This window comes from Sinorhizobium sp. NG07B, from assembly GCF_002532005.1.
In the GTDB taxonomy this organism is placed as follows: domain Bacteria; phylum Pseudomonadota; class Alphaproteobacteria; order Rhizobiales; family Rhizobiaceae; genus Sinorhizobium; species Sinorhizobium fredii_C.
The window spans coordinates 1-226501 of record NZ_NWTD01000003.1 but is presented as its reverse complement, the minus strand read 5'-3'; the positions used below and the strand labels follow the sequence as shown (position 1 = coordinate 226501).

Genomic DNA, 226501 nt, shown 5'->3' with positions numbered 1-226501 from the left:
CGTGCTGATCACCGGGGCCGGCGGATCGATCGGCAGCGAGCTGACCGCACAGGTCGCTGCCTGCGAGCCGGCGGAGATCGTGCTGGTCGACAATTCGGAATACAATCTCTACTCGATCGACATGACGCTCGCCGAGACCCTCCCGAACGTATCTTCGTGGAGTTACCTTTGCAGCGTCCGGCGCAGCCAGCGTGTCGAGGAAATTTTCGAGCGGCATCGCCCGGAGCTGGTCTTCCATGCTGCGGCCCTCAAGCATGTGCCCATGGTGCAGATGAATCCGCGCGAGGGCATCCTCACGAACGTCATCGGCACGATGAACGTCGCCAATGCGGCAAAGAAATACGGCACGCTTGCCATGGTCCAGGTATCGACCGACAAGGTTGTGAACTCTACAAGCATGATGGGTGCGACGAAGCGGCTTGCGGAGCTTTATTGCCAAGCACTCGACCTGCAGGGGCTCGAAACCGGCAAGGGCCCGCGGTTCATGACCGTCCGCTTCGGCAACGTGCTGGGATCGAGCGGATCGCTAATCCCGCTCTTCAAGCGCCAGCTCGCTAGAGGCGGCCCGCTGACCGTGACCGATCCATGCATGACGCGCTTCTTCATGACGATCCGGGAGGCCGTGGAGCTGACCTTGCAGGCATCGGCCTATGGCTTTGAGAAACAGCTCGGACAGGGTGAGATTTTCGTCCTCGACATGGGCGAGCCGGTGAAGGTCATCGACATCGCGCGCCGCATGATCCGGCTGGCCGGCTTCAGCCCAGACCAGGATATCGAGATCAAGATCATCGGCTGCCGCCCAGGCGAAAAGCTCTACGAGGAGCTTTTCGACGAGACCGACAAGCGCATAACCTCTCCGGTGCCGGGCGTTCTCGGTGCGGTTCCGGAGCCCATTCCCTTACCGACGCTGCGGGACGCGTTCGCTCGCCTGCAGCGACATGCGGAGCGGGGCAACGATCCGGCCGTCGTGGCAGTCATGCGCGAACTGCTTCCGCGCTACGAGCATGAGGCCGCCATGACGAAGCCCCCCGCCGTGAACAAGAAGCCCGGCCGGCTCCAGCCGACAAGGCGCAGCAAGCCTGAGAGTCCACGCCGGCAGATCTATCAAAAGAGCGCCCGCGGGGGACTGCGATTGCCGGATTAGGTGAAAGCGCGCGGGGAGGTCAGCCTTGAGTTCCGCTGAACATGTTGCCCGCATGCAGACCGAGGAGATCGCCCGCGCAACGGGCCCCTCCGGTGTCGCACAGCCTTCGACGCGCAGACGCGTGATCGCCGTCGTCGCAAGCCTGACGGCGTCTCTCACGATTTTTCGGCTGGAGTTGCTGAAGCGCTTGGTCGGCGCCGGCCACGAAGTCATAGCCTTCGCTCCCGAGCAGGACCCGCGGGTCGCGCAGGCGCTCGCTGAAATCGGCGTTCGCTTCGTCCGCATTCCGATGGTGCGGACCGGTCTCAATCCGCTGCAGGACATCCGCACCTTTTGGTCGCTGCGGCGACACTTCAAGCGGCTGAAGCCCGACATGGTCCTTCCCTATACAATGAAGCCGATCATCTATGCCGGGATCGCCGCCCGGACGCTCGGGATCAGGGAACGGTGCTTCCTCGTCACGGGCCTTGGCCACATCTTTTCCGAAACCGGCGGTCGCTCCTTCAAGGCACTCGCCATCCGCCACCTGTGCGTCCGGCTGTATCGCCTGGCGTTCAGGCGCGCGAGGGTGGTTTTCGTCTATAACGACGCGGATGCAGAGGACATTCGCCGCTACCATATGCTGCCGGATGCCTTGACCCCCACGATGGTTCCCGGATCCGGGGTGGACCTGGAGCATTTTGCCTTTGCGCGAAGGGCTCGCGGCGGGCCTGTCTTCCTGATGATCGCACGGCTCCTGCGCGACAAGGGAGTGGTGGAATATGTCGAGGCCGCGAGGATCGTGCGACGCACTTTCCCCGATGCCCGGTTTCAACTGCTCGGTCACTTCGACAGCAACCCGACGGCAATCTCGCGCCAGGAGATCAAGGCTTGGGTCGGTGAAGGAATATTGGAGTATCTTGGCACGACCGACGACGTGCGCCCCTACTTGGCGGCATGCAGTGTCTTCGTCCTTCCCTCCTACTATCGCGAAGGCATTCCGCGGAGCATCCTCGAGGCGCTGGCGGTCGGCAGGCCGGTGATCACGACGGATCTGCCGGGCTGCCGCGATACGGTGCAGCCGGGCGTGAACGGCATGACGGTGAAACCGCTCGACGTCGCCGCGCTTGCAGATGCGATGGCGGCGTTTGCGCGCGATCCAGATCTCGCCGAAAGAATGGGCAGGCGCTCGCGGGAACTCGCGGAAAGCAGATTTGACGTGCACATGGTCAACCGAATTCTCTTTGCCGGCATGGGTCTGACCGATTGACGGACGTTCATGGCAGAGCGGTTCGTTCCTCCTATCGATGCATGGGCAGTGCCGAACTTGCAGCTCCGCGTCTTCAGACGCGCAAAGGTCGCTGTAGCACCTTGAATTACTGCATGTCTTTGTCCTTAAATCGACCTCGATTTAAGGACAAAGACATGCAGTAGGGCGGCCTCGATGATAATGCATGTCATCACCAACTTCACCGCCAGCGCAGGTGCCGAGACCATGCTCGCACGCCTGCTTCAGGGTTCCGCCGATGAGCGCATCGTCGTCGTTTCGCTGATCGGTGTCTCGGATCGGAACCGCAATCTCGCCGACAATCCGAGAGTTGCCTACGTATCGCTGGCCGCCTCCTCCCTCACCGCGCTTCCAGGTGCGATCGTCCGGCTCGCCCGGCTTATTCGCAAGGAGCGTCCCGATGTAATCCTGTGCTGGATGTACCATGCGATGGTCGTCGGCACGATCGCTGCCCAGATGTGTCGGTCCGGAGCGGCGGTTTACTGGAACATTCGCCAGTCCTTGGACGACCCCGCCTCCCTTACGCGCAGCTCGCGCCTGGCAATTGCCGGTGCGAAGCTTCTGTCGAGCCGGCCGGCCGGCATCATCTACAACAGCGCGCGCGCCCTCGAGTTGCATCGGGCCTACGGCTACGCAAACCGGAACGCCGTCGTCATTCCGAACGGCTTCGACTTGCCGCGCATCGATTCCCCCGAGGCGAAGACCGCACGCCGGATCGGCATCGTCGGTCGGTTCCACCCGCAGAAGGATCACGGCACTTTCTTCAAAGCCGTGGCTGCCGTCCGCAAGACGCACCCACAGGCGCTCTTTTCCGCCGCCGGCAACGGGCTTTCCCGCGACAACCGCGCTGTGGTCGACTTGATGGCGGAGGCGGGTCTGCCCGAGCACGCGGTCGACCTCATGGGCGAGATCTCCGACATGCCTTCCTACTACCGCAGCATCGACGCCTTGGTGCTGTCGTCGAGGACCGAGGGTTTCCCGAACGTAATTGCAGAGGCAATGAGCTACGCGAAGCCGATCGTCACGACGGACGTCGGCGATGCCGCCACAGTTGCCGGAAATGCGGGCATCGCCGTACCGGCGCGCGACCCGGAGGCTCTTGCCGAGGCGATCCGCGAAATCCTCGATTTTTCCCCTACCGAATATGCCCGCTATGCCTCCAACGCCCGAGAGCGTGTGGAAAAAGCGTATGCAATCGCCGCGATCAGGACAAAATACGCAAGTTTTCTAACGCCTTACATTCCGCATCTATGAAGTTATTCCTGATATCCGTTTCATTCCGTCAGAAGAAGTGAGCATTTTCAAGGCCAGCGCTTTCAGATTCAGTTGTGAAAGCCATTGAATATTTCTAGAATAGGTAGTATAAGCCTCCGTCTCCATTCAATTGTATGTATTGAATTAGGCCCAAATCCACTTTTGCGCCCTATTCTGAAATTATCCGCCCTCCTGCAACTGCTAGGAGATCATGATGATTTTTAAGGGAACCAACCTTACCGACACGATTCTCGGCACCCTCAATGGCGACGAGCTTTGGGGCTATGCCGGCGACGATTACCTCGATGGCCGCGAAGGCAATGACAGGTTTTTCGGTGGACTCGGTAACGACCACATCAAGGCGGGCGTCGGTGACGACTATGCCGAAGGCGGCGACGGCAACGACAGCATCGAGGGTGGGCTTGGGGCCGATACGCTGATCGGTGGTTTGGGAAACGATATCTTCGAAGGCGGTGACGGCAACGACATCATCGACGGTGGCGACGGCCATGATCACATCCTGGGCGACAGCGGAAACGACAAAATCTACGGTGGAGCAGGCGAAGAATATATCGACGCAGGCTCCGGCGATGACATCATCTATGCCGGATCGGGAAATGACGGCTTCAACAATCGCATAGACCCGGCAACCGGCAAGCTGACGCAACAGGCCGTGTCGGGTGGCGCGGGCAACGATACGATCTATGGCGAAGAGGGCAACGACGCCCTGAAGGGGCAGTCGGGGCACGACCGTGTCTATGGCGGCATCGGCGACGACATCGTCGACGGCGGCGACGGCAACAATTATCTCGACGGCGGCGACGGCAATGACGTGCTCGACTCCGAAACCGGCATCGATGAAGCCCACGGCGGCATCGGCAACGACAGGATCTCGGTCGGCGACGGCAACGACATCGCCTTCGGGGATGACGGCGACGACATCCTGACCGGCGAAGGAGGCGCGGACTCGCTCAGGGGCGGCAACGGCATCGACCTCATCTATGCCGGTGACGGCAATGATACCCTGCGCGGTGATGCCGGGAAGGACACCCTCATTGGGGAAGCGGGCAGCGATATCCTCTGGGGCGGTGCCGACTCCGACCGTTTCGTCTTCAAGGCGACCGCTGCCCTCAGCGCTCAGGACACGATCATGGATTTCCAGGATGGCGTGGACTTCCTGGTCATCGAGAAGCTCGGGGTCACGCAGTATTCGAGCTCCGGCGCCAACGGCACCGTCTATGCCTACAACACCACGGATGGCGACGTGTTGCTCAAGGGTCTCAACTCCGCGGGCCACGCCTTCTCGATCGTCGTGGACGATCCAACCAGCAGTCTCTCCGCCTCCAACTTTTCGAGGAGCGACTTCATCTTTGCCTGACCCCGCGCACGCGTAGCAGCGTGGGTTGGGAAGGGGCCGGACATCGGCGCCTTCCCCTGCAAAGCATTGGCGGCCGTAACATTGTCAGCGCTGGCCTCGGGCGTCGTCGAACTCCGCAAATCCGGTCTCCGCCTTCCAGGCTTCAATGCCCTCGCGAAAGGAACGAGGCTGGTAGTCGAGATGCTTCGCAGCCTTGGCGACTTCGAGCGCCCTGAACCCGCGAGCGGCTGTATTGGTGCCCGCGGCCTCGACCCCAATGAGAATCCGGTCTGCCCCGACGACGTCGGCAACCGCCTGCGCGGCTTCCAGAGACGCGCAGGAGCAACCGCTGCCGGCATTGAAAACCCCGTCCGCGCTCTTCTCCACCGCCCGCAGCGCCAGCGTCACGACGTCGTCGACATAAACGAGGTCGACGCTGTATTGCCCGCCGTCCGCTATGATCAAGGGACGCCCGCGCGCGAGCGTCCGCAGAAAGGCAGGCACCATCCCCGTGGCGTGCATGCCCGGGCCATAGACCGACGCGAGACGGAGGACCGTCACCGGAATCGCATTTGCCTTGCCGAAAGCCATCAGGCAAATCTCGGCAGAGAGCTTGCTCGCGAGATAATAGCTGGCCCGATGGACGGGAAATGTGGCGCTCGTTTCCGATGCGGGACCGGGATCCGGCGCATAGACCTGCGCGGATCCGAAGAAAACCAGCCGCCTCAAACCCTGGGAAGCGGCTTCCATCGCGACCTGCAGGGCGCCGATGGTATTGATCTTGAAACAGCTCGCGGCCTGGCCGGCGTCGCTGAGATCGGCTGGAATGTAGGCGGCAAGATGAAGCAGGGCATCGGCTTGCCCTATCGAAGGCAGGGGGTTGCCGATCGACCATTTCTCGAGCCGCAAGCGAAAACCACTGCGCGCGGCGACCCGCTCGGGATCGCGCACAAGCGCCGTCACGGCGTAGCCTTGTGCAAGTGCACGCTCAATGACTCTTGCCCCGATGAACCCGGTAGCGCCAGTTACCGCCAGGTGCTTTGTGCTCACGGCCGATCTCTTTCCTCAGACTTGTTCTTCCAGACGAGTGGAAGCCGTGACCAGGTCGCTGGGTCTGACCACAGTCTCCGACCAGTGGCGCAGTATGGTTACCGGCGTGATCTCCGGCTGAACGATCGGCTCTCCAAAGAGCAGATGCCGGATGCACAGCTCGACTTCATTGAAGCCCGCATGGATCCTCACCGCGGTGGTGCCCGAAAACCGCGCATTGATCTCGAAAATCCTGGGAACGCCGTCGTCGAGACGGAACTGGAAATTTGCAGGCCCGTCGGCGCCGAGGGCGTCTGCCGCCTGGGCCATTGCCGCGTTGAGGGCCGGAAACGGCTCCGCAAAGGCGCGGTAGGTATTGCCGTCGCGCAGATCCCGGCGCATGACGATCGTCGCGCGGCATTTGCCGTCGAAGGTGAGTGTGCCGGAGGTGTATTCGGTCGCATCAGAGCCGACATATTTCTGTATCACGATGTCGGGCTGCTCGGCGATTGCGCGCGTTAGCTGGTCCCGATCGCGGACGATGCCGAAGCCGATCGACCTGGCGCCGATCCTCGGTTTGACGACAAGCGGAAAGCCGCACTCTTCGATCAACGTCTCCTCGTCGCCTGGCAGGCAGGAGGGAACGAAGCCCAGTCCGCGTTGCCGGAGGAACTCGGAGGTAAGCCACTTGTCATTGGCGATGGAGACGACATTTGGCGAACTGATGATCACCTGGGTTGCGTAGGTGCTCTCGATAGCTTCCCGGTTCGCTGCAAGGATCGGCAATTCCACATCAGTTCCGGGAATAAGGATGTCGGGCCGCTCCGCTCGCAGCAGGTCGCCCAGCTTGTCCAGATATTCCGGGTCCTTCGCCATCGGAACGAGATAGGCGGCATCGCCCCAGTAGAGGCCGGCCGAGAGCGGGCTCGGATCCCCGACGATTACGGTCGCTCGAAGCGTGGAGCGCCGCAAAGCGCGAATGATCCCCTGCCCGAGGAGGGCGCCCGCCCCCGTGATGAAGACCTTCATGCCAGCCCTACCCCCAGTTCACGAAGCCTGTCCCGGCAACGGCCCAGCTCGCTCAGCTTGTGCGCATCGGAACCGATTGAAACAAACGGATTGATCTCGTCGCACAGCGCCAAGAACGCGGGGATATCGACCAGGTACGAGGAGTTGATCTCGATGGCGATCCCCCGCTCGAGCGTCGCTGTCATCAGCATGCGAAAGTAATTCTCCGGAAACCGGCCGTAGCGCCTCAGGCTCATCCCACCCGGGTGTCCGAGCACGTCGATCGGCGCGCTCGCAATCATGCCCATCGACAGACGGAATTCGATTTCGGCCGTCTCCTCGAACGACATTTGCTTGAAATCGAGGTAGCCGCCCTGCCCGTCCGGCAAGCGGTGGACGACGCCAAGAACAATATCGCAGGCGTCTAGCACGGATCGCGACACATCCAGCCGTCCATCGTCGTCGATGGCTTTCGTCTCGCAGCCGACATAGACGCGCAAATCGCCGAAGCCGTCCGCAGCGGAAAGAATCTCGGCCCTGAAGTCGGGAAACCAGGACGTGTCTTCCCGGACATGTTCCGTGAAAGCGAGTTCGGCGAGGCCGCGTTCCTTGGCCGTTTGCAGCACCTCAAGCACCGTCGCCTGCCCGTCTGTCCAATTGGTATGGACCTGGAACTCCACATTCAATTGCGCGCGACCAAGATCCCGAAAACGGGAGAACACAGGCTTGCCGCTATCCGTCCTTCGTTGCGGTTCCATGTTTGCGTTACGCCCTTGCTCTGCCTTCTGTCTCGGTCAATCGGAACGGACCCAACGGTCGTGCCACAGGTTGAACATCAGCACCGCCCACAATTGCGGCCCCCAGTCGCGGCGGCCGGCGAGATGTTCCTTCCAGCGACTGACGATCGGCTCGGCCCGGAAGATTCCATCGCGCTGCAGGCGAGACGGCGACAGCATCTCTTCCGCCCAGGCGCGCAGCGGTCCGCGCAACCAAGCATTGATGGGGACGCCGAATCCGCGTTTTGGAAGACTTATGAACTGTTCCGGCAGCCTCCGGGACAGGAGCTTGCGCAGCGCGGGCTTGCCCGGCGCTTCGGCGAAGCACAACGTTCTTGGTGCACGCCAGGCCAGTTCGACGAAGCGGTAATCGAGCAACGGGGCCCGCATCTCCAGGCCCACCGCCATCGAAGCCCGGTCCATCTTCACGAGGATGTCGTCGGGCAGATAGTCGACCATGTCGCTGTACATCATTCTGTCGACGGCGCCGAGGCAGGCCGGTATCCGCTTCGAGGTCATCGTGGTCGGAGGCTCCGCTCCGCCGAATACGACCTCGTCCGGATGTGACCAGATCGAGCGAAAGTCCAGGTAGCGGGCGTCCGGGTCCTCGATCTCCAGGAGCTCGGCAAGTCTTCTCAGCCGATTGCCGGTCACTTCGTCCTGAAGCGAGGACGGGTGCGCATGGCGAGCGGCCGCGGCGGCAACCTCCAGCGCCCAATGGGGTGCATGCCTTGCCGCCTGCAGGGCAACGGCAGGCGTTTTCCTCGCCAGCCGGTCGAAGGCGAGCATTTGCCGATAGCGTTTGTAGCCACCGAAGAACTCGTCGCCGCCGTCGCCCGAAAGTGCCACCGTTACGGTTCGTCGCGCCAGTTTCGATACAAGCAGCGTCGGAATCTGTGAAGGATCGGCGAAGGGCTCGTCATACACCTCCGGCAACTCGGTGACGACGCCCAATGCCGTGTCGGGTTCTGCCGTGATCTCCGTATGATCGGTGCCGAGCTGTCTGGCGATGCCTGACGCCAGGTCCGCCTCGTTATACTGCTCCTCCAGAAAGCGCACGGTGTAGGTTTTTACACGCGAGGTCGAAACTTCCTGCATGACGGCCGACACCAAGGAAGAATCGACCCCGCTGGAAAGGAGAGCCCCCACCGGCACGTCGGAGACCAGCCGCTCACTCACCGCCCGTTTCAGCTCCGCGTCGAGCGCGTCCAAGGCTTCGTCCGGGCATTCGATCCGCTGCGCATGGCCCCGTTCCGCCGCCTCGAAAGCATCCCAATAGCTCCTGGCTCCGCTAAGGGCGGCGGCCGCCGACGCCGGCGGCGTGTCGACCGAGAGGCTCAGCCAGGAGCCATGCGGAAGCTTGACGATGCCGCGGTAGATCGAATAGGGCGTTGGCACGTAGCCGTATCGCAAGAACAGCGTGGCCGCCTGCGGATCTAGATCGGCGGCGCGGAAGGACGGATGCGCCCTGATGCTTTTCAGCTCGGAGCCGAAGGCAAGGCCACCCTTGGATATGCCGATATAGAGAGGCTTCTTTCCTATCCGGTCGCGAGCGAAGATGATCTGTCGCGTGGCGCTGTCGTACAGTGCAAAGGCGAACATGCCATTGCAGCGCTGCAATGCACCTTCCAGGCCGTAGGTCTCGATCGCCTCCAGGAGCACCTCGGTATCGGAGTGGCCGCGGAAGCGAGCGCCCTGCTCCTCCAATGCGGCTCTCAGGTCAAGGAAGCCGTATATCTCGCCGTTGAAGACGATCGAGTAGCGGCCGCTGCTCGAATGCATCGGCTGGGCACCCGTCGGGGAGAGGTCAATGATGGACAAGCGGCGGTGTCCGAGCCCTACACGGCCCTCGCGATCGAGCCATGTACCCGAAGCATCCGGCCCGCGGTGGGCGAGGGCGTTCGTCATGCGCGTCAATATCTGCGCCGCTTCCTCCCGACTGTGCTGCGCATAGTCTATCAGGCCGGCAATTCCACACATGAGAAATTCCTCCTGCCCGTGCCTGCGTACAGCTGGCGGTACTAAGGAGCCGTCAACACCGAAGACGTATCCGCCCAGGCGACGAAATGCGGATTTGCGAAGTCGCTGTCGTCCGTCTGCTTCCTCTTGCCGTAAGAGAGGCGCGAGCCGTCGAGCCGGACCACCGATCCGCCGGCGGCGTTGAGCACCGCGTTGCCTGCCGCCGTGTCCCATTCCATCGTTCGGCCGAAACGCGGATAGACATCCGCCCTGCCTTCGGCGAGCAGGCAGAATTTCAGCGACGAGCCGACCGAGGTCAGATCCGTGACGCCGTGGCCGGCGAGAAAGGCCTCGGTCTCCGAACTGTAGTGCGAACGGCTGGCAACGGCGGTCAGGGCCGGACCTCTCGCCCGCACCCGTATCGCCTGCCGTTCTCCCACCCGGCCGGAGCCGAAGACGAGCTTCTCCGCCCGCCCCTCGTCGGCGACATAGGCGCAACGCAGCGCCGGCGCATAGACGATGCCGGCAACCGGGACGCAGCCTTCGATCAGGGCGATATTGACGGTGAAATCGTCGCGCCGGTTGATGAATTCCTTCGTCCCGTCGAGCGGGTCGACCAGGAAGAACGTGCCGCAACTGATGTCGGGGACGCAGCCCGAAGCGACGGCCTCCTCGGCGACGATCGGGATATGCGGGAAGGCGGCCGCCAGCCGGGCGAGAATGATCGCTTCGGCCCGCTCGTCCGCCTCCGTCACCGGCGAGCGATCATCCTTGTAGCAGACCGTCGGTCCCGCTTCGTAGATAGGGAGGATCGACGCGCCGGCCTCGAGCGCGATGCGCTCGAGGAGTTCGCAAAGGAGCGTCATTGGTCCTCCCTATGTCTGTCGAGGAATGCCTCGATCTTCAGCGCAAGGGCGACCGGGTCCTCTTCGACTGTCTTCAGATGCAGTTCCGGGTTCTCCGGCGCCTCGTAGGGCGAGGAGACGCCGGTGAAATTGGCTATCTTGCCGGCGAGCGCCTTCTGATAAAGCCCCTTCGGGTCGCGCCGCGCGCATTCCTCGAGCGGCGTGTCGACGAAGATTTCGATGAACTCGCCCTCCTCCATCAGCTCGCGGGCCATCCGGCGCTCGCCGCGAAACGGCGAGATGAAGGACACGAGCACGATCAGCCCGGCATCGGCCATCAGCTTGGCGACCTCGGCGACGCGGCGGATGTTCTCGACGCGGTCGGCTTCGGTGAAGCCGAGGTCGCGATTGAGGCCGTGGCGCACATTGTCGCCGTCGAGCATGTAGGTGTGCTTGCCGCGGGCATGCAGCAGCCGGTCGAGCGCATTAGCGATCGTCGACTTGCCGGAGCCGGAAAGTCCTGTGAACCACAGGACGGCGGGGCGCTGGCTCTTCATGGCCGCACGCGCCCCTTTGTTGACGTCGGTCGCCTGCCAATGCACGTTGTCGGCGCGCCGGAGCGGGAAATCGATCATGCCGGCGCCGACCGTTGCATTGCTGGCCCGGTCGACGAAGATGAAATTGCCGGTCGCCCTGTTATCCTTGTAGGCGTCGAAGGCAATCGGCGCCTGCGTCGAGATGTTGCAGACCCCCACCTCGTTCATCTGCAGGGATTTCGCAGCCTCGCGGCCAAAGCTGTTGATATTGACCTGGTGCTTCAGCGCCGTGACCGTGGCGCCGACGCTGTCCGTCTCCGTTCTCAGGATATAGCTGCGCCCGGGAAGCAAGGGATTGGCGTCGAACCAGATCACATGCGCCTGGAACTGGTCGGCGACGAAGGGCCTCGAGGCGGGGGCGACCAGCATGTCGCCGCGCGAGGCGTCGACGTCGTCGGCAAGGACGAGCGTCACCGGCTCGCCCTCAACCGCGGTCGCCAGATTGCCGTCGAAGGTGACGATCGCCTTGACCGTCGAGCGCTGTCCGGATTTTGCGACGACCAGCGGATCGCCGGCCGAGATTCGGCCGGAAGCGATCTGCCCGGCATAGCCGCGGAAATCGGCGTTGGGACGCGTGACCAGCTGCACCGGGAGACGGAAGGGCCGCTCCGCCTCGGGCGGATCGAGCGGCACTGTCTCCAGATAGTCGAGAAGCGGCGGCCCCTCGTACCACGGCATGTTCTGCGATGGCGAGATAACGTTGTCGCCGAACCGCGCCGAGATCGGGATCGGCTGGATGCTGACAAAGCCGAGCGTCTTCGCGAAAGCTTCGTAGTCGCGGGCGATTTCGTCGAACACCGACTGGCGGAATTCGACGAGATCGATCTTGTTGACCGCCAGCACGACATGGCGAATGCCGAGCAGCGAGGCGATATAGGAATGGCGGCGAGTCTGCTGGAGAATACCCTGTCGGCTGTCGATGAGGATGACGGCGAGGTCCGCCGTCGAAGCACCGGTTACCATGTTGCGCGTGTATTCCTCGTGGCCGGGCGTGTCGGCGACGATGAATTTGCGCTTCGCCGTGGCGAAATAGCGGTAGGCGACGTCGATGGTAATGCCCTGTTCGCGCTCCGCCTCGAGCCCGTCGAGCAGCAAAGCCAGATCGACTTCTTGGCCATTGGCTCCGCCCGAAGAACCGACCCGGCCGAGATTCGCCAATTGGTCCTCGAAGACCAGCTTCGCGTCGACGAGCAGCCGGCCGATCAGCGTCGACTTGCCGTCGTCGACAGAGCCGCAGGTGATGAAGCGCAGCACCGCCTTGCCGTCGTGGTCGGCGAGATGCACCGCCAGGTCGTGCGGCGGCACGGATTGAAGATACGACATCAGAAATACCCCTCGCGCTTCTTCTTTTCCATGGCGCCGGCCTCGTCTGTGTCGATCAGCCGACTCAGCCGTTCGGAGGTGCGCACCGTCAGCATTTCGCGCAATATGTCGGGAACCGTGGCAGCCTCGGAGTCGATCGCCCCGGTCAGTGGATAACAGCCAAGCGTACGGAAGCGGACCATCCGATCCACGACCTCTTCGCCAGGTTCGAGCGGCATGCGGCCGTCGTCGACCATGATCAGCGTGCCGCCGCGGCTCACCACCGGCCGGCGCGCCGCGAAATAGAGCGGCACGATCGGGATAGTTTCCTGAAGGATGTATTGCCAGATATCGAACTCGGTCCAGTTGGAGAGCGGAAACACACGCATCGTCTCGCCGGCGCCGACGCGGGTGTTGTAGGTCTTCCACATCTCGGGCCGCTGGCGCTTCGGGTCCCAGCCGTGCTGGGCGTTGCGGATCGAGAACATGCGCTCCTTGGCCCGCGACTTCTCCTCGTCCCGCCGCGCTCCCGCCAAAGCCACGTCGAAGCCGTATTTCTCGAGGGCCTGCCGGAGCGCCATCGTCTTCATGACGTGGGTGTGCAGGTTGGACCCATGCGTAAACGGATTGATACCCTGCTCGACGCCGTCCTGGTTAACATGGACGAGAAGCTTGAAGCCGCGTTCCTGCGCCATCCGGTCGCGAAACTCGATCATCTCCCGGAACTTCCACGTCGTGTCCACATGCAGGAAGGGAAAGGGCGGCTTTGCCGGAAAGAACGCCTTCATCGCCAGATGCAGGAGAACGGACGAGTCCTTACCGATCGAGTAAAGGACGACGGGGTTCGAAAACGTCGCGACCACTTCTCGAAGGACATGAATGGCTTCGGCTTCAAGTCTCCGAAGGTTGGCAAGAGACATGCCGCAACCCCTCTGACTTTTGAAAAAGAGACTTTTCTCTAAGCATTTATCGAATGCGTCACCCAGAAAACATTCGGGTGTTTATCGGCAATCGTATGGCGGCAGAAATCGCTGCACCGAAAGGCGGCATTTAACCGCCATATTGCTAATATTTCAAGTAACAAAGGTTACTTTGCGTGGAGATGCACGCAAATGGTCACGGAGACCGGGGCGCGCGAGTCTTCAAGATGGCGGAGAAACTCGGGTCGAAGGTCCGGCTGATCGGCTCGGCCGCTGCGCCGATTGCGACCGCCCAGGGGTCGGTAAGCCCAAGCTGCAGGCGCGGCGCGCTGCGCGCACGCCGCTCGGCGATCGACGGCAGCAGAGGGTGGATGGAATCGATGAGCCGGCGCGCGAGGCCGGGCGGCATGCCGCCGCAGAGCACGATCGTCTGGGGATCGAATGTCGTCTCGAGGATCTGGACGGCGCCTCTCAACTCATAAGCCGCGTCGGCGATCCAATCGGCAACTCTGCCCTCCGAGACAGCGGCCATATCGTCGAGATGCCGGTAAAGGGCGGGGTCGGCCGGGTCGAGAGCGAGGATCTTGCAGAGCGAGGCGATCGACGCGCGGTGCTCAAGCGGCGCCCGCTGATCTTCCGTCCCTCCCCGCGGTCGGCTGAGGATCATGCCGATCTCGCCGGCATTGCCATTGGCGCCGCGATAAAGCTCTCCGTCCAGAATCAGGCCGGCGCCGAGACCGTAGCCGAGATAGATGCAGATCGCCTGTTCGAAGCCATGGGCGGCGCCGACCATCTTCTCCGCCGTCGCCGCCGCGGCCGCATCGTTCTGCAGCCGGACGTCGAGTCCGGTCCCGTTCGCCAGGGTTTCAGAAAGTGGAAAGCGTTGCCAGCGGGCCATCATCCAGGGATCGTCCGGATCGGCATCGATGCCGAAAGGACCCGGCATGGCGACGCCGAGCCCGACAAGGCGATCCCGCGACTGCGGCGCCACCCTGGCCAGTTCCCGTTGTGTGCTGTCGATAAGCGAGAGGATGGTCTCCGTCCCCCGCTCCGGCCCGCCAGCGGGCAAGTTCGCCTCGCCCCGGGCAAGCACCGTGCCGACGAGGTCGACCGCAATGGTGCGCGTCACATGCCGGTCGATTTGCAGGCCGATGGCGAAAGCACCCTCCGGCACCAGCCGATAGGGGGTCGAAGGCTGCCCGCGGCCTCTACGCACTGCGGCAAGCGAGGCGACCAGCCCGTCGCGCTCTAGTTCCTCGACGATGTTCGACACGGCCTGCTTCGTGAGCGCCGTCGCCCGCGCCAGATCGGCGCGCGACAATTGTCCATTGAGGCGCAGCGCGTCGATCATCACACGGCGATTATGGGCACTCGCGCCCTCCTGATTGGTGCCGCTCTTGGCCCGGATCGGGCGCATCTCGTTCATCCCGTAAATCCCGCTTGACTCATCTAGAATATTGAACAAGAAATAAGTCAAGACAATTGACTTAATAGAGGTCACAAGAACCTCGGGGAACGACGACAGGGCCGCGAACGCTTCGATCGATTTGTCGACGGCCGTCGCGGCGAGCGACGGATTCTCGCATGCAGACTGGAACGATCAGCTATTGGAGGCAGCAATGTTGAAATCCATACGCAATGCCTTACTGGGAGCGACACTCATTGGAACCGCCTTCGCAAGCCAGGCCTATGCGGAAACGACGCTGAATGCCCTATTCATGGCGCAGGCCGCCTATAGCGAGGCCGATGTGCGCGCCATGACCGAGGCCTTCACCAAGGCCAACCCGGAGGTGAAGGTCAATCTCGAATTCGTCCCCTATGAGGGACTGCACGACAAGACGGTATTGGCTCAGGGCTCCGGCGGCGGCTATGACGTCGTCCTCTTCGACGTGATCTGGCCGGCCGAATATGCGAGCAACAAGGTGCTCGTCGATGTCACCGACCGCATCACCGACGAGATGAACAAGGGCATCCTGCCGGGCGCCTGGACGACGGTCGAATATGACGGCAAGCGCTACGGCATGCCGTGGATCCTTGACACCAAGTACCTGTTCTACAACAAGGAAATCCTCGAAAAGGCGGGCATCAAGGAGCCGCCGAAGACCTGGGACGAGCTTGCCGAGCAGGCAAAGACGATCAAGGACAAGGGGCTCCTCCAGACGCCGATCGCCTGGAGCTGGTCGCAGGCGGAAGCCGCGATCTGCGACTACACGACGCTGGTCAGCGCCTATGGCGGCAAGTTCCTCGACGGCGGCAAGCCCGCCTTCACGACGGGCGGCGGCCTCGAGGCGCTGAACTACATGGTGACGAGCTACACCTCCGGCCTCACCAATCCGAACTCCAAGGAATTCCTCGAGGAGGATGTGCGCAAGGTGTTCCAGAACGGCGAGGCCGCTTTCGCGCTCAACTGGACCTACATGTACAATCTCGCCAACGATCCCAAGGAGAGCAGGGTGGCCGGCAAGGTCGGCGTCGTGCCGGCTCCAGGCGTTGCCGGCAAGAGCGAGGTTTCCGCCGTCAACGGCTCCATGGGGCTCGGCATCACCGCAACCAGCAAGCATCCGGAAGAGGCGTGGAAATATATCGTCCACATGACCTCGCAGGAAACGCAGAACGCCTATGCGAAGCTCAGCCTGCCAATCTGGGCGTCGTCCTATGAAGACCCGAATGTGACGAAGGGCCAGGAAGAGCTGATCGCCGCGGCGAAACGCGGGCTTGCCGCCATGTATCCGCGGCCGACCACGCCGAAATACCAGGAACTCTCGACCGCATTGCAGCAGGCGATCCAAGAGGCGCTGCTCGGCCAGGCTTCGCCGGAGGATGCGCTGAAGACCGCCGCTGAAAACAGCGGGCTCTAACGGCAATACGACAATGGGGTCCCGGGCTTGCCGCCCGGGACCCATTTTGTCAGCGCAACAACCTCAATATCGAACGATCGGCAAGGGTTTCATTCATGTCCGGCACCTGGATTTCGACACGCGCATGGCTGCTGATGCTGCCGCTGCTCGCGGTCATGGTCTCGGTGATCGGCTGGCCGCTCGTCGATACGGTGCGGCTTTCCTTCACCAATGCCAAGCTCGTCGGCACCGAGGGAAGCTTTGTCGGCATCGACAACTATGCCAGAATGCTGGGGGGCTCGAACTTCCAAAGAGCGCTCGTCACGACGACCTGGTTCGCCGTCGTCTCGGTCGCCGCAGAAATGGTGCTCGGTGTCCTCGCCGCCCTTCTCCTCAACCAGCAATTCCGTGGCCGAACGGCGCTCAGAGCCCTGATGATCCTGCCCTGGGCGTTGCCGACGGTGGTCAATGCGACGCTGTGGCGGCTGATCTACAATCCGGAATATGGCGCGCTCAACGCCGCACTTACCCAACTCGGCCTGATCGACAACTACCGCTCCTGGCTCGGCGAGCCGGGCTCGGCGCTGACCGCGCTGATCATCGCCGACTGCTGGAAGAACTTTCCGCTGGTCACGCTCATCGCACTGGCCGCGCTGCAGGCCGTTCCCCGCGACATCACCGCCGCCGCTCTTGTCGACGGCGCCGGACCCTTCAACCGCTTCCGTTTCGTCATCATGCCCTATCTGGCCGGGCCGCTGCTGGTGGCGCTGGTGCTCCGCACCATCGAGGCCTTCAAGGTGTTCGACATCATCTGGGTGATGACGCGCGGCGGACCGGCGAACAGCACGCGCACGCTGTCGATCCTCGTCTATCAGGAGGCCTTCTCCTTCCAACGGGCTGGTTCCGGGGCGTCGCTGGCGCTGATCGTCACCCTGCTCGTCACCATTCTCGCCGCCGCCTATGCGGCGCTGCTCCGCAGGGCCGCAGGAGCCTCGTGATGGAGCGCCGGAACCCGCTCTTCAACGCCTTCGTCTATGCGAGCGCGCTGCTCCTTGCCGCGGTCGTCCTTGCCCCGGTCGTGTGGCTTTTCGTCATGAGCATTTCGCCGGCCGCCGACCTCTCTGCCAAGCCGCTCGCCTGGTGGCCGAGCGACATCGACCTCTCCCGCTACCGCACTCTGCTCTCTGCCGTCGAAAACAGCGCCGGTGCCGCCTTCGTCGCCTCGCTCGTCAACAGCCTGCAGGTCGCCGGCATGGCAACGCTTGCCGCGATCGTCGTCGCCGTCCCGGCTGCCTGGGCGGTGTCGCGGACGCCCGCCGTCTCTTGGTCGCTCTATGCCGTGATCGCCACCTATATGCTGCCGCCGGTAGCACTTGCCGTGCCGCTCTATATGGGCCTTGCCTATTTCGGGCTGCTCAATTCGGTCTTCGGGCTCGCGCTCGTCTACCTCACCATTCTGGCGCCCTTTACCACCTGGCTTCTCAAATCCGGCTTCGATGCGATACCGCGGGAGATCGAGAGCGCAGCGATGATCGACGGCGCGCGGCTCGACCAGATCCTCAGATTGCTGACGCTACCGCTCGCCGCCCCCGTCATGGCAACCTCGGCGCTCTTCGCCTTCCTGCTCGCCTGGGACGAGTTCTTCTACGCGCTGCTCTTCACCTCCGACCTGCGCGCCAAGACCCTGACGGTCGCCATCGCCGACCTCGCCGGCGGCCGTGTTTCCGACTACGGGCTGATCGCGACCGCCGGGGTGCTTGCCGCCCTGCCCCCGGTGCTAATTGGCCTCGTCATGCAACGGGCCCTGATATCCGGGCTCACCAGCGGCGGCGTAAAGGGATGATCATGCGAAGCTCGAAACAACGCCCGATCGGGCTCGTCGCGATCGATCGCGAGATGGGCCGCCAGCACGCCGATGCCCTTGCCTCCTACGGTGAGGCGGCCGCCCTTGCTGAAGGGGTGGCGGCATCGCTGAAGTCGACCGGCCGGCTTCTGCTTCTCGGCATGGGCGGTTCGCATGCGGTCGGCCGCGCCGTCGAGCCACTCTACCGCGCCCTCGGCGTCGATGCCGTCGCCCTGCCGCTCTCCGAGCAGCTCGGCCAGCCGCTGCCGATCGTAGGCAAGACGATCCTCATCACCTCGCAATCCGGCGAAAGCGCCGAGGTGCTGCGCTGGTTCAAGGAGACGAATGGCGGTACGCCCGAAGCATTTGGCCTGACGCTCGAGGCAAATTCCTTCCTCGCAAAAGCAGTGCCGTCACTGATCGGCGCCGGCGGCAGCGAAAAGGCGTTTGCGGCAACCCGCAGCCTGACGATCAGCTTCGCGCTGCATCTCGCAATCCTCTCTGCCCTTGGTGGCGACCCGGCAGCAGCGCGGGCCGCCCTCGAAGCACCCGAAACGCCCGAGACCGAAGGCGCACTGCAAGCGCTCGCCGACGTTAGCGCCTTGGTAACCTCCGGCCGTCTCCTTCAGGGCCTCGCCGAGGCGATTGCCCTCGGTCTCACCGAACTGTCGCGGCTTCCCTGTTTCTCGCTCGAAGGCGGACAGTTGCGGCATGGACCGATGGAAATGCTCGGACCTTCGATCGGCCTCGTTCTCTTCCGCGCCGCCGACCCTACCGCCGGTCTCGTCGCCGCCATGGCAGCCTCGGCGGCCGAAGCCGGCTCGCCCGTCGTCGTCTTCGATGCCTCGGGCGAGCCGCCGCTCGCAGGCGTGACGACAATTCCCTTCAAGCCGGCGGCGGGCATGGCGGCGATCTTCGCCATACTGCCGGTCGCGCAAGCCTTCATGATCGCCTTTGCCGACGCCCGCGTCGAACATGCCGGTACGCCGGTGCGATCCACCAAGATCACCCGGAGCGAGTAGAAAATGCGTCCACTCGCCGTCATCGGCAATGTCAATGTCGATCTTATCCTCGGGCCTGCCGCGCCCTGGCCCAAGGCAGGCACGGAGATCATCGTCGATCACGACGAGCTGCGCGTCGGCGGCTGTGCCGGCAACAGCGCGCTTGCCTGGGAGTCACTCGGCGTCGACTACGCGATCGCCGCCAATGTCGGCAACGACCAGTTCGGCGCCTGGCTGAAGGAGGCCTTCGGCGCGCGCTCGCGCCACTGGCCGGTGGAAACCGTTGGCTCGACGCTTTCGGTCGGCATCACCCATCCGGACGGCGAGCGCACCTTCTTTACTACGCGCGGCCACCTGCCGCTCTTCAGCTTCGACGAGATGCGTGCAATGCTCGACGGAAACGCGCTTCGGGGCGGGATCGCCCTGCTCGCCGGGTCCTTTCTGACAGACGCCCTGAGGCTTGCCTATGACGCGTTCTTCGATTGGGCGGATGCGCATGAGATCGCTGTGGCGCTCGACACCGGCTGGCCGCTGGAGGGCTGGACGGAGGCCAATCGATCGAAAACCCTCAATTGGCTGAAGCGCTGCCATTGCGCGCTCTTCAATGAAGTCGAAACGACGACGCTGACCGGTTGCACCGACCCGGCGGAGGCGGCGCGCAGCCTGAAATCCCGAATGCCTGCCGATGCGATCGTCGTCGTCAAGCGCGGCCCGCACGGCGCGCTCGCCATTGACCACGACGGCAAGGAATTTTCCGTCGGCGCGCCGCGCGTTGCCGTCGTCGACACGATCGGCGCCGGCGACGTCTTCAACGCCGGCTTCCTGGCGGCGCTCGCCGCCGAAATGCCGCTGGAGGCCTGCTTGAGGACCGGCGTCACCGTCGCCTCGGAGGCGATCTCCACCCTGCCGCGCAGCTACGGCAAGCCTCTTTCGGCCCTCCTCGAGGATGTCCGCCAATGAGCGCACTCGAAATCCGCAACATCCAAAAGCGCTACGGCGATGTCGAAACGCTGAAGGGCATCGACATCGCGCTCGAAAGCGGCGAGTTCCTGGTGCTGCTCGGCTCCTCCGGCTGCGGCAAGTCGACGCTGCTCAACATCATTGCCGGGCTCGCCGATCCGAGCGGCGGCGACATCCTGATCGGCGAGCGTTCGATCCTCGGCGCCCATCCCAAGGATCGCGACATCGCCATGGTGTTCCAGTCCTACGCGCTCTATCCGAACATGAGCGTCGCCCGCAACATCGGCTTCGGCCTCGAAATGCGCAAGGTGCCCTCGGCCGAGCGGGAAAAGGCGGTGCGCGAAGCCGCCAAGCTGCTACAGATCGAGAACCTGCTGGACCGCAGGCCGAGCCAGCTTTCCGGCGGCCAGCGCCAGCGGGTCGCGATCGGCCGGGCGCTGGTGCGCAACCCGCAGGTCTTCCTCTTCGACGAGCCGCTGTCGAACCTCGATGCCAAGCTGCGCATGGAGATGCGCACCGAGCTCAAGCGCCTGCACCAGATGCTGAAGACGACTGTCGTCTACGTCACGCACGACCAGATCGAAGCGATGACGCTCGCCACCCGCATCGCCGTCATGCGCGACGGCCGCATCGAACAGCTCGGCACGCCGGCGGAGATCTACGACCGGCCGGCGACCCTTTACGTCGCCGGCTTCGTCGGCTCGCCGCCGATGAACATCCTCGATGCGGAAATCGTCGGAGACCAGCTGAGAATCGCTGGCTCCGACCAGGTGCTGCCGCTGCCGCAAGATTTCAGGAGAACCGCGGTATCGGGCGGGCGCGTCGAGGTCGGCATTCGGCCCGAAGCGCTCCGGCTCGCGGATCCCAGCGCAAGCGGCGTCCGCTTGGTTGCCGATATCGAGGTGATGGAATTGACCGGACCGGAGCTGGTGACCACGGCAAGGGTCGGCGGACAACGGATCACCGCCTGCCTGCCACCACGAACGCCGCTCGCCGCGGGATCGACGCGGGCCTTCTCGTTCGAGGAAGCGGCACTGCATCTCTTCGATCCGGCAAGCGGCCGCTCCGTTCGGACGGCATGAAGCCTTCTTGTCTGTCGCTCACGCCTCTCCGGGTTTTAGCGGCCGGCGACGCTCCGCGCCGTTGCCGCACCGGCCTGCCGATAGCCGAGCTTTTCCGATAGTTCGCCCGCCGCATCGACCAGCACCCGCAGATAGGCGTCGCGATTGCGCAGCCCATCTTCCTTCGGCGATACGAGGCAGAGAGTGGCGATGCAGACTTCCTCCGCGTCGTAGATCGGCACGGCGAAGCAATGGGTGAAGCTATCGACGATGCTGTTGAAGGTGAAATAGCCGTCTTTCTTGGCCTGCCGGACCTGCGAGATGAACTCGGCCGGATCCAGGTGCTTGCCGTTCGGCAGTACGAAGTCGCTTTCCGGGATGAAGGCCATTATCTCCTCGTCGCTCATATGGTCGACGAGGAGGCGGCCGGAAGCGGTCCACGGAATGGCGACCGGCTCGCCGATATTCGTGGAGATGCGGAACGGCCGGCTGCCCTCGTTCATCAGCACCACGGCATATTTATTGCCCTCGAGCTGGCACATCTGCGCGGTCTCGCGCGTCTCCTCGGCGACCCTCGAAAGCAGATGCTCGCATTCGCGCATCAGGTCGAACTGCTCGGCGTAAGCCGCTCCGAGGAAATAGAGCTTGCGGCCCAAAAAGACGCGGCCATCATCGCCCCGGTACTCGATGACGCCCTGGCGCAGCAGCAGATTGACGAGCTCATAGACCGACGAGCGCGGTGCGCCAATTCCCTGGGCGATCTCGTTGGGGCGCAGCGGCTGGCGCTGCAGGCGCAGATAATCGAGGATCTCGAAGGCCCGATCGAGACCCCGTGCCCTACGATTGATCGTGTCTTCCACCTCCGCCATCGCGTCCTCGATCGTGTTGGAAGGGCGCGCGAAGCACGCCCGGTTCACTTCATTTAGCCTTGTAGGCGACGCAGTCAACTTCCACCTTGCAGTCGACCATCATACGCGACTGCACGCAGGCGCGGGCCGGCGGGTTGCTGCCGAAATACTCCGCATAGACGCCGTTGAACGTCCAGAAGTCGCGCGGATCGTCGAGCCAGACGCCGATCCTGACCACGTCTTCGACGCCATAGCCCGCCTCATCGAGGATGGCGATCATGTTCTCGATCGCCTTGCGGCTTTCGGCGACGATGCCGCCGCCGATGATCTCGCCCTTCTCCATGGCGACCTGCCCCGAAACATAGAGCCAGCCATTCGCCTCGACCGCGCGAGCAAAGGGCAAGGGCTGCTTGCCGGCACCGGTTTCCCCCGTTCCAAAACGCTTGATCGTCACACTACACTCCACTTCTTCCTTGAAATTCACTGTTAGTTGAACTTTGAGGTCTTCAAAAATTCCGCCAGCCGCTCGGTCTGCGGCTTCAGGAACATTTCGCGAGGATTGCCTTCCTCGCCGATGCGTCCCTGGTTCATGAAGATCACCCGCGACGACACCTCATAGGCGAACCGCATCTCGTGGGTGACGATCAGCATGCTCATGCCGTCCTCCGCGAGCGCCTTGATCACCTGCAGCACCTCGTTGACGAGCTCGGGGTCGAGCGCCGAGGTCACCTCGTCGAAGAGCATCAGCTTCGGGTTCATGGCGATGGCGCGGGCGATCGCCACGCGCTGCTGCTGGCCACCGGAAAGCTGGCCCGGATAATGGTCTTTGCGCGAGAGCAGGCCGACGCGGTCGAGCCATTTCTCCGCCAGCGCCCGCGCCTCGTCGCGGCCCATCTTCTTCACCTTGACGAGGCCGAGCATGACGTTGGCGGCGGCGGTCATGTGCGGAAACAGGTTGAACTGCTGGAAGGCCATGCCGGTCAGGGCCCGCTGGCGGGCGATCTCGCGCTCCGGCTTGCGGCGGCGCACGCCGCCCGCCGTCTCGTAGCCGATCTCCTGGCCGTCGATCGCGATCGTGCCGCCCTGGAATTCCTCGAGCATGTTGATGCAGCGGAGCATGGTCGTCTTGCCGGAGCCGCTGGAGCCGATGATGCTGATCACCTCGCCCTGGGGCATGGAGCAATCGACGCCCTTCAGCACCTCGACCGTGCCGTAGCGCTTATGGAGATCGCGGATTTCAAGAAGGTTGGTCATCGGAGCCTCACGATGGGACGGCGGTCTTGCGCTCGACGTAGCGTCCGAAGCGCTCGATGCCGTAATTCATGACGAAATAGAGGAAGCCCGCGAAGAAATAGAATTCGAGGCTCATGAAGGTGCGGGAAATCACTTCCTGAGTGCGCAACAGCAGTTCGCCGACACCGATGATCGACAGTAGCGTCGAAGCCTTGACCATTTCCGCCGCCGTATTGACCCAGGCCGGCAGCGCCTGGCGAAGCGCCTGCGGTCCGAGCACATAGGCGAAGGTTTGCGGGAAGGTCAGCCCGATCGCCTTGGCGGCCTCGGTCTGACCCTTGGGGATGGACTGCAGCGCGCCGCGCACCAGTTCGCCGACATGCGAGCTGCAGAAGACCGCAAGCGCCAGCACGCCCGCCTGGAACGGCCCGAGATCGATGCCGACGGTGCTGAGCACATAATAGCTCGCCAGAACCAGCACGAGCACCGGCGTGCCGCGGATGAAGTCGGTATAGCCGCGCACCAGCCATTTGATCGGCCTGTAGCCATAGGTGAGCGCCAGGCCGACGAAAATGCCGAGGACGGTGCCGACGACGATCGCCAGCAGCGAGATCGAAATCGACACGCCGAGACCTTTGAGGAGGGGAACGCGGGCGACCCAGAGCTGATCGATGAAACCCAAATCCATGGGCGTCACCTCGGGACGGCGAGACGGCGCTCGACGGCGCGCATCAGCGCGGCCAAGAGCGAGCAGGTTGCGACGTAGAGGCAGCTCGCGACGATCCAGGTCTCGATGACGCGGAAGGTCTCGACATTGATCTTGCGCGCCTCGAAGGTCAGCTCCGGCACGGCGATGGCGGCTGCGAGCGACGTATCCTTGAACAGCGAGATCAACGTGCTGCCGAGTGACGGCAGGACGTTGCGCAGCATCAGCGGGATGATGATCGAGATGCGTATCTGCATCTCCGTAAGGCCGATCGCAAGCCCCGCCTCGCGCTGTCCCGGCGGCACGGCGATGAGGCCGCCGCGGAACACTTCGGCAAGGTAGGCGCCCGAATAGATGGCGAGCGTCAGCACGAAGCTCTGGATCTTGCCGAGCCGCACGCCGAGCTCCGGAAGGGCGAAATAGCTGAACAGCACGAGCACCAGGATCGGCGTGTTGCGGATGATCGTCACGTACAGACCGGCAGGTTTGCGCAGGAGCATGCTTTTGGAAACGAGCCCGAAGGCGGTGATCAGTCCGATCACGCAGCCGGCGAGGATAGCCACGACGGCAAGGCCAAGGCTAAGCGCCAGCCCCTGCAGCAGCAGGTCGAAGGAGCGCCAGACAGCCGCGAAATTCAATGTATAGGTCATGGGCGCACTCGCCTCTCAGCACGCTTCGGGGCGGCACCGCCGAATGGCGGCGCCGCCGTGACGAGGGCTTACTTGTACTCGACCGGGAAACCGATCTGCGGCGGGGTGAGGTCCTTGCCGAACCAGGTCTTGAACGACTTGGCGTAGAAGTCGAATTCGACACCGGTCATCGCTTCGTGCAGCGCCGTGTTGACGAAGTTCAGCCAGTCCTGGTCGCCGCGCTTGACGCCGCAGGCATAGGTCTGCGGGTTCCAGCCATAGCCGGCATCCTTATAGCGGCCCGGGTTCTGGGTCATGTACCAGGCTAGCGACGACTGGTCGGTGGCCGCCGCATCGGCGCGGCCGGATTCCAGCGCCTGATAGATCAGGTCCACCGATTCATACTGGTCGACCGTCGCGTCCGGCAGGGCGGCATGGACCATGTCCTCCGCGTAGACGTTCTGCAGCACCGAGACGGTGACAGATGATCCCGCATCCTTCAGTGCCTTGTAGTCGGCATACTTGCCGTCGCCCTTCAGCATCAGGCCGACGCCCTCGCGATAATAGGGAATGGTGAAGGCGATCTGCTGGGCGCGTTCGCCGGTGACCGTCATGAACTGGCAGGTGAGATCGACCTTGCCGGTGGTAATGTTGGGAATGCGCGCATCCGACGACTGGTTGACATATTCGATCTTGTCGGGATCCCCGAACAGGGCCTTGGCGATGATGCGCCCCATGTCAACGTCGAAGCCCTGCAGCTTGTCCTCGGCGCTCTTGAAGTGCCACGGCGCGTTCGTGCTGCCGGTGCCGAGTATCAGATGGCCGCGCGCCAGAACCTCATCAAGCTTGCTGGACGGCTGCTGCGCTTGCGCCGGCATGGCAGCGAGCGCGGCGACTGCGAGGCTCGCAGCGATGGCGAATGTCTTGAGCATCGGAGATCTCCCCTTTTCGTTCCCGGTGAATTCGTTGTCCGTTATTTTGGACATACGTCCTCAATACCGGATTGACCTATCAAATGCCTCGGGTCATAACTTGTCAAGCGGCTTCGGCGAGATTCGCCGTCCGTGCCATCTCGTGGAGGAACCGAGCCAATGCAGCTGCCGATCGAAACGCCCGCCGTGCTCGTCGATCTCGACATTGCCCGCCGTAACATTTACGCCTTCCAGGCCTATGCCGATCGGCACGGCATTCGCGTGCGTCCGCACATCAAGACGCACAAGCTGCCGCAGATGGCGGAGCTGCAGCTCGAGGCAGGGGCGATCGGCATAACCTGCCAGAAGGTCTCCGAAGCCGAGGCGATGGTCGATGGCAGCCCCCGGATCAAGGATGTGCTGATCACCTACAACATCCTCGGCGAGGCAAAGCTCGCAAGGCTGGTCCGGTTGAACGAGCGGGTAGCCCTCAGCGTGGTTGCCGACAATCCGGCGGTGGTCGACGGCATGTCCGCCGTTTTCGCCGACGCTACGAAGCCGCTCACGGTGCTCGTCGAATGCAACACCGGCGCCGACCGCTGCGGCGTCGCCTCGCCCGAGGCGGCGGCAGAGCTTGCGCGACGCGTTGCCGAGGCGCCCGGATTGCGGTTCGGCGGTTTGATGACCTATCCGCCGGCCGGCGGTGAGGCGCGGGTGCAAGCCTTCATGAGCGAAGCAAAGCGGCTGATCGAAGCGGAGGGGCTGGAGGTCCCCACCATCACGTCCGGCGGCACGCCGAGCATGATGCAGGCGGCCGAGGCACCGATCGCGACCGAGTATCGCCCGGGCACCTATATTTACAACGACCGCTCCCTCGTCGCCCGCGGAGTCGCCACATGGCAGGATTGTGCCCTCACGGTGCTTGCGACGGTCGTCTCCGTTCCGGCCGAAAACCGGGCGATCATCGACGCCGGCAGCAAGGTGCTGACCTCCGACCTGCTCGGCCTCGCCGGCTATGGCCATGTGCTCGGGCACGACGACATCCGCATCGACCAGCTATCCGAGGAGCACGGCAGGCTGGTCTGCGACGGTCCGATCCGCCTTAAGGTCGGCGAGCAGGTTCGCGTCGTTCCGAACCACGCCTGCGTGGTGACCAACATGGTCGATGCGGTCCACATTCTCGAGGCCGGTCAGCCGAAAGCCGAGTGGAGCGTTGTGGCGCGCGGTCGCGTTCTCTGACGGGGGGCCTGCGCTTCTGCCTCCTTGAAACGCTCCACGGCCCCTCGTCTGCCGTACCCCGGGACCATCGCCGTGCCAGCGGTCGACCGGCGGCGATCGCCGCGTGCCACACGTAAAGTTACTTTGGCCCAGCGCAAAAATGGGCCATGCTCCTGCGCGCCGAGCGAAGCGGTTCGGCACGGAATTCCCGGAAACGCCTAAATTAGGATACGACATTTCCCAAATCCGCCTGCCGGCGTCACATGTTTGCGTTGATGTAGTCTATTAAATTGATAGTTTTATCTGGCAAAGGATGGAGGTCGACATGCGTTCGAATAGACTTGCCGGAATGATGAAACTAGCACTTGTGGTCGGAAGCTTGCAGCTCGGCTCGATCGGTGTTGCCGCCGCCGATACGACAATCCTGAACGTCTCCTATGACCCGACGCGGGAACTCTACAAGGACTTCAACGCCGCCTTCGCGGAAAAATGGAAGGCCGATACGGGCGAGACCGTCACGATCCAGACTTCGCATGGCGGCTCGGGCAAGCAGGCTCGATCGGTGATCGATGGCCTGGAAGCGGATGTGGTGACGCTGGCGCTCGAAGCCGACATCGACGCGATTGCACAGGCGACCGGCAAGATCCCGGCCGATTGGAAAAAACGCCTCGAAAACAACAGCGCTCCCTATACGTCGACGATCGTCTTCCTGGTCCGCAAGGGCAATCCGAAGGGCGTCAAGGATTGGGGCGACCTGACCAAGGAGGGCATCCAGGTCATCACGCCGAACCCGAAGACCTCGGGCGGCGCCCGCTGGAACTTCCTCGCCGCCTGGGCTTGGGCGCGCGCCGCCAACAACGGCGACGATGGCAAGGCGCAGGAATATGTGACGCAGCTCTTCAAGCACGTTCCGGTGCTGGATACCGGCGCGCGCGGCGCAACCACCACCTTCGTCCAGCGCGGCCTCGGCGACGTGCTGCTCGCCTGGGAAAACGAAGCCTATCTTTCGCTCGAGGAACTCGGCCCCGACAATTTCGAGATCGTCACGCCGTCAACCTCGATCAAGGCCGAGCCGCCGGTGGCGCTCGTCGACGGCAATGTCGACGCGAAGGGCACCCGCAAGGTGGCGGAAGCCTACCTCAACTATCTCTACAGCGATGCCGGCCAGAAGCTCGCCGCCAAGCACTATTACCGGCCGTTCAAGCCGGAGCTTGCCGACCCGAAGGACACCGCCCGCTTCGCCGACGTGAAACTCGTCACTATTGACGAATTCGGCGGTTGGAAGGAAGCTCAGCCGAAATTCTTCGCCGATGGCGGGATCTTCGATCAGATCTACAAGCCGGGACAATAACAGCATATGGCCTTTCGCAGCAGCACGCGATGGCGGTTTCGGCAGCCGAGCGTCATTCCGGGTTTCGGATTGGCGCTCGGCGTCACACTGGCCTGGCTCACCCTTATCGTCCTCATTCCCCTCTCCGGCCTGATCTGGCGCTCGACGGGCCTCGGCTGGTCCAATTTCATAGCGCTCGTCCTCGACGAGCGCACCGTCAACGCCTTGACGATCAGCTTCGGCACCGCCTTCATCGCCGCGGTCGTCAACCTGTTCTTCGGCGTCATTCTCGCCTGGGTGCTGGTGCGCTATCGCTTCCCGGGAAAGCGGGTGATCGACGCCATGGTCGACCTGCCTTTCGCGCTCCCGACCGCCGTTGCCGGCATCGCCCTGACGGCGCTCTATGCGCCGAACGGCTGGATCGGCTCGCTGCTCGAACCGCTCGGCATCAAGATCGCCTTCACGCCAGCCGGCATAGTCGTGGCGCTCGTCTTCGTCGGCCTGCCTTTCGTGGTGCGCACGGTTCAGCCGGTCATGGAGGAAATCGACAAGGAGGTCGAAGAGGCGGCCGCGACGCTCGGCGCCAGCCGGTTTCAGACGATCAGCCGGGTCCTGCTGCCGGGACTGCTACCGGCCGGGCTGACCGGCTTTGCGCTTGCCTTTGCACGCGGCGTCGGCGAATACGGCTCGGTGATCTTCATCGCCGGCAACCTACCCTATGTTTCGGAGATCGCACCGCTGCTGATCATCATCCGTCTGGAGGAGTTCAACTATCCGGCTGCGACCGCAATCGCCACGGTGATGCTGTTCCTCTCGTTCATCATGCTGCTCGTCATCAACTCTATCCAGGCCTGGAGCAGACGGAGATACAGCAATGGCGCTTGATACCAGCACGGCCCCGACGGCGTCATCCAAACTCGTGAAAGCGGCAACATCGGAAACGCGGGTCGCGCGCCTGACGCTGATCGCAGTCGCGCTCGGTTTCGTTGCCCTTTTCCTCCTCCTGCCGCTCGCGACCGTCTTCATCGAGGCGTTTCGCAAGGGGCCGGCCGAGTTCGCGACGGCGCTTCGCGATCCCGAGACCTTTTCGGCGATCCGCCTGACGCTGATCGTCGCAGCAATCTCCGTTCCCCTGAACCTGGTCTTCGGGGTAGCGGCCGCATGGGCCATCGCCAAATTCGAGTTCAAGGGCAAGGCGTTTCTGACGACCCTGATAGACCTGCCCTTCTCCGTGTCGCCGGTGATCTCGGGCCTCGTCTTCGTCCTGCTCTTCGGCGCCAACAGCGCCCTCGGCCCCTTCCTGCAGAAGCACGGTATTCAGATTCTCTTCGCCGTGCCCGGCCTTGTGCTTGCCACCGTTTTCGTGACCTTTCCCTTCGTCGCCCGCGAACTCATCCCGCTGATGCAGGAGCAGGGAACGAGCGACGAAGAGGCGGCGCTGTCGCTTGGGGCGACCGGCTGGCAGACCTTCTGGCATGTGACCCTGCCGAACATCAAATGGGGCTTGCTCTATGGCGTGCTGCTCTGCAATGCCCGGGCGATGGGCGAGTTCGGCGCCGTGTCCGTGGTTTCTGGTCACATTCGCGGCCAAACGAACACCATGCCCTTGCAGGTCGAGATCCTCTATAATGAGTACAATTTCGTGGCTGCATTCGCGGTGGCGGCAGTCCTTGCGCTCCTGGCGCTGGTGACGCTCGTCCTGAAGACGGCGCTTGAAATCCGCTACAGCGACGAAATCGCTGCCAGCCGCAGGCATTGAAAGGTCCATACATCCATGGAAGTCCGCGTCCAGAACATACGCAAGGAATTCGGCCGCTTTCCGGCGCTCGACGACGTGTCGCTCGACATCCGCTCCGGTGAACTGATCGCGTTACTCGGCCCCTCCGGCTCGGGCAAGACGACGCTGCTGAGGCTCATCGCCGGGCTTGAGAGTCCGACCGACGGGACGATCTTCTTCGGCGCCGAGGATGCCTCGAAGAAGACGGTGCAGCAGCGAAACATCGGCTTCGTCTTCCAGCATTATGCGCTTTTCCGGCACATGACCGTGCTTGATAACGTCTCCTTCGGGCTGAAGGTCCGGCCGGCGAGCCGCCGGCCGCCGGCCGCCGATATCCGCCGCCGGGCTCTCGACCTGCTCGAACTGGTGCAGCTGTCCGGCCTGGAAAAGCGCTATCCTGCCCAGCTCTCCGGCGGCCAGCGCCAGCGGGTGGCGCTGGCACGCGCCATGGCGGTGGAACCGAACGTCTTACTGCTCGACGAGCCCTTCGGCGCGCTCGACGCGCAGGTGCGTAAGGAACTGCGCAAGTGGCTGCGGGAAATCCACGACCGCACCGGCCACACGACGGTTTTCGTGACACATGACCAGGAGGAGGCCCTCGAACTCGCCGACCGAGTCGTGGTGATGAGCAAGGGTGCGATCGAGCAGGTCGGCACACCCGACGAGATCTACGACCACCCGATCTCGCCCTTCGTCTATGGCTTCATCGGCCAGTCGAACTGCATCGACGTGACGCTTTCGAGCGGCGAGATCTGGTTCGAGGACCGCCCGATCGGCCTGCGCGCCACAAGCGAGCCGGACGGGGCGGCAACGCTCTACTTCCGTCCGCACGACATCGAACTCATCGATGGCTGCGGCGGCTGTCTCGCGGGCCTAGTGACGACGAGCCGCCGCGTCGCCGGCACACGGCACCTCGAGATCGATCTCGGCAAGACCCACCCTCCGGTCGAGATCGAATTGCCGCCGGAGCGCGCCTCATCGACCGACCACACCCGTGTCGCCTTCCGGCCGACCAAGTGGACGCTCTTCCGCAAGGAAGGGGATGTCGCAGCCGTCTCGAGAGAGGTGGAAGCACCGGTGAGCGAGCTGGCACGCACCGGCACCTGAAGCGGCATCACAGTGCCGCGTCGTGACGCGGCACTGGCTGGCGCCGACTTCCGGTTTACTCTATCGGAGGGATAGCATCGGGCGAGATCGATCGATCCGATTCCGTTCCTCGGATTGCTGCCCGCCGCGCGTGGAGCCACCGCATGACCGTCATCGAAGAGCTTGTTCAATCCCTCGGCGAGGCCGTATTGACCGGCGACCGCATCGGCGACCGTTATCGCAGCGATGCCAGCCTGACGGGACGCAGCCTGCCGAAGGCGGTCGTTCGCCCGGCAGGTGCAGCCGAGGTCGCCATCGCCCTGAAAATCTGCAACGAACACCACCAGAACGTCGTGCCGCAGGGCGGCATGACCGGTCTGGCTGGCGGCGCCAACCCAAAGACCGAAGACATCGTCATCTCCCTTGAGCGGATGTCCGGCATCGGGGAGATCGACAGCGCCGCTGCCACGATGACGGTGCTTGCAGGAACGCCGCTCGACGTGGCGCAGCGCGCCGCCGAGCAGGCCGGGTTCCTGCTGCCGATCGACCTCGGGGCCCGCGGCTCCTGCCAGATCGGCGGCAATCTCGCCACCAATGCCGGCGGCATCCGGGTCATCCGCTACGGCGTGACCCGCGACAATGTGCTGGGTCTGGAAGCCGTGCTCGCAGACGGTACCGTGCTCTCCTCGCTGAACAAGATGGTGAAGAACAATACCGGCTATGATCTCCGGCAGCTCTTCATCGGCTCGGAGGGCACGCTCGGCATCATCACCCGCGCCGTTCTCCGGCTCCGCCCCTTGCCGACGGGTCGCCTGACGGCGCTCTGCGCCCTCGCCAGCTATGCCGATGTCGCCGCCTTGCTCAAGCGGGCGCAGCAGCAACTCCCCGGCCTGTCGGCTTTCGAGACGATGTGGGAAAGCTATTTTCGCTTCACTTGCGAGGCCGAAGGCTTGCGGCTTTTCGAGACATCGCCCGCCTTCGCCGTGATCATCGAACAGGATACGCAGGGCCGCGACGGCAAGCGCGACGCATTCGAGGTCTTTCTTGGACAGGTGCTCGAAGACGGGTTGATCGGCGATGCGCTGATCGCGCAGTCGGAAAAAGAAGCGCAGACCTTCTGGCGCGTTCGCGAAGGGCATGCGCTCGACCGGCTGCCGTCGCTCGCCAATTTCGACGTCAGCCTGCCGATCGGGGCGATCGGCCGTTTCGCCGAGGCGTGCGGCGCCGCACTCCACGAGGCGTTTCCCTCAGCCCATGTGTCCTTCTTCGGCCATGTCGCCGACAGCAACCTGCACATCGCCTTCTCGGCCCCGGATGCGCCCGAGACGCTGCATGCGGTCGACGAGATCGTCTACACCCTCGTCGGCCGCTACCACGGCTCGATCTCCGCGGAACACGGCATCGGTACCCTGAAACGCGATTTTCTCGACCGATCCCGCAGTCCGGCAGAGATCGAGGTCATGCGGCGCATCAAGACCGCGCTCGATCCGAACGGCATCCTCAATCCGGGTAAGGTGCTCATCTAAAGCCAGGAGGCTGGCGATTTCGGGAGCCGGCCCTCTGGATCGATGACGTCGAGCTGCGGTCCGCTCCGGCCGTTCCAGCGCCAGAGGGCGACACATGTGCCGCCGGGCGACATGTAGGACGGATAGATCACGCCGTCATAGCCGCGCTTCAGAAGGTCGGCCCGGGTCTTGTGCGTATGCGGCATTGAGCCCCTGTCGAGTGCGTCGCGCCATTCGCAGCGGTGGATCGCCTCTTCCAGCCGGAGTTCGGCAAGCACATCGCCACTCGTCAGGTCCGCCAGCTTCGCGTCGCGAAGCTCGAGTTGGACGATCAGCGCCGGATGCTGCACGAAACCCTGGTTATATTCGGCCCAAGCGGTGGAAAGCTCCCGCGCCGCGTAGATCGTCGGCGTGCCGACGGGATTCCATCGGCCACCGAACCGGGCGGCACCCTCTCCGGAAAGCGGCATATGCGCCCAGCGGGGCACGAAGGCACGCCAGAGCGTCATCGGCTCCGCCGGCGACATTTGTTCCTGATCGGAGCGGGACGCGGGCGGAGATCCGCTCACACTTCTCCTCATCCTCAGGCGTAGACGCCGGCGCGGATGGCCTCGAGATAGGCGAGGACCTTGTCGGCCTTGCCTTCGCCGACCAGGTCATAAGCGGTCTTGCCGGCCCAGCCGGGGATCGGCTGATGTTTGAACCAAATGACGGCGCGGGCTTCGTCGCCGGCCATTTCAGACGCCATTGCGAGGATGCGGACGACCTTGCTCAAAGCGCTGTCGACCTTTCGCGCGCCAGACTTTGCCGTCAGCGTGTTGCGTGCCACGCCGATCAGCTTGGCGAGTTCGGCAAGTGTGACGCCGAGCCGGTCGGCGACGAGGCGTGCCGACAGGTACGGCGAATGATCATCCCCGAAGCGTGCCGCCGGAATCTGGAAGTCGACAGCCATCATGACAAACTCGATCCTATTTTGAGCAGTCCACTATTAAATTAGGATTAGATACGGCGCAATTCAAGCCCAATTTCCGCCACTGCATGTCTCCGTTAATCGACCTCGATTAAAGACATGCAGCAATTCAAACGGCGACCCTTGCGCCTTTGAAAAGACGCGCAGCGCTTTAGGAAGCTCAGCTCCGCCAGGACGGTTCGCGGCGCTCGAAGAAGGCCGCGACCCCCTCTTGCGCTTCTTTGGTTTCCCAGGTGTCGGCGAGTTGCTCTATCGTCGAAGCGATGACGGCATCGGTAATCGGGCTGCCGAGCGACCGCGCAAGCCGCTTGGCACGGCCGGCGGCTCCCGGAGCCGCCACCAGGTAGGACGCGACTTCGGCCTCTACGGCGGCATCCAACGTGGCAACGTTCGAGACCATCGAGACCAGGCCAGCGGTTTTCGCCTCTTCGGCCCCGAAAATCCGCGCCGACATGAACATAGGCCGCGCCCTCGCCTCCCCGATCCGGGCGACGACATAGGGGCTGATGGTAGCCGGGATAAGCCCGAGGCGGGTTTCCGTCAGCCCGAATTTCGCCCCGCGCTCGGCGACGACGGCATCGCATACGCTGATCAGCCCCACCCCACCGCCGAAGGCGCTGCCGTGGACCCGCGCGATCAACGGTTTCGGCATCTCGTTCAACGCCTTGAACATCATCGCCAGCCGCGTCGCCTCGGCGATCCGCGTCGGCCTGTCTGCCGCGAACTGCCGCCGCATCCACTCCAGGTCGCCGCCCGCGCAAAAACTCTTGCCTTCCGCTTCGAGAACGACCGCCCGCACGGTCTGATCGGCTCCAAGCCGGCCGGCAATCTCCCTGAGTTCGCCGATCATCAAGGCCGAGAGCGCGTTGTGCTTTTCAGGGCGCGCGAGCGTCAGCCGGACAATGCCGCGTTCGTCGCGGTCGTAGCGGATCGTTTGGTAGATCATGCCGTACTCCTCAAGGAGCGCGCGAAGGCGGCGGCCTGTTCGAGCTTCTCGGCGTCGAGTCCGGTGGAAAAGCCCCTCTTCCCTAGAAGCGCGTTGACCGCGACCGTATCCACATTGCCTGCGGCGCCGGGTGCATAGGGGCATCCGCCAAGGCCGCCGGCAGATGCGTCGAACACTCTGAGACCGTGCTCCAGCGAAACCGCGATATTCTCGAGCGCACGGCCTGACGTGTCGTGGAAGTGACCGGCGAGCTTCGTTGCGGCAATCTCGCCGAGCACCGCTTCCAGCATGGCGTCGACGGCTTCCGGGGTCCCTCGTCCAATCGTATCGCCGAGGCTGATCTCGTAGCAGCCGAGGCCGGAAAGCAGCCGCACCAGGCGGGCAGCAGCCTGCGGCGCGATAGGCCCCTCGTAGGGGCATTCGACGACGCAGCTCACATAACCGCGCAGCGGAATGCGGTTATGACGGCTCGCCTCCGCCACCGGACGGAACCGCTCGATGCTTTCGGCGATCGAACAGTTGATGTTCTTCTGGGAAAAACTCTCGGAGGCCGAGGCGAAAATCGCCACCTCGTCGGCGCCGGAGGCAAGGGCCGCCTCGAAGCCGCGCATGTTCGGTGCCAGCGCCGTGTAGCGCGTGCCCTGGCGCCGCGCAATGCCCGCCATCACGGCCGGAGCATCGGCCATCTGCGGCACCCAGCGCGGGCTGACGAAGCTCGTCACCTCGATCCGCTCGTAGCCGCAGTCGGAGAGCAGGTCGACAAGCCTGATCTTGTCGCCGGTATCGACGAGTCTGGCCTCGTTCTGCAGACCGTCGCGCGGAGCCATCTCGACGATCGTGACGTGCTCGCTTTTCTGCGAGGTCATTCGGCCGCCTCCTCGTGAAGCTTGACGAGCACGGTGCCTTCACTGACCTGCGCGCCCTCGGCCACGTGCACGCTCGCTACCTTGCCTTCCCGCGTCGCCGAGAGCGTAAGCTCCATTTTCATCGCCTCCATGACGACGAGCGGCTGGCCCTTGGCGACCGCCTCGCCGGCGCCGACGCGCACCAGCTTGATGAGTCCCGGCATCGGCGCGATGAGTTCGTCGTCGGCGATCTCGCTCGTGTGCCCGCCCGAAAGCGAATCCGGCAGGTGGAAGACGAGGTTGCGGCCACCGAAGAACAAGGTCAATGTCTCGCCGTCCTTGAGGAAGCGAAGCATCCGCTTCTGCCCGGCCACTTCGAGCCGGGCGCCGTCCTCGAACCGCTCGAGCACCAGGATCGGCAGCGTGCTCGACCCCGCATGCACTGCGAACTGGTCGCGGCCGCGGGCCTTGAGGGTCGCCGCCACGCGGACTTCGCCATGCTCAACCGTCACCGTCCGTTGCGCGTCGCCCCATATCTGCCAATAGCCGAGCGACGACCAGGGATCGCTTTTTATGGCCAGCTCGAGGACGCCGGTCGCGACGACTGCCGCCAGCGCCAACGCCTCGTCGTCGGCCGCGGCCGGCGCCGTCAGCCGCTCGATTTCGCGGTCGATCAGACCCGTATCGGGCCTGCCAGAGCGGAAATCGTGTACTTCGGTCAGGCGGATGAGGAAGTCGAGATTGGTGACCGTGCCGCCGATCTGGCATTCCTTGAGCGCGGCCTGCAACTGGCCAAGGGCCGCCGACCGGTTGGGGCCATGGACGATCAGCTTGGCGATCAACGGATCGTAATAGGGCGTCACCATGTCGCCCTGCCGCACTCCGGAATCGATCCGCGCCTTGCCTTCCGGAAAGTGCAGGTGCTGCAACCGGCCGATCGCCGGCAAGAATCCCTTGGCGGGGTCCTCCGCATAGATCCGTGCCTCGAACGACCAGCCGTCGATCGTGATGTCGGTCTGCTTTTTCGGCAGAGGCTCCCCGGCGGCAACCCGCAATTGCCACTCGACGAGGTCGAAGCCGGTAATCGCCTCCGTCACCGGGTGCTCCACCTGCAGCCGGGTGTTCATCTCCATGAAAAAAAATTGATCCGGCCAGAGCCCGTTCGAAACGTCGGCAATGAATTCGACCGTCCCGGCGCCGACATAGCCGATCGCCCGCGCCGCAGTGACCGCCGCATCGCCCATGGCGCGGCGCACCTCGGCGGTCATCCCCGGGGCCGGCGCCTCCTCGATCACTTTCTGGTGCCGACGCTGCAGCGAGCAGTCGCGTTCGAACAGATGAACGAAATTGCCGTGCCGGTCGCCGAAGACCTGGACCTCGATGTGGCGCGGTCTGGTCAGATATTTTTCGATCAGCACCGAGCCGTCGCCGAAGGCGGCTTCGGCCTCCCGCCGGGCGGCGTCCAGCGCCGAGGCGAAGTCCTCCCGCCGGTCGACCCGCCGCATGCCCTTTCCGCCGCCGCCGGCGCGCGCCTTGATCAGCACCGGATAGCCGATTTCGGCCGCCTCCCCGGCAAGGAAGCCAGCATCCTGCTCTTCGCCGTGATAGCCGGGCACGACCGGAACGCCGGCGCGCTCCATCAGCGCCTTGGCGGCGTCCTTCAGCCCCATGGCGCGGATCGCATCCGCAGAGGGCCCCACGAATACCATGCCCGCCGCTTCGACGGCGGCGGCAAAGTCGGCATTCTCCGAAAGAAAGCCGTAGCCGGGATGAATGGCATCCGCCCCGACGCTTCTCGCCGCCCAGATGATCCGCTCGATCGACAGATAGCTCTCGGAGGCCGCCGCCGCGCCGATCCTCACTGCCTCGTCGGCCAGCGCCACGTGGAGCGCGTCGTCGTCGGCATCGGAATAGACGGCGACGGTGCGGATGCCGAGCCGGCGGGCGGTGCCTATGACGCGGCAGGCAATTTCACCGCGATTGGCTATCAGGAGCTTCGAAAACATACGCCTCTCTTCCGCTTATTGCGCCGCCACCACTTCGACTTCGAGGAGCCAGGCGGAATCGAAGATTCCGGCAACCACCACTGTCATCGCCGGCGCCAGCGCACCCAGATAGTCGTTGCGGATCTCGCGGTTCGCCGCGAGATGATGCCTGTCGGCGAGATAGGTCGTCACCTTGACGATGTCGGCCTTCGACATGCCCGCCGCCTTCAGCTGCGCATCGACATTCAGCCACACCTGGCGCGCCTGCGCCTCGAAACCGTCCGGCACGATGTCGCTTGAATTCATCGGCACCTGACCGCTGACGAAGAGCAGTCGCCGGAAATTCTCGATGCTCACGGCCTGCGAGTAGCCGCCGCGCGGCTGCGGTGCGCTCAGGGCGTTGATATTGTCGCGCTTCATTCCCCAAGCTCCTACATCCTGAACAGCCCGAAACGCGTGTCCTCGACCGGCGCGTTCAGCGCTGCCGAGAGCGACAGCGCCAGCACCTCCCGGCTCTTGCGCGGATCGACGACGCCGTCGTCCCACAGACGCGCCGAGGCATAGAGCGGATGGCTCTGCCGCTCGAAAAGATCGAGAACCGGCTGGCGAAATCGTGCTTCCTCCTCTTCGTTCCAGGGCGTTCCGGCGCGCCTCAGCGCCTCGCCGCGCACAGTCGAAAGCACGCCCGCCGCCTGCTCACCGCCCATCACCGAGATGCGGCTGTTCGGCCAGGTCCAGAGAAAGCGCGGAGAGAAGGCCCGGCCGCACATGCCGTAATTGCCGGCCCCGAACGAGCCGCCGACCAGCATGGTGATTTTCGGAACCTTGACGGTCGCGACCGCCGTCACCAGCTTGGCGCCGTGCTTGGCAATGCCCTCGGTCTCGTATTTGCGGCCGACCATGAAGCCGGTGATGTTCTGCAAAAAGACGAGCGGGATTTTGCGCTGGGCGCAGAGCTCGACGAAATGAGCACCCTTCAGCGCCGATTCGGAGAACAGCACGCCGTTGTTGGCGACGATGCCGACCGGGATGCCGTGGACATGGGCAAAACCGCAGACGAGCGTCGTGCCGAAACGCGCCTTGAACTCGTCGAAGCGCGAGCCGTCGACGATCCGGGCGATCACCTCACGGATTTCATAGGGCGTCTTCAGATCGCCCGGCACGATGCCGGCGATCTCGTCGGGATCGTAGAGCGGCGGTTCCGGTTCGCGAAGTTCGACGGAATGCGGCTTCTCGCGGTTGAGCCCCGCGACGCCGCGGCGGGCGAGCGCCAGCGCGTGCGCGTCGTCGCGCGCCAGGTGGTCGGCAACGCCGGAGAGCCGGGTGTGCACGTCGGCGCCGCCGAGATCCTCGGCCGACACCACCTCTCCGGTCGCGGCCCGGACCAGCGGCGGGCCGGCGAGAAAGATCGTCCCCTGGCCCTCGACGATGATCGTCTCGTCGGACATCGCCGGCACATAGGCGCCGCCGGCCGTGCAGGAGCCCATGACCACGGCGATCTGCGGAATCCCGGCCGCCGACATATTGGCCTGATTGTAGAAGATGCGGCCGAAGTGATCGCGATCCGGGAAGACCTCGTCCTGGTTCGGCAGGTTCGCGCCGCCGGAATCGACCAGATAGACGCAGGGAAGCCGGTTTTCGGCGGCGATCTCCTGGGCCCTCAGATGCTTCTTCACCGTGATCGGATAATAGGTGCCGCCTTTGACGGTCGGGTCGTTGCAGACGACCATGCATTCGCGGCCGGAGATCCGCCCGATGCCGGCAATCAGCCCGGCGCCGGGCGCGTCGCCGTTATACATCCCGTGTGCAGCCGTGGCCGCGATTTCCAGAAAGGGCGTGCCCGGATCGACGAGGGCAGCGACCCGGTCGCGCGGCAGGAGCTTGCCGCGGCTGACATGGCGCTCGCGCGCCGTTTCTCCGCCGCCGCCGGCCGCCAGCCGCACCGCTTCCTCTATCGTCGAGATCGCCTCCGCCATGGCGGCCCGGTTTGCCTTGAACACATCCGAGGATGGCGAGATGTGCGATCGCAAGATTGTCATTGTCCCCCAGCCCTGCCCTTCCTCAGTCAAGCGGCGCCCCTCGGTCTATAGCGTCCTCTGTACGCCTGAAGGACGCACGGCGCCGTAGTGGCTATTTCGTCTCGGCAAACAGTTCGCGGCCGATCAGCATGCGGCGGATCTCGCTCGTGCCGGCGCCGATCTCGTAGAGCTTGGCGTCGCGCAGCAGCCGGCCGGCCGGATAGTCGTTGGTGTAGCCGTTGCCCCCGAGCGCCTGGATCGCCTCGAGCGCCATGGCGGTTGCCTTCTCGGCCGCATAGAGAATGCAGCCGGCAGCGTCCTTGCGGGCCGTCTCGCCGCGGTCGCAGGCCGCCGCCACTGCATAGACATAGGCGCGCGCCGCATTCATCGTCACATACATGTCGGCAAGCTTCCCCTGCATCAGTTGGAATTCGCCGATCGGCTGGCCGAACTGCTTGCGCTCATGGAGATAGGGGACGACGACATCGAGGCAAGCCGCCATGATGCCGAGCGGCCCGGCGGAAAGCACCACCCTCTCGTAGTCGAGGCCCGACATCAGCACCTTGACGCCCTCGCCGACCTTGCCGAGCACATTTTCTTCCGGCACCTCGCAATCCTTGAAGACAAGTTCGCAGGTGTTCGAGCCGCGCATGCCGAGCTTGTCGAGCTTCTGACCGGTCGAGAAGCCGGAGAAGGCCTTCTCGACGAGAAAGGCGGTGATGCCGCGCGGCCCGGCGGCAGGATCGGTCTTGGCATAGACGACCAGCACATCGGCATCGGGGCCGTTGGTGATCCACATCTTGCTGCCGTTCAAGACGTAGCGGTCGCCGCGCTTGTCGGCCTTGAGCTTCATCGAGACCACGTCCGAACCGGAGCCCGGCTCCGACATGGCGAGCGCCCCGACATGCTCGCCAGAGATCAGCTTCGGCAGGTATTTCGCCTTTTGCTCGGCGTTGCCGTTGCGATTGATCTGATTGACGCAGAGGTTGGAATGGGCGCCGTAGCTCAGGCCGACCGAGGCCGAGGCGCGGCTGATCTCCTCCATGGCGACGCAATGGGCGAGATAGCCGAGCCCGGCGCCGCCATAGGCCTCGTCGGCGGTGATGCCGAGCAGGCCGAGTTCGCCCATCTCCCGCCAGAGCGGCGCCGGAAAGGCGTTGCTGCGATCCGTTTCATCCGCCAGCGGCGCAATCCGCTCGGAGGCGAACCGCCGCACGCTGTCGCGCAACGCGTCGATCTCTTCGCCCAGGGCGAAGTTCAATCCAGCGTCAAACATTCCGTTCTCCTCCCGACGCCCGCCGACGATCTCCTCACCGACGAACAGGCCGGCACATGTTACCGCTATGCGGGCCTCTCGCGAACGATAACATCGCTGCCGGCTAATTTCCTTCCAAAGAGCCGGGCGGCCAAGCACGAATTGCAAAGGAAGAAGGTGGGCAAGCGGCGCAACCGTGCTTTGATGGCGAAAGGCGTAGATGCCCGTCTACTGTCCAGCGCTGGAGGTAAGGCGGAGGCGATTCCTTGGTTCAGCGCAAAGGTGCAGAGCCGGCCCGATCTCTGAGCATTTGCCTCGAATTTCTCACATTCGCCATTCCATATAGGACATGCCGAAGCGCACCGACAAAGCAGGCATGGCCTTCCTCGTGCTTATCTGCATCCTCATCGCTCTTGTGGTCAGTATTCTCGCACTCGATCCGGGCGTTCAGGAGCCCCCACCCGTCAGACCGGCAATCGTTCCGGATAACTAAAGCACGCGTTGCTTACTGCACGCGATGCGCTTTATGCATGTCATTACCCAAACCGCTGCGCAATTTTGGACATGAGTCCGTTCGCGCAGCCGATATCCGAGAGATCGCTGGTGGCCCTTGCCTACCGTGTCGGAATATGGCCCCATCATCAGCCTGCCTGCGCAACAGTTGGGGCTTCGGATGTCTGAGAAACCGGAAATTTTAAATCAAGTCCTGGCCGATTTGATCAGTGATCAAATCGAGCTGCGTCATGCAAACGAACTTCGAGCAGTTCTCTCAACCGGCAATGAAATCACCATGCACGGAAAGTTCACCGTCGGTCGAGACTTCATCATCTACAGAACGACGAAGGATGACAGCGGCAAATGGGCGATGACGCCCTTCACACACATTGTGCAATTGATAATTTGATACTTGGCAGAGGCGGGTCCCCCGAAGGAGTCGAGTGAACTGGCTGCCGCCTTGTCGGGTGTCTCTACGATTGATCGAAAGAATTCACGCCTCGCCGCGCGGGCGGGCGATGTCGTTCACCCCGTCCGCATCCGGCGCCTGGCCGTAGCTCATGCGCTGCATCTGGGCGATGACGCGCTCCATCTCGTCGTCAGGCAGGATCGGCGGTTCGCCAAGGGTGAGAGCCTGGACATAGATCCGCGACAGCGTCTCGACCTCGATCGCAAGCCAGAGCGCCAATTCGAGCGTCTTGCCGAGCGAAATCTGGCCATGCTGGCCAAGCAGGCAGGCGGTCCGGTCCTTGAGTGCGGCAAGCGCGTTGTCGGAAAGCGCCTGCGTGCCGAAGGTCGCGTATTCGGCGCAGCGGATCGTCGTGCCGCCGGCAATGCCCGTCATGTAATGAAAACTCGGAATGGTCTTGTGGTGGCAGGCGAGCGTCGTTGCATAGATCGAGTGACAATGGAGCACGACGTTGATATCGGTGCGGGCGCGCAGAATATCACGATGGAACCGCCATTCGGACGACGGCCTATGGCCGACATAGGTTCCATCGAAATCCATCTCGACCAGATCTTCCGGCTGCATCGTCTCGTAAGGCATGGAAGATGGGGTGATCAGGAACCCCTCGCCGGCACGAACGGAAAGATTGCCGGCCGTTCCCTGGTTGATGCCGCTCGAATTCATCCGCCGGCAGATGTCCACCATCTCGCGCCTCAGTGCCAGCTTGTCGGTCGTCGGGTCTTCAGCCATGGAAGCTTCCTTTCGCGTGTTCGACTTCATTTCGCTTGCCCGGCGCTGCGCAGGCAAGGGCCCGCCAATCGGCGGCGTAACATATGAGCTCGGGTGTGAGTTGCTTGAGATTTGTCGGCTCCCCGAGGGCAAGTGGCGCCGGATGCAGGCGCCACTCCTGGCCGGCAAGCAGCGCCGCACCGGCGGCGACGCCATAGGCATCGAGGTTGATGCGCACCTTGCGGTCGGGAAGCAAGGATGCCACGAGCCCCGCATAGAGCGGATCGCGCAGAAAACTTCCATCGAGGACGACGAGGCGATCATCTGAAAGCATGTCGATGCACTCCGCAGTCAACAGCGCGCAACAAAGGAGCGCCAGGGCCTTCCGTTCCATCGGCTCCGCGACCGGCGGACCCAGGATTTGGCCGCGTCCGGCGCTGCCGGGAAAAATGCCATCCCCCTCTCCGAAGGAGGGAACGGCGAAGGTGCGCTGCGCTATCAGACGTGCAACGGTTTCGGGCGGCACAGGCTCGGCCGGCGGATCGCTGCCGGCGATCTGCGAGAATTCCCGCCCTCCCATGGTCAGAATGCCGCCGAGCGGATTGCCGAAAACATCGCTGTTCAAGGTCATGCCGCGATGTTCGTCGAGCCGCTCGACCGCCGTCGAACCGGAAAAACCGACGATCCAGGTCCCCGTGGAGATGACCGTGAAATCCCGCAGCCCGGCGGCGTGATAGCGATAATGATTGAGGCTGCTGTCATGGCCGCCCGTCAGCACGGGCAGCCCTTCCGGCAGATCGAAGCGGCGGGCAAGTTCGGGTTGGACGGGCCCCAGCGCCTGCCATGCCTTGGCGAAGGGCGGCATCAGGTGCTGCCAGCCGCGGGCGCTGACGATCGGCGCCCAGCGCGCTTCCGCGACATTCCAGAGATGCGACTGGGCGCCGAGAAAGCTCGATTCCGAGGCGGCTACACCGGAAAGCCGCCAGGCCCAGTATTGTGGTAGGCCAAGATACCAACGGGCATTCCCGAACGCGCGCGGCTCGCGCTGCTCCATCCAATAGAGCTGACGGGCCTGATGGGTCGCGCCATGCATGGTCGCACTGCCGCGGTCGAGAAAGCTGCCGGCGAGCGGCGCATAGCCGTCGCGGATATCGGCCGGCAATGGCTGCTCATAGTCGATCATCGGAAGAGCGGCGCCGTCGCCGGCATCCGGATCCGCGCCGGTCAGCACACCGCCGGAGCCATGTCCGGAGGTGACGAAGGCGTCGAAGGCATGGCGGCGCGAGAGGATCGCCAGCGTCTCGAAGATCCAATCGCTTAAGGCATTCAGATCGTGATGGCGCCAGGGCGGTCCGGGCAGAACGGGGTTTGGGACGCTGAGGGTCTCGACGATCGTGCCGTCCGCCTGGGCGGCGCTGAGCTTAACATTGGTCTTGCCGACGTCGAGGACGGCGATCATCGCCGTTACACTTCCTCGATCGCTCACCGGTGCCTCCACTTCAGATCAGCCCATATTGCCTGGCCTTGTTGCGCAGGAAGGGCAGGCCATTGCCCATCACTTCCTCCTCATCCTTGGCGACCGGCCGCCAGACCGCAAGGCCGTAGGCCACTTCCGGCGGCATGTTGATGAAGCTCTCCATGGCGAGACCGCCCGTGAAGCCGATGGCGGCAAGCGTCGAGAAGATTTCATCCCAGCCGCAGGTGCCGTAGCCGGGCGTGCCGCGGTCGCTCTCCGACAGGTGAATATATTTCAGATGCTCGCGTGCATCGAGAATGCCCTTGCCGACGCCCTTCTCCTCGATGTTCATGTGGTAGGTGTCGAGATGGACGAAAATGTTGTCGGCACCGACGCGCTCGATCATCTTCACTGCCTGCCAGCCGGTATTGATCAGGTGGTTCTCATAGCGGTTGACGGCCTCGACGCCGATTTCGATGCCGCGCGACTTGGCGTGCTTGGCGGCGGCCTCGAGCACCCGGGCGATATTGTCGTATTCCGCGAGCGTCGGCGGCACGCCGGTGCGCTCGCCGATACCGCCATAGATGACTCCGGAAAGCGCCTCGCCGCCGAGCTCCGCGGTCTTGTCGATCGCGACCTTCAGATGCTCGATCGCCGCATCCGGCCGCACCGAGGCCCAGGCGCGCTCGGGCAGGCCGAGCGAGCAGAGCGCCCGCAGCCGGTTTTTCTCGAGCAGCGCACGGGTATGTTCCGTATCGACGGCCGGCGGGTTCAGCATCGGGATCTCGATGAAATCGACCTCGTATTTGACGGCGGCTGCCACCGCCCGCTCCGCACCCGGACGGTCCCAGTTCATGGTCCACATGCTCGTATGGACGCCAAATCCCTGCATGGTCATGATCCTCTTCTGATGATGGAAACCCTGATTTTCGAAGCGACCCAGCGAAGGATCATCACGCCGACGAGCAGGATTCCCCAGACGGCGGTCGCAAGATGCTGGTTGGCCCCTATGAGATTGAGGCCGGACGATAGAAGCTGCAGCACCACCAGCGCCACGAAGACGGGAATGACCCGGCCGAAGCCGCCGAACGGATTGACGCCGCCGAGGAAGCAGGCAAGCACGGTGATCAGCAGGTAGGACTCGCCGTGACCGATGCGCACCGAATTGAACCGTGCCAGCATGATGATGCCGGCAATGGCGCACATCATCCCGGATAGCGTGTAGACGAGGACGATCGCCTTGCGCGTATTGATGCCGGAATAGCGGGTCGCTTCGAGATTGGAGCCGATCATGTAGGTATTGAAGCCGAGCTTGGTGCGGCCGAGCAGCACGTGCCAGCCGAGCACGCAGACAATGAAGACGATGAGCGGCACGGGGATGCCGGCGATCGAACCATGGCCAATCGGTCCCATGAAGGCGGGGAACCCGGAAATGTCGCCGCCACGCGTCAGGAACTCGCCGAGCCCGCGCAGGAAAATCATCATCGACAGCGACACGAGGATCGGATGGGCGCTGGTGAAGGCGATCACCAGCCCCATGACGACGCCGCTTGCCGCGCCGACCAGAAGCGCCAGCAGACAGCCGACGATGAAGATGCCGACGCCAGCATCGACGCCGCCATTCTCCCTGAGGACCCAGGCGACCGTAAGCCCGGCGATATTCGCCGTGAAGGTGATCGCCAGATTGAGGCCGCCGGTGAGGATCGGCAGCAGCATGGCAAGCGTCAGCAGGCCGAGTTCGGGCAGTTGGAAAGCGACGGAGCCGAAGGTTGCGGCACTCAGGAACTGCGGCGAGGCAAGTCCGAAGACAAGGACGACGGCGACGAAGGCGAGGCCGGGTCCGGCCATCTCCGGCCCGAGGGCCGTTTTGACACGCTCGAGGATTGTGGTCATCGTCCTCCTCCCTTCTGGCCGACGAAGGGCACCAGACGTTCGATGCGCGTATTGGAAAGCGTGATGGCGAGCAGGATGATGGCGCCGACGATCATCTTGAAGGCAAAGGGTGAGACGCCCATCAGGTTGAGGCCGTTCTGGGTGATGGAGATCAGGAGAACGCCGAGCACGCAGCCGAGCACCGAACCCTTGCCGCCGCCGAGGCGAGCGCCGCCGAGGACGACCGCCGCAAGCACGTCGAGTTCGCGGCCGTAAAGCGCGTTCGGCACCACCTCCTGGGCATAATGCGCCTGGATCAGCCCGCCGATGCCGGCCATCAGGCCAAGCCAGCCGAAGGCGATGAACTGCATCGCGCCTATGTTGATGCCGAAGCGGCGCGCGCCCTCCGGGTTGTCGCCGAAGGCGTAGAGCTGCCGGCCGATCGTGGTGCGGGTGATCAGCATCCAGGTGGCTATGACACAGATCACCATCACGAGAACCGGCAGCGTGATCTCGATCCAGGTCCCGTCCGGCATTTCATGCTCGAAGAGGATGACACGGTCGGTCAGCCAGTCGGGCAGGTCGTAGATCGATACGCCCCGGCTGAAGAACATCAGCAAGCCAAAATAAATGTTGAACGTGGAGATCGTCGCGACGATTGAGATGATCCGGAAGCGGTGGATCAGGAAGGCGTTGACGCAGCCGAGCAGCACGCCGAACGAGGCGGCGATCAGAAGCCCGGAGACCCAGCCGCCGCCGCCGATCCAGCCGAGCACGATCGCCGTGCAATATTGCACGACCGAAGCGGCGACGGCGAAAGAGATGTCAATGCCGCCGGCAATCAGCACGACCAGCAGGCCGACGGCGAAGATGATGTTGACCGCGCTGATATTGAGGAGGTCGAAGGCGTTGCCGAGCGAGAAGAAGTTCGCCGTGGCGAAGGAAAGCACGGTGCTGATGACGATGATCACCGCCAGCAGCGAGAATTCGGTCGCGTGAGTGCGGATCAGGCTACGCATAGACGGCCGCCTCGATGTCTTCCAGCCGCGCCTGGCGCGGATCATAGCTGCCGACGATGCGCGCCTGCGCCATATGGAGGACGCGGTCGGCGTTGAAATAGACTTCCGGCACCTCGTCGGAGATCAGGATGATTGCTAGGCCGCTCTCGGCGAGCTTGGCCACGATGTCGAAGATGCCGGCGCGGGCGCCGACATCGACGCCAACCGTGGGGCAGTCGAGAATGAGTATCTTCGGGTCCGTGGCGAGCCATTTGGCGATCGCCACACGCTGCTGGTTGCCGCCCGAAAGCGTCGATATCGCATCGGCCTGGCGGCCGATCCTGACCCCGAGGTCGGCGATCCAGCGCGAGACGAGGCCGCGCTTGCGATCCTCGGAGAGCAGCCCCCCGGAAAGGATCTTTCGCAACGAGGCGATCACCAGATTGTCGGCAATCGACTGCGCCTGGACGAGTCCCAGCGACAGACGGTCCTCCGAAAGATAGGCGACGCCCGACTTGATCGCGTCGCGGTTGGAACGGAAGCGGACCTCCTTACCCTCGATGCTGATCCTGCCCGAAGCGGGCTTCAGCATACCGAAAAGAGCGAGCGCCAGCTCGGTGCGACCTGCTCCCAAGAGGCCGGTGATACCAACCGTTTCGCCGCGCCGGACGGTGAGCGAAATGTCCTCGAACTGGCCGGGCCGGGTCAGCCCCCGAACGTCAAGCACCACCGGCTGATCGTCCTTCTGGCGTGCGCGGACGTGCTGGTCGAAGGTCTTGCCGGTCATCAGTTCGGTGATGCGCGACTGCGTCATGCCGGCGGCGGGATAGACCCCGACCAGCGCCCCGTCGCGCAGCACCGTGATGCGGCTTGAAATCTCCAGCACCTCGGCGAGCCGGTGGCTGACGAAGACGACGGCGACACCGGAAGCAGAGAGGTTGCGAACGATATCGAGGAGGTGATCGGTCTCCGACTGCGTCAGCGATGCGGTCGGCTCGTCCATGAAGACGAGCTTCGCCTCGCCGATCAGCGCCCGGGCGATCGCCACGATCTGGCGCTGGGCGATTGCATATTCCTTCAGCGGCATGTCGACGTCGAGACTGACGCCGAGCCGAGCGAGCGCGTCGGTGGCGATCTGCCGCATGCGGCCGTAGTCGACCAGGCGCGGCCGGCGGCCGACCACTTCGTCGAAGGCGATATTCTCGGCGACGCTCATTTCCGGAAACAGCGCCAGGTCCTGCCAGATGACCTTGATGCCGCGGTCCTGGGCGGTAACCGGCGACATGTGCGAATAGGTCTCGCCGTCATATTCGATGACAGCGCCGTCCGCCGGGCGGTAGACGCCGGTGATCACCTTGATGAGCGTGCTCTTGCCGCAGCCGTTCTCGCCTGCGAGACAATGCACTTCGCCGGGGCGGACCTCGAAGCTTACATTCTTCAGCGCCTTGACGCCGCCGAAGGTCATGTTGATGTTGCGAAGGGACAGAAGCGGCTTTTCACCGACCGTCGCGCTCGTTGCCTGATGCATGGACCCTGCGCCTGTCGAACTTCGTTTCACGAGACTTGCCAGGCCGGCCGGAGCCGGCCCAGCAGCCGGGAGAACCCGATTGCATGTCTCCTTGGATCGATCCCGATTTAAGGACAAAGACATGCAGCAATTCAAAGTGCTACAGCGACCTTTACGCGTCTCGTAGGATGCACGGTGCTGTAGGGCGGGATGCACGGCGCGCATCCCGCCTGGAAACACCGTCAGAGACCCATCGCGGCGAGGTCGGCGACGGTGTCCTTGTTGATCGGTACCAGCTGGTCGACGATGATGTTGCGGTTCTGGAAGTCCGGATGGACGACGCCCAGGCCTTCGATCTCGTCGCCGTCCTTGATCTCCTCGCCCTTGAGCAACTTATCGGCCATCGTCACGAAGACTTCGCCCGCCTGCTTCGGATTCCACATGAAGCCGCCGGAGATCGCGTCGGACTTCACCAGCTTCTGGCCCTGTCCGGGCGAGAAGGGCCCGAGAACGAAGATCTCGCCCACTTTGCGGCGTTCCTCGATCGCACGGCCGGCGCCGATCGGGCCCTGGCTGCCGAAGGCGAGGAAGCCTTTGAGGTTCGGATGAGCGGAGATCAGGTCAAGCGCCGTCGAGCGGCTCTTGTCGACATCCTCGGCAACGCCGTAGCGCTCGCCGACCAGGGTCATCTCCGGGTAGTTCTTCTTGATATAGGCGATCGCCGCATCAGCCCAGGCATTGTGCAGCGGCACGGTCAGCGAGCCGACAAAGACCGCATACTCGCCCTTGCCGCCCATCTTCTCAGCCAGCAGCTTGCCGTGCGCCTCGCCGAAGCCCTGGGACGAGGCAAGCTCGAAGTCCCAGTCGGCCCCCTTTTGGTTCGGCGATTCGTGGGTGATGACGATGATGCCCTTCTCCTTCGCCTTGGTGAGGACCGGCTCCAGCACCTTGGCATCGTTAGGCACGACGCCGATGACTTTGACGCCCTGGGCGATCAGATCCTCGATGGCGCGAACCTGCAGGGCCGGGTCGGCGCTCGTCGGACCGACCATGAAGGCGTCGAGGCCGAGCTTCTGGCCGCGCTCCTTGATGCCCATTTCCATGGCGTTGAACCACGGAATGCCGCCGATCTTGACGACTACGCCGACCTTCGGCGCATCCTGCGCCGCGACGGAAAAGGCACCGGCGAGCGAAAGCGAAGCCGCCAGAGCGGCAGCAAGAAATGTCTTGATCATGTCTCTCCTCCACAGGTTCCCGCAACGGGAACTCTCCCGGGCGCTTGCGCGCCGGCCTCCAGTTTCAATCCTCCTTGACGAGAAGCGAGTTTCCCGCCGCTGACCGTCGCCTCCTCAGGCGACCCACGCTGTGCGCAATCGATATTTCTTGTTTGCACAATCGATGGTGCAGAGACTATCCTGCAGACTTAATCTTTCGTCAAGCGGAAATCGGCTCTAAGAGATTCGAGGGGGCTCAGATGGCGAACAGCGGCAAGAAGAAGGCGACGATCTACGATCTCTCGGTGCTCTCGGGCAGCTCGCCTTCGACGGTGAGCGCCGTGCTGAACGGCACCTGGCGCAAGCGGCGCATCAAGGAAAGCACCGCCGAGCTCATTCGCAGCCTCGCCGAGACCCACCAGTATACCGCCAACCGCCAGGCGCGCGGTTTGCGCAGCTCGCGCTCGGGCCTCGTCGGGTTGCTCCTGCCGGTGCACGACAACCGTTACTTCTCCTCGCTCGCCCAGACCTTCGAGGCGCATGTGCGCAGCAAGGGCCAGTGCCCGATCGTCGTCAGCGCCAGCCGCGACCCGGAGGAGGAGCGCAAGACCGCCGAGACGCTGATCTCCTATTCGATCGACGAATTGTTCATCTGCGGCGCGACGGATCCGGACGGGGTTCACGAGGTCTGCGAAGCGGCCGGCCTGAAGCACATCAATATCGACCTGCCGGGCACGAAGGTCCCGTCCGTCATCAGCGACAATTTCGAAGGCGGCCGGCTGCTGACCGAGGCGATCATCCGCCACTTTCCCGCCGACCGGCCGCTCCAGCCGCGCGATCTCTACCTTTTCGGCGGCCGCAACGACCATGCGAGCCATGAGCGGATCCGCGGCTTCCGCGCCGTGAAAAAGGAACTCCTCGGCGACGATCCGGACGAATGCATCCAGCCGACCGGCTATGCCGCGAACAATGCGCGAAAGGCCTTCGACGCCTTCTACGCCCGGCACGGCAAGCTGCCGCGCGGCCTCTTCGTCAATTCGTCGATCAACTTCGAAGGCCTGTTGCGCTTCATGGCCGAGCATCCGCATAACAATTTCATCGACCTCGTCGTCGGCTGTTACGACTACGACCCTTTCGCCTCGTTTCTCCCTTTTCCCGTCATCATGATCCGGCAGGATGTTGAAGGAATGATCGCCAAGGCCTTCGAGGTGATCGAACAACCCCGGGCGGCGGCGCGCATCCATCTGGTGGAGCCGGTGCTCGTGCCGCCGAGGACGGCACTGACCGGGCCGCTCGATGCTCTGAAGGACATCGATCTGCCGCGGGGAGCACCTTAAATATTCTCTGTACATTAGCTGCCTTGCAATGTATTTTTCTGTAATGGACATTACAGACAAAAAAATCATTGGAATCCTAGCCAACGACGCTCGTGCCTCGCTGACGGACATCGGCGCCGCGGTGGACCTTTCGCCCTCGGCGGTCAACGAACGCATCCGCCGCCTGGTGACGAGCGGCGTCATCCGCCGCTTCACGCTCGAGGTCGATCACCGGATCCTCGGCTTCGACGTGCTTGCCTTCGTCTGGATCGCGCTGGCGACCGATGCCGACGAGAGCGAGTTTCGCAGCTTCATCGCCTCCCACCCGGCGGTTGCCGAGTGCCATCACGTGACCGGCGCCTGGTCCTACTGCGCCAAGGTGCGCATGCCGACGCTCGGCGACATCGAACCGTTTCTAGCGGAACTGAAGGCGCGCCGCTATCTCGCCCGCAGCGAGACTGTCCTGGCGCTCTCCACCGCCACGGAACGTCCGGTCACCTTGCCCGCGGGCGACGAGGCGAAGCGAGTGAGATCATGACCCTGTTCCTCTTCGCGAAGGGGCTGCTCCTCGGCCTTGCCATTGCCGCACCGCTCGGCCCGATCGGCGCGCTGTGCATCAGCCGTACGCTCGAGCGCGGCTTCTGGGCCGGCGTCGCCGGCGGTCTCGGCACGGCGCTGGCCGATGCAACCTATGCGATGATGGCGGCTGCCGGCTTTGCGGCCTTTGCGACGTTTCTCGCGACGCTTTCGGTGCCGCTCGGCGTCTTCGGCGGTGTCTTCATGCTCTGGCTCGGCTGGCGAGGATTGACGCCGCGGCCGATGGCGGCGGCGGCCGAGATCGGTGCACGCGATCTGCTGCACACCACCACCGCGACCTTCCTGCTGACGATGGCGAACCCGACCACGATCCTGACCTTCGCGGCGATCTTTGCGGGCCTCGGGCTTGCCGCCGTCGGCGATGGAAGGAGCGCCGCGATCCTGGTCGCCGGTGTCTTCCTCGGATCGCTCGGCTGGTGGTTCCTCCTGAGCGGCGGCGTCGCCCTTGCCAAGACCCGGCTGCCCGACGGTTTTTCCGCCTGGACCTCGCGTCTTTCCGGATTTCTCCTCATCGCTTTCGGCTTCGCCGCCCTTGCCTCGGCAGCGTCCGGCCTTGCAGGGTAGCGATTCATTTCGCAGCGACACGCGGCCAATACTCCTCCTTGCCGCAAAAGCGCCGTTTCAACCATAGAATTTAGCGCGCAGTGATTGCATCCGCTCGCTTATGCGAGCAGACTTACATATAACTGTAGTGAGAGATCGCGAGGAGAATCGTTTAATGAAGAAGAATCCAAATCCGATCGATACCTTCGTTGGTTCGCGGGTCAGAATGCGCAGATTGATGGTCGGAATGAGCCAGGAAAAACTCGCCGACGGCCTCGGGATCACATTCCAGCAGGTGCAGAAATACGAGAAGGGCACGAACCGCATCGGCGCGAGCCGGTTGCAGGCGATCGCCGATATTCTCGGCGTGCATCCGAGCTTCTTCTTCCAGCAGGACGAGAAGCCAGAGGCGCGAGAAACTGCGGCCGACGTGCATGAGTCGCACGAAATCTCTTCCTTTGTCGCCTCCAAGGAGGGGATCGCGCTCAACAGGGCATTCCTGAAGATCGCCGATCCGGTCTTGCGGAAGAAGATCATCGCCCTCGTCGCCGCCATGGCAAATTCCGGCGAGGCGGAACAGTCGGCCGTGCCGTCGGCGGCCCGCCATGCCGAACCCTTGCACAGCTAAGACCTGCAGCGCCGCGCGTCCTATCAGGCGCGCAACGGCTGCTGCAGCGCTTTGGACTGCTGCATGAAAATCCTATTCGTCGGCCCGACCGTCCCCGATGCGGCCAGAATTGCCGGCGACGCACTGGCCGTCCGGCCGCCCGCCACGCAGGGCGATCTCGTCCGCGCCGTCAACGAAGGGGCCACGGCCATCGGCCTGATCGACGGGAATTTCGAATATGTCGCTCCCGTCTGGCACAAGGAAATACTATTCGCCCTCTCTCAGGGTGTCGCAGTCCTCGGCGCCGCCAGCATGGGCGCCCTGCGGGCGGCCGAATGCGCCCCCTTCGGCATGGTCGGGATCGGTGCCGTTTTTCGCCAGTATATCGACGGCGAGACGGTGGACGACTCGGACGTGGCACTGCTGCATGCACCACGGGAACTCGGCTATGCGCCGCTTACGGTGCCGCTCGTCAATCTGCGTGCGACGCTGCGCCACCTCACGGAGCAGAATCTGTTATCGCACTCGGATGCGGCGCGCACCGCCGATGCGGCGGCAAGCCTGTTCTACAAGGAACGGAGCTGGGCCGCGATCTTTGCCCGCGCGGGCTTTGCGTCCGGAACCGATGCGGTGATGCTGCGCGCCAACTATGTCGACCAGAAGCGCATCGATGCACTCGAGCTTCTTGAAGCGCTGCAACGGATGCCGGCGGAAAGACGTGCGGCTCCGCGAGACTGGAATTTCAACGCAACCAGTCTCTGGACGACGATGCTGAGCCGGCTGCCTCCGTTCACCGAAATGGCGGATGTCTGAACGGCAGTGCGCTTTGGCTGATCGAATAGCTCGCCTCCATGGCTTCTCCATTGTGTTCTGCCACAGCCCATGGAATGTGATCGGGCTGGGAGAGAAGGCGCGAGTCGAATAATGGCAGAAGGCGAGGCAGACGGTCGCATAGCGGAACTTGTCGAGAACATTCTCGCCGAGACGCCCCTGAAGGCCGCCGGCTTCATCGTGACGATCTATGGAGACGTCGTGGAGCCCCGCGGCGGCGTCGTTTGGATCGGCAACCTGATCGACACCTGCGCCGCGGTCGGCATCAGCGAAACGCTGGTGCGAACCGCCGTCTCGCGGCTGGTCGCGGCCGGGCAGTTGCTCGGCGAGAGAGAAGGACGGCGCAGCTACTATCGCCTTTCGAAAGCAGCCGGCAGCGACTTCGCTGCCGCGGCACGGATCATTTTCGGCAGCGCGCAGGCGGAAAGCTGGCAACTGGTGCATCTGAGCGGCGCCCGGGCCGAGGAAAGGATGCAGGCCCTCGAGCGCGCCGGCTACGCACGGCTAGACCCGCGCCTCGCCATCGGGCCTGCGAGAGAGAGGCCGGGATCGGCCGACGCCCTGGTGCTGCGCGCCGACTCGCCCGATTCGAAGGCGCTCGCCGCCTTTGTCCAGACCTATTGGGACCTCGCACCGCACGCTGCCGCCTATCGCCGATTCATCGACCAGTTCGCACCGGTGGTCCTTCTTGCGCAGAGCCTAGCGCCGGCCGCGGCGCTAACGATGCGGCTGCTTCTGATCCACCGGTTCCGCACCGTCCTGTTGCATGACCCCCGCCTGCCTGCTGCCGCATTGCCCGAGGATTGGCCCGGCATGGAGGCACGCCGCCTATTCGCCGCGCTTTACCGGCTCCTGTCGCCCTTAGCCGACGCCCATATCAGGCGGACCTTCGTCAGCGGGTTCGGTCCGCTCCCCGACGTCACCGAGGAGACTAAAAGGCGCCTTGCCCTGCTCGAAGCACAGGCTGCTTAGCTGCAGGCCACTACACCGGAACGGCGGTCGAGTATTTCACGCTCTTCAGGGCGAAATGCGAGGACGAGTTCGCCACCGCGTCATGCGTCAGGATGCCGTGCATCAGCAATCGCTCGTAATCGGCAACGTCCGCCACGACGACGCGCAAGAGATAGTCCCACTCGCCCGACATCGAATAGCATTCCAGCACTTCTTCGTGGCTCTCGACGAAGCGTTCGAAGCTTCGGCGGGCGACCAGGTCGTGCGACTTCATCCGCACATGACAGAAGACGTTCAGACCACGCCCGACCAGGTCCGGATTGACGAGCCGAACGGCCTTTCCGAGCACGCCGGCCGTATCGAGCGCCTTGATCCGCCGCCAGCAGGAGGCCGGCGAGGCACCCACCGCCTCGGCCAGCGCAGCGTGGCTGATATCGGCCTGTTCCTGGAGGATTCTCAGGATCTTTCGGTCGACCGTATCGAGATTGAACGTGCTCATCATAATTCTTTCGAAAATGAAACAGGTTCATCAATGGATATCGAAAATGCTGCAAGATTGAAACCGATTTGCGCCCGAGGCGAGCTACTCTTCCAGTGAGGAACCTGGAGGAGATAAGGCAATGGGACAGGCTGCACTCAAACCGGACCGCCGGAACGCACCGGACGAGAGCATCGCCTGGAAGCGGGTGGTGCATCTCACGCTTCTGTCCCGCGAACTCGACGAGATGGAGGAGAAACGCCTCGTCCCTGAGAAGAAGGTCCTCTATCAGTTTTCGGCCCGCGGCCATGACATGGCGCAGATCCTGCTGGGGCTGAAGCTCACGGGTAAGCATGACGCAGCCTGCGGCTATTACCGTTCCCGCCCACTGCTGCTGTCGCTCGGCGTCGATCCGGCCGACGCGCTCGGCTCGGCCATGGCGCGCGCCGGCGGCTATTCCGACGGCCGCGACATCGGCGTCGTCTTCAACTATCCCAATCCGAACGGCGCCTCGGCGCTGCCGATGTGCGGCGGCGTCGGATCGCAATACACGCCGACGGCCGGATGGGCGCAGGCGATCGCCTATTTCAGAAAGCACCTCAAAAACCGGGATTACGACCGCGACATCGCCGTCGTCCTCGGCGGCGACGCTTCGGTCGCCTCCAACGGCTTCTGGTCGGCGCTGACGGTCGCCACGACGCAGAGCCTGCCGATGCTCTTTTATATCGAAGACAACGGCTTCGGCATTTCGGTCCCCTCGACCTTGCAGACACCCGAGGGCAACATCGCCGCCAATCTCGCGGCCTGGAAAAACCTCACCATTCTCGATGGCGACGGCTCTGATCCGGAGGAGGCCGCACGGCTCACCGGAGGCGCCGTGGACCTCGTTCGCGACGAACGCCGGCCCGTCCTGCTGCGCCTGCGGGTGCCCCGCCTCGAGGGACACAGCTTCCAGGACACGCAGGCCTACAAGAGCGAAGAGCTCGTCAGAAGCGAATGGGCGCGCGACCCGTTGCCGCGGCTGAAGGACTATCTGGTTCCTGCCGTCTTGAGCGAAAGGGAATGGGAAGAGGTCGCCGGCGCTGCCAGGGCGGCGGCCGAACAGGCACGCCTGGAGGCCGAGTCGCGGCCGGTCGCCGATCCCGCAACGCTGACCCGCAATGTCTTCTTCGAGGGCGAGATGCAGGCGATGGGCGGCCAGCACTGTAGCGGTTACCAACCACCCGCAGCGACCGACACGCCGACGGGCGACGGCCAGCGGATCAACATGGTGACCGCAATCCGGCGGACGCTCGACCTCGAAATGTCGATCAATGACAAGGTCATCCTGTTCGGCGAGGATATCGGCCCCAAGGGCGGCGTCCATGCCGTGACCCTCGGATTGCAGGAGAAATACGGCGCGGCCCGCGTGTTCGACACCTCGCTTTCGGAGGAAGGCATCGTCGGCCGCGCCGTCGGAATGGCGCTCGCCGGCCTCGTGCCCGTTCCCGAAATCCAGTTCCGCAAATATGCGGAACCGGCGATGGAACAGATCAATGATTGCGGCACGGTCCGCTGGCGCACGAACAACCGCTTCGCCGCCCCGATCGTCCTGCGCATGCCGGGCGGCTTCTTCAAATGCGGCGACCCGTGGCACAGCCAGACGAACGAGGTCGCCTTCGTCCACCAGCCGGGCTGGAAGGTCGCCGTTCCCTCCAACGCCGAGGATGCCGTCGGGCTCCTCAGAACGTCGTTGCGCGGCAACGACCCGGTGATCTTCTTCGAGCACCGCGCCATGCTGGACCATGCCTGGGCGCGCCGCCCCTATCCAGGCGACGCCTTCGCCCTGCCCTTCGGCAAGGCGAAGTTCACGCGCCAAGGCAAAGACGTCACGATCGTCACCTGGGGCGCGATGGTGCACCGCTGCGAGGAGGCGGCAGAGGGGATTTCCGCCGACGTCATCGACCTCAGGACATTGATGCCCTGGGACCGCGACGCGGTGCTTTCCTCGGTCCGCCGCACCCGCCGCTGCCTGATCGTTCACGAGGATCTCGGCACTGCCGGTTTCGGTGCCGAAATCGCCGCGGCCGTCGCCGACGAAGCCTTCATCGATCTCGACGCTCCGGTCTCGCGGCTCACCATGCCGGATATTCCAAGTCCCCATAATCCGGTCCTGCTCGACTGGGCGGTCCCCTCGACGGAACGGATCCGCCGGAAAATCACCGACCTGCTGGAGTATTGAGCATGGGCGACCTCATCGACATCAACGCCCCCATCGAGCAGGAGGGGACGAAGGCCGTAGTCCGCAACTGGCTCAAGAAAATCGGCGAAAGCGTGAAGTCGGGCGACCCGCTGGTCGAGCTCGAAACCGACAAGGTGACCCAGGAAGTCCCCGCCCCGGCCGACGGCATTCTCACGCAAATCCTCATGGAGAACGGCGACGATGCCGTGCCCGGCGCCGTTCTCGGCCGGATCGGCAGCGAAACACTCGGTCGTGAGCAGGTCGCCGTGCCGGCGCAGGGGTCGGCCCTGAGGACGCCCGGCGATGCGGGGGCACCGCATTTCTCTCCCGCCGTACGCCACGCGGCCGAGGAATACGGGATCGATCCGACGACCATTGCCGGCACCGGCCGGGACGGCCGCGTCACCCGCGCGGACATGGACAGGGCCTTCGCGCAAAGGCCGGAAGGCCGCGCTCCGGTGCCCGAGGCGAGGCCCACCCAACCGCCACCGCGGATGGAACCGGCGGAAAAGGCCACCTTGCTGCGTTCGCGAAAGATAGCGCACAGCGGCATGCGCAATTCGATCGCCGCGCATATGCTCTCGTCGGTGACCACCGCGCCGCACGTGACCGCCGTCTTCGAAGCCGATTTCTCGGCGGTCATGCGCCACCGGGATGTGCACAAAGCGAAGCTGGGGGCGGAGGGCATCACTCTCTCCTATACCGCCTATATCGTTTCCGCCTGCGTGGCGGCGATGCGCGCCGTCCCAGAAGTCAACAGCCGCTGGCACGAGGATGCGCTCGAAGTTTTCGACGACATCAACATCGGCGTCGGAACCGCGCTCGGCGACAAGGGACTGATCGTGCCGGTGATCCACCAGGCCCAGGATCTCCCCTTCGCCGGGATTGCGGCGAAGCTGCAGGACCTAACTGCCCGGGCACGGGCAAACGCCCTCGGCCCCGACGACGTTAGGGGTGGCACCTTCACCATTTCGAACCATGGCGTATCGGGCTCCTTGCTTGCGACACCGATCATCATCAACCAGCCGCAATCGGCGATCCTCGGGATTGGAAAACTCGAGAAGCGGGTCGTTGTGCGCGAGATCGACGGCGTCGACACGATCCAGGTGCGGCCGATGGCCTATGTGTCGCTGACCATCGACCACCGGGCGCTCGACGGCCATCAGACGAATATGTGGCTCACCCATTTTGTCCAGGCCTTAGAGACCTGGCCCCATGAACGAATGTAATAAATGCTGACGTGCGGGTCATAGGCGGACCCGATGATGAGCCATCAACGGCGGCAGCCCGCCAGCGGCAGCACCAGCTAGCGCGAAGCGTTCGTCTTCTCGAGCTTCGGCACCGTCCAATAGCGGCCGTCACCGGAATGGCGCTCCGCGGCCCAGAGCGGTCCCAGCCAGATGAGCAACAGACCGGCCGCCAGCGGTAAAGCCAAAACCGTAACGAACAGGACAGCTTGCATAGCAACATTTCCCATGCTCTGCAGCCGTCATCCTTGCTGACGGCTGCAACTTACAACCGGTCGGGTCTGCGAAAAGTTCCCATTGAGGTCGGCGCGGCTGTGCCCGCCAATCTTAGATGTAGGTCGGGAGTCGGGACCCAGCGAAACCACGCGGTTGCCCGCCGCCCCCGCCCACCATCAAAGATGGAAGTTACGGCCCATTTTTTGCGCAGCCATGTGTGCATGATGGGGCATTTAGCCCTAAATTTGAGCAATTCGATAATCCGCAAATTATTTAGGCACAGACATATTGCGAAAGTTGCTGCACTGCATCATGATGCAGCATGTCGCATCGAGATCTGACCATCCTAGTCATTGACGAGAACGCCATTCGCGCCTCGATCATCGAGGAAGGTCTGCGCGAAGCGGGCCACCGCAATGTTACAGTCATCCATGAAGTCCATGGGGTGGCGCGGATCATCGAGACGCTGCAGCCCGATGTGATCGTCATCGATATCGAGAATCCCAACCGGGACATGATGGAACACCTCTTCCAGCTGACGCGCACCGTTGGCCGGCCGATCGCCATGTTCGTCGACCGCTCCGACACGGCCTCGATCGAGGCAGCGGTCGAGGCGGGCGTCTCGGCCTACGTGATCGACGGGCTGAGAAAGGAGCGGGTCAAACCGATCCTCGACATGGCCGTCAGCCGCTTCAACGCCTTCAGCCGGCTGCAGCGCGAGCTTGCCGAGGCGAAATCGGCGCTCGAGGAGCGCAAGCTCGTCGAACGCGCCAAGGGCATTCTCATGAAAATGCGAGGGCTTTCCGAGGAGGAGGCCTTCACGCTGCTTCGCCAGACCGCGATGAACGAGAAAAAGAAGATTTCGGAAATCGCGCAAAGCGTGGTGACCGCCGCCGGATTGCTGATTCGATGAGGGACGGACGCCACGCGCATCGAGCAGCGCGTCGGGAGAGACCGGAGTGAATGCATTGACGAATATCGACGAGTCCAAGGCGAGCAAGCTCGCCGCCGGCGAGGCCCTGCCCGTTCCGTCCATCGTGGCAGCAGAAGGGTCGCGCACCGTGCGCGCCGGCTTCATTCCGCTCGTCGATGCGGCCGTGCTGATCGCCGCAGCCGAGTTCGGCTTCGCGCAAAAGCAAGGCATCACCCTCGATCTGGTGAAGGATGTCTCCTGGGCGAATGTGCGCGACCGGCTGGCCTTTCGTCAGTTCGACGTCGCGCACATGCTCGCGCCCATGCCGATCGCGGCGATGCTCGGCCTCGGCTCCAACCCGTCGCCGACGATCACGCCCATTTCGCTCGGGCGCGGCGGCAATGCGATCACCCTGTCGACGCGGCTCTATGCCGAGATGAGGAGGGAGGGCGAACTCTACGCGAGCGACAACGCTCTGGCCAATGCGCAAGCCCTGGCGGCGGTGATCCGTCGCGACCGGGCCGCCGGTCGTCCGCCGCTGACGCTTGGCGTCACTTATCCGTTTTCCTCGCATAATTACGAGTTCCGCTATTGGCTTGCCGCAGGCGGCGTCGATCCGGACCGCGACGTCAAGCTCGTCGTCGTACCGCCGCCGATGACATCCGACGCGCTGGCGGCCGGGGCGATCGACGGCTTTTGCGTCGGCGCTCCCTGGAACATGGTGGCCTCGGAACGCGGCGTCGGCCGCATCGTTGCGACCAAGCAGGACATCTGGCCGTCGGCGCCGGAAAAGGTGATCGGCATGCGGCCCGACTGGGCCGAGGCCAATCCAGAGACCGTTTCGCGACTGCTCGTCGCGCTCGATGCCGCCGCCCGCTGGTGCGACGCGGCGGAGAACCGCGCGGCTCTTGCAGAGGTCCTTTCCGCGCAGCGCTACGTCGCCGCCCCCGTCGATATCCTGCGACGGGTGCTGGCCGGTCAATTCACCATCGATCCCGAAGGCAACCAGCGGGTGGTCGACGACTATTTCGTCTTCCACGCCGGCTCGGCCAATTTCCCCCGCCCGAGCCAGGCGCTCTGGACCTACAGCCAAATGGTCCGCTGGGGACAGGCGGCTTTGTCCCCCGAGGGGCTGGAGGCGAGCGTTTCCGCCTACCGGCCCGACCTCTACCGCCGCGCGCTCGGACAAGCGGCCCCGCCGGCGGAGACCGATATTGTCCTCGAAGGCGCAATGCCCGGCGACGGCTTCATGGATGGACACGTCTTCGACCCCAAGCGGATCGGGGAATATATCGAGAGCTTCCCAGTGAAGGCGGCGGGGCTTCCCCCCGCCTCGCTCGACGACGTCTGAGCGATAAGCTGCTCGTTTCAACGGCAGAGGCTTCCCTTGAATGCCGCATCGCACAAAAATTAATCACAACACACCGTGTTTATTTATTGGGCAGACCTGCCGCGTGAGAAATTCCATTGCGAATTCAATTAGATAAGCGAATAATCCGAAACTGGCACGACGTTTGCTTTTGTAAAATTGCTTTAGTCAACGGCGATTGAAAGCGAGCTCGGGCGCCGCCAGCGCCCGTCAAAGACACCGACGTCGCAAGGCTTTGCCTCCAAGGGGATTTCTTCCAGGTCCCGGAGCGCAAATGTCCAAGCGGCGTTTTTTTGTGCCGGTCCCGGACCGGCCGGCAAATTTTGAGGAAACGTGCACATGACCAGGACCTCGATGGGCGGGCCACTCCGCCGCAGTCCCCCGAAGACAGCCGCAACGGGCGCGTCAAACCGCGCCTATCTGCGGGACCGGGTTTTGGCCATCCATCCGATCCTCAATCGAACCCACCTGAACTGTCGCGAAGTCGTGCTCTCTCTCGCCGAGCGACGCCACTTCGTCGAAGCTGCGGAGTAATTACCCAATGGCTGAAAGCACCCTTGAAAAACTCGTCATCATCGGCAACGGCATGGCGCCGGGCCGGATGCTGGAAGAGCTCTTCGAAAAGGCGCCCGGGCGCTATCAAGTGACGATCTTCAACGCCGAGCCGCGTGTCAATTACGACCGCATCATGCTCTCGCCGGTACTGTCCGGCGAGAAGGACTACGAAGAGATCATCATCCATGGCGACGGATGGTACATCAAGCACGGCATCACACTTTACAAGGGTCACAAGATCGTCGCGATCGACCGTTCCGCCAAGACCGTGACGTCGGATCACGGCGTCACCGAAAGCTACGACAAGTTGGTGATCGCCACCGGTTCGGTGCCCTTCATCATTCCAGTACCGGGAAAAGACCTGCAAGGCGTCATCACCTATCGCGACCTCGATGACGTGCAGGCGATGCTGCTCGCCGCCCAGTCGCGCGAGAAGGCGGTGGTCATCGGCGGCGGTCTGCTCGGCCTCGAAGCGGCCGCCGGCCTCAAGGCCCGCGGTATGGAGGTCACCGTCCTCCACGTCATGCCGACGCTGATGGAACGCCAGCTCGATCCGGCCGCCGGCTATCTCTTGCAGAAGGCGGTCGAGGAGCGCGGCATCAAGGTCCTGACCAAGGCGAACACCAAGCGGATCATCGGCGAAACCAGGGTCGAGGGCATCGAGCTCGAGGACGGCCGGATCATTCCGGCAACGCTGGTCGTGATGGCCGTCGGCATCCGGCCGAATGCTGGCCTCGCCAAGGATGCGGGGCTTGCGGTCAACCGCGGCATCGTCGTCGACGCCGGTATGCAGACTTCCGACGGCGACATCATGGCGCTCGGCGAGTGCGCCGAAGTCGGTGGAATGGTTTACGGCCTCGTGGCGCCGCTCTATGAGATGGCGCGGGTTGCCGCCTCCCACCTCGCCGGCGACCGCAAGGCCGCCTTCGTCCACTCGGACACGCCGACCAAGCTCAAGGTGACCGGCATCAATCTCTATTCCGTCGGCGATTTCGCCGATGGCGATGGGCGCGAGGAGATCGTGCTTCGCGATGCCACCGCCGGCATCTACAAGCGGCTGGTGCTCAAGGAGAACCGCATCATCGGTTCGGTTCTCTATGGCGACACCGCGGACGGCGCCTGGTTCAACGACCTGTTGAAGCGCGGCACCGATATCACCGAAATGCGCGACACATTGATCTTCGGCCAGGCCTACCAGGGAGGAGCCCCTCTGGACCCTACGGCGGCCGTTGCAGCCTTGCCGGATGATGCGGAAATCTGCGGCTGCAACGGCGTGTGCAAGGGCAAGATCGTTTCGACGATCACCGGCAAGGGCCTGACCTCGCTCGACGAGGTTCGCGCCCACACCAAGGCATCCGCCTCCTGCGGCTCCTGCACCGGACTTGTCGAGCAGTTGATGTCGCTCACGCTTGGCGAGAGCTACAACCCGGCCGCCGTGCAGCCGATGTGCAACTGCACCGAGCTCGGCCATGACGACGTGCGCCGGCTGATCAAGGCGAAGGGGTTGAAGACCATTCCGGCCGTCATGCAGGAGCTCGAGTGGAAGACATCCTGCGGCTGCGCCAAATGTCGGCCGGCCCTCAACTACTACCTCGTCTGCGATTGGCCGGACGAATATGCCGACGACTACCAGTCGCGTTTCATCAATGAGCGCGTCCACGCTAATATCCAGAAGGACGGCACCTATTCGGTCGTGCCGCGCATGTGGGGCGGCGTCACCAGCTCCAACGAACTGCGCGCCATCGCCGATGTAGTCGACAAGTTCAATGTCCCGCTGGTCAAGGTCACCGGCGGCCAGCGCATCGACCTGCTGGGCATCGAGAAGGAGGACCTGCCGGCCGTCTGGGCCGATCTCGGCAAGGCGGGCTTCGTCTCCGGCCAGGCCTATGCCAAGGGCTTGCGCACGGTGAAGACCTGCGTCGGCTCGCAATGGTGTCGCTTCGGCACCCAGGATTCGACCGGCCTCGGGATCCGCATCGAAAAGTTCATGTGGGGCTCGTGGACACCGGCCAAGCTGAAGATGGCTGTCTCCGGCTGCCCGCGCAACTGCGCCGAGGCGACCTGCAAGGACATCGGAGTCATCTGCGTCGACTCCGGCTTCGAAATCCACTTTGCCGGTGCCGCCGGTCTCGACATCAAGGGCACCGAGGTTCTGGGGCTCGTCAAGACCGAAGACGAGGCGCTCGAGCATATCGTCGCGCTGACGCAGATGTACCGCGAACAGGCCCGTTACCTGGAGCGCATCTACAAGTGGGCAAAGCGCATCGGCCTCGACGAAATCCGCCGGCAGATCATGGACGATGCGGAGAAGCGCAAGGGCTACTACGACCGCTTTGTCTTCAGCCAGAAATTTGCACAGGTCGATCCCTGGTCGGAACGGGTCTCCGGCAAGGACAAGCACGAGTTCCGGCCGATGGCGACGGTCGGATTCAATCAGGCAGCGGAATGAGGTGATGACAATGAACTGGATTGCTATTGGCGACATCGGCGACATTCCGCTTCGCGGCGCCCGGTGCGTCAAGACGCCGATCGGCAAGATCGCCGTCTTCCGGACCGCCGAGAACGAGGTCTTTGCGATCGAGGATCACTGCCCGCACAAGGGCGGTCCGCTGAGCCAGGGCATCGTTCACGGCAACGCGGTCACCTGCCCGCTGCACAATTGGGTGATCTCTCTCGAGACCGGCAAGGCGCTCGGCGCCGACGAAGGCGCGGTGCGCACCATCCCGGTCAGGAACGACAATGGCGCGCTCTCCATCGCGCTCGAGAACCTGGCACTGGCGGCGGCGGAGTAGGCATGGCGTGCGAGGTCAAGACCACCTGTCCCTATTGCGGCGTCGGCTGCGGCGTCATCGCCCGCGTGGGCGAGGACGGTGCGGTCAGCGTCAAGGGCGATCCCGAGCACCCCGCCAATTTCGGCCGGCTCTGCTCGAAGGGATCGGCGCTGGCCGAAACTCTCGATCTCGACGGTCGCCTGCTCCATCCGGAAATCGGCGGCCGCCGGGCTGGCTGGGACGAAGCGCTTGACCTCGTCGCCAAACGGTTTTCCCAAAGCATCGCCGAACACGGGCCGGATTCGGTGGCCTTTTATGTCTCGGGGCAATTGCTGACCGAGGACTACTACCTCGCCAACAAGCTGATGAAAGGCTTCATCGGCTCGGGCAACATCGACACCAATTCGCGCCTCTGTATGTCCTCTTCGGTCGCTGGCCACCGGCGCGCCTTCGGCGCCGATACGGTACCGGGCACCTATGAAGACATCGAGCTTGCCGACCTCGTCATCCTGACCGGCTCCAACATGGCATGGTGCCATCCAGTCCTTTACCAGCGCCTTTCGGCAGCGAAGGCCAACCGCCCGGAAATGAAGGTCGTCGTCATCGATCCGCGTCGGACGATGACGGCCGACATCGCCGACATGCATCTGGCACTCGCGCCGGACGGCGACACGGCGCTCTTCAACGGGCTGCTTGCCCATCTGGCAGAGAGCGGTGCCATCAACCGGGACTATGTGTCCGCCCACACGCAAGGCTTCACCGAGGCCCTTCAGGCCGCGTCGGCACTCGATCTCCCTGCGCTGTCGGCGGCGACGGGCCTCACGCCCAAGCAGTTGCGCGACTTTTTCCGGCTGTTCGAAACGACGGAGAGGGTCGTCACCTGCTACAGCCAGGGCGTCAACCAGTCCTCCGCCGGGACCGACAAGGTGAACGCCATCCTCAACTGCCATCTGGCGACCGGCCGCATCGGCCGCCCTGGCATGGGCCCCTTCTCGCTGACCGGCCAGCCGAATGCGATGGGCGGCCGCGAAGTCGGCGGACTGGCGAACATGCTTGCTGCCCATTTGGATATCGACAAGGCGGTTGACCGCGATCTGGTGCGCCGCTTCTGGGGAGCGCCGAGCATCGCCGCGAAGCAGGGCCTCAAGGCGGTGGACATGTTCCGCGCCGTCGCCGATGGCAGGATCAAGGCGCTGTGGATCATGGCTACGAACCCGGTCGTTTCCATGCCCGACGCCGACGCCGTCGAGGCGGCGATCAAGGCCTGTCCCTTCGTCGTCGTCTCGGAAATGCAGCGGCAGACCGATACGGCCCGCCACGCCCAGGTCCTGCTCCCCTCGCTCGGCTGGGGCGAGAAGGACGGCACGGTGACCAATTCCGAGCGGCGCATCTCGCGCCAGCGCGCCTTTCTTCCGGTACCGGGCGAAGCGCGGGCCGACTGGTGGCAACTCGCCGAGGTCGCGCGGCGGATGGGTTTTGACGAGGCCTTCAGCCATTCGTCGCAATCCGAGATCTTCGCCGAGCACGCCGCACTTTCCGGCTTCGAAAACGATGGGCGCCGCGATTTCGACATCAGCGCCCACGCGGCGATCGACCGGGCGACCTATGACGAGCTCAGGCCCTTCCAATGGCCGCAGCCGAAAGGAAGCGCGCCTCAGGTCAAGCGCTTCTTCGCCAAGGGCGGCTTCTATCATCCGGATGGCCGCGCCCGCTTCATCGCCGTTCAGGCGCCGCAGGCGCGCCGCGCCAACGAGGCCTTCCCTTCGACCCTCAACACCGGCCGGGTGCGCGACCACTGGCACACGATGACCCGTACCGGCAAGAGCGCCCGGCTATCGAGCCATCTCGCCGAGCCCTTCGTGGAAATCCATCCGCGCGACGCGCAGACGGCCGGCGTCTCCGTCGCCGACCTCGTCATGCTCGAAAGCCGGCGTGGCACGGCGATCGTGCGGGCGCTCGTCACCGAACGGCAGGCCGAAGGCAATCTCTTCGTACCGATGCACTGGAACGATCAGTTCGCCTCGAAGGCGCGGATCGACGCTCTGGTCCCGCCGGTCACCGACCCGGTCTCGGGCCAACCTGCCTCGAAGAACGTCGCTGTTCGGGCGAAGCGTTTCGCCGCAAAAGCCTACGGCTTCGCCGTTTCGGCCGAAAAGCCTGAGCAGTTCGACGCGGCCTACTGGGCGATCGCCAAGGCCGAGGGCGGATGGCGCATGGAACTCGCCTTCACCGGCGCGGACGGCGATTGGATAGGCTGGTGCCGGCAGGCCTTCTCCATTCCCGCCGATATCGACCCGATCGGCTATACGGACCGGACCTCGGGAGAACTCCGCCTTGCCTTCTTCGACGGCGACAGGCTGCTTGCCGCGCTCTTCCTCTCGCCCCGGCCGGTTGCGGTGGCGCGAAACTGGGCGGTTTCGCAGCTTGGCGTTTCGCACGCCAATCTCAGCAAGCGCTTCGCCATGGCCGCCGGCCGCCCCGGTGCCGACAAGCCCGACCCGGGCGCAACCGTCTGTTCCTGCTTCAGCGTCGGCGTCAACCAGATCACCGCGGCTATCCGCGGAGGCTGTCACAGCGTCGAAGCCATTGGCGAGAAGACCAGCGCCGGAACCAATTGCGGTTCCTGCCGCTCCGAAATCAGGGGGATCATCAATGCATGCCTTGCCGCCGCTGCCGAGTGATCGCGCCTCGAAGCCGCAGCGTGTCGCGGCACTGGCGACGCTGCCGCTCTTCTGGACGCTGAAAGGCAAGCGCGTCGTCGTCGCCGGCGGCAGCGACGGTGCCGCCTGGAAGGCCGAACTGCTTGCCGCCTGCGGCGCCGAGGTGCACGTCTACGCATCGCATGCGGACCTCGGCGACGGCTTTCACGACCTGCTCGGCCGCGGCGCCGCCGATCGGGACGGCTCCTTCGTGCGCCATGATCAGACCTGGCATGACGGCATCTTCGGCGATGCCGCGCTGGCGATCGGCGACTGTGAAGACGACGAGGAGGCCGAAGCCTTCTTCAATGCGGCCGGTGCCGCCGGCGTGCCCGTCAACGTCATCGACAAGCCGCAGTTCTGCCAGTTCCAGTTCGGGTCGATCGTCAATCGCTCGCCCGTTGTCGTGGCAATCTCGACCGACGGAGCAGCGCCGATCCTGGCGCAGGCGATCCGCCGCCGTATCGAGACGCTCCTGCCGCCGGCGATGAAGCGTTGGGCCGGCGTCGCCCAGGCAATCCGCGAACGGGTGAATGTCCGCCTGCAGCCGGGCGCTCAGCGCCGCACGTTCTGGGAGCGCTTCATCGATCGGGCTTTCATCGAAACACCGGAGGAGGGTGTGGAGACGCGGCTGATGGCGGAGGTGGATCGTCTGGCGACGCCCCGACCCTCCGTCGGCCGCGTCACCATCGTCGGCGCCGGCCCGGGCGACGCGGAGCTCTTGACGCTGAAGGCGGTCCGCGCCCTGCAGGCCGCCGACGTCATCCTCTACGACGAACGGATCTCCAACGACGTGCTGGAACTCGCCCGGCGCGAGGCCAGGCGCATCCTTGTCAACCAGCGAAGCCGGGATGCAGACGCCGGAGATGGAAGCAACGCGATTGTCGCTCTCGCGAGGGCCGGAAAACGCGTCGTGCAGCTCCAGGCGGGCGATCCGACAACCGATGCCGAAACGCGGGAGGCGGCCACATGGCTCGGCCAACGCGGCATCCCGGTAGAGATCGTCCCCGGCGTCGCCGATCGCCGTCGCGGCGCCTGGGAGAACGGCGATGCGCAGGCGCTCGTCGTCGCAGGCATGGCCGAGCAGGCTCACGAGCGGCTCCGGGTCGCCGGCCATTAGATGGCATGCTATCGGCGGTTATATCGGTCTTCCAAACGATCGATGAATGCCGTTTGAGCGGCGTTTATCTTTGCCCGCGCCTCCTCGAGCGTGAACCATTCCGCCCGATCAACTTCGGGGAAGGATTGCATGCGCCCGCTTCCAGGCGGCCACTCCATCTCGAACAGGTTGCTGCGAATGCTGGCGATGTCGAACTCGCTTTCGCCCGCGAAGGCGGTGATCAGCTTGCCGCTTTCAGGCGCGCCTCGCCGAGCGGCTCCAACGGCCCCGTGACGGCGATGCCGGTCTCCTCGAGGAACTCGCGGCGCGCCGCCGCTTCCGGCTCTTCGCCCCCCTCGTATTCGCCTTTCGGGATCGACCAGGCCCCGAGATCCCGGTTGCTCCAGAAGGGGCCGCCGGGATGAACGAGCAGGACGAGAAGCGCACCGGCTTCGTATCTGTAGAGCAGGATACCCGCGCTTTTCTTCGGCATGTGCGATCCTCCGATCGATAGTCCGGCGCCCGTTCGGCCTCAGCGGCCGGGGCAGGATACATCGTAGCGGCGGCTTCGGACGAATGTCCGTCGCGCGCACAGAGTTTCAGCCCCGGTCATCTGCCGCGGCGGCACGTCCGGTCATCTCGTCGATGCCGATGCAATAGAAGAGATGCGGCGAAGCGCCGAGCATCTTCTGCGGCGTCGGCTTCAATCCTCCAGGTTCCCACCAGTTGACGTGCTTCTCCAGAAGAGACCAGGCGTGCATGCGTTCGCGTGCCATTGTGGCGTTTCCGGAAGCTCCCGATACTGGCCATAGAGGAGCACGCTCTTCCAGCCCTGCGCGCCTATAAACACGTCGATCTGCAGACATGCGGATTGACGCGCATCCACTCGATCTTCCGGCCCGCATGGAGAAGCTGTAGAGGCGCCGGCCGGTATAGGGATAATGGATCGGAACGACATAGGGCCGGTCGTCCTTTGAACAGGCGACCTGGCGAGCCGCCCCGACGTCACGACAGCGATGCACTCCGCTTCGCTCATTTCCCTGATGAACATAATGTGAGTCCCTTCATCAAGCGATCTAAATGCTTTAGTCTAAGGCCGAAGCGCAGACCCGCCTTGACCGGGGTCAAGACGGATGGGTGCCGCGGCGGCGGCCCTGCGCTTCCAAATTGATGCGGATTAACGAACATGGGGACTGGCCGCCCTAGCTTGGTAGCCAAAGGAGACCGCCAATCCGGGTCGTAGAGGGTGCCGTCACTTCTTCCGAACGACGCCGATGGTCCCGCTGAATGATTTTTTTGTGCCGCTGATACAGCGAGATGCTGCAGAAGAGGAGGTTCTGCGATGTCGAAGACAATATCCGACCCTCTTGCACCCGCGACATGGCCCCGTTGGCCGGTGGGCCCTGAAGGTCGATCGCTGATGCTTTCGATGACTCGTTTCCAGGCCGACATCTTGCAGACCGCCTTGCGGGGTCAGATTGAGGCGCTCACCTTCATGCAGAGCCGCAGCGAGCAGCATCTGCAGCTCTGGGAGGAGCTGCTCGCGTCGGACTACGCGCGCGACGGCTTCGATCTTTACTGCGCCTTCTGGCGCAACGCCTTTCAGGACTATTCCGACGAGGCGGAGCGTTTCACCCGGATGGGAGCGGAGCTCGCCACCCAGACGGCAAAGCGCGTCAGCGACGAGCAGGAAGAACTGACCGAGAAAGTGGCGCGGCAGATGGTGATGTGACGCGCCGGGGGCCTTGCCGGCGCTGCTATTCCGAGGAGCCTCCGGTCTTGGCCGAGAGCATTTCGGCGATTTCCATCGGGAAGGGGAAGATGATCGTCGAGTTCTTCTCGCCGGCAATGACATTGAGCGTGCTGAGATAGCGAAGCTGCATGGCCTGCGGCTGGCGGGCGAGGATTTGCGCCGCCTCGAGCAGTTTCGCCGCCGCCTGCTGCTCGCCCTCGGCGTTGATGACTTTGGCGCGCCGCTCGCGTTCGGCTTCCGCCTGGCGGGCGATTGCGCGGATCATCGATTCATTGATGTCGACATGTTTGATCTCAACGGTCGCGACCTTGATGCCCCAGGCATCGGTCTGCACGTCGAGGATCTTCTGGATGTCGTCGTTCAGCCGGTCGCGCTCCGCCAGCATCTCGTCGAGGTCGTGCTTGCCGAGCACCGAACGCAAGGTCGTCTGGGCGAGCTGGCTCGTCGCCGCCATGAAATCCTCGACTTGGATCGTCGATTTCTCCGCATCGATCACACGGAAATAAATGACCGCGCTGACGCGGACTGAGACGTTGTCGTGCGAGATGACGTCCTGGCTCGGCACGTCGAGCACCCGCGTGCGGAGGTCGACGCGCACCATCTGCTGCACGTAAGGAAGGAGCAGGATGAGCCCCGGTCCCTTGACGCCGGTGAAGCGGCCGAGGGTGAAGACGACGCCGCGCTCATATTCCCGCAGGATCCGGATCGCGTAGGCAATCACGATCAGCAGGACAAACAGCGCCGCGGCGAGCGGGACGAGACTTCCTATGAAGGGCATCAAACTCCTCCTCTTCTGGCTTCCTTTGCCCGACGCTCGACTTCGAGCGTCAAGCCGTCCCGGCCGACGACCATCACGTCCTCGCCGGGGCCTAGCGGATCGCTGCTCACCGCTCGCCAACGCTCGCCATGGGCGATGACGTAACCGTTGGCGCCTGCCCAGCTATCGACCTTGCCAAAAATACCGATCATCTGCTCGGCTCCGGTGGCGACCTTGTGCCGGCGGGACACGAAGGCGAGGCGGGCGACAATGAGGCTGAAGGCGAGGCTCGCGATCGCCACGCCGCCGAGAACCGGCCAAGACACCTGCAGCCCCGGCACGTCGGTATCGAAGAGGAAGGCGGCACCGAGCACGATGGCAACGCCGCCGCCGAGCCCGAGCACGCCGAAGGACGGCGCGTGCGCTTCGGCCACCAGCAATGCCACGCCGAGGATGATCAGTCCGATACCGGCATAGCTGACCGGCAGCACGGCGAGGGCATAGAGACCGAGCAGAAGGCAGATGCCGCCGACCGTGCCGGGCAGCACGGTGCCGGGCGACAGAAACTCGAAAATCAAGCCGTAGATGCCGACGAGCATCAGCAGCAGCGCGACATTCGGATCGGTGATCACCGAAAGGAGCCGCGTGCGCCAGTCGGGAAGCACGTCTTCAATTGAGAGCCCAATCGTATCGAGCCGGCTATCGGCCTGGCCGATGCGAACCGTTCGGCCATGGGCCTGCTTCAGCAGGTCCTCGACGGTGGCGGCGGTGAAATCGACGACCTTCTCCCGGACCGCCGCCGCCGAAGAGAGGCTTGCGGCCTCGCGCACGGCCTTTTCCGCCCAATCGACATTGCGATTGCGTAGCTCGGCAAGCCCGCGAATATAGGCCACCGCATCGTTGATCAGCTTTGCCTCGCCGGCGCTTGCCGGGCGTTTCGGAGCGTCGGTCTTGCCTTCCTCGGCAGGCTTGTCCTTGTCGCTTTCCTCGTCGCCGCCGAACAGCCCTCCGCCGATGGCGATCGGTGTCGCGGCGCCGAGATTGGTTCCCGGCGCCATCGCCGCCACGTGGCTCGCGTAAAGGATATAGGTCCCGGCGCTCGCCGCCCTGGCGCCACTCGGCGCAACGAAGCTGGCGACGGCTACGGGCGAATCGAGGATCGCCCGGATGATGGCGCGCATCGAGGTGTCGAGGCCGCCGGGCGTATCCATCTGCAAAACCACCAGTGACACGCCCCGATCCTTCCCACGCTGGAGTCCTCGGATCACATATTCCGCGGTCGCCGGACTGATCGCGCCGTTGACGTGCAGCACCAATGCGACGCGCTCGGCCGCGGACACCGGTGGGACGGGAGAAGCGAAGGCCGACAAGATAAACAGAACAAGGGTGAGGATTCGGGACATCCGCCGTCAAGCCTCTGGTCGCGCTACGGGCCGAGCGGGAGTATGGATCGGACGCTATCCTACCCGCTCTCTACCTTTCGTCGAAATTCATGGTTTCTAATATAGGTTAGAACGGCAAAAAGCGTAAGGGATCTAGTCTCGATGCTCTGCCGCGAAAGTTGTATCGAGATGATGCCGCATAGATTTTTGCACTTGCCGGGGACGCATGAGAAGAGGCGGCGACGAGGCAGTCAAGGTCTGTGATTGACTCCGTCCGTTTGATGATGGTATTACTTGAGTAATCGTTAACCCAAGGAAACACAGTGACGATTTCGTTGAGCGACATAGCCGAGCGTGCAGGCGTTTCCGTCAAGACCGTATCGGGTGCTCTTCATGGTGGCTCGGCCCGGATGTCGGAAGAGACGCGGCAGCGGATCAAGGAGATCGCCGAGGAACTCGGCTATGTCACCAATCTCGCCGCACGCAGCATGCGGCAGGGCTGGATGCCGCTGATCGGCGTCGTCGCCGACGAGTTGATCACCTCGCCTTTCGCGACCGAAATCATCCGCGGGCTCGACGGTGCGGCGCGGGCCTCAGAGATGGCCGTCTTCGCGATGACGCTCAGCGGTAGTCGCGACGTTGCTTCGGTGGTGGAGGAAGTCCGCCGCTTCCGCCCGCGGGCGATCGCCTATGCCGCGATGTACCACAAGACCGTCACGCTGCCGGAGGAGTTTGCCGGCACCGTCGGGGTGATGATCAACTGTCGTGAGGCGAGCGACCGCGTCACGTCTCTCGTGCCGGACGAGGTCGGCGCGGCGCATGAGATCACCAGCTACCTGATCGACGCAGGGCGGCGCAACATCGCCTTCATCAACCTGCCGGGCCTGCTCGCCGGCGACCTGCGCGAGACCGGCTTTCGCCAGGCGATGACGGAGGCCGGTCTCGATGGCGCCGGCGCAAGGGTGTTGCCGGCGGTGCGGCGCGCCACCTACAGCGACCGGGCGCCGAGCCTCGTCCACTCCCACGTCACCGAACTGATGCGCGGGCCTGACCGCCCGGATGCAATCCTCTGCGGCAACGACCGGGTTGCGATGGAGGTCTATGCCGCCCTGCGCCGGGTCGGCGCCGAGATCCCGGACGACGTCGCCGTCGCCAGCTTCGACAACCAGGTCGATATCGCCTCGCGCCTCGATCCGCCTTTGACGACCATGGCCCTGCCCCATCGCACGATGGGCCGCATGGCAGCCAACATTCTGCTGACCAATGATGCGGTGCCGGGAGAAGTGCGAAAGTTGCCGTTCCAATTGGTGGAGCGGCTATCCGTATGAATTTAGTTGCAGCGTAAAAACCCGTTGAGGAGGAGTGACTATGATGGGTAATCGTTTACTTTCACTACTGGAGGCATCGGCGGCCCTGGGTCTGCTGATGGGCCAGGCCGAAGCCAATACCGTCATCCAGGTGATGCACCAGGGCGATCCCGGCTGGGTCTCGACCTATGGCGACGTCGCCAAGCGTTTCGAGGCGGCCAATCCGGACGTCGACATCGAGCTGATCTATGCGCCGCACGACGCCTATAACGAGAAGTTCAGCGCCGCCGTCATGTCCAAGCAGTTGCCGGACGTCATGGAACTCGACGCTCCCTTCCTCGCCAACTACGTCTGGTCCGGCTACCTGCAGCCGATAAAACCTTTGATCGAGCAGGATATCCTCGACGACATGACCGAGTCCAACGTCGCGCAGGGCACCTATCCGATCGACAAGGAGCTTTACGCCGTAGGCCTCACCGACTCCTCCGTCGTCCTCTATGGCAACAGAAAATACCTTGAGGCGATCGGCGCCCGCATTCCGAAGGGCGTGGATGACGCCTGGACGCGGGAGGAATTCGAAGGCTATCTCGACAGGCTCTCGAAAGTCGAGGGCGTCAAATGGCCGATCGACACGTTCCGAGGCTATGGCATCAAGACCGAATGGATCACCTATGCCTATGGTCCGATCCTGCAATCCGCCGGCTGCGACCTGATCGACCGCAAGAGCTGGAAAGCGGTCGGAACGCTCGACAGCGATCCGTGCGTCGATGCGCTGACGATGATGCAGAAATGGGTGAATAACGGCTGGGTCGTGCCGCAATCCTCCGGCACCAACCAGTTCTTCGCCGAGGGGCATCCGGCCGCGCTGGCGTTCGGCGGCCACTGGATCTATGCGGAAGCCGCCGCCTCGATGAAGGACGACATCGTCGTCATGCCGCTGCCGAAGTTCGGGCCGAAAGGCGCGAGCCCGAACGGCACCTGGATCTGGGGCATCACCACCGCCTCCGAGCATCCCGATATTGCCGGCAAGTTCGTGAGCTTCATGCTGAAGGACAAGCAATATCGCGACTATGCCAGGGAGGATTCCGCCTATCCGGGGCTGAAGAGCTTTGCCGCCGATTCTCCCCTGTATAGCACCGGCGGCCCGATGGCCGTCGCCTTCGAGCAGGCATCGAAGACCGCGATCGCACGGCCGCCGCATCCGGCCTATCCGGCGATCACCTCGGCCTTCATGGGAGCCGTCGACGAGATCTTCAACGGCGGCGACGTCAAGGCGGCGCTCAGCGCAGCGGCAGAGAAGATCGACGAGGACATCGAAGAGAACGACGGCTACCCGCCCTTCGACGAACAGCAGTAACGCTGACGGGCGACCGCGCGCGCGGTCGCCCAATCGGTCGCAGAGGCGATCGACTTACGCGATTGAACGAGGAGGAGATCATGACCTTGCAGCAACCGGCGCTGACCGCGACGGCAGCCCTGGCGCGCCCTGCCCAACGCAAAGACAAGGGACGCAGGGATCGGGGCCGCCTGTTCCAGGAAATCGGCATGCTTGCGCCGGCGGTGGTGCTCTTGGCGATCTTCCTGATCGTGCCGTTCCTCCTGTCGTTCTGGACGGCGATGACCAACCAGCCGCTGGTGCCGCGTCCGACACCTGTCCGCTTCATCGGCCTCACCAACTTCCTGAGGATCTTGAAGGACGACCTGTTCTGGACCTCGCTCTGGAACGTCTCGCGCTTCACCTTCTGGATTCTGCCGGTGCAATGCGGGCTCGCCTTCGCGACCGCCCTGCTGCTGCATCAGAAGCTGCCCTTCCGCAACTTCTTCCGCGGGCTGTTCTTCCTGCCCGCCATCACCTCGATGGTCGTTGTCTGCGTCATCTGGGGAACACTGTTCCAATACCCGACCGGGCCGCTCAACCAGGTGATCGGGTTCCTCTCCGGTGGCCGTATCCAGCCGATCGACTGGCTCGGCGACCCCAACTGGGCGATGTTCTCGATCGTGCTGCTCTCGGCCTGGCAGGCCTATGGCTTCCAGATGATCGTCTATCTCGCCGGCCTGCAGGGTATTCCCGACGAGCTCTATGATGCCGCCCGCATCGACGGCGCCAATGCCTTCCAGCGCTTCTGGCACGTGACCATGCCGGGTCTGAGACCGACGCATGTCTTCGTGCTGGTGATCACCACCATCCAGGCCTTCAAGCTCTATACCCAGGTCGCGGTCCTGACCCAGGGCGGACCGAAAAGCAGCACCGAAACCGTGGTGCATTACATGGTGCGAACCGGCTTCGAGGAGCAGAAGCTCGGGCTTGCCTCGGCCGTGTCGGTCATTCTGTTCCTCATCGTTCTCGTTATCGCGCTGCTGCAGCGCCAGCTTCTGAGGCGTTTCGATGTCTGATCTCGTCCTTTCCACAACACCGTTGGAGGTAGAGCGTGAGCGCTCCGCTGTCGGTACGCTGCGCCTCGTGCAGACCGCCTGCATCCTCGTCATCGCGCTCGTCATCATCTCGCCGCTGTTCATGCTGCTGGTGGCGAGCCTCAAGGATGATCGCTTCCAGATCCTCGCCGATATGGGCAGTTTCCGTGCCTTCTGGGTGTCGAACCCGACGCTGTCGAACTTCGCGGAGGTCGGCAACCTCTCGGGCGAGCTCGCCTACGGCCGCTACCTCCTGAATTCGCTGATCATTCTCGCATGCACCGTAGGCGCGGGCCTGATCGTCAATTCCATGGCTGGCTTCGTGCTTGCCTGGGGATCGCTGCGCGGGCGGGCCTTGATGCTGTCGGTCGTCATCGCCCTCTATGTCATCCCGCAGGAAAGCATCATCATGCCGCTCGTCATCATGGTGTCGCGCGCCGGCATGACCGACACCTTCACGGTGCAGATCGTGCCCTGGGTCGCCAGTCCGCTCTACATTTTCCTGTTCTACCAGTTCTTCGCCCAGCTTCCGAAGGAGCTCTTCGAGGCGGCCGAGATGGACGGCGCCTCGGTGTTCCGCATCTACCGCTCGATTTTCCTGCCCTTGAGCCTGCCGGCACTCGCCACAGTCTCGATCCTCATGGGGATCGAGGCCTGGAACCAGTATCTCTGGCCGATCCTGGTGACGCAGACCGACTACGCGCGGCCGATCGCAGTCGCCATAGCCACCTTCTTCGGCCAGGACAGCATCTACTGGGATCGCGCCATGGCGGCCTCGGTCCTGATGATGATCCCGATCCTCGCCCTCTATCTCGTCTTCCAGCGCTGGTTCGTAAGTTCCTTCGTTGGCTCCGCCGTGAAAGGTTGATCAATGACAAGCCATGCAAATCCCTCCTCGCTTCTCGACGGCAGCCTCAAGACGCTGAGTGCCGCCCTTCCCGCCGGCACGACAATCCATGCGTGGCTGAAGGCGATCGACGCGGGAACGCCGGCTGAGCTTAGAGCCGACCAGGAAGGACGCGACGCCGGTCGTCTGATGGCTCGCAACAGCGAGGAATTCGAGTTCCAATCGCTGGTGATCGAGAGCGGCGGCGAAACGACATTGACCTATGACGCGACGACGACCACCCTGTCCGTCGTCTATGCCTTTTCGGAAAAGGAGGTGCTCGAAACCGGCATCCGCATCCTCTTCACCGGCGAGGCCAATGCGGCACCCGCCGTTCCCGGCAGCTACCATTTCCGCCCGCCCTTCGGCTGGATGAATGATCCGAACGGCTTCGGCCGCTTCGGCGACAAGGTCCATCTCTTCTACCAGCACTATCCGCACAGCCTGCGCTGGAACACGATGCACTGGGGCCATGCGATCTCCGACGACTATCTCCGCTGGAGGCATCTCCCGGTATTCCTGCTGCCCGCGGCGGAGCTTTCCGCAAGCGCCGACGGCCGCGGCGGCGCTTTCTCCGGCTCGGCAATCCCGCTCGCCGGAGAGGAGGAGGGCATCCGAGTATTCTTCACCGAACAGGTCAAGGACCGCGCGCCGGAAGAGCAGATCCAGTTGACAGCTGTCACCCGCGACCAGATTGCCGCCGGACCCGCCGAGGTCCTTCTTCCCGAGCGTCCGGCAGGCCTCGATCTGACACTCGATTTCCGCGATCCCTATGTGATCAAGGGTCCGGACGGCCGCTGGAAGATGCTCATCGGCAGCCGTGACCACGCCGGCGGCGTCATCCTGCTCTACGAGACCGTCGATCCAGCGGCGGCTGGCGGCTGGACCTTCGTCGGCATCCTGCACCGCGAGGACCGTTTTGGCATGACGGCGGCCGAATGCCCGTGCATCGTTCCGGTCGACGGGCCGGCGGACGATCCGCAGACCCGCTGGGCGCTGATTTTTGGCCTCTTGACAAGCCGCGACCCGGCGACCGGCCGCCGCAACATCACGATCGCGACCGTCGGTCGCTTCGACGGCCGGAGCTTCACCAGGGAATTCGAGCAGGAACTCGACTTCGGCACCGACGCCTATGCCTTTCAGGCATTTGTCGGCCAGTCTGGGCCAGTCGGCATCGCGTGGCTGGCGAATTGGACGGAGATTTCGAAGAAGGCCGATTTCCCGACCGCCATGACGCTGCCACGCCGCGTGCTGATCACAGACGGCGCTCTGTCGACACCGCCTGTCGACGCCGTCGACAGCCTGCGAAAACACCTGATCGACGAGGCCCGGCTATGGTCCGGCGAAACGGTCGCGCTCGGCAACGGCGCCGTCGAGATCGTCATCGACCTTGCGGCCCCAGGCGCGGCCTTCGATCTCGAATTCGACCATCCTGAAGTCGAACTCGGCCTAAGGCTCGACCAAAAGGGCCTGAGCATCCTCTATGACGTTCCGGACGGCAAATGGCTGCCGCGCTACATTGCGACCGGCGCGCGTCCCTCGACACTTCGGATCTTCCTGGACAAGGGATCGATCGAGGTCTTTGCCGACAACGGCCGCTGGACCGGGACGAAGCGCCTGTCTGGCTTCGCGGGCGTCCGCTCGGCACGCCTCGCCGCACCGGACGGCAATGTCACTGCCGCACTGATCTGGCAGCTTGAGCTCTGAAAGAACAGGAAGGGAGGAATCAACGATGGCATCCGTCACGATCGAACAGGTTCGCAAGCAGTACGGCGCCGTGCCGGTAATCCACGGCGTCTCCATGGACATCGAGGATGGCGAGTTCGTCACCCTCGTCGGCCCCTCCGGCTGCGGCAAGTCGACCCTTCTGCGCATGCTCGCCGGGCTGGAGGACATCAGCGGGGGCGAAATTCGCATCGGCGGGCGGGTCGTCAATGACGTCGCGCCGAAGGAGCGGGATATCGCCATGGTGTTCCAAAGCTACGCGCTCTATCCGCACATGACGGTCGCGGAGAACATGGGCTTCGCGTTGAAGCTCAAGGGTGAAGGCAAGGCGGCGATCGAAAAGCGCGTGCGCGAAGCGGCCGACATCCTGGCGCTCGGGCCGTTGCTCGACCGTCTGCCGAAACAGCTTTCCGGCGGCCAGCGCCAGCGCGTCGCCATGGGACGGGCGATCGTCCGCCACCCGCGGGTCTTCCTGTTCGACGAACCGCTGTCGAATCTCGACGCCAAGCTGCGCGTCACCATGCGCGCCGAAATCAAGGACCTGCACCAGCGCCTGAAGACGACGACCGTCTACGTCACCCACGACCAGATCGAAGCGATGACCATGGCGGACCGGATCGTCGTCATGCGCGGCGGCAATGTCGAGCAGATCGGCAAACCGCTCGAGCTTTACGACCGTCCGGCCAACACCTTCGTCGCGGCCTTCATCGGCTCGCCGGCAATGAACCTCTTTGAGGGCTCGGTCGCGAATGGAGAGTTCGTCACGCGCAACGGCGCTTCGCTGCCGATGCCGGCTCGCTATCAAGGCGCAGCGGCGGCCATCTACGGCATCCGGCCGGAACATCTCGCCCTCGCCGAGAACGGCGTGCCGGCAACGGTGGTCGTCGTGGAGCCTACCGGCTCCGAAACGCATGTGCTCGTCAAGCTCGGCTCTGCGGAAGCCAACCTGGTCCTCAGGGACCGGATCGATCTTGAGCCCGGCCAACAAGTGCATGTCGCCCCGGACCTCGCCAAGCTGCATCTGTTTTCCGCGCAGGGAACGCGCGTCAACTGAGGCATCCGCCTCGACATCCATGAGTCGCGCCGTGTCGGCGCGACCGCACCATTCAACGGAGGGGAATGGAATCGTCGACGATGATCACGGGGCGTCCGTGCGAACAGGATTCGACCCGGGCTTCGACTCGGTAGACGGATTTCAGCATCTCGGCGGTGATCACCTGGTGCGTCGGCCCGCTCGCCGCCACCGAGCCGCCGCTGATCACAATCGTGTCGTCGCAATAGCGAAGCGCGTGGTTCAGATCGTGCAGCGCAATCAACACCGCCATGCCCGACTGCTCGGCGAGCCGCTTCATGAAGCCGAGCACTTCGATCTGGCGGAAGAGGTCGAGCGCCGAAGTCGGCTCGTCCATGAGCAGAACCTCCGGCTTGCGCACCAGCGCCTGGGCGATCGAGACGAGCTGCCGCTGGCCACCGGAGAGTTCGCCGAGACCGCGAAACGCGAGGTCATCGATCCTGAGTGCCGCAAGCACCCGATCGATTTCAGCGAGCTCGCCGTCCTTCACCTTCCACCCCGAGCCCTGCTTGGCCGAAAGCAGGACGGATTCGTACACCGTCAGCACCGCATTGGCCCCGGTGTCCTGCGGCATGTAACAGATTGTCTCCGGCCCTTTTTCCGTGTCGGTGAGGTGGACGAGACCGGGACCGGCGGCGAGCCCTGCAATGCGCTTGAAGAGCGTCGACTTGCCGGCGGCGTTCGGACCGATGACCGCGGTCAGGCCCCCGCCTCTGAGCGTGCCGGTGTCGATGCCGGACAGCACGGTGCGCCGACCATAGGTGGCGCCGACCGCGTCTAACCTCAAGGCTACCATGCTCGTCTCCTGTTGGTGAAAATCAGCACGAAGAAGAACGGCACGCCGACCAGCGCCGTGATGATGCCGATCGGCAGCACCGCGCCCGGAATGATCATCTTGCTGACGACGGACGTGACGGACAGCAACAGTGCACCGCAAAGCACGGACGCCGGCAGGAAGAAGCGCTGGTCCTCGCCGACCAGCATGCGGGCGATGTGCGGCCCGACGAGGCCGACGAAACCGATCGTGCCGACGAAGGAAACGGGGATCGCCGCGAGCAGGCTGACGATCAGCATCGTCTCGAGCCTGAGGCGCCGGACGTTGATGCCGAAGCTCGCGGCTTTGTCGTCGCCGAGCCGAAGCGCCGTCAACGCCCAGGCATGGCGGGCAAAGAGCGGCACGGCGAAAACCAGCACCGCGGCCGTGATCCAGACCTTCGGCCAGGTCGCCTTGGTGAGGCTGCCCATGGTCCAGAAGACGACGGCTGCGAGCGCCTGTTCGGAGGCGAGGTATTCGAGCAGCGACAGCGCCGCGTTGAAGGTGAAGACGAGGGCAATGCCGAGGAGCACGATGGTCTCGACGGTGACCCCACGCATGGTCGAGGCGAAATGGATGAACAGCGCCGCCAGCATCGCCATCAGGAAGGCGTTGAGCGGCACCATGTACTGGACCGCGACCGGAAACACCGCGACGCCGGCGACGAGCCCGAGGGCGGCGCCGAAGCCGGCCGCCGCCGAGATGCCGAGCGTGAAGGGGCTTGCCAGCGGATTGGCGAGGATCGTCTGCATCTGGGCGCCGGCGACCGACAGCGAAGCGCCGACCGTCACCGCCATCAGCGCGATCGGCATGCGGATGTCCCAGATCACCACGCGCAGCTGGTCGGTTACCGTATCGGAGCTGAACAGTGCCGTCAGCACGTCCGCAAGCGGATAGTTCGCCGGTCCGAGCGCCATGTCGACGGCGATCGAAAGGAACAAGGCGGCGATCAGGGCGGAAAGAATCAGGAGCCGGCGCGCGACAAGGGCGCGGTAGCGACCGCGCCCCTCGAGGCCGGAGATTTCGTCGGCGATCGCGACCATCATTCACCCCCGTCCGAAAGCGAGACAAAATAGCCGGGCCGGTAGGCGATCGGCAGGAACTTTTTATGAAATTCGCGGAAGGTCTGGTCCGGATCGATATCGGCGAAAAGTTCGGGATGAAACCATTTGGCGAATTGCTGGATCGGCACGAACTCATAGGGCGCGCCGTAGAACTGGTGCCAGACGGCATGCACCCTGCCCGTCTTGACGGCGTCGAGCGTGGCAAAGGCCGGCCTTTCCACCAGCCCTTTCAGCCGCTTTTGCGCCGCTTGCAGATCGGCGCCGCGGCCGACGCTGACGAACTGGTTGACGTCGGATTCGGCCGTCCAGTTGCTGCCGGTGACGATCACATGGTCCGGATTGGCAACGACGAGTTGCTCGGGATTGAGGTCGCCGAAGGTCGCCGTGATCACGTCGGAGCCGATATTGTGGCCGCCGGCCTTTTCCACCATCTCGCCGAAATTTGCCGGCCCGAAGGTCCGGCAGCAAGCTGTGTCTCCGGTGATCCCGGGTGAGCGCTCGATGAAGACTTTCGGGCGCGCAATCGCACCGGCGTGGGCGAGACGGTCGGTGACGACGGCGATCTGGGCGCTCCGATAGTCGATGAACTCCCTCGCCCGCACCTCGGCGCCGAATATCTGGCCGAGGATTTCAACCGATTTCTCGCTGTTCTTCGCCGGATCGACGCGGAAATCGAGGTAGACGACGGCGATGCCGGCAGCGGCAGCCTTGTCGATGAAGCCCGACTCCTCGACTGCCTCCTGCGCTTCAAGGTTCAGCGTCAGCACGTCCGGCTTCAGCGCGATTGCCGCCTCCAGGCTGAAGTCGCCGCTCGGGATATAGCCGAAGCGCGGCAGCTTCTCGATCGCCGGAAAGCGTTCACGGTAACCCTCATAGGAATCCGGATCCTTCATGATCAGATCGTCGCGCCAGCCGACGATCGTGTCGAAGACATGCTCGCCCCTGAGCGCCGCCGCGATGTGGATCTGTCGCGCCTCGCCGAGCAGGATCCGCTTGGCCGGAAGCTCGATCTCGACCTTGCGGCCGGTGACATCGGTGACTTCCGCCGCAACGGCTGGTGCCGCGGCAAAAACCGCGGCGACAAGTGCCAGGACGACTTTCTTCAGGTTCCGCATTTCAAAACCTCGCAAAAGCGATCGGAGGGCTTTGCCCTCCGATCCGGATTTTACTGGCCGACATTCAGCGACACGAAGTAGCCGCTCTTGTAGGGAAGTGGCAGGAAGCGCTCGTGCAGTTCCTTGAACGTCGCGTCCGGGTCGAGGTCCTTGAAGAGGTCCGGATGCAGCCACTTGGCGATCTGCTGGATGGCGACGAACTGGTACGGGTTGTTGTAGAACTGGTGCCAGATGGCGTGGACATTGCCTTCCTTCACTGCCTTCACGCCGGTGAAGGCCGGGCGCTTCGTCAAGTTTTCGAGCTTGCGGAAGGCTTCCTTCTCATCGGCGCCATAGCCGACGCCGACCCAGTTTCCGCCCGGCACGTAACCTTCCCAGTTGCCGCCGGTGATGATGATCTGGTCCGGGTTCGAGGCGATGATCTGCTCCGGATTGACCGTCCCGAACGTCCCCGGGATGATCTCCTTCGCCATGTTGATGCCGCCGGCGAACTCGACCATCTTGCCGAAATTCTCGTCGCCGAAGGACATGCAGCAATCGTCTGAATAGCCGCCGGCGCGCTCCATGAAGACGAGGGGCTTCTTCGGATCGGCCTTAGCCAGCACGTCCGTCACCTTGGCGATGCTGTCGGCGCGGAACTTGATGAATTCCTCGGCCTTTTCTTCCTTGCCGAACAGCTTGCCGATCAGGCGCATGCTCGGCTCTGTGTTTTCCATCGGCTTTTCGCGGAAGTCGACATAGACGAGCGGAATGCCGACCTTCTCGAGCTTCTCGATATAGCCCGCCTCTTCCGTCGCCGTCTTCGCGTCGACATTCATCAGCATGACGTCGGGCTTCAGCGCCACCGCCTGCTCGATGTCGAAGGTGCCGTCCTTCATGCCGCCGAAGGCCGGCAGCTTGGCGATGTCAGGATATTTGGCGAGGTAGGCGCCATAGGTCTCGGGGTCGGCCTTGGTCAGGTCGTCGCGCCAGCCGACAACGCGCTTGAAGGGCTCGTCCTTGTCCAGGGCGCCGACGAAATAGATCTGCCGACCTTCGCCGAGGATTACGTGCTGGACTGGCACATTGACTTCAACCTCGCGGCCCGTGATGTCCTTCACCTTGACCGTGTCAGCGAGTGCGGCGCTCGAAAAAAGCACGCAAAGACCCGCGGCGGCGGAAGCCACCCTGTTGAAAACCTTCATTGATCCCTGCTCCTTTGGAAAACGCTGCCTTCTAATGTTTCATGACTTTACCAGTCAACATTTATCTTTTAGAACGCTTCCAAACAGGAGAGGCGGACTGGTAATGAGCGACGTGGCGGCGGGCCGGAACTACAATCTTCGCGACGAAATCAAGGCCTATTGGTCGGAACGTGCCGCCACTTTCGATCTCTCGCCGGGACACGAAATCTTCTCCGAGGAAGAGCGCGCCGCCTGGCACCGGCTTTTCCTGCGCCATCTCGGTCACGGCGAAGGGCGCGCCGCACTCGACCTTGCGAGCGGCACCGGCGTCATCTCACACCTGCTCGACGATCTCGGCTTCCAGGTGACCGGTCTCGACTGGGCCGAGCCCATGCTCGAGCGGGCACGGCAGAAGGCAAGAAGCCGCAAGCGTGCCATTTCCTTCCGCATGGGCGACGCGGAAAGCACGATGGAGCCGGACGACCACTATGACGTCATCGTCAACAGGCATCTGGTCTGGACGCTCGTCGATCCGGCCGCGGCCTTCGCCGAATGGCTGCGCGTGCTGAAGCCCCGCGGCACGCTTCTGATCGTCGACGGCGATTTCGTCAATACGGGTGCGCTGGAGCGCCTGTTCTCGAAATTGAGCGCCTGGGGACAGCGCACCGGCGTTTTCAAGCCGGACGCACCCATGCACTCGCGCGAGATGATGAAGACCCACCAGAGCATCCTCTCCCGTGTCCATTTCGCCAACGGCGCACGCGCCGAGGCCGTGGTCGAACTCCTTACGGCCACCGGCTTTACGGACATCATCGTCGATACCGATCTCGGCGAAATCCACCGGACGCAGGCGAAGAACTGGAACCTCTTCAAGGGGCTGGCGAGACGCAGCCAGCATCGTTACGCGATCCGCGCAAGCAAGCGCGCCGCCTGACCGGGCGGCACTTCGCCGCCACCACTGGCTGTACTCGCTTTCTGGTTCGAGAGAAGCGCGGGGCCACAAAGCTGCCGCGCAATGGTCAGCAAATTGCCCCGAGATCGCCCAACCGAGCACTTGTGAGGGCTACATGGTCTATCGCCGCTGCGTCACACACGACACGGAGCGGTTGAGCAAGGCGGTATTGCTGCCGATCACGTCATGCACGTCCAAGAGGGCACGTCCAAGAGGAATGAATATGATCACTCGTTACACCCCCGTTGCATCGCTGACCGCTGCAGTCTTCGGCCTGATGGTCGTGAGCCCGGCCTCGGCGCTGGAACTTGCCCAGGCCCAGGAAACACAGCCGGCGCAGCAGACGGCCCCGGCTCAACCCGGCGCCAAGGGTGCCCCGATCAGCGAACAGAAGATCGAGGCCTTCGCGGTCGCCTACCTTCAGGTCGACAAGGTCCGGCAAGAGTATTCCGCCAAGATCGGCGCGACACAGGACGCGGCTGCAAAGGAGAAGCTGCAGAGCGAAGCCAGCCAGCAGATGGTCAAGGCCGTCGAGGCCTCGCCGAACATCTCTGTCGAGGAATATACGACCATTCTGACGGCCGCGCAGAACGATCCGGCGCTTGCCAAGAAGGTCCAGGAAAAGCTTCAGGGCACGGCGCCTGCCGAGCAGGCTCCGGCACAGCAACAATAAGCTTCCCGCCCGCCGATGCTTCCGGCGTTCCGACGTCAGGTCGGGACGCCGGAAGCGTTTCTGGCTTCTACTTTCCGGTTGCGCTTATCGGGGCCGCGACCGGCTTCGACTCCGGCGATCCGCGGAAACGCAGGAAAATCGAGAGCAGAACCAGCAGCAGGGTGGAGAGGAACTCCGATTGCCAGTTCTGAAAACACTCGAACCAGAACTCGGCCTCGGCTAGTCGCGTCCAGAGGCCGACAGGCGGTTCGCCATGGCGCATCGCCTCGACATTTGCGGCCGCGGCGCTGGCGCGCAGATGGAAAATGAAGCTCAGGACGAACAGTGCAGCAAGCACGATGCCTAGCGAATAGGAATAGAGCGTCCTTATCAGCGGCCCTTGCCGAACGGCCCAGGGTGCCTTCGGATCGTTCTTCTTCTCGCGAGGATCTTCGTCCACCTCGTCCTGAAGGACGTCCGGGTCCTTGGACTCGGCCGAGCCACGCTGGTAGAGGAACGCCGTCAGGCAGACATAGGCCGCCATCTGCAGAAATTCGCTCTCCCAATTTTCGAAGAGAGCGGACAGGAAATGGCCGGTGGAGAGATATTCGGCGACGGTCACGGTCGCTTCGCCGTGCATGATCGCCTCTTGATTGGAGGCATGAGTGCCGGCGAAAACCATGCCCGAGATGGTTGCGGCAGTGAGAATAGTCAGCGTAATGCTCAGTCCGTGGTCACGCAGAAGCGACATTCACTTTCTCCGCCATTGCGGTTCTACGCTCAATCCAACGTGCATCAGGTGACGAGCCAGAAGAAGGTTCCCGCCACCAGAATGAAAAGGGCGATTGCAGCAAGCAGGCGAAGCATCCCGGCATTCGTCGTATCGCCAAGCATCCTGTTCCAGGTCTCTCCGCCCGTTCCTTCGTGACTGCTTTCCTGATGTTCCTGAGTTGCGGCTTCCTGTACCGTTCGGCCTTGGTCGTGTTTCGGCCTGATCGGTTGAGCGCCGCCGCTGAAATCGCGCGGCGAAGGTTGCGGCGGGTCCACCGACATTCCGGCACGCAAGTCCTGGGCGCCGCCGCCCGCGTCCGAAGCGTCCGCTATGTGGTCTTCGCCGGAAGCATTCTCTGGCTGCGACTGCAGGTGCGCTGTCCTTTGCGGCTGCGGCCCCAGGCGACGAGCCGGCCACGATACATCGGGCGACTGCGACGCCCGGCGCGGGCGCTGCTCCGCGGGGCGACCCTTCCCAGGCTCTCCATTGTCCTGCTTTTGCGGCATGCTGCCTCCATGGCTTGGCGCCCTTCGCGGGCGCCAATTCGTTTTCAAAGGGAGCGTGTCAGTGCCGGCCGGCCTGATTGTGCTCGCCGCCGGGCATGGTCACGCCCTTCAGGCCCGCGCCCGCCGCGGCGGGCTGCTCCCGCGCGGCGTCAGCCAAAGACACGATGCCGACGAGGCGCTTGTCGCGATTGACGACGGGGAGACGTCGCACCTGGATATCGCCCATGTTCCGCGCCACGTCGTCCACCTCTTCGTCCTCGAAGCAATATTTGACGTCTGTCGTCATCACGTCGCGCACTTTCGCCTGCGGATCGAGTCCGTCCGCCACGCCGCGCACGACGATGTCCCGGTCCGTCACCATGCCGACAAGGCGGTCATGGTCTTCGACCGGCATGAAGCCGATGTCGTTGTCCGCCATCTGCCGCGCCACATCCCTGATCGTGTCGTTGGGGGTGGCGAGATGAACGTCCCTGCTCATGATATCCGATACATGCATTGTCCTGCTCCTTTCTCGGAAGGTGCTGTCCGATCAGCCGAGCCGTCCGGGACCAGGCCGAATCAGACAGGTGGGAAGCGGCATTTCAGTGCGCTCGCGCTCCGTTCCTGGCAGTTTTTGCGCGCGGTGCAGGCGGCTTCGGGGTCGACACGGCATTGGTCGTGCCCTCCGTCTCAAGGCTCTCGCCTCCGTTGGGGCTGGACGTGCCTTGCCCTTCCATTTCCCGCGCTGCCTGCTCCCAATGGCGCAGGTGTTCGCCGTCCGGACGGCCTTCCTGCTCCCAGATCGCGTAAGCCCTGCGCTTGATGAGCTCTTCCCTGTCGTGTTCCATGTCCCTTACCTCGCTGATGAAGCCTCGTCGGCAAAATGCAAACGGGACGACCGCCCATTTGTTCCATGCTTAAAACCTGTTCCAGTAACGCTCGCCGGAGCCGCCGCCATAGCGCGGCGGCTCCGGATTCTCATTGGGATTCGGTACCGGCGCCTCGTCCGGAAGGCGGTCGGGTTCAGGTTCGCCGATAGGCGGTTCTGGATCCCTCGGCGACGGTGGCGGAGTCTGACCCGGCTGACGCGGATTTTGCACTGCTGCCTCCTTTCTACGCGCCCGCAAGCGCAGTTGTTGGCGCCTCCTGCTCGCCAGAGTCTTGTGGAACGAAAGCGGCGACGCTCTGCGCGCGGACCGTTTCCCGCTCCCTGGCAACGGTCTCGGTAAAGGCGTCGTCTTCGGCCGTATTGAGCGCCCACCGCCAGCCTTGCGCCCCGTGCAGAGGCGGAAGCGCGACATCGCAGTCGCCGCCGGCGTTGAAGACGAGAAAGATCTCTGCCGCCGGTGCCTCGTTAGGGGAGAGGTGGCAGAGATAGACGCCGAGGATGCGCAATTCGCCGTCGCCCCATGCCGGCTCGTCCATCATGCTACCGTCGGGCTTGTACCAGGCAATCTCGATACGTCCGTGCTCGTCGGTGGCCCCTTCCAGGAAATTCTCCTGGCGCAGCACCGGGTTCTCCCGCCGGAAGGCCGTCATCTTGCGGCAGAAGGTAAGGAACGCCTCGTCAGAGCTGCTCCAGTCGATCCAGCCGATCTCGTTGTCCTGGCAATAGGCGTTGTTGTTGCCGCCCTGGCTGTTGCCGAGTTCGTCGCCGCCGAGGATCATCGGAACGCCCTGGCTCATCATCAAGGTGGCGACCATTGCACGGCGGCGGCGCCGGCGCGCCTCGCCGATCCCGGGATCATCGGTCGGCCCCTCGGCGCCCATATTGTCCGAATGGTTGTCCGAGTGGCCGTCGCGATTGTCTTCGCCATTGCCCTCGTTGTGCTTCTCCGTATAGGAGACGGTGTCCATCAGCGTGAAGCCGTCATGTGCGCTTAGGAGATTGACGGAGGTGGTCGCCGCCCGGCCGGAATGATTGAACTGGACCGGCGAGCCCGTGAGCCGTTCGGCGAGCACCGGCACGACGCAGCCGTCTCCCTTCCAGAAGCGACGGACATCATCGCGGAAGCGATCGTTCCACTCGCGGAAGGGCGGCGGGAAACCGCCGAGCTGATAGCCGCCGTCGCCGATGTCCCACGGTTCGGCGATGAGCTTGACGCCGGCCAGCATCGGGTCTTGCCGGATCGCATCCAAAAAGCCGCCCTCGCGATCGAATTCCATGTATTCGCGCCCGAGGGCGCTCGCCAGATCGAAGCGGAAACCGTCGATGTGCATGACGCCCACCCAGTAGCGGAGGCTGTCAAGCACCATGCGCAGCACCATCGGATGCGCGACGTTCAGCGTGTTGCCGGTGCCGGTCATGTCATAGGTATGCCGGGGCTGCTCCGGCGACTGGCGGTAATAGCTGAGATTGTCGAGACCTCGGAAGCTGAGCGTCGGCCCCTGTTCCGAACCCTCGGCTGTATGGTTGTAGACGACGTCCATCAGAACCTCGATGCCGGCGGCGTGGAAGCGCTTCACCATCGCCTTGAACTCGGTAATCCTGGTGCCCTTCATGTAGCGCGCATGCGGCGCGAAATAGCCGAGCGGCTGGTAACCCCAGTAGTTCCTGAGGTTTCGCTCGATGAGGTAGCGGTCGTCGAGGAAATATTGCACCGGCAGAAGCTCAACCGCGGAGACGCCGAGTTTCATGAGATGATCGATGATCGGGTCGCTGGCCATGCCGAGAAAGGTGCCGCGCAATTCGTCCGGCACGCCGGGATGCGTCATGGTCATGCCGCGCAGGTGAGTCTCGTAGATGATCGTCTCGGTCCAGGGCCGGCGGATCGCCTCTTCGCCGTCCCAGTCGAAGTTCGGATCCTGGACGACGCCCTTGACCATGAACGGAGCGCTGTCCCGCTCGTCGAAGGAAAGATCGCCCTCCGGGTTGCCGATCATATAGCCGAACAGCGCGTCGTCCCAGACGAACTCCCCCGCCACCTGCTTGGCATAGGGATCGAGGAGCAGCTTGTTCGGATTGAAGCGATGTCCGTTTTGCGGGTCGTAAGGTCCGTAGGCGCGGTAGCCGTAGAGCGTGCCCGGCCCCAGCCCCTCGATATATCCGGACCAGATGTCGCCCTCCCGCTTCGGCAGGGGCAGCCGCGCCGTTTCCTTGCTGCCATCCTCGGAAAAGAGACACAGCTCGATTTTTTCGGCATGGGCGGAAAACACCGCGAAATGGGTGCCCTGGCCGGTGTATTCGGCGCCAAGCTCCGGCTTCAGAAAATCGAGTTCGGAGAAAGCCACATTCATTCGGTGTCGTCGCGCCCCCTGCAGCGTCGTGGAAGTGAGGGGGCAACGCCGATGGGGGCAACTTTGTTCCTGCCGAAGCTCGGCGACGATTGGTTGCCGCGGAACTTTCGACCCGTCGACGCAGTTCTCGTCTCTTGCCGATCTCGCAGCATCAAGGAAAATGAATGACCGATTCTGTCCGGAAAACCTGGGGCGCCGAGCTCACCTCAGACGACGTCGCACATTTTCGCCTGTGGGCCCCCGACGAGCAGGCGGTCCGCCTCGTTCTTGCCGATGTGCCGCACTCGATGCGCGCGCTCGACAGCGGCTGGTTCGAAATCTCTGCCCGGGCGCAGGCAGGCGATCGCTACTGGTTCGAACTTTCCGACGGAACCCGCGTCGCCGATCCTGCCTCTCGCGCCCAGCCAGAAGGAGTTTCCGGCCCGTCGATGCTCGTCTATCATTCGGCCTACCAGTGGAAGGCTTCCTCCTGGCGCGGGCGGCCCTGGGAAGAGGCAATCATCTCCGAGCTGCATGTCGGCTGTTTTACGCCGGAGGGCACCTTTAGAGCGGCGGCCAAGCGGTTGCCGCATCTCGCCGAGGCCGGGATCACCGCCATCGAAATCATGCCCGTCGCGGAGTTTCAAGGCGAGCGCGGCTGGGGCTACGACGGCGTTCTGCCCTATGCGCCACACCATGCCTATGGCACTCCCGACGATCTCAAGGCGCTGGTCGATGCGGCGCACGGGCTCGGCATGATGGTCCTGCTCGACGTCGTCTACAATCACTTCGGACCGGAGGGCAACAGCCTCCCCCGTTACGCCAGCCGCTTCTTCAACCGCGACCGGCCGACCCCATGGGGTGCGTCGATCGCCTTCGAGGAACCCGCCGTGCGCCGCTTCTTCATCGACAACGCGCTCTATTGGCTCGGTGACTTCCACTTCGACGGGCTCCGCCTCGATGCGACGGACCAGATCCGAGACACCAGCCAGCCGCATTTTCTTGCCGCCCTGGCCCGCGAGGTGCGCGAAACTTTTGCCGACCGCAGCATCCATCTGGTGGTCGAGGATGCCGACCGTCGGCCCAATCTGGTGCGGCGCAACGCCGACGGGACAATCGCTCTCTTCACTGCCGGGTGGAACGACGATTTTCACCACGGCCTCCATGTCATCGCAACTGGTGAAGACAGGGGCTTCTATCGGCCCTTTGCAGCGCGCCCTTGGCAGGCGACGCGCGAGGCCATGACCGACGGCTTCGCCTCGACCGAAACGATCGAGTCCCTCCCTCAGCCGGAGGGCCATGTGCCGCCGCAGGCGCGCGTGAGTTTCCTGCAGAACCACGACCAGATCGGCAACCGCGCCTTCGGCGAGCGCCTCGTCTCCCTCGCGAGGACTGACCAGCTGAACGTGATGACAGCGATGCTGATGCTTTCGCCGCAGATTCCGCTGCTCTTCATGGGCGAGGAATACGGGGAAAGCCAGCCGTTCCTGTTCTTCGCCGACTATGCGGGCGAACTCGGCGCGGCCGTTCGGCGCGGGCGGCAGGAGGAAGCCGAGAAATTCGGCGGCATGCCGCCCGGCAAGACGGCAGAAGATCTTCCCGATCCGATCGATCCCGAGACCTTTGCCGCTTCGAAGCTTCGCTGGGAACGCGCCGAGAGCGCGGCCGGCAGGACTCACCTCGCCTTCATGCGCGACCTCGCCGATATCCGGCAGCGGCACATCGCGCCGCTGATGAGACAATGCAACGTTCCGAGTTTCGAGGTCCATTCCGCTCGCGACGGCATTGTCGCCGTCGACTGGTCGTTCGGCGGCCCGGTGCTCGAGTTGCGCGCCAATCTCTCCGCAGGCAAAGCCGCCGTTCCGCCGATCCGCGGCGAGCCGATATTCGGCGCACATAATTTGGACGAACGTGAGTTGCCGGGCCCAAGCATCGTTGCTGCCGTACGGTCCAATTAACGTAGCGAACGGAACCTGGTCCGAGCCTGTCTGTTTATCCGATTGCACGATTGAAATGGACCGAGGCTCGTGTCTTGAAAGCCATGCCGACTGAACCTGTAAAAATGGGTCCGGCCCTTTCCGGCGAGCACGCTGATGCGTCCTCCATTGCAGCGTTGCGCAAGCAGGCCGAGGGCTGCGAGCGCTGCGACCTCTACAAGCATGCGACGCAGCTCGTGTTTGGCGAGGGACCCGGCAAGGCCCGCGTCGTCCTTGTCGGCGAACAGCCCGGCGATCGCGAGGATCTGGCCGGGCGGCCCTTCGTCGGCCCGGCGGGACGTATTCTCGACGAGTGCCTGCATGAGGCAGGCATCGATCGCTCGAGCTGCTATCTCACCAATGCCGTCAAGCATTTCAAGTTCGAGCAACGCGGCAAGCGCCGCCTGCATTCGCGTCCCAATGCGGGCGAGATCCAGCGCTGTTCCTGGTGGCTCGGCGCGGAGCTCGACCAGCTGCGGCCCGAGGTCGTCGTCGCGCTGGGTGCAACGGCGCTTTCGTCGTTGCTCGGACGCCGCGCCGGCGTGATGAAAAACCGCGGCGACCTGATCGCCACGCCCGCCGGATACCCGGTGCTCGTCACCATCCATCCCTCCTATCTTCTCAGAATTCAGAACAGGGACGACGCCGCGGCGGAACGTGCCCGCTTCGTGAAAGACCTCGCCCAAATCGCCGGCCACGTGGATTAGCAACTCAGGACGGTCGGTCGAGTTCGGGATAGCGGCGGAAAATGCAGGACTCGTTGAAGGGCAAGCGCCTGTCGGAAGCCAGATAGCTCATGATCCGCGGTCGCGCCGCGACCGAATCATGCAGCGCAATCAGCGCCGGCACATGCTCTTCATTGGCACGCATCGCGTTCGGAAACGCGTAGCGGAGCCCCTCGACCAGGTGGAACAGCGAAAGATCGACATAGCTCGGTCGCCCGCCGACGCTATGCTCCGGGCCTTCCGGATTTTGGGCGAGAACGCGTTCGAAATAGCCAAGATATTTCGGGAGCCGCTCGGATAGGAAGTTCTCCGCCCGCTTCGACGCTTCCGGTTTCTGCTCCTCGTAATAGAGCGACACGCCTATCGGATGGTGCGTGTCGTGGATTTCGGTAACGAGATCCGTCACCGTCAATTGCAGGCCGTTGGCAACGTGGCGCAGGCCCTCATCCTCGGGCGCCAGCCCCAGCCTCGGGCCGAGATAGAACAGGATATTGGCGACGTGGGAGATGAGCAGTTCGCCATCGACCAGAAAGGGGGGCGCGAAAGGGCTGGTGGCACCGCCGGCATCCGTCATCAGCTTCAGCATTGCATCTGTGCCGCCCGGCTGGCGCGCCGCATCGACATAGTCGGCGCCTGCCTCCTCCAATGCGAGCCGCACAAATTCGCCGCGTCCGGGAATTCCATCCCAGTAATAGAGCGTGAATGCCATGAAATCGCTCGTCTCCCGGTTCAGCCTGTGGGCACTCGCCCGAAAATCCCTCCTGAGTTCGTCCTTTGCCCTTTCGAGGACGCGCCGCTGTTCGTCGGCCAATCCAGAACCTGCCCTCAAGGAACGGGCGATCTTCCGCGGATCGTCCGAGGCAAAGATACCGGGCTCGATGTCCAGCGCATTGCTATGCGCCGTCACCTCTTGCGACCATTTCGTCGTCTTTTTACTGCCGTTGCCCTTCGGGCCCCATCAGCGGCTCAGCGCAGCCACACGGGCAATTCGGAAGCCTGCCGAAATTCGCGCGCCCGGTCCTTCCAGCCGAGCTTTTCCCAGGCGAATTGCTGGGCCGCCATCCTTGCCGTCTCCTTCGTGGGATAAAAATCAGGCAACACATAATCCTTGTCGCCACAGCAGAGCAACGCTCTCCCGCTCATCAGGTCGAAATGAAGCTCTAGGCATTCCTGTGCATGCATCGAATCCCTCCCGGACATGATTCACAAAAACGGCCCTCGCGAGAGGAAGTTCCAACGACATGAAAAGAAGCTCCGCAAATCCGCATCGTACCACCGGAACAACGGAGGCTTCCCGGAGTTTAGAGCGCTTACGGGAGACCAGCCATGAGCAAGCACGGAAAAGCGCGATCCCCGACCGTCGCGCGCCCTCTTGATCCGCACGGTGTCGACGAACCGATCGATGCGTCAGAACGTCATGCGGCAGAGACCAGTGGTACGGTCCGGCAACAGATCACTGACCTGCAGGAGCGCATCGCCGAGCTCGAGGCAGAGATCGATGCGATTGCGACCGAGGCGCATACCGCAATCGGTACGCTCCCCGGCGCCGACCGGATCGAGACGGCAAAGGATGTGGTTACCGAGAAGCGCGACGAGATTCAGAGGCTGAGGGCACGGCTGGAGGAAATTCAAAGGCTCGTCGCGACGCGTTAGCTTCTCAAACTCACCCGCGGCGAGGCCGGTTCAAAACACGTCATACCTCAAAATAGGCGCGCAATACGGACTGAACAGGGTTTCCTTGCAAGTGTCCGCTCTCACTCGCGGTCGACGAACTTGAAGAAACGGCTGACTTTCCCCTCCGCGGTCCGGTCCTGATAAAGGAAGGCCAGCTTGTTCTCGTCGAATATGCTGAAGAAATCCCCCCAGGAAATCTCCTCCAGCCTCTCTTCCGGCTTTCCAAAGTCGATGCGCAGCAAACCGCCGTCGGATGCCCCCTTGACGCGGGCCGGATGGCCGTCGCGGCTCTCTGCCCATTTGCGGATCGTGTCGTGATCGGTCGTTGTTTTCGAAGCGCTCACCGGAACCTCCTTCGGTTGGGGATGTCTCGCATCTCGCCCCTCTAATCGATCGGTCCGGTGATTGTTCCCGTGAGCTCAGCTGCGGCTGCGGCCCTTGACGGCGGCAGCGTCCCTGTGGTCTTCCTTGTCCTCCGGCTCCCAGCCGAACACGCTCCGCCCGCCAAAGCGGGCAGAATTTCTGAACTCGCCGGCAACGATCTCCTTAAGATCCGGGCCGGTGACGTAGCGCTCCAACCGGCGCGACTGCTCATCGAGCCGCCGCAAGGCGGCGAGTTCCTCCTCTCGCCCGAGCCGCCCTTTCTGCACCGCCGATTTCATCACGTTGATCGTCTCGTCATAGACCTTGAGCGGCACCGGGAAGGGATGACGGTCCTTGCCGCCATGGGCGAGCGAAAAACGAGCCGGGTCGGAAAAGCGGCACGGCGTGCCGTGCACCACCTCGGCGACCATCGCGAGCGCCTTGACGGTTCGCGCGCCGACGCCCGGCACGAGAAGCAGTTCCTCGAAATCCTTCGGCCCGCGATCGGCTGCGGCGGCGAAATTGCCGTGCAGGCGCCGCATGTTCACGTCGCTTTCGCGCACGTCGTGATGGGCCGGCATGAAGAGGTGCGGCAGCATCGGCTGGGCCGGAGCCGGCAGTCCCGGCCCGCGCGCCTCGATCGTCGCCAGCTCGCGCATTAGGCCATCGGGTCCGAGCGCGCTTAAAAGGTCGAGCTGGCTTGCCCGCGAGGCGCCGGCGCGCCGGTCCGCAAGGTTGATGATCTTGCCCTGCTCCCGCCCCTCGATCGCCGCATGCGGCGAGTCGACGAAGCTATCCAGGCCTTCGGAAAGCCAGTGATAGCGCCGTGCCTGCCGTCGGTCGCCATTCATGCCCTGCTGGACAACCACCCAGCTCGCATCGTCCGTGACAATGAAGCCGTGAAGGTAGAGATCGAAGCCGTCCTGTACGGCGGCACTGTCGACCTTGGCGACGAGGCGGCTCGCCTCGGCAAGCCTCGCGCCGTCGAAACCGATGCGTTCGCCGATCACGACAAGTTCGCCCGGGGTCATTCGGGAATGCCGGCCACGGCCGCCGCAGACGTGAATGCCGAGTTCGCCCGAAAGCGGCGTCAGGCCACGCTTCAAGGCGCCGATGACGCTGGTGGTGATCCCCGACGAATGCCAGTCCATGCCCATCACCGCGCCGAAGGACTGGAACCAGAACGGGTGCGCAAGCCGCCTCAGGAATTCGTCCCGTCCATAATGATGGACGATCGCCTCGGTGATCAGAGTGCCGAGGCGTGTCATCCGGTCGCCGAGCCACTTCGGGACCCGGCCGCCATGCAGCGGCAGATCCGCATTGCCCGCTCGTTGCGCCATGTCTCGGCTCCTCGTTGTATCGTCTTTGATTTAACCCTACATGCTTCGGATGTTCGCGGAAAGTTCTCAGTGGCTGCGCGCAAGTTTCGGGCGCAACGTTGGCGAGCGTGAAAATATGAGACTACATACGACCGGCATAGATCGGGGAGCGCTATCCATTGCAGTGGGATGACAGCTTCTTTGCGCGCGACGCCGTTAAGGTCGCCGCCGATTTAATCGGTGCGGAATTCGCTGTCTCCGGCATCGGCGGCATCATAGTCGAGACGGAAGCTTATCTGCCCGACGATGCCGCCTCCCACAGCTTCGCCGGTACCACGAACCGCAACCGCTCGATGTTCGGCCCGCCGGCGCATGCCTATGTCTATCTTTCCTACGGTCTTCACTGGTGCCTGAATTTCGTCTGCCTGCCCGGCAGCGCCGTGCTCGTCCGCGCCATCGAGCCGAGATGGGGGCTGGAGACGATGCGGGAGCGGCGCGGCGTTTCGCAAGACAGGTTGCTCTGTTCCGGCCCCGGACGAGTCGGCCAGGCGCTCGCGATCGGCAAGGAACAGGATGGCTTGCCGCTTAACGGAAAGCCCTTCCAGCTAAGCCTGCAGACGAAGCGGCCGCCCATTGCAACCGGCCTTCGCGTCGGAATATCCAAGGCCGTCGAGCACCCCTGGCGCTTCGGATTGGAGGGCTCACCCTTCCTCAGTCGCAAATTCTAATGCATGTCGCCCAAACGTGTGCAGCGGTTTTGGGATGACGACATGCACAAAACAAGGACCTAAAGCGCGCAGCGTGAATACATTTTCTCGCGACGCGCTTTGGCCTGTCAGCGTGGCTCGATCTGCTCATAGGTGCATTGGCGCGGATCCTTGTCGGGACGCCAGCGCATCAGCTTCGTGCCATGGCGAAAGCGACGGCTGCTGACGTGATCGAATCTCACCTCGACCACCAGCTCCGGACGGACCGGTTCCCATTCGCCGCTGCGCTCGGTGCTCCAGCGGCTCGGGCCGCCGGGTGCCTTGCCGGTAAAGCCGGGCGGCTCGCGCAATGCCTCCAGCCGACGTGTCAATGCCGGGCGCTCCTTGTCGGAAATCGTCGCGGTGAAACCGACGTGGTTCAGCGTTCCGTCGCTATCGTAAAGCCCGAGCAGGAGGGAGCCGACCGCGTCGCTGTTGCTCTCGTAGCGGAAGCCGCCGACGACGCAATCGGCGGTTTTCAGGCGTTTGACCTTGACCATCGCCCGCTCGCCGCATTCGTAAGTCCCGTCGCGCCGCTTGGCGACGACGCCGTCGGTCGCGCCCGCCTCCCACGAGGCGAGCCATCGCTCGGCCTCCTGTCGGTCTCGCGTGAAGGGGGAAAGGGCGAGCTTGTCCGGAACTGCGTTTTTGGCGGCAAAGGCTTCCAGTGCCGCTCTCCGGGCGGGAAGAGGCTTGTGGGTCAGGATTGCCCCCTTTGCGTCGACCAGCATGTCGAACAGGATGAGGCGGGCCGGCGTTTGCTGCGCGAGCTTCTCGACGCGGCTTGCCGCCGGATGCAGGCGCATCTGCAGGGCGTCGAAGGAAAGACGCCCCTCGACTTCGATGACGAGTTCACCGTCAAGGACGAATTGGCGGGCGTCCAGCCGGTGCAAGAGGGCGATGACTTCCGGGAAAAACCGCCCGAGCGGCTTGCCGGATTTGGCCCTAAGATCAACCTCCTCGCCGGATTTGAAGGCAAGGCAGCGGAAGCCGTCCCATTTCGGCTCATACTGCCATGCCCCATCTCTCGGAAGCTCGGTCGCAGAGCGGGCCTCCATCGGCGCGGTGCTGACCGGCAGCGCGAAGCCGCCGGCGGATACAGCCTCCGCCGCCGCCCTTGCCTTTCTCGCCGAGCGCGGCCGTCCGGTCGCCTTGGTCGGTTTTCGATGCGCCGGTGACGGCATCGTCCACTCCTTGCCCGATCGCCCTATTTCAGCTTCACGGCCGGTTCCCTCGCCCAGACGCGCAGCTTGCCGAGTTCCTTGAAGAAGGCGGCGATGCTCCCGGCATCGGTGAGCTCGATCGTTCCCTCGTCGAGGGCGTCGGCAATGCCGGCCCTCTCCAGGAGGGGACGTGCCGCACCGACAAAGCCGATATATTTGCAATGGGCGAAAGCATCGGCCACGAAATCGCGGGCGGTGGCGACATCGATCAGATCGGCGACGGCCTCTGCCGAAGGAAGAAGCACCACCGCGTCGTAGAGCACGGATGGGCCGCCATCGACCATCTGATGGGCTGCGACCCACCTGCCGTCCGAGGAGGTGAATCCGCCGACCTTGGGGGCGATCAGCTCGAAGGCTGCCTTTTGCTCCATGACCGCAGCGATCAGGCCATCGAGCAGCGCCGCATCCGCGCCGTCGGTCGCCAGAATTCCGAGCTTACGGCCCTCGAAGCGCTTCGGACCGCGCTCGATGATGCTGAGCGCCGGCGATGGATCGAGGTCCTGCCGCGTGGGTACGGCAGCTTCGGCCGGCTTCGGCATTGTTTGCAATCCGAGCGCGTGGCCGACCTTCTTGCCGAGCGTCTCGTCGATATTGAGGAGATGGGCGACCATGCGCTCGCGAATCACAGGTGTCTCCACCTTGCTCAATTCGAAGGTCAGGGCGTCAGCAATATGACGCTGCTCGGGCGGCGTCTGGCTGATGAAGAACTGGCGCGCCTGACTATAGTGGTCCGCGAAGCTCTCGGCCCGAATGCGCAGTTTCGGCCCCTGCTCCTCCGAAGCGAAATGCCGGAACCCCTTCGTCGGAGACTCGCGCGGCCCCTCGCCCCAGGAATTCGGCTGGTAGTTCACCCGCCCGACGGGATTGCGCATGGCCATGTGGCCGTCCTGCTGGAAGTGCTGGAAAGGACATTTGGGCGCGTTGATCGGCAGATGCGTGAAATTCGGGCTGCCGAGCCGTTTCAGCTGCGTGTCAAGATAGGAGAAATTGCGTCCCTGCAGCAGGGGATCATCGCTGAAGTCGATGCCCGGCGGCACGTTCTGGGTCATGAAGGCGACCTGCTCGGTCTCGGCGAAGAAATTCTCCGGCATGCGATCGAGTACCAGCCGCCCGACCGGCTTCGTCGGCAGAACCTCCTCCGGAATGATCTTGGTCGGATCGAGAATGTCGAAATCGAACTTGTCGGCAAACGCCTGGTCGAAGAGCTGCACATGCAGCTCCCACTCCGGGAAATTGCCTGACTGGATGGCCTGCCACAGGTCGCGCCGGTGGAAGTCGGGATCCGCGCCGTTGATCTTCACCGCCTCGTTCCAGGCGACGGACTGCAGTCCGAGCTTCGGCTTCCAGTGGAACTTGACGAAGGTCGACTCGTCCTTGGCATTGACGAAGCGGAAGGTGTGAACGCCGAAGCCTTCCATGAAGCGGAAGGACCGCGGGATGGCCCGGTCTGACATGACCCACATGATCATGTGCATGCTCTCCGGGGTCAGGCTGATGAAGTCCCAGAAATTGTCATGCGCAGACTGCGCCTGCGGGAACTCCCGGTCCGGCTCCGGCTTCACAGAGTGGATGACGTCCGGAAACTTGATCGCGTCCTGGATGAAGAAGACCGGGATGTTGTTGCCAACGAGGTCCCAATTGCCCTCCTTGGTATAGATCTTGACGGCGAAGCCGCGCACGTCGCGTGCCAGATCGAAGGAGCCCTTGCTGCCGGCCACGGTCGAGAAGCGCACGAAGGCCGGCGTCTGTTCGCCCGCCCGCTGAAACAGGTCCGCCCGGGTATAGGCGGCAAGCGATTCATACGTCTCGAAGAAGCCATGGGCGCCGTAGCCGCGGGCGTGCACGACGCGCTCCGGGATCCGCTCGTGATCGAAGTGAAAGATCTTTTCGCGGAAATGAAAATCCTCGATCAATGTCGGGCCACGCTCGCCGGCGCGCAGGCTGTTCTGATCGTCTGCCACCGGTCCTCCTTGCGCGGTCGTCAAGACAGGAGTGGCGCCTTCGGCAATCTGATGGAGCTCGCCGCCGTTGCCGCGGGTTGCTTTCTGGTCATGAATGGTGGCCGGCTTGGAATTGTTCGGCGCAGAGGGTTTCTTGGCCATCGCAGCACTCCTTGATCGGGGACGGAATGGGCACGAAACCGCGACCGCTGAGGTTGGTTCCCGGCGAACTCGTTTTTCGAAGGCTGAGGTGATCGACGCCGTAACCGAAGCGTCAGCCTTGACAGGTGCCGATCAGAACGGCCTCCGCGATGCGGTGCTTGCGGGCCTCGTTCCAGGCCTGCACCGCCCCGACATCGTCCGAGATCGACATGTTGCGGGTGTCCAGCGCGGCGAGCTTGAAGTGATAGTGATGCAGGCCAGTCCCCGCCGGAGGCTGCGGCCCATCATAGCGCGCATTGCCGAAGTCGTTCCGGATGAACTTGATGGCGTGTTCCGGGCCGGTATCGACAGCCTGCGAAAGCTCGGTCCAGTTGCCGGGAATGTTGATGATGGCGCAATGCCGGAACACCCCCCTGACGGCGTCCGGATCCTCGACGATCAATGCAAAGCTCTGTGTACCGTCGGGCGTACCCGTCCATTTCAGCGACGGAAAGATGTTCTCGCCGAAGCGCGTATGTTTTTTCGGGATCGGCTGGCCTTCCGCGAAGGCGGGGCTCATCAAGCTGAAAGTCATCACCTCTCTCCTTCATGTTCGGCACATGGAACGGGCGCACGACCGCCGGATTGTACTCCCAAAGCAGGCCGGTGTTGAGGTCGGTGGCAGCAAATCGCCACCCGACCGAACGGGTCGCGGCGCGCACAGAGGCTCCTGCAAAAATTTCGATTTCGCGGCGGAACTTTGCGCACGGGCTTCGTGTTGAAGGAACTGCAAATGGGGCGGCGATTGGCCGGCAACGGCCAACACAATTTTCCGGAAATACGATCTATGAACGTTCTCTCCGTGACGGCCGAGATTTTCCCTTTGGTGAAGACCGGCGGGCTGGCCGATGTTGCCGGCTCGCTGCCCAAAGCTTTGAAATTGCACGGGATTCGCACACGCACGCTGATCCCGGGCTACGCCTCCGTCATCGAGGCCCTCGAGGCGGCCGCACCAGTTGCCCGTTACGATTGTCTTTTCGGAGAGAAGGCGACCCTGCTTTCCGGACGCGCCGCGGGGCTGGAGCTTTTCGTGCTCGATGCGCCGGGATTCTTCTTCAGATCGGGCGGCCCCTACACCGACGAGCACGGGGTGGACTATCCGGACAATTGGAAGCGCTTCGCCGCCTTCTCCCTGGTCGCATCGCAGATCGCCGGCGGACTCGTGCAGCACTGGCGGCCGGACATCATTCACGCGCACGACTGGCACGCCGCCTTGAGTCTGGTCTACGCCAAATATGCAAAGAACGTGCCGATTCCACGTGTCCTGACCGTCCACAACATTGCCTTCCAGGGACAGTTTTCCGCCCATCTCTTCTCAGAACTCGGCCTGCCGAACGAGGCCTATTCCATAGACGGCCTCGAGTATTACGGCGATGTCGGGTATTTGAAGGGCGGCCTGCAGGCGGCGGATGCCATCACCGTGGTCAGCCCCACCTATGCGCGCGAGATCATGATCCCGACCTTTGGCATGGGTCTCGAGGGGGTGATGAATGCGCGCCATGAAGACGTCGTCGGCATCGTCAACGGGATCGACGTCGACGTCTGGGATCCCTCCATCGATCCCTATATCGAGCATTCCTATTCGGCAAGAACGCCTCTCCGCCGGCTGCCGAACCGCGACGCGCTGCTCGAGCTCTTCGGCCTGCCGCATACGCGCGCTCCGGTCTTCGCCAGCATCAACAGGCTGACTTGGCAGAAGGGCATGGATCTTCTGGCAGCCGTCGTCGACGAAATCGTCGCCATGGACGGCCGGCTGATCGTGCATGGCAATGGCGACGCGGATATCGAAGACGCCTTTCTCGACGCCGCCCGGCGGTTTCCGCAGCATGTCGCCGTGAGGCTCGGTTACGAGGAGCAGATCGCCCACAAGATCCATGCCGGCGCCGACGCCATGCTCGTTCCGTCGCGCTTCGAACCCTGCGGGCTGACGCAGCTCTATGCGCTTCGATACGGCTGCGTGCCGATCGTCGCGCGGACCGGGGGCCTGTCGGAAACGATCATCGACGCCAACGTCGCTGCGCTCCAGGCGCAGGCCGCCACCGGAGTGCAATTTTCCCCGGTCGATACGGAGGGATTGCGGCACGCGCTGCGCCGCGCCCTCAAACTTTTCCGGCACCGGCGCGTCTGGGAGAGCCTGCAGCGGCAGGGGATGAAGACGGACTCCTCCTGGCACCGCAGTGCAGCCAGATATGCGGAGCTCTACGGCGACCTCACCGCGACCGCCACCGACATGCGCTTGGCCGGCTAGCATCAGCCGGTCCGTTTGACGTCTCATTCGCAACGCTGATGAGTCGATCAAGAACGATGCATGGATTGCGGCGCCGGAATATGCCAATGGCTCAGCGCTCCACGAGGACTTCGCCATGGCCGTCGAGACCGCGCCCGCCGCCCTAGCCACCGCGTCCAACGCCACCCGCACGGGCGTGCTGGTCATGCTCTTGGGCATGCTGATGTTTTCGCTCAACGACGTCATGGGCAAGTGGCTCGTCGCCACCTATTCGGTCGGTCAGGTCGTGCTGATCCGCAGTCTCGCCGCGGCGGTCCTGCTTGTCCCTTTCCTCTGGCTCGGCGGTGCCCGCAAACTTCTCGCCATCGAGCAGCCGGGCCTCCAGGTCGCCCGGGTCGTCGCCTCGACGGCGGAGGTCTTCGCCTTCTATTTCGCCGTCATCTACCTGCCGCTTGCCGATGTCATGACCTACTGGCTGGCGGCGCCGATCTATGTGGCGGCCGCCTCACCGCTCCTGTTGAAGGAACATGTCGGCTGGCGGCGCTGGACGGCGATCGCCTTCGGCTTCGTCGGCGTCCTGATCGCCCTCGAACCTTCTTCTGAGGCGCTGACTCTGCCGGCGTTGATTTCGATCCTCGGCAGCATGTGCTTCGCCTTCATGATGGTGTCCGGCCGCTCGCTGCGCGGCACGCCGGATACGACGCTCGCCTTCTGGCAGCTGGTCGGGGCGGCGCTTGCCGGCCTCCTCTGGGCGCCGTTCGACTGGACGCCGCTGAAGCCGCTCGACACGGCGCTGCTCTGCCTGCTCGGCGTCGTCGCGATGATCGCCCATGTACTCGTCAACCGGGCGCTGAAGCTCGCCGACGCCGCGACGGTGGCGCCGCTGCAATACACGCTGCTCTTCTGGGCGATCGTCTTCGGCTGGCTGATCTTCGGCGACACGCCGCGCCTGCCGATGGTGCTCGGCGCCGGCCTCATCGTCGCCTCCGGCCTCTTCATCTTCTTCCGCGAGCAGCAGCTCAAGCGGCAGGGGCGGCTGAAGGCTTAGAGCCGGCGGCGCCCTCAAGGGGCGCCACCGGCGAAATCAGTCGTCCGCAACCACCATCTGCTTCTGTGTGCCGAGGCCTTCGATGCCGAGTTCGATGACGTCGCCGCCCTTCAGATATTGCGGCGGCTTGAAACCCATGCCGACACCGGGCGGCGTACCGGTCGAGATGATGTCGCCCGGATGGAGCGTCATGAACTGCGAAAGGTAGCTGACCAGATACGCGACGCCGTAGACCATCGTCTCGGTCGAGCCGTTCTGCTTCGTCTCGCCATTGATCTTCAGCCACATCGCGAGGTTTTGCGGATCGGCGATCTCGTCGCGGGTGACGAGCCAGGGACCGGTCGGACCGAAGGTGTCGCAGGACTTGCCCTTGGTCCACTGGCCGGAGCGCTTGATCTGGAAATCCCGTTCCGAGACGTCGTTGATGACGCAATAGCCGGCGACATGGTCCATCGCTTCGTCTCGGCCCACATATTTGGCCTTCTTGCCGATCACCACGCCAAGTTCGACTTCCCAATCGGTCGCCACCGAACCGCGCGGGATGATGACGTTGTCGTTCGGACCGACGATCGCCGAGGTGGCCTTCATGAAGACCACGGGCTCCGGTGGAACCTCGAGGCCTGATTCTGCCGCATGGTCCGCGTAATTGAGGCCGATGCAGATGAACTTGCCGCTACCGGCGACGCAGGGGCCGAGCCGGGGCGTGCCCTCTACGAGCGGAAGGCCCTCGAGGTCGAGACCGCGAGCCCAGCCGAGATCGGCGATTGCCGGACCGGCGACGTCGGCGATCACCGCCGAGAGGTCGCGAATTCGGCCAGCACTGTCCAGAACGCCCGGCTTTTCCGCCCCTTCGGGGCCGTAACGCAACAACTTCATTCTGCTCCTCCAAACGGTCGAGACGAAAGACTCCGCCTCACAAACCAAAGGAAGCGGTAGATGTAAAGTTGTTTTGGAAGGTGCCGGAAGAAAAGCGGATCCTCGCAGGTCCGGTTCGCGGCGGAAGCGAATCGAAAGAGCGTGGAACCTTCCCGTCACCGGCCGGTTCGGTGCGCTGCGCGTTGTGCGCGCTAATAAGAAGGACAACGCAGATGAAATACAATTATTTTTTTGCCGCGGCTATCTCGCTTGCAATGGCATCCGCCGCTGTCGCTCAAAGCAGTTCAGGGTCAACATCGGGTGGTGGCACGGCGGGCTCCGCATCAGGGACGACCTCCGCCTCTCCTTCCGGGAGCAGCTCGGGAGCCCCGGGGGTGATGCAGATGAACGAAGCGGAAAGGAGCACCACGTCGAAATGGCCGGATCCGGTACGCAACGCCCTCTTCTCCGATGCGTCAGGGACGAGCTTGCGCAGCCAGGATGAAATCAAGGCCAACTGGTCGAAGCTGACGGCCGAGCAGCAGAACCAGATCAAGCAGGATTGCAATACGATGCAAACCGCATCGGCGGCGGGAGCCGGAAGCGCATCAGGCAGCGCAAGTGGGTCGGCGGCCGGAACTACACCCCAGGTTTCGGGCGAAACCACTGCAAGCACCTCTACCGGATCGACCTCGTCCGGGTCGGCGGCGGGCACTCAGGCCACAGGCGGCGCGATGACCATCGCGCAACTCTGCACTATGGTCAACGCGATGTAGAGCTGGCCGTCCGTATCGCGGGAGACGTGGCGCTCCCGCGATACGGCTATTCCGCTTTCCTTCTCCGCAACATCTCGGCTTATCGGCACTGACGGCGCGGCCCGCCGTCATAGGGCTGGTAGGTGTTGTCTTCCGGACGGTACGATCGGTATCGACTGAAGCAATAGTCGACATGTTCGAACGACAGGTTCGTCGCATCGGCCGAGAGGTCCATCTCGGCTGAAGGAGCGTCGACGCTTTCCTCAGGAGTGGGTGGCGGCAAGGCGACTTCCGACGGCGTTCCGGCCGCATTCATATAGGGAGAGATGCAAGTCCGCCGGCCGCCACTAAAGGATGTATAGCTGTTGTCGCGGGCACGGTAGGACCGATAGCGGTTCGCACACCATTCGACGTGCGCCGTCGGCCCGGCTGCCGACACCGGCTGCTCCTCGCTGGGTATCGTTTGAACTGAGCCGGTGGCCATTGAATCCAGAGAAGGAAGTTCCTTTTCGTCCCCATTGACCCTTGCGATCACCTCGGGTTCCGAAGGAAGGTCTTCTGCAGCCTCATTGCCCTGCGTGGTTACCACGTGTTCCGGGAAGTCCTCCACTGCCTCTTTGCCTTTTGTGGTCGCGATGCGTTCTGAAGGCAGGGTCACTACCGGCTCTTTGCCTTTTTCGGTCTCCAAGGGCTCCTTGGGAGAGACATCAATTGCCGCGGCGCGGGCGGGGAGCCGCTCGAATTGCTGAGCCGCCGGGTCCACTGCACGCGGCTGCTCGGTCCATATTTCCGACTGATTCATGTCGAGCTGCGGCTCACGTGCCGGGTTCCCGTTAAGGATGAAAGTTGCGACCGCCGCCCCGCTAAGGAAGAGTGCGAGTGACAGGGCGAACCCGCAAAGTCCCGCCAATAAGCCTTTCACCTGACCCTCCATCGCTTGTCTGTACGAAGAATGCGAGGGCTCCGTCTCAGGTTCCGCCGTGCGTGAGAATCCCCTGAATTTTGGCGGCCAGCTTCTCGCGCACGGTCGCGGAGATGCCTGACAAAGGTCTGGCTCCGCGATAAGAAAGAAACCCGCCCCTACTGCAGGGTGGCCGGATCGATCTTCCGGCTGTTCAACAGGTGCACGAATGTGATCCCCTGCTCCAGGAGCAGTTCGGCGGCCTTCAGGTCGCACGCCTCAAGGCCGGAGGAACAGCCGCGAAGGCTGCATGCGAGCGACATCGAGTTCGCAACCGCGCGCGCGTCGCCGTCCTCCTCGGCCTCGTCGGCGGCTGCTTCGAGCGCGTCGGCTACCGCCGACATCAGGTCCGCCAGTTCTCTGACATTCATCTCTTCGACAGTTTTCAGAACTTGCATGACGTCTCCTTGGCGCGCGACAATTCGCGGTGGCAAACAGCGCGCGCATCTTTCATATGGAAGTCGTGGAAGTGGTCTGATGAGATATGGTCGCGGAACCCCTGGCCTGCAAGGCATGGCTACCATGCCCGTGGCGCATGCCCTATGCCGCGGAGAACCGGCTCGCTCAGGCTTTTGGAGATGAAAAGCAACTTGCGCGCTACCCAAAGGCATCAGTTTTTGAAAAGATGCGCGATGCTGCGTGTCAGCGCCTGCCGCTCAAGTCGCCATCCGATGTGACTTGAAGCGGAGGAGACGAGGATGACCGGGAGCAAGCCATGTGCCGAAACATCAAACCTCTCTTCAATTTCAATCCGCCGGCGACGGACGAGGAGATACGCGATGCCGCACTGCAGTTCGTGCGAAAATTGAGCGGAACGACCAAGCCGTCTAAGCGCAATGAAGCGGCGTTCGAGCGCGCCGTAAGCTCGATCGCGGCCTGCGCCAGCGAACTGCTCGAAACGCTGGAGACTTCCCAACCCCCGCGCAACCGTGAGGACGAAGCAGCAAAGGCGCGTGCGAGAATGGCGATCCGCTTCCCGTAACATGTGCGGGCGTAAAACTCTGTCAAGAGTTGCACAGGCAAAGGGACTCGACCTCTAGGTTTTTCTCTGGTTTTATCTTCAGCTAATATTCTTGGGTGGAGAGGACAGAGCATGGTCTACGACTGGGACGGAAAGCGGACGCGGCGCCTTCAGATGCTGAAATTCTTCAGCGCGCTGGCGATACCTGCCCTTCTTTTCGGTTCAGCGGTTGCGGCAGTGGAGTGGACCGACAGAGGCACCCAGGGCGTCAAGGCCACTCGAATTCGGTAAGCGGCCGATGAACGCTTCGGCGTTCACCCGGCGAGCTCGGAAGCTCACCGGGTGAATTCAAGTTTATTGTATGACCTGTACCACCGTGCGGCTTTTCGGGTCGGCGATGACCCGTTGCTCATTCACGACCGCATAGGCATAGCGCGTATCTTCGGGTATCGGAGTAAGGACAACCGTCTCGGGCAAGGGCTTGCCGACGACGATCTGTTCCTGGATGACGACTGGCTGCGTCGGAAGCGGCTGCGCTTCGACATAGGCAATCACTTTCGGCGGAGGCGGGTCGATGACCGCTCCCGCGATCGCGCCCGCGACGCCGCCAACCGCGGCTCCGACCGGACCGCCAACGACTGCGCCCGCGGCGGCTCCGCCAGCGGCGCCGGTCACTGCGCTATTTCTAGACGTGTCTTCTGCTGCAGCAGGAAGAGTTACGGCTCCAATTCCAAGACTCAACGCAACAGCACTCTTGAGGAGCATGGCTTTCATCAGAAAATTCTCCCTTGTGCATCCCTTCGGGTCGACAAACTACAGGGTTCGGGCTTTTGTTCCGGCGGTCCGCAAACGAGATCAAGGAGGATGAGACATGCGCGAGGCACTGATCGTCTGGGGCGGCTGGAGCGGGCACGAGCCAAAGGAATGCGCCCATGTCATTCGCGACATGCTGCAGGAGGACGGCTTCCGGGTCTATCTGGAACACACGACCGAGACCTTTGCCGATCCCTCCATTCACGACCTGTCGCTGATCGTGCCGATCATGACCATGTCGAAGATCGAGAAGGAGGAGGCGAAAAACCTCGCCGCTGCCGTGCAAGGTGGCGTCGGCATTGCCGGCTATCACGGCGGCGCCGGCGATGCGTTCCGCGAATGCGTTGAGTACCAGTTCATCATCGGTGGCCAATGGGTGGCCCATCCCGGAAACATCATCGACTACCGCGTGAACATCAGCCGCCCCGACGACCCCCTGATGGAAGGGATCTCCGATTTCCCTTACACCTCAGAGCAATATTACATGCATGTCGATCCCTCGAACGAGGTGCTGGCGACGACCACCTTTTCCGGCGAGCATGCGTGGTGGATCGAGGGCGTGGTGATGCCGGTAGTCTGGAAGCGCAACCACGGTAAGGGCCGGGTCTTCTATTCCTCGCTCGGCCACGTATCGAAGGAATTCGAGGTTCCGCAGATGCGGACGATCTTCCGCCGCGGTGCCAACTGGGCGGCGCGGTAAATCGATCTGGCGCTTACTGGATGGGTTGCCGCTCGGCGTTCTCTCGCTGCGCCAAGCCGACCGCTCTTCGGCCTCGCAACTGATCCAGCCTATCGTCAAACGGGCTATGACTATGTTTCGTCTGGCGCTGCACAACGAGGCCGCTCCGCCTACAATCCTTCCCAACCCTTTGGAATTCCCTGTAAAGCTGCTCCGGCAGAAAACTTTCATGCACATGTTGCAATGCAATAATATTCTGGTAGGGTGTATTGCAGAGATTATCTCCTCTTGAGGTTGTGCAATGAAGGCATATGCTTGGTCGGGCAGCCGGAGTTTTCAACGGGCTAAGGTCGTTCCCCGCAGGCCGTCCGCCCGCTTTGGTGAAGCGCAGTTTCGAGGTAAGTGCCCACAGCGCGAATATTCAAAGTGCGGGTCGTTTCTTCGGCATCTGCGTATCATTGCAAAAACTGTAGCTGCGGTCTGCAGCCGGTAATCGCCTGTGCCGCATTTCACAGGCAATAGCGGCCGTCGGGGAACTCCGACTGCTGCCATCCGAAATTCGCATCGAAGCATCTGCCTACTACCGCAGCACTGGTGAGAACGTGACCGGAGTGAATTTGCTGACCCTGCAATTCGGGCCCCGCAGGCCAATGCGGTTGCTCCTCCCCGCCTTACGAGGTTAACCGATGGTGCTGGGTGTTCGCGCCGAAGAGATCGCCGGAGAGCATTTCGACGTGGTCGTGATCGGTTCCGGCTTCGGATCCGCCTTCTTCCTCCATGGTTTCACGCATCGCCGCAGCGCGCGCATTCTTCTCCTTGAATGGGGTCGCCACAACTCGCATGCGTGGCAGTTGGAACATGGTGCGAATACCGATCTCAAGGATGAGCAGACCTACAGGAGCAATTCAACAAAGCCGTGGAACTACACGATCGGGCTGGGCGGCGGCACCAACTGCTGGTTCGCCCAGACGCCACGGCTGCATCCGAATGATTTCAGGCTGAGAAGCCTCTATGGGGTCGGACAGGATTGGCCGATCAGCTACGATGATCTCGAGCCTTTCTACTGTCAGGCCGAGTCGATCATGTCCATATCGGGCGATCCGGATATGGCGTCGCTCATGCCGCGATCGAGGCCCTTCCCTCAACCGCCGCATCGGATGTCGACGCCGGATCGGATGATGAAAGCGGCGCAACCGGATCGGCACTTCGTCATGCCGACAGCACGGGCGCGGGTAGCGACAGAACAGCGTGCGTCCTGCTGCGCATCGCTGCACTGCTGGCTCTGCCCGGCCGATGCGAAATTCACTGCCAATAACGGTCTCATGCATGTCTTCGAACATCCGCAGGTATCCGTCTGCCTGGAATCGGAAGTGCGGCGATTGGAGCACGCGGCCGGAAGTATTCGCGCCGCGACGTTCCGGCACGATGGCAGGGAGCATACGGTCACGGGCGACCTTTTCGTGCTCGGCGCCAACGGTATTCAGAGCCCGGCTATCATGCTGCGATCGGGTCTCGGCGGCGATTTGGTCGGGCGGGGTCTGCATGAATCCTACGGCTGGAACCTTGAAGCCTATCTCGACGGCGTCGACAATTTCGATGGAAGCACCATCACCACTGGTCTGAATTTCGGCCTGTATGACGGAGCCCACAGATCGGAGCACGGCGCGGCTCTGGTCTATTTCGAGAACCGCTGGCAGCACGGTCTTCGTCCCGAGAAGGGGCGATTGCGGCAAACACTTCCCCTCGTAATCGTCACCGAGGACCTGCTGGAGGCGGACAATTTCGTCAGCCTCGATGAAAACGGCGACGCTTTCATAAGCTACAAGGGAGCGGCCGAATACGCGGTCAAAGGCATGACGAGAGCCAAGGAGCAACTGCCGGAGCTTCTTCGGCCGCTGCCGGTCGAAAAAGTCCTGGATCGCGGCATCCGGCGGACGGAATCGCATGTTCAAGGCACGCTTCGCATGGGGAAAGACCCCAAGGACTCGGTGGTCGACGGTGATTTGATCCACCACCAAATTCGCAATCTGCTGATCGTCGGCACGAGCACCTACCCAAGCTGTTCCTGCGCCAATCCCAGCTTGACGGCCGCGGCCCTCTCGTTGCGGGCGGCTAGTCGCCTAACATGATGGAGAAAAAGCATGATCACGCTTTCACGGCGCGCGGTTCTCGGTCTGGCCGGCGGGTGTGTCGCCTCAACCGCCCTTGCCTACACGGCGGCCCGGTCCTTTTCCGGCGAGGATTTGGTCCGGGCATCTCTGAAACGGTATCTTGGAGAGCTGAACATGTCGGATGAGCATCTGCGCGCCTTCACCCTGGAATTCCACAAGCGAAATCCATGGGATTTCCCGACGGAAAAGCTGGCGGATGCTTCGACGCTATTCGAAGGACTGGGTCTGGGAGACGCGGTTCGACCACTGCTGCCCGATGATTACGCAAAGCGTTTGGAGCGGTTCGAGCGCTGGCTGCTCGCCGACTTTCATCTCCTCACCGACTACGCCTGGCGCAGCGGACCGGAAGATGCCGTTACCTTTTCAGGCAGCCAGCATTGCGTGAATCCGTTTGCAAATTTCGACGCTGCGTAGTGTCCATCAATACTACTTGGGGGTGAAGTTATGTACTACAGATCAATTGCAGATATGAATTCCACCATTGCCAGAAACCTCCACCGACTGCCACGTGATATCGATCTCGTCGTCGGAATCCCCAGAAGCGGCCTCCTGGCTGCCAACCTCGTCAGTCTGACCGCGAACATCCAGATGACCGATCTCGACAGCTTTGTCGCCGGCAAGACCTTCTCCTGCGGGATCACCAAGCGCTCCGCCGCTCTGCAGCGCACCATACCTGAGATGCGCCGGATACTGGTTATCGATGACAGCATCAATGGCGGTGGCGCCATGCGGGAGGCGCGGGTAACGGCAGCCGCCGCGGGCGTTGCCCGCGACCAGCTTGTCTTCGCTGCCGTATACGGCACCTATGAGCGCTACGACGAGGCCGATCTCGTGCTCGAGGTCGTACCACAGCCTCGGCTTTTCCAGTGGAACGTGATGCACCACAAGTTTCTCGGCCAGAGCTGCGTCGATATTGACGGGGTCCTGTGTTTCGATCCCACCAACGAAGAAAACGATGACGGCCCCGCCTACCTCCAATTCCTGGCGCAAGCACGTCCACTGTATGTCCCGACGCGAAAGATCGCCTATCTGGTGACCAGTCGGCTTGAAAAATACCGGGCCCAGACGGAGGCTTGGCTGGCGGCGCAGGGAATCGAGTATGGAGAACTCATCATGCTCGACCTTCCCAGCAAGGAAGAGCGCCAACGGCTCGCCGCGCACGGCCGCTTCAAGGCCGAGTTCTACCGGCGTTCGGATGCCGTGCTTTTCATCGAAAGCGAGCACGATCAGGCGGTGAATATAGCCAAGCTCTCGGGAAAGCCGGTGCTTTGTATAGAGTCGCAACAGATGATCTCTTCGAATTCCGCTTGGCTGCTGGCAGGGCTAAAACAGGCGAAATCGTTGGAGGGTCGGCAGGCAATGCTGAAGGCAGCGGCCCGTGCGATGCTTGGAGAACGGGGTTACCAGGCGCTGAAGGGCAGGGTGCGAAAGCCGGCCTGATGATTGATGATTGCAGAAGGCCTCCGATGCGCAAAAGGCGCTCTTAGGCCTCCCCGCCCCGCGATCCGATCACGCGTCCCGGCACGAGCTTGATGGCCTCCCGCAAGGTTTGTCTGCCGAACGGGAAAAGCATCGCGATCACGATTGTAACGGCGTATGACAGGGCGGCAACGGCCGCAATGGCGAGAATAGGCTGGTTCGGCAAGACCGGTCGGGAAAACCAAAGGACCAGCAATGCGCAATGCGAACCGAGCACAAAGGGGCCGGCAGCACAAAGCACATCCTTCAAACCCAACGGCCCCTTTCTCCCGACATAGATCCACAGAAGCGGTGTTCGAACATACTCGCTGAGCGAATAGACAACGGCGACCCCTAAGGCTCCGTAGGGCAGACCGATGACGAAGGCCAAAGCCGACGTTACCGCTGTCACGATTCCCCACCGCATGAAATCACCCGACCGGCCCTGGCTGATGAACAGCCAACCCGCAGGATTGTTGACCGGCTGCAGCAAGCCGGCAAAGCCGAGCGCCATGAAAATGACTGCGCTCTCCCGCCACTGCTCTCCCAAGACAAAAGGAATAAGCACATCGGCCGTGGCAATGGCGGCGCCGACGCCGGGGAGCGCCACAATGAGCATCAAGGGCAGCACCCGAAGATAGGCGCTGCGATACCGATCGGGCTCGTTCGTCAGGCGGGAGAGCGCCGGCACCATGACTTTCGACAGCGGATTGGCCAGTTGGCTGAGCGGAAAGAGCAGCAGCTTATAGGCTCGGTCGTAAAGCCCCAATTGCGTCTCGCCCCAGTATCGGCCGATGAGAATGTTGTCCAGATTGCGGGCAAAGAAGTTCGCGAAGTTGAATCCAGTTATGCCGGCACCGAAGGTCAGCAACGCGCCTACGCCTTCGGTTTTGAGTGTGAAACCTGGCCGCCACCCCGAATTCGCCCAGTAACAGAGCGTCGGCAAGACGGCACTCGTCAGCGTGCCGGCGTAAAGCGCCCAATAGGATCGATCGACGAAAGTCCAGCCGACGGCGGCGAAAAAGCCACCCATGGCGCTAGCGATCTCCACCACCGCCAGGCGATCGAAGGCCATGCGCCGGTTGAGCAGTGCAAGGTGTTGGGCCCCGAAGCCATAGGCGAGTATCTGCAACGACATCGCGGCGACAAGAGACCCCACTCGGGGCTCATCGTAAAAAGCTCCGATGAGCGGTGCCATGCCCACCATCAAACAGGCAAGCGCCACGCTGACCGCAACGTTGATCCAGAAGAGAGAATTCACCTCTTCGTGTGTTATGGAGCGTTTCTGCACGGTCGCCTGCGTGAGCCCAAGGTCCTGAAACAGTGCGATGAACGCCAATACCGGCGCGCACATCGCAACCACGCCAAAATCCTGAGGTGACAGGAGGCGCGAAAGGACGATTACGGAAAGGATCTGCGTCGCGACCTTGACCGCTTGGGCAAGGGCCGTCGCGACGGCACCCCGACCTACTTTCTCGCGGAGCGAACCGTCAGGGGGATCGAATGCGCTGGCTTCCAAATCCTCACCCTCATGCAGGTTGCAGTCGACGACAGGTTTGAAACTAACCCAGATGCTTGCCGCAGCGCAACAGAAACGGTCTGTTGTTGCTGCCATGCACAATGAAATATTGCTGCGCAACATGGGCCGTAGTAGAGTTGCTTCGTAACCGTGGGTCATGCAGCGTGCCGCTTCCGTGGGAACCAACTCTCCAAGGAACCGTCTTGGAAGGGTCGTCCGCAAACGCTCACCGCCGGTTGCTGACAGAATTGTTGTTTACAATTGAGAGTTGCTTAAGCTAATCATCGCGTGCGAATGGACCCCGCCAATGGTCGGGGCGCGTTGGACAGGACACCGGCAAGATGTCGTGATGCGGCAAATTGCTCCCGGTGCATTCGAGGTCGTGTGAAATTGTCGGTGCACAAAAGGCTGCCCGGAGGAGCATGCCTTCTTCTCCGGCGCGAGAAACAATCACTTCAAGTGGGTTCTAACGATGACGGCGAGCGCAATACCTTTCTGGAACTTTCGTCCAAGCAAAATCTCAACTGTCGGAAATCCCGCCTATACCTATGACGGTCTTACTGCATTTACGCCGTTTTGGGCGATGGCAGCGCTCTTCAGCATCGCGGGCGATGTCTATTCACTGATCGGTTACAAAGGGCTGGCCTACACGGTTTTGAGCTGGTCCATCGTCCTGCTCAGCCTCTTGCTTCTGCTCTATCCGCGCCGCACCGGCATCCTGCTGGGGCTGGTCGCGGTCTCGCTGCTGTTATACGGCCTCCGCTTGCCGGTTGCCTCAAACAACAAGACGATCACGGCCGTGATGAACTTGGGAATCCTGCTCAGCGCAGCGGCTCTCTACGTCAAAGCCGGCAGCATCGCCGCCATCGACCGCATGACGCTCTATGGTCAGATCCGTGTCGTCGCCCGCGCCCTGCTCGCGATCATGTACTTCTACGGAATCTTTCATAAGATCAACACGGACTTCCTCGATCCTTCCGTCAGTTGTGCCGTGGGGCTCTACGTTCCGCTTGCTCGCCCGTTCGGTCTCGAAGACAATCTGTTTGGCAGGTACCTGGCGATCTATGCGACCTTTGTTATCGAGGCGATTGCCATCGTCGCACTCTACTGGAAGCGCTATTTCGCGATCGGCTTCATCCTGGCGCTTGTCTTCCACTACGTGATCCCGATCTCCGCCTATTCGTGGTACATGGATTTTTCGAGCCTTGTATTCGCGCTTTACGTGCTGAGCATTCCAGTTCCCGCCAGCCGATCGCTCTACGGCATCTCGCTTGCCGCCGCCAATGGCCTTCGCGCGCAGTTCGGACGGATTGGCACGCTCTTCCCGGCGGCGGTGCTCATGTTTTTTGCGATTGCAGTCGTCCTGCTTCTCGCCCGGACCTATCCGGAGCGCAGCTTCGACATGGTGGTCCACTCCGTATGGATCCTCGTGTGGTCCGTGGTCGGCGGCGTCGCGATGATCGTCCTGGCCTGTGTGGCGCTGCAGAATCTGCCTTGCGACAACGTTTCCGCCCCGCGCCCGCCGGCATGGGTCTACGTCATCCCGGGCTTGTTTTTCCTTTCGTGCCTTTCGCCCTATGTGGGGCTAAAGACCGAAAGCTCGATCAACATGTTCAGCAATCTGCATACCGAAGCCGGTCAAACCAACCACCTGCTGTTCCCGACGCCGCCGTATTTTTTCAACTACCAGAACGAGGTGATGAAGATCGTCGATTCTTCCGAGCCGCACTTGGTCAGGCAAGCGCAGGCCGGAAAGTATCACGTCCTGCACGAGATTAAGAAGCAGCTCCGCTGGAATCCCGAGGCGTGGGTGACCTACGTCAAGGATGGAGAAACCGTTAGTCGCGCGACGGCAGCGACGTTGGCAGATGAAATGCCCAACATCCTCGAACGCAAGCTGCTGATCTTCAAGCTGGTGGACTTCTCCCGGCCTAAGGTCTGCACCCACTAGGCTCGGGACCTGCAGTTTTCTGCCAGGCGGACGCGCGGCTCAGGCGTCCGCGCGGCCACCGGGACGGAGCAGGGCGACAATGCGAGCCAGACCATTAGCCTGCCGGGTTTAGCGCCTGAGGAAGTTCCCCTTCACCAGCCGCTATTTCCATCCGGTGGAGGGTCAAGGTCGGCCGGAATGAGCGGGCGCCCGCGCAGTCGCAGCGTAGCACGGCGCCCCGCCTTGAGGAGCGGGTAGATCAACCTCGCGGCCGTTCTATTGGAAAGAAGCGCCCGGTTAAGGCGGCCGAAGAGGGACGAAGACGAACTAAGGATTGCCAGGAGATTGACCGCTTCGTCGCCGTGGTAAATGCGATCCTCGAAGACGAACAGCATTCCTTCATTGAGGTCGAAACCCTGCTTCTGGAAGCGAGCCACCCGCGGATCAGCGGAGCGGGCGTCGAGCAGTTCGACGGCACCAATGGTTTCGCGCAATCGCATGAAGCGAACATAGCTTTGGCAGAAGATGCAATCGCCATCATAGACGATCAGTGCTGGTGTCGGGGGCTCTTTCATTGGACTGGCGGATCGACGCCCAGGTCGGTGGGCGGCTCGGCCATGTCGCCGAGGCGGCATTCACCATAAAACGTGCAGCCCGAAACGACGGGCAAATTGATGAGCGCATCGAATACACCGACAAACGCCAGAGCGACAATCCCGAGGGCAACGAGCTTCTTATAAAGAGGCATGTCTCGAAAACCCACCGGCTCCACTCCTCTCAGGCTCGCGTCGTATGATATGAGCGCTCGCAGTGCGACTAAGCTGCGCCTCGCCCGCCGCCGATCTTGTGCAATGCACAATGCTTCGAAATCAGCTTGAGATCAAGAGGTTTCCTATCATTGGTTGTATTCAACTCATCCTCGCGGCACCTCTCGCCCGTCATGGGCAAATGTGGCTTGATCTTTGAATATTGAAATATATCGCGGCTCGCATGGGCGTCTCGATGATCCGCGCCTGTTTCCATCGAAACGGCCCCGTCATAAGCTCCGGACTGTCTTCTCGATCCTCGCGGAGTTCCATTCCCATGCGTGACCTGCAATTTCCCGGCCGTTCAGTCGTCATGGGCAGGCATGGCGCCGCGGCCACGTCGCATGCTCTTTCGACGCTCGCCGCCATCGAAATCCTGCGCCGCGGCGGTAATGCGGCCGACGCCGCGATCGCCGCCTGTGCCGTCCAATGCGTCGTCGAGCCGGGCTCGACAGGCATCGGCGGCGACAACTTCGTGCTCTTCGCTCCCGCGTCTACCGATCCGCCGGGCACCGACACCAAGACGCGCGGCAAGGTCTACGGTCTGAACGGCTCGGGGTGCGCGCCGGGGGGCCTCACCGCCGAGCATCTCTTGAGGCAGGGAGTGAAGGAGATCGCTCTGACGTCGGTGCACGCGGTGACCGTCCCGGGCGCCATTGATTCCTGGGCCAAGCTGAACCAGCGCCTCGGCTCCATGCCGCTCGGCGCGTTGCTGCAGCCCGCCATCCGCCATGCCGAGGAAGGTTTTGCGGTGACCGAGCGCGTCGCCACCGATTGGGCCCGTAACGAAGACAAGCTGAAGGCGGATGCCAATAGTGCGCGCATGTGGTTGAAGGGTGGCCGCGCTCCCACGGCCGGTGAGGTGTTCAGGCAGCCAGAGCATGCGAAAGTCCTCCGGGAGATCGCCGCCAAGGGCCGCGACGGCTTTTACACCGGCTGGGTCGCCGAGGACATGGTGGCCTATCTCCGCAGCCTCGGCGGCACGCATTCGCTGGAGGATTTCGCCTCGCAGGAGGCTTTTTGGGTCGAGCCTATTTCGACCAGCTATCGCGGCATTGAGATCCTGGAAATCCCGCCGAACGGCGTCGGCATCACGACTTTGCTAATGCTCAACATCCTGAGCGGCTTCGACCTGGGCAAATACGATCCGGTCGGCGTCGAGCGCTTCCATATCGAGGCCGAGGCCACAAGACTGGCCTTTGAGGCGCGCGACATGTATGTCGCCGACCCGGCTTTTGCCGATGTCCCCGTGCAGAAGCTGCTTTCGGCCAACTTCGCCGACGGCCTGCGCGGCCGCATCGACCTGAGGAGAGCCATGCCGGCTGGGGGCCCGCTCGGCACCACGACATATCGGGATACCGTCTATATCAGCGTGGTCGACGGAAAGGGCAACGCCTGCTCCTTTATCAACTCGCTGTTCTGGCCCTATGGCACCGGCCTTTCCAGCCCGAAAACCGGCGTTCTGCTGCACAACCGCGGCACGGGCTTCCTTGTCGATCCCGCGCACCCCAATTGCGTGGCACCGCGGAAGCGCCCGCTGCACACGATTATCCCGGCGATGGCCATGAAGGACGGCAAACCGTGGCTCTGCTTCGGCGTCATGGGCGGCGGCTTCCAACCGGTCGGCCAAACCCACCTGCTCACCAATATCATCGACTTCGGCATGAATGTGCAGGAAGCCATCGACTGCGCCCGCGGCTTCCCCCAGATGGGGCGCTTCGAGGCCGAGCGCGGCATCCGCGAGGATGTGCTGAAAGGCCTCGTGGCATTGGGCCATGATATCAAAATGGCCGAGATGCCGCTTGGCGGCGGCCAGGCGATCATGATCGATGCGGCTAGCGGCGTGCTGCAGGCCGGCTCGGATCCGCGCAAGGACGGCTGCGCGCTGGCTTACTGAGCCTGCTCGCAGCGAGAACATTCGCCAACGTTCGGAACCTTGCGCGGGCGCGGGACGTTTGAGCCCGTCGCTTTACCAAGCGACGTTGACGCAATGGGGGTCGACTCTTTCCCTCCCACTGCCCCCGAGTCGACCTTGTTGGCAGCGCCCCTCCTCCCTCCTCCGAGGGGCGCTGCCTCACCATGGCAATGTTCGGCAGTGATGCTGTAGATGCCTCGATCAGAGCCGCCTTCTCTCTGCCATCAGAAGCACTGCCAGAACGCAGCACAGGAGGCCGAGGGACGTTGGCAGCCCGTGATGTCCGATCAGTTGCATCGTCAATCCCGTCGCGGGCGAGCCGACGATGCCGCCGATACCCCATACGAAGGCGAAGGCCGCGTTACCGGCGATCAGCGCCTGACCGGTGAACCGCTCGCCGAGCCGGATGAGCGATACCGTATAAATCCCGAAGGAGACTCCGCCCCAGACGAAAACGAGCGGCCAGACGAGCCATGCGTCGAAGATCGACGGCAGCAGCAGGCAGCCGGCCAGCGCAGCCAGGGCACAGAGCAACAGGGTCCGCCTCGAGCCGAGCCGTTCGGTCATGCGCCCGAACAAAATCTGCAGCACGGCATTGCCAGCGATGAAACAGGCGATGAGCGAAGCGATACGGGCCTCGGCGCTACCGAGCGCGGCGCCATAGACCGCCAACAAAGAGAGCAGGGTCTGCTCGAAGGCGGCGGCCGTGAAGACCGCGAACAATAGGAGCGGCGCCCGTGCGAAGAAGCCGCCGACCGATATTGCCTCGCCTTCGTGCGGCATCTTCGGCAGACGTGGCACGACCCCAAGCACGATCAGGCCGCAGAGTAGGAGGGCCACGATGCCGATCAGGAAAGGCGGCCAACCCTCGGTATCGGTGAGGCCGAGCGAGAGCGGGCCGATGGCGAAGCCCCCCGAAACAATCGATGAATAGAGGCCCAGGATGCGGCCCCGGCGTGGCGCCGGCGTGATCGACATCAGCCAGGTCTCGCTGATGACGTAGAGCGGATTGGCGAAGAAGCCGAGCAGGAAGCGCAGCGGCATCCAGGCCCAGACGCCCTGCATCCAGGCGATCGCGGCCAGCGTGAGCGCCGCCAGCAGCGAACACAGGATCGCAAGCCGCGCCCCGCCCACGCGCCGCGCCAGCGCCGGAACGAGGGGTGCGGATACAATGAAACCCAGCGGCGTCATCGCCGCCGACAAGCCGATCAGGTCCGGCGCCATCCCCTGCCGCTCGAGGATGAAGCTGAGCAGCGGATAGGTCAGCCCCTGCGCCACGGCAAACACCGAGACGGTCGCGATGATGCCCGCCATCGCCGCCCAGGGGAGCCGATCCTCTCGCGGCGATGCCGTGCTTTGCAGGTGCCGGCAAACAACTGCGGCACGCGGAAACTGGCGATCCTCTGTCATTGCAGCAGTCGCCTCATAGAGGCGGCATCGGCCCTTGCCAGAAGGGCTTGGCGATCTCTGCCTCGAACTGCCGTTGGGTCAGGCCGATATCGGCGATCAAATGCGGATCGTCCTTCAACTTCTGCTCGAGTTCCCGGCGAAAGCGTATCCGCTCGCCCCAGGTCGCGATGATGCTCCGCAGAGTCGCGAGGCTGTAATGCCGATGGGGCGGGGCCGAAGCAGGGGTCGGAGTCTCGTTCATACCAATCCTCCTTATGGTTTGCGGGTCGGGGATCCGACCTGAAAGAGGATGAATTCTGCGGGAGACGAGGAGCGCCGTAATTAAGCGCTCCCAAAAAGTTCTCAAAAACTTCCAAACGGACTATAGACTTGCCCTATGCAGGGATCGCGCTTTGCCTTTGGTCCGTTCGTGCTTGATCCGGCTGCGGGAACGCTGCTTCGGAACGATGACCCCGTTGCGGTCGGCTACCGCGGGCTGAAGCTGCTTGCGGCTCTCGTCGGACGGTCCGGCGAAATCCTGAGCAAAGCCGAGTTGATGGACGCGGCGTGGCCCGACACGGCCGTCGAGGAAGGCAACCTCACCGTCCAGATTGCGCAGCTCCGGAAGCTGCTCGGTCCAGCCCCCGACGGCGGTGAATGGATCTCCACGGTTCCGCGCGTCGGCTACCGCTTCACGGGGGCGACCGAACAGCTCGGTGGCGCCATGCGAAAGCCTTTGCCACTGCCCGACAGGCCGTCGATTGCCGTGCTCCCCTTCGTGAATTTCAGCGACGATCCCGAGCAGGAAGCCTTCGCGGACGGGTTGACCGAAGATCTGATCACCGATTTATCCAGGATCTCCGGCCTGTTCGTCATCGCCCGCAACTCGGTCTTTGCCTACAAAGGACAGGCGACAGACGTGCGCGAGATCGCCGAGGACCTCGGCGTCCGATACCTGCTCGAGGGCAGCGCAAGACGCGCCAAGGGGCGCGTGCGCATCAACGCCCAGCTGGTCGATGCGCTGAGTGGCGCTCATCTCTGGGCGGAACGCTTCGATCGCAGCCTCGAGGATATCTTTGCCGTTCAGGACGAGGTCACCGGCAAGATCGTCGAGGCGCTGCTCGGCCGGCTGCGGGCACCGCCGCAGCGCAATCGGCCCAAGAATCTCGAGGCATACGATCTCTGCGTGCGGGCGCGCAAGCTGATCGACGATTCGCCGCAGACGGCGCGGGAGGCGCATCTGATGCTGACCCGCGCGGTCTCGCTCGATCCGCGATATGCCGAGGCCTATCGCTGGCTTGCCATGAATCATTGGATGGGGTGGGTGCATTGGGGCGAACCGATCGAACCAAGCCGCAGCGTTTCCTTGGAACTGGCGCGCAAGGCCGTAGCGATCGATCCCAACGATGCCGGCTGCCGCTGGGTGTTGGCCAACTTGCTTGCCTATGAGCGCAGCTTCAGGGAGGCGGATGCGGAATTCGCCAAGGCGATCGAGCTCGATCCGAACGAGGCCGACATCTGGGCGACCTTATCCGACATTGCGGTCCTGGCCGGCCGGGTCGCGGAGGGCCTGGAGCACATCAGAAAGGCCTTCCGGCTGAACCCGTTTCCGGCAAGCTGGTACTATCTGACGCTCGGCCAGGCGCAATATGCGGGCGGCGAATACGAAGCGGCTGTCGTGACACTCAGCCGGGACGAGACCTATCGCACGGGCTCGCGCCGTTTCCTGGCGGCAAGCCTTGCCCAACTCGGCCGGCTGGACGAGGCGCGCGCCGAGGTCGAGCTTTTCCTCGTCGGCAACCCACATTTCACGATCCGCCATTGGGCCACGACCGAGCCGTTCCGCGACGACGCGACGCTCGAGCATTTCGTTGACGGTTTCCGCAAGGCCGGGCTTCCGGAGTGACGCGCTTCGCGCGGTTCGCTCGACCTACTCCTCGAACCGACCCGAGCCCTCTCGATCGCGCTCGTATTGTCTCGTGAGCGGAAACGGCGGCAGCCAGGCCTCACGGCGAACGATCCAGCTTTCATAGGTCGGCATCAGTTGGTCGGGGGCGTCCAGGGACCCCAGGTTCACTTCGATTTCGTCCGCGCTGCGGCCGAAAAGCGACGAGCCGCAGCGGGGGCAGAAAAACCGCCCGGCATAGGCGCGCGTTTCGCCATCGACCGTCACCGCGCTTTCGGGGAATATCGCGGAAGCGTGAAAAAGCGCCCCGTGATGCTTGCGGCAGTCGAGACAGTGGCAAAGGCCGACCCGGTATGGGAGTCCCGACGCCACAAGACGAACGTTGCCGCACAGGCAACCTCCGGTGAACCGGTCCATGCTGTGCCTCCTCCAGATCAAGCGGAGCGGATTGTTTACAACGAACGGCCCTGTCATTGCAATTTTCCGCCACCGGCGGGGAGTGATCGACTGACGCGCCCGCCTCCGAGGGGAACAAACCGCCACGCCTCCACGTTCCCGACCGTCGAGCATGTTGCGCGCAACCACCCCAGTGCTCCGTTCCCAGAGTGAGGCCGCATCGTGGCGCCGAGAGCAAATTGGAAGGGCTATCTGAAGGTCGCCGAGGTCAGCTGCCCGGTCGCGCTCTACACAGCGGCCTCGACCTCGGAACGAATTGCCTTTCACACCATCAACCGTGCCACCGGGCATCGCGTTCACCGGCAATTCGTCGACAGCGAGACCGGAAAGCCGGTCGAAAAGGACGATCAGGTCAAGGGCTATGAAGTCGGATCCGGCGACTACGTCGTGCTGGAGCCCGAGGAGATCGCGGCGGCCGTTCCGGAGAGCGACAAGACCCTGTCGATCTCGGCCTTCATCGCCTGCGGCGATATCGACAACGTCTATTTCGACAAGCCCTATTACCTTGCTCCGACCAAGAGCCATGCCGAAGACGCGTTCGCTCTGATCCGCGAGGGCATGCGCAAGAAGAACGTCGCGGCCATCGCCAGTGCAGTGCTGTTCCGGCGGGTGCGCACGCTTCTGATCCGCGCCTATGAGGACGGACTGATCGCAACGACCTTGAACTTCGACTACGAGGTCCGCTCGGCCGAAGAAGCCTTCGACGACGTGCCGGATCTGAAGATCGAGGGCGAGATGCTGAAGCTTGCCGAGCACATCATCAAGACCAAACGCGGAAAGTTCGACCCGGCCAAATTCGATGATCGCTATGAGGCGGCCCTTGCCGAGCTGGTCAAGGCGAAACTCGAGGGCAAGAAGATCGAGCCGCGCAAGGAGCCGAAGCGCGAAAAGGTCGTGGACCTGATGGAGGCATTGCGGCAGAGCGCCGGCGTTCCGGCCAAGAAGGCAAAGGCGGCCACTCAAACCAAAAAGAAGGCGACCCGTGGCGCGAAGACGAAGGAAGCTTCGCCGCGTCGCAAGGCGGGCTGACCCATGGGCCTCGAAACCTATCGGGAAAAGCGCGACTTCGCCTCCACACCCGAACCGAAGGGGGGCAGAGCGCGTCGATCCGGCAACAGTTTCGTTGTCCAGAAGCACGACGCCACGCGGCTGCATTACGACTTCCGGCTGGAGATGGACGGGGTTTTGAAGAGCTGGGCCGTCACTAAGGGTCCGAGCCTCGTTCCCGGCGAGAAGCGCCTTGCCGTTCACGTCGAGGACCACCCTCTCGAATACGGAGATTTCGAAGGCACGATCCCGAAAGGCGAATATGGCGGCGGTACCGTCATCCTGTGGGATCGCGGCACGTGGACGCCGATCGGCGATGCCCGGCGGGGCTACGCGAAAGGCCATCTCGACTTCGAGCTCAGCGGCGAAAAGCTCGGCGGCCGCTGGCATCTGGTTCGGATGGCCGGCAAGCCGCGCGAGAAACGGGAAAACTGGCTGCTGATCAAAGGCGACGACGAGGCGGCGCGATCGGAGCAAGACCCCGATATTCTCGAGGAGCGGCCGGAGTCGGTTCTGACCGGCCGCGAGATCAAGGATGTTGCCGGCGAAGAGCCGGGCTGGTCGTCGAAGACCGGCCGGATACGCAAGCGGGCTCGCGGCAGGAAAACGGCCGCTTCACCAGGGCAGGAGCCGGAAGCGGCTTCGAACGTCCCAGATCCCGCGAAGTTCAAGGGCGCCAAGCGGGCTCCTTTGCCGGACTTCGTCGAGCCCTCATTGGCGACCCTCGTCGCCTCCGCGCCGGCCGGCGAACGCTGGCTCCACGAAATCAAGTTCGATGGCTACCGGTTGCAGGCGCGGATCGAAGCCGGGCGCACCAAGCTTCTCACCCGTGGCGGGCTGGACTGGACGAAAAGGTTCGGCAAGGCGCTGGTGTCGGCATTGCAGGCGCTACCGGTCGGAACGGCCTTGATCGACGGCGAGGTCGTTGTCGAAACGGGCTCCGGGGCCTCCGACTTTTCCGGATTGCAGGCCGACTTGAGCGAGGGGCGCAGCGATCGTTTCCGCTTCTATGTCTTCGACCTGCTCTATCTCGACGGCTACGACTTGCGCGCTCTGCCCCTGGTCAAACGCAAGGAGCTGCTCGGCCAGCTGATCAGCGAAGGCGATGGCCTCATCCGCTTCAGCAGCCATTTCGAGGAGGAAGGCAGCCTGGTGCTGCGTCACGCCTGCAGGCTGAGCCTCGAGGGCATCGTCTCGAAGCAGCGCGATGCGCCCTATCGTGCGGGACGGAACAAAAGCTGGGTGAAATCCAAGTGCTCGGCGCGTCAGGAGTTCGTCGTCGCCGGCTACGTGCCGTCGACCACGTCGCGGAAGGCGATCGGCTCACTCGTGCTCGGCGTCTATCAAGGCGGCAAGCTCCATCATGTGGGCCGCGTTGGAACAGGGTTCACCGTCGCCGTTGCGGAGGAGCTCTTCAAGAGGTTGGACCGTTTGCGGACGCCCGAGAGCCCGTTCGCGGCGCGGCTTGCGGCGGAAGATGCGCGCCAGGTCCGATATGTCAGGCCGGAGCTCGTTGCCGAGGTCGAGTTCAGGGCCTGGACCGCCGACGGCCTTCTCCGCCACGCTTCGTTCAGGGGATTGCGAGAGGATAAACCCGCCCGCGACATCGTGCGCGAAACGCCCAAGTCCGCGGCAGTTGCGCCCAAGGCTCCGCGTCGGACCGTGAAACTCACCCACCCCGACCGGTTCTACTGGCCGGACGAGGGTGTCACCAAAGAGGGGCTCGCCGATTATTACTCCGAAGTCTGGCGCTTTGTCGGCCCCCATATCGTCGGGCGCCCGCTCGCTTTGGTCAGATGCCCCAATGGGATCACCGGGGAGACGTTCTTCCAGAAGCATGCCTGGAAGGGGCTGAACCCCAATATCGTGCTCGTCAACGACCCGAAGGACCCGCCCGACGAACAGCTGTTGAGCATCAGGGATCTCGATGGCCTGATGGGGCTAGTCCAGTCCGCGGTTCTCGAAATCCATCCTTGGGGCTCGACGGTCGCCGATTGGGAAAGACCGGACACGATCATAATGGATCTCGATCCCGGCGAGGACGTGCCGTTCGAAGCGGTGATCGAAGCTGCGCTCGAGACCGCAGGCCGCCTGAAGGCGGCCGGCCTTGTTCCCTTCGTCAAGACATCTGGCGGCAAGGGGCTTCACGTGGTGGCGCCGTTGAAGCCCAAGGCGGAGTGGCCGGCCGTCAAGGCCTTCACCAAGTTGGTTGCCGATGCGATGGCCTCCGACAGTCCCGACCGGTTCGTTTCGACCATCAGCAAATCCAAGCGCCGCGGCAAGATCCTGGTCGACTATCTGAGAAACCAGCGCGGCGCGACCGCGGTGGCCCCCTATTCGACGCGAGCGCGGCCGGGCGCCGCCGTCTCGATGCCCCTCTCCTGGGACGAATTGGCTCCCAGCATCGGACCGGCCTATTTCACGGTGGAGAACACGCCGACGCGGCTGGCGTCGCTGCACACCGACCCATGGGCGGATTTTCGCGCGGCCGCCGTTCCGCTCAAGGAGGCGAAGGCCGGGCGAAGGAGGGCCGCGTAAGGCTGCACTCAGAACGGACCCTTTCAGGAAGGGGTGAGGCAATGCCGTCGCATCTGATAAAAAGGACAGACTACGACGCCGAGACGCGAACGCTCTCGGTCTGGCTCCTGACCACCGAAAAGCGTTATGACTATGAGGACGTGCCTCCCGAAACTTATGCGGCCTTCAAGCGGGCCTTTTCGAAGGGCCGCTTCTTCAACGCGCATATCCGCGATCGCTTCAAGTATCGCGTCTCGATGCCGGACTGACACCTTGATGCCGGGAGTTAACTCTTCGTCTTTTTCTTCTTTTCCGAACTGAGGCTCTTGCGAAGCGCGTCCATGATATTGACCACGTTGCTGGGTCGCTCCTCTTCCTCAGCCTTTGCCTTGGCCGGCCGCTTCCGGCCCTTCTTTTTGGCGGAAATGATGTCCAGGAGTCGCGCCTGAACGGGATCGCTCACCATAGCGGGATCCCAGGGCTTGCTGCGTTCTTCGATCAGCTTCGTCACGAGGCGCATCAGTTCGGGATCGTTATCGCTGTCATCAATGTTGCGGAAGTACTCCTCGGGTTTCCGCACCTCGTCGCCATAGCGCAGCGTCCAAAGAACGATCCCCTTCCCTCTCGGTTCGAGCATAACGGCGCGCTCGCGGCGATACATGACAAGCCGCGAAATCCCGACCGTCCCGGTTGAGGCCATCGCGTCGCGGATGACTGAAAAGGCCTCCTCACCGACGGGATCGTCGGGAACGAGATAGTGCGGCTTGTCGTACCATATCCAGCGAATGCTGTCGGCCTCCACGAACATGTCGATGTCGATGGTGCGCGTGCTTTCCAGCCCGACCGCTTCGAGTTCCTCGTCCTCCAGAAGCACGAAATCGTCCTCGCCACGTTCATAGCCTTTGACTTCATCATCTTCGTCGACAGCTTTTCCGCTCACCGCATCGACATACTGGCTGACGACGCGATTGTTGGTCTTCCGGTTGAGCGTGTGGAAGCGGACCTTCTCGTTCTCGGTCGTCGCCGGCGTCATTGCCACCGGACAGGTGACGAGTGACAGTTTCAGATAGCCTTTCCAGAATGAGCGGGGTGCCATTGCGGTTGGCCTCGAAGCCTCTCGTTTGAATTTCCGAAACGGGGCCGCGCGCGAGTTTGTTCCTCAGTCCTCGGGCAGGCACTGCCCTGCTCTATCCCGATGAGCGGCGCCCCGAGCTTTAGCGCCCCTGTTTGCGCTGGCCAAAGGCGCTCTCTGCTATCGGTCTCTCAGCCTTTCAGCCAAGAGATTCGGGTCTCTGACGCCTTCCTGATAGAGCGCGACCAGCCTCCTTGCGAGCGTTTCGGCCTCCTCGGTGTCACTCCTCAGCCTTGTCCGGGCAAGTTCGGTTTCGAACACGCCTTGCAGCATACTGATCTCGCTTGGTCGGATAACGCAGTCAAAGTCGCGGAACGGATACATGGCGCGGCCTCCTAGGATGGGGCGAAAGCGCGATGATCTCCCAGCCAGTGGCGCCCTTGCTAATAGCCGCTGATACTACGCAGCATGCGCCTCAAGTGAGACCGCAGCAAGGGGCACCTTCTCGCCTGTCCTCCTACTCCTTGGCAGCAGGGGCCAGCAGACCGGCAGACCTTAGAAGTTGAATCTGCTTCAACGCGTTCTGCGCAAGCAGTGACCGGTAGCGCTCGACGATCCGCGCTTTGTGAGCCTCGTCGGACACTGTTTCGAGCGATCCGAGGATCGCGGCTATCTTTTCGCTGGCCTCCCGCAACTGGACGAGAAGACCCTTGTCGTTCGCAACTCGGTCAAGGACGGAGCGCGTAACAAGCCCAATGCCAGAGGGGCTGCTTGCACCTTGCGATACATAGCCATCGGGCAGGTCACCCTTGAGGTTCGTGACCGAGAGCAATCGTATCGAGTCGATGATCTGGTCGACGGCTTGCTTCGCGCCGGCGACGCGCGTCGGATGGTCGGTGTCCGCTGCCGCGTGCGGGAGGAGTTCAAGCTTGTCGGCATGCTTCGGGAGAAGCGAGAGATAGGGTTTCATCGGGCCGCTCGGGCCGTCCGACGACTTGAAGATGTCGGCATCGATCGCCGCATGCCTGACCTTGCCGGATGTCAGGGCGTCGTCCAGGTCTCTCACGTTCACGAGCTCGCCGCGATCGTAGTTGAGCAGAACGGCCCTGTCGTTCAGAGCGGACAGGACTTCGCGATCGACGATCCCGGCATTGGAGAATGTCCCGGTGGCCGGATCCTGTTTTCCGAGGCCGAGATGGACCGACAAGACATCCGAACCACGCGCGGCCTCCGCCGGAGTAGCCGCGTATTCATAGCCTTCCGCGATGATGTTGTCGCGATGCGCGGGCCGGGCGTAGACGACCACATCCATGTGGAACGCCTTGGCAAGACGTGCGAGTTCCCTGCCTATGTTGCCGTAGCCGAGGATCGCGATCCTTTTTCCCTCAAGCTTCTCGGTCGGATATTCGGCCAGGTTCTTGCCCGTATCGAAGTCGTCGCCAACGACGCGGGCATGCAATTCCTCGACCGGCAGGTCGGGGAGAACCTTGAGAAGCGCCTTCATGGCCATCTGCGCGGTAGCCCGGCTATTGATGCCCGGCGTGTTCATCAGCGGGGCCTCGCCGCCTTCGCCGTTCGGACCGCCCCAGGAAGCGGAACCCATGTTTCCGGTGCCCGTGCCGATACGGACGCCGCCAAGGCGGAACTTCGCGGCCTGGGGGATGAATGTTGCGGCGGCGATCACCGCATCGTACTGCCCCTCGCCCGCTTCAGCGAGGATCTCGTCGGCGGTGCTGAGGTGGGGTCGGTAGTAGAAGTGAATCTTGCCGTCGTCGGCCGTGCTTGAACCGTTCGCGGAATTTTCGTGGAACACGCCGCCTTTTTCGTGGATGTATGCGGCCAGTTCGCTGTGATCGAGGCGGCCCTCAGCATCGAAGCGGAGGCCGATCGCATCCGCAATCAACACCCTGAAAGTGCCCTCGCGCACCGATGCGGCACCGGCGCCGGCAGGTTCGGCGTAGTCAACGCGGCTGCCTCTCTTCTCGAGCTCTTCTTCGATGACGACGATCTTGGCCCTGAGATAGGCGTATTTGAGATTGTCGAGCAGAGCGGTGACGTCGGCAGCGTCCCGAATGCCGCCGATCCAGGCGCGATAATCCCCCGGAGTGCCGGGGAACGCGTTCACATAACGCGCGGCATCCAGGCCCTTTTCGTGAACACCGTTCGGATGGGTAATTCCCTCATAACCCAGGATCTGCTTCGACCGCGCGATGATGCGCTGATGCAGGTCCGACGAGGAGATGCTGCCGTCATTGACCTTCAGCAGCGTTACCGCCGCGCCGCGGCGATCCTCTTCCTCCACGACGAGACTGAACAGCGGGTTGCGGTCCACCCATTCGTTGACGAGCTTGCGGTTCTTTGCCGAGCGCCCGTTCAATTCGCTGACGGACCCGACGCGCCGTTCGGTCTGCAAGAGCCCGAAGGTGGTCTCGGCGAATGCCAGGGCGCTATAGGTGTTGATGACGCCGCCGAGCATCCTGTCTTCCTCGGCATCGTAGAACGGACCGGAATCGACCGACCGCTTGCTGCTGAACGGCTGCCGGGGATTGATCGGCGGCGCAATCTTGAGCTGCCTCGGGATTGCCCAGGACGGATTGCTCTGGTTGCGCTCGATCAATGCCAGAGCCGCCGGTGTGAAGGATGCGACGAAGTAGCCGGACACGCCGCCGATTGCTTTCTGGAACGGCATGAACAGGCAGCATTTGGCCATTACCGCCCGAACGACATCGGGCTCCCAAGGCATCGCCCCCAGCATGGAGGTCGCGTCGAAGACGGCATGACGGTTTTCAGGGTCGCCGTCCAACCAGGCCAGGAGCTCGGTGATCTCCTCGTTGGTGTATGAATTGGCACCGGTCGTTTCGTGTCCCACGCCAATGAAGATCGAAACGCCGAGTTCTGCGAGCGCGCTTGCCGAGGAGATCTCCCCCTCGCGCTTCGCAAAGTGAATCCTGTTTTCGTCGCCCTTTTCCGCGAAGCGATGCATCTCTATGAGCTGGGTTGCCCAGGATTGCCGGAAGAAGCCCGCTGCACCGGCGCGGTCGCTCTCGGGGCGCGGGGTGTCGACATACACCCGCTGGCCCGCGTCATTTGCGTTGAGCAGGTGCTGCACGCACACGGTATAGCCGCTGTGGCCGCCGCCCAAACCGACTGCAATCCTGTTCGACTTGGGGAATTCAAAATAGCGATGGATCGCCCGCATCATATCGAGCAGAATCTTGTCCGCCGGGTAACCGCGATGCATGCTGCGGGAAAGCTCGGCGGTCGTAAACGCGCCGATATCCTTGCCGGTGTCATCGTATTTCCGGTAGGTGCTCTCTATCCATTTGTCGAACTCATAGCGCCGCAGCCGGCTGTCGACCTCATCCTTTGTCGCATCGGTTATCGGACCGACCCCGAAGAACGGATTCGTCGGCAGCGAAGGAGCGCCGCCTTCGGTGCGTTTCATTGCGTCGAGGCGATGCGCGACAAGGTCTGAATCGGAAATCATTTCTACCTCTGTTCATTCTGGGCAGCGGGTAATCGCTCCCCGTCATTGGTGATCGCCGAAACTGACGCTGCGGCCGAACGTGCAAGTCTCGCTCCCGGATCGGGCGATTGCTCAGGCGACAATGTTGGACAATTCAAAAATCCACGCAGCACGAATTCCGAACGTATTGCCATCGAATTGCGACATGAGACGCTGGATACGATCGAACGCATGCTTTTCTTAAGAGCGGCCGATCAGAAGATCGGCCGCTCTTAAGATTATCAGCATCGTTATTGTGCGGCTTCAGGCGCAAGTGCGGCGGCTTCGCCAGCGGTAGCGGCAGTCGGCACCCTCCCCGGCGACCGCCCCTCTTCCAGTTCGTCGAGGAGCGAGTGCCACAGCGAGATGCAGAGCCCGACCATGACGATCAGGAACGGGGCCGCCGCGATGATCGAGGCCGTCTGCAAACCCTGCAATCCGCCCATCATGAGCAGGACCGAGGCCGAGGCGCCCGCCAGCACGCCCCAAAGCACGACGACACTCGGGGGCGGCTCGAGCGCGCCGTTCGACGAGAGCATTCCCATCACCACCGCGCCTGCATCGGCGCCGGAGATGAAGAAGATCGCAACCAGGAAAATGGCGACCAGGGACGTCAGCCAGGCAAAGGGATATTGCGCCAGCAAAGCAAAGAGCGAGACTGCGGCACCCTGGTTGTTGACCGCGTCGACGATGCCGCCGGCGCCGAAGAGCTCGGAATGCAGCGCGGTTCCACCCATGATCGTGAACCAGACGAAGGTGACGCCGCTCGGGATCAGCAGAACGCCGATCACGAATTCGCGGATCGTGCGGCCACGCGAGATGCGGGCGATGAACACGCCGACGAAGGGCGCCCAGGAAACCCACCATGCCCAATAGAAGATCGTCCAGCTGCCGAGCCACTTGCCGTCGCTGAAGGCCGCAGTGCGGAACGACATGGTTACGAGGTCACTCAGATAGAAGCCGAGCGATTCCGTGAAGGTGTTGAAGATGAAGATCGTCGGACCGATGCAGAGCAGGAATATCAACAGCAGCATCGCGATGATCATATTCATGTTGGAGAGGAACTGGATGCCCTTGCCCACGCCCGACACCGCCGAGAGGATGAACAGCACCGACATGACGCCGATGATGGACAGCGCGATCGCGTTGGAAGTCCCGGTCCCCCATAGGAAGTCCATGCCGCTGTTGATCTGCTGGGCACCGAGGCCGAGCGAAGTGGCCGTGCCGAACAGCGTCGCGATGATCGCCAGCACGTCGATTGCCTTGCCGATCGGCCCGCTTGCGGCCTTGCCGAGAAGCGGCGTGAAGGCAGACGAAATCAGGTTCGACTTGCCCTTGCGGAACGTGAAATAGGCGATCGTCAGGCCGACCACGGCATAGATGGCCCAGGGGTGAAGCGCCCAGTGGAAATAGGAGTACTTCATGGCGAGAAGCGCCGCCTCGAGGCTCTTCGGCTCCGCCTGCCCGTGCGGCGGGCTTGAAAAATGAAAGATCGGTTCTGCAACGCCCCAGAACATCAGGCCGATGCCCATGCCGACGCTGAACATCATGCAGATCCAGGATGCGGTGCGGAATTCCGGCCGCTCGTCGTCCTGTCCGAGCCGGATCTTGCCCAGGCGGCTGACGGCAAGAAAAAGCGCGAAAATCAGGAAGCCCGCTGACGAGACGACGAAGCCCCACCCGAAATCGTCGATGACCGTGTTGAGGACCACTTTCGAGACCGAGGACAGGCTGTCGGGGAACACCGTCCCCCAACCGACAAATCCCAAAATGATGGTGATCGACGGCCAGAAGACGGCCGGATCGACCTGAGGTCTTGATCCTTGCATTGGTTGCTCCTCCTAGTTAACCGGGGCTGCCCGCCTTCTTCCGAGCAGCCTGTTCCCACTCGTGCGATCCGCCGGGCGGATCGTGTCTTCTTGTTGTTGTCTGGGGCGAGCACGCCCGCACTCAACGGGCGGCCTTGCCGCTCAGGCTGCCTTGTTCATCGCCGACAACACGTCGGCGACGCTCTCGCCGAAGGAGGACGGAGTCGGCACGATCGTGACACCCGCCCCCTTCAGGATCTCGACCTTTTCCTGCGCCGATTCCCCGAAGGCGGAGATGATCGCGCCCGCATGACCCATGCGCCGGCCTTTCGGCGCCGAAAGCCCTGCGATATAGGCGATCAGCGGCTTCTTCATCTGGTCGCGCGCCCACAGAGCGGCCTCCGCCTCCTGCGGGCCGCCGATCTCGCCGATCATCAGCACGGCGTCCGTTTCCGAATCCTGTTCGAACAACTCCAGCATGTCCTTGAAGGACGAGCCGTTGACCGGGTCGCCGCCAATGCCGACCGATGTCGACACACCGATGCCGAGGGCCTTCATCTGGCTCGCCGCCTCGTAGCCGAGCGTCCCCGAGCGGCCGACAATGCCGATGCGGCCGGGCAGGTAGATCGAGCCCGGCATGATCCCCATCATCGCCTCGCCAGGCGTGATCATGCCGGCGCAGTTCGGCCCGATCAGGGTCATGCGATCCTCAAAGCGATAGCGCCTCATGTATCGCTTGACCCTGATCATGTCCTGGGAGGGAATGCCGTCGGTGATGCAGACGCAGAGCCGGATGCCGGCATCCGCCGCCTCCATGATCGAGTCGGCGGCAAAGGGCGGCGGCACGAAGACGATCGAGGCATCGGCGCCGGTTTCCTGGACGGCGCCTTTCACCGTGTTGAAGACCGGCATGCCGAGATGCGTCTGCCCGCCCTTGCCGGGCGTGACGCCGCCGACCACGTTGGTGCCGTAACGCTTCATGTCTTCGGCATGGAAGCTGCCGATTTTACCGGTGAAGCCCTGCACGATGACGCGCGTGTTCTTGTCGAGGAGAATGGACATGGCGTAGGCCTCCCTCAAGCAGCTTTGTTGGCGGTGTAGGAACGCCAGGCGGCGACCGCCTTCTCGGCAGCCTCGGCCAGCGTTTCCGCGACGATGATGTCCTCGCCGGACTCGGCGAGGATGCGCCGGCCCTCTTCCATGTTGGTGCCGGAAAGGCGCACGACGAGCGGAACCGGGACACCGACTTCCTTCAGCGCCTTGATCACGCCCTCCGCCACCCAATCGCAGCGGTTGATGCCGGCGAAGATGTTGACGAGGATCGTTTCAACGTTCTTGTCGTGCAGCACGGCGCGGAAGGATTTCGCAACGCGGTCGGGCGAGGCCCCGCCTCCGATGTCGAGAAAATTCGCGGGCTCGCCGCCGGCAATCTTGATCATGTCCATGGTCGCCATGGCCAGCCCCGCGCCGTTGATGATGCAGCCGATATTGCCGTCGAGACCGACATAGGAGAGGCCGCGGTCGGACGCGTAGGTCTCGCGCGGATCTTCCTGGCTCTTGTCGCGCATTTCGGCGATATGCGGCCGGCGGAACAGCGCGTTCTCGTCGAAGCTCATCTTGGCGTCGAGCGCCACGAGATCACCGCGGCGGGTCACGACCAGCGGATTGATCTCAAGCATCGCGGCATCATAGTCGACGAAGGCGCGATAGCAGCCCATGAGCGTCTGCGTGGCGCGGCCGATCAGGGCATTGTCGATGCCGAGCCCGAAGGCAATCTCGCGGGCCTGGAAATCCTGCATGCCGACGCCCGGATCGACGGTGGCGCGGATGATGGAATCGGGCTCCGCCTCGGCGATCTCCTCGATCTCCATGCCGCCCGAGGACGAGGCGACGATCATGATGCGCTCGGATTTCCGGTCGAGGACGAAGCCGAGATAGATCTCGCGCTCGATATCCATCGCCTCCTCGACGTAGAGGCGGCTGACCAGCTTGCCCTGCGCTCCGGTCTGGTGCGTCACCAGCTTGGCACCGAGCATGGCATCGGCAGCCGCGACGATCTCGTGGTCGGACGAGCAGAGCTTGATACCGCCGGCCTTGCCGCGCGCCCCGGAATGGATTTGCGCCTTGACGACCCAGCGGTCGCCGCCGATCTCGCTTGCGCGATAGGCAGCCTGTTCGGGACTGTAGGCCAGCCCGCCCCGCGGAATGTGGATATGATAGCGGGAGAGAAGTTCCTTGGCCTGGTATTCGTGGATATCCATGGCTTCCTCCTCTCAGCGGCCGGCCGTGATGGCTTCATGGGTGGCGAGCACGTTGCGCGCCATGCGCTCGGAAGCGGCATCGATCATCTTTCCGTCGAGCGAGGCTGCACCTTTGCCCTCGCTCTCGGCGACCTTCAGCGCATCGATGATGCGGCGGGCGCGCTCGACCTCCTTCTCGGGAGGGGAAAAGATCTCGTTGGCAAGCGCGATCTGGCTTGGATGGATGGCCCACTTGCCCTCGATGCCAAGCGCAGCGGCACGGCGGGCCGCGGCCTTGTAGCCTTCCGGATCGGAGAAATCGCCGAAGGGACCGTCGATGGCGCGCAGGCCATAGGCGCGGCAAGCAACGGTCATCCGCGACAGGCCGAAGTGCCACTGGTCTCCCGGGTAGTCGGGATTGAGACCGCCGATATTGACCGTGCGGGCCTTGAGGCTGGCGGCATAGTCGGCAACGCCGAAATGTAGGGCTTCCAGCCGGCCGCCAAAGGAGGCGATGGCCTCGACATTGGCCATGCCGAGAGCCGTCTCGATCAGGGCCTCGAGACCGACACGGGTCTTGTAGCCCTTGGCGATCTCGATCTGGTTGACCATCGCCTCGACCATGTAGAGGTCGGCGGGCACGCCGACCTTCGGCACCAGCAGCGTGTCGATCCTGTCGCCGGCCTGCTCCATGAGGTCGACGACGTCGCGGTACATGTAGTGCGTGTCCAGCCCGTTGATGCGCACCGAGATGGTCTTGCCACGGCCGCGCCAGTCGATCTCGTTCAGCGCTGCGACGATATTGGCGCGGGCCCGCTCCTTGTCCGGCGGGGCGACGGCATCCTCGATGTCGAGGAAGATGTAGTCGGCGTCGGAATTTGCGGCCTTCCCGATCATTTCGGGGTTCGAGCCCGGAACGGCGAGTTCGCTGCGCTGCAGCCGCAACCGGCGGAGATGGTTTATCGTGTGGCTCATGATTTCCTCTCCTCCCGGTTTTCAGGCGGCCTTGGCGGACGACGCGGTCGCGGCGGAACGGAACTGGCTGATCGCCGCACCCACACCCGCACCCGGCTCGATCTTCAGGCCGCAGTCGAGCAGCGTCAGTTCGGCGGCGGAAAGCGCGCCCAGAACCATGACCTCGTTCAGCGAGCCGAGATGGCCGATGCGGAAGACCTTGCCTGCCACCTTGCCGAGCCCGCTGCCGAGCGAGGTGTTATAGGTTTGGTAGGCGTGGCGGATGACCTCGACACCATCGATTCCTTCCGGCAGACGGATTGCCGAAACGGTGTCGGAATGCCATTTCGGTTCGGTCGCGCAGAGCTTGAGCCCCCAGGCGGAGACCGCGGCGCGGACGCCATTGGCGAGATGATGATGGCGGGCGAAGATAGTCTCCAGGCCTTCTTCGAAGATCAGGTCGAGCGCCGCTCTGAGGCCGTGCAGCAGCTGCGTCGGCGGCGTATACGGAAAGTAGCCGGTGTCGTTGGTCTTGATCATGTCCTCGAAGGAGAAGTAGCAGCGCATGTGACGCGCGGTCCTGGCGGCCTCGAGCGCCTTCTGGCTGACAGAGAGGAAACCGAGGCCAGCAGGCATCATGAACCCCTTCTGCGAACCGGACACGGCGCAGTCGACGCCCCATTCGTCCTGGCGAAAGTCGATCGAGCCGATCGACGAGACGCCATCGACGAAGAGCAGCGCCGGGTGGCCGCAGGCGTCGAGCGCGGCGCGCACGGCGGCGACATCCGAGGTGACGCCGGTCGCGGTTTCGTTATGGGTCACGAAGACGGCTTTGATCGTGTGGGCCTTGTCGGCGGCGAGCCGGTCGGCATAGAGCTCGACCGGCACGCCCGTGCCCCACTCCCGGTCGAGGCAATCGACCTCGAAACCGAGGCGTTCGGCCATGTCGACCCAGAGATGCGAGAACTGGCCGAAACGGCTCATCAGCACCCTGTCGCCGGGGGAGAGCACGTTGGTCATCGCCGCTTCCCAGGCGCCGGTGCCGGACGATGGATAGATGAAAACGCGGCCGCTCTGGTTCTTGAACACTCTCTTGATGTCGGCGAAGAGCGGCAGCGTGAGCTCCGGATAGCGAGGGGACCGCATGTCCTCCATCGGCAGGTTCATCGCCTGGCGGACCTGCTCGGGAATGTTGGTGGGGCCTGGGATGAAGAGATGATTGTAGCCTGACATCGTTCCTCCAATGGCTGCGTCCGCGGACGGCGTTTCCTCGGAACCGAAGCTGCCTTTCAGGGAAAGTCTGCACAACACTCGCTCAGGCAGAAAAGAATGCCGGACGGGCAGCGCGAGCGCGGTCCTTGCGGGTGGTCACTTCGAGGAGATGGGTAGGCGAAGACTACCCGCAGGTAGTTACTCCGGGTTGCGCCGGCGTTCTTTTGTGTAGAGTGCTACGGCCATGGCGCGATTGCGCACCTCGAGCTTGTCGTAAAGGTTTTTGAGGTGGTATTTCACGGTATTCTCGGAGATGCCGGTTCGCGCGGCGATCTGGATATTGGTCCAGCCATTGGCCAGCATGCCGAGCAATTCGCTCTCGCGAGAGGTGAGCTGCTGAAAGGGCGTGTTGGAGATTTTGGAGAGCACCGTATAGGGAATGCAGATCCGGCCCTTCATCACGGCGGTGAGCGTCGCGAACAGGATTTCCGGATCCTCGAACTGATAGCAAAGCCCGTTCACACCCAGCCTGATCGTCTCGTTGACGACGGCCGGATCACGAGTATCGGCGAATAGAACGATCCTCGGATCGAGTCCGAGCCGGCCGAGATCGGCGAGCACCTCGGGTGCCTCGGCATCGTCGAGCTGCCAGGAAAGCAGCACGCAATCCACTTCGGCGATGGCAAGCTTCTCGTAAAGCTCGGCCGATGTGCTCGCGGTGTCGGCGATGAAAAAGCGGGCATTCTCGGAAAACAATCCACGGAGGGCAGCAATGACGAGCGGATTGCGTTCCGCGATCAGAACACGCCCGACCGCCTCCTGCGGCACGGATGCAACCATGCGTCTCTCCCGTTGACGCAGACCTGTTCGACTACTGCATGTCTCGTTCAATCGATCTCGATTTAAGGACAAAGACATGCGGCAATTCCAAGTACTGCAGCGACCTTTGAGCGCCTGATAGGACGCGCGGCGCTGTATGGAACGTATCATTTGCGTCGGCGGCCGGGTCACCGCGAAACGACGGAACATATTCAAATAGCCCGCTTTGCCTTTACTTGCCTGGGGGAGACGCTCCCCTACATGGGCAGGCATGGACATTGAGGATAGTGCAGTCTCGGCGCGTAGGCTTGATCCGTCCGCACAGATGCAGCTTCAGGCACAGGATCCTGCGGTCATGGCCGAGGTTGCCCGCCTTCTCGCGGGCCGAACGCGTGACATCCGCCTCAAGGGCGAGCTTCGTCGCCTGTTCCAGGAGCGCTCCTGGCCGCGAACCGCCAAGGTTATTCGTGCCTGGATGATTTGGGTGGCCCTGTTGGATGTCCTGACCCTGGGCCTCAACGCCATCCTCCTCCCGAAGGCGATCGTCCTGTCGATGCTCGCGCCCGCCTGCATCCTGCCGCCAGCCGCTCTCGCCACAGCCTTCGTCTGGCGAAAACCGCGAGCGACCTCGATCCAGGGAGGCTCGATCATCGCGGGCCTGTTTTTCATCCTCCTCTCGGTCGCGCTGGTGGGCGTCGGCGCGGGTGGCGAGTTTTACGAACGCCACCTGACCATCATGCTCTTTGTGGCGATCACCGCCATTATCATCTTCAGCGTTCCGTTGGCTTGGACCGTTACCGTCGCCGCCCTGGCGCTTAGCCTCTACCTGGTTTTCCAGTTGCTGAACCCCAGCCTGGAGACCGGAAGCGCCGTGGCTGCGACGTTGTTTTTTGCCAGCGGCATCGTCGCCACTGTCGTTGCGCGGCGCACCATGACGATCCTGGCGCAGAAGGGGTTTCTTCTCGAGCTCAGAGACCGCAGCCGTGTGGCAGAACTGGCCGATGCGAATGCTCGGCTGGAACGTCTCGCCAGAACCGATCCGCTGACGGGGATCGCCAACCGGCGCTGGATGATGGAAACGCTCAACCGGTTCTGGAGCGCAGGCCTGGATAGCCGCGGCTGCTCCATGCTGATGTGCGATATCGATGAGTTCAAGAAGCTCAACGATCGCCTCGGCCATGCGGAGGGCGATCGTTGCCTCGTGAAGGTTGCGGGTATTATTGAAAGCAGCGTGCAAAGCGATCGCGATCATGTCGCCCGTTACGGCGGCGAGGAGTTCCTGATCGTGCTTCCGGGCGTCGACGAGAGCGAGGCGGTCCTTCTCGCCGAACGGATTCGCAAGAGTGTCGAAGCCGCCTCCCTTCCGAACCCGGATTCCCGCGTTTCGCCTTGCGTCACCTTGAGCATCGGAGTGGCGACCCAGCCGCCGGATGAGACGATCGTTTCACCGGAACAGCTTCAGAACCAGGCCGATGCTGCACTTTATCTTGCCAAGCAGGCCGGCCGAAATCGCGTGGTCCTGCACGAACCAAGCTGACCGACAGCTCAAGCATCTCGCTCAATGTGGAACAGCAGGGACAGCTACGTTGCCGGTGGGCGATACCGCACCTGCTTTGCCTTTGCCAAAGCATCAATGGTCTCATCGACGCTGAGAAGTACGGTGGTCTCAATGGAGCTCAGCGCGCCTCCCGCGCCGATCGCAATCGCGACAGCGGCCATCGAGACACTGTCCGGCGCCTCCCAAAGCGTCCAACCGTCATGCTCGCCAAACGCGTACCAGAAACCGTGAAGCTTGCCGCCGACGGCCTCGATATAGGTCCGAGCTGCCTCGCGGCGATCCTCGGGGTTTTGAATCATGCGCGCCCATGTTTCGGGCGTGTAGCTGAAGCGCGTGAGATACATGGTCATGGCTCACCTCCTGCGTGAGAGCGATTCAGTTAACGCTCAAGCCGCGGGGAACGCGAGTCATTTCCAGGATAGTGTTCCAGACCTACTTGGCACCCAAGAGGGCAAACACATCGACCGGTTCGTCCAGTCCTCTCAAGGCATAGGAGCCGAGACTTTCAAGTTCTCCGGCGCATCCTGCCCTTTCGACAAAGGCTCTTGAAAGCAGAACGGGGCGCTTGAGCTCCTTGGTCAGGCTCTCGAGCCGAGAGGCGATGTTGACGGCCGGACCGATGACTGTGAAATCGAGGCGCTTGCGCGAACCGATATTGCCGTACATCACGTCGCCGACATGGACGCCGATGCCGTAGCCGAGCGGATCGTGACCCTTTTTTAGATTGGCCGCGTTGAGCCTGGAAAGCGCCGCCTGCGCCTCGTCGATGGCGGCAAGAAGTTGGCTGCAGGCGCAAGGATCGGTAAGGGGAAAGATCGCCAGCAGCCCGTCGCCCATGAATTTCAATATCTCTCCGCCATGCCGTTCGATCGGCTCGGACATCGCGTCGAAATAGTCGTTCAGAAGCTCTATAACGTCGTCGCGCGGCCAGAGATCCGACAATCTCGTGAAATCGCGCAGGTCGCAGATCAGGATCGCCGCGCCGACCGTCACGCCGCTGCCGCGCGTCGTCGCCCCGGCCAAAATCTGTTCGCTGGCATGCGGGCCGACATAGGTTTCGAGAAGCGTGCGCGCCATACGGTTTTTCAACCGGATTTCGCTGACGAGCGACAGCGGCGGCAGGATGTCCGCCAGGAAGGCGATATCCTCGGCGTCGAAGCCGCCCGGCCGGTCGCTGGCAAAGGTGATCGCGTGGCGCTTGCCCAGTGTGTGGTATAGCGGCCAGATCATGTAATCGGTGAGCCCCTCGGCTCTGAGCTCGTCGTAGAGGGGATAGTTTGGACCCCCGGCCGTCGGGTCGTCCAGATGCCGGCGCACCTCGTCGGCCCCTTCGTTGAACTCGTGCAAGGGGCTGTTCAGATATTGCGTGCTGTCTTCGACGCCATATTCATAGGTGTCGATCTCCGCCTCCGACAACCCTTTCCGCCACAGGATGCGGGCGCCGATCCATTGCGGATGATGAATCCTGAAATGCAGGGTCGCACGGGCAAGCGGCAACCCGGCCTCCGACAATCTCCGGCAGAGCTCCACGAAGATGTTGTCGATGAAGCGTTCTTCGCGCGTCTCCATCACCAGCCAGTCGAGAATCTTCCTTCGCTCGACGGACCACGCCCGATCGCTCTGGCGAGCGGAACCCAACCGCGCCTCTAACGTCTGCATTGCTCCCTCCTTCGGCCTGGGTTCCATCGCAACCCTTGTTCAAAATCCCAGGGATTGCTGTGCCGGCTCCGGCCGGCCGATGTGGACGCCTTCCAATTCGAGCATGCGCAGCTTCGTGGTGGCGCCGCCCGGTGCCGAAAAACCGCCGACCTTGCCGCCGGCCGCCAGCACGCGGTGGCACGGTATGATCAGCGCGACCGGGTTTTTCGCCATCGCCTGGCCGACATCGCGCGCCGCTTCCGGGCCGGCACCGACCTCCTTGGCGAGCGCGCCATAGGTCGTCGTGCGCCCCCAGGGAATTTTTCGCGTCGCTGCATAGATCTGCTTGAACAGAGCGTCCTCTTCTTCGAGATCGAGCGCGAGCCCGGAAAAATCCGTCTCCTTGCCCTCGAAATAGCGTTTCACCTCGGCAACGGCTTCCACGACTGCCGGCGTGGGCTCGTGTGGTACCGCCTCGGGCAGACGCCTGAGCAGAAGCCGCTCGGTCGCCTCCGCGCTTTTGGTCGGCAGTTGAAAGCGTGTGATACCTCGCACGCTCCAGGCAATGCCGCAGAAGCCGGCGGCCGTTTCGAAGATCAGATATTGGTGCGCTGTCTGGCCCATAGCCACAGCCTCCCACGATTCTGGAGTTTCCATGAAAATCGTGCGGCCAGGCTGCGAATTCAACCCGTTTCTTGGGTTGGGCGGCGGTAAGGCCGTCCCCTATCCCAGGGCGTGGCTGGCCAAGCCATAGATTATCGGCTTCTCGCCGCCCGCTTCGTCGATCAGCCAAGGCCGCCGGAGCGACATGCTGGTAACGGTGTCGTAGACCGGAAGGCCGCATTGCGCGACGAACTCTGCGAACGAACCGCTCTTCTGCCGGGTGTCGATGCGCAGAAAGGCCCCGGCGTGGTCGGCCACATGCGGCCTCGTCACCGCAATCGCATCATCGTCGCTTGCCGCCACCACCGGGCCGATCAAGTGGCCGCGCCCGAAGCGCCGGCACAGCGAGTAGGCGGCGATGCGATCGCCACGGACAAGCGCCATGCCTTTCGAGAGCTCGACGAGGCGGGCCAAAACTGAGGTGCGGTCGGCGCTATAGGCGGCGCGGTCGAGAGCCGCGATCTCGTCAAGATCGTCCCGCGTCAGCGAACGCAGCGCCGCTCCCGACGGAAGAGTGCCCTGCGGCGTTGCAATCGCATCGCCCTGGCACTGATAGACGGTTCGTTCCGGAGCAAAACCGAGCGACTTATAGAGCCGCCGAGCGGAGCGGGTCGCGTTGAGGCCGATCGCCCGCGAGCCGGTTTGCGCCAGCAGATGATTCATCAACCAGGTACCGGCGCCGAGCATCTGCAAGCGCGGCAAGGTGATGACCAAGCCGAAGGTGGTGAAATCGGGTGCATGATCGAACCACATGGCCGAGCCGAGCACGCGCCCGATCGCATCACGTGCCACGATCCCGTGACCGAGCTCGCGCGCGAGCTGCCAATCCTCGGCTCGATGCGGCCAGCCGACGGACATGGACAGGGCATGGAGCGCGTCGAGATCGGCATCGGCGATGCCACCGATACTCAATTCGAAGGAATCCAACTTTATCGAATCGGCTCTTTCCATTTTCTTGCCCCTAGGAGGCACCAGCACGCCATCCGCGCTACGGTTCGTACTCGGGCCGCGGAAGCCGAATGTACCGCTTCAGTTGTAGCCGCTTGCCCGCAACACAAAACGCTTCAGATCTTTCCCAGTTCAGCACTTTCCACCGAAGCCGCAAATCATTCGGCAGGCATTTGCCCGCTCTGGACCTATCCTGATGCGACGCCACCTCGACCCCGGCCAACCCGGCATGCTGTGAGGCAAGAATGAAGACAGAAGAAATCCTCGCCCGGCTGATATCCTTTCCGTCGGTGGTCGGAACGGCGAACCACGAGATAGTCGACTGGATCCGCAGCTACCTTGCAGAGCTCGGCGCCAAGGTGAGCGTGCTGCCGGGTCCGGAAGGCGATCGCTCCAACCTCTTCGCCAGCCTCGGCCCCGTCGACCGGCCGGGCATCATCCTGTCGGGACACATGGACGTGGTGCCGGCTGCCGAGCCGACATGGAACAGCGATCCCTTCACGCTCAGGCACGAGGGTGAACGGCTCTATGGCCGCGGAACCAGCGACATGAAGGGGTTTCTCGCCTGCGCCCTCGCGGCTCTGCCGGCGATCGCCTCCCTGCCGCTCTCCCAGCCGCTACACCTCGCCTTCTCCTATGACGAGGAAGCCGGCTGCCGCGGCGTCCCGCACCTGATTTCCCGGCTTCCGGATCTCTGCGCCAAGCCCGAAGGCTGTATCGTCGGCGAGCCGAGCGGCCTGCGTGCGATCCGCGCCCACAAGGGCAAGGCCGCCGCGCGCATCGAGATCGTCGGCCGGGCCGGCCATTCCTCACGGCCGGACCTCGGCCTCAACGCCATCCACGCCATGGCGGAGATCGTTGGCGAGGCGGTCCGTTCCGCCGCGGCTTTGATGGCAGGTCCGTTCGACGGCAATTTCGAGCCGCCCTATTCGTCGCTCCAGGTCGGCACCATTGCCGGCGGGCAGGCGGTGAACATCATTCCCGACCGCTGTACGATCGAACTGGAAGCCCGCGCCGTGGCGGGGGTCGATCCCGCCGGGCTCCTCTCAGGCATTGAGGCGAAGCTCCAAAGCCTGGCCGGCCGCGGCTTCAAGGCCCGCTGGGAAAGCTTGAGCTCGTATCCGGCGTTGTCGCTCAGGGAAGATGCGCCGCTTGCCGCGCTGCTGCACGATCTCACCGGTAAGGAGCCGCTTGCCGCCGTCAGCTACGGCACGGAAGCGGGCCTTTATCAGGCGGCCGGTATCGACGCGATCATCTGCGGTCCGGGTGACATCGCACGAGCCCACAAGGCGGACGAATATATCGAGATCGGCGAACTCGCCGCCTGCCGAACAATGATCGAGGCGCTTGGCCGAAGGCTAGGCGCGTGAACCCGGTCAACCGGCAAGTCGAAGCCACCCATCAAATCGGTGCCAAATGCCGTCGAGCCTGCCTGCTTCGGAGCATTCTGCCGGGGCAACACGGCAATGATGCATGAAAAGAAAAGGGGACGACCATGGCCTTTCTATTCAACTCGGATGCCGTACGGGCGAAGATCTTCGATTCGCCCGCGAGCTACCCTCGCTTTCTTTCTTCACGGATGCCGGCAGCATCGATCCTGCTGCGGTCCGCTACCTGCTGACTTGGACCGCACCGCCGGACCTCGAACGCTATGTCAATCTCGAAGTGCTGTTCTCGATCGGCGCCGGCGTCGACCAGTTCGCGCTCGACCGCCTGCCGAAAAGGGTCAAGCTCGTCCGGATGATCGAGGACGGCATCACCCGGATGATGCAGGAATATGTGACACTCGCCGTCCTCGCGCTGCATCGCGACCTTCCCGGTTATCTCAACCAGCAACGTGCCGGCGAATGGCGCGGGCGTCCCGTCCACCAGGCGGCGGAGCGCCGGGTCGGCGTCATGGGCCTCGGCAATCTCGGCCGGGCGGCGCTGGACCGGCTCGGTCCCTTCGGCTTCCCGCTTGCCGGCTGGAGCCGCTCGCCGCACGAGGTCCCGGGCGTCACCTGCTACCACGGCGAAAGCGGTCTTGCCGACTTTCTCCCCAAGCAGGACATCCTGATCTGCCTGCTGCCGCTCACCGCCGAGACACACGGCATCCTCGACGCGTCGCTGTTTTCTAAACTCCCGCTGGGCGCCGGTCTTGTTCATGCCGGGCGGGCCACAGCTCGATACCGACGCGCTTGTTGCAGCACTTGAGAGCGGCCAGCTCGCCGGCGCAGTGCTCGACGTCACCGATCCGGAGCCGCTGTCGGCGGAGCACCCGCTCTGGCGCCATCCGAAGGTGATCATCACTCCGCATATCGCCAGCGTCACCCAGCCGGAAACCGCGGCAAAAACCGTCGTCGCCAATATCCGGCGCCACGAGGCCGGCCTCGAGCTCGTCGGCCCCGTCGACCGCGACCGCGGCTATTGAACTCACAGCAACGCCGAAAGGAAAGCCATGTCTCTTCTGAAGAAAATCGAAACCAACCCGCAGTTCGAGCCGAAGCGGTCGACGCCGACCCCCGAACGACTGATTTCCGGCAATCCGTCCTTCAAGACCTGGGCACAGGACGTCGCCGGCGACGGCAAGATCAATACCGGCGTCTGGGAAGCAACGCCGGGCGAGACCCGCTCGATCAAGGGTGAAACATTCGAGTTCTGCCATATCATCGAAGGCGTCGTCGAACTGACGGAAGAAGGCGGTGCGGCTCCCGTCACCTATCGCGCCGGCGACAGCTTCGTGATGAAGCCCGGCTTCAAGGGCGTCTGGCGGACGATCGAAACCGTTCGGAAAATCTATTTGACCGTCGGCTAGTGGCAGCGCTTCAGGATCTCCCGGTCTACGAGGTCCAGCGGGACGGCTACTGGCTCAGCGCCGACCGTGGTCGTCCTCGACCTCGACCGAATCCACCGGCATCTTGCCGAGGAATCCTACGAGACCCTTGGTTTCGACCGCCGTCTTTTCTGCGCCCTCGCCGTCTTCGCCATCTCCGACGTCTTTACCCTGCCTGCTGATTTCGGGCGACGACTTGTCGCCGAGCTGAAAAGGCGAAACGACGGCCGTTGACCTCACACCTGATCTTCTGTTGTTCCCCGCCGGGCGGATCGGAACGTGGCGATGCAGACCGCCTCCCTGTTCTCCGTCCTTTCAGCCACGCACCCCGATGCAGGCCATCATGGCAACCAGTGACATCCGTCCTTCCCCGCGTTCGCAAAGCCGTTCCTCGCTTGCCTCGGGCCAATTGAACGGCCGAAGATTGCGCTGAAACGCCCCCGTCAAACAGCGCATTCGATCATCGCTATTGGCGCAGTCGACTGAAACTGCCGGTAAAGCGCCGCTAATCTTGCTCGGAAGGCAAGGAGCAGCCATGACCCTCAGTTTCAACCCCGATACGGTCGAACTCCCCAAAGGCCATTTCATTGGCGGTCGCTACGTGCCCACGGCCGGCGGGCTCGCCATGCATCGTCCTTCCGATGGGGTGGCCTATGCCGAGTGCCCCGTCGCCGGGGAAGACATGGTCGATCAGGCGGTCGCGAGCGCGACGCGGGCACTCAAGGAAAGCGGCTGGTCGGGCCTGCGTCCGCGCGAAAGGACCCGCGCTCTTTCGCGCTGGGCCGACCTCATCGAGGCGGAAGCGGCGACGCTGGCGCGCCTTGAGGCGGTCGCCTCTACCCGTCCCGTCGGTCATCTCGTCGACGGCGATATCGCCGTCACCGCCGAGCAGATCCGCTTCTTCGCCGAATTCGCCGACAAGGAAGGCGGCGATCTGGTGCCGACGGACGACGACAATCTCGGCATGATCATGACCGAGCCCTATGGCGTCGTCGGCGCAATCACACCCTGGAACTTCCCGGTGTCGATGGCCGGCTGGAAGCTCGGGCCGGCGCTCGCCGCCGGCAATGCGGTCGTCTTGAAGCCGTCCGAGATGACGCCCTTCTCGACGCTCTATCTCGCCGAGCTTTCGGTGCGCGCCGGCCTTCCGGCCGGTCTCGTCAATGTCGTGCTCGGCGACGGGCCGACGACCGGCAATGCCATTACCGGGCATCCCGGCATTGCCAAGGTGAGCTTCACCGGCTCGACCGCGGCCGGAGCGGCGATCATGGAAAACATCGCGCGCACCGGCATCAAGCCGATGACGCTCGAGCTCGGCGGAAAAAGCCCGCAGCTCGTCTTCGCCGATGCGGATCTCGACCGCGCGGCGCAGGCGATCGCCCGCAACATCACCGCCAATGCCGGCCAGGCCTGCGTCGCCGGTTCGCGGCTGATCGCCGACCGGAAGATCGCCGAGCGGCTGACCGCGGCGATCGTCGGGCACATGTCGGCGATCCAGCCCGGACCGACCTGGGACGCGGCAAGCCAATATTCGCCGATTATCTCCGAGCGCCAGATCGGCCGGATCGATGCGATCGTGCGGAGAGCCGCGGCGACCGGCGGCGAATGCCTGCTCGGCGGCCGGCAACTTGAGCGGGAGGGCTACTTCTATGCGCCGACGCTGATCGCCGGGGTCGACCAGTCCTCTCCCGCCGTGACCGAGGAGATCTTCGGTCCGGTGCTGACGCTGCAGACCTTCGACGAGGAAGAAGAGGCCCTGGCGCTCGCCGACCACCCGACCTACGGGCTTGCCGCCGGCGTCTTCACCCGCGACCTGTCGCGCGCTGTCCGCGTGACCCGCCGGCTCGAGGCGGGCACCGTCTGGGTCAACCGATACGGCCGCTCGCGCGACCACATCCTGCCGACCGGTGGCTACAAGAGCTCCGGCATCGGCAAGGATCTCGGCCGCGAAGCCTATCTCGCCAACCGCCGCAGCAAGAGCGTGCTGATCAATCTCTGAGGGAACTACGATGAAGAGCTATTCAATCGCATTGATCCCCGGGGACGGCATCGGCAAGGACGTGGCGGCGGCCGCCTGGGAGGTACTGGAGAAGGTCTCCGCCCGGTCGGGCTTCGAGCTGAAGGCCACGGCCTTTCCCTGGTCCTGCGCCTATTACAAGGAAACCGGGGCGATGATGCCGGCCGACGGCATCGAGACGCTGCGCGGTTTCGACGCCATCCTGCTCGGCGCGGTCGGCTGGCCCGCGGAGGTTCCGGATTCCGTGTCTCTGCACGGCCTGCTGCTGCCGATCCGCAAGGCCTTCGTGCAATACGCCAATATCCGTCCGCACCGGCTGCTGCCCGGCGTCGAGGGCCCCTTGAAGGCCCGCAGCTTCGACATCCTCTGCATCCGCGAGAACACCGAGGGTGAATATTCCGGTGCCGGCGGCCGCGTGCATCAGGGCACGACGGACGAGGTCGCGGTCGAGACATCGATCTTCACCCGAACCGGTGTCGAACGCATCCTCCGTTTCGGCTTCGAACAGGCCCGTGCCCGCCGCTGCAAGCTCGCCTCGGTGACGAAGTCCAACGCGCAGAAATATTCGATGGTCTTCTGGGACGAGATCACCGAGCGTCTGGCCACGGAATATCCGGACGTGACGGTCACCAGCTACCACATCGACGCGATGGCCGCGCGCATGGTCATGGCGCCGGAAAGCCTCGACGTCGTCGTCGCCTCCAATCTCTTCGGAGACATCCTCACCGACCTTGGCGCCGCCATTCAGGGCGGCCTCGGCTTTGCCGCCTCAGCCAACATCAATCCCGATCGCAGCGCCCCTTCGATGTTCGAGCCGGTGCACGGATCGGCGCCGGATATCGCCCATCTCGGCATCGCCAACCCGATCGCGGCGATCTGGTCGGCGGCGATGATGCTCGATCATGTCGGCGAGGCGGCCGCGGCGGAGGCAGTCATGGCGGCGATCGCCTCCGCCACCTCCGCCGGGATCGGCACGGTGCCCGGCAAGGACAGAACGGAAACCATCACAGCCGCGGTTCTTGCCGCGCTCGACTAATCAAGGGGAACGACATGCTGAAGTTGAACGACAAGGAGCTTTTCCGCCAGGCCGGCCTGATCGACGGCGCATGGGTCGACGCAGCCTTCGGTGAGGTCGTCGAGGTCATCGACCCCGCGTCTCAGGACGTCCTCGGCACGGTTCCGGACATGGGGACGGATGAGACGCGGGCTGCAATCGAGGCTGCCGCTGCCGCCTTCGGAGCGTGGAAAAAGAAGACGCATGCCGAGCGGGCCGCGCTGCTCGAACGCTGGCACGCGCTGATGATCGAAAATCTCGAGGATCTGGCGCTGCTCCTCACCCTGGAGCAGGGAAAGCCGCTCGACGAAGCGCGTGGCGAGATCCGCTATGGCGCCGCCTTCGTCAAATGGTTCGCCGAGGAGGCCCGCCGCATCGGCGGCCATACCATCCCCTCGCCAACGGCGGACCGGCGCATCGTCGTCTTGAAGGAAGCAGTCGGCGTCTGCGCCATCGTCACGCCCTGGAACTTCCCGAACGCGATGATCACCCGCAAGGTCGCCCCGGCGCTCGCCGCCGGCTGCACCGTCGTCATCAAGCCCTCGGAATTCACGCCGTTCTCGGCGCTTGCGCTCGGTGTGCTGGCCGAGCGCGCCGGCATTCCGGCCGGCGTGATCAACATCGTCACCGGCATGCCGACCAAGATCGGCAACGAGTTCATGGCGAACGAGACGGTCCGCAAGATCTCCTTCACCGGCTCGACGCGCGTCGGTTCGCTTCTGATGCGCGGCGCCGCCGATAGCGTCAAGCGGCTCTCCCTCGAGCTTGGCGGCAACGCCCCTTTCATCGTCTTCGACGACGCCGATCTCGACCTTGCGGTCGAAGGCGCGATCGCCTCAAAATTCCGCAACGGCGGCCAAACCTGCGTCTGCGCCAACCGCATCCTGGTGCAATCGGGCGTCTATGACGCCTTCGCCGAGAAGCTCGCCGCCCGCGTCAACGCGATGAAGGTCGGACCGGGAACCGAGCCGGGCGTCGCCATCGGCCCGATGATCAACGCGGCGGCGATCGAGAAGATCGAGCGCCATGTCGAGGATGCGTTGGCCAGAGGCGCGAAGCTCGCGGCTCGCAGCAAATCTGTGCCGGAGGGCAAGCAATACACGGCCCCGATCGTGCTCACAGGAGCGACCACCGAGATGCTGCTCGCCAGCGAAGAGACCTTCGGCCCGGTCGCGCCCCTCTTCCGCTTCGAGACCGAGGAGGAGGCGATCGCTATTGCGAACGGCACGCCCTTCGGACTTGCCGCCTATTTCTACACGGAAAGCCTGAAGCGCTCCTGGCGTGTCGGTGAAGCGCTGGAATTCGGCATGATCGGTCTCAACACCGGCGCCATCTCCACCGAAGTCGCGCCCTTCGGCGGCGTCAAGCAATCCGGCCTCGGCCGCGAGGGCGCGCAATGCGGCATTGAGGAATATCTCGAAATGAAGAGCTTCCACATCGGCGGGCTGGCGTAACTTCGGGATACTCGCAAACCGTGTCGCTCGGGCGGGAACCGCTTCGAACACGAGGCGGTTCCCGCCAGGCGATCATCACCTCGGCAGTGGACAGCGCGCGAAACAATTCCTCCGAACACTGAGGATCTTCGTCCGTCCTGCGCCTTAGCGTCGTCTCGTGTCTCCGCGATAATAGCTCCGCAGTAACCGAGCGCGATTTTGCCATTTGCGACATCGCGCGAAGGGGCGGCGAAGATACATGTGCGAATCCCCAAGTTAGCCAATCATATTCCGCACCTTGGACACAGTTCGTTCCTATGGAGCGTTGGGGCGATGTACTCAACCAACAAGGAACGACTGCCAGGGAGACTTACCGAATGCCGCAGCACAGCGCGAATGAACAGTACCTGTTAGAGTTGATCAATGCCGAGAGGGCGAAAGCGGGCGTACAGCCGCTGGCCTTCGACAACGACCTCAGCGAAGCCGCCGAAGGGCACAGCCAGTGGATGCTCGCTGCCGACGTTTTCTCGCATACCGGTTCTGGGGGATCCAGTTCGACACAGCGTATCAAGGCGGCGGGCTATGTCTTGCAGGGGTCCTGGGCCATCGGTGAGAATATCGCCTGGGCAACGACCCGTGCCCCCACCGGCTATCAGGATGAAGTCAAGCTCCTGCACACCAACTTAATGAACTCGTCGGGTCACCGCGCCAACCTTCTCAATCCGAATTTCCGCGAGGTCGGCCTCGGCGTCGAGGTCGGTGACTATGGCGGCCGCAGCAGTGCGTTCGTGACGGAGAATTTCGCAAAGACCGGTTCCGACCTCTTCCTGACGGGCGTGGCTTTCGACGATCGCGACGGCGATGGCTTCTACGATCCCGGCGAGGGTCTCGGCGGCATCACGGTGACGGCCAAGAATTCAGCGGGGCAGCTTTTCAAGACCACGGCGAGCGCCGCCGGCGGCTATGACCTCGCGCTGAAGCCCGGCACCTATACCGTTACTTTCTCGGGCGCCAACATTGCCACGTCGACCCAGACGGCCACCATCGGCACGAAAAACGTCAAGAAGGATCTTATCGATCCGGCCATGACCTCAGGAACGCTGAGTGCGAATGCCGCAGCAGAAGGTTCGGCGCCGATGTCGACACCGGTCCACACTCCAGTCCCTTCCGATGCATCGGAGGGCGACGGAACGCCTACTTCGAACGCTTGGCTTGCGGATTTCCTCAAAGACAGCGGTGATTGGGACGCGGTGCAGAGCGACCGCTTGACCGGTTCCGCCAGTGATGAGGCAAGCGCCCCGGTGGCCAAGAATGGCGATCATCTTGCTCTCGCGCTCAATGGAGACCAGTTGCATTTTCAACCGTCCCTGGAGACTGTCGGCAAAGCCGATGAAATCGCCGACTTGTTCGAGGAGATGGTTGCGAACTTCGCTCACCGCGATTCTCTCCCGTCTCGGCTAGCGGACCATTCGGACGACCTCCAGGTGCCGGCGGACGTCGATGCCACGCACGACGCCCTTGCCGACATCCTGGTCCAGATGGCGACAGCTAGAGACAGCCTGAATTCGGATCTGTTTGTCTGAAGCCATCCGCCGGCGAAAGTCGCGGGTTCCCGCCAAGGCGGGAACCCGCGAACGTGCACATGAGCCGGTTGCTAGGGAGCGACATCGATCCGCGAGCGCTGGCTCGCCGCACCGTTGTCGGCTCCCCCAGCTACTGAACCCTGTCGAGCATCTTGTAGTACATGCCGACCAGCGGCAGGAACCACGGCTTGCCGAAATGTCCGGGCACCGCCGGCCAGGCGAGGTCCTTGACCGGGTTGCGATCGGCCTTGCCGAGAATGGCGTCGGCGATCAGCATGCCCATATGGGTCGACATCTGTGCCCCGTGGCCGGAATAGCCCATGGCGTACCAGAGCCCGTCGGCAAATCCCGCCCGCGGAAAACGGTCCTTGGTCATGTCGACCAGGCCGCCCCAACAGTAGTCGATCTCGACCTTGGCGAGATGCGGGAAGATTTCGGCCAGGCTCGCACGCAGGATCGCACCGCTCTTTTCGTCGGAGCGCTGATCCGACGTTGCCGAAAACCGCGCACGGCCGCCGAAGATCAGCCGGTTGTCGGGCGACAGCCGGAAATAGTTGCCGATATTGAGCGAGGTGACGCAGGTGCGGTTGCCGGGCATCGTCGCGGCAATCTCGGCCTCGGTCAGCGGCCTGGTTGCGATGATGAAGCTGCCGACCGGCACGATGCGGCGGCGGAAATAGCCGAAGGCGCCCGTCGTATAGGCGCCGGTCGCCAACAGCACCGTATCGGCCGTCACGCTGCCGCGCGACGTCGCCAGTTCCTGCTTGCCGCCCGACTGGCGCCGGCCCTTTACCGGGGCGTTCTCGACGACTGTCGCGCCGTGGCGGACCGCCGTATCGGCAAGACCGACGACGAAGCGGCCCATATGCATCATCGCGCTCTTCTTCGAGAGCATTGCACCGTGAAAGCAGTCCGAGCCGACCTCGTCCTTCAAATCGCCTTTCGTCAGAAGCGCCGTGTCCGGGTCGACCTCGCGGTTCACCACCTCGAAGTTCCGGGCGATCGCCTCGAAATGCACCGGCTTCGAGGCAAGCTTCAGCTTGCCGGCGCGCCGGAAGCTGCAGTCGATACCCTCCTCCGCCACGATGCGCTCGATCGTGTCGACGGAAGCGTCGTAGGCGCGGTAGAGCGCCGCCGCCCGCTCGGGTCCGAGTTCCGCCTTGGCGGCGACGAAGCTGTGGGCAATGCCGTTGTTGAGATGGCCGCCATTGCGGCCGGAGGCGCCCGATCCGACCGCCCCCGCCTCCAGCACGATCACTTTCGCGCCGGCCAATGCAAGCTGACGTGCAGCTCCGAGCCCCGTGAATCCGCCGCCGATGACGGCGACGTCATAGTGGCCCTCGACCGGTGCGCGGCTGCCCCCTTGAAAGGTGCGAGCCGTGTCGTGCCAGTAGGACTTGAGCTGCATGGCCATCTCCTGTCAGAGCCCGACGACGCCGGGCAGGCCGGAAATATCCTTGATTTCCGTATATCCATAGAAGGGATTTGCCGGCTCGTGGCCTCGGTTGACCCAGACCTTGTTCTTGATGCCGAGATCGTGCGCGGACATCAGGTCGTAGCGGAACGAGGACGAGCAGTGGAGAATGTCCTCCGGGCCGCAGCCCAGCATGTCGAACATATATTCGAAAGCCTTGAAGCGCGGCTTGTAGGCCTGTGCCTGCTCGGCTGTGTAGACTGCGTGAAAGGGAGCACCGAGTTTCTCGACATTCGACATGATCTGCGAATTCATAGCGTTCGACAGGATCACCAGCGGGATCTCTTTGGCGACCTTGGCGAGGCCGGCCGGCACGTCCGCATGCGGACCCCAGGTCGGCACTCGCTCATAGACCACACGGGCGGCCTCATCGCGAAATCTTATGCCGTTGCGCTTGCAGGTGCGTTCCAGCGAATTGTGCACCACTTCCGCATAGGGCTTCCAGTCGCCCATGATCTCGTCGAGACGATAGGCGGCAAAATTCTTGATGAACTCGGCCATGCGCGGTTCATCGAGCTGCTCACCGTAAAGGTCGCGCGCCGCTTCCGCCATCTGGAAGTTGGTCAGAGTGCCGTAACAGTCGAAGGTGATGTATTTCGGACGGAAGTTCGCCATGCGCATTCTCCTCTTCAATGACGTGACGGGGTTTATCCGAAATGGATCATAGGCGTGTCCCGTGCGCCGGCTTGCGCGATTTGGGCGCCTATTGAGGCAGATTGTACCGTATCCGCGGGCGGCTTTGGCACATGGTTGTGTGCACTGCCCGCAGCGCTCAGCCTTGTTCCCACGCTCGAGACCCTTTGCCGCTGCCCTGTCGGCATAAGATGCGGCGACCCGGCGGAGCAAAGATATAAGATACCGCCCCGACCGGCGCCTTCGGACGATCTGCCGGTCGCATTTCCTTAACACTTGCTGCAGGAAACCAAGGACCAGTCCATGCAGTTAAGTCAGATCGAACTTGCCCCGTTCGGCCCCGAGCATCTGGAGAGCGCCGCGCGCCTCTCCCGCCAGGCCGGCTGGCCGCATCGGCTGGAGGACTGGCAGATGGCACTGGCGCTGAGCGAGGGCGTCGTTGCTCTCGAGGCCGGCCGGGTTGTCGGGACGACATTGGTGACCACCTATGGGAACGGCTGCGCCACGATCAACATGGTGATCGTCGACGAGGCGATGCGCGGCCGCGGCCTTGGTCGCGGACTGATGGATGCGGCCCTGCGGATCGCCGGCGACCGCCGGCTCCGGCTGGTGGCGACGGCGGACGGCCTGCCTCTTTATGAAAAGCTCGGCTTCCGCGAAACCGGTACCGTGCTGCAGCACCAGGGCATCGCCAGAGAGCTTGCCGCCCCCGCTGAAACCGAGCCGGCGACCGCGGAAGACATTGCAGAGATCGCCGCCCTCGATCGCATCGCCTTCGGTGCCGATCGCCGGGATCTGATCGCGTATATCGTCAAGGTGGGCGAGTTCGTGGTCATCCGCCGCAACGGCCGTGTCGTCGGCTTTGCCGCCCTGCGCGCCTTCGGTCGCGGCGATGTCATCGGGCCCGTCGTCGCTGCAAATGTCGACGACGCCAAGGCGCTGATAACCCATTTCATCGCAAGGCGGGCCGGCCAATTCGTCAGGATCGATACCACCGCCGAAACCGGCCTCTCCCCCTGGCTGTCAGACCAGGGGCTTAGCAATGTTGGTGGCGCTTTTGCCATGGACAGACCCACCGTTGACCGCGCCGCAGACCGCGCGGCTTTCACCTTCGCCCTCGCCAATCAGGCGCTCGGCTGATCTGGAGGACTCGATGTACAGCAATTCCCTAATCGAACTCGATCGCGCCCATCTGGTCCACCCGGTCGCCTCCTATCGCAGCCACGAGCGGATCGGCGTGCGCGTCCTTCGGTCCGCCAAGGGCGCGACCGTGACCGACGCCTCGGGGCATACGATGATCGACGGTTTTGCGGGGCTTTGGTGCGTCAATGCCGGCTACGGCCATGAATCGATCGTCGAGGCGGCGGCCCGGCAGATGCGCGAGCTGCCCTATGCTACCGGCTATTTCGGCCTCGGCTCCGAACCGGCGATCCGGTTGGCGGCGGAACTGGCGGAGCGAGCGCCGGGCGACCTCAACCATGTCTATTTCACGCTTGGCGGATCGGACGCCGTCGACAGCACGATCCGTTTCATCCGCTATTACTGGATCGCCCGGGGCCAACCGCAGCGCGACCAGTTCATCTCCATCGAGCAGGGCTATCACGGCTCCTCAACCGTTGGTGCGGGCCTCACGGCACTGCCTCTGTTCCATGCGGGCTTCGGCATCCCGTTCGACTGGCAGCACAAGATTCCGTCGCACTATGCCTACCGCAACCCGGTGGGCGACGATCCGCAGGCGATCATAGATGCGTCGCTTGCGGCACTCAGGCGCAAGGTCGAGGAGATCGGTCCCGAGCGGGTCGCCGCCTTCTATGCCGAGCCGATTCAGGGCTCCGGCGGAGTGCTGGTACCGCCGAACGGCTGGATGAAGGCGATGCGTGAACTCTGCCGCGAGCTGGGCATCCTCTTCGTCGCCGACGAGGTCATTACCGGGTTCGGCCGCACCGGTCCGCTCTTTGCCTGCGAGGAGGACGGGATCGTTCCCGATTTCATAACCGTGGCGAAGGGCCTGACCTCCGGCTACGTGCCGATGGGCGCGGTTTTCATGGGCGATCATATCTACCAGACGATCGCGGATGGTGCCGGTGCCGTCGCCGTCGGTCACGGCTATACCTATTCGGCCCATCCGGTCAGCGCCGCGGTAGGACTTGAAGTGCTGAGGCTCTACGAGAACGGGTTGCTGGACAACGGCCGGAAAGCCGGCGCACGGCTGATGGCGGGGCTCAAAGGCCTCAAGGACCATCCGCTCGTCGGCGATGTGCGCGGCCGTGGCATGCTGGCCGCCGTCGAGCTGGTGGCCAACAAGGAGAAGAAGGCCCCGCTGCCGGCGGCCGCGGATCCGGCGCGGCGCATCTTCGACCGCGCCTGGGACAACGGCCTCGTCATCCGCGCCTTCGGCAACGGCGTTCTCGGCTACGCGCCGCCGCTCTGCTGCACCGACGCGGAAATCGACGCAATCGTCGAGCGCACGCGGCTGACGCTTGACCAGACCTTGGAGGACCCCGAAATTCGCGCGGCCCTCACCTGACCCCCGGCATCCGCTCAGAGAACAGCGGATCGGCGGTCGGAAAGGTGAAATACCGGTTTATGCCCATATTCGCAATTTTGTGCCGGCATCCTTCTTCCATTCAGAGACTCCGGCGAGCCGATGCTGCGAGACTGGATGGGTTAAGGGGCGCAGGAATGCCCGGGAAAGCAAGTCTTTCCGGCCCGTTGAAAACAGCATTTTCTTCTGATGCAGCCCAGCGCGAGCAAACTTCGCCCGCGCCAAATAGAGGAAAGAGCCTTGGCAAAGACCTTCGCCGATTTCAAGTATCTCACCTTCGACGTCGTCGGCACGCTGATTGATTTCGAAGGCGGCATCAAGGATTGCCTGGCCGACATCGGTAAGGAAGCGGGCGTCACGATCGACGGCGAAGAGGCGCTGAAGCTTTACCGGGCAGGGCGTTACTCTGCCGATGCCGACCTCTTCCCCGACGATCTGGTCCGCGTCTATCTCGCCATTGCTCCGGAGCTCGGTCTTCCCGCCGAAGCAAAATATGGCGAAAGGCTGCGTGATTCCGCCGAGGGCTGGAAGGGTTTTGCCGACAGCGCTGAGGCGCTTGCCCGCCTTGCTAAGCGCTACCGCCTGATCGCCATGACCAACGCCCGGCGCTGGGCTTTCGAGCATTTTTCCCGCGAGCTCGGCAATCCGTTCTATGCCGCCTTCACCGCCGACGATACGGGCACCGAAAAGCCGGATCCGGCCTTCTTCGAGAAAATCTTCGCCTTCGTTGCGGCGGAAGGCAATTCGAAGGACGACATCCTGCACGTCGCCCAAAGCCAGTATCACGACATCGGCATCTCGCGGAAACTCGGGCTGACCAATTGCTGGATCGAACGGCGCCATGCCCAGAAGGGCTATGGCGGCACAATCGAGCCGGCCGAGTTCACCAAGCCCGACTTTCATTTCACCTCCATGGCCGGCCTTGCCGACGCCGTGGAGAAAGCCAAAGCCGCCTGAAAGGCGGGCGAAGCATTCCACCTGAACCCCGTATGCAAAAGAAGACGGGGCGATCCGACCAACCACCAAGCGAATGGGGAACGACATGACTGACAAAATTACCAACTGGACCGGAAAAGACGACGCAGTCGTCGAAAACGCCATTCGCCGCGGCGCCACCCGCCGCGAGCTCCTGCAGATGCTGCTGGCCGGCGGCGCCGCCATGTCGGCCGGCGGCCTGGTGCTTGGCCGCGCCTCTGACGCGGTGGCCGCAACTCCGGTCAAAGGAGGGCACCTCAAGGTGGCGGGCTTCACGTCTTCGACCGCAGACACGCTCGATCCGGCCAAAGCTTCGAATTCCACGGACTATTCGCGATGCTCCGCGGTTTATAACCGCCTCTCGAGCCTCGACAAATCCGGCGCCACCCAGATGGAGCTGGCAGAAAGCATCGAAAGCGCCGATGCCAAGGTGTGGACCGTGAAATTGCAGAAGGGCGTTACGTTTCACGATGGGAAGTCGCTGACATCCGCAGACGTAATCTTCTCGCTCAAGCGCCATCTGGATCCCGATGTCGGTTCCAAGGTCAATGCTATTGCGAAGCAGATGACCGGCTTCAAGGCAGTCGACGATCTCACGGTCGAAATCACGCTCGCCGATGCCAACGCAGATCTGCCGACGATCCTGGCGCTGCATCATTTCATGATCGTCGCCGACGGCACCGCCGACTTCTCCAAGGGCAACGGCACCGGACCGTTCGTTCTCGAAAACTTCGAGCCGGGCGTGCGCTCGGTCATGCGGAGGAATGAGAACTACTGGAAGTCAAAGGGACCATATGTTGACTCCTTTGAGTTCTTGGCGATCAGCGACGATAGCTCCCGCGTCAATGCGCTTCTGTCCGGGGACATCCATGTCGCCGCCGCCATCAACCCCCGTTCGGAGCGCCTTGTGGCAAGCCAGCCAGGTTTCGTTCTCTCCAAATCGAGTGCCAACAGCTACACCAACCTCAACATGCGCCTCGACGCGGCCCCGGGTCAAAACAAGGACTTCGTGGCCGGTATGAAGCACCTGGTCAATCGCGAGCAGATCCTGAGGGCGGCCCTGCGCGGGCGCGGCGAAATCGGCAACGATCAGCCCGTCTTTCCGGGCAACGTCTACCGCAACGACGATATCAAGCCAAAGGCGTACGATCCTGAAAAGGCAAAATTCCATTTTGAAAAGGCCGGCGTTTTCGGCCAGACCATCCCGGTGGTCGCTTCCGACGCGGCTACCGGTTCGGTGGACATGGCAATGGTCATCCAGGCCGCCGCTGCCGAGATCGGCCTGAAGCTCGATGTCCAGCGCGTGCCCTCGGACGGTTACTGGGACAATTACTGGCTCAAGGCGCCGATCCATTTCGGCAACATCAATTACAGGCCGACGCCCGACATCCTGTTCTCGCTGCTCTACGCCTCCAGTGCTCCCTGGAACGAGAGCCAGTACAAATCGGAAAAGTTCGACAAGATGCTGATCGAGGCGCGCGGTTCGCTCGACCAGGAGAAGCGCAAGGCGATTTACCATGAGATGCAGGTCATGGTCGCCGAGGAGGCCGGTACCATCATTCCGGCCTACCTGACTGGTATCGACGCCATCACAGACAAGCTCAAGGGCATGGAAACCAACCCGCTCGGCGGTATGATGGGTTATCGCATGGCCGAGCATGTCTGGTTTGAGGCCTGATTGGGCCACTGGCCTAGGGGGCTGCAGCTTCGATGCTGCGGCCCCGGACAGTATGGTTTGAAACCTATCTTGAAAGCCGAAAGGGAGCGCGCGTGAACAACCGGGTCCTATCCCTTGCGCTGAGTAGATTGCTCATCGCCTTCATCACCCTGATGATTGTCTCCTTCGCCGTGTTCTTCGCGACAACGCTCCTGCCGGGCGATACCGCGTCGATTCTGCTCGGCCAAGCCGCCACGCCGGAAGCCGTCGAGGGTCTGCGTAAGGCCATGCATCTCGACGAGCCGGCAATCCTCCGTTTCCTGCGCTGGATCGTCGGTCTCGTGCAGGGCGACCTTGGTACCTCCTATGCAAACGAGATGCCTGTCGCCGATTTGATCGGCGGGCGCTTCGTCAACACACTGAAGCTCGCGGGCGTCACCGCGCTCTTCTCCGTGCCGATCGCGCTGACGCTCGGCATAACAGCGGCGATGCTGCGCGGCTCGCTCTATGACCGCGTCGTTACCGTGCTAACCATCGGCGTGATCTCGGTGCCGGAATTCATGATAGCGACCTCCGCAGTGCTGGTCTTCGCCGTCTATCTGAAGTGGCTGCCGGCGCTCTCGGTTGCCAATGAAGTCACCTCATTCGCCGATCTCCTGCGCATCTATGCAATGCCGGTCATAACGCTGACCTTCGGTGTCTCGGCTCAGATGATCCGCATGACACGGGCAGCAGTGATCGAGACGCTCAACACGCCCTATGTGGAGATGGCGTTGCTCAAGGGCGCCTCGCGGCCGCGCATGGTTTTTCGCCACGCGCTGCCCAACGCTCTGGGCCCGATTGTCAATGCGGTTGCGCTTTCGCTCTCATACCTGCTCGGCGGCGTTATTATTGTCGAGACGATCTTCAACTATCCCGGTGTTGCCAAGCTGATGGTTGATGCCGTAGCGACCCGCGACCTGCCGCTCATCCAAAGTTGCGCGATGATCTTCTGTCTCGGCTACCTGCTGCTGACCACCACGGCCGACCTCATCGCCATCCTTTCCAATCCGAGGCTTCGATGACAATGACCACTTCGAGCACATCGACCAGCGCTATCCGGAAGTCCGGAAGCCGGCTTGGCTATCGTTTCAACCTCGTCGGCGTTATCGGCTTTTCGATCATCATCGCCTGGGCGCTCGTCGCGGTCTTCGCGCCGATGATCATCCCCTATCCTGTCGGCGAGATCGTCGATCTCGACTACTTCGGCCCGATGAGCCATGACTTCTGGCTCGGCTCCGACTATCTCGGTCGCGACATGCTCTCGCGAATCCTGATGGGCGCCCGCTACACGGTCGGCATCTCGCTTGCCGCGGTGACGATCGCTTGCTTCTCCGGCGTGGTGCTCGGCATGATCGCCGCGGTCGCCGGCGGCTGGCTCGACACAGTCTTGAGCCGCTTTCTCGACGCGCTCAACTCGATCCCGAGCAAGCTCTTCGGCCTCGTCGTCGTCGCCGCCGTCGGTTCCTCCATTCCGGTGCTGATCCTGACGTTGTCTGTAATCTACATCCCCGGCGCCTATCGCTTCGCCCGGGCCCTCGCCGTCAACATCAATGCGATGGATTTCATCACCGTCGCCCGGATCCGCGGCGAAAGCACCTGGTATCTGATCCGCTCCGAGATCCTGCCTAACATTGTCGGGCCGGTGCTTGCCGATCTCGGCCTCCGCTTCGTCTTCATCGTCCTGCTGCTCTCTGGTCTCTCCTTCCTCGGCCTTGGCGTCCAGCCGCCTTATGCCGACTGGGGCGCTCTCGTCCGGGAGAACATCGGGGGCCTTCCCTTCGGCGCGCCGGCGGTCATGTTCCCGTCGCTCGCCATCGCCACCCTGACGATCAGCGTCAACCTCCTCATCGACAACTTGCCGCAGAAGATCCGTGATCGGAGTGAATGATGGCTAATCTCGTGGAAATCCGTGACCTGAAGGTCGAAGCGACCACCGATTCCGGGCGCAAGGTCGAGATCATCAAGGGCGTCAGCATCGACATCGCCGACGGTGAGATCGTCGCGCTGATCGGCGAAAGCGGCTCGGGCAAGACGACGATCGCGCTGACGCTGATGGGCTACGCCCGTCCCGGCTGTCGCATTTCCGGCGGCAGCGTTTCCGTCGCCGGCAAGGACATGGTCCGGCTCAGCGAAACGGAGCGCGCCCGCATTCGCGGTACCGAGGTTGCCTATGTGCCGCAATCGGCCGCCGCCGCCTTCAACCCGGCCGCTACGATCATGGACCAGGTAATCGAGATCACCCGCATCCATCAGTTGATGTCGCCCGACGAGGCGCGTGCCAAGGCCGTCGCGCTCTTCCGTTCCCTGTCGCTGCCCGAACCGGAGACGATCGGCAGCCGCTATCCGCATCAAGTTTCCGGCGGACAGTTGCAACGCCTTTCCGCCGCCATGGCGCTGATCGGCGACCCGAAGCTGGTGATCTTCGACGAGCCGACCACTGCGCTCGACGTAACGACCCAGATCGAAGTGCTGCGCGCCTTCAAGTCCGTCATGAAGGCCGGCGGCATTGCCGGCGTCTATGTCTCCCACGACCTCGCGGTGGTCGCCCAGATAGCCGATCGCATTGTCGTCTTAAAGGGCGGCGAAGTGCAGGAGGTCGGCACCACGCAAGAGATCCTCAGCGACGCCAAGCACCCCTATACGCGCGAGTTGCTCGACGCCTTCGAACCTCAGCCGCGCGCCGCCCCCGGTCCCGCCGCATCTGCCCCGGCCCCGCTTTTGCAGATCGACACGCTGGTCGCGGGCTACGGGCCGCGACAGGCGGACGGATTGCCGCTTGTGCGCGCCGTCAAGCAGGTCTCGCTGAAGGTCGAGAAGGGCCGCAATCTCGGCATCATCGGCGAATCCGGCTGCGGCAAGTCGACCCTTGCCCGTGCGATTGCCGGCATCCTGCCCGCGGTCTCGGGCAGCATCCAGTTCGAGGGGCGCGAACTTGGCCGCAGCGCCCGCGAGCGCTCACGCGAACAGCTGCGCGAGATGCAGATCGTCTTCCAATATGCCGACACCGCACTCAACCCAGCAAAGTCAGTCGAGGATATCCTCGACCGGCCGCTCGCCTTCTACCACGGCATGGGTCGCAGCGCCCGCAGCGCCCGCATCGATGAACTGCTCGACATGGTGCGTCTGCCGCGCAACCTACGCCATCGCCGCCCCTCCGAGCTTTCTGGCGGCCAGAAGCAGCGCGTCAATTTCGCCCGGGCGCTCGCCGCCGAGCCGAAGCTGATCCTTTGCGACGAAATCACCTCCGCCCTCGATACGGTCGTCGCTGCCGCGGTCATCGACCTGCTCAAGGAACTGCAGCGCGAGCTCGGCCTCTCCTACGTCTTCATCAGCCACGACCTTTCGACGGTGCAGGCGATCTGCGACGAGGTGGTCGTCATGTATGCGGGCGAGAAGGTCGAGCAGCTCGCCTCGGCCGAGCTCGCGACCGGCGCGAAGCACCCCTATTCCAAGCTGCTCTTCGCCTCCGTGCCGAAACTCGACACCGGCTGGCTCGACGGTCTCGATCGGCGGCCGGAGCTGGCGCGGGCGTTCAGCAAGGCGGGGTAGAAATATCTGGTGGCGAATGCGATTGGCCTGATCCGCCTGCGCGCACGGCGGGGAGAACGGACGAGCCGCGGGCTGCCAGTCCCGCCTTGACGAGGGCTGCCGCTGCCATGCCTGGTAAGCCGCGGGTTCCGGTCCCCTCTCCCCGTCAAAACGGGAGAGGGTTAGGGTGAGGGGCGAACACATGAATCGAGAGGCGCCACCTATACCTGAAACAGGCTGGTCAGCGGCATGTGCGATTTGACGATCGGCGACTTCAAGACGACATAGCTGAAATACTTGTCGATGCCGACATCCATGTCGATCAGCCGTTCCATGATCGTCTGGTATTCGACGATCCCGCCGGTGACGAACTTCAGGAGGTAGTCGTAACCGCCGGACACCAGGTGACACTCCACGACGGAGTCGACCTTCTCGACGGCGGCGAGAAAGCGGGCGAAGTCGATCTGGCGATGATTCTTCAGCGTCACCTCGGTGAAGACCGTCAGGGTCTGGCCGAGCTTGGCAATATTGATTTGCGCCGAATAGCCGACGATATAGCCTTCCGCCTGCAGCTTCTTCACCCGCATCAGGCAGGGGCTGGGCGAGAGATTGACGAGTTCGGCGAGCTCGACATTGGTGATGCGGCCGTTCTTCTGCAGTTCGTAGAGGATCTTGATGTCGATCCGGTCGAGTTTCATCGGCGCTCTCCAATTGGCCCGGGGGCCGCAATACGACTCGGACTGTCCAGCATCTTATGCGGCGTGTACTGGCTGACAAGCTGAAAAGGCCTACCCTGCCCTGATAAGTTTAGGCAATCTCCGCCAGAATAAGCATTGGCCCTGGGTCGAGCGAACGGAAGAATATGCTGTGAAGCGCCGATGTGCGGCAGTCTTGCAATCGCCGAAGCGCTAGAATGCCGTTCGGTTCGACCGGAGACCGCTGATGCCTGCCCCGCTTCTTCATATCGAAACCACGCCAGCGCTGCCGGCGAGCGCCGACGCCGTCGTCATTGGCGGCGGCATCGTCGGGGTTTTTGCCGCCTATCATCTGGCACGGCGCGGCCTCAAGGTCGCGCTCCTGGAAAAAGGCCTGGTCGGCGCCGAGCAATCCAGCCGCAATTGGGGCTGGTGCCGACAGCAGAACCGGGACGCGCGCGAGTTGCCGATGGCGACCAAGAGCCTGTCGCTCTGGGAGAGCTTCGCCGCGGAAACCGGCGAAGACACCGGCTTTCGCCGCTGCGGCCTGCTCTATCTCAGCAATGACGAAAGCGAGCTTGCCGGCTGGGCACGCTGGGGCGACTTTGCCCGCGGCGTCGGAGTGACGACCCACATGCTCGATCAAACGCAGGCGAGTGAAAAGGGTGCGGCGACCGGCCGCCGCTGGAAGGGAGGCGTCTTTTCGCCGAGCGACGGCACCGCCGATCCCTCGCGCGCCGCGCCGGTTGTCGCCCGCGCGGTCATGAAGCTCGGCGGAACCGTGCACCAGATGTGCGCGGCCCGCGGCATCGAGCTCGAGGGCGGACGGGTCAGCGGCGTCGTCACCGAAGCCGGCACGATCCGCACGCCGATTGTTGTGCTTTCCGGCGGCGCCTGGGCTTCCTCCTTCTGCCGTCAACTCGGCATCCGCTTTCCGCAGGCCTCGATCCGCGCCTCGATCCTCTCCGTGGCGCCCGGTGCCGAGGACCTGCCGCCAGCCCTGCACACCGCCGCAGTCTCGGCGACGCGCCGTAGCGACGGCGGCTATACGCTGGCGATCAGCGGCCGCGCCCGGGTCGATCCGACCCCGCAGCAGATGCGCTTTGCCCGGCATTTCGTACCGATGTTCGCGCGACGCTGGCGCAGCCTGGCGCCCGGCGGCATCGAAGGCTGGAAATCCGGTCATGAGACGCTGTCGCGCTGGCGGCTCGACCGGCCGACGCCGATGGAGTTCAACCGCATCCTCGATCCTCGCCCGGATCAGGCGCAGATCCGGTTGACTTTGAAGCGGGCCCGGGCGCTCCTGCCGGCGCTCGAGAAGCGGCCGGTCAGCGCCGCCTGGGCCGGCTATATCGACAGCACCCCGGACGGGGTCCCGGCAATCGGCGAGATCGGCTCGCTCCCCGGCCTGGTGCTCGCCGCCGGCTTCAGCGGCCACGGCTTCGGCATCGGACCCGGCGCGGGCCACCTTGTCGCGGACATCGTGACGGGTGAGCCGCCGATCGTCGACCCGAAACCTTATCGACCCGACCGGCTGAACGGCTCGGCCTGGGGCAAGGTCGCCGATTTTTGACACGATTTTTGATGCGGGCAATGTGGCAACGCGGCTGTACAGCCCAGCGGCCCGCGAACGGGCGCGGGTGAAAGTGGAGTTTGCGGCCGGGTCGCGCACACTTCGCCGCTCCCGCGTCCCTTGCTCGAAGATGCAAGAGGCGCCGTAGCGGCGAAGTGCCTCCCCCGCTTTGGATCGCCAGTACCTTTGAGACGTTCACCAGGCGACGTTGCAGCGGACAAGCCGCAACACAACACACCCTCTCCGGCCGGCGTCGTCGGCCGCCATTCAAAGCCGTCGTGGCAAACGTCGCCTGCCTTAGCCGAAGAAAATCTGGCGCAAGCGGGCAAACAGGCCTGGCTGGTTTTCGACAAGCATCGCGCGAATGTGACGTGCCGCCGTCGACGCACTGACCGTGGCGCCGAAATGGCAATAGCAGATGACCTTGTGCAATTGCTCGTCACTCAATTCGAAGAACCGCTTCGCCTCGCCGTAGCTGTCATTGTCCAGGCCGGCGGTCCGCAGGACCGGGTCCTCGAATGCAACGGAGATCGGCGTGCCGTCGCCGCGCATCGTGGCGCGCACATGCGCCGGCTGATACTCGGTCTCGTGCAACGTCGAAAGCCGTCTGTGCGGGCTGCGTTCCAGGAGTTCCGCCCAGCGCTCCAGTCGCTCGCTACGCGACAGGGTCCGGCGCGGAAGGTCCTGTTTGACCTCGGCGACACTTTGCAGGTCTTCGATTGCATGGTGCTTCATTGTGACCTCCTAATCAGACTTAGTTGGTCCCCCATTCCACCTCATACGCCTAATAAACGTGACTCCAACCGGCCGCGAAGTCCAATCACGAAAATGCCCCGCGAACACTTAACCAGCAAAAATTGAGGGATTTCGCGCGGACCCGCGCCTGACGCCGCCCTCTCACGCGTGACGAGCCCGCGCCCGGGGATGTCCGGACGCGCCAGTTCGTTTCCCGCGACCGTCTCAATCCTCGCGGAATGCGTGCCTCATCTGGTCGGTGAGCGGCTTCGCCAGATAGGAAATCACCGTGCGATCGGCGATCTTGATGAACACCTCGGCCGGCATGCCCGGATAGAGGGAGAGGCCCTTGAGCTTGGCAAGGCTCTCCGGCTTCGGGCGAATGCGCAGCGGATAGTAGGTGGCGCCGGTCCTCTCGTCGCTGACCATATCCGGGGCGACGGTCACCACCTCGGCCTCGACCTCCGGCGTCGTGCGCTGGTTGAAGGCGCTGAAGCGGATCTCGACCGGCTGGCCGACACGGATCTGGTCGATGTCGTGGGTCGCCACCCGCGCCTCGACGGTGAGTTCGTCGGCCTCCGGTACCACGAGCATCAGCGTCTCGCCGGGATTGACGACGCCGTTCACCGTATGGACGGCCAGCTGATAGACGCGGCCCGGCAGCGGCGCGGTGATGTCGAGCCGCCGCAACTGGTCCGTCGCTGCCGTACGCCGCTCCTCATATTCGGCGATCTTCGCCTCGACATCGGTCAGCTCCTTGGAGATTTCCGTGCGCCGGTCCTCGTCCAGTTGCAGCACCTGAAGGTCGATCTCGCTGGATTTGCCGCGTGCCTGGGCACGCGAGGCGATATACCGTCCGCGGTCGCCCTCGAGCTCCGCCCGCTGGCGTTTCAGCGTCGTCACCCGTTGCATCGGCACCAGGCCCCGGCCATAGAGCGAGTCGACGCCGGTCAGTTCCTCCGCGATCAGCGTCAAGGCGTCCTCGATCGCCTTCAGCTGCACGGTCAGGCCGTCGATCTCGTCGGCCAATTGTGCCTTGCGCGACTGCAGCTGCCCCTTCATGCCGAGCAGCGCCGTGCGGCGGCTGGCGAAGAGCTTCTGCTCGCCATCGACGAGTTTTGCCGCCGCCGCGCTGGAGACGAAGTTCGCGAGGTCCTTGTCGATCTCGAACGACTCGGCGCCGATCCGCTCGGCCAGCAGGCGGGCGCGGCGCGCATAAAGCTGCGCCAGCGTGCTTTCGACGATCGCAAGGTTCGCACGCACCGTGGTGCCGTCGAGCCGGATCAGCACCTGGCCGGCCTCAACGCGGTCGCCTTCCTTGACCTTGAGTTCGCCGACGATGCCACCGGTCAGATGCTGGACCTTCTTGACATTGTCGTCCACGACCACGACGCCGCCGGCGACGATCGCGCTCGACAGCTCCGTCGTCGCCGCCCAGCCGCCGACGCCGGCCACGAGGGCAAGCGCGAGGACCGAGACCCCGATCATATGGCGAGAAAGCGACCGGCGCGCATTGGGCGCCCGTTGCGTGCTTCCGCTCATTGCTTTGCCTCCTGGCCTTCCGCGACGATCTTCAGCGGTGACGCACGTTCCGTCTGCTGCCCCCTCAACACTTTGCCGAGCACTTCCTCCTTCGGGCCGAAGGCCTGCTGCCGCCCCTCGTTCATCATCAGGACGAGGTCGGTGCTCGCAAGCGCGCTCGGCCGGTGGGCAATTACCACGACGATGCCGCCGCGCCGGCGCACATTCATGATCGCCTCGCTCAGCGCCTGCTCGCCATCCGCATCGAGGTTCGAATTCGGCTCGTCGAGGACCACCAGGAAGGGATCGCCATAGAGCGCCCGGGCGAGCGCGATGCGCTGGCGCTGGCCGGCCGAGAGCGCCGTGCCGCTCTCGCCGATCTCGGTGTCGAAGCCGTTCGGAAGGCGAAGGATCAACTCATGGACGCGCGCCGCCTTGGCAGCCGCGACGATCGCCTCGGAGGCCGCATCCGCGGCGAAGCGGCAGATGTTCTGCGCCACGGTTCCGGCGAAAAGCTCCACGTCCTGCGGCAGGTAGCCGATATGCCGTCCGAGCGCGTCGCCGTCCCATTGGTCGAGGGCCGCCCCATCCAGCCGCACCGAGCCGCGATAGGCCGGCCAGACGCCGATAAGGGCGCGCGCCAAGGACGACTTTCCCGATCCGCTCGGGCCGATGACGCCGAGAGCGCTGCCGGCCCGCACTGTGAAATTGATATCGGTGAAGATCAGCCGCTGCGCCGCCGGCGGCCCGCTCGCCAGCGCCTCGACACTCAGACGCTCGTGCGGCTTCGGCAGCGCCAGCGGGGTTTCGGCCTCCGGCAAGGCCTTCAACAGGTCCTTCAGGCGCTGCCAGCTCTGCCGCGCCTGAACGAGGCCGCGCCAGTTGCCGATGGCGAGCTCGACCGGGGCGAGCGCCCGGGCGGTGAGGATCGAGCCGGCGATGATGATGCCGGGCGAAGCCTGGCCCTCGATCACCAGCACGGCGCCCGCAGCCAGCACGCCCGACTGCAGCGCCATGCGGAAGACCTTGGAGAGCGCCCCATAGCCGTTGCCGATATCGGATGTGCGGCGGTTTTCCTCCCGGTATTCGGCGTTGCGGCGTTCCCAGAGCTCGGCAAGCCGGCCGGTCATGCCCATCGCCTGGACGACCTCGGCATTGCGCTGCGAGGCCTGGGCAAAGGCGCTGCGAAGGCCGCCCGCCTCGGATGCCTTCCTGGCAGGCGCTTGCGTGCCGCGATTGGTGAGATAGGTGAGAAGCGTCAGGATCAGCCCGCCGCCGATCGCCACGAAGCCGATGACCGGATGGAACAGGAAGCAGATGGCGACATAGAAGGGCAGCCAGGGAAGATCGAACAGCGCCGCCGGCCCGGCGCCCGAGAGGAACGAGCGAACCTGATCGAAGTCGCGCAGCGCCTGCAGCCCGTCTCCCTGCATCTTCAGCTTCAAGGGTGCCTTCACCATCGCCCGATAGATGCGGCCGCTCAAGCTCTCGTCGAGCGCGCCGGCGATGCGCACCAGCATCCGCCCGCGGATCAGCTCGAAGGCGCCCTGGAAGGCATAGAGCAAGAGGGCGAGCAGACAGAGCGCAATCAGCGAGGGAATGCTGCGACTGGGCAGAACCCGGTCATAGACCTCGAGCATGAAGAACGAGCCGGTGAGATAGAGGATATTGACGAGCGCACTGGCGATGCCGACGCCGACAAAGGCGGATCGGCACTCTCGCAGGGCGGAGGCGGGATCGACATTCCTGCCGCTCGATACTGTCAAAGGTTCAGGCACCGGCGATTTTCTCCAGGTCGGCATGGTCCGGCCGCCAAGGCGGCCTTTTGTTGAGGTCCCGGCACGGACGCGCCGAGAACGAGTGTGTTCGTTCAGCTTGTTGCTCCGCACCTTAAATCACGTTGGCCTAATTTTTCAAAGTCCGCATGCAGAAGTTGTTACCGTGGTGACAGGGATTATACGGTCGGTTGTCGGTTGCCGATGGCGCGAGCGGACCTGCCCATTGGGATGCGGCGGCAGGCCGCGCCATTGCCGGCCCTCGGCGATGCGAACACGCCTCCGCTACCTGTCTCGCAAATTCGGCAGGATAGTGTTGCGAACCACAAAGGAGAGCTTTATGTGCAGGGCGACGCGACTTGATCTCGGTGGAGAGTGGTGAGCAGAAAGGCTGCCCCTGAAATTTCCGGTGGCGCTTCTGTGAAGCGGCTGGCGACTTTTGCCGTCCATGTGACTGAATGGAAGCGACCCTTTCTGGAGCGCTCGTTTCCCGACCGGCGCTTTCACTTTCTGCCAAAGAACCTGTCCGACTCGGATTTCGACCGGACTTGGAAGCCTCGCATTCTCCTGGAGGGGCCATGCGAGGTCTTCGTCTGGGGCGCCGCCTTGCCGCCGGCGCTGGCCGAAATCGCGACAAAGCAGAACATCCCTGTTTGCTTCGTCGAGGACGGCTTCCTTCGGTCAGTGCGGCCGAGCGCCAGCCGTACGCCTCCCCTGTCGCTAGCGCTCGACAGCAGGGCGCCCTATTTCGATTGCCACAGGCCGTCCGATCTCGAAGTGCTGCTCTCAACCTATGACTTCGAGGCGGATGCAGCGCTGATGGAGCGGGCGCGCGCCGGCGCCGCGCTGCTCCTGGAGAGCGGCATCAGCAAATACAATGGCGGGCTGCAGCGGACGGCGGAAGAGATTTATGGACCAAAGACGCGCAAGCGCGTGCTGGTGATCGGCCAGGTTGAGGACGACGCTTCGATCCGCTACGGCTGCCCAAGCCCGATGACCAACAACGACCTCGTGCGGCTTGCCGCGTCGGAGCAGCCGGAGGCCCAGATCCTCTACAAGCCGCATCCGGACGTATTGAGCCGCGTTCGTGCGGCCCGATCCGACCCGGCCGAAGTCGCGCATCTCTGCGACGTGGTCACCGAGAGCTTGCCGCTTGCCGAGGCGCTGCGCACCATCGATCATGTCTATACGATCACCTCGCTGGCCGGTTTCGAGGCGCTGATGCGCGGCATCGAAGTGACGAATGCCGGTTCGCCCTTCTATGCCGGCTGGGGGCTGACGGACGACAGGCAGTCCAATCCGCGCCGCGGCAGGAGGCTTTCGCTGCAGGCGCTTTTCGCCGGCGCCTATCTCCTCTATCCTCGCTACTTCGACCCCGTCACCGGAGAGCAAACATCATTCGAAGCGACCGTCGCCGCGATAAAGCGGCAACTCGACGAACCCGATCTCAGACAGCCTTCCCGCCCGGCCTGGCGGCCGTGGGGCCCCTACGGCGTGCTCGGCTGGCGCCATCTGCTCACCGCGATGATGGCGCCGGCGATCCGCCATGCCGGCAACGACCGCGACGCCGAAGATTTCCAGGCCGACCCCATCCGCTTCTTCCGCAGCCTTTCCGACCGGCGGCTGCGGCTGATCGGCCGCATTCTCTATCCGTTCGGGTGAGCCCGTGAGCTATCTCTCCACCCATATCCGCGTCGTCGGTGCACTCCTCGTGCGGGAGATGGCGACGCGCTTCGGCTCGAAGCCCGGCGGCTATATCTGGGCGCTGCTCGATCCGGCCGCCCATATTCTCTTGATGACCTTCATCTTCCGGGCAATCGCCCGCGCGCCGGCGCTCGGCACCAGTTTTGCGCTGTTCTTCGCCACGGGCTATATCGCCTTCCAGTTTTATCAGGCGATGACGAGTTACCTGAACAGCGCGGTCCGTGCCAACAAGGCGCTGCTCAGCTATCCGAACGTCGCGCCGATCGATACAGTCGTCGCCCGCTTCGTTCTGCAGGTCGGCACGACCTCGCTCGTTGCCATCATCGTGCTTGGGACAATCGTTGCGAGCATGCGGGTGCATACCGAATTGCACTGGCCAACGATCCTGGAGGCCATCGCCATGGCTTGCCTCTTCGGCCTCGGCATCGCGATGATCAATTGCGTGCTTTTTCTAAAGTACCCGGTCTATGAACAGGTCTTCGGTATCGTCAATCGACCGCTTTTTCTGATCTCCGGCGTTTTCTTTCTGCCGGATTCGATCCCAGCGCCATACCGCGACCTTGTGCTTATCAATCCACTTGTTCACATCGTCATGGGCTTCCGAAAGGGCTTTTATCCCGAGTACCGGGCAATCGGCCTCGACATGAACTATCTCTATGGAATCGCATTTCTGACATTGTTTGCCGGAATGCTGGTCTTCACCCTTTCCCGAAAAACGCTGAGAAACGAATGATACGGTTCGAGCAGGCGACCAAATATGCCCGCACCAAGGGCATCAAAAAGCCGATCATCGAAGACGCCTCGCTGACTCTAAACCGGGGAAAAAGCGTCGGCCTGCTCGGCCGCAACGGCGCCGGCAAATCGACGCTGCTCCGCCTCATCGCCGGCGCGATCAAGCTCGACGGCGGCCGAATCATCCGCCGCGGCAAGATCTCCTGGCCGCTCGGCTTCGCCGGAAGTTTCCAGGGTTCAATGACCGGCGAACAGAATGTGCGCTTCGTCGCCCGCATCTACGGCGTCGATACGGAGGAACTCGCGGCCTATGTCGAGGACTTTGCCGAGCTCGGCCCCTTCTACAAGGCGCCGGTCGGCACCTATTCCTCCGGCATGAAGGCGCGGCTTGCCTTCGGCTTGAGCATGGGCGTCAATTTCGACTATTATCTCGTCGACGAAATCACCGCCGTTGGTGACTCAAATTTTAAAAAGAAATGTCAGACAGTGTTCGAGACCAAGCTCCAGGATGCCGACGTGATCATGGTCTCGCATAGTTCCAAGACGATCCGCGATTATTGTGATTGCGGCGTGGTGCTGGAAAAAGGCAAGCTGACTTATTATGACGATGTCGAGGACGCGATCCGCGCACACGACAGAAACATGAGGGATAACTGAATGGCGGCCAGCAAAGACGCGGCAGCAAACAAGTCGGGCCCCACACAGGCCTTCGATCGGCCAGCCACCTCCCCAGCCGCCAACCACGATGCGAAGAGCAAGGGTATCGCCGTGCTCGAGGGGCTGCTCGGCAGGCAGAGCGCCCCTGTCATTCCGCTTCGCGAGCGGCAAGACAGAGCCCTGCCGGATGAAAAGACCAGCTCAAGGCCTAAGTGGCTCAAGAAGTTCGCACTCCGCCACACTGTGATCGCGGCGTCGTTTCTCGGCCTCGTTGCCCTACCGGCGACGCTTGCCTCGCTTTACATGGCCTTCATCGCGGCCGATCAGTATCACAGCACCACATCCTTTGCCGTGCGCAGCATCGAGGGCGGGGTTTCGACCGATATCCTCGGCATGTTCACCCAGGCCTCCGGCGGCAGCACCGTCTCGGACAGCTACATCCTCATGGACTATATCCTCAGCGAGCGGATGGCCGCGGATGCCGATCGCAAGTTCCAGCTGGAGAAGGTCTACGCGACAAGAGGACTCGACTATCTCTACGGCATCGGCTCCGAACTGCCGATAGAAGACAAGCTCGCCTATTGGCGGGACATGGTGAAAGTCAATTTCGACCACGCCTCCGGCATCATGCAGGTCACGGTCAAGGCCTTCGAGCCGACACAGGCGCGACAGATCGCCCAATTCATCGTCGACCAGAGCGACAGCCTCGTGAACAGCCTGTCGCTTTCGGCGCGCAACGACGTGCTGAGGGCCGCCCAGGACGAGGTGCTGGCGGGCGAGGCACGGCTTTCCAAGGCACGCGCATCATTACGCGTTTACCGCGACAAGTCGCAAGAAATCAGCCCCGAGGAAGGCGCGAAGCTCGCCGTTCAGTTGATCGCCGGTCTGGAGGAGGAACTGACGAAGCTTAATGCCGACCTCGCCACCGCGAAGAGCCAGATGAGCGAGGACACCCCGCGCATTCGCGTACTAAAAACCCGTATCGAAAGCCTGGAACAGCAGGTTGCCGTCGAGCGCCAGCGCCTCGGCACGGGCGAAAAAAGGTCCGTTGCGAAAGACCCTAACGCGCCTGATGTCGCCGGTCGCATCGCTGAGTTCGAGGAACTGGAGACCGAACGCGAATTCGCCGAGCGTGCCTTCACGGCGGCGCTGGGCTCGCTCGAGAAGGCGCGCATCGAGGCGAACAACCGCCAGCGCTATCTTGCCCTGTTCATCGAGCCGACACTTTCGGAAATGGCGCAATATCCGAGCCGGCTGCTCAACGCCCTTCTCGTAACTCTTGGCCTGTTTTTCGCGTGGGGAATTGGCGTCATGAGCTACTACAATATTCGGGACCGGGCGTAGGCGGCAGAACAAAAGCTGAAAGCCTCGCCGAAGCAAGCGTTCATCCCCAAGGAACCGTTGAGTTTGTCGAGAAATTCCGGCCGGATGCAAATATTGTATTTATGTTTATGTTTGGCTATGACGCTTGCTGCGCCTTGAATCTCAGCGCAGCGAGGCAGAGAGCCAATGCCGCGCTTGAAGCGTGGCAATATGGACCGTTCCCGACACAAGCTGTCCATCCGCCATCGGCATACGCAACGCCCTTCTCCTCGTAAGGCGCCAATATGTCTACAACGAGCATTGCATCATCTAGAGACGTCGTGAAATGCGGTACTTTTCCGTCCTCGTAGCCAGTTGGGACGATCCACAGAACCCGGCGCGTGGTTTCGCCATTGGCTTCGTTCGTAACGTGCTGGATTTTACGTTTCCAGCCGATCTGCTGGGCGATGGCGCCGTCCAGATGGCGTTCGCCTTCTGTCGACTTATCTAATGCTCTAATGACGTCAATAAGCGCCATACCGCTCCTCCGTGTGCATATGACGGCAATAGCTAAAGGGTAACATCGCGCCCCCATGCTTTCCCTCGGCAAGGCATTGGGAGCAAGTCGAGGAGCAGGCGGCAAACGCTGGCTCCTCGATTAGTAAAAATGATCACCTCTTCTTGAACAGGTAGCCGTAGTTCTTGATCCAAGGCTTGGTCGGTCTGCTCTTAAAATACTTGCTAAACTCACAATCGAATCCCAACCGATCGAGAGTAGTTATCATATCTTGATGCGTGATACCGAATTGCCAAAAATTATGGACATCCCTCATCGACTTATTCTGTTCGCTGTCGAATTTATCCAGATTTGCAAACCATTCTTTCAAGCGTCCTTCATGCTGATACACAACATTAGCCTTGAACCAATCAAAGCCATAGTCGGGGAACCGTAATGTCTCAGACCCTACCGTCCACATCGGATTATGGATTAGGAAATATTTCGTCCTTGGCGCCCACATCCTGAGAACTTCGTCCCAATCTGGCGCAACTTGGTGTAGCAAGACGTCAAAAAAGAATACGACGTCGACGTCCCCGACCTTTTCCAAAGTGGAACTCGTGCCAAAAAGGCCCGAAACGGGACTTGCCTTTGGCTGTTGACTTGTCCACGCGAGGGTTTCACTCGTAATATGTTGATCGACAATTACCGCTTTGTCGAGCCTATGCTCTTCGAGCACATAGCGGCTGTATCCGCCGTCGACACCCCAACACGCTCCCAAGTCCGCCGACGACCTTATGTCCGGGGCTAAGGCAATGGCACGATCGATGAGCGACAACTTTACCGGGTCGAGTTTCTGCTTGTACATTTTCGCATCCTGTTTTTCAGCTTATTGCATTCGTAGGTCCTACGACTCAGGGGCTCCAAGCGCTTGCCTAGGCTGCGCCCTATATCATAAGCCCACGAATTAGATTTCGATGCTCTGTGACTTCTGCACAGACTTTTGCATCTTTGAGTAAGTCGTCCATCAGGCGGCGATATCGGGCATACCGTTGCTGTTTGATCGAAGGGGGGGGGCGAAAGCGATAGTACCGCTTCAAAACATACTCGTAAATGACCGAAATGGCCTCGTTTTTCCAAGCTTTAGCTGCAACAGATTTAGCATAGAAAGCGCCGGCTTTTGCCGAATTTCCTAGTTCTTGGTAATCCTCGGCGATGTTCCGATAGAACTCCGCCTTACCTGCGCGTTTCCGACTTAAAACCGGCCGGATATGTTGCTTGTAGATGAAAATATGCGCACGCAACCTTTTCTTGTTGTTCAGCGTAATTCTTTCTTCGTCATGATCGACATAAACGCAGAGCGGGTCGGCCACCCCCACAAACTGCACATAATCGGACAACCTAATAAAGAAATCCCAGTCCTGGCAGGCAGGCAACGACTCATTGAAACCGTGAATGTGTCGCGCTACCCAAGCCTCAACAACCACCGAGCTCAGCGTTCCCAGGAAATTGGATCTTCTGATTTTTTGCGGGTTTAGTAAACGTCCCCCGAATTGGCGAAGGATGATCTCACCATGGGAGTTAACCCTGTATCGGGCGGTTACCGAAAGAACCGGTCTGCTGTCGTTCTCCTTGGCGCGACTGATCTCATTCAATTGCAGTTCGAGTTTCTCAGGCATCCAGATATCATCGCTATCTAGAAACGCGACAAATCTTCCGATCGCGGAAAATATTCCTCTATTTCTTGAATAATTGGCGCCTTTGTTTGTCTCGTTGACGAGCATCCGTATGTTCAAGTCGTCCGAGAATTCCTTGATGATCAGCTTTATTGCCTCGAGGTGGATTGCATCTGAACAATCATCCACCACGATAACTTCCTTGGGCCGAACGGTCTGCGCCGAAACCGAATTCAGAGCCCTCCTCAGTAAGGCAGTTCTGTTGTAGTTAGGAATAACTACACTAACATCACATGCTGTCATTAACGCGCCCTCACTGCATCGACGAACGCTTGGGTTTGAACGTTCTCGTCATGCGCGACCGCGACATGATCTCGAGCTACCTTCGCCATTTGCTCCATTGTCTCAGGGTGCAACATGGCATACTCAATCGCTGCCTGCAGTTTTTCGCCATCCGACTCCGGAACTAAAAGCCCGCTGTGCTGGTCGTTAATCAGCTCTGGGATGCCCGAATGGTAGGTAGAGACAATTGGGATCCCCGCGACCATTGCTTCCATTAGGACAACCGGTAGTCCTTCGCTGTCGCCATCTTGTGCAGTACGGCTAGGAGCAACAAGAAGATCGCACTCTGCCATCAGTTGGCGTACGAAGCTCTTCTGTTTCGAGCCATAAAAGATGAAATTCTCAGCGAGCCCTTCTTTCCTCGCCCGCTCCTTACAGACTTTGAGTTGCGGTCCGTCCCCAACACAGTGCACCCGAACGCGCTTCTGCATTTTTTTCGCGACATTCTTCACCGCTGAGTACAAGAGGTCGAAGCCCTTCTTTTCAACGAATCGGCCGACGAACAGTATACTAAATACCTCCAAGTCTCCGTTTCGCTGGCGGGGAATGCCGTCGATGTCAGTACCTAGATATATAGTTCTAACATCCCTAATCTCTGTGTTCTGCCGTAATTCGTCAGCCCAAATTCGGTTCACGCACACAGCACAATCGATGTATTTCGCGGCCCTTTGGTAATTCGCCCATCCATTTTTTTTTACGTAAGAGGAAACATCGTGTCCGTGAAAAACGACTACATTCTTCATCTTTGGAAAAACATACTTCTTCAGCTGAACCCCAACTGGGAAATTGTTTCCAAAGTGGGTAACTGCTACATCCGGGTTCCAATCCAATTGGATGCCGAGCCAAACGGTTTGCTTATGAATTCTCTTCCGGAGTCGCAACTGCGCCAGATGTATCGCTCGAATCGGATGCATCAACACGCCGAGTACGATGCGACGAAGCAGCTTAAGGTTGAATGGCTTCGCATATAGCAATCCTCCTGCGCACTCGGGAGCAGATTGCTCAAATCTGAAAGGAGCAAGGGACCGCGCAAACACGGCAACCTCTGCAGCGTCCTGCTGCTTGATAGCTTTTATTTGATCATGCACAAATGTCTGCGAGTACTGAGGAAAGCGCCCATTTATAAATAGGTATTTCATGTCTTCTCCGGTATTCACATCGGTCAAGCTTCAACGGCCTGAGCCGTTGAGCGGCTTCGCTTCCTTATAAAGTACAATCCTCGGTAGATTGTGATTGATTCAACCCATTTCTCGTAGACGTTCATAACAAAATCAGAAGGTATCTTTCTAAAGTCAGCGTTGTTCCTTTTCGTTAATATCCTTCCGTTTGTTTCAATATTACGAAGGATATTAACCACGAAGCTCTCCATCTCGCTCCGCACGTTACTGAATTGCTGCTCTCCCGAGCAGAGTGTGTCCTCAATGACATACACTCCGCCCGGACGGAGGTACTGAAATAGGTACTCAAATGTGGCTATCGTAAGGTTGTTTTGGTGTGCGCCATCATCGATCACAACGTCAACCGATGGAACCAGTCCGATCGCCTTATCCAGAACAGAACGACGCGTCTGATCACCAATCACGGCGTGAATACGCTCGCCGTAATTCGCTTCAGTACTTGGATCAATATCGATTCCAACCACATTCGCATTGCTGAAATACTCAGCCCACATCCTCAGAGACGCGCCGGCCGTGCCCTTGTAAGTTTGGCCGCCGATCCCAATTTCAATGACTCCTCTCGTCGTTTGTCGCCGCGAGGCAAACTCCGATTGATACACACGCGTGTAGTTGTGATGCTTCGACGATTTGTCAGTTCCGAACCTGATCGCGAGTTCATCAAGGGTCAAATCTTGCATGGTTTCCTGCATCATAATTCCTCAGCGCGACAAAGAGACCATGCGAGCACTGTTTCAATCCGCCGTACTAACGAGGCGGTCCTGATTAACCAGTTCACCCTCGAGGGCTACGGCAAGGCTTCCTATCGCAACAAGTAAACGTCACGCGAGCCGGTCACCTGCCCGACTTCGCAATCTAATGCCTTCCGACGCACCTTACTGTCAACGTGGGCCTCGGCGAAAACCAATGATCTTACCAAAGATCCGGCGCGGGGCCCCTGCCTCAATCACGATTCATTCAAGCCTTCAAGATGCCTTCTTCCGCAGTTTTGCGGCTAACCACATTTCTGCTGAACCGTCATTATGGGCGAGATTCCCCTCATCCAAGATCGAGTGATAGCATCCTTTTTCTTCAAGCTTGCGAAAGGTTCTACACTCTAGGACCTCAAACCCAAAACTCTCGACATCTGAGGCGGAAATAGTATGCGGCGCATCCGCCCTTGGCTTGTGGTTGATCTCCACGATAAGAAGGAAAAACCCACCTGCCTTCAGTATTCTCTTAATCTCACCGACGCTATCCTCCACACTTCTTACAAAATCTAAGCTGTTAAAGGCAGAGACACAGTCGAAGGATTCGGCGGGAAATGGGATTTTTTCCGCAGGCGCATCAACATACATTGCTTTGTGCTTTGAGATGCCAAATCGCGCATACTCTTTAGCAAGTGGATCGAGCCCAACGGCGGATGCCGTGTCAGGCATCCACTCGAGAGAGCCGCGTGGGCCACACCCTATATCAAGAACCTTTCTATCTTCGTAGAAAGACTTGGGGATGTCGAAGTATTCTGTAAAAAAGTACTCGTAATGGGAGTTCTTAAATCGCCTTTCTCTCTTCCATTGCCTCCACCAATACATATACTGAGCTTTCAAATGATCTTCAGTGGAAAGCTCATCGTTTTCCGGTTTCATGCCCTCTCCTAACCTATGCCGGCTCAATCACCGGCTTTTCAAACCTCGACAAGCTTCGCGCGACGAATTCTCCCACCGCGACGCCCCTCATTCATCGACATATTTCAGCGGCGCAGAATTTTGATCTAAACGGTGAACGACGTGCTCCATTTCCACGGGAGCACCTGTCTCCGCAGCAAAATAGCGCGAATACAAAATGTAACTGCCGGCAAAGATTTCGCGCATTTCGAGCTTTCTGCTTCGGCGTCCGCACTTCTGCCTGTCGTCAGTCGCCCCCCAGCCTGCGTAGAAGGGCAAACCAATGCATGTTACGGGCAAACCACGCAACAGCCCCTCAAAGCCCATCAGCGAAGTGATCGTATAGACTTGGTCGACGCCCTCGAGTACATCTGCGGGCGATACATCCTCTCTCAGGATGGCGCAGATGTCCGCCACCTCAGCGGGGTTTGACACGCCCTTGCGCGTTCCGTGCAGCACTTCCGGGTGGGGCTTGTAGACGATCTGGGCATCGGGATTTTCCGACGCCGCCAGACGTACGAGGTCGTTATTCGTGACGGGCCGGTCGCAGCCGTAGGCGATCGCCGCATCGGTTTCCACCTGCCCGATCACGAGGATGCGCCTTTGGGTCTTCGGGCCCAGAATGAAATCGAGATCGATCCGCTTGCCGAGATTGTATTTGCTCACCCGCAGGTCGAGCAGCATGCGGATGCATTTTTCCGCCCGTTCCATCAGCGCCGTGTCGGCGGCAAAATCGTAGGTCTGCAGCGTGTGCTCCAGATCGGAAGGGTTCGCTGCGTCATAGTGCATCGTCCGCGAATCGATGATCAGCGATGCGGGCGGCGACTTATGCGCGCCAAGCGAAATCGAGCGCACGAAACCGTCCTCGACATGAAAGAATGGAATACCAAAGCGTCGGCAGAAGCGCTTCAGGAATGGTGGATACTTGAAGCCCCAGACATAGACTTCGACATTGCGGCGGAGAAGCAGGCGAAGCGGCCAACCCTGAAGAAACATCAGCCAGGGTCGGCGGCTCACCACTTTGCATGCCCGGTCGGGAAACCAGCGGGGGACATAGGTTTTCCATGGGCCGAAGCCGAAGAAGATCGCGTTCGGGCGGGACATGCTAAACCCGCTCCTCTCTGATTTCCCGCATCGATACTGTCAGCAGCGCCAGCCCGGCAACGAAGCAGACGAGCGCGAACTCCAGCACATAGCCCTTGTCCAGCCCGTCAGCGCGATACTCCGGATAGGTTGCGCTCCGAAACCACATGATGATGTGCACCAGCGGATTGTAGAGCAGGTAATCACTGAAAGGGTTCGGCATTGTCTCGGGCAGGAAGAAGACGCCGGAGATCATGAAGATCGGGCGGTTGATGATGCCGAAGATCTGCTCGTAGATCGGATAGCGGGCGAACATCACGATGTTGATAGTGCCTATGCCCAACCCCAGAACCGCGGCGGCGCCGGCGGCCTCGACCATGCCGGCGAAGTCCATCGGCTGGCTGACGCCGCCGAGTTCGATGATCAGGACAATGATCAGGACCGACACCAAGGCATCCGTCATCAGCTGCAGGATGAAACGCGACACGATCGCATCGAAGGGCGAGACGACCGGATAGGAGAGCAGCGCCTTGTTCGCCTTCATCGTGCCGGCCATGAACGAGGACATGCGCTGGTAGAAGGTGAAGGGCAGGTAGCCGCTTGCGAAGAACAGCGGAAAGCTCAGGCCCAGAGCCGGCATGCGGGCGAAGGCCTGGAAGATCAAGGTCATCATCGCGACATGGGCGACCGGATCGAAGACGGCCCAGAGATAGCCGCCCGGCTTCGAGCCGTAGCGTGTCGACATTTCGCGCACGATGAGGGCGGCCGTCACTCTGATGTGCTGTTCGATGAGCTTCACGTCTGGTCCCGCGCGGATTGCCGTTCATGCGATGAGCGAGCGGTCATTTCTTCGGCCGCCGTCGGCATATTTCACAATCCGCGCTTGCTGGCAAATTTTGGGCAACAGCCGCACCACACGCGGCGCCGCTGAAGCCCTGTGACAAGCACGGGGATGATGCCGGCCTATCTTGGCCCGGCCCCGGCAGCTTCGTCTCCAGAGGAATTCAACGTCGCCAACGGGGGCTCTCAACGCCGGCTCATTGCAGCTTCGACCCAAAGCGGACCCGACGCGTCGGTGCGGTCCGCCGCGCGAGCTGCGTAATCAGGCAGGAACGTATGTCAGCCTGATCACGCCCTCGCCAACCGGATCATTGGCCACGAGGCGGAGCGGCGGTCGGGGGCCGGCGAAGAATGGCGTGCCGCGGCCAAGAACGACGGGGTGGATGTAGAGGCGATACTCGTCCACAAGACCAAGGTCGGTCAGGCTTCCCGCCAGGCCCGGTCCGGCAACGGCAATCTCCCCCGGAAGCCGAGCCTTCAGCCCGCGGATCACCGTCTCGATGTCATCCGCGACCAGCGTGGCGTTGGGGCCGGCCGACTTCAGCGAGCGCGACACGACCCACTTCGGTTGGCGCCGCCACGCCGCGGCGAACGCGTGCTCCTCCGCATTCCACTCAGGACGATCTTCGTCCCAATAGCGCATGATCTCGTACATCCGGCGACCGTACACGCTGCCGGTCAGGTCGCGCACGTGGTCTATCCAGTGGCGAAAGAGCGCGGGGCCAGGTGCAAATTCCTGGTGGTCGACGTAGCCGTCCAGCGATTGGTTCATTCCAAAGACAAGCTTCGCCATGCTCCAAAATCTCCAACCCGAGTTCTTCAGAATAGCTTGAGCCGGCGTTCCTTGTAAGTGCGGTTGCGGCACGGGCTGCGTGCGGCTTGAACGCGATGAACCTCTAAAGTGAACCCAAAGCCTGAGTTCATCGGGCAACTCTCCGGTTTTCGAAGCCTCGGCGCGGCTCGACGAAAGCAATCCTACTTCCTCTTCCCCGAGCGCCTGGATAACCACCGATATCCAAGTGCCGAGCCGCCCCCGTTCCCTCCAGGCGAGTTTCCCCGACCCGCGCTACTCGCCTGTGCTGGAAAGCAACTCGTCGAGCTGCTCCAACTGCTCCGGCAATGCGGCCGCCGAACCCTGTAGTGCTTCCTCAAGCGCCTCCTTGGACGGATAGACTTCGTGGAAATTCAGTAGTGTCCTCCCGCCTTGGGCCTCGAAGGTCACGGTCGTGATCGCGCCCTCTTCGCCCTCGTCGTTGCTCCAGACGATGCGCTCGTTCGGCACCACCTCGAGATACGTGCCATAGAAGGCCATGGTGTCCGAACCGCCGGCGCCGAATTCCAGCCGATATTTGCCGCCGGTACGGACGTCCATATCGCACGATACGAGCGAAACGCCGGATAGCGATTTTGGCACCCACCAGCGCTGGAACAGCTCGGGCTGGCTCCACGCCCTGTAAACCGTGCTCGGCGGCGCGTTGAACGTCCGCGTTACGACGAGTTCGCGATCCCCTCTGCGCTCGACTGACGTGCGGTTTTGCGCACCACCTGCACTGTCAACTTGCTCCGTCATCGCTTCCCTCCTGTTTCATTTCGCTGATGATTTCATCCAAAACTTCGAAGCGGGCCTCGAAGAGCTTGCGATGCGCCTCGATCCACTCGGCCTCCGCCTTGAGGCCTCGTTTCCCAAGCTTGCAGGTTCTCACCCGTCCGACCTTCTGCGTGACGACGAGCCCCGCCCGCTCGAGAACCGGCGATCATTTCTTGATATATCCGGCGACCGCCAGTGGGGCATCTCTGCCATAGCGATCCCCTTGACCGCTTGCTGAGGGCAGACATAGCCCGCGTCCACGCTGGAGTCAGGTGGTCGGCCGTCTCCCATCCGTTTCGAGATAAGTTCCCGTCGTCGGCTATTGCTCTCGGCCCTTCTAGCATAACCGCGTTGAGGGTGACCTTGTCAGGCGAAGCCGGCTCGAAATTTGTGCTGCCGCGCTACGGGCCAGCGTCCGCACGTCCCAAGTGCCCAACGATCCGCAGCCTTGGCGAGGCGCTCGAGCTGGCGGGCGCGGACAGGAAATGGTGACCGTCCTTGACCCGCCGTTCCTCTTGATGCGGGTCTGCGTGGTGCGACGTCGCGCATTGCCTGGAATCGCGGGGTCCTCGATCTCCGGCAGGAAACGCGGTGTCCCGCACTCGCCAGCCCCACCCGGCGCGAATTCGCCCCCGCTGCTTCCGCGACACATGTCGTTACAAAAGTCCTGCCCAGCAGACACATCGTCAATACACCCAGACGTTCAAATGGCGGCGCTGGCTTCGAAAACGAGCCTCGACCCAATATGCGAAAGGACGACCATATGAAAACGTCTCGGATCATCGCGGCTGCGCTGCTGATCGTTGGAAGCGGATTGGCGCTGCAGGCGGCCAAGGCGCAGCAAGGGGGAATTCAGCGTACCGATCTCGTGCAGCACGACCTCGATACGCCTGGCCGGGAGGCCGTTCAGGTGCGGGTCGATTTCGAACAGGGAGCCGTCTCCATCAAGCACTCCCATCCGGGCGAAGAGATAGCCTATGTCCTCGAGGGCTCGTTGGAATATCAGCTCGAGGGGAGAGCACCGGTCATCCTTCATGCCGGGGAAGCGTTGTTCATCCCGGCCGGAGTGGCGCATGTGGCGAAGAATGTCGGCAGCGGCAAGGCATCGGAGCTTGCGACATACGTTGTCGAGAAAGGCGCCCCGCTGGTCGTTCCGGTCAAGTGAGCGTTCGACATGAATATTGAGAACCACATGGAAGGAAGTCCGAGAATGGCCGCACAGGAAACCGCAGAGGCGTCCGGGCTGTCCCGCCGGGCTCTGCTCTTGAACGGAGCTGTGGCGGTCGCCTTTGCGGCGTTTCGCCCTGCGACGGCCCTCGCCCAAGCGGCTGCGCCGGCGACTTTGGAGGCTGATGCCATTCGCCCCTTCCGTGTGGATGTGCCGGCGGCAGCGCTCGTCGACCTCCGACGGCGCCTTGCAGCCACACGCTGGGCCGACCCTGAGACGGTCGGCGACCGCTCCCAGGGCGTTCAGCTTGCGAAGCTTCAGTCACTTGTCCGCTACTGGGAGACTCACTATGACTGGCGTAAAGCCGAAGCGAAGCTGAATGGCTTGCCACAATTTCTGACGAGTATCGACGGGCTCGACATCCACTTCATCCATGTTCGCTCCCGTCATGCAGACGCATTGCCGCTCATCATGACCCACGGCTGGCCCGGTTCGTTCTTCGAATTGCTGAAAGTCATCGGTCCGCTGACCGATCCGACGGCACATGGAGGGACCGCGGAGGACGCCTTCCATCTCGTGCTTCCCTCCCTTCCCGGCTTCGGCTTTTCCGAAAAGCCGAAAGGCACTGGCTGGAACCCGGACCGCATCGCCCGCGCCTGGGACGTTCTCATGAAGCGCCTTGGGTATCAGGACTACGTGGCACAGGGCGGCGATTGGGGTGCCATCATTTCTGATGCGATGGGCCGCCAGGCTCCTCCGGGTTTGCGAGGCATCCACGTCAACAGGATCGAGCGCTCTACCACCGTCCCGCAGGAAGTCGCCAAGGCATTGAAAAGCGGTGATCCTGCACCGGCGGATTTGAGCGCCGAGGAGCGGGCGGTGTTTGACGAGGCCAGGGAGTTCCTCGGCAAAGGCTTTGGCTATGCGGCAATCATGGGGACGCGTCCGCAAACCGTCGGTTACGGCCTTGCCGACTCACCTGTCGGATTGGCAGCGTGGATCTATGACAAGCTCGCCGATTGGGTGTTCACCCGGGGCGAACCGGAACGCGCGTTGAGTCGCGACGAAATTCTCGACAACATCACGCTCTACTGGCTGACGAACACCGGGACCTCGAGCGGCCGGATCTACTGGGAGAACAGCGCGGGCACTGCCAAGTTGGTCCCTATCGCGATCCCGGCGGCGGTGACGATTTTCCCCGGAGAGGTGTACAGGCCGCCAAAGAACTGGGCGGAACGCGCCTACCGCAACCTGATTTACTACAATCGCGTGGACAGGGGCGGCCATTTCGCCGCCTGGGAGGAGCCGGACTTGTTCAGCGCCGAGCTGCGCGCCGCTTTCCGGCCGCTGCGTCGACTCTAGCCTTCAGTCGACACAGGCGCACGAGCCGGTGAATACTGCTACCACGGCGTTTTCATTTTGATAAGTAATGACGGTCGAACGGTGGAGATCGCGCCATGGAGCACATCGATCATATCTTGGTCGTTGATGACGATCGGGAAATCCGGGAGCTCGTGTCGAGCTATCTGAAGAAGAACGGTCTGCGCGTAACCGCCGTCGCCGACGGGCGGCAGATGCGCGCGTTCCTCGAGGCCAACACGGTCGATCTTATCATTCTCGACCTCATGATGCCTGGCGACGATGGCCTCGTTTTGAGCCGCGAGCTGCGCGTCGGCAGACACAAGGCGACACCGATTGTCATGTTGACTGCCCGTTCCGACGAGATGGACCGTATCATCGGCCTGGAAATGGGCGCCGACGACTACCTCGCCAAGCCGTTTTCGGCGCGCGAGTTGCTCGCCCGCATCAAGGCGGTCCTGCGGCGCGCACGCATGTTGCCGCCCAATCTGCAGATCTCGGAAGCCGGCCAACTGCTGCGTTTCGGTCAATGGAAGCTCGACACGACGGCAAGGCATCTCGTCGATGCGGACGGGACCGTGATTGCGCTCAGCGGTGCCGAGTATCGGCTGCTGCGCGTCTTCGTCGACCATCCACAGCGCGTTCTCAACCGCGATCAGCTCCTCAATCTGACGCAAGGACGCGATGCCGAACTCTTCGACCGCTCCATCGATCTCCTGGTCAGTCGGGTGCGCCAGCGTCTCGGCGACGATGCCCGCGAGCCGACCTATATCAAGACGGTCCGCAGCGAAGGCTATGTCTTCTCGATGCCGGTCGAAATCGTGGAGCCGCGCTGATGTCGGCGGCCGCCCTCAAAGGAATTCGCCTTTGGCCGCGCACACTCAGGGCGCGGCTGTTCATAATTCTCCTTGCCGGTCTCGCAATCGCTCACGCCATGTCGTTTGCGGTGCTGTTTTCCGAGCGGTATGTCGCCGCGAGGTCGGTGATGTTCAATACGCTCGAGAACGACGTCGCGACGGCGATCGCCATCCTCGACAGGCTGCCTGCCGCCGAGCGCAGCGCCTGGCTGGATCAACTTGCTCGCGGCTCCTACCGGTTCCTCCTGGGGCCAGGCATGCCCGGCAATCCAGTGCTTGAGCCGAACGACGCCGAAGTCGCCTCCAAGATCCAGGCTGCAATAGGCGCGAAATACCCGATCGAAGTTCAGTCGATTCCCGGCGCGGCCCGCCGTCTCCAGGCGCATCTTCGCTTGAGCGACGGCGAACCACTGACGATAGACGTCACCCCAAGGGGCGTCATGCCCGTAGCCGACTGGCTGCCTTACGTGCTCGTGGCACAGCTTTCCCTTTTGGTGTTGTGCAGCTGGATCGCGATGCGCCAGGCCATCCGGCCTCTCGCCAATCTGGCGAAGGCCGCCGACACGCTGGACCCGAACAGCAACACGCCGCGTCTCAGCGAAACCGGACCAGCGGAAGTGGCCTACGCGGCGACCGCCTTCAATTCGATGCGGGATCGCATCGCGCAGTATCTGGAAGAGCGCGTGCAGATCCTTGCTGCGATCTCGCACGATCTACAGACGCCGATCACCCGCATGAAGCTGCGCGCCGAAATGGCCGATGAATCCGCCGAGCGGGACAAGCTGCTCCAGGACCTTGGCGAAGTCGAGCGCCTCGTCAAGGAAGGGGTTGCCTATGCGCGCAGCGCCCACGGCACGGAGGAAAGAGCCTCACGCATCGATCTCGCCTCGTTCATCGAGAGCCTCGCATATGATTACCAGGATACCGGCAAGGCCGTTACCATCGGCGAATTGAGCCACGGCGCGATTGCGACCCGGTCGCACGCGCTAAGGCGAATTCTCACCAACCTGATCGACAATGCGCTCAAATTCGCCGGCAGTGCGGAAATCGAGGCTCAGCGCCAGGACCGCAACGTCTTTATAAGAGTGCTCGATCGCGGTCCCGGCATTCCGGAGGACCAGTTGGAAGCCGTGCTGAACCCTTTCTTCCGTCTGGAGCAGTCGCGCAACCGCGACACGGGGGGGACTGGCCTTGGTCTTGCGATCGCCGATCAGCTCGCGACCGCGATTGGTGCTACGCTCATCTTGCGCAACCGCGACGGCGGAGGACTGGTGGCGGAAATCAGTCTCCGACAATAGGTCCTCAGCCCCCACGGCAACACACCAGGGCGGCCTCAGCGCCCTGATGTGGCCCATTCCATGCAGCAGCCCATTCACGCGGGCTGCGGTTCGCCCGTCTGCTCCCGAACGATGTACTCGGCGTACCAGATCGGCCAATCCTCGTCGCGGTGACCGAGCTGCTTCTCGTATTCGCCGTGGGCGGCCTCGGCGCGCCGGAAAGCGCCCGCAAGATCCGCGGCGGAGGCGAATGTCGTGGTGCTCGCGTCGATCCGCCCGGGCAACCGTGTGGTGACCTCCTGGAACAGCCAGCCGTTGCCGTCCGGATCGCGGAACGAGGCATAGGAGCGGTAGCTGCGGCGCTCGGGATCCGCGCCTGCTACCCTGTGCCGCCCAAACAGATAGGGCTCGTCGTTGCCCGTCTGCACGTCGCCGGCATGAAACACTTCGCTGATATCGACGCCGCGGCGACGCAAGTCCTCGCGGGCGGCCTTAATGTCGGAAACGATGAGGTACAGCCCCTGGGCGGAGCCCGGTCGCGCGTCAGTGACATTCTTTCCGAAGATGACCGAGGCGCCGGATCCGGGCGGGGTGAACTGGATCACCCGGTAGCCGTCATCCCCGGCAAAATCAGCATCGAGGCGCCAACCGAGGCCCGCGTAGAATGCCTTTGCGCGATCGACGTCCGACACGGGGACGACGATGACCTCGAGCTTCATGTCGATCGGCCGCGTTCTTTCGCTGTTGATTGCGGTGCTCATGCTTTTCTCCTTGTGTTTGGAAGCGCCATGCGCCGGTGCGAGTTGTTCGCCGGGACCAGAATGCCGCCCTGAACGCGTGGGCGAAAATCGCCGGCTGCCCCCCGACCGAAACTCGTCCGATCGGGAGGTATCTTCTTCAGTGTCAGACGATGTTGATCGCGACCTCGATATTGCCGCGCGTCGCCTTGGAGTAAGGGCAGGTCTGATGCGCCCTTTCCACCAGCGCCTGTGCCGTGTCACGGTCGATGCCCGGCAGGCTCACATTGAGCCGGGCCTGCAGCGAATAGGCGCCGCCGCCGTGGCGAAGATCCACTTCCGCATCGACCGCCAGATCGGCCGGAAGCGTTACCTTCTGCTCGCTGGCCGCCTTGCCGATCGCTCCGATGAAGCAGGCCGACCAGCCGGCCGCGAAGAGCTGCTCCGGATTGGTCCCCGGCCCCGTGCTGCCGGGTGAGGAAAGCTTGATGTCCAGGCGCCCGTCAGAACTGCGGGATGCGCCGTCACGGCCACCGGTGGTGTGCGTCTTGCCGGTGTAGAGTACCTTCTCGATCTCGGTCATGGTGTCCTTCCTTCGACAGAGTTGATGACGCCGAGCCAATTGGCTTGTCCGACTGTCGAGGCACACATGCCGTTCCGCACGTGTATGGAATGTTTCGTCACCGGGCGAAGAAAGTAAGCGAATGCCGGCAAGATGCGGAACGGAAACACTGCGATACAAAAGCGCTGTCAGAGGCGACGCGTAAAAGGGTGAAGCCATTCGCCCATGTCGCCCGAAGGTGCGCCACGGTTGAACGCGAGATGCATGAAGACCAATACCCAAAGCGCGTCGCGCATTCGTGAATGCGGACGCGCCTTTAAAAGTCTACAGCGATCTCGGAGCGTCCAAAAGGATGCGACCGTGCTGCGGCGTTAAAAGTGATCAGAAACGATCGACGTCGAAGACGGCCTGTGCAAAGGCCTGAGGAGCTTCCTGCGGCAGGTTGTGACCGATGCCGCCTGTGATCAGCCTATGTTCATACTTGCCGGAGAATTTTTTCGCGTAAGCCGCCGGCTCGGGATGCGGAGCGCCGTTGGCATCTCCCTCCAACGTGATCGTCGGCACACCGATCGTGGGGAATTTGGCGAGTTTTTCTTCCAGGTCGTCATATTTCGGCTCGCCGTCGGCCAGGCTGATCCGCCAGCGGTAGTTATGGATCGTGATATCGACATGATCCGGGTTGTCGAAAGCCGCCGCGCTGCGGTTGAAGGTGGCGTCGTCGAAATTCCATTTCGGCGAGGCCAGTTGCCAGATAAGTCTCGCGAATTCGTTTCGGTTTCGCTCGTAGCCGGCGCGCCCGCGGTCGGTGGCAAAGTAGAACTGGTACCACCAGGCATGCTCGGCGCCGGGCGGCAGCGGCATCTTGTTGGCTTCACGGCTGCCGATCAGGTAGCCGCTCACGGACACAAGGGCCTTGCACCGCTCCGGCCAGAGAGCGGCGATGATGTTGGCGGTCCGCGCGCCCCAATCGCATCCGCCGATGACCGCCCTTTCAATGCCAAGCGCGTCCATCAAGGCGACGATGTCGGCGGCGATTGCCGCCTGCTGACCGTTGCGCGGCGTCTCCGGTGAAAGAAAGCGCGTCGTCCCATAGCCGCGCAGATAGGGAACGATCACCCGGTAGCCGGACTCCGCCAGCAAGGGCGCCACATCGACATAGGTGTGGATGTCGTAGGGCCAGCCATGCAGAAGGATAACCACAGGCGCGTCGCTCGCGCCGAGTTCGGCGTAACCAACATTAAGAACGCCCGCATCGATCTGCTTCAGCGAGGCAAAGGACGTGTTCGTCCCTGGCGTGATCGCCCGAATGCCGGCCTCAGCCGTAGATTTTGCGGCGGCCACGCCGGTGATGTTCAATTGCGCGGCGGCAAGTGTCAACGCCGCCGCTCCGATGAACCGCCGTCTCTGCAGATTGATTTCCCCTGTCATCGCTCTTCTCCGAACTGTGTGAACTACAGTTGCGGAATGCGATTTCCATGTATCTGCGTTGTGACTTCGCGAGACCGCGATTGAAAGCTCATGTACGCACCCGCGCCTGGACACAGTGCGTTACAATTCCACTAGTGGCGGCACTATGCGGATGCGCTATCGCGCGCATTTCGCCGGATCGTCTGCGGTGGCTGCCCGAGCGTTCGAAGAAAGGCGCGGCGCATGCGATCGGGATCGGCAAAACCTGTCTCGACTGCGATCACGTCCATGGAGTGGCGGCCCTGCTCCATCAACAGCCGGGCCGCTTCGACGCGGAGGTTCTCCACTGCCTTGGCGGGCGACTGTCCCGTCTCTGCCCGAAATGCCCGGCTGAACTGGCGCGGGCTCAGCCCCGCCGCATCCGCTAGCTCTTCTACCGACAACACGCCGCGCAGATTCGCCTTGGCGTAGTCGATCGACTTCTGGATCCGGTCGGACTTCGGCTCGAGCTCAAGCAAGGCCGAAAACTGCGATTGCCCGCCGGCGCGCCGGTGATAGACGACAAGCTTGCGGGCGACGTTGCGCGCAATCTCCTGGCCATGGTCCTTCTCGATCATCGCAAGCGCAAGATCGATGCTCGCCGTCATCCCTGCCGACGTCCACACGCTTCCGTCGACGATGAAGATGCGATCGTCCTCGACCTTGACGTCCGGGAAACGCTCCTGGAGCTGGCGCGCGAAGGCCCAATGCGTGGTCGCGCGGCGTCCATCGAGCAGACCGGCTTCAGCAAGCACGAAGGCGCCGGTGCAGGGCGCCGCCACCCGGCGCGACGTTTCAAGCGCTTGACGCGCAAATGCGATCAGCTCCGGAGTCATGGGCTCGATCGTCGCGCCGGCGCCGAACATCACGGTGTCAAAAGGTCTGTCGTCGAAGGCCCTCGTGAGGACACCGAAGCCGGCGGACGACTTGACCTCGCCGCCCGCCTCTGAGAGCAGCTCTATCTCATATGCCGGCTCCCCAAGCGCCGAGTTCGCCATCTCGAAGGCGGTTACCGCCGCGAAACCCATGAGCTGGAATCTTGGAAAAACGACAAAGCCGATCCTATGCATGGGCAAGTTCCTTACTGGAATTTTCCGCGATTACGATATTTCCGCTGGATACAAACTGCCACTCAGTCTCGAGCGGCTTCCCGCTGAGAAATCCTGACCGGACGCAGCAATGCCGGCGAACGGCCGATAGCCACAACTGCGACTAGGCCGAGCACCAACATGAGCCCAATAACGACAAAGCCGTCGCCGAATGCGAGCGCCCAGGCCTGCCGCCGAACCGCCGAGCCAATCTCCACTACAGCCCTCACCGTGGCGCCGGCGTCACTCGCAACCTGCCCCGCAACAGCGCCGGCGAGGCCGTAAATCCGCTCGGCCTCGGCGAGTGCGTCCGAATGGTACTTCTGACGCTCAGCAACGAAGCTGGAGAGAACCCCGACGCCGAGCGTCGTTCCCGCCAGATTGCTGATATTGAATGTCAGCGACGCTGTCGGAAGGTCCGCGGGCTTCAAACTGCCGGTGCCGACGATCATGGCGGGCGTCAACAGCAACAATTGACCGGCCGAATATAGGGCAAGCCCATAGCGGAAATGTTCTCCCGCGGGCGTCGTGGTTTCGCTGCCCATGAGCATGGTTCCCAACACCAGGAGGACAACGCCGGTTCCCATCGCGATGCGCAGATCACAGAGATGCAGGAACCACCATACCAGCGGGAGAGCGAGCAATTGGGCAGCCGCGGCCCAAAGCATGAGCTCCGAGATATCGAGCGGCGCGTGGCCTTCTACGGTCGCGAGCAATTGCGGCACTAGATACGAGCTTACGGCGAAACCGGCGCGTAGCAGGAAATTCAACCCAATCGGAAGGCCAAACCTCCGTGTGAGGAGGATCCGGGGCGCCACGAGCGGCAGCGCTGACAAGCGTGACACGATAATGAAGCCCGCCCACGCGGCAGCGGACAAGCCGGCGCCCCAGACGATCATCTCGCTCGCAAACCAGAAGCGGCGCGCTCCTTGGTTGAGGACGAGCATCAGGCTCGCAAGGGCGAGCGACAACAGGACGATGGACGTCCAATCGCCCTTGAGCGCCGACCAGTTCAGGGCCTTGTGCGGAACCCAAAAGCGGGCGGCAAGAGCCAGAGCCGCGCCGATCGCTGCCTGAACGGCGAAAAGCGCGCGCCAGCCGAAACTGTCGGAGGCATAACCGGCAATGGCGGCCCCTGCGGTCCCGGAAAAGAGGAGGGCAAATGCGAGTATGACCACCGTATAGGCGAGACGCGGTCCGCCGGCCACCATGAAGACGGCGACGAACGCCGCCGGGCCGAACCCGCCGGCGGCAAAGCCTTGCAGTGAACGGGATGCAATCATGACGCCAAGGTCGCTCGTCATGGCACCGGCGAGCGCCGCGGCCGCAAACAAGATGGAGCTTGCGACCAAGTAGCGCCCTATGCTCAGGACTCCGATTAACAGGCCCGAGGTGACTATGCCGACGCAACTTCCCATCGTATAGGCGGTCAGTATCCAGGAGCCCTCGTCCGCGCTGGACAAGAGCCCGTTCTGGATGTCGGCGATGTTTGCCGAGGCAAATTGGGCCGACAGGTTCACCAGGAAGGCGCCGGCAAGCCCGGTCGCGAGGAACAGCAGATTTTCACGTGTCAGAGTGGGCGTGCTCATTTGAACCATCCTCGGCGGTAAAATTGTTGCCGGTGTTGGCGATTTGCTTCAGCCGGCCGCATTGAGGTAGCGAGCCGCCGGCGCCCGGAGGGAAAGGTTCGGCATGAGTTTCTGCCGCGCCGCCTCATAGAGTTCCCAATCGGCAACGTTCGGTAGCGCCGGAATGGTGACGTGTTCGCCGAGATCGAAGCCGGCGAGAGCGGCATCCACCATCGCTTCGGCGGGCATGACGATCTCGCTCGGGACATGTTCCAGAGGAGTCCCCGCAGTGCCCCAGAAGTCGGTGGCCGTCGCACCCGGGAGGACCGCTTGAACGCGGATGTTCTTCTCGGAAAGTTCCTTTTGAAGCGATTGGGTAAAGGCGAGCACAAAGGCCTTGCTGCCTCCGTAGACGCCGTTCAGCAGCTCCGGCGCGATGCCGACGATCGAAGCGATGTTGATGATCGCACCCGTACCACGGGCGACAAAGCGGGGAACCGCCGCATAGGTCAGCCGCGTCAGAGCGTTGACGTTCAGCATGATCATCTCCTCCATCTTGTCGATATCGGAATCGAGCAGTGGGGCAGTCGCACCGACGCCTGCATTATTGACCAGCAAGGTAATGCTGGCATCCGTCTGAAGTACCTGCTCGAGGCGGCCGAGATCGTGCTTGTTGCCTAGATCTGCCGCAACAACCTCGATGGCACGGCCGGTCTCATCGGTCAGGCGCTTCGCGAGATCGTTGAGCCGGGACTGGTTGCGGGCGACGAGGATCAGGTCATATCCCCTGCGCGCCAAGCGATCGGCATAGATCGCTCCGATGCCGGAGGACGCGCCGGTAATCAAAGCGGTACCTTTCGAGTGCTGGGTCATGCGAGGCTCCATTGATTTAAGATTGGAGCCTCGATGGTAGGGCGAAAGCGCCATGTCTCAAATGTCGTATTTCCGTCGATTTAGGACATGATCGTTGGGATCGGCGGGTACCCTCATTTAAACGCGCCATTCAGCGCAACCGGAGTGTCGCGGCTTGACTTCGCCTGCATCGGGCCTTGCTCAGACGACGTTGCCCCGCCGACGAGCGCCGCGATCGCCGATGCCTCTCGTAGATCGGTATCCCATGCACAGGGCGCAGCCGCGAGTGCCATGATGCCAACGACCAGGACAAAAACACGCACTTGAACTCTCCTCTCTGACGACGAGTCGAACGCTCATCCGAATGTAAAAACAAAGACTTCGACGCCGGGATCAAGGAAGCGGATCTCGAATGTCCGCTCACGCACTTCTCCTGACTGGCGCACGAGCTGATAGAGGCGCGTCTCACGCACCGTTCCGTTGCCCTCCGGGTCGATGTCCGAACCGTGATCCGCCCCCGGTGCAGTTCCGTCAACGAGCACCTGGAAGCGCACCTTCCTGCCGTTCACCCCTGGGCCGAGGACGAGGTGTAGGTCGCGCGCGCTGAACCTATAGGTGACCGCTCCTCCGGCGCGATTGAGGCTCGCCTGCTCGGCGCCGACGGTCCAGTTGCCGGCAAGGCCCCACTGATTGAGGCGCGGCTTGCCGATCGTATAGTCGCGTGGCTCATCGGCCGCGACGCCCTCGTACGACGCGAAGTTCGCAGCACGGCGGTAGCCGACATAGTCTTCGCCGGACTGGAGATTGGCGAAATCGGGGGCGGCTTCGGCGCCCTTTCCCTCGGGCTTCACAAGAGTTCCTTCACCAGCGCGGCTACCCGCCGCCTCCGCCAGCAGGTCCTGGATGACGCGTTCCGACTGTGCGTAGTCACCCTCGCCGAAGTGGTGGTGCCTGACCCTTCCCTCGGCATCGATGAAGTAATGCGCGGGCCAGTAGCTGTTGGCGAAGGCGCGCCAGATCGCGAAGTCGTTGTCGACCGCGACAGGATAACCGATGTTAAAATCGCTGACTGCCCGCTTGACGTTGTCGATGCGCCGCTCGAAGGCGAATTCGGGCGCATGCACGCCGATGACCACCAGGCCCTGATCCCGGTACTTCTCCGCCCAGGCGCGAACATAGGGGATTGTCCGAATGCAGTTGATGCAGGAGTAGGTCCAGAAATCGACGAGCACCACCTTGCCGCGAAGCTCCTCCACCGTCAGCGGCTTGGAATTCAACCACTCCACGGCGCCGTCCAGGGGTGGAAAAATGCCCTCCACCGGCAGATTGCTTCGATAGTGCCGGACCTGACCGTTCGCGGCCGGTGCGGCACGATAGCTGGCCGCCGTTTTAGGAAGTTCGCCGTGCAGGCGATCGAGGAGCGATTGCTCGATGCTCGTGGTGCCCGCAAAGGAGAGGCGCGCCAAGAGCCCCGTATCCAGGCCGAGCGCAATTGCCGCGACGCCCGCCAGCACGGCGATGCCGAGGCCGTGCCGGAGACGCTCGCCGAAACCGAGCGACCGCTTCATGGCCGCAAACACCCTTCCACCGGCGAGCAGGGCCAGCGCCAGCGAGGTGGCCGCGCCGGCGGCATAGGCCGCCAGCAAAAGCGTCGTGCCCACATTGGCGCCATGGAGGGCAGCGCCGGTCAGCACCAGCCCGAGGACCGGACCGGCGCAGGGCGCCCAGAGAAGTCCGGTCGCGACACCAAGGAGCAACGATGCTCCGACACTCGCCTTCTGTCCGGCTGCCCGATGTGAGAGGCGGTTGCCGATGGCGACCAGTGGGCGGGTGACTACGGCCCCAACCTGCGGCGAGAGCAGCATGACGCCGAAAACCGCAAGCACTGCAATTGCCGCATATCGGCCGGCCTCATTCGCCTGGACCACCCAGTCACCGCCGATGGCGGCCAGCGTCGCGACCCCCGCAAATGTCACGACCTTGCCGATGAGCATCGGGAGAATGCTCGTCGCGAATGGCCGACCGGCTCGTGAAAACACGAAAGGCAACACCGGAAGAATGCAGGGGCTGACAATGGTCAGCACACCTGCGAGATAGGAAATCGTGAAAAGGATCATCGTCGTCCCTCTGCGAGAAGACCAACGCCTTTTTTGGCGCGGGCCGCGTTGTCACGCGCTGCAGAGGATCAGCGTGAAGTATCCGGCTTGTGTCTTCTCGCTAACGGATCTGTATCAAAGTGCATGAGGCCCTTGGAGCCCTTATGGAAAGCCGGCGAGCGAGCCGCTCCGTTATTGAAGTAGCTTCAGCAGTTCCTTCGCCGCCGAGGTGGACGAAGACGGGTTCTGTCCGGTTATCAACCGACCGTCGACGACCGTGAAATCGGCCCAATCGGCAGCCTTTTCAAAGCGGCCGCCGAGACGCTTCAGTTCGTCTTCGACGAGGAACGGCACAACCTCGGTCAGTTGCACCGCCTCCTCCTCGGAATTGGTGAAGCCGGTGACGCGCTTTCCCTTGACGATGGGCTCTCCCTGATAGGTGACCTGTCGCAGGACTGCCGGGCCGTGGCAGACGGCCGCGACCGGCTTGCCGGCATGGTAGAAATTCTCGATCAGGGCAATCGAGTTCCTGTCGTCGGCAAGGTCCCACAACGGGCCGTGACCTCCCGGATAGAAGATCGCGTCGAAGCCGTCCGCACTCATGTCGGAAAGCTTGGAGGTATGCGCCAGTGCCCTCTGGCCCGCGAGGTCCGTCTTAAAGCGCTTCATCGCTTCGGTCTGGTTGCCCGGCTCGTCGCTCTTCGGGTCGATCGGCGGTTGACCACCCTTCGGTGACGCAAGCGTGACCTCCGCTCCGGCATCCGTGAATGCGTAATAGGGCGCTGCGAACTCCTCGAGCCAGAAGCCCGTCGGCTTGCCGGTGTCCCCGAGTTGGTCATGCGAGGTCAGAACCATCAGAATTTTCATCGCCATGCTCCTTCTGTTGAGGCGTGTCCAAACGCGGGTGCGCCGAGGCATGTGGGGCCTGCGCCCGATCATCCGCCGCTTCGGCTCGGCGCGATTATTTACCTGGTGCCGTTTTCGGGTGAATACTCGTTTTCTGGCAGTCACTATCCCGAAGAACGGCAGAAAAACATGGACCGTATCGATGCAATGAAAGTGTTCGTAACGGCGATAGACGAAGGCAGTCTCGCCGGTGCCGCCCGGCGGCTGAAGCGCTCGCCGACTGCGGTCAGTCGGGCGCTGAGTTTACTTGAGGCGCATGTCGGCGTCGAGCTATTGCACCGGACCACCCGTACGCTGAAACTCAGCGAAGCCGGCCAGCGCTATGCCGTGGCCTGTCGGCGGGTGCTGGTCGACCTCGAGGAGGCCGACATGCTTGCCGGCGGTGAGCGCGCGGCTCCACGCGGGAAATTGACGATTTCAGCGCCGCCGATTCTCGGGGAAGAACTGCTTCGGCCCGTACTCGACGATTTCCTCGATCTCTATCCGGCCGTTTCGGCCCAACTCCTCCTGCTCGATCGCTTCGCCAACCTGGTCGATGAAGGCATCGACCTTGCTCTGCGCATCGGGCAATTGGCGGACTCATCCCTCATCTCCACCCGGCTTGGTGGCGACGTGAGACGTGTCGTCGTCGCCTCCCCTCGCTATCTTGCCAATCACCCGCGTATCGACGAACCAGCCGATCTCGCAAAGCATCAGATCGTCGCCTTCACCAATTTTGGTCTGGACTCCTGGAGCTTTACCCCGGCGCAGGGGTCGTCTATCCCAAGAACGGTTCAATTCTCGCCGCGATGCACCGTCAACAGCGTACGCGCTGCGACCGCTTCTGCAGTTGCGGGCCACGGCGTCACCAGGCTCTATTCCTATCATGTCGCCGAATATGTGCGGGACGGTCGCCTGAAGATCGTACTGCCCGATGCCGAGCACCCGCCCCTGCCGGCGCATCTGCTCTCACCGCCTGGGCGCATGTCGGTCCCGAAGGTCCGCGCCTTCGTCGACTTCGCCGCGCCACGCCTGCGCGCCGAATTTCTGCGCCTGGCGACGGAGGCCGGTATACTCGGTTGATCATGCCGATCTTCGGTTGAGTGTCTGCCAATCTCCGGCAATTCTCCCGCAGAGTGAATGGCTCTACTTTCGACTGCACCAACGCCAAGGGCTGAGGGCGGACGCAGCAAGCGGCCGCTGCAATCGAAAAGGGACCACTGCCATGAGCACTGAACAGAAGGTCGTCATCGTCACCGGCGCGTCGCAGGGAATCGGCGCCGGATTGGTTCGCGCCTATCGCGACCGGAATTACCGCATCGTCGCCACGTCCCGGTCGGTCAAGCCGAGCGCGGACCTGAACATGCACACGGTGCCCGGCGATATCAGCGAGCCGGAGACCGCAGAGCGGGTCGTGCGGGAAGCGCTCGAGCGCTTTGGCCGCATCGATTCGCTCGTCAACAATGCCGGTGTTTTCCTTGCCAAGCCTTTCGTCGAAATGACACAGGAAGACTACGAGCACAATATCGGCGTTAATGTCGCTGGCTTCTTCCACATCACCCAGCGCGCCGCCGCGCAGATGCTGAAGCAGGGCTCGGGCCATATAGTCAGCATCACCACGAGCCTCGTTGATCAACCGATCGTCGGCGTCCCCTCTGCACTCGCCTCGCTGACCAAGGGCGGTCTGAACGCAGTGACCCGGTCGCTCGCGATGGAGTTCTCGAAAAGCGGCATTCGTGTCAACGCGGTCTCCCCGGGGATCATCAAAACACCGATGCATCCGGTCGAGACGCACTCGGCTTTTGCCGGACTGCACCCAGTCGGTCGAATGGGTGACATTCGCGACATCGTCGATGCCGTCCTCTACCTGGAGACCGCCAGCTTCGTCACCGGCGAGATCCTACACGTCGACGGCGGCCAGAACGCCGGACGCTGGTAGCCAAACGAGTGCGCCGCGCCGCAGCGGCGCGGGCGCCTGAGACCCCCAGGCAATTTCTCGCAAAAGGAGGCTGCAATGCCCATCGTCACCGTACAGGTCACCCGAGAAGGAACCACACCCGACCGCAACTCGGTCACTTCTGAGGAAAAGGCCGCGATCATCAAAGGTGTCAGCGAGGTGCTCCTCAACGTCCTGAACAAGCCGCTTGAATCGACCTACGTCGTGATCGAGGAGGTCGATCTCGACAACTGGGGCTGGGGCGGCCTCCCGACGGAGCAGTACCGTCGAATACGCGCCACGGCACGATCCTGAAGCGATCAACTGTCAGGTCCCCGCCCGCAACGATCGTCGCTGAAACCATCTCCGCAACGGAGCGAACGAACAGCCGGCCGGACCTCGTCCTGCCGACAACGAAGCCATGGCTGGAAGGAAAAGAAATGGACAAGAGATTCTACATCGGCGTTTTCGCCGCACTCTTCGCGGCCTTTGCTTTTTCGCTCAATTTCGTCGTGCCATTCATCATCGGTGACTACTCCACCTTTGATTTTGCCCTTGTCCGCCACGTCGTTTCGGCCCTGGTCGGCCTTTGCATCCTGTTTTCGGCAAGAGGGGCGTTGCGGCATCTTACGCTTCGCAACTGGCTTTCGACGACCTGGCTCGCCCTCATCGGCTATGTCGGCTATTTCCTGACGGTGACCGGATCCGCCATCTTTGCCGGTCCGGTGATTGCTCCCGCCTTTCTCGGACTGGTCCCGATCGTTCTGGCAGTCATCGGCAACCAGCGGCAGAGATCCCTGCCCTGGCGATTCCTGATGATGCCGCTCATGCTGGTGCTGATCGGCCTTGTTCTCGTCAATGGCACGGTATTTACGGCCGAAGGATTGAGCTCCGTCCGCTCGCTGTGGATCGGCATTCCGCTGGCACTCGCGGCCGTGGCCCTGTGGGTCTGGTTCGCGATTGCCAACGAGGCTGCAATCGCCGCCCGACCCGACATGCCCGCAGCCGCGTGGTCGGCGCTCACACTGGTCGGCGGAGGCGTGTTGATGCTGGTCCTTTACCCGATCGGTGCAGCGATGGACCTCTTCCAGCTTCCCAAGCTCGGTTTTGGGTGGAACGCTGCCGGCTCGCTCTATCTTTGGGGCACATCCCTCGCGCTGCTGGCCACGGTCGGCGGAGTGTGGGCGTGGAATGTCGCCTCACGGAACTTGCCCGTCGCACTGACCGCGCAATTGATCGTGGCGGAAACCGCCTTCGGCGTCATTGGCGGACTCATCGTTCATGCGCGGTGGCCAACTGCAATGGAATGCGCCGGGGTCGCCATCCTGATCGCCGGGGTTGTCCTGTCGATCCGGGCTTTCCATGTAAAGGAGCGTCGATCGGGCAAACCTCCGTCGCATGACTCCTGCGTTTCACCGCGGGGCCTGCCCGCAGCGTCCTAATTAGAAACAGCTTGCCCTACGCTCGGGAACTATTGCGCCCGAGCGCGGCGGCCACGTCGCGGCCTTCGTGCCGCCAGCCATTGCCCTCAGCAATGTCTGTCGCCGGCGTTCCCGTACAAAGCCGCCCGCCGATTTCCCCGCGCGCCGCAGCGATGCACGCATTCTGCAGCGAATCATACGCGGGGACGTTCTGCAGCTCCCGTCTCCTGGGTGTTGACAATGCGTCTCCCAAAACCGGCCGCAATTTCCGTTGCCGATAAACTACGATCATATTAATCGTAGTTAACGCGACACACAAACGATCGTCGCGGAACTGGTCTTCCTTTTGGAGACAACGAGCTGAAACGCCATAAGGAGAAATGCCGACATGAATGCACGATCCATCATCGGCGCAGCCGGCGCCGCCCTCGCCATCGTCACTGCCATGCCCGTCGCAGCGCACGATCCCGGCGATGTGGTTACCCCCCATTTCGAGCGGGCCCTATCCAACATTCCCGGCAAGACGCTGACGGCGCTGATTGTCGACTATCCGCCGGGCGGTGTCTCGGCCGCGCACAGGCACGCAAAATCGTCTTTCATCTTCGCCTACGTCCTCTCGGGAGAAATCGAGTCGAAAGTTAATGACGGTCCGACGCAGACCTATCGCGCCGGCGAGAGCTGGCACGAGCCACCGGCGTCCGACCATTTCGTCAGCCGCAATGCGAGCAAGACCAAGCCCGCAAAACTACTCGCCGTATTCGTCGCCGATAGCGACGAAAGGGCCCTGACCCATCGAGTAGTGGAGCGACCTTTCAAGGAGCAAGCAAATGAGCAAGCGTCTCGACTACAACCAGATCGCACCGGCCGGCGTCAAAGCCTTGGGCAACGTCTACGGCTACGTCATGCAGAGCAGCCTTCCTGCGGTACTGGTCGATCTCGTCTATCTGCGTATCTCGCAGATCAACAACTGCGCCTACTGTCTCGACATGCACACCCGCGACCTTCTGAAGAAGGGGCAGACGATCGAGAAGATCGCACTGGTGCAGGCATGGCCGGAGGCCGGCAATCTCTTCGACGAGCGTGAGCGGGCCGCCCTCGCCTGGGCCGAAACCGTGACGCGCGTCGCCGAGACCGGCGTGCCGGACAAGGCCTACGAGGCCGCGCGTGCCTTCTTCGACGAGCGCGAACTCGTCGACCTGACGATCGCGATCGGCCTGATGAACAGCTACAACCGTATGGCGATCAGTTTCCGCAACACGCCACTGGCTGCGATCGATAAATAAGGTGGCAGTGCGATAGCGGGCGCGTGGGTCTCGCGCGTCCGCAAATTTTCCCGCGTTGGGTACGACCAGAATTCTCTGGAGCTGTTCTGAACCTGGAGCGCTACGCGAGGCCAACAGCCTAGGAGATGGCGATAATCTCGAGCTCCTGATCGCCCACACTCACGACATCTCCGACGGCCCTGCCCATCAGCATCCTTGCGACCGGCGATACGTAGGAAATCGATCCGGCCTTGGGGTCCGCTTCGTCCTCTCCCACGATGCGATATTTCTGCACCCGTCCATCGTCGCGGCTGAAAGTGACCGTGCTCCCGAAGGCGACGGTATCGGTTGAGGTCGGATCCGGGACAAGCTGAGCCGTGCGAAGTCTCTCGGCAAAGTAGCGCAGGTCCCGCAAGGGGCTTGCCGCGTGCCGGCGCCTTTCATTCACGTCTTCGATCGTGCTCGTGGCATCATGGGCCTCGCGAGCGAGCTGGAGCGACACCTCCAGCGCCTTCAGACCCGCTTCCGTGACAAGGTTCGGGTGAGGTGAAACTGGACAGTCGGGCAGCAATGTTTCCGACGCAGTTTCGGCACTTTCTTCCTTGGTGAAGGCAACACTCAATCTCAGTCTCCGTTTAGACGCGGGGCGCTGATGGCCCGTCCGCCCCGACGCCGCGCGAGCCGATACTGCGCCGACCTGAAGTCAAACTCGGAACCTGCGTTCGGGGCGCCCGCGATCGTCGCTCCCTCGCCTGACAGAGCGACAGCCGAAGCGTGGCGCCTTCAATGATGGTATATAGAACATAGGGCCGGGGCTGAAGCGTCAAGTAATCATCATCACTCCCAATCGAGGAGGAGGTCGATGCTTGGCAAATTGCACCCGCTGCTTGAAGAGGCTCTGGAAGCGCATGGTGGGCACGCCCGTTGGCGCGCGTTCAGGGGGATCGCCTCGACCATACGGACCGGTGGAAAGCTATGGGAGCTGAAAGGCGCTCCTTTGATTCCCGTGCCGCGGCGGGCAACAAGCGAGTTCCGTCGCCAGTGGACTCGCGTTTCCCTTCGGCGAACCCGATTAGACGATGACCTGGACTCCCGAGCATGTGGAGATCACCGCCGGAGACGGCTCGATTATCGCCCATCGGGAGAACGGACGTGAGGCGTTCGATCGCAGCTTCAAGGGACAGTGGGACCCGCTGAACCTCGCCTACTTCAACGGCTACGCCATGTGGACGTATCACGCGGCGCCGTTCATTTTCGGCGAGCCCGGCTACGAAGCGCGCGACGTTGCCCCGATCGACAATGAAGGCGTGAAACTTCGCGGCGTCGCCGTGCGGTTCCCCGAGGGCGTTCACAGCCATACGCGGGAACAGCGCTTCTACTTCGATCCCCAAGGGCTGCTCCGCCGTCACGACTATACGGTCGATGTCTGGGCGGACACGCCGGCGGCGCATTTCATATCTGATTACGTTGACGTTGACGGGCTGAAATACCCGACCCGCCGCAGCGTGTTCACAATCAAGCCGGATGGCGCTCTCGACCGCGATTTCACCGCCGTCACGATCGAGCTGTCGGACTACGCGCTGTTCTGAGCTGCCGCGGTTACGGCTATGCGCGTCCGTGCGGACGCGACACTTGGAGGAAGATCGAGAGCGCGCGATGCGGGCGCCGTTCGCGATGCCTCCATCGATCACGCGATCCAGGATCACGAGCCTGACTTGGAAACTGTCGACCCGGTTCGCCCGAGACTCGTGAACCGGAGACGGTCGGCGTAACGGGCTAAGGATGCGCGGAACACTGCGAAGAGCGAGCTTCATGCGGTGGTGCGCGCTTCGGGCGGCCCGGGAGCACGAGCATTGGGACGGCTTGATGCGCAGAAGCTGTAACCGCGGGTTCGCTCCCTTGCCGCTAAAACCCATCAGGATGCCCGCGCACGGCGCCCACGCCTCGGAGTACGTGCGGCCAGCCATTCCTTTACGTGGCCGGCGTGTTCCTGGGGTGCCTTCGCCTCTACCCGGCCCTTGATGCTCGCCAGCGTATGCGCCGCCAGCGCCTCTCTTGTCCGCTTCTCGGCCTCGATCATGACCGCGTGGATGGCGCAGACGCCATCCACCGCCCAAGCGGGGGTGCGGTCGCCGAAAAGCGCGCATTGAGCGCGTATCTCCCTGCATTCGAAGAGTGCCTTGCGTCCATCGACAGCTTCGACGACATCAAGCGCGGTGATTTCCGTCGCGGGGCGCGCCAGCGCAAAACCGCCGCCAATCCCCTCGCGTGCGACGACGATGCCGGCCTTTTGAAGCTTGGTGAAAAGCTTCGCCACGAAATCAGCAGGAACCTTCTGCAGCTCGGCAAGATCGCGCGCGCTTGCGGGCTGCCCCAACTCCTCCGCATCGGCGAGGAAAAGAAGACAGTGAAGAGCGTATTCAACGCCTGCGCTGACATGAGCCATGGAATACTCAAAACCCAGACTAATATTGTCGGAGATACCCCCGAAGGAGCGCCTTCGCAATCCCTGTTCCGTCTTCAGATTGACGAGACGTTTCCGAAAGCGGCCGGAACTATCGTTGCCCGACTACTCTCCGTGGCAGCAAATGGATCGCGCCCTGGCCGTTGAAAATGCCCAGTTCGCCTCTAACGTTTGGCCACTCAATACATAACCGTATTGAGCATGACGCTGATAGGCGCCCCCTTATTGAACTGTGCGCTGCCGCGCGCCAGCAGCCAGCCGTCCGCACGTTCCAGGCGCGCAACGATCCGCAGCGTTGATGAAGCCGTCGAGCTTGCGGGCGGGGACAAGGAAAAGGTGATCGTCTTCGTCCCGCCGTCGCTTCTGATGCGCGTCTGCGCGGCGCGGCGTCGCGCAGGGTCCTGAATGGCAGGGTCCTCGAGATAAATCTCAAGATGACCTTCCGGGATAGCAGCGCCGCTCTCGAAGGTGACTGTGCCGCGAATATCCGTCGGTTGCGCGGCGACGGGCACGGCGACCGCGGCGAAAGCCGCAGCTCCGACGGTCATCAACACTGTGCGGCGGCCGGTCGGGCGCTTCATCACACACTCTCTCCATGGTCGCCCCGCTTAGATCCGTGCGATAGCAACATTGCAGCGACGCTGGTCTTTTGGAAGGGGCGCCTGAAAGCGCCCCTCCCGCGGTCGAGTTAGACGATAACGAAGTCGTTCGCCGAAAGATTCAGATTTCTGCTCAATTGCGCATATTGAATGGCTGCGACCTCTCCGGCGCCATCGGCGTCATAGGACAGGATGCCGCTGTCGGTATCGTAGATGATGCGGTCGTCGGCGTCATGAGCGACGCCCGCCGCACTCCCGTGGAATGCGCCGAGCGCGAGAGCGCCGTCGCCACCCACGCTCTCGAAGACGAGGTTGTCCAGCAGGATCGTATCGTCGATCACCCTGAAGTCCCTGATCCAGTCGACATTGCCGTTCCCAAGCTCGGTTGAGAAGCGGAATGTATCCTCTCCCTCGCCGCCGGTGAGCGTGTCGGCCGCCAGACCTCCATCCAGCAGATCGCTGCCAGCGCCACCATCGAGCCTGTCGGATCCCGCAACGCCCGGCTGGGGCGGCGCAGGGGGGAATTCGACCGAAACGTTCAGTTCATAGGTCGAGCCTGCAGGCACGGCTTCCGCCCAGCCATCGCCCGGCGCCGTCGGCGACCAGCTGCCCTCCAGTATGTAATAGGTCCCCGTCTCCTGAGCGACGAATACCAGGCTTGAATCCCGGTTGCTTGCAGAGCCGGGGTCGCCGCCGCCATCATCGTTCTGAGCGACGATGTTGCCGGAGCTGTCGAGCAGCCTGACCCAGCTGTCATGGACATTCGGGTCGGCAATGCCGTCGATGTCGATCGTGATGACCGTACCGGCAGCCAGTTCGATCTTGTAGTATCCGCCCTGGCCGTTTCCGGTGGCGTTGACGGTCGTGTGAAGGACCGTCGTCGAATCGAAGATGTCGGGGTCGGCGGTCAGCGAGAAATTGTTGGAGATGTCGAAGGAGGCTGCGATCGAGTTGTTCGTCGCGTCCGGTCCGAGCGTCGCATAGCCAGTTCCGATGCCCGGGCGTGGCGGCGCGTCGCCCTGATAGGCGAAATCGCCGAGCAGCGTGTCATCGCCGTGGCCGCCGTCGATCCCGTCGTTGCCGCCCTGGCCGGTCAACACATTGGCTGCGTTGTCGCCGGCGAGGCGGTCGTTGAAGCCCGACCCCGCGAGATTTTCGATGGAGACATAGATATCTCCGCCGGACCTGCCACCCGTGAGGCTAAGCCGGACACCGCTCATTGCCTCGGCATAATCTGCGGTGTCGCTGCCGGCACCGCCGTTCAACCGGTCGGCGCCGCCGCCGCCGGTCAGCGTGTCGTCGCCTGTGCCGCCGGAGAGCTCGTTGGCGAACGCATTGCCGATCAGATGGTCATCGAAGGATGAACCGACGGCGTTCTCGAACCCCTCGAGGATATCGTGCCGGATCGCTGCGCCTCGGCCGACGATCTGCACCGGACCGTCACCGTCGCCGCCATTGGCCGTGCCGTTCTTGAGATCGATCGTCACACCGTCGGAGCTGCCGGCGTAGACCACCGTGTCGATACCCGAACCGCCGTCCAGATAGTCCTGTCCGGCGCCGCCGATGAGCGTGTCGTTGCCGCCTTCTCCATAGAGGATGTCGCCATCATTGCCGCCATCCAGGATGTCATTGCCGTCGCCACCGTTAAAATAGTCACCGCCGCCCTGACCCCAGAAGTGGTTTGCGGCGGCCGTGCCGATGAAGCGGTCGATGCGGTCGTCGGAACCGATCAGGTTTTCGATGCTGTAGAAAGTGTCACCCGAGGCGGTGCCGCCGCTGGCGACATTGGTGGCAAGGTTGACGAGCAGCTGGAAAGGGCTCTCCTTGCTGAAATCGACCGTGTCGACCCCCGCGCCGCCCCTGAATATATCGATGCCGTCCTGGCCGCTCAGCGTATCGTCGCCCTCGCCGCCGTCGAGAATGTCGTTGCCCTGGCCTCCAAGAATGGTGTCGTTGCCGCCGCCGCCGTAGAGCGTGTCGTTGCCGTCGTCGCTTTCGGTCTGGTCTTCGAGGTCCTCCACATCGATCGTGTTGTTGATGTCGCGGCTGGCAAGCGAGTCGCGGCCGCCGATGATCAGGTCGTCACCGCCCTGGCCGAAGATCGTGTCGTCGCCGGCGCCGCCGTCAAGAGTATCGTTTGCATTGGTGCCGAAGATGATGCTCGCCATCGTGCTGTCGCCGATGCTGGGCGGGGTCTCGCCGCCGCCCCCGCCGCGCTGGATCGTCGACTCGTCGGCATAGATGATGTTTTCGACGTGGGCGATTTTCCTGATCTTCAAGTGCCTGGACAGGAGAATGACCGTGTCGTTGCCGCCGTTCGCCTCCTCGCGAACGATGTCCTGCCATGAATCGACGAAATAGATGTCGTCGCCGCCATTGCCAGCCATGCGGTCGCCGCCGGCGCGACCGTCGAGCGTGTTGGCGCCGTCATTGCCGATCAGGATGTCCTTAAACCTGCTGCCGATGCCGTTCTCGACGTAATAGTCAGTTTGATCGGCGTTGTGTCCGGCGAAGATCGACACATTGTTGCTATGACCGTTGACGCTGGAGAACTGTCCGGCGCGCAGGTCGAGGATCGTGCCCGCCGTCGAGCCGGAGAAATCGATCGTGTCGGTCCCGCCGGTATCATGGATCGCAAAGCCGATGTCATGCTGCATGCCCGACGAGGTCAGCTGGTAACCATATTGCGTGCTGCCGAAGCCGTAGACATTGTCCCCGGTGTTGAGCTCGATCTGCTGATAGGTGCGCACGCCATTTTGGTCGACGGTCGAGAAAAAGCGACGAATGACGGCCTCGATGTCGGCGATCAGCGGCGTCGACGCCGACCAGCGGCTGGTTTCGCCGACATCGATCCCATCGAAATAGGACATGACGCTGTATTGCTGGCGGTCATAGGTCCAGGTCGCATTGTTCAGATAGTTGATCTGCACGCCGCCGGGACCGCTGTAATTGTAGAGCCCCGGATGGTTCAGGCCGAATTCATGGCCGAATTCATGAATGAAGGAATCGAAGACATAACCGCCGATATCGGTCTTGTTGGGTTCCGTGTCATGGAAACGCTGGCCGATGCTGACATAGCGATCGCTCGAATAGGCGCTGCCATCGTCCTCCTCGCCGAGTTCCGGGCTGACGACCTCCATCCAGTCCGTGGTGCTGTCGAACGGCGCGTCGTCGACGATCTCGAATTTCAAAGGGGTGACAGCCGCCCACATCTCCAAGGCGCCGATCGCGGCCGCCTTGTATTCCGGATGGTCGTTGAGCTCGAAAACGTTGATCCTCAGCGTTCCCGCCGCAATCTCCGGCGTCAGGCTGCGGGGCAATGCCCCAAGATAGTCGAGAAAAGACTCGTAATCCTCGCTTTTGCCATAAGGGTTGTCAGGCGTCTGATCGTTGACCCACCATTCGTCGCTCGTCTCACTTGGATTGGGCATCGTGAGGTTCCCTCTCTGACGATTATGCGCAGTTACGGCTGTACCGTTCTGCAGCTAGCCAATTTTCCATCACACGCGTGGCGTGCGCCTGCCTGCCAGCCCCGTCACCCGGCGCGAATAATGTTATTGCAGCCTTTGATTTGTCACCCCCATAAAGACGGGGGTAATGTCACATTAGAAGTTGCAGCCACAGCAAGCGTCCCGGAGCGGCAAACGAGCTGCGAAACCATTGCTCCGACCGACCAGCTCTGAGTCGCCGCCGGTTGCTTCAGTGTCGAGGAGGCGGGGAACCTCACCGGTGTAACGCTTCATCCTGGAATTTTGGGCTGTTCGGCTGGCTTGCCGAAATTCTCCCGGTAAGCGCGCGGCGTCAGGCCGAACCGGGTCGGTAGAAAGCGCAGGCTGGCTGACGCGCGGTCAGCGACAATCTCGTCTAAATCGCCACGGCCAATACGGCGCAGCAGTCGCCCGCCTTGATCAGTCCGGGAAAGTGGCGGGCGACCAGCATCCCGGCCATCTTCGCCTGAACTTCGATCGGCTCGGCGCCGGTGCGCGCAGTCGGATGGATCCGCGCGATGACTGAGCCGGATTCGACCGGCTCGCCGAGATCGACAAGGAACTCGACAAGGCCGCCATCTTCGGCAAAGGCGAAGCAATCGTCGCTCGGCATGTCCAGCCTCTGCGTCGGTTGGGCATCGATCTCGCCCTTGATGATGCCGGCGTGGCGCAGCACATTCATCGCGCCGCGTTTAGCGATAGCAGCACTTTTCGCCGTCGCCGAGCCGCCGCCACCGAGTTCCGTAGTGATGAAGATCTTGCCCATCTCCTCGGCCGCCGTGTCGTACATGCCGACCGCGTCGATCTCGAGCATCTTCATGGAAAACGGCGCGCCGAAGGCTTTGACGAAGTCGAAGGCGCTCGCTTCCTGCTCCTTGTCGGGAAGGATGTGAGCGGCGCAGAAGGGCAAAAAGTCGAGCGTCTTGCCCCCGGAATGGAAGTCGAGCACGATGTCTGCCAGCGGCAGAAGAGCGCGCTGGAAATAGTCGGCGATCTTCTCGGTCACCGTCCCGTCCGGCCGGCCCGGGAAACTGCGGTTCATATTGCCCCTGTCGATCGGCGAGGTCCGCGTCGCAGCCTGAAACGCGGGATAATTCATCGCCGGGACGATGATCACCCGGCCCTGAACTTCGGCGGCATCGAGCCTCCGCGCCAGATCCAAGAGCGCGATCGGGCCTTCATATTCGTCGCCGTGATTGCCGCCGGTGAAGAGGGCCGTCGGCCCTATCCCGTTCTTGATGACGGTGATCGGGATCATCACCGAGCCCCAGGCCGAATCGTCGCGGCTATAGGGCAGGCGCAGGAATCCGTGCTGGACGCCGTCGGCGTCGAAGTCGACCGTGGCGCTGATCGGCGACGGCCGCAAATGCTGCTCCCTCATGTCCTCAGTCCTTGACCATCAGCTTGCGCGGCACGGAGGCGAGGCATTCGACGCCGCTTTCGGTGATCAGAATGCTCTCTGTGGTCTCGAAGCCCATGTCCTCGAGCCAGAGACCGGTCATGAAGTGGAAGGTCATGCCCGGCTTCAGCTCCGTCTTGTCGCCCGGACGCAGGCTCATGGTGCGCTCGCCCCAGTCCGGCGGATAGGAAAGACCGATCGGATAGCCGGTGCGGTTGTCCTTCACGATCCCGTATTTCTTGAGCACGGCGAAGAAGGCGTTGGCGATGTCCTCGCAGGTGTTGCCCGGCTTGGCGACCGCGAGCCCCGCCTCCATGCCCTCGAGCGTCGCCTTCTCGGCGTCGAGGAAGGCCTGGGTCGGCTTGCCGAGGAACACCGTGCGCGACAGCGGCAGGTGATAGCGGTGGTAGCAGCCGGCGATCTCGAAAAAGGTCCCCTCGCCCCGCTTCATCGGCCGGTCGTCCCAGGTGAGATGCGGCGCGGAGGCTTCGACGCCCGAGGGAAGCAGCGGCACGATCGCCGGATAGTCGCCGCCGATGCCGTCGACGCCGCGGGTGCCGGCGTCGTAAATTTCCGCGACCAGATCGCATTTGCGCATGCCGACCTCGATCTTGTCGAAGATGCGCGCGTGCATCGCTTCGACGATCCGGGCGGCGTTGCGCATGTACTTGATTTCCGTCTCGCTCTTGACGGCGCGCTGCCAGTTGACGAGCGCCGTCGCGTCGACGTAGCGGGCATTCGGCAGATGCTTCTGCAGCGAAGCGAAGGCTGCCGCCGAGAACCAGTAATTGTCCATCTCGACGCCAATCCGGAGCGACCCCCAGCCGCGATCGGCGAGGATGCCGGAGAGGTAATCCATCGGGTGGCGCTCGGTCGACTGCACGTAGTGGTCGGGATAGCCGATGATGTTCTCGTGGTTGAGATAGGCGGTCAGCTTGGCGCCGTTGGCGTCCTGGCCGCGGCCGAACCAGATCGGCTCTCCTAAAGGCGGCACGATCACCGCCTGATGCACATAGAAGGACCAGCCGTCATAGCCTGTGAGCCATGCCATGTTGGACGGGTCGCTGACGATCAGGAGCTCGATGCCCTTGGCTTCCATCGCCTGGCGGGTCTTTCTGAGCCGCGCTTCATATTCCCCAAGGGAGAATTTGAGGTTGGGTTGGGTCATGTCTCTTCCCTCGTTTTGCCGGAAATGCCGGCGTCAACTCTCGAACGTCGTTCCTGCGTTCGCGGCATTCGCCCGCGCGAAGGCGAGCGTGGCGATGGCGGTGTCCTGGATGCCGGTACCGGTCAGGTCGGCGATGGTGATCTCGTTCGCGCTCGTGCGTCCCGCCCTCAGACCGGCGATCACCTGGCCGAGCTCGGCGAACTCGGCATCCGGTGCCACGACGCCAGCAGCAACCGCGTGGTGCAGTTCACCGAGACGGCGCGTCTGCTTCAGGCTGTCGGCGACATAGGTGGCGCGGGCGATCGCCCGCGGATCAAGCTCGTTCTTGTGCTCGGCATCGGAGCCCATGACGGTGACATGCTGACCCGGCTCAAGCCAGCCGGCCATGAAGATCGGCTTCTCCGACGGGGTGGTGGTGACGACGATATCGGCGCCCGCGACGGCTGCCTCCGGCTCGATTGAGGCCTTGACCGGAAAGCCGAGCTTTCCGGCCAGTACGATCGCAACCGCTTCGGCCTTCGCCGCATCGCGGGCCCAGAGCCGCGCCTCGCGGATCGGGCGGACGAGGGTCAGCGCTTCAAGCTGCAGCCTGGCCTGCATGCCCGCACCGAAGATCGCGGCAACGGATGCACCTTCCCGCGACAAGTGCTTAGCCGCGATGGCACCAGCGGCAGCCGTGCGGACGTCCGTCAAGTATCCATTGTCGAGCAACAAGGCCTGCACCAGCCCGGTGCGGCTCGAAAGCAGCACCATCATGCCGTTGGTGCTCGGCAGGCCGATCTTCGGATTGTCGAAGAAGCCGGGGCTGATCTTGATGGCGAAACCGTCGAGGCCGGACACATAGGCCGTCTTGACGTCGACCTCGCCTCGATGCTCAGGAATGTCGAGCCTCAGGATCGGCGGCATCGCCACCGCCCTGGTGGCGAGCGCATGGAAGGCATTCTCGACGCAGGCGACCGCTTCGCGATCGAGCGGCACGATGCGACGCAGCTCCGCCTCGGTGAGAATCGTCATCCTCGTCATGCCGCTGCCTCCTTGCGAAACGGATCCGTTTCGCCGTTCATCACGCTGAGATGCAGGCCCATATCGACATTGCGGCCGGAGAGAATGACTGCGATCGGACCGACGATCGTCTTGATCTTGCCGGCGAGAAGCGCCGCGATCCCGACCGCCCCGGCTCCCTCGACGATCTCGCGCTCCTCGGCATAGGCGTGGCGCATGCCGGCGGCGATTTCCGCCTCTGTCACAAGGATGATGTCGTCGAGGAGCTCCCGGCACATGCTAAATGTCACGCGATTGTCGAGCCCGATGCCGCCGCCAAGCGAATCGGCAAGGCTCGGCTGTTCCTCGTCGAGCACGGGGGTGCCGGCGGCGAGGCTCGTCTTCATCGCGGCGCCGCGCTCCATGGTCAGCCCGATCACCCGCGTCGCCGGCCTGCGCGCCTTGACGGCTGCGGCCAACCCGGCCGCCAGCCCGCCACCCGAAACCGGCACCAGCACAACGGCGACCTCTGGCATCTGGTCGACGATTTCGAGCCCGAGCGTCCCCTGCCCTGCGACGACTGCCGGATGGTCGAAGGGCGGCACCATCACGAGACCTTTTTCCGCGATCAGCCGCTCGACCTCTTGCTGCGCCTCGTCCTGCGACCTGCCGACAATCCGGACATCCGCGCCAAGACGCCTGATTTCGGAGACCTTGTTTTCCGGCACGAGGTGCGACATGCAGATCGTCGCGAGCGAACCTTCCGCCTTTGCCGCATAGGCGAGTGCTCGGCCATGATTACCGGTCGAGGCCGCGACGACGCCGCGCGCACGCTCCGCGGCGGTGAGTGAAAGCACCGCATTGGTCGCGCCGCGCAGCTTGAAGCTGCCGGTCGTCTGATGATGCTCGAGCTTGAGGCCGACAGACACGCCGCAGAGCCGGCTCAGCGATGCCGAGGCAACCAGCGGCGTCGTCAGCACGCGTCCGGAAAAACGCCGCGCCGCGGCTTCGATATCCTCGATCGTCACGGGGAGAGACGCGTTCACGGCCATTCCCCCTTAAGTGGCAGCGTCATCAGTCGCCCGAGCCGCGGCCGAGCCTCCTGGTCGCTGCAGAGGCGCAGGCAGGCCCAGGCTGTAGCGTAATTGCTGCTGACGACCGGCTTGCCGATCGCCTCCTCGATTTCATCGATCACGCCGGCGGCGCGAACGGCGGTGCAGGAGATGAAGAGGGCATCGGATTCCGGGGCCATGGCCTCCTTCGCAAACGCGACGATCTCCGAAGGCGCGATCCGCGCCATTTCCCGGTCGTCGGAAAGCCCCAGGCAGGTGAAGCGGTCGATCTCGAAGCCGAAGGCCGCAAAATAATCCGCCATCGGCCGGCTGGTCTCGACCGTATAGGGGGTGAGCACGGAAATTCGCGTCGCGCCGAGCGTCCGCAAGCCTTCGACCGCCGCCGCCGTCGGCGTCACTACGGCAGCCCCGGGCTTGGCGGCCTTGACCGCTGCAGCGATCTCCTTATCGCCAATGACGACGGATGCCGAAGTGCAGGAATACATCACGACGTCGAGCGCCTCGTCGGGCAGGATCAGGCCTGCCGCCGCCGTCAGCGACGGCTGCATCGCCCGCAGGTTCTCCGGCGTCACCGGATTGGCATAAGGAATGCGCGTGACATAAACGCCGATCCGGTCCGAGGCCACCAGCCGATGAAAGTCCGCTTCGGTGGTGTGATCGGTGGCAAGGATGATGAGGCCGATGCGCTTTTCCAGCGGCCGGTCGTCGAGGCGCGGTGCGCGCGCTGCCAAAGAAAGAGCGACAGGCGTTTCCATCAGCGTTCGTCCACCCGTGCGTAGCGCTCTTCTAGCCAGCGCAGGAAGAAGACCGAGATGAGGCTCATGATCAGGAAGAAGACGCCGACCAGCGTCATCGGCTCGATATAGCGATAATTGCTGTTGGCGATGCTTTTCGCCTGGTTCATCAGTTCTAGCACCGTGATTGCCGAAAGCAGCGGCGTCTCCTTGAACATGGCGATCAGGTAATTGGCGAGCGCCGGGATCATCGGCGGGATCGCCTGCGGCAGGATCACGTGGACCCAGGTCTGGCGGGCGGTGAGGTTCGTCGCCTTGGCGGCTTCCCACTGGCCGCGCGGCACGTTCTCGATGCCGGCCCGGTAGACCTCGGCGGCGTAGGTGCCGTAATGGATGCCGAGACCGATGACGCCGGCGAGCAGCGCCGGCAGTCGGATGCCGATATCCGGCAGCACGTAGAAGATGAAATAGAGCTGCACCAGCAAAGGCGTGCCGCGGATGAACTCCACCGCGAAGCTCGTGGTGCGCGCGATCGGCGCCGTCGCCACCATGCGCAGGATCGCGAAGACGAGGCCGACCACGGCGGCGACCGCCGCACCGAGAATGGTGGCGAGAATGGTGATCTGCAGCCCCTCGATGAGGGTCGGCATGATTTGGCGGACGAATTCCCAATCCCATTCCATGGTCAGGCCCTCACGCCGTCGAGGCCACGCGTCACGCGGCGCTCCAGCCAGCGCATGCCGAGCGAGATCAACCAGGCCATGACGAAGTAGAGCACCAGGATCGTCGCGAAGGGGATCAGCGTGCTGCCCGTCTGCGCGCGCACCACCTGGGCCTGGAAGGTCATGTCGGTGAGCGAGATCAGCGAGACAACCGCTGTTCCCTTGAGGAGCTCAATCGCATTGTTGCCGAAGGTCGGCAGCATCAGCGGCAGCGCCTGCGGCAGGATGATGTGGCGCATCGCCTGGTAGCGCGAGAGGTTGAGCGCGGTGCAGGCTTCGCGCTGCTCGCGGCCAATCGCTTTTACGGCACCGCGCACCACTTCCGCGCCATAGGCACCGACATTCAGGCCCAGCGCCAGCACGCCGGCCTGCAGCGGCGTAAGGGTGATGCCGGCAAAGGGCAGCACGAAATAGACCCAGAAGAGCTGGACGAAGATCGAGGTGCCGCGGAAGAACTCGATATAGGTCGTGGCCAGCGCCCGCACTGCCATGAACCTGCTGACGCGCCCGAGCCCCGCCGCAAAGGCGACCACGACGGCCAGCGCCGAGCCCATCAGGGTGAGCTGGACGGTCACCCAGGCGCCTTCAAGGATCAATCCGATATAGCCGGACCAGTCGATCATCGTTCAATTGTTCCAGTCAGAGTGCGGCTCGGTTCGACGGGGCCTTCCATGCCGCCTTCCCCCGGTGTCGCTCCGGTGAAAAGGCGGCGGGAAGCCCCAGCCCAGGCTTATTGCGCGGCGCAGAGTTTCTCGCGCGTCGTCGACATCGCCGCCTTGGCCGAGAAGCCATAGGGCTCGATGATCTTGGCGAACTCGCCGGATTCCTTCATCTTGGCGAGTTCGACATCGAAGGCATCGCGCAACGCCTCGTCGCCCTTCCTGAAGGCGGCGCCGTCGCAATAGACCGGGGCGCCTTCGACCGGCGCGACCACTTCGATATTGGGGTCGTTGGCCTTCGAGACGAGGTCGTTGATCGAAAGCACCGGCAGCGAGTAGACGTCGATGCGGCCGTCCTGCAGCATCTTCATGCCGCTCTGGCCGTCCGGCACGACGATAACGCGGTCACGCGGCACGCCGGCTTCGAGCGCCAGCTTCTCTTCCGTGCCGCCGCCCGGCGCACCGATCTTCGCATCCGGATTGTCGGCGATGTCCTTGTAGCTCTTCAATTTGAGCGGATTGCCCTTCTTCAGCGCGAAGGCCTCGGCGTCGCAGAGGATCGGCTGCGAATAGGCGACCGCGGCGCAGCGCTCCGGCTTCATGAAAAGCCCGGCGGTGATCGCGTCGTGACGGCCCGCCTGCAGGCCGGGGATCATCGCGCCATATTCGGAGATCGAGGCCACGATTTCCGGCACGCCGAGCCGCTTGAAGATCTCGCGGGCCACATCCGGCGCGGCACCGGAGACCTTGCCGTCGGCGCCGACGGCGGTAAAGGGCGGCTCGTTGGCGATGGCGACACGCGCGAAGCCCTGTTCCTTCAGTTCCTCGAGCTTGTTCTCATCCGCCGCGACGGGCGTCGCTGCGGCAATTGCCATCAACGCCGTCGCACCTGCCGCCATTGCCATCAAAGCTTTCAGTGTCATCGTTCCCAACTCCTCTGTTGTTCTCTTCACGTTGTTGCTTGAGGCAATGTCGGCCCGAGAGCTCAGACGCGGTGCCCTGCCGCTATGATCTTGCGCAGGAAGGTCTGCGTGCGTTCCTGTTTCGGGTGCCGGAAGATGTCTTCGGGCCTCCCCTCCTCGACAATCTTGCCGCGGTCGAAGAAGAGCACCCGATCGGCGAAATCATGGGCAAAGCCCATTTCGTGGGTGACGAGCAGCATCGTCATGTCCGTTTCGGCCGCCAGCTTGCGCATGACGTTCAGGACTTCCTCGACGAGCTCGGGATCGAGCGCGGAGGTCACCTCGTCGAACAGCATGATCTTCGGCGACAGCGCCAGCGCCCGGGCGATCGCGACGCGCTGCTTCTGGCCGCCGGAGAGCTGGGCCGGCATGCTCTTCGCCTTGTCGGCGAGCCCGACCATGTCAAGAAGCTCCATCGCCCGCTTTTCCGCCGCCGCACGCGGAACGCCCTTTGTCAGCATCGGCGCCAATGTGACGTTGTCGAGCACGCATTTATGGGGAAACAGGTTGAAGTGCTGGAAGACCATGCCGATCTTCTCGCGCATCTTATGGAGATGCCGCTCGTCGGCCGGAACGAGACTGCCCGCCTTCTTCATGTGATAGAGCTGCTCGCCGTCAACCTGAATAAAGCCGTCGCTGATCGTTTCCAGCGTCATCAGGATGCGCAGGATCGTCGTCTTGCCCGAACCGGACGGGCCGATGAGGGCGAGCTTCTCGCCCGGTATTACCTCCATCGACAGACCATCGAGCACGGTCAGCGGACCGTATCTCTTGACGATGTTGTCGATGCGGATGATCGGCTCGGGCATTCGCGTCTCTCCCTTTGAGAGCGGTAATGTCCTAACGATGATCCGGTTCCGAAATCATGTCAATGTGAATAATAATCTCATGACAATTATTCGACGATGAGCAAGTTTTGCATCCACATCAGATCGCGAGCAGCAATGCCTCCGGGTCGCCAAGCGCCAGCGAGGCGACGATGCCTAGCCCGGTTTTGAGCTCCTGTTCGCTGGTCGAGCCGAGCGAGATGCGCACGGCCGGGCGCCAGCCGCTGTCGGCGGTGCGGAAGGACGCGCCCGGCGCGATCGCCACACCGCGCAGGCGCGCCTGGGAGACGAAGGCCTCCTCCGCGTGGCCCTCGGGGAGCGGCAGCCAGACATGCAGGCTCTGCGGATGGCTGCGGTGGGGAAGTCGGCCGAACGTCTCGGTGGCGATGGCGTGGCGGGCGGCGAGAGCCCGGCGCTGCCAATTGACGAGGTCGATCGCCGTGCCGTCGCTCACCCAACGGGTGGCGATCTCGGCGATCGACGGCGTCGCCATCCAGTTCGAGACGAGATGCCGATTGGCGACCGCCGCGACGTAGCGGTCCGGCGCCACCAGATAGCCGATCCTGAGGCCCGGCACGGTGATCTTGGTGAAGCTCGTCACGTAAAGGGTGCGTTCCGGCGCCAGCGCCGCCACCGGCGGCAGACGCTCCTCGACCAGTGGCCCAAGAATATCGTTTTCGATGATGGCGATGTCGTGCCGGCGCGCCACTTCCGCGAGCGCGGCTCGGCGCTCGCGGCTCATCAAGGTCGCCGTCGGATTGATCACTGAGGGCTGTAGGAAGATCGCGCGGATGACCCCCTTGCGACAGGCTTCGTCGAGCGCTTCCGGCACCATCCCGTCGTCATCGATCGCGATGCCCTGGAGATGAATGCCGAGATAGGTCGACAGCGGCACCAGCGTGTGATGGCTGATCGCCTCCGTCGCGATGGTCGAACCGGGCGGAGCGACGCTCATCAAAGCGACGGTCATGGCGGAGGTCGCGCCGTTGGTGAGGCTGATATTGAGCGGCGAGACGTCGAGCCCGCAGCGCGAAAGCCATTCCGCCGCAATTGTGCGGTGGCGCGGGAACACCATGTTCGGCCGGAAGGACAGCGCCGAGCTTGCCGGCAGGTTCTCGGCAAGCCACGCGAAGGCCTGTCGCATCTTTTCGAGATGTATCTGCTCGCAGACCGGCTTCAGGATCGAAAGGTCGATCAGTTCGCCGAGCCGCTCCGGCAGATAGGGCGGATCCGGCTCGCGCGGCCGCGTCTGAACGAAGCTGCCGCGCCCGACCTCGCCCGAAATCAGCCCGCGCCGGATGAGCTCGTCATAGGCCCGGCTCACCGTCTGCACCGACAGCTTCAAATCGTCGGCAAGCTTGCGATGCGTCGGCAGCCGCGTGCCGTTCTGCAACCGCCCCTCCTCGATCGCACGGGCAATTTGATCGGCCAGCGAGAGATAGGCCGGGCGGCGTAGAAGCGTTGTGTCGGGCATCCAATTTGTCATGATTTGAACTGTGATTAAAATCAGCTCAATTGACAATGCAAAAGTGAGAACCCAATGTCTTTTCCCGGATTTCGACTTCAGGAGGGGCGCCCCGCATGAAACTTGACGCGATCGATCTGCGCATCCTCGAGGCGATCCAGGCCGACGGGCGCATCACCAAGCTGGCGCTGGCCGAAAAGGCGGGGCTTTCGCCGACGCCGTGCTGGATGCGGCTCAGAAAACTGGAAAAGGCCGGCATCGTCGCCGGCTACCATGCGCGCGTGGCGCTGCGACGGGTGGCTCCGGTCGCAAGTGTGATGATGGAGGTGACCCTTGCCAATCACCGGCAGGCGGATTTCGACCGGTTCGAGCGCGCCATCGCCGTAATTCCCGAGATCGTCGCCTGCTGGTCGGTCGGCGGCGGGGTGGATTATATCCTCAAGGTGGTGACGGCCGACATCGACGCCTATCAGCGGCTGGTCGACGAGTTGCTCGGCCGCGAACTCGGCATCGATCGCTATTTCACCTACATCGTCACCAAGACCGTCAAGGAAGAAACCGTCCTGCCGCTCGGTGCGTTGTTGCCACAGGCTTCGGCGGGGCAAGTCTAGAGGCGGTGTCTTGAAACCGAACGGTGGAAAAGGACGAGCGGAGGGATGGAAAGCCGTAACTCTCTACTCGTACTCCAACCAAACCCCGCCGGCATCGGCCGAACGGACGCAGTTCTCGACCCACCGCACGCCTTCCAAGCCGGCATCGATACCCGGGAAGGCCAGGTCTTCGATACCCTCGGGCGCAAGGCCACGATTGCCAGTAATGGCGAGAGCGAAGCGGCGGTAGAGATTGGCCCAGGCCTCGAACAGCCCCTCTGGATGGCCGCCGCCGATGCGGTCGTCGAGCCGGGCTTGCGGGTAGAGATAGTCCATGCCGCGTTCCAGGATGCGGACCGGCTCGCCCTGGATCTCGTAGGAAAGCTGGTTCGGCCGCTCGTCCCACCATTCGATGCTCGCCTTCGAGCCGACGATCCGGACCTTCTGGCCGTGCATCGAGCCGGCATTGACGGCGCTCGACCAGACATTGGCGACGGCGCCGTTGTCGTATTCCATCAGGGTTATGGCATTATCCTCGAGCGGCGCGCGGCTCTTGACGAAGCTCTGGCGCACGCACATCAGCCGCCTGATCTTCAGGTGCGGCAGGATTACCTCCGAAATATGGAGCGGGTGGGTGCCGACGTCGCCGAGCACATAGCTGGGGCCGGCGAACTTCGGATCGACCCGCCAGCGTGTCGACGGGTTCTGCTCCTCGACGGCGGCGCTGTGGAAGCCATGGGCAAATTGCAGGTTGACGATCCGGATCTCGCCGAGGTCGCCGTTCCTCACCATGGCGCGGGCCTGCTCGATCATCTGGTGACCGGCATAGCCATAGGTGACGCCGACGGTCAGCCCGCCCGCTTCGGCGAGCGACTTGAGCTCCTTCGCTTCCACGACCGTGAAGCAGAGCGGCTTTTCGCAGATGACGTTGAGGCCGTGTTCGAGCGCCGCCCTACAGGTCGAGAAATGGGTGTTGTTCGGCGTGGCGATCGAGACCGCTTCGATCCCGTCGGCGCGCCTCGCCTCCTCGGCGAACATCGTCTCGTAGTCCGGATAGCTACGGGCCTCGTCGAGCCCGAGATCCACCCCGAAGGCGCGGCCGCGTTCCGGGTCAATGTCGAAGGCGCCGGCCACCAGTTCGAACGTGTCGTCGCGGAGTGCGGCCGAGCGATGGATGTAGCCGATCTGGCTGCCGCGTCCGCCGCCGACCATGCCCCAGCGGATCGGGTTTTTCTTCGTCTCTGGCATTATTCTGTCCCTCAAGTGTTTGGTGTCGCTTTCCGCTGGTGTCCGTTTCACCCCCTCTGCCCTGCCGGGCATCTCCCCCCGCAAGGGTGGAGATCGGCAAGACGCGGGCTCCCCAATCGTCTTTTCGACAGCGTTCATCTCGGTGCGGGAGGCAGCCGGCACCGCAAAAATACGGCGCCCAATCTGCAATGGCGGCCACCGGCGAAGGCATCAACACTGGCCGATCTCCACCCTTGCGGGGGAGATGCCCGGCAGGGCAGTGGGGGCTGCGACACGTACCAGACCTCAATCACCTCTAAAATCCGACCGAGCGCAGATAGTCGCGGCTTTCCCGCACATCCGCGAGGCTGCCGGCGACGCTTAAAGGGTCGCGCTCCTGCTCGACGGTGATAAAGCCGTGATAGCCGATCTCCTCGAGAGCCTGCTTGACCGGCCGATAGTCGATGACGCCGCGGCCGATCGGGCACATCACCCCTTGGGCGCAGGCCTCGAAGAACCTGATTTCCTGCCCAAGCACGCGGCGGAAGACCGTCTCGTCGATGTCCTTGAAGTGGACGTAGTCGAGCCGGTCGGCGTAGCGCTTCAGTGTCTCGACCGGATCCATGCCGGCGTAATAGCTGTGGCCGGTGTCGACGCAGAAGCCGGCAAGCTCCGCCGGCACGTCGCGAGCGATCCGCTCGATCTCGTCGGCGAATTCGATATAGCCGCCGGCATGCGGATGGATGACGGCGCGCACGCCGTATTTGCTCCTCGCAAGCTCGGCGATCGTCTTGATGTTGGCGACCATGCCGCGCCACGCCCCGTCGGAGAGCCGAGGCGCCCGGTCGGCATGGCCGGCGGCAAAATCGCGTTCGTCGTGGCCCCAGTCCATCACCGTCAGGTATGGCGTCCTGAAACGTTGGCCGAGGAGCTGTTCGGGCTGCGGCAGCCGGGTGATGACGGCGCAGATCTCGTCGGTCTGACGCAACAGATTCTCGCGGTTTTCGGCCGAGACAAGATCGTCGAAGATCGTCCCGGCGACGATGAAGAGGTTGCGGTCGACGAGCGCCTTGGCGACTCGTTCGGAGTCGAGGGGCACATAGCCATAGGGGCCGAGTTCGAGACCGCCATAGCCGGCGGCGGCCGCCTCGTCGAAGACGCGTTCCCAGGCGGGCAGGTTCGGGTTCTTGACGTCGTCTACGCCCCAGCAGCAGGGGGCGGTCGCGATGGTGATGGTCACGAATGTTGTCCTCGTTGCATAAGCTGGCACTTACGCATCCTTGCCCGGCCAGTATTTGTCGACGTATTTCTGGATCTCCGCACGCATGAAGCGACCCGACTCGTCAGCGCGGTCTTCCCAGCCGAAAACGCAGGCGGTGACGATGCCGTCGAAGCCGACCGAGGCGAGCGAAGAGAAGAAGACGTCCCAGTTGATCTCGCCCTGATACATGTCCATGTGCTGGTGGATCGTCACCGGGGCGCCCGGCGGGTTGATGATGTAGCGAAGCCCCGAGGACGCCTTGTGGTTATAGGTGTCGGCGACATGGACATGGGCGATCAGAGGCCCGGCATCGCGGATCATCTTCGCCATGTCATCGCCGAAGTAGAAGGTGTGCGGGGCGCAGTAGAGGAACTTGACGTTCTTCGAGCCGATCGCCTTCAGCATGTCGATCGCCGGATGCAAGGTCTCGCACCAGTCTTCCGGGTGCGGCTCCATGTTGAGCGTCACGCCTTCCTTCTCGAAGACCGGCACCAGCTCCTCCATCGAACGCCACCAGGCGGCTTCGCTGTGCTCGTGCGTGTGTATTCCGCCGCAGCAGTTGGAGCGATGGCTACGGTCGGGCGACGGGCCACGGCCGAACTCGGAATTCATCGTGTCGCAGCCCATCTCGACGGCGACCTCGATCGCTTGCTTCCAATAGCGCACCGCCGCCTGGCGCTCGTCCTCATGCGGGCTCGCCCAGCGATACATCGGCAGGATCGAGGCGAGCTTGACGCCGTGATCCTTCAGCGCTGCCTTGAACTCGGCGATCCGTTCCTTGTGGGCGCGCGGCCGCACCCACCAGGGGAGGAAATCCTCGCGCGGCGACAGCTCGATATGGTCGTAGCCAAGCTCCGCCGCCTTGCGGCACAGATCATTGAGGCCAAGATGGCGATGCATGTAGGGGTCGAGTGCGATCTTCATGGGTGCTCCTCCTGATGCGCGAAGGATACCGAGCACCACCGCTGCCCGCTAAATCTTCCTTGATCAAATTTGATCAATCCTGGATGCTGAACGGGAGGGAATTTCCCGGGAGAAAGCGCATTGACGAAAGTGACCTTGAAGGATGTGGCGCAGGAGGCGGGCGTCGGCACCGCGACCGTCGAGCGTGTCGTCAACGGCCGCGGCGGCGTCAGGCCTGAAACGATCGAGCGGGTGTTCCTCGCGGTCCGAAAGCTCGACTACCGGCATAGGCTGCCGGAGCCGCATCGGGGGCTGATCCGGATCGAAGTCATTCTGGTCCGGCCCGAGACGAACTTCTACTCGCGCATGAATCAGGCCTTTGAGCGGATCGCCGCCCTGCTCGACAAGAGCGTCACCGTTCACCGCACCTTCGCGCGCGAGAATGATCCGGTCGAATTCGCCCACCACATCGCCAATCCGGGGGTCCGCCGCTCGGCGCTCATCGTCGTGGCGCCGGACCATCCGAGCGTGGTGAAAAGCCTGAGGACGGCGGCGCGCCATGGCAACGCCGGTGGTGCAGATCATGACACGACCGGCCCCGGAACTCCCCTATGTCGGCATCGACAATTATGCGGCGGGGCGGACGGCCGCCTATTACATGTCGAGGATGCTTGCCGGACGGTCAGGGTCCTTCGTGGCGCTCTGCCACAGCGGCGCATACGAGAACCACAAGGAACGCATCCGCGGCTTCTCCGCCTATCTCACCAACCATCCTGGCGACCACCTCTTCCGGCAGGTGATGTTCGATTGCGACGACGACCTCAACTCGATGGAGCTGCTGCGCGGGGCACTGTGCGACGATTCGGGGATCATCGGCCTCTACACCGCCGGCGGCGACAACCGCTCCGTCGCCGCGGTGCTGAAGGAGCATGAGTCGCGCCGCGTTTTCTGGGTCGGTCACGAGCTCTCCGACCAGTCGCGCGGCGCTCTCCGCGACGGCGTCATGTCGATCGTCCTCGACCAGGCTCCGGAGATCCAGGCGCGCCGCGCAATCGACCTGACATTGCGGTCGCTTGGACTGATCGACGTCGAGGTGAGCCCCGAGCCGGTGCGGTTTCTGACGATCACGCCGGAGAACGTCTGACGGATTGCGGGCGAGCCAAGTGGGGTGCCAGCAGTGGATTCCGCCAATCTCTCTCACGCCCGAACCGGCTGCGGTCTTCTCCGATTGATCAGGCGCTTGGCGAGTTTTTGCCCCGGTCGTTCAATGGCAAGGAATGTCGCGCAGGCAGCCGCATAGACCAAAGGCACAAGGATCAGGGTGACGGCCGCAAAGCGCGCGGCCGGCGAGATCATTTCGCCGAAAGTGCCAATGAAATAGGCGGCGATCGGCTGCAGAAAAATGAGGTGCCAGAGATAGGCCCCGAACGACAGCTCTCCCAGCCAGTGGAAGAACCTGTTTCCGAGGGACGACGACACGGCGCGAAGCCTTTTGCCCAACGCCTCGCCGGCCAGGCGGTGATGGAGCAGGCCGAAAAACACCCCGACAAGCGCGACCCGCATCAGCATTTTCGTCGCCGTCATGTCGCCGCCGATCGGCAGCAGCACGAGTGCCAGGGCGACGGCGCCGTAGAGGAAAGCCTTGGACCTCTCCGAGTCAAGGCCGAGCGCCAAGAGCATTCCGCAAAGGAAGACATGCATCTTCAACGGCAGGAAGGCGGGCATCGGGAAATGCACCCCCAACAGACCGGCCGTCGAGACGATCGCGACGGCGATAGCGGCGGTGACGAGCGCGCCCCTCAGCCAGCCGCATCTCTTCAGCAGAAGCATGACGAAGGGAAAGGCGGCGTAGAACTGCATTTCAAGGCCGATGCTCCAGTCGGGCAGCGGCGTCCTGTAGGCATAATCTGGGGAGAGGCCGAACAGAAAGCTCAAATGCATCAGCCCGTTCGTCAGACCGTTGTCGAGGTAGCGCGCCGGCGACTGCGGCGCCTTGTCTAGGAAGCCGTCGATGATCATCCTCGATTCGAACAGCCAGGGACCGAGCGCAAAAGCCACGGCCAGAAGAAGATAGTAAAGCGGCGCAATTCTCAGGAAGCGGCGGATCCAGAAGCTCGCCCAGGTCGAGGTCAGTTCCCACGGCTCTTTTGCGGCCCGCAGCTGATAGTGAAATACCATCAGGAAGCCGGAAAGCATGATGAAGAGATCGACGCCGAGATCGGGCTCCGACAGAACAGGCAGGCGCCAGCCCGTGAGCAACAGCGTATGGCCGACCATCACCCAGAGGGATGCCAAGCCTCGCAGTCCGTCCAGGCAATCGATACGGGTCTCGCGGAGGGTATAGCCGGCCATCAGTACACTTCGTCCTTGTTTGCAACCAAAGGTTACTGCAGCGCGCTATGTTGCGACGCACAAGGGCATGCCTAGAGGCGGACTAAGGCGATACTAAGTAAAGATTGAGGCCGCCCCGTCGCCGGGGCGACGACGAGAAGCGGGTCGGATCCTTCCGATCAGGTGCGGCCGGCCCTTGCGTCAAGGCTGAACCCGCCCGCGCCGAATGCGGCGACCTGCAGAAAACCGCCGACAATCGCGATATTCTTCATGAAGTGGATCAGCTGGTTCTGATCGTCGAATTCCATATGAAAACCGAGCGCAGAGGCGAGCGTGAAGACGGCCAGGACCAATGCTGCCAGCCTCGTCTGATAACCCAGGACGAGCAGGATGCCGCCGCCGAGTTCGACGACGAGCGCGCCGGCATAGGCGACGGCTGGAAGCGGCAGGTTGGCCGCCGATATATAGGCGATGGTGCCGGAGGGATCGGCCAGTTTCTCTATGCCGGAAACGACGAAAATGACGGCGAGGAACAGGCGGCCAACAAAGGCAAGCGAACTCTGAAGTGCGGCATTGTTGCTCATGTCAGTTCCTTTCCCAGCAATGGCGGCCGCCATATTACACGGATGAGGAGTTCGGGCCCGGAACTTTTCGCGCTTGATGCTGTTGGACCCTGATTGGCCCGCCTGATCCAGGGTGCCAAAAACTGACGCCGGGCGGGCTTCGGAGGAAGCCATGATCCGCGCATTACCCCCACTTTATCTGCCGCGCCGCCGCCTGTTGCAATTGGGACTTGGAGCAACGCTCGCCTCGACCGCTGGCTTCGCCCGCGTTTCGCGCGCGGATGAACCAGCTGAACCGATGGACGAGGATGTCTTCCAGTTCGCGCTGAACCTCGAATATATGGAGGCCGAGTATTACCTGCGCGGCACGACCGGCAAAGGGATCGACGATGCCGACGCGGGTGCCGACGCTGGGCCGGTGACCGGCGGCAAGCAGGTTTCGTTCGAGACGCCCGCGATCAGCGAGTTCATGAGCGAGGTGGCGGAAAACGAACTTGCTCACGTCCGGTTCTATCGCAAGACCCTTGGCGCCGATGCCGTGTCGCGGCCGGCCATCGATTTCGATGCTGGCTTCGCCGCCGTCGCGAAGGCCGCGGGCCTCGGGGAGAATTTCGATCCCTTCGGCAACGAGATGAACTTTGTGCTCGGCGGTATGCTGTTCGAGGATGTCGGCGTGACCGCGTATGCCGGCGCCGCGACGGTCCTGAAGAACGAGGAGTTTCTCGCCGCCGCCGCCGGGATCCTCGCCGTCGAGGCCTATCACATGGGCATGGCCCGCTCGACGCTCTATCGGATGGGCGAGGAGGCCTGGAAGGCCGCCGCCGCGGTTTCCGATGCCCGCGACAAGATCGATGGATCGGACGACAAGGACCAGCCGCTCCAGATGGACGGCAAGGCGAACATCGTTCCCTCGACGCCGGATGCAATTGCTTTTACCCGAGCGCCGCAGGAAGTCCTGCGCATCGTCTATCTTACCGATCAGGAGGGCGCCACCAAAGGTGGCTTTTACCCGAACGGCATGAATGGAACGATCACCAGCACCTGAACGGATTGCCAGGGCCGGCACGGCGCGGCTTCGTTTTTCCCGCCTGGTCCGGCCTCGCCGGCTTTGCCACACACGGCAGCAATTCTCCCCGTCTGAAACAGAAATTGAACGGCGTTACCCTGCAGTGCGGTGTCCGTGTCGAAGGCCTGGAAATCCTCGAAAGAGCGGCCGGAAAGACGCGTCGAAAGTGCGCTCGTGTGGGCAGCGAGATACCATCCGGCGGCGCCGTTGGAAGGGAGTTGTTAACCTTCATTTCCTATTCGCTAGGGACAGCCCTTTCGATGATGAAATTTCGAGTTTCAGGCCATGCGTATTCCCCGGACAAATTTCTCGACGGCAGCTTTGCATGATGCACATGAGGCGGATGGTTTCGAGCATCCGCATCCGGGAGCACCGGACGTTTCGCATGCCCAGACAACCCTCGCCTCGCCGCAGGATCATCTGTTCGAGGCGCCGGAAGCGCCCCGCCGGGGTACGGGTCATCCGGGCGACGATATGGGCTATGCCGGGCGCGCCGCGCGCCTCTACGGCCACGGCTCGCCCTATGCGCCGGCCCAGGTCACCGCCTGGACGCGCGATCCGCTGCCGACCCTTGCCGAGATCACCGGCCAGTCGGACGGACCGAGCTGGGAGAGCCATTTCTTCCTGTCGCCCAATGTCCGCTTCACCCGCACGCCGGAACGCGAATTCATGAAGCGCCGCGCGCCCGCAGCCGATGAGGGCGAGGTAGAGGTCGAGGCGATTGCCGCCGAGGTGGTCGAAGCAGAGATCGTCGCCGAAACGGGGCCCGTCGACGCAGTCCCCGCTGCTGTCGAACCCCAAACGCCGGCCCATAGCCCCTCCGAACTCCTGCGGGTGCTGATGCAGCAGCTTCCCTCCTGGCGTCCCGCACAGTCGCGCGATGCTGCCACCGCAGAACCGGCGCTCAATGCGGCACCGATCGTGGAAGGGGAGGTGCCGGAGGTGGAAGAAGCGGGCGGAACACTGGCGCCGGCGGTCCATGCAGCGGACGTCGCCGAGATGATCCCGGCCGGCCGCGAACCCGCATCAGATTCGGCCGCCAGGGTTGTGACCGGTGAAAGAGAAGCCCGTCTCTCCTACCTCTCCGATCACGCATTCTTCGAATTCATGCCGTTCCAAATGGCGGCTGCCTCGCATGTTGCCGCCGATCCGGTGAAGGAACCGGCAAAAGCGCCGCAGCAGATTGCGGCGGCACCGACGCCTGTCGCCGCGCCGGTGGAAATCCAGCCGCAGCCGCCAACGGCGATCACCTCGATGTTCCGGGTGGTCGAATGCCGCCCGGCGACGACAGTTATCGCCGCGCCGGTTCCCGTACCGCCCCCAAGCGCCCCCGATAAGCCTGAAGCCGTGGCCGTGGCGGCCGCGCCGGCGCTGGTCGAGCCTGTCGTCAAAGCCGAGGAAAAGACGCCGGTTTCCAACGTTCCGGTCACCAAGGCGGCGATCACCATGCCGGCCGTGGTGCAGCGTTCCGCTTCACCCTTTCCGCCGATCGGCGGCAGCGAGCGCCAGCAGGCTGACGCCGCCTACGAGTTTCCGGCCAAGGAGCTGCTGCAGGAGCCGCCGCAGGGCCAGGGCTTCTTCATGACCCAGGAGCAACTCGAGCAGAATGCCGGGCTTCTCGAAAGCGTGCTTGAAGATTTCGGCGTCAAGGGCGAGATCATCCATGTCCGGCCCGGGCCGGTCGTCACGCTTTACGAATTCGAGCCGGCGCCCGGCGTCAAGTCCTCGCGCGTCATCGGCCTTGCCGACGATATCGCTCGGTCGATGTCGGCGCTTTCGGCCCGCGTCGCAGTGGTGCCCGGCCGCAACGTCATCGGCATCGAACTGCCGAACGCGACGCGCGAGACGGTTTATTTCCGCGAGCTGATCGAATCCAATGATTTCCAAAGGACCGGCTGCAAGCTGGCGCTCTGCCTCGGCAAGACGATCGGCGGCGAGCCGGTGATCGCCGAACTCGCGAAGATGCCGCATCTGCTCGTCGCCGGCACCACCGGCTCGGGCAAATCGGTGGCGATCAACACGATGATCCTGTCGCTGCTCTACCGGCTGAAGCCGGAGGAATGCCGGCTGATCATGGTCGACCCGAAGATGCTCGAACTCTCCGTCTATGACGGCATCCCGCACCTTCTCACGCCGGTCGTCACCGATCCGAAGAAGGCGGTGATGGCGCTCAAATGGGCGGTGCGCGAGATGGAAGACCGCTATCGCAAGATGTCGCGGCTCGGCGTCCGCAACATCGACGGCTACAACCAGCGCGCCGCCGCCGCCCGAGAGAAGGGCGAGCCGATCCTGGCAACCGTGCAGACCGGCTTCGAGAAGGGCACCGGCGAGCCGCTCTTCGAGCAGCAGGAGATGGATCTGGCGCCGATGCCCTATATCGTCGTCATCGTCGACGAGATGGCCGACCTGATGATGGTCGCCGGCAAGGAGATCGAAGGGGCGATCCAGCGCCTCGCCCAGATGGCGCGCGCCGCCGGCATCCACCTGATCATGGCGACGCAGCGCCCGTCGGTCGACGTCATCACCGGCACGATCAAGGCGAACTTCCCGACCCGCATCTCCTTCCAGGTGACCTCGAAGATCGACAGCCGCACCATCCTCGGCGAGCAGGGTGCCGAGCAGCTGCTGGGCCAGGGCGACATGCTGCACATGGCCGGCGGCGGCCGCATCGCCCGCGTTCATGGCCCCTTCGTCTCCGACCTCGAGGTCGAGCATGTGGTGGCGCATCTGAAAACGCAGGGGCGCCCGGAATATCTGGAGACCGTGACGGCGGACGAGGAGGAAGAGGAGCCGGAAGAAGATCAGGGCGCCGTTTTCGACAAGAGCGCGATTGCTGCGGAAGACGGCAACGAGCTCTACGAGCAGGCGGTGAAAGTGGTGCTGCGCGACAAGAAATGCTCGACCTCCTATATCCAGCGCCGGCTCGGCATCGGCTACAACCGCGCTGCTTCCCTCGTCGAACGAATGGAGAAGGAAGGCCTCGTCGGCCCGGCCAATCATGTCGGCAAGCGCGAGATCATCCATGGCAACCGCGACCACGCGGCCAAGGCGGACGACGCCGAGATGGAGTGAGCGAAGGGCGAGCAGGGAACAGATGCGCGCGACGTCGGCAGCCACCAACCCCCTCTGGCCCGGCGG

At 62.9% G+C, this 226501-nt stretch carries 209 protein-coding genes and 7 pseudogenes (1 of these 216 cut by a window edge); 94 read left to right on the top strand and 122 right to left on the bottom strand.

The genetic code is table 11. From position 1 onward, the window contains the following. The 4 genes from CO664_RS11105 to CO664_RS11090 all read left to right on the top strand — a co-directional run. Positions 1-1144: the 3' portion of a nucleoside-diphosphate sugar epimerase/dehydratase gene (locus CO664_RS11105; protein WP_234820224.1), read on the top strand. It extends 968 nt beyond the left edge of the window; 1144 of the gene's 2112 nt are visible here — the last part of the coding sequence; its start codon lies beyond the left edge, outside the window; the stop codon is at positions 1142-1144. A gap of 25 nt (positions 1145-1169) precedes the next feature. Next, positions 1170-2393 carry a glycosyltransferase family 4 protein gene (locus CO664_RS11100; RefSeq protein ID WP_097538765.1) on the top strand — a complete coding sequence of 408 codons (1224 nt, stop codon included), beginning with the start codon at positions 1170-1172 and terminating at the stop codon, positions 2391-2393. A gap of 174 nt (positions 2394-2567) precedes the next feature. Further along, entirely contained in the window at positions 2568-3665 is a 1098-nt protein-coding gene (locus CO664_RS11095) for a glycosyltransferase (RefSeq protein WP_097538764.1), read from the top strand. Positions 3666-3879: 214 nt separating this feature from the next. Further along, positions 3880-5043, top strand: coding sequence for a calcium-binding protein (locus CO664_RS11090; protein WP_097524512.1), 1164 nt, complete (start codon positions 3880-3882; stop codon positions 5041-5043). 84 nt (positions 5044-5127) lie between these two features. Here CO664_RS11090 and CO664_RS11085 read toward each other — a convergent pair whose 3' ends face one another. The 8 genes from CO664_RS11085 to CO664_RS11050 all read right to left on the bottom strand — a co-directional run bounded on the left by CO664_RS11085 (position 5128) and on the right by CO664_RS11050 (position 14883). Next, a complete protein-coding gene (locus CO664_RS11085) occupies positions 5128-6072 on the bottom strand; it encodes an NAD(P)-dependent oxidoreductase (protein ID WP_097538763.1) in 945 nt (314 codons plus the stop codon). 15 nt (positions 6073-6087) lie between these two features. Beyond that, the gene (locus tag CO664_RS11080; RefSeq protein WP_037416780.1) at positions 6088-7080 is read right to left on the bottom strand and encodes an ATP-grasp domain-containing protein; all 993 of its coding nucleotides are present in this window, start codon (positions 7078-7080) and stop codon (positions 6088-6090) included. Next, positions 7077-7817, bottom strand: a complete 741-nt coding sequence (locus CO664_RS11075) for a PHP domain-containing protein (RefSeq protein WP_097538762.1) — start codon at positions 7815-7817, stop codon at positions 7077-7079. Before CO664_RS11075 ends, CO664_RS11080 begins: the two co-directional genes overlap by 4 nt. Positions 7818-7853: 36 nt before the next feature. After that, a complete protein-coding gene (asnB, locus tag CO664_RS11070) occupies positions 7854-9815 on the bottom strand; it encodes an asparagine synthase (glutamine-hydrolyzing) (protein ID WP_097524510.1) in 1962 nt (653 codons plus the stop codon). 41 nt (positions 9816-9856) lie between these two features. Further along, positions 9857-10660: a 3'(2'),5'-bisphosphate nucleotidase CysQ gene (cysQ, locus tag CO664_RS11065; RefSeq protein WP_097538761.1), complete on the bottom strand. Its 804-nt coding sequence runs from the start codon at positions 10658-10660 to the stop codon at positions 9857-9859. Continuing rightward, on the bottom strand, positions 10657-12558 hold the full coding sequence (cysN, locus tag CO664_RS11060) for a sulfate adenylyltransferase subunit CysN (protein WP_097538760.1): 1902 nt from the start codon (positions 12556-12558) through the stop codon (positions 10657-10659). The genes cysQ and cysN overlap by 4 nt, the downstream gene beginning before the upstream one ends. Beyond that, on the bottom strand, positions 12558-13457 hold the full coding sequence (gene cysD, locus CO664_RS11055) for a sulfate adenylyltransferase subunit CysD (protein ID WP_037416765.1): 900 nt from the start codon (positions 13455-13457) through the stop codon (positions 12558-12560). The genes cysN and cysD overlap by 1 nt, the downstream gene beginning before the upstream one ends. A gap of 196 nt (positions 13458-13653) precedes the next feature. Continuing rightward, entirely contained in the window at positions 13654-14883 is a 1230-nt protein-coding gene (locus tag CO664_RS11050; RefSeq protein ID WP_176536558.1) for an ROK family transcriptional regulator, read from the bottom strand. 193 nt (positions 14884-15076) lie between these two features. On the opposite strand from CO664_RS11050, the gene CO664_RS11045 reads away from it, so the two are divergent. The 6 genes from CO664_RS11045 (at position 15077) to ugpC (CO664_RS11020) (ending at position 21180) form a co-directional block, all read left to right on the top strand. Next, a complete protein-coding gene (locus tag CO664_RS11045) occupies positions 15077-16315 on the top strand; it encodes an extracellular solute-binding protein (protein ID WP_097538759.1) in 1239 nt (412 codons plus the stop codon). A 95-nt stretch (positions 16316-16410) separates the two neighbouring features. Beyond that, complete coding sequence (locus tag CO664_RS11040; RefSeq protein ID WP_097538758.1) at positions 16411-17292, top strand: sugar ABC transporter permease; 882 nt, start codon at positions 16411-16413, stop codon at positions 17290-17292. After that, complete coding sequence (locus CO664_RS11035) at positions 17292-18137, top strand: carbohydrate ABC transporter permease (RefSeq protein WP_097538757.1); 846 nt, start codon at positions 17292-17294, stop codon at positions 18135-18137. Before CO664_RS11040 ends, CO664_RS11035 begins: the two co-directional genes overlap by 1 nt. Continuing rightward, positions 18134-19159, top strand: a complete 1026-nt coding sequence (locus CO664_RS11030) for an aminotransferase (RefSeq protein ID WP_176536557.1) — start codon at positions 18134-18136, stop codon at positions 19157-19159. The genes CO664_RS11035 and CO664_RS11030 overlap by 4 nt, the downstream gene beginning before the upstream one ends. Before the next feature lie 3 nt (positions 19160-19162). Continuing rightward, entirely contained in the window at positions 19163-20098 is a 936-nt protein-coding gene (locus CO664_RS11025) for a PfkB family carbohydrate kinase (RefSeq protein WP_097538756.1), read from the top strand. Then, positions 20095-21180 carry a sn-glycerol-3-phosphate ABC transporter ATP-binding protein UgpC gene (gene ugpC, locus CO664_RS11020; RefSeq protein WP_095678083.1) on the top strand — a complete coding sequence of 362 codons (1086 nt, stop codon included), beginning with the start codon at positions 20095-20097 and terminating at the stop codon, positions 21178-21180. Before CO664_RS11025 ends, ugpC (CO664_RS11020) begins: the two co-directional genes overlap by 4 nt. Before the next feature lie 35 nt (positions 21181-21215). Here the strand turns inward: ugpC (CO664_RS11020) and CO664_RS11015 are convergent, their stop codons facing one another. From CO664_RS11015 to CO664_RS10990, 6 genes are all read right to left on the bottom strand, one after another. Further along, positions 21216-22028, bottom strand: a complete 813-nt coding sequence (locus tag CO664_RS11015; RefSeq protein ID WP_037416725.1) for an IclR family transcriptional regulator — start codon at positions 22026-22028, stop codon at positions 21216-21218. A gap of 49 nt (positions 22029-22077) precedes the next feature. Further along, positions 22078-22461: a RidA family protein gene (locus CO664_RS11010; protein WP_037416702.1), complete on the bottom strand. Its 384-nt coding sequence runs from the start codon at positions 22459-22461 to the stop codon at positions 22078-22080. Between the two features lie 32 nt (positions 22462-22493). Beyond that, positions 22494-23261 carry an amino acid ABC transporter ATP-binding protein gene (locus tag CO664_RS11005; protein WP_037416700.1) on the bottom strand — a complete coding sequence of 256 codons (768 nt, stop codon included), beginning with the start codon at positions 23259-23261 and terminating at the stop codon, positions 22494-22496. Between the two features lie 7 nt (positions 23262-23268). Continuing rightward, positions 23269-23928 carry an amino acid ABC transporter permease gene (locus CO664_RS11000; RefSeq protein WP_037416697.1) on the bottom strand — a complete coding sequence of 220 codons (660 nt, stop codon included), beginning with the start codon at positions 23926-23928 and terminating at the stop codon, positions 23269-23271. Between the two features lie 5 nt (positions 23929-23933). After that, positions 23934-24596 carry an amino acid ABC transporter permease gene (locus CO664_RS10995; protein ID WP_037416693.1) on the bottom strand — a complete coding sequence of 221 codons (663 nt, stop codon included), beginning with the start codon at positions 24594-24596 and terminating at the stop codon, positions 23934-23936. Positions 24597-24664: 68 nt separating this feature from the next. Then, entirely contained in the window at positions 24665-25507 is an 843-nt protein-coding gene (locus tag CO664_RS10990; protein ID WP_097524722.1) for a transporter substrate-binding domain-containing protein, read from the bottom strand. 159 nt (positions 25508-25666) lie between these two features. Here CO664_RS10990 and CO664_RS10985 point away from each other — a divergent pair, with 159 nt between their 5' ends. From CO664_RS10985 to CO664_RS10960, 6 genes are all read left to right on the top strand, one after another. After that, entirely contained in the window at positions 25667-26725 is a 1059-nt protein-coding gene (locus CO664_RS10985; protein WP_037416691.1) for a D-TA family PLP-dependent enzyme, read from the top strand. A 304-nt stretch (positions 26726-27029) separates the two neighbouring features. Continuing rightward, positions 27030-28055, top strand: coding sequence for a sulfate ABC transporter substrate-binding protein (locus CO664_RS10980; protein ID WP_097539171.1), 1026 nt, complete (start codon positions 27030-27032; stop codon positions 28053-28055). A 6-nt stretch (positions 28056-28061) separates the two neighbouring features. After that, a complete protein-coding gene (gene cysT / locus CO664_RS10975) occupies positions 28062-28919 on the top strand; it encodes a sulfate ABC transporter permease subunit CysT (protein ID WP_097538755.1) in 858 nt (285 codons plus the stop codon). Further along, positions 28909-29793, top strand: coding sequence for a sulfate ABC transporter permease subunit CysW (gene cysW / locus CO664_RS10970; protein WP_097538754.1), 885 nt, complete (start codon positions 28909-28911; stop codon positions 29791-29793). The genes cysT and cysW overlap by 11 nt, the downstream gene beginning before the upstream one ends. 15 nt (positions 29794-29808) lie before the next feature. Further along, the gene (locus CO664_RS10965; protein ID WP_037416682.1) at positions 29809-30918 is read left to right on the top strand and encodes a sulfate/molybdate ABC transporter ATP-binding protein; all 1110 of its coding nucleotides are present in this window, start codon (positions 29809-29811) and stop codon (positions 30916-30918) included. A gap of 143 nt (positions 30919-31061) precedes the next feature. Beyond that, the gene (locus CO664_RS10960) at positions 31062-32423 is read left to right on the top strand and encodes an FAD-binding oxidoreductase (protein ID WP_097538753.1); all 1362 of its coding nucleotides are present in this window, start codon (positions 31062-31064) and stop codon (positions 32421-32423) included. Here the strand turns inward: CO664_RS10960 and CO664_RS10955 are convergent. The 8 genes from CO664_RS10955 to CO664_RS10920 form a co-directional block, all read right to left on the bottom strand. Next, positions 32420-32983 carry an RES domain-containing protein gene (locus tag CO664_RS10955; protein ID WP_037416676.1) on the bottom strand — a complete coding sequence of 188 codons (564 nt, stop codon included), beginning with the start codon at positions 32981-32983 and terminating at the stop codon, positions 32420-32422. The two genes, CO664_RS10960 and CO664_RS10955, sit on opposite strands and share 4 nt — an antisense overlap. A gap of 2 nt (positions 32984-32985) precedes the next feature. Continuing rightward, positions 32986-33357 (bottom strand): DUF2384 domain-containing protein, encoded by a 372-nt coding sequence (locus CO664_RS10950; RefSeq protein ID WP_037384278.1) that lies wholly within the window; start codon positions 33355-33357, stop codon positions 32986-32988. A gap of 175 nt (positions 33358-33532) precedes the next feature. Beyond that, positions 33533-34318, bottom strand: a complete 786-nt coding sequence (locus CO664_RS10945) for a crotonase/enoyl-CoA hydratase family protein (RefSeq protein ID WP_037416673.1) — start codon at positions 34316-34318, stop codon at positions 33533-33535. After that, on the bottom strand, positions 34315-35184 hold the full coding sequence (locus CO664_RS10940) for a hydroxymethylglutaryl-CoA lyase (RefSeq protein WP_097538752.1): 870 nt from the start codon (positions 35182-35184) through the stop codon (positions 34315-34317). The genes CO664_RS10945 and CO664_RS10940 overlap by 4 nt, the downstream gene beginning before the upstream one ends. Beyond that, entirely contained in the window at positions 35181-37169 is a 1989-nt protein-coding gene (locus CO664_RS10935; RefSeq protein WP_097538751.1) for an acetyl/propionyl/methylcrotonyl-CoA carboxylase subunit alpha, read from the bottom strand. The genes CO664_RS10940 and CO664_RS10935 overlap by 4 nt, the downstream gene beginning before the upstream one ends. A gap of 15 nt (positions 37170-37184) precedes the next feature. After that, a complete protein-coding gene (locus CO664_RS10930) occupies positions 37185-37568 on the bottom strand; it encodes a RidA family protein (RefSeq protein ID WP_097524495.1) in 384 nt (127 codons plus the stop codon). A gap of 11 nt (positions 37569-37579) precedes the next feature. Then, on the bottom strand, positions 37580-39187 hold the full coding sequence (locus CO664_RS10925; protein ID WP_097538750.1) for a carboxyl transferase domain-containing protein: 1608 nt from the start codon (positions 39185-39187) through the stop codon (positions 37580-37582). Between the two features lie 91 nt (positions 39188-39278). Next, positions 39279-40442, bottom strand: coding sequence for an isovaleryl-CoA dehydrogenase (locus CO664_RS10920; RefSeq protein ID WP_097538749.1), 1164 nt, complete (start codon positions 40440-40442; stop codon positions 39279-39281). A gap of 652 nt (positions 40443-41094) precedes the next feature. Between CO664_RS10920 and CO664_RS10915 the strand changes: the two genes are divergently transcribed. Next, the gene (locus CO664_RS10915; RefSeq protein ID WP_037416716.1) at positions 41095-41325 is read left to right on the top strand and encodes a hypothetical protein; all 231 of its coding nucleotides are present in this window, start codon (positions 41095-41097) and stop codon (positions 41323-41325) included. Between the two features lie 84 nt (positions 41326-41409). Here the strand turns inward: CO664_RS10915 and CO664_RS10910 are convergent, their stop codons facing one another. The 7 genes from CO664_RS10910 to CO664_RS10875 all read right to left on the bottom strand — a co-directional run bounded on the left by CO664_RS10910 (position 41410) and on the right by CO664_RS10875 (position 49161). Continuing rightward, the gene (locus CO664_RS10910; protein ID WP_037416656.1) at positions 41410-42114 is read right to left on the bottom strand and encodes a class II aldolase/adducin family protein; all 705 of its coding nucleotides are present in this window, start codon (positions 42112-42114) and stop codon (positions 41410-41412) included. Further along, positions 42107-43579 (bottom strand): FGGY family carbohydrate kinase, encoded by a 1473-nt coding sequence (locus tag CO664_RS10905; protein WP_234820222.1) that lies wholly within the window; start codon positions 43577-43579, stop codon positions 42107-42109. The genes CO664_RS10910 and CO664_RS10905 overlap by 8 nt, the downstream gene beginning before the upstream one ends. A 13-nt stretch (positions 43580-43592) precedes the next feature. After that, positions 43593-44441, bottom strand: a complete 849-nt coding sequence (locus CO664_RS10900) for a sugar phosphate isomerase/epimerase (RefSeq protein ID WP_037416713.1) — start codon at positions 44439-44441, stop codon at positions 43593-43595. 2 nt (positions 44442-44443) lie between these two features. Next, positions 44444-45442: an ABC transporter permease gene (locus CO664_RS10895; protein WP_097538747.1), complete on the bottom strand. Its 999-nt coding sequence runs from the start codon at positions 45440-45442 to the stop codon at positions 44444-44446. After that, positions 45439-46440 (bottom strand): ABC transporter permease, encoded by a 1002-nt coding sequence (locus tag CO664_RS10890; protein WP_097538746.1) that lies wholly within the window; start codon positions 46438-46440, stop codon positions 45439-45441. The genes CO664_RS10895 and CO664_RS10890 overlap by 4 nt, the downstream gene beginning before the upstream one ends. Next, positions 46433-47947: a sugar ABC transporter ATP-binding protein gene (locus CO664_RS10885; protein ID WP_097539170.1), complete on the bottom strand. Its 1515-nt coding sequence runs from the start codon at positions 47945-47947 to the stop codon at positions 46433-46435. The genes CO664_RS10890 and CO664_RS10885 overlap by 8 nt, the downstream gene beginning before the upstream one ends. 221 nt (positions 47948-48168) lie before the next feature. Continuing rightward, a complete protein-coding gene (locus CO664_RS10875) occupies positions 48169-49161 on the bottom strand; it encodes an autoinducer 2 ABC transporter substrate-binding protein (RefSeq protein WP_083853938.1) in 993 nt (330 codons plus the stop codon). 239 nt (positions 49162-49400) lie between these two features. Between CO664_RS10875 and CO664_RS10870 the strand changes: the two genes are divergently transcribed. The 6 genes from CO664_RS10870 to CO664_RS10845 all read left to right on the top strand — a co-directional run bounded on the left by CO664_RS10870 (position 49401) and on the right by CO664_RS10845 (position 54006). After that, a complete protein-coding gene (locus tag CO664_RS10870) occupies positions 49401-50477 on the top strand; it encodes a LacI family DNA-binding transcriptional regulator (RefSeq protein WP_097524488.1) in 1077 nt (358 codons plus the stop codon). Positions 50478-50520: 43 nt separating this feature from the next. Further along, on the top strand, positions 50521-50994 hold the full coding sequence (locus tag CO664_RS10865) for an Lrp/AsnC family transcriptional regulator (RefSeq protein ID WP_037384241.1): 474 nt from the start codon (positions 50521-50523) through the stop codon (positions 50992-50994). Beyond that, positions 50991-51617 (top strand): LysE family transporter, encoded by a 627-nt coding sequence (locus CO664_RS10860; protein ID WP_097538745.1) that lies wholly within the window; start codon positions 50991-50993, stop codon positions 51615-51617. The genes CO664_RS10865 and CO664_RS10860 overlap by 4 nt, the downstream gene beginning before the upstream one ends. 154 nt (positions 51618-51771) lie before the next feature. Beyond that, entirely contained in the window at positions 51772-52224 is a 453-nt protein-coding gene (locus CO664_RS10855; RefSeq protein ID WP_037416631.1) for a helix-turn-helix transcriptional regulator, read from the top strand. 63 nt (positions 52225-52287) lie between these two features. Continuing rightward, complete coding sequence (locus CO664_RS10850; protein ID WP_097524486.1) at positions 52288-53016, top strand: TfuA-like protein; 729 nt, start codon at positions 52288-52290, stop codon at positions 53014-53016. A gap of 111 nt (positions 53017-53127) precedes the next feature. Beyond that, positions 53128-54006, top strand: coding sequence for a PaaX family transcriptional regulator C-terminal domain-containing protein (locus tag CO664_RS10845; RefSeq protein WP_176536556.1), 879 nt, complete (start codon positions 53128-53130; stop codon positions 54004-54006). 10 nt (positions 54007-54016) lie between these two features. Here CO664_RS10845 and CO664_RS10840 read toward each other — a convergent pair whose 3' ends face one another. Next, positions 54017-54487 carry an Lrp/AsnC family transcriptional regulator gene (locus CO664_RS10840; protein ID WP_097524484.1) on the bottom strand — a complete coding sequence of 157 codons (471 nt, stop codon included), beginning with the start codon at positions 54485-54487 and terminating at the stop codon, positions 54017-54019. Between the two features lie 118 nt (positions 54488-54605). On the opposite strand from CO664_RS10840, the gene CO664_RS10835 reads away from it, so the two are divergent. Then, complete coding sequence (locus tag CO664_RS10835) at positions 54606-56684, top strand: transketolase C-terminal domain-containing protein (protein WP_097538743.1); 2079 nt, start codon at positions 54606-54608, stop codon at positions 56682-56684. A 2-nt stretch (positions 56685-56686) separates the two neighbouring features. After that, the gene (locus CO664_RS10830) at positions 56687-57913 is read left to right on the top strand and encodes a 2-oxo acid dehydrogenase subunit E2 (protein ID WP_097524482.1); all 1227 of its coding nucleotides are present in this window, start codon (positions 56687-56689) and stop codon (positions 57911-57913) included. Positions 57914-57990: 77 nt separating this feature from the next. Here the strand turns inward: CO664_RS10830 and CO664_RS30680 are convergent, their stop codons facing one another. Next, on the bottom strand, positions 57991-58146 hold the full coding sequence (locus CO664_RS30680) for a hypothetical protein (protein ID WP_157213159.1): 156 nt from the start codon (positions 58144-58146) through the stop codon (positions 57991-57993). Between the two features lie 323 nt (positions 58147-58469). Here CO664_RS30680 and CO664_RS10825 point away from each other — a divergent pair, with 323 nt between their 5' ends. The 7 genes from CO664_RS10825 to CO664_RS10795 all read left to right on the top strand — a co-directional run bounded on the left by CO664_RS10825 (position 58470) and on the right by CO664_RS10795 (position 67574). Next, positions 58470-59060, top strand: coding sequence for an ANTAR domain-containing response regulator (locus CO664_RS10825; RefSeq protein ID WP_037416578.1), 591 nt, complete (start codon positions 58470-58472; stop codon positions 59058-59060). A gap of 106 nt (positions 59061-59166) precedes the next feature. After that, complete coding sequence (locus CO664_RS10820; RefSeq protein ID WP_234819632.1) at positions 59167-60411, top strand: CmpA/NrtA family ABC transporter substrate-binding protein; 1245 nt, start codon at positions 59167-59169, stop codon at positions 60409-60411. Positions 60412-60768: 357 nt separating this feature from the next. Continuing rightward, a complete protein-coding gene (locus CO664_RS10815; protein WP_037416572.1) occupies positions 60769-60963 on the top strand; it encodes a hypothetical protein in 195 nt (64 codons plus the stop codon). A gap of 7 nt (positions 60964-60970) precedes the next feature. Continuing rightward, on the top strand, positions 60971-63433 hold the full coding sequence (gene nirB, locus CO664_RS10810; protein ID WP_097524479.1) for a nitrite reductase large subunit NirB: 2463 nt from the start codon (positions 60971-60973) through the stop codon (positions 63431-63433). Positions 63434-63437: 4 nt separating this feature from the next. Next, the gene (nirD, locus tag CO664_RS10805) at positions 63438-63776 is read left to right on the top strand and encodes a nitrite reductase small subunit NirD (RefSeq protein ID WP_097538742.1); all 339 of its coding nucleotides are present in this window, start codon (positions 63438-63440) and stop codon (positions 63774-63776) included. A 2-nt stretch (positions 63777-63778) separates the two neighbouring features. After that, positions 63779-66436 carry a nitrate reductase gene (locus tag CO664_RS10800; RefSeq protein ID WP_097538741.1) on the top strand — a complete coding sequence of 886 codons (2658 nt, stop codon included), beginning with the start codon at positions 63779-63781 and terminating at the stop codon, positions 66434-66436. Beyond that, positions 66408-67574, top strand: coding sequence for an SAM-dependent methyltransferase (locus tag CO664_RS10795; protein ID WP_097538740.1), 1167 nt, complete (start codon positions 66408-66410; stop codon positions 67572-67574). Before CO664_RS10800 ends, CO664_RS10795 begins: the two co-directional genes overlap by 29 nt. Before the next feature lie 8 nt (positions 67575-67582). On the opposite strand, the pseudogene CO664_RS10790 reads toward CO664_RS10795, so the two are convergent. Both CO664_RS10790 and CO664_RS10785 read right to left on the bottom strand, forming a co-directional pair. Next, positions 67583-68046, bottom strand: a pseudogene (locus CO664_RS10790) (NUDIX domain-containing protein). 106 nt (positions 68047-68152) lie between these two features. Then, positions 68153-68604, bottom strand: a pseudogene (locus tag CO664_RS10785) (pyridoxamine 5'-phosphate oxidase family protein). 369 nt (positions 68605-68973) lie between these two features. Here CO664_RS10785 and CO664_RS10780 point away from each other — a divergent pair. Then, positions 68974-69285, top strand: a complete 312-nt coding sequence (locus tag CO664_RS10780; protein ID WP_245426448.1) for a hypothetical protein — start codon at positions 68974-68976, stop codon at positions 69283-69285. A gap of 25 nt (positions 69286-69310) precedes the next feature. Here the strand turns inward: CO664_RS10780 and CO664_RS10775 are convergent, their stop codons facing one another. Both CO664_RS10775 and CO664_RS10770 read right to left on the bottom strand, forming a co-directional pair. Next, the gene (locus tag CO664_RS10775; RefSeq protein ID WP_097538738.1) at positions 69311-70084 is read right to left on the bottom strand and encodes a slipin family protein; all 774 of its coding nucleotides are present in this window, start codon (positions 70082-70084) and stop codon (positions 69311-69313) included. Beyond that, positions 70084-71466, bottom strand: a complete 1383-nt coding sequence (locus CO664_RS10770) for a nodulation protein NfeD (protein WP_097538737.1) — start codon at positions 71464-71466, stop codon at positions 70084-70086. Before CO664_RS10770 ends, CO664_RS10775 begins: the two co-directional genes overlap by 1 nt. A gap of 302 nt (positions 71467-71768) precedes the next feature. Between CO664_RS10770 and CO664_RS10765 the strand changes: the two genes are divergently transcribed. The 6 genes from CO664_RS10765 (at position 71769) to ugpC (CO664_RS10740) (ending at position 78829) form a co-directional block, all read left to right on the top strand. Next, positions 71769-72773: a LacI family DNA-binding transcriptional regulator gene (locus tag CO664_RS10765; RefSeq protein WP_097538736.1), complete on the top strand. Its 1005-nt coding sequence runs from the start codon at positions 71769-71771 to the stop codon at positions 72771-72773. Between the two features lie 43 nt (positions 72774-72816). Continuing rightward, entirely contained in the window at positions 72817-74109 is a 1293-nt protein-coding gene (locus tag CO664_RS10760; protein ID WP_176536555.1) for a sugar ABC transporter substrate-binding protein, read from the top strand. A gap of 80 nt (positions 74110-74189) precedes the next feature. Next, on the top strand, positions 74190-75146 hold the full coding sequence (locus CO664_RS10755; protein ID WP_037416539.1) for a sugar ABC transporter permease: 957 nt from the start codon (positions 74190-74192) through the stop codon (positions 75144-75146). Then, on the top strand, positions 75139-76032 hold the full coding sequence (locus tag CO664_RS10750) for a carbohydrate ABC transporter permease (RefSeq protein WP_037416537.1): 894 nt from the start codon (positions 75139-75141) through the stop codon (positions 76030-76032). Before CO664_RS10755 ends, CO664_RS10750 begins: the two co-directional genes overlap by 8 nt. A gap of 3 nt (positions 76033-76035) precedes the next feature. Then, positions 76036-77757 carry a GH32 C-terminal domain-containing protein gene (locus CO664_RS10745; RefSeq protein ID WP_097538734.1) on the top strand — a complete coding sequence of 574 codons (1722 nt, stop codon included), beginning with the start codon at positions 76036-76038 and terminating at the stop codon, positions 77755-77757. 25 nt (positions 77758-77782) lie between these two features. Further along, a complete protein-coding gene (ugpC, locus tag CO664_RS10740) occupies positions 77783-78829 on the top strand; it encodes a sn-glycerol-3-phosphate ABC transporter ATP-binding protein UgpC (protein ID WP_097538733.1) in 1047 nt (348 codons plus the stop codon). A gap of 52 nt (positions 78830-78881) precedes the next feature. Here ugpC (CO664_RS10740) and CO664_RS10735 read toward each other — a convergent pair whose 3' ends face one another. The 4 genes from CO664_RS10735 to CO664_RS10720 are packed head-to-tail and all read right to left on the bottom strand — an operon-like array spanning position 78882 to position 83024. Beyond that, positions 78882-79643: an ABC transporter ATP-binding protein gene (locus CO664_RS10735; RefSeq protein ID WP_097524471.1), complete on the bottom strand. Its 762-nt coding sequence runs from the start codon at positions 79641-79643 to the stop codon at positions 78882-78884. After that, positions 79637-80707 carry an iron ABC transporter permease gene (locus tag CO664_RS10730; RefSeq protein ID WP_097524470.1) on the bottom strand — a complete coding sequence of 357 codons (1071 nt, stop codon included), beginning with the start codon at positions 80705-80707 and terminating at the stop codon, positions 79637-79639. The genes CO664_RS10735 and CO664_RS10730 overlap by 7 nt, the downstream gene beginning before the upstream one ends. Continuing rightward, complete coding sequence (locus CO664_RS10725) at positions 80704-81840, bottom strand: ABC transporter substrate-binding protein (protein WP_097538732.1); 1137 nt, start codon at positions 81838-81840, stop codon at positions 80704-80706. The genes CO664_RS10730 and CO664_RS10725 overlap by 4 nt, the downstream gene beginning before the upstream one ends. A 50-nt stretch (positions 81841-81890) precedes the next feature. Continuing rightward, positions 81891-83024: an ABC transporter substrate-binding protein gene (locus CO664_RS10720; RefSeq protein ID WP_097538731.1), complete on the bottom strand. Its 1134-nt coding sequence runs from the start codon at positions 83022-83024 to the stop codon at positions 81891-81893. A gap of 103 nt (positions 83025-83127) precedes the next feature. Here CO664_RS10720 and CO664_RS10715 point away from each other — a divergent pair, with 103 nt between their 5' ends. Further along, the gene (locus CO664_RS10715) at positions 83128-83937 is read left to right on the top strand and encodes a class I SAM-dependent methyltransferase (protein WP_097538730.1); all 810 of its coding nucleotides are present in this window, start codon (positions 83128-83130) and stop codon (positions 83935-83937) included. Positions 83938-84178: 241 nt separating this feature from the next. Then, on the top strand, positions 84179-84628 hold the full coding sequence (locus CO664_RS10710) for a DUF4168 domain-containing protein (RefSeq protein ID WP_176536554.1): 450 nt from the start codon (positions 84179-84181) through the stop codon (positions 84626-84628). Between the two features lie 67 nt (positions 84629-84695). Here CO664_RS10710 and CO664_RS10705 read toward each other — a convergent pair whose 3' ends face one another. From CO664_RS10705 to glgX, 6 genes are all read right to left on the bottom strand, one after another. After that, a complete protein-coding gene (locus CO664_RS10705; RefSeq protein ID WP_097538728.1) occupies positions 84696-85358 on the bottom strand; it encodes a DUF6766 family protein in 663 nt (220 codons plus the stop codon). 44 nt (positions 85359-85402) lie between these two features. Next, on the bottom strand, positions 85403-85885 hold the full coding sequence (locus CO664_RS10700; RefSeq protein WP_097538727.1) for a hypothetical protein: 483 nt from the start codon (positions 85883-85885) through the stop codon (positions 85403-85405). A gap of 58 nt (positions 85886-85943) precedes the next feature. Then, positions 85944-86381, bottom strand: a complete 438-nt coding sequence (locus CO664_RS10695; protein ID WP_037416514.1) for a CBS domain-containing protein — start codon at positions 86379-86381, stop codon at positions 85944-85946. 85 nt (positions 86382-86466) lie between these two features. Continuing rightward, positions 86467-86712 carry a DUF2934 domain-containing protein gene (locus tag CO664_RS10690; protein WP_037416512.1) on the bottom strand — a complete coding sequence of 82 codons (246 nt, stop codon included), beginning with the start codon at positions 86710-86712 and terminating at the stop codon, positions 86467-86469. Between the two features lie 69 nt (positions 86713-86781). Further along, positions 86782-86964 (bottom strand): hypothetical protein, encoded by a 183-nt coding sequence (locus CO664_RS31180; RefSeq protein ID WP_234820220.1) that lies wholly within the window; start codon positions 86962-86964, stop codon positions 86782-86784. A 13-nt stretch (positions 86965-86977) separates the two neighbouring features. Next, a complete protein-coding gene (glgX, locus tag CO664_RS10680) occupies positions 86978-89101 on the bottom strand; it encodes a glycogen debranching protein GlgX (RefSeq protein WP_097538726.1) in 2124 nt (707 codons plus the stop codon). A 164-nt stretch (positions 89102-89265) separates the two neighbouring features. Here glgX and treZ point away from each other — a divergent pair, with 164 nt between their 5' ends. Both treZ and CO664_RS10670 read left to right on the top strand, forming a co-directional pair. After that, positions 89266-91038, top strand: a complete 1773-nt coding sequence (gene treZ, locus CO664_RS10675; RefSeq protein WP_097538725.1) for a malto-oligosyltrehalose trehalohydrolase — start codon at positions 89266-89268, stop codon at positions 91036-91038. Positions 91039-91121: 83 nt separating this feature from the next. Beyond that, positions 91122-91763, top strand: a complete 642-nt coding sequence (locus CO664_RS10670; protein ID WP_097538724.1) for a UdgX family uracil-DNA binding protein — start codon at positions 91122-91124, stop codon at positions 91761-91763. 4 nt (positions 91764-91767) lie between these two features. Here the strand turns inward: CO664_RS10670 and CO664_RS10665 are convergent, their stop codons facing one another. Further along, the gene (locus tag CO664_RS10665) at positions 91768-92490 is read right to left on the bottom strand and encodes a glutathione S-transferase (protein WP_097539168.1); all 723 of its coding nucleotides are present in this window, start codon (positions 92488-92490) and stop codon (positions 91768-91770) included. A gap of 126 nt (positions 92491-92616) precedes the next feature. Next, a pseudogene (locus tag CO664_RS31570) lies at positions 92617-92691 on the bottom strand (DUF3175 domain-containing protein); the annotation flags it as partial. 416 nt (positions 92692-93107) lie between these two features. Between CO664_RS31570 and CO664_RS10650 the strand changes: the two are divergent. Next, positions 93108-93434, top strand: a complete 327-nt coding sequence (locus CO664_RS10650) for a hypothetical protein (protein WP_037416505.1) — start codon at positions 93108-93110, stop codon at positions 93432-93434. A 101-nt stretch (positions 93435-93535) separates the two neighbouring features. Here the strand turns inward: CO664_RS10650 and CO664_RS10645 are convergent, their stop codons facing one another. Together CO664_RS10645 and CO664_RS10640 are read right to left on the bottom strand one after the other, a co-directional pair. Further along, on the bottom strand, positions 93536-93799 hold the full coding sequence (locus CO664_RS10645) for a hypothetical protein (RefSeq protein ID WP_097538723.1): 264 nt from the start codon (positions 93797-93799) through the stop codon (positions 93536-93538). Between the two features lie 75 nt (positions 93800-93874). Continuing rightward, positions 93875-95158 carry a DUF763 domain-containing protein gene (locus CO664_RS10640; protein WP_037416502.1) on the bottom strand — a complete coding sequence of 428 codons (1284 nt, stop codon included), beginning with the start codon at positions 95156-95158 and terminating at the stop codon, positions 93875-93877. Between the two features lie 158 nt (positions 95159-95316). Here CO664_RS10640 and CO664_RS10635 point away from each other — a divergent pair, with 158 nt between their 5' ends. After that, complete coding sequence (locus CO664_RS10635; RefSeq protein ID WP_097538722.1) at positions 95317-95865, top strand: DNA-3-methyladenine glycosylase; 549 nt, start codon at positions 95317-95319, stop codon at positions 95863-95865. A gap of 107 nt (positions 95866-95972) precedes the next feature. Here CO664_RS10635 and CO664_RS10630 read toward each other — a convergent pair whose 3' ends face one another. The 3 genes from CO664_RS10630 to CO664_RS10620 form a co-directional block, all read right to left on the bottom strand. Then, the gene (locus tag CO664_RS10630; RefSeq protein WP_097538721.1) at positions 95973-97067 is read right to left on the bottom strand and encodes an ATP-dependent DNA ligase; all 1095 of its coding nucleotides are present in this window, start codon (positions 97065-97067) and stop codon (positions 95973-95975) included. A 23-nt stretch (positions 97068-97090) separates the two neighbouring features. Then, positions 97091-99208, bottom strand: a complete 2118-nt coding sequence (catE, locus tag CO664_RS10625) for a catalase C (RefSeq protein WP_097538720.1) — start codon at positions 99206-99208, stop codon at positions 97091-97093. A 112-nt stretch (positions 99209-99320) separates the two neighbouring features. After that, positions 99321-99782 (bottom strand): YbhB/YbcL family Raf kinase inhibitor-like protein, encoded by a 462-nt coding sequence (locus CO664_RS10620; RefSeq protein ID WP_097538719.1) that lies wholly within the window; start codon positions 99780-99782, stop codon positions 99321-99323. A 252-nt stretch (positions 99783-100034) separates the two neighbouring features. Here CO664_RS10620 and glgA point away from each other — a divergent pair, with 252 nt between their 5' ends. Together glgA and CO664_RS10610 are read left to right on the top strand one after the other, a co-directional pair. Next, a complete protein-coding gene (gene glgA / locus CO664_RS10615; protein ID WP_176536553.1) occupies positions 100035-101495 on the top strand; it encodes a glycogen synthase GlgA in 1461 nt (486 codons plus the stop codon). Positions 101496-101610: 115 nt separating this feature from the next. Further along, positions 101611-102522: a DMT family transporter gene (locus CO664_RS10610; RefSeq protein ID WP_097538717.1), complete on the top strand. Its 912-nt coding sequence runs from the start codon at positions 101611-101613 to the stop codon at positions 102520-102522. 36 nt (positions 102523-102558) lie between these two features. On the opposite strand, the gene CO664_RS10605 is transcribed toward CO664_RS10610, so the two are convergent. Then, positions 102559-103398 carry a fumarylacetoacetate hydrolase family protein gene (locus tag CO664_RS10605; RefSeq protein ID WP_097538716.1) on the bottom strand — a complete coding sequence of 280 codons (840 nt, stop codon included), beginning with the start codon at positions 103396-103398 and terminating at the stop codon, positions 102559-102561. Positions 103399-103775: 377 nt separating this feature from the next. Here CO664_RS10605 and CO664_RS10600 point away from each other — a divergent pair, with 377 nt between their 5' ends. Then, on the top strand, positions 103776-104153 hold the full coding sequence (locus CO664_RS10600; RefSeq protein ID WP_097538715.1) for a hypothetical protein: 378 nt from the start codon (positions 103776-103778) through the stop codon (positions 104151-104153). A 79-nt stretch (positions 104154-104232) separates the two neighbouring features. On the opposite strand, the gene CO664_RS10595 is transcribed toward CO664_RS10600, so the two are convergent. Further along, entirely contained in the window at positions 104233-105066 is an 834-nt protein-coding gene (locus CO664_RS10595) for a BA14K family protein (RefSeq protein ID WP_234820218.1), read from the bottom strand. Between the two features lie 146 nt (positions 105067-105212). Further along, positions 105213-105491 (bottom strand): hypothetical protein, encoded by a 279-nt coding sequence (locus tag CO664_RS10590; protein WP_097524453.1) that lies wholly within the window; start codon positions 105489-105491, stop codon positions 105213-105215. A 317-nt stretch (positions 105492-105808) separates the two neighbouring features. On the opposite strand from CO664_RS10590, the gene CO664_RS10585 reads away from it, so the two are divergent. Beyond that, complete coding sequence (locus CO664_RS10585; RefSeq protein ID WP_097524452.1) at positions 105809-106075, top strand: DUF2277 domain-containing protein; 267 nt, start codon at positions 105809-105811, stop codon at positions 106073-106075. Between the two features lie 333 nt (positions 106076-106408). Here CO664_RS10585 and CO664_RS10575 read toward each other — a convergent pair whose 3' ends face one another. Next, entirely contained in the window at positions 106409-106828 is a 420-nt protein-coding gene (locus CO664_RS10575; protein ID WP_097524450.1) for a DUF1236 domain-containing protein, read from the bottom strand. 97 nt (positions 106829-106925) lie between these two features. On the opposite strand from CO664_RS10575, the gene CO664_RS10570 reads away from it, so the two are divergent. The 4 genes from CO664_RS10570 (at position 106926) to CO664_RS10550 (ending at position 111157) form a co-directional block, all read left to right on the top strand. Next, on the top strand, positions 106926-107567 hold the full coding sequence (locus CO664_RS10570; RefSeq protein ID WP_097538714.1) for a ThuA domain-containing protein: 642 nt from the start codon (positions 106926-106928) through the stop codon (positions 107565-107567). A 665-nt stretch (positions 107568-108232) separates the two neighbouring features. Next, positions 108233-109675 carry a GMC family oxidoreductase gene (locus CO664_RS10560; protein ID WP_097524448.1) on the top strand — a complete coding sequence of 481 codons (1443 nt, stop codon included), beginning with the start codon at positions 108233-108235 and terminating at the stop codon, positions 109673-109675. Positions 109676-109831: 156 nt separating this feature from the next. Next, complete coding sequence (locus CO664_RS10555) at positions 109832-110131, top strand: hypothetical protein (protein WP_234820216.1); 300 nt, start codon at positions 109832-109834, stop codon at positions 110129-110131. A gap of 54 nt (positions 110132-110185) precedes the next feature. After that, positions 110186-111157, top strand: coding sequence for a phosphoribosyltransferase family protein (locus CO664_RS10550; protein WP_234820214.1), 972 nt, complete (start codon positions 110186-110188; stop codon positions 111155-111157). 43 nt (positions 111158-111200) lie between these two features. On the opposite strand, the gene CO664_RS10545 is transcribed toward CO664_RS10550, so the two are convergent. Next, positions 111201-112694 carry a lipopolysaccharide biosynthesis protein gene (locus CO664_RS10545; RefSeq protein ID WP_097538710.1) on the bottom strand — a complete coding sequence of 498 codons (1494 nt, stop codon included), beginning with the start codon at positions 112692-112694 and terminating at the stop codon, positions 111201-111203. 472 nt (positions 112695-113166) lie between these two features. Here CO664_RS10545 and CO664_RS10540 point away from each other — a divergent pair, with 472 nt between their 5' ends. Continuing rightward, positions 113167-114645: a thiol-disulfide oxidoreductase gene (locus CO664_RS10540; RefSeq protein ID WP_097538709.1), complete on the top strand. Its 1479-nt coding sequence runs from the start codon at positions 113167-113169 to the stop codon at positions 114643-114645. A 131-nt stretch (positions 114646-114776) separates the two neighbouring features. Here the strand turns inward: CO664_RS10540 and CO664_RS10535 are convergent, their stop codons facing one another. Next, positions 114777-115199 (bottom strand): DCC1-like thiol-disulfide oxidoreductase family protein, encoded by a 423-nt coding sequence (locus CO664_RS10535; RefSeq protein ID WP_097538708.1) that lies wholly within the window; start codon positions 115197-115199, stop codon positions 114777-114779. Beyond that, positions 115196-115387: a hypothetical protein gene (locus tag CO664_RS30155; RefSeq protein ID WP_141471702.1), complete on the bottom strand. Its 192-nt coding sequence runs from the start codon at positions 115385-115387 to the stop codon at positions 115196-115198. The genes CO664_RS10535 and CO664_RS30155 overlap by 4 nt, the downstream gene beginning before the upstream one ends. A gap of 320 nt (positions 115388-115707) precedes the next feature. Here CO664_RS30155 and ggt point away from each other — a divergent pair, with 320 nt between their 5' ends. Further along, entirely contained in the window at positions 115708-117327 is a 1620-nt protein-coding gene (gene ggt, locus CO664_RS10530; protein ID WP_097538707.1) for a gamma-glutamyltransferase, read from the top strand. 219 nt (positions 117328-117546) lie between these two features. Here ggt and CO664_RS10525 read toward each other — a convergent pair whose 3' ends face one another. Then, on the bottom strand, positions 117547-118659 hold the full coding sequence (locus CO664_RS10525; protein WP_234820265.1) for an MFS transporter: 1113 nt from the start codon (positions 118657-118659) through the stop codon (positions 117547-117549). Between the two features lie 109 nt (positions 118660-118768). Next, positions 118769-118996, bottom strand: a complete 228-nt coding sequence (locus tag CO664_RS10520) for a DUF1127 domain-containing protein (RefSeq protein WP_097538705.1) — start codon at positions 118994-118996, stop codon at positions 118769-118771. 135 nt (positions 118997-119131) lie between these two features. Here CO664_RS10520 and CO664_RS10515 point away from each other — a divergent pair, with 135 nt between their 5' ends. Beyond that, the gene (locus CO664_RS10515; RefSeq protein WP_097538704.1) at positions 119132-120640 is read left to right on the top strand and encodes a winged helix-turn-helix domain-containing tetratricopeptide repeat protein; all 1509 of its coding nucleotides are present in this window, start codon (positions 119132-119134) and stop codon (positions 120638-120640) included. A gap of 24 nt (positions 120641-120664) precedes the next feature. Here CO664_RS10515 and CO664_RS10510 read toward each other — a convergent pair whose 3' ends face one another. Next, positions 120665-121057 (bottom strand): GFA family protein, encoded by a 393-nt coding sequence (locus CO664_RS10510; protein WP_097524715.1) that lies wholly within the window; start codon positions 121055-121057, stop codon positions 120665-120667. A 201-nt stretch (positions 121058-121258) separates the two neighbouring features. Here CO664_RS10510 and CO664_RS10505 point away from each other — a divergent pair, with 201 nt between their 5' ends. From CO664_RS10505 to CO664_RS10495, 3 genes are read left to right on the top strand one after another with little or no spacing between them, the layout of a single operon-like run. Next, positions 121259-122125 (top strand): Ku protein, encoded by an 867-nt coding sequence (locus tag CO664_RS10505; protein WP_097538703.1) that lies wholly within the window; start codon positions 121259-121261, stop codon positions 122123-122125. Positions 122126-122128: 3 nt separating this feature from the next. Beyond that, positions 122129-124681, top strand: a complete 2553-nt coding sequence (ligD, locus tag CO664_RS10500; protein ID WP_097538702.1) for a DNA ligase D — start codon at positions 122129-122131, stop codon at positions 124679-124681. Between the two features lie 41 nt (positions 124682-124722). Beyond that, the gene (locus CO664_RS10495) at positions 124723-124929 is read left to right on the top strand and encodes a KTSC domain-containing protein (RefSeq protein WP_037416430.1); all 207 of its coding nucleotides are present in this window, start codon (positions 124723-124725) and stop codon (positions 124927-124929) included. A 17-nt stretch (positions 124930-124946) separates the two neighbouring features. Here CO664_RS10495 and CO664_RS10490 read toward each other — a convergent pair whose 3' ends face one another. From CO664_RS10490 to CO664_RS10445, 9 genes are all read right to left on the bottom strand, one after another. Then, complete coding sequence (locus CO664_RS10490; RefSeq protein ID WP_037416427.1) at positions 124947-125756, bottom strand: Ku protein; 810 nt, start codon at positions 125754-125756, stop codon at positions 124947-124949. Between the two features lie 156 nt (positions 125757-125912). Next, positions 125913-126116, bottom strand: coding sequence for a hypothetical protein (locus CO664_RS10485; protein WP_037416424.1), 204 nt, complete (start codon positions 126114-126116; stop codon positions 125913-125915). A 133-nt stretch (positions 126117-126249) separates the two neighbouring features. Beyond that, positions 126250-129219: an NAD(P)-dependent oxidoreductase gene (locus CO664_RS10480; RefSeq protein ID WP_097538701.1), complete on the bottom strand. Its 2970-nt coding sequence runs from the start codon at positions 129217-129219 to the stop codon at positions 126250-126252. A 269-nt stretch (positions 129220-129488) separates the two neighbouring features. Further along, positions 129489-131066 carry a BCCT family transporter gene (locus tag CO664_RS10470; protein ID WP_097538700.1) on the bottom strand — a complete coding sequence of 526 codons (1578 nt, stop codon included), beginning with the start codon at positions 131064-131066 and terminating at the stop codon, positions 129489-129491. A 141-nt stretch (positions 131067-131207) separates the two neighbouring features. Further along, positions 131208-132107 (bottom strand): succinate--CoA ligase subunit alpha, encoded by a 900-nt coding sequence (sucD, locus tag CO664_RS10465; protein WP_037416412.1) that lies wholly within the window; start codon positions 132105-132107, stop codon positions 131208-131210. A 14-nt stretch (positions 132108-132121) separates the two neighbouring features. Next, on the bottom strand, positions 132122-133306 hold the full coding sequence (locus CO664_RS10460) for a malate--CoA ligase subunit beta (protein WP_097524434.1): 1185 nt from the start codon (positions 133304-133306) through the stop codon (positions 132122-132124). Between the two features lie 12 nt (positions 133307-133318). Continuing rightward, positions 133319-134260 carry a CoA ester lyase gene (locus tag CO664_RS10455; RefSeq protein ID WP_037384074.1) on the bottom strand — a complete coding sequence of 314 codons (942 nt, stop codon included), beginning with the start codon at positions 134258-134260 and terminating at the stop codon, positions 133319-133321. Between the two features lie 21 nt (positions 134261-134281). Further along, positions 134282-135472 carry an aminotransferase class V-fold PLP-dependent enzyme gene (locus tag CO664_RS10450; RefSeq protein WP_097524432.1) on the bottom strand — a complete coding sequence of 397 codons (1191 nt, stop codon included), beginning with the start codon at positions 135470-135472 and terminating at the stop codon, positions 134282-134284. A 177-nt stretch (positions 135473-135649) separates the two neighbouring features. Beyond that, entirely contained in the window at positions 135650-136291 is a 642-nt protein-coding gene (locus tag CO664_RS10445) for a response regulator transcription factor (RefSeq protein ID WP_097524431.1), read from the bottom strand. A gap of 250 nt (positions 136292-136541) precedes the next feature. Between CO664_RS10445 and CO664_RS10440 the strand changes: the two genes are divergently transcribed. Then, positions 136542-137807: a GGDEF domain-containing protein gene (locus CO664_RS10440; RefSeq protein WP_097538699.1), complete on the top strand. Its 1266-nt coding sequence runs from the start codon at positions 136542-136544 to the stop codon at positions 137805-137807. Between the two features lie 44 nt (positions 137808-137851). On the opposite strand, the gene CO664_RS10435 is transcribed toward CO664_RS10440, so the two are convergent. The 4 genes from CO664_RS10435 to CO664_RS10420 form a co-directional block, all read right to left on the bottom strand. After that, positions 137852-138178: a GYD domain-containing protein gene (locus tag CO664_RS10435; protein WP_176536552.1), complete on the bottom strand. Its 327-nt coding sequence runs from the start codon at positions 138176-138178 to the stop codon at positions 137852-137854. Between the two features lie 82 nt (positions 138179-138260). After that, positions 138261-139397, bottom strand: a complete 1137-nt coding sequence (locus CO664_RS10430; RefSeq protein ID WP_234820263.1) for an adenylate/guanylate cyclase domain-containing protein — start codon at positions 139395-139397, stop codon at positions 138261-138263. A 129-nt stretch (positions 139398-139526) separates the two neighbouring features. Further along, positions 139527-140090 (bottom strand): methylated-DNA--[protein]-cysteine S-methyltransferase, encoded by a 564-nt coding sequence (locus CO664_RS10425; protein ID WP_097538697.1) that lies wholly within the window; start codon positions 140088-140090, stop codon positions 139527-139529. A gap of 99 nt (positions 140091-140189) precedes the next feature. Then, positions 140190-141080, bottom strand: a complete 891-nt coding sequence (locus tag CO664_RS10420) for a GNAT family N-acetyltransferase (protein ID WP_097538696.1) — start codon at positions 141078-141080, stop codon at positions 140190-140192. A 242-nt stretch (positions 141081-141322) separates the two neighbouring features. On the opposite strand from CO664_RS10420, the gene argE reads away from it, so the two are divergent. The 3 genes and pseudogenes from argE to CO664_RS10405 all read left to right on the top strand — a co-directional run bounded on the left by argE (position 141323) and on the right by CO664_RS10405 (position 143871). After that, entirely contained in the window at positions 141323-142447 is a 1125-nt protein-coding gene (gene argE / locus CO664_RS10415; RefSeq protein WP_097538695.1) for an acetylornithine deacetylase, read from the top strand. Between the two features lie 125 nt (positions 142448-142572). Further along, positions 142573-143487, top strand: a pseudogene (locus CO664_RS10410) (glyoxylate/hydroxypyruvate reductase A). Positions 143488-143514: 27 nt separating this feature from the next. After that, positions 143515-143871: a cupin domain-containing protein gene (locus CO664_RS10405; RefSeq protein WP_097524426.1), complete on the top strand. Its 357-nt coding sequence runs from the start codon at positions 143515-143517 to the stop codon at positions 143869-143871. A 54-nt stretch (positions 143872-143925) separates the two neighbouring features. Here the strand turns inward: CO664_RS10405 and CO664_RS10400 are convergent, their stop codons facing one another. Further along, positions 143926-144129: a hypothetical protein gene (locus tag CO664_RS10400; protein WP_097538694.1), complete on the bottom strand. Its 204-nt coding sequence runs from the start codon at positions 144127-144129 to the stop codon at positions 143926-143928. A 295-nt stretch (positions 144130-144424) separates the two neighbouring features. Between CO664_RS10400 and CO664_RS10395 the strand changes: the two genes are divergently transcribed. The 4 genes from CO664_RS10395 (at position 144425) to CO664_RS10380 (ending at position 149976) form a co-directional block, all read left to right on the top strand. Further along, positions 144425-145888, top strand: coding sequence for an aldehyde dehydrogenase family protein (locus CO664_RS10395; RefSeq protein WP_097538693.1), 1464 nt, complete (start codon positions 144425-144427; stop codon positions 145886-145888). A 10-nt stretch (positions 145889-145898) separates the two neighbouring features. Further along, positions 145899-146942: a tartrate dehydrogenase gene (locus CO664_RS10390; RefSeq protein WP_097538692.1), complete on the top strand. Its 1044-nt coding sequence runs from the start codon at positions 145899-145901 to the stop codon at positions 146940-146942. 14 nt (positions 146943-146956) lie between these two features. Next, complete coding sequence (locus tag CO664_RS10385) at positions 146957-148414, top strand: NAD-dependent succinate-semialdehyde dehydrogenase (protein WP_176536551.1); 1458 nt, start codon at positions 146957-146959, stop codon at positions 148412-148414. A 296-nt stretch (positions 148415-148710) separates the two neighbouring features. Then, the gene (locus CO664_RS10380) at positions 148711-149976 is read left to right on the top strand and encodes a CAP domain-containing protein (protein WP_234820210.1); all 1266 of its coding nucleotides are present in this window, start codon (positions 148711-148713) and stop codon (positions 149974-149976) included. 130 nt (positions 149977-150106) lie between these two features. On the opposite strand, the gene CO664_RS10375 is transcribed toward CO664_RS10380, so the two are convergent. Together CO664_RS10375 and CO664_RS10370 are read right to left on the bottom strand one after the other, a co-directional pair. Further along, a complete protein-coding gene (locus CO664_RS10375; protein WP_097538690.1) occupies positions 150107-151384 on the bottom strand; it encodes an FAD-binding oxidoreductase in 1278 nt (425 codons plus the stop codon). Positions 151385-151396: 12 nt separating this feature from the next. Beyond that, a complete protein-coding gene (locus CO664_RS10370) occupies positions 151397-152065 on the bottom strand; it encodes a haloacid dehalogenase type II (protein WP_097538689.1) in 669 nt (222 codons plus the stop codon). Positions 152066-152386: 321 nt separating this feature from the next. Between CO664_RS10370 and CO664_RS10365 the strand changes: the two genes are divergently transcribed. The 7 genes from CO664_RS10365 to CO664_RS10335 all read left to right on the top strand — a co-directional run bounded on the left by CO664_RS10365 (position 152387) and on the right by CO664_RS10335 (position 160851). After that, a complete protein-coding gene (locus CO664_RS10365) occupies positions 152387-153223 on the top strand; it encodes a GNAT family N-acetyltransferase (protein ID WP_037416355.1) in 837 nt (278 codons plus the stop codon). 13 nt (positions 153224-153236) lie between these two features. Beyond that, the gene (locus CO664_RS10360) at positions 153237-154610 is read left to right on the top strand and encodes an aspartate aminotransferase family protein (RefSeq protein ID WP_095678088.1); all 1374 of its coding nucleotides are present in this window, start codon (positions 153237-153239) and stop codon (positions 154608-154610) included. 258 nt (positions 154611-154868) lie between these two features. After that, entirely contained in the window at positions 154869-155585 is a 717-nt protein-coding gene (locus tag CO664_RS10355) for an HAD-IA family hydrolase (protein ID WP_097538688.1), read from the top strand. 85 nt (positions 155586-155670) lie between these two features. Continuing rightward, the gene (locus CO664_RS10350) at positions 155671-157281 is read left to right on the top strand and encodes an ABC transporter substrate-binding protein (RefSeq protein ID WP_037416343.1); all 1611 of its coding nucleotides are present in this window, start codon (positions 155671-155673) and stop codon (positions 157279-157281) included. 92 nt (positions 157282-157373) lie between these two features. Next, the gene (locus CO664_RS10345) at positions 157374-158324 is read left to right on the top strand and encodes an ABC transporter permease (protein ID WP_097538687.1); all 951 of its coding nucleotides are present in this window, start codon (positions 157374-157376) and stop codon (positions 158322-158324) included. Beyond that, a complete protein-coding gene (locus CO664_RS10340; protein ID WP_037416316.1) occupies positions 158321-159190 on the top strand; it encodes an ABC transporter permease in 870 nt (289 codons plus the stop codon). Before CO664_RS10345 ends, CO664_RS10340 begins: the two co-directional genes overlap by 4 nt. Continuing rightward, complete coding sequence (locus CO664_RS10335; RefSeq protein WP_097538686.1) at positions 159190-160851, top strand: ABC transporter ATP-binding protein; 1662 nt, start codon at positions 159190-159192, stop codon at positions 160849-160851. Before CO664_RS10340 ends, CO664_RS10335 begins: the two co-directional genes overlap by 1 nt. A 200-nt stretch (positions 160852-161051) precedes the next feature. On the opposite strand, the gene CO664_RS10330 is transcribed toward CO664_RS10335, so the two are convergent. Then, positions 161052-161528, bottom strand: coding sequence for an Lrp/AsnC family transcriptional regulator (locus CO664_RS10330; protein WP_037416311.1), 477 nt, complete (start codon positions 161526-161528; stop codon positions 161052-161054). A gap of 244 nt (positions 161529-161772) precedes the next feature. On the opposite strand from CO664_RS10330, the gene CO664_RS10325 reads away from it, so the two are divergent. Further along, positions 161773-163098: an FAD-binding oxidoreductase gene (locus CO664_RS10325; protein ID WP_097538685.1), complete on the top strand. Its 1326-nt coding sequence runs from the start codon at positions 161773-161775 to the stop codon at positions 163096-163098. Between the two features lie 297 nt (positions 163099-163395). Here the strand turns inward: CO664_RS10325 and CO664_RS10320 are convergent, their stop codons facing one another. The 3 genes from CO664_RS10320 to CO664_RS10310 all read right to left on the bottom strand — a co-directional run bounded on the left by CO664_RS10320 (position 163396) and on the right by CO664_RS10310 (position 167120). Further along, the gene (locus CO664_RS10320) at positions 163396-163833 is read right to left on the bottom strand and encodes a hypothetical protein (protein ID WP_037416305.1); all 438 of its coding nucleotides are present in this window, start codon (positions 163831-163833) and stop codon (positions 163396-163398) included. Positions 163834-164058: 225 nt separating this feature from the next. Next, the gene (locus CO664_RS10315; protein ID WP_037416302.1) at positions 164059-165375 is read right to left on the bottom strand and encodes an HlyD family type I secretion periplasmic adaptor subunit; all 1317 of its coding nucleotides are present in this window, start codon (positions 165373-165375) and stop codon (positions 164059-164061) included. Beyond that, complete coding sequence (locus CO664_RS10310) at positions 165372-167120, bottom strand: type I secretion system permease/ATPase (RefSeq protein ID WP_176536583.1); 1749 nt, start codon at positions 167118-167120, stop codon at positions 165372-165374. Before CO664_RS10310 ends, CO664_RS10315 begins: the two co-directional genes overlap by 4 nt. 387 nt (positions 167121-167507) lie before the next feature. Here CO664_RS10310 and CO664_RS10305 point away from each other — a divergent pair, with 387 nt between their 5' ends. Genes CO664_RS10305 through CO664_RS10290 form a run of 4 tightly spaced genes read left to right on the top strand, consistent with a single transcriptional unit; the run spans position 167508 to position 171566 of the window. Next, complete coding sequence (locus tag CO664_RS10305; protein ID WP_234820208.1) at positions 167508-168791, top strand: capsular polysaccharide biosynthesis protein; 1284 nt, start codon at positions 167508-167510, stop codon at positions 168789-168791. Positions 168792-168795: 4 nt separating this feature from the next. Continuing rightward, positions 168796-169566 carry an ABC transporter permease gene (locus tag CO664_RS10300; protein ID WP_097538683.1) on the top strand — a complete coding sequence of 257 codons (771 nt, stop codon included), beginning with the start codon at positions 168796-168798 and terminating at the stop codon, positions 169564-169566. Beyond that, complete coding sequence (locus CO664_RS10295; protein ID WP_097538682.1) at positions 169563-170222, top strand: ABC transporter ATP-binding protein; 660 nt, start codon at positions 169563-169565, stop codon at positions 170220-170222. Before CO664_RS10300 ends, CO664_RS10295 begins: the two co-directional genes overlap by 4 nt. Next, positions 170223-171566: an RkpR, polysaccharide export protein gene (locus CO664_RS10290; RefSeq protein ID WP_097538681.1), complete on the top strand. Its 1344-nt coding sequence runs from the start codon at positions 170223-170225 to the stop codon at positions 171564-171566. Positions 171567-171681: 115 nt separating this feature from the next. On the opposite strand, the gene CO664_RS10285 is transcribed toward CO664_RS10290, so the two are convergent. From CO664_RS10285 to CO664_RS31170, 11 genes and pseudogenes are all read right to left on the bottom strand, one after another. Then, the gene (locus CO664_RS10285; RefSeq protein ID WP_097538680.1) at positions 171682-172062 is read right to left on the bottom strand and encodes a hypothetical protein; all 381 of its coding nucleotides are present in this window, start codon (positions 172060-172062) and stop codon (positions 171682-171684) included. Positions 172063-172195: 133 nt separating this feature from the next. Continuing rightward, positions 172196-172888: a hypothetical protein gene (locus tag CO664_RS10280; protein ID WP_097538679.1), complete on the bottom strand. Its 693-nt coding sequence runs from the start codon at positions 172886-172888 to the stop codon at positions 172196-172198. A 79-nt stretch (positions 172889-172967) separates the two neighbouring features. Beyond that, positions 172968-173999 (bottom strand): glycosyltransferase family 2 protein, encoded by a 1032-nt coding sequence (locus CO664_RS10275; RefSeq protein ID WP_097538678.1) that lies wholly within the window; start codon positions 173997-173999, stop codon positions 172968-172970. Continuing rightward, positions 173999-175177, bottom strand: a complete 1179-nt coding sequence (locus CO664_RS10270) for a glycosyltransferase (RefSeq protein WP_097538677.1) — start codon at positions 175175-175177, stop codon at positions 173999-174001. The genes CO664_RS10275 and CO664_RS10270 overlap by 1 nt, the downstream gene beginning before the upstream one ends. Before the next feature lie 23 nt (positions 175178-175200). Then, the gene (locus CO664_RS10265; protein ID WP_097539164.1) at positions 175201-175905 is read right to left on the bottom strand and encodes a class I SAM-dependent methyltransferase; all 705 of its coding nucleotides are present in this window, start codon (positions 175903-175905) and stop codon (positions 175201-175203) included. 273 nt (positions 175906-176178) lie between these two features. Next, complete coding sequence (locus CO664_RS10260) at positions 176179-176838, bottom strand: class I SAM-dependent methyltransferase (RefSeq protein WP_097538676.1); 660 nt, start codon at positions 176836-176838, stop codon at positions 176179-176181. 87 nt (positions 176839-176925) lie between these two features. After that, the gene (locus tag CO664_RS10255; RefSeq protein ID WP_097538675.1) at positions 176926-177960 is read right to left on the bottom strand and encodes a beta-3-deoxy-D-manno-oct-2-ulosonic acid transferase; all 1035 of its coding nucleotides are present in this window, start codon (positions 177958-177960) and stop codon (positions 176926-176928) included. Position 177961: 1 nt separating this feature from the next. Next, the gene (locus CO664_RS10250) at positions 177962-178738 is read right to left on the bottom strand and encodes an ABC transporter permease (RefSeq protein WP_097538674.1); all 777 of its coding nucleotides are present in this window, start codon (positions 178736-178738) and stop codon (positions 177962-177964) included. Positions 178739-179041: 303 nt separating this feature from the next. Further along, a complete protein-coding gene (locus CO664_RS10245) occupies positions 179042-179572 on the bottom strand; it encodes a dihydrofolate reductase family protein (protein WP_097538673.1) in 531 nt (176 codons plus the stop codon). Between the two features lie 273 nt (positions 179573-179845). Then, positions 179846-180349: an SRPBCC family protein gene (locus tag CO664_RS10240; protein ID WP_097538672.1), complete on the bottom strand. Its 504-nt coding sequence runs from the start codon at positions 180347-180349 to the stop codon at positions 179846-179848. Further along, positions 180333-180527: pseudogene (locus CO664_RS31170) on the bottom strand (ArsR family transcriptional regulator); the annotation flags it as partial. The pseudogene CO664_RS31170 and the gene CO664_RS10240, both read right to left, overlap by 17 nt. Positions 180528-181130: 603 nt before the next feature. On the opposite strand from CO664_RS31170, the gene CO664_RS10230 reads away from it, so the two are divergent. From CO664_RS10230 to CO664_RS10210, 4 genes are all read left to right on the top strand, one after another. Continuing rightward, positions 181131-181532 (top strand): cupin domain-containing protein, encoded by a 402-nt coding sequence (locus CO664_RS10230; protein WP_097539163.1) that lies wholly within the window; start codon positions 181131-181133, stop codon positions 181530-181532. 45 nt (positions 181533-181577) lie between these two features. Next, a complete protein-coding gene (locus CO664_RS10225; RefSeq protein WP_176536550.1) occupies positions 181578-182897 on the top strand; it encodes an epoxide hydrolase in 1320 nt (439 codons plus the stop codon). A 95-nt stretch (positions 182898-182992) separates the two neighbouring features. Beyond that, on the top strand, positions 182993-183730 hold the full coding sequence (locus CO664_RS10215) for a response regulator (RefSeq protein ID WP_097538670.1): 738 nt from the start codon (positions 182993-182995) through the stop codon (positions 183728-183730). Continuing rightward, positions 183727-185049: an ATP-binding protein gene (locus tag CO664_RS10210; RefSeq protein ID WP_097539162.1), complete on the top strand. Its 1323-nt coding sequence runs from the start codon at positions 183727-183729 to the stop codon at positions 185047-185049. The genes CO664_RS10215 and CO664_RS10210 overlap by 4 nt, the downstream gene beginning before the upstream one ends. A 74-nt stretch (positions 185050-185123) precedes the next feature. Here CO664_RS10210 and CO664_RS10205 read toward each other — a convergent pair whose 3' ends face one another. From CO664_RS10205 to CO664_RS10165, 9 genes are all read right to left on the bottom strand, one after another. Further along, on the bottom strand, positions 185124-185789 hold the full coding sequence (locus CO664_RS10205) for a VOC family protein (RefSeq protein ID WP_097538669.1): 666 nt from the start codon (positions 185787-185789) through the stop codon (positions 185124-185126). A gap of 142 nt (positions 185790-185931) precedes the next feature. Continuing rightward, positions 185932-186348: an organic hydroperoxide resistance protein gene (locus tag CO664_RS10200; protein WP_097538668.1), complete on the bottom strand. Its 417-nt coding sequence runs from the start codon at positions 186346-186348 to the stop codon at positions 185932-185934. Positions 186349-186708: 360 nt separating this feature from the next. Next, positions 186709-187755, bottom strand: a complete 1047-nt coding sequence (locus CO664_RS10195) for an alpha/beta hydrolase (protein WP_097524398.1) — start codon at positions 187753-187755, stop codon at positions 186709-186711. 143 nt (positions 187756-187898) lie between these two features. Next, entirely contained in the window at positions 187899-188843 is a 945-nt protein-coding gene (locus tag CO664_RS10190; protein WP_097538667.1) for a GlxA family transcriptional regulator, read from the bottom strand. A 62-nt stretch (positions 188844-188905) separates the two neighbouring features. Then, entirely contained in the window at positions 188906-190450 is a 1545-nt protein-coding gene (locus CO664_RS10185) for an MFS transporter (protein WP_097538666.1), read from the bottom strand. A 48-nt stretch (positions 190451-190498) separates the two neighbouring features. Then, positions 190499-191302: an SDR family oxidoreductase gene (locus CO664_RS10180; protein WP_097538665.1), complete on the bottom strand. Its 804-nt coding sequence runs from the start codon at positions 191300-191302 to the stop codon at positions 190499-190501. Between the two features lie 113 nt (positions 191303-191415). After that, positions 191416-191604, bottom strand: a complete 189-nt coding sequence (locus tag CO664_RS10175; protein WP_097538664.1) for a hypothetical protein — start codon at positions 191602-191604, stop codon at positions 191416-191418. Positions 191605-191637: 33 nt separating this feature from the next. After that, positions 191638-193398, bottom strand: coding sequence for a cytochrome c biogenesis protein DipZ (locus CO664_RS10170; RefSeq protein ID WP_097538663.1), 1761 nt, complete (start codon positions 193396-193398; stop codon positions 191638-191640). A 171-nt stretch (positions 193399-193569) separates the two neighbouring features. Then, positions 193570-194244: a type 1 glutamine amidotransferase domain-containing protein gene (locus CO664_RS10165; protein ID WP_037416233.1), complete on the bottom strand. Its 675-nt coding sequence runs from the start codon at positions 194242-194244 to the stop codon at positions 193570-193572. A 168-nt stretch (positions 194245-194412) separates the two neighbouring features. Between CO664_RS10165 and CO664_RS10160 the strand changes: the two genes are divergently transcribed. The 4 genes from CO664_RS10160 to CO664_RS10145 all read left to right on the top strand — a co-directional run bounded on the left by CO664_RS10160 (position 194413) and on the right by CO664_RS10145 (position 197640). After that, positions 194413-195345, top strand: a complete 933-nt coding sequence (locus CO664_RS10160; RefSeq protein WP_097539161.1) for a LysR family transcriptional regulator — start codon at positions 194413-194415, stop codon at positions 195343-195345. A 142-nt stretch (positions 195346-195487) separates the two neighbouring features. Next, a complete protein-coding gene (locus tag CO664_RS10155) occupies positions 195488-196201 on the top strand; it encodes an SDR family oxidoreductase (protein WP_037416230.1) in 714 nt (237 codons plus the stop codon). A gap of 75 nt (positions 196202-196276) precedes the next feature. After that, positions 196277-196513, top strand: coding sequence for a 4-oxalocrotonate tautomerase family protein (locus CO664_RS10150; protein ID WP_037416227.1), 237 nt, complete (start codon positions 196277-196279; stop codon positions 196511-196513). A 125-nt stretch (positions 196514-196638) separates the two neighbouring features. Further along, a complete protein-coding gene (locus CO664_RS10145) occupies positions 196639-197640 on the top strand; it encodes a DMT family transporter (RefSeq protein ID WP_097538662.1) in 1002 nt (333 codons plus the stop codon). A 16-nt stretch (positions 197641-197656) separates the two neighbouring features. On the opposite strand, the gene CO664_RS30675 is transcribed toward CO664_RS10145, so the two are convergent. Then, a complete protein-coding gene (locus tag CO664_RS30675) occupies positions 197657-198109 on the bottom strand; it encodes a hypothetical protein (protein WP_176536547.1) in 453 nt (150 codons plus the stop codon). On the opposite strand from CO664_RS30675, the pseudogene CO664_RS10140 reads away from it, so the two are divergent. Both CO664_RS10140 and CO664_RS10135 read left to right on the top strand, forming a co-directional pair. After that, positions 198008-198409: pseudogene (locus CO664_RS10140) on the top strand (cupin domain-containing protein); the annotation flags it as partial. The gene CO664_RS30675 and the pseudogene CO664_RS10140 overlap by 102 nt on opposite strands. A 37-nt stretch (positions 198410-198446) precedes the next feature. Beyond that, positions 198447-198902: a carboxymuconolactone decarboxylase family protein gene (locus tag CO664_RS10135; RefSeq protein ID WP_097524391.1), complete on the top strand. Its 456-nt coding sequence runs from the start codon at positions 198447-198449 to the stop codon at positions 198900-198902. A gap of 118 nt (positions 198903-199020) precedes the next feature. On the opposite strand, the gene greA is transcribed toward CO664_RS10135, so the two are convergent. Then, positions 199021-199503 carry a transcription elongation factor GreA gene (gene greA, locus CO664_RS10130; protein WP_097538661.1) on the bottom strand — a complete coding sequence of 161 codons (483 nt, stop codon included), beginning with the start codon at positions 199501-199503 and terminating at the stop codon, positions 199021-199023. 457 nt (positions 199504-199960) lie between these two features. Between greA and CO664_RS30670 the strand changes: the two genes are divergently transcribed. Next, complete coding sequence (locus CO664_RS30670) at positions 199961-200470, top strand: hypothetical protein (protein ID WP_176536549.1); 510 nt, start codon at positions 199961-199963, stop codon at positions 200468-200470. A gap of 326 nt (positions 200471-200796) precedes the next feature. On the opposite strand, the gene CO664_RS10115 is transcribed toward CO664_RS30670, so the two are convergent. From CO664_RS10115 to CO664_RS10055, 13 genes are all read right to left on the bottom strand, one after another. Next, positions 200797-201327 (bottom strand): Rrf2 family transcriptional regulator, encoded by a 531-nt coding sequence (locus CO664_RS10115; protein WP_037416213.1) that lies wholly within the window; start codon positions 201325-201327, stop codon positions 200797-200799. A 197-nt stretch (positions 201328-201524) separates the two neighbouring features. Beyond that, a complete protein-coding gene (locus CO664_RS10110; RefSeq protein WP_097538660.1) occupies positions 201525-201926 on the bottom strand; it encodes a hypothetical protein in 402 nt (133 codons plus the stop codon). Between the two features lie 107 nt (positions 201927-202033). After that, positions 202034-205375 (bottom strand): M10 family metallopeptidase C-terminal domain-containing protein, encoded by a 3342-nt coding sequence (locus CO664_RS10105; protein ID WP_097538659.1) that lies wholly within the window; start codon positions 205373-205375, stop codon positions 202034-202036. 433 nt (positions 205376-205808) lie between these two features. Further along, positions 205809-206813, bottom strand: coding sequence for a N(2)-acetyl-L-2,4-diaminobutanoate deacetylase DoeB (gene doeB / locus CO664_RS10100; RefSeq protein WP_097538658.1), 1005 nt, complete (start codon positions 206811-206813; stop codon positions 205809-205811). Between the two features lie 4 nt (positions 206814-206817). After that, on the bottom strand, positions 206818-207999 hold the full coding sequence (doeA, locus tag CO664_RS10095; RefSeq protein ID WP_037416191.1) for an ectoine hydrolase DoeA: 1182 nt from the start codon (positions 207997-207999) through the stop codon (positions 206818-206820). 33 nt (positions 208000-208032) lie between these two features. Beyond that, complete coding sequence (gene eutC, locus CO664_RS10090; RefSeq protein ID WP_097524387.1) at positions 208033-209022, bottom strand: ectoine utilization protein EutC; 990 nt, start codon at positions 209020-209022, stop codon at positions 208033-208035. Then, positions 209019-210026, bottom strand: a complete 1008-nt coding sequence (eutB, locus tag CO664_RS10085; RefSeq protein ID WP_097539160.1) for a hydroxyectoine utilization dehydratase EutB — start codon at positions 210024-210026, stop codon at positions 209019-209021. The genes eutC and eutB overlap by 4 nt, the downstream gene beginning before the upstream one ends. Continuing rightward, positions 210023-210808 carry an ectoine utilization protein EutA gene (eutA, locus tag CO664_RS10080; protein WP_097538657.1) on the bottom strand — a complete coding sequence of 262 codons (786 nt, stop codon included), beginning with the start codon at positions 210806-210808 and terminating at the stop codon, positions 210023-210025. The genes eutB and eutA overlap by 4 nt, the downstream gene beginning before the upstream one ends. Then, on the bottom strand, positions 210808-211470 hold the full coding sequence (ehuD, locus tag CO664_RS10075) for an ectoine/hydroxyectoine ABC transporter permease subunit EhuD (RefSeq protein ID WP_097538656.1): 663 nt from the start codon (positions 211468-211470) through the stop codon (positions 210808-210810). Before ehuD ends, eutA begins: the two co-directional genes overlap by 1 nt. Before the next feature lie 2 nt (positions 211471-211472). Continuing rightward, positions 211473-212132, bottom strand: a complete 660-nt coding sequence (ehuC, locus tag CO664_RS10070; protein ID WP_097538655.1) for an ectoine/hydroxyectoine ABC transporter permease subunit EhuC — start codon at positions 212130-212132, stop codon at positions 211473-211475. Positions 212133-212239: 107 nt separating this feature from the next. Then, the gene (gene ehuB, locus CO664_RS10065) at positions 212240-213091 is read right to left on the bottom strand and encodes an ectoine/hydroxyectoine ABC transporter substrate-binding protein EhuB (protein WP_037416176.1); all 852 of its coding nucleotides are present in this window, start codon (positions 213089-213091) and stop codon (positions 212240-212242) included. Positions 213092-213153: 62 nt separating this feature from the next. Further along, positions 213154-213939: an ectoine/hydroxyectoine ABC transporter ATP-binding protein EhuA gene (ehuA, locus tag CO664_RS10060; RefSeq protein ID WP_097538654.1), complete on the bottom strand. Its 786-nt coding sequence runs from the start codon at positions 213937-213939 to the stop codon at positions 213154-213156. A 118-nt stretch (positions 213940-214057) separates the two neighbouring features. Further along, positions 214058-215479, bottom strand: a complete 1422-nt coding sequence (locus tag CO664_RS10055; protein ID WP_176536548.1) for a PLP-dependent aminotransferase family protein — start codon at positions 215477-215479, stop codon at positions 214058-214060. A gap of 59 nt (positions 215480-215538) precedes the next feature. On the opposite strand from CO664_RS10055, the gene CO664_RS10050 reads away from it, so the two are divergent. Next, positions 215539-216033: an Lrp/AsnC family transcriptional regulator gene (locus CO664_RS10050; protein ID WP_037416167.1), complete on the top strand. Its 495-nt coding sequence runs from the start codon at positions 215539-215541 to the stop codon at positions 216031-216033. Between the two features lie 63 nt (positions 216034-216096). Here CO664_RS10050 and CO664_RS10045 read toward each other — a convergent pair whose 3' ends face one another. The 3 genes from CO664_RS10045 to CO664_RS10035 all read right to left on the bottom strand — a co-directional run bounded on the left by CO664_RS10045 (position 216097) and on the right by CO664_RS10035 (position 219424). Then, positions 216097-217260 (bottom strand): Gfo/Idh/MocA family oxidoreductase, encoded by a 1164-nt coding sequence (locus CO664_RS10045; protein WP_097538653.1) that lies wholly within the window; start codon positions 217258-217260, stop codon positions 216097-216099. A gap of 295 nt (positions 217261-217555) precedes the next feature. After that, positions 217556-218479 (bottom strand): TIM barrel protein, encoded by a 924-nt coding sequence (locus CO664_RS10040; protein WP_097538652.1) that lies wholly within the window; start codon positions 218477-218479, stop codon positions 217556-217558. 30 nt (positions 218480-218509) lie between these two features. Continuing rightward, positions 218510-219424, bottom strand: coding sequence for a sugar phosphate isomerase/epimerase (locus CO664_RS10035; RefSeq protein WP_097538651.1), 915 nt, complete (start codon positions 219422-219424; stop codon positions 218510-218512). Between the two features lie 120 nt (positions 219425-219544). Between CO664_RS10035 and CO664_RS10030 the strand changes: the two are divergent. After that, a pseudogene (locus CO664_RS10030) lies at positions 219545-220547 on the top strand (LacI family DNA-binding transcriptional regulator). Between the two features lie 53 nt (positions 220548-220600). Here CO664_RS10030 and CO664_RS10025 read toward each other — a convergent pair. Beyond that, positions 220601-221755 (bottom strand): acyltransferase, encoded by a 1155-nt coding sequence (locus CO664_RS10025; RefSeq protein ID WP_097538650.1) that lies wholly within the window; start codon positions 221753-221755, stop codon positions 220601-220603. Positions 221756-221913: 158 nt separating this feature from the next. Next, positions 221914-222318: a DoxX family protein gene (locus CO664_RS10020; RefSeq protein ID WP_095678091.1), complete on the bottom strand. Its 405-nt coding sequence runs from the start codon at positions 222316-222318 to the stop codon at positions 221914-221916. Between the two features lie 151 nt (positions 222319-222469). Here CO664_RS10020 and CO664_RS10015 point away from each other — a divergent pair, with 151 nt between their 5' ends. After that, entirely contained in the window at positions 222470-223342 is an 873-nt protein-coding gene (locus tag CO664_RS10015; protein WP_097538649.1) for a ferritin-like domain-containing protein, read from the top strand. A gap of 306 nt (positions 223343-223648) precedes the next feature. Continuing rightward, entirely contained in the window at positions 223649-226435 is a 2787-nt protein-coding gene (locus tag CO664_RS10010) for a DNA translocase FtsK (protein ID WP_097538648.1), read from the top strand. Positions 226436-226501: the final 66 nt, after the last annotated feature.

Bases quoted from the DNA above. Each gene is read 5' to 3' on its own strand.
- CO664_RS10180 (WP_097538665.1), bottom strand. From the start codon at position 191,302: ATGACCCAGCACTCGAAAGGTACCGCTTTGATTACCGGCGCGTCCTCC.
- CO664_RS10935 (WP_097538751.1), bottom strand. From the start codon at position 37,169: ATGTTTTCGAAGCTCCTGATAGCCAATCGCGGTGAAATTGCCTGCCGC.
- CO664_RS10570 (WP_097538714.1), top strand. From the start codon at position 106,926: ATGCGCGAGGCACTGATCGTCTGGGGCGGCTGGAGCGGGCACGAGCCA.
- CO664_RS10695 (WP_037416514.1), bottom strand. From the start codon at position 86,381: ATGCATGTATCGGATATCATGAGCAGGGACGTTCATCTCGCCACCCCC.
- CO664_RS10145 (WP_097538662.1), top strand. From the start codon at position 196,639: ATGGACAAGAGATTCTACATCGGCGTTTTCGCCGCACTCTTCGCGGCC.
- CO664_RS10800 (WP_097538741.1), top strand. From the start codon at position 63,779: ATGGCGTGCGAGGTCAAGACCACCTGTCCCTATTGCGGCGTCGGCTGC.
- eutA (WP_097538657.1), bottom strand. From the start codon at position 210,808: ATGGAAACGCCTGTCGCTCTTTCTTTGGCAGCGCGCGCACCGCGCCTC.
- CO664_RS10960 (WP_097538753.1), top strand. From the start codon at position 31,062: ATGACCGTCATCGAAGAGCTTGTTCAATCCCTCGGCGAGGCCGTATTG.
- CO664_RS10690 (WP_037416512.1), bottom strand. From the start codon at position 86,712: ATGGAACACGACAGGGAAGAGCTCATCAAGCGCAGGGCTTACGCGATC.
- CO664_RS10445 (WP_097524431.1), bottom strand. From the start codon at position 136,291: ATGGTTGCATCCGTGCCGCAGGAGGCGGTCGGGCGTGTTCTGATCGCG.
- CO664_RS10920 (WP_097538749.1), bottom strand. From the start codon at position 40,442: ATGTTTGACGCTGGATTGAACTTCGCCCTGGGCGAAGAGATCGACGCG.
- CO664_RS11025 (WP_097538756.1), top strand. From the start codon at position 19,163: ATGCGTCCACTCGCCGTCATCGGCAATGTCAATGTCGATCTTATCCTC.
- CO664_RS10435 (WP_176536552.1), bottom strand. From the start codon at position 138,178: ATGACCATGTATCTCACGCGCTTCAGCTACACGCCCGAAACATGGGCG.
- CO664_RS11080 (WP_037416780.1), bottom strand. From the start codon at position 7,080: ATGAAGGTCTTCATCACGGGGGCGGGCGCCCTCCTCGGGCAGGGGATC.
- CO664_RS10605 (WP_097538716.1), bottom strand. From the start codon at position 103,398: ATGAAGTTGTTGCGTTACGGCCCCGAAGGGGCGGAAAAGCCGGGCGTT.
- CO664_RS10585 (WP_097524452.1), top strand. From the start codon at position 105,809: ATGTGCCGAAACATCAAACCTCTCTTCAATTTCAATCCGCCGGCGACG.
- CO664_RS10275 (WP_097538678.1), bottom strand. From the start codon at position 173,999: ATGACAGCATGTGATGTTAGTGTAGTTATTCCTAACTACAACAGAACT.
- CO664_RS10595 (WP_234820218.1), bottom strand. From the start codon at position 105,066: ATGGAGGGTCAGGTGAAAGGCTTATTGGCGGGACTTTGCGGGTTCGCC.
- CO664_RS10885 (WP_097539170.1), bottom strand. From the start codon at position 47,947: ATGCATCAGGCAACGAGCGCGACGGTCGGTGAAAAGCCGCTTCTGTCC.
- CO664_RS10825 (WP_037416578.1), top strand. From the start codon at position 58,470: ATGTCGCATCGAGATCTGACCATCCTAGTCATTGACGAGAACGCCATT.
- CO664_RS10985 (WP_037416691.1), top strand. From the start codon at position 25,667: ATGCAGCTGCCGATCGAAACGCCCGCCGTGCTCGTCGATCTCGACATT.
- cysD (WP_037416765.1), bottom strand. From the start codon at position 13,457: ATGTCTCTTGCCAACCTTCGGAGACTTGAAGCCGAAGCCATTCATGTC.
- treZ (WP_097538725.1), top strand. From the start codon at position 89,266: ATGACCGATTCTGTCCGGAAAACCTGGGGCGCCGAGCTCACCTCAGAC.
- CO664_RS10535 (WP_097538708.1), bottom strand. From the start codon at position 115,199: ATGAAAGAGCCCCCGACACCAGCACTGATCGTCTATGATGGCGATTGC.
- CO664_RS10405 (WP_097524426.1), top strand. From the start codon at position 143,515: ATGTCTCTTCTGAAGAAAATCGAAACCAACCCGCAGTTCGAGCCGAAG.
- CO664_RS10280 (WP_097538679.1), bottom strand. From the start codon at position 172,888: ATGTACAAGCAGAAACTCGACCCGGTAAAGTTGTCGCTCATCGATCGT.
- eutC (WP_097524387.1), bottom strand. From the start codon at position 209,022: ATGACGAGGATGACGATTCTCACCGAGGCGGAGCTGCGTCGCATCGTG.
- CO664_RS10745 (WP_097538734.1), top strand. From the start codon at position 76,036: ATGACAAGCCATGCAAATCCCTCCTCGCTTCTCGACGGCAGCCTCAAG.
- CO664_RS10315 (WP_037416302.1), bottom strand. From the start codon at position 165,375: ATGAGCGGAAGCACGCAACGGGCGCCCAATGCGCGCCGGTCGCTTTCT.
- CO664_RS11030 (WP_176536557.1), top strand. From the start codon at position 18,134: ATGATCATGCGAAGCTCGAAACAACGCCCGATCGGGCTCGTCGCGATC.
- CO664_RS10995 (WP_037416693.1), bottom strand. From the start codon at position 24,596: ATGACCTATACATTGAATTTCGCGGCTGTCTGGCGCTCCTTCGACCTG.
- CO664_RS10460 (WP_097524434.1), bottom strand. From the start codon at position 133,306: ATGGATATCCACGAATACCAGGCCAAGGAACTTCTCTCCCGCTATCAT.
- ggt (WP_097538707.1), top strand. From the start codon at position 115,708: ATGCGTGACCTGCAATTTCCCGGCCGTTCAGTCGTCATGGGCAGGCAT.
- CO664_RS10015 (WP_097538649.1), top strand. From the start codon at position 222,470: ATGATCCGCGCATTACCCCCACTTTATCTGCCGCGCCGCCGCCTGTTG.
- CO664_RS10780 (WP_245426448.1), top strand. From the start codon at position 68,974: ATGCTTTCGATGACTCGTTTCCAGGCCGACATCTTGCAGACCGCCTTG.
- CO664_RS10320 (WP_037416305.1), bottom strand. From the start codon at position 163,833: ATGAAGCACCATGCAATCGAAGACCTGCAAAGTGTCGCCGAGGTCAAA.
- CO664_RS10245 (WP_097538673.1), bottom strand. From the start codon at position 179,572: ATGGCGAAGCTTGTCTTTGGAATGAACCAATCGCTGGACGGCTACGTC.
- CO664_RS11035 (WP_097538757.1), top strand. From the start codon at position 17,292: ATGGAGCGCCGGAACCCGCTCTTCAACGCCTTCGTCTATGCGAGCGCG.
- catE (WP_097538720.1), bottom strand. From the start codon at position 99,208: ATGGCCAAGAAACCCTCTGCGCCGAACAATTCCAAGCCGGCCACCATT.
- CO664_RS10705 (WP_097538728.1), bottom strand. From the start codon at position 85,358: ATGTCGCTTCTGCGTGACCACGGACTGAGCATTACGCTGACTATTCTC.
- CO664_RS11045 (WP_097538759.1), top strand. From the start codon at position 15,077: ATGTTGAAATCCATACGCAATGCCTTACTGGGAGCGACACTCATTGGA.
- CO664_RS10940 (WP_097538752.1), bottom strand. From the start codon at position 35,184: ATGACCTCGCAGAAAAGCGAGCACGTCACGATCGTCGAGATGGCTCCG.
- CO664_RS10980 (WP_097539171.1), top strand. From the start codon at position 27,030: ATGCGTTCGAATAGACTTGCCGGAATGATGAAACTAGCACTTGTGGTC.
- CO664_RS10470 (WP_097538700.1), bottom strand. From the start codon at position 131,066: ATGCAAGGATCAAGACCTCAGGTCGATCCGGCCGTCTTCTGGCCGTCG.
- CO664_RS11015 (WP_037416725.1), bottom strand. From the start codon at position 22,028: ATGGCGGAGGTGGAAGACACGATCAATCGTAGGGCACGGGGTCTCGAT.
- ugpC (WP_097538733.1), top strand. From the start codon at position 77,783: ATGGCATCCGTCACGATCGAACAGGTTCGCAAGCAGTACGGCGCCGTG.
- CO664_RS10855 (WP_037416631.1), top strand. From the start codon at position 51,772: ATGAAGAAGAATCCAAATCCGATCGATACCTTCGTTGGTTCGCGGGTC.
- CO664_RS10560 (WP_097524448.1), top strand. From the start codon at position 108,233: ATGGTGCTGGGTGTTCGCGCCGAAGAGATCGCCGGAGAGCATTTCGAC.
- CO664_RS10515 (WP_097538704.1), top strand. From the start codon at position 119,132: ATGCAGGGATCGCGCTTTGCCTTTGGTCCGTTCGTGCTTGATCCGGCT.
- CO664_RS10480 (WP_097538701.1), bottom strand. From the start codon at position 129,219: ATGATTTCCGATTCAGACCTTGTCGCGCATCGCCTCGACGCAATGAAA.
- CO664_RS10265 (WP_097539164.1), bottom strand. From the start codon at position 175,905: ATGCAGGAAACCATGCAAGATTTGACCCTTGATGAACTCGCGATCAGG.
- CO664_RS10520 (WP_097538705.1), bottom strand. From the start codon at position 118,996: ATGAACGAGACTCCGACCCCTGCTTCGGCCCCGCCCCATCGGCATTAC.
- ligD (WP_097538702.1), top strand. From the start codon at position 122,129: ATGGGCCTCGAAACCTATCGGGAAAAGCGCGACTTCGCCTCCACACCC.
- CO664_RS10380 (WP_234820210.1), top strand. From the start codon at position 148,711: ATGGAGCGTTGGGGCGATGTACTCAACCAACAAGGAACGACTGCCAGG.
- CO664_RS10555 (WP_234820216.1), top strand. From the start codon at position 109,832: ATGTCGGATGAGCATCTGCGCGCCTTCACCCTGGAATTCCACAAGCGA.
- CO664_RS10600 (WP_097538715.1), top strand. From the start codon at position 103,776: ATGCAGATGAACGAAGCGGAAAGGAGCACCACGTCGAAATGGCCGGAT.
- CO664_RS10150 (WP_037416227.1), top strand. From the start codon at position 196,277: ATGCCCATCGTCACCGTACAGGTCACCCGAGAAGGAACCACACCCGAC.
- CO664_RS10340 (WP_037416316.1), top strand. From the start codon at position 158,321: ATGACAATGACCACTTCGAGCACATCGACCAGCGCTATCCGGAAGTCC.
- CO664_RS10430 (WP_234820263.1), bottom strand. From the start codon at position 139,397: ATGGAGACGCGCGAAGAACGCTTCATCGACAACATCTTCGTGGAGCTC.
- CO664_RS10930 (WP_097524495.1), bottom strand. From the start codon at position 37,568: ATGAAGCGCGACAATATCAACGCCCTGAGCGCACCGCAGCCGCGCGGC.
- CO664_RS30670 (WP_176536549.1), top strand. From the start codon at position 199,961: ATGACCTGGACTCCCGAGCATGTGGAGATCACCGCCGGAGACGGCTCG.
- CO664_RS10365 (WP_037416355.1), top strand. From the start codon at position 152,387: ATGCAGTTAAGTCAGATCGAACTTGCCCCGTTCGGCCCCGAGCATCTG.
- ehuD (WP_097538656.1), bottom strand. From the start codon at position 211,470: ATGGAATGGGATTGGGAATTCGTCCGCCAAATCATGCCGACCCTCATC.
- CO664_RS10160 (WP_097539161.1), top strand. From the start codon at position 194,413: ATGGACCGTATCGATGCAATGAAAGTGTTCGTAACGGCGATAGACGAA.
- ehuC (WP_097538655.1), bottom strand. From the start codon at position 212,132: ATGATCGACTGGTCCGGCTATATCGGATTGATCCTTGAAGGCGCCTGG.
- CO664_RS10395 (WP_097538693.1), top strand. From the start codon at position 144,425: ATGACCCTCAGTTTCAACCCCGATACGGTCGAACTCCCCAAAGGCCAT.
- CO664_RS10170 (WP_097538663.1), bottom strand. From the start codon at position 193,398: ATGATCCTTTTCACGATTTCCTATCTCGCAGGTGTGCTGACCATTGTC.
- CO664_RS10865 (WP_037384241.1), top strand. From the start codon at position 50,521: ATGGACATTACAGACAAAAAAATCATTGGAATCCTAGCCAACGACGCT.
- CO664_RS10330 (WP_037416311.1), bottom strand. From the start codon at position 161,528: ATGAAACTCGACCGGATCGACATCAAGATCCTCTACGAACTGCAGAAG.
- CO664_RS10110 (WP_097538660.1), bottom strand. From the start codon at position 201,926: ATGAAGCGCCCGACCGGCCGCCGCACAGTGTTGATGACCGTCGGAGCT.
- CO664_RS10335 (WP_097538686.1), top strand. From the start codon at position 159,190: ATGGCTAATCTCGTGGAAATCCGTGACCTGAAGGTCGAAGCGACCACC.
- CO664_RS30680 (WP_157213159.1), bottom strand. From the start codon at position 58,146: ATGCAAGCTGTCCTGTTCGTTACGGTTTTGGCTTTACCGCTGGCGGCC.
- CO664_RS10115 (WP_037416213.1), bottom strand. From the start codon at position 201,327: ATGGCTCATGTCAGCGCAGGCGTTGAATACGCTCTTCACTGTCTTCTT.
- CO664_RS10845 (WP_176536556.1), top strand. From the start codon at position 53,128: ATGGCAGAAGGCGAGGCAGACGGTCGCATAGCGGAACTTGTCGAGAAC.
- CO664_RS10850 (WP_097524486.1), top strand. From the start codon at position 52,288: ATGAAAATCCTATTCGTCGGCCCGACCGTCCCCGATGCGGCCAGAATT.
- CO664_RS10835 (WP_097538743.1), top strand. From the start codon at position 54,606: ATGGGACAGGCTGCACTCAAACCGGACCGCCGGAACGCACCGGACGAG.
- CO664_RS10875 (WP_083853938.1), bottom strand. From the start codon at position 49,161: ATGATCAAGACATTTCTTGCTGCCGCTCTGGCGGCTTCGCTTTCGCTC.
- CO664_RS10020 (WP_095678091.1), bottom strand. From the start codon at position 222,318: ATGAGCAACAATGCCGCACTTCAGAGTTCGCTTGCCTTTGTTGGCCGC.
- CO664_RS10135 (WP_097524391.1), top strand. From the start codon at position 198,447: ATGAGCAAGCGTCTCGACTACAACCAGATCGCACCGGCCGGCGTCAAA.
- CO664_RS10550 (WP_234820214.1), top strand. From the start codon at position 110,186: ATGAATTCCACCATTGCCAGAAACCTCCACCGACTGCCACGTGATATC.
- sucD (WP_037416412.1), bottom strand. From the start codon at position 132,107: ATGTCCATTCTCCTCGACAAGAACACGCGCGTCATCGTGCAGGGCTTC.
- CO664_RS10350 (WP_037416343.1), top strand. From the start codon at position 155,671: ATGACTGACAAAATTACCAACTGGACCGGAAAAGACGACGCAGTCGTC.
- CO664_RS10610 (WP_097538717.1), top strand. From the start codon at position 101,611: ATGGCCGTCGAGACCGCGCCCGCCGCCCTAGCCACCGCGTCCAACGCC.
- CO664_RS11040 (WP_097538758.1), top strand. From the start codon at position 16,411: ATGTCCGGCACCTGGATTTCGACACGCGCATGGCTGCTGATGCTGCCG.
- CO664_RS10290 (WP_097538681.1), top strand. From the start codon at position 170,223: ATGGCGGCCAGCAAAGACGCGGCAGCAAACAAGTCGGGCCCCACACAG.
- CO664_RS10325 (WP_097538685.1), top strand. From the start codon at position 161,773: ATGCCTGCCCCGCTTCTTCATATCGAAACCACGCCAGCGCTGCCGGCG.
- nirD (WP_097538742.1), top strand. From the start codon at position 63,438: ATGACAATGAACTGGATTGCTATTGGCGACATCGGCGACATTCCGCTT.
- CO664_RS10360 (WP_095678088.1), top strand. From the start codon at position 153,237: ATGTACAGCAATTCCCTAATCGAACTCGATCGCGCCCATCTGGTCCAC.
- CO664_RS10750 (WP_037416537.1), top strand. From the start codon at position 75,139: ATGTCTGATCTCGTCCTTTCCACAACACCGTTGGAGGTAGAGCGTGAG.
- CO664_RS10795 (WP_097538740.1), top strand. From the start codon at position 66,408: ATGCATGCCTTGCCGCCGCTGCCGAGTGATCGCGCCTCGAAGCCGCAG.
- CO664_RS10895 (WP_097538747.1), bottom strand. From the start codon at position 45,442: ATGACCACAATCCTCGAGCGTGTCAAAACGGCCCTCGGGCCGGAGATG.
- CO664_RS11075 (WP_097538762.1), bottom strand. From the start codon at position 7,817: ATGGAACCGCAACGAAGGACGGATAGCGGCAAGCCTGTGTTCTCCCGT.
- cysW (WP_097538754.1), top strand. From the start codon at position 28,909: ATGGCGCTTGATACCAGCACGGCCCCGACGGCGTCATCCAAACTCGTG.
- CO664_RS10165 (WP_037416233.1), bottom strand. From the start codon at position 194,244: ATGAAAATTCTGATGGTTCTGACCTCGCATGACCAACTCGGGGACACC.
- CO664_RS10540 (WP_097538709.1), top strand. From the start codon at position 113,167: ATGACGGCGAGCGCAATACCTTTCTGGAACTTTCGTCCAAGCAAAATC.
- CO664_RS10185 (WP_097538666.1), bottom strand. From the start codon at position 190,450: ATGAGCACGCCCACTCTGACACGTGAAAATCTGCTGTTCCTCGCGACC.
- CO664_RS10955 (WP_037416676.1), bottom strand. From the start codon at position 32,983: ATGAGGAGAAGTGTGAGCGGATCTCCGCCCGCGTCCCGCTCCGATCAG.
- CO664_RS10495 (WP_037416430.1), top strand. From the start codon at position 124,723: ATGCCGTCGCATCTGATAAAAAGGACAGACTACGACGCCGAGACGCGA.
- CO664_RS11050 (WP_176536558.1), bottom strand. From the start codon at position 14,883: ATGAACGAGATGCGCCCGATCCGGGCCAAGAGCGGCACCAATCAGGAG.
- CO664_RS11095 (WP_097538764.1), top strand. From the start codon at position 2,568: ATGATAATGCATGTCATCACCAACTTCACCGCCAGCGCAGGTGCCGAG.
- CO664_RS10735 (WP_097524471.1), bottom strand. From the start codon at position 79,643: ATGGTAGCCTTGAGGTTAGACGCGGTCGGCGCCACCTATGGTCGGCGC.
- CO664_RS10770 (WP_097538737.1), bottom strand. From the start codon at position 71,466: ATGTCCCGAATCCTCACCCTTGTTCTGTTTATCTTGTCGGCCTTCGCT.
- doeA (WP_037416191.1), bottom strand. From the start codon at position 207,999: ATGACCCAACCCAACCTCAAATTCTCCCTTGGGGAATATGAAGCGCGG.
- CO664_RS10260 (WP_097538676.1), bottom strand. From the start codon at position 176,838: ATGAAACCGGAAAACGATGAGCTTTCCACTGAAGATCATTTGAAAGCT.
- CO664_RS10240 (WP_097538672.1), bottom strand. From the start codon at position 180,349: ATGACGGAGCAAGTTGACAGTGCAGGTGGTGCGCAAAACCGCACGTCA.
- argE (WP_097538695.1), top strand. From the start codon at position 141,323: ATGAAGACAGAAGAAATCCTCGCCCGGCTGATATCCTTTCCGTCGGTG.
- CO664_RS10425 (WP_097538697.1), bottom strand. From the start codon at position 140,090: ATGGGCCAGACAGCGCACCAATATCTGATCTTCGAAACGGCCGCCGGC.
- CO664_RS10620 (WP_097538719.1), bottom strand. From the start codon at position 99,782: ATGACTTTCAGCTTGATGAGCCCCGCCTTCGCGGAAGGCCAGCCGATC.
- CO664_RS10450 (WP_097524432.1), bottom strand. From the start codon at position 135,472: ATGTCAGGCTACAATCATCTCTTCATCCCAGGCCCCACCAACATTCCC.
- CO664_RS10870 (WP_097524488.1), top strand. From the start codon at position 49,401: ATGGCGAACAGCGGCAAGAAGAAGGCGACGATCTACGATCTCTCGGTG.
- CO664_RS10630 (WP_097538721.1), bottom strand. From the start codon at position 97,067: ATGCCGTCACCGGCGCATCGAAAACCGACCAAGGCGACCGGACGGCCG.
- CO664_RS10035 (WP_097538651.1), bottom strand. From the start codon at position 219,424: ATGAAGATCGCACTCGACCCCTACATGCATCGCCATCTTGGCCTCAAT.
- CO664_RS10890 (WP_097538746.1), bottom strand. From the start codon at position 46,440: ATGCGTAGCCTGATCCGCACTCACGCGACCGAATTCTCGCTGCTGGCG.
- ehuA (WP_097538654.1), bottom strand. From the start codon at position 213,939: ATGCCCGAGCCGATCATCCGCATCGACAACATCGTCAAGAGATACGGT.
- CO664_RS10200 (WP_097538668.1), bottom strand. From the start codon at position 186,348: ATGACCGAGATCGAGAAGGTACTCTACACCGGCAAGACGCACACCACC.
- CO664_RS10225 (WP_176536550.1), top strand. From the start codon at position 181,578: ATGGCCGCACAGGAAACCGCAGAGGCGTCCGGGCTGTCCCGCCGGGCT.
- CO664_RS10665 (WP_097539168.1), bottom strand. From the start codon at position 92,490: ATGGCATTCACGCTCTATTACTGGGATGGAATTCCCGGACGCGGCGAA.
- CO664_RS10760 (WP_176536555.1), top strand. From the start codon at position 72,817: ATGGGTAATCGTTTACTTTCACTACTGGAGGCATCGGCGGCCCTGGGT.
- cysN (WP_097538760.1), bottom strand. From the start codon at position 12,558: ATGTCGTATCTTCAATCCGTGCCGCCGCACGACCTGGCGGTGCATCTC.
- CO664_RS10755 (WP_037416539.1), top strand. From the start codon at position 74,190: ATGACCTTGCAGCAACCGGCGCTGACCGCGACGGCAGCCCTGGCGCGC.
- doeB (WP_097538658.1), bottom strand. From the start codon at position 206,813: ATGAGGGAGCAGCATTTGCGGCCGTCGCCGATCAGCGCCACGGTCGAC.
- CO664_RS10455 (WP_037384074.1), bottom strand. From the start codon at position 134,260: ATGAGCCACACGATAAACCATCTCCGCCGGTTGCGGCTGCAGCGCAGC.
- CO664_RS10720 (WP_097538731.1), bottom strand. From the start codon at position 83,024: ATGAAGGTTTTCAACAGGGTGGCTTCCGCCGCCGCGGGTCTTTGCGTG.
- CO664_RS10915 (WP_037416716.1), top strand. From the start codon at position 41,095: ATGTCTGAGAAACCGGAAATTTTAAATCAAGTCCTGGCCGATTTGATC.
- CO664_RS10375 (WP_097538690.1), bottom strand. From the start codon at position 151,384: ATGCAGCTCAAGTCCTACTGGCACGACACGGCTCGCACCTTTCAAGGG.
- nirB (WP_097524479.1), top strand. From the start codon at position 60,971: ATGGCTGAAAGCACCCTTGAAAAACTCGTCATCATCGGCAACGGCATG.
- CO664_RS30675 (WP_176536547.1), bottom strand. From the start codon at position 198,109: ATGGGGGGTAACCACATCGCCGGGATCGTGCGCTGCGACGGGCATGGC.
- CO664_RS10830 (WP_097524482.1), top strand. From the start codon at position 56,687: ATGGGCGACCTCATCGACATCAACGCCCCCATCGAGCAGGAGGGGACG.
- CO664_RS10050 (WP_037416167.1), top strand. From the start codon at position 215,539: ATGAAACTTGACGCGATCGATCTGCGCATCCTCGAGGCGATCCAGGCC.
- CO664_RS10370 (WP_097538689.1), bottom strand. From the start codon at position 152,065: ATGGCGAACTTCCGTCCGAAATACATCACCTTCGACTGTTACGGCACT.
- CO664_RS11090 (WP_097524512.1), top strand. From the start codon at position 3,880: ATGATTTTTAAGGGAACCAACCTTACCGACACGATTCTCGGCACCCTC.
- CO664_RS11005 (WP_037416700.1), bottom strand. From the start codon at position 23,261: ATGACCAACCTTCTTGAAATCCGCGATCTCCATAAGCGCTACGGCACG.
- CO664_RS10815 (WP_037416572.1), top strand. From the start codon at position 60,769: ATGACCAGGACCTCGATGGGCGGGCCACTCCGCCGCAGTCCCCCGAAG.
- CO664_RS10725 (WP_097538732.1), bottom strand. From the start codon at position 81,840: ATGCGGAACCTGAAGAAAGTCGTCCTGGCACTTGTCGCCGCGGTTTTT.
- CO664_RS10910 (WP_037416656.1), bottom strand. From the start codon at position 42,114: ATGGCTGAAGACCCGACGACCGACAAGCTGGCACTGAGGCGCGAGATG.
- CO664_RS10490 (WP_037416427.1), bottom strand. From the start codon at position 125,756: ATGGCACCCCGCTCATTCTGGAAAGGCTATCTGAAACTGTCACTCGTC.
- CO664_RS10045 (WP_097538653.1), bottom strand. From the start codon at position 217,260: ATGCCAGAGACGAAGAAAAACCCGATCCGCTGGGGCATGGTCGGCGGC.
- CO664_RS10215 (WP_097538670.1), top strand. From the start codon at position 182,993: ATGGAGCACATCGATCATATCTTGGTCGTTGATGACGATCGGGAAATC.
- CO664_RS10295 (WP_097538682.1), top strand. From the start codon at position 169,563: ATGATACGGTTCGAGCAGGCGACCAAATATGCCCGCACCAAGGGCATC.
- CO664_RS10510 (WP_097524715.1), bottom strand. From the start codon at position 121,057: ATGGACCGGTTCACCGGAGGTTGCCTGTGCGGCAACGTTCGTCTTGTG.
- CO664_RS10390 (WP_097538692.1), top strand. From the start codon at position 145,899: ATGAAGAGCTATTCAATCGCATTGATCCCCGGGGACGGCATCGGCAAG.
- cysT (WP_097538755.1), top strand. From the start codon at position 28,062: ATGGCCTTTCGCAGCAGCACGCGATGGCGGTTTCGGCAGCCGAGCGTC.
- CO664_RS10590 (WP_097524453.1), bottom strand. From the start codon at position 105,491: ATGCAAGTTCTGAAAACTGTCGAAGAGATGAATGTCAGAGAACTGGCG.
- CO664_RS10730 (WP_097524470.1), bottom strand. From the start codon at position 80,707: ATGATGGTCGCGATCGCCGACGAAATCTCCGGCCTCGAGGGGCGCGGT.
- CO664_RS10270 (WP_097538677.1), bottom strand. From the start codon at position 175,177: ATGAAATACCTATTTATAAATGGGCGCTTTCCTCAGTACTCGCAGACA.
- cysQ (WP_097538761.1), bottom strand. From the start codon at position 10,660: ATGACGCTCCTTTGCGAACTCCTCGAGCGCATCGCGCTCGAGGCCGGC.
- CO664_RS10575 (WP_097524450.1), bottom strand. From the start codon at position 106,828: ATGAAAGCCATGCTCCTCAAGAGTGCTGTTGCGTTGAGTCTTGGAATT.
- CO664_RS10640 (WP_037416502.1), bottom strand. From the start codon at position 95,158: ATGGCGCAACGAGCGGGCAATGCGGATCTGCCGCTGCATGGCGGCCGG.
- CO664_RS10860 (WP_097538745.1), top strand. From the start codon at position 50,991: ATGACCCTGTTCCTCTTCGCGAAGGGGCTGCTCCTCGGCCTTGCCATT.
- glgX (WP_097538726.1), bottom strand. From the start codon at position 89,101: ATGAATGTGGCTTTCTCCGAACTCGATTTTCTGAAGCCGGAGCTTGGC.
- CO664_RS10925 (WP_097538750.1), bottom strand. From the start codon at position 39,187: ATGACAATCTTGCGATCGCACATCTCGCCATCCTCGGATGTGTTCAAG.
- CO664_RS10485 (WP_037416424.1), bottom strand. From the start codon at position 126,116: ATGTATCCGTTCCGCGACTTTGACTGCGTTATCCGACCAAGCGAGATC.
- CO664_RS10010 (WP_097538648.1), top strand. From the start codon at position 223,649: ATGCGTATTCCCCGGACAAATTTCTCGACGGCAGCTTTGCATGATGCA.
- CO664_RS10650 (WP_037416505.1), top strand. From the start codon at position 93,108: ATGAGCAAGCACGGAAAAGCGCGATCCCCGACCGTCGCGCGCCCTCTT.
- CO664_RS10195 (WP_097524398.1), bottom strand. From the start codon at position 187,755: ATGACAGGGGAAATCAATCTGCAGAGACGGCGGTTCATCGGAGCGGCG.
- CO664_RS10965 (WP_037416682.1), top strand. From the start codon at position 29,809: ATGGAAGTCCGCGTCCAGAACATACGCAAGGAATTCGGCCGCTTTCCG.
- CO664_RS10205 (WP_097538669.1), bottom strand. From the start codon at position 185,789: ATGAGCACCGCAATCAACAGCGAAAGAACGCGGCCGATCGACATGAAG.
- CO664_RS10840 (WP_097524484.1), bottom strand. From the start codon at position 54,487: ATGATGAGCACGTTCAATCTCGATACGGTCGACCGAAAGATCCTGAGA.
- ehuB (WP_037416176.1), bottom strand. From the start codon at position 213,091: ATGACACTGAAAGCTTTGATGGCAATGGCGGCAGGTGCGACGGCGTTG.
- CO664_RS10715 (WP_097538730.1), top strand. From the start codon at position 83,128: ATGAGCGACGTGGCGGCGGGCCGGAACTACAATCTTCGCGACGAAATC.
- CO664_RS10900 (WP_037416713.1), bottom strand. From the start codon at position 44,441: ATGCAGGGATTTGGCGTCCATACGAGCATGTGGACCATGAACTGGGAC.
- CO664_RS10105 (WP_097538659.1), bottom strand. From the start codon at position 205,375: ATGCCCAATCCAAGTGAGACGAGCGACGAATGGTGGGTCAACGATCAG.
- CO664_RS10190 (WP_097538667.1), bottom strand. From the start codon at position 188,843: ATGCATAGGATCGGCTTTGTCGTTTTTCCAAGATTCCAGCTCATGGGT.
- CO664_RS10230 (WP_097539163.1), top strand. From the start codon at position 181,131: ATGAAAACGTCTCGGATCATCGCGGCTGCGCTGCTGATCGTTGGAAGC.
- CO664_RS10285 (WP_097538680.1), bottom strand. From the start codon at position 172,062: ATGGCGCTTATTGACGTCATTAGAGCATTAGATAAGTCGACAGAAGGC.
- CO664_RS10155 (WP_037416230.1), top strand. From the start codon at position 195,488: ATGAGCACTGAACAGAAGGTCGTCATCGTCACCGGCGCGTCGCAGGGA.
- CO664_RS10025 (WP_097538650.1), bottom strand. From the start codon at position 221,755: ATGGCCGGCTATACCCTCCGCGAGACCCGTATCGATTGCCTGGACGGA.
- CO664_RS10420 (WP_097538696.1), bottom strand. From the start codon at position 141,080: ATGGAAAGAGCCGATTCGATAAAGTTGGATTCCTTCGAATTGAGTATC.
- CO664_RS10700 (WP_097538727.1), bottom strand. From the start codon at position 85,885: ATGCCGCAAAAGCAGGACAATGGAGAGCCTGGGAAGGGTCGCCCCGCG.
- CO664_RS10950 (WP_037384278.1), bottom strand. From the start codon at position 33,357: ATGATGGCTGTCGACTTCCAGATTCCGGCGGCACGCTTCGGGGATGAT.
- CO664_RS10775 (WP_097538738.1), bottom strand. From the start codon at position 70,084: ATGCCCTTCATAGGAAGTCTCGTCCCGCTCGCCGCGGCGCTGTTTGTC.
- glgA (WP_176536553.1), top strand. From the start codon at position 100,035: ATGAACGTTCTCTCCGTGACGGCCGAGATTTTCCCTTTGGTGAAGACC.
- CO664_RS11000 (WP_037416697.1), bottom strand. From the start codon at position 23,928: ATGGATTTGGGTTTCATCGATCAGCTCTGGGTCGCCCGCGTTCCCCTC.
- CO664_RS10710 (WP_176536554.1), top strand. From the start codon at position 84,179: ATGATCACTCGTTACACCCCCGTTGCATCGCTGACCGCTGCAGTCTTC.
- CO664_RS10945 (WP_037416673.1), bottom strand. From the start codon at position 34,318: ATGATCTACCAAACGATCCGCTACGACCGCGACGAACGCGGCATTGTC.
- CO664_RS10670 (WP_097538724.1), top strand. From the start codon at position 91,122: ATGCCGACTGAACCTGTAAAAATGGGTCCGGCCCTTTCCGGCGAGCAC.
- asnB (WP_097524510.1), bottom strand. From the start codon at position 9,815: ATGTGTGGAATTGCCGGCCTGATAGACTATGCGCAGCACAGTCGGGAG.
- CO664_RS10385 (WP_176536551.1), top strand. From the start codon at position 146,957: ATGCTGAAGTTGAACGACAAGGAGCTTTTCCGCCAGGCCGGCCTGATC.
- CO664_RS10990 (WP_097524722.1), bottom strand. From the start codon at position 25,507: ATGCTCAAGACATTCGCCATCGCTGCGAGCCTCGCAGTCGCCGCGCTC.
- CO664_RS10525 (WP_234820265.1), bottom strand. From the start codon at position 118,659: ATGGCGGGCATCATCGCGACCGTCTCGGTGTTTGCCGTGGCGCAGGGG.
- ugpC (WP_095678083.1), top strand. From the start codon at position 20,095: ATGAGCGCACTCGAAATCCGCAACATCCAAAAGCGCTACGGCGATGTC.
- CO664_RS10255 (WP_097538675.1), bottom strand. From the start codon at position 177,960: ATGTCCCGCCCGAACGCGATCTTCTTCGGCTTCGGCCCATGGAAAACC.
- CO664_RS10440 (WP_097538699.1), top strand. From the start codon at position 136,542: ATGGACATTGAGGATAGTGCAGTCTCGGCGCGTAGGCTTGATCCGTCC.